Origin of the sequence: Pseudomonas sp. Bc-h (assembly GCF_002080045.1) — a bacterium.
GTDB lineage: Bacteria > Pseudomonadota > Gammaproteobacteria > Pseudomonadales > Pseudomonadaceae > Aquipseudomonas.
In genome coordinates, this window is record NZ_MUIN01000003.1 from 236324 (window position 1) to 461894 (window position 225571).

At 59.1% G+C, this 225571-nt stretch carries 212 protein-coding genes, 1 other RNA gene and 7 pseudogenes (2 of these 220 cut by a window edge); 112 read left to right on the forward strand and 108 right to left on the reverse strand.

Features of this window, described 5'->3' with window-relative positions:
* From BWR59_RS05800 to BWR59_RS05825, 6 genes are all read left to right on the forward strand, one after another.
* Positions 1-245, forward strand: the final stretch of a protein-coding gene (locus BWR59_RS05800; RefSeq protein WP_081564692.1) for an ABC transporter permease subunit. The gene continues 2041 nt to the left of window position 1, outside the view; only the last 245 of its 2286 coding nucleotides appear in the window; the start codon falls outside the window, past its left edge; it ends in the stop codon at positions 243-245.
* Between the two features lie 15 nt (positions 246-260).
* Positions 261-1931, forward strand: a complete 1671-nt coding sequence (pstA, locus tag BWR59_RS05805; protein ID WP_081564693.1) for a phosphate ABC transporter permease PstA — start codon at positions 261-263, stop codon at positions 1929-1931.
* 72 nt (positions 1932-2003) lie between these two features.
* Positions 2004-2837 (forward strand): phosphate ABC transporter ATP-binding protein PstB, encoded by an 834-nt coding sequence (pstB, locus tag BWR59_RS05810; protein WP_081564694.1) that lies wholly within the window; start codon positions 2004-2006, stop codon positions 2835-2837.
* A 54-nt stretch (positions 2838-2891) separates the two neighbouring features.
* Entirely contained in the window at positions 2892-3650 is a 759-nt protein-coding gene (gene phoU / locus BWR59_RS05815; RefSeq protein WP_081564695.1) for a phosphate signaling complex protein PhoU, read from the forward strand.
* A gap of 183 nt (positions 3651-3833) precedes the next feature.
* Complete coding sequence (locus BWR59_RS05820) at positions 3834-4724, forward strand: response regulator (protein WP_081564696.1); 891 nt, start codon at positions 3834-3836, stop codon at positions 4722-4724.
* A gap of 383 nt (positions 4725-5107) precedes the next feature.
* A complete protein-coding gene (locus BWR59_RS05825; protein ID WP_081564697.1) occupies positions 5108-6016 on the forward strand; it encodes a M23 family metallopeptidase in 909 nt (302 codons plus the stop codon).
* A gap of 229 nt (positions 6017-6245) precedes the next feature.
* Here BWR59_RS05825 and BWR59_RS05830 read toward each other — a convergent pair whose 3' ends face one another.
* The 3 genes from BWR59_RS05830 to phoB all read right to left on the reverse strand — a co-directional run bounded on the left by BWR59_RS05830 (position 6246) and on the right by phoB (position 9724).
* Positions 6246-7586: a hemolysin family protein gene (locus BWR59_RS05830; protein WP_081564698.1), complete on the reverse strand. Its 1341-nt coding sequence runs from the start codon at positions 7584-7586 to the stop codon at positions 6246-6248.
* A gap of 98 nt (positions 7587-7684) precedes the next feature.
* A complete protein-coding gene (gene phoR / locus BWR59_RS05835) occupies positions 7685-8986 on the reverse strand; it encodes a phosphate regulon sensor histidine kinase PhoR (protein WP_081564699.1) in 1302 nt (433 codons plus the stop codon).
* Positions 8987-9034: 48 nt separating this feature from the next.
* Positions 9035-9724 (reverse strand): phosphate regulon transcriptional regulator PhoB, encoded by a 690-nt coding sequence (phoB, locus tag BWR59_RS05840; protein ID WP_062379821.1) that lies wholly within the window; start codon positions 9722-9724, stop codon positions 9035-9037.
* A 171-nt stretch (positions 9725-9895) separates the two neighbouring features.
* Here phoB and BWR59_RS05845 point away from each other — a divergent pair, with 171 nt between their 5' ends.
* Positions 9896-10276 carry a hypothetical protein gene (locus BWR59_RS05845; protein WP_081564700.1) on the forward strand — a complete coding sequence of 127 codons (381 nt, stop codon included), beginning with the start codon at positions 9896-9898 and terminating at the stop codon, positions 10274-10276.
* Between the two features lie 34 nt (positions 10277-10310).
* Here the strand turns inward: BWR59_RS05845 and ubiA are convergent, their stop codons facing one another.
* Positions 10311-11201 (reverse strand): 4-hydroxybenzoate octaprenyltransferase, encoded by an 891-nt coding sequence (ubiA, locus tag BWR59_RS05850; RefSeq protein WP_081564701.1) that lies wholly within the window; start codon positions 11199-11201, stop codon positions 10311-10313.
* Entirely contained in the window at positions 11201-11776 is a 576-nt protein-coding gene (locus BWR59_RS05855) for a chorismate lyase (RefSeq protein ID WP_081564702.1), read from the reverse strand. The genes ubiA and BWR59_RS05855 overlap by 1 nt, the downstream gene beginning before the upstream one ends.
* 202 nt (positions 11777-11978) lie before the next feature.
* Here BWR59_RS05855 and BWR59_RS05860 point away from each other — a divergent pair, with 202 nt between their 5' ends.
* From BWR59_RS05860 to BWR59_RS05875, 4 genes are all read left to right on the forward strand, one after another.
* A complete protein-coding gene (locus BWR59_RS05860; protein WP_081564703.1) occupies positions 11979-12146 on the forward strand; it encodes a rubredoxin in 168 nt (55 codons plus the stop codon).
* 50 nt (positions 12147-12196) lie between these two features.
* Positions 12197-13345: an FAD-dependent oxidoreductase gene (locus BWR59_RS05865; protein ID WP_081564704.1), complete on the forward strand. Its 1149-nt coding sequence runs from the start codon at positions 12197-12199 to the stop codon at positions 13343-13345.
* A gap of 189 nt (positions 13346-13534) precedes the next feature.
* Positions 13535-13810, forward strand: a complete 276-nt coding sequence (locus tag BWR59_RS05870; RefSeq protein ID WP_037017594.1) for an HU family DNA-binding protein — start codon at positions 13535-13537, stop codon at positions 13808-13810.
* A 212-nt stretch (positions 13811-14022) separates the two neighbouring features.
* Positions 14023-14397 (forward strand): SCP2 sterol-binding domain-containing protein, encoded by a 375-nt coding sequence (locus tag BWR59_RS05875; RefSeq protein WP_081564705.1) that lies wholly within the window; start codon positions 14023-14025, stop codon positions 14395-14397.
* 213 nt (positions 14398-14610) lie between these two features.
* On the opposite strand, the gene BWR59_RS05880 is transcribed toward BWR59_RS05875, so the two are convergent.
* The 6 genes from BWR59_RS05880 to exbB all read right to left on the reverse strand — a co-directional run bounded on the left by BWR59_RS05880 (position 14611) and on the right by exbB (position 21345).
* Positions 14611-16005 carry an aminoacyl-tRNA deacylase and HDOD domain-containing protein gene (locus BWR59_RS05880; RefSeq protein ID WP_081564706.1) on the reverse strand — a complete coding sequence of 465 codons (1395 nt, stop codon included), beginning with the start codon at positions 16003-16005 and terminating at the stop codon, positions 14611-14613.
* Between the two features lie 85 nt (positions 16006-16090).
* Positions 16091-18166: an ATP-dependent DNA helicase RecG gene (recG, locus tag BWR59_RS05885; protein ID WP_081564707.1), complete on the reverse strand. Its 2076-nt coding sequence runs from the start codon at positions 18164-18166 to the stop codon at positions 16091-16093.
* Positions 18167-18174: 8 nt separating this feature from the next.
* Positions 18175-19104: a hydrogen peroxide-inducible genes activator gene (locus BWR59_RS05890; RefSeq protein WP_074754727.1), complete on the reverse strand. Its 930-nt coding sequence runs from the start codon at positions 19102-19104 to the stop codon at positions 18175-18177.
* A gap of 91 nt (positions 19105-19195) precedes the next feature.
* Positions 19196-19939 (reverse strand): energy transducer TonB, encoded by a 744-nt coding sequence (locus BWR59_RS05895; protein WP_081564708.1) that lies wholly within the window; start codon positions 19937-19939, stop codon positions 19196-19198.
* Positions 19936-20361 carry a TonB system transport protein ExbD gene (gene exbD, locus BWR59_RS05900; protein WP_081564709.1) on the reverse strand — a complete coding sequence of 142 codons (426 nt, stop codon included), beginning with the start codon at positions 20359-20361 and terminating at the stop codon, positions 19936-19938. The genes BWR59_RS05895 and exbD overlap by 4 nt, the downstream gene beginning before the upstream one ends.
* Positions 20362-20364: 3 nt before the next feature.
* Positions 20365-21345, reverse strand: a complete 981-nt coding sequence (gene exbB / locus BWR59_RS05905; protein ID WP_081564710.1) for a tonB-system energizer ExbB — start codon at positions 21343-21345, stop codon at positions 20365-20367.
* Positions 21346-21557: 212 nt separating this feature from the next.
* Between exbB and BWR59_RS05910 the strand changes: the two genes are divergently transcribed.
* Positions 21558-22415: an SDR family oxidoreductase gene (locus BWR59_RS05910; RefSeq protein ID WP_081564711.1), complete on the forward strand. Its 858-nt coding sequence runs from the start codon at positions 21558-21560 to the stop codon at positions 22413-22415.
* 117 nt (positions 22416-22532) lie between these two features.
* On the opposite strand, the gene BWR59_RS05915 is transcribed toward BWR59_RS05910, so the two are convergent.
* The 6 genes from BWR59_RS05915 to BWR59_RS05940 form a co-directional block, all read right to left on the reverse strand.
* On the reverse strand, positions 22533-23270 hold the full coding sequence (locus BWR59_RS05915) for a hypothetical protein (protein ID WP_081564888.1): 738 nt from the start codon (positions 23268-23270) through the stop codon (positions 22533-22535).
* Positions 23271-23337: 67 nt separating this feature from the next.
* On the reverse strand, positions 23338-23718 hold the full coding sequence (locus BWR59_RS05920; RefSeq protein WP_081564712.1) for a RidA family protein: 381 nt from the start codon (positions 23716-23718) through the stop codon (positions 23338-23340).
* 24 nt (positions 23719-23742) lie between these two features.
* Positions 23743-25851 (reverse strand): bifunctional GTP diphosphokinase/guanosine-3',5'-bis pyrophosphate 3'-pyrophosphohydrolase, encoded by a 2109-nt coding sequence (spoT, locus tag BWR59_RS05925; RefSeq protein WP_081564713.1) that lies wholly within the window; start codon positions 25849-25851, stop codon positions 23743-23745.
* Positions 25852-25911: 60 nt separating this feature from the next.
* Positions 25912-26175, reverse strand: a complete 264-nt coding sequence (gene rpoZ / locus BWR59_RS05930; protein WP_004887180.1) for a DNA-directed RNA polymerase subunit omega — start codon at positions 26173-26175, stop codon at positions 25912-25914.
* A gap of 140 nt (positions 26176-26315) precedes the next feature.
* Entirely contained in the window at positions 26316-26936 is a 621-nt protein-coding gene (gene gmk, locus BWR59_RS05935) for a guanylate kinase (protein WP_081564714.1), read from the reverse strand.
* Positions 26937-26949: 13 nt separating this feature from the next.
* Entirely contained in the window at positions 26950-27813 is an 864-nt protein-coding gene (locus BWR59_RS05940) for a YicC/YloC family endoribonuclease (protein WP_081564715.1), read from the reverse strand.
* Between the two features lie 304 nt (positions 27814-28117).
* Between BWR59_RS05940 and rph the strand changes: the two genes are divergently transcribed.
* Both rph and BWR59_RS05950 read left to right on the forward strand, forming a co-directional pair.
* Positions 28118-28840: a ribonuclease PH gene (rph, locus tag BWR59_RS05945; RefSeq protein WP_081564716.1), complete on the forward strand. Its 723-nt coding sequence runs from the start codon at positions 28118-28120 to the stop codon at positions 28838-28840.
* 49 nt (positions 28841-28889) lie between these two features.
* Complete coding sequence (locus BWR59_RS05950) at positions 28890-29258, forward strand: DUF4870 domain-containing protein (RefSeq protein ID WP_081564717.1); 369 nt, start codon at positions 28890-28892, stop codon at positions 29256-29258.
* A 53-nt stretch (positions 29259-29311) separates the two neighbouring features.
* Here BWR59_RS05950 and BWR59_RS05955 read toward each other — a convergent pair whose 3' ends face one another.
* Positions 29312-30091, reverse strand: a complete 780-nt coding sequence (locus BWR59_RS05955; protein WP_037016693.1) for an exodeoxyribonuclease III — start codon at positions 30089-30091, stop codon at positions 29312-29314.
* 82 nt (positions 30092-30173) lie between these two features.
* Here BWR59_RS05955 and pyrE point away from each other — a divergent pair, with 82 nt between their 5' ends.
* Complete coding sequence (gene pyrE / locus BWR59_RS05960; RefSeq protein WP_081564718.1) at positions 30174-30815, forward strand: orotate phosphoribosyltransferase; 642 nt, start codon at positions 30174-30176, stop codon at positions 30813-30815.
* A 111-nt stretch (positions 30816-30926) separates the two neighbouring features.
* Positions 30927-31457, forward strand: a complete 531-nt coding sequence (locus BWR59_RS05965; protein WP_143490780.1) for a DUF4124 domain-containing protein — start codon at positions 30927-30929, stop codon at positions 31455-31457.
* Positions 31458-31525: 68 nt separating this feature from the next.
* Here the strand turns inward: BWR59_RS05965 and argB are convergent, their stop codons facing one another.
* From argB to coaBC, 4 genes are all read right to left on the reverse strand, one after another.
* Entirely contained in the window at positions 31526-32431 is a 906-nt protein-coding gene (argB, locus tag BWR59_RS05970) for an acetylglutamate kinase (RefSeq protein ID WP_062379782.1), read from the reverse strand.
* A 24-nt stretch (positions 32432-32455) separates the two neighbouring features.
* A complete protein-coding gene (locus tag BWR59_RS32610; RefSeq protein WP_218191152.1) occupies positions 32456-33853 on the reverse strand; it encodes a phosphomannomutase/phosphoglucomutase in 1398 nt (465 codons plus the stop codon).
* Between the two features lie 1311 nt (positions 33854-35164).
* Positions 35165-35620: a dUTP diphosphatase gene (gene dut / locus BWR59_RS05980; protein WP_081564720.1), complete on the reverse strand. Its 456-nt coding sequence runs from the start codon at positions 35618-35620 to the stop codon at positions 35165-35167.
* A 6-nt stretch (positions 35621-35626) separates the two neighbouring features.
* Positions 35627-36835, reverse strand: a complete 1209-nt coding sequence (gene coaBC, locus BWR59_RS05985) for a bifunctional phosphopantothenoylcysteine decarboxylase/phosphopantothenate--cysteine ligase CoaBC (RefSeq protein ID WP_081564721.1) — start codon at positions 36833-36835, stop codon at positions 35627-35629.
* Between the two features lie 133 nt (positions 36836-36968).
* On the opposite strand from coaBC, the gene radC reads away from it, so the two are divergent.
* Positions 36969-37643, forward strand: a complete 675-nt coding sequence (gene radC / locus BWR59_RS05990; protein ID WP_081564722.1) for a DNA repair protein RadC — start codon at positions 36969-36971, stop codon at positions 37641-37643.
* A 121-nt stretch (positions 37644-37764) separates the two neighbouring features.
* Here the strand turns inward: radC and BWR59_RS05995 are convergent, their stop codons facing one another.
* Positions 37765-39354 carry an ABC transporter substrate-binding protein gene (locus BWR59_RS05995; protein WP_081564723.1) on the reverse strand — a complete coding sequence of 530 codons (1590 nt, stop codon included), beginning with the start codon at positions 39352-39354 and terminating at the stop codon, positions 37765-37767.
* A gap of 363 nt (positions 39355-39717) precedes the next feature.
* On the opposite strand from BWR59_RS05995, the gene rpmB reads away from it, so the two are divergent.
* Together rpmB and rpmG are read left to right on the forward strand one after the other, a co-directional pair.
* A complete protein-coding gene (gene rpmB / locus BWR59_RS06000; protein ID WP_037016669.1) occupies positions 39718-39954 on the forward strand; it encodes a 50S ribosomal protein L28 in 237 nt (78 codons plus the stop codon).
* Positions 39955-39965: 11 nt separating this feature from the next.
* On the forward strand, positions 39966-40121 hold the full coding sequence (gene rpmG, locus BWR59_RS06005; RefSeq protein ID WP_062379766.1) for a 50S ribosomal protein L33: 156 nt from the start codon (positions 39966-39968) through the stop codon (positions 40119-40121).
* A gap of 67 nt (positions 40122-40188) precedes the next feature.
* On the opposite strand, the gene BWR59_RS06010 is transcribed toward rpmG, so the two are convergent.
* Positions 40189-40551, reverse strand: coding sequence for a cupin domain-containing protein (locus BWR59_RS06010; RefSeq protein WP_081564724.1), 363 nt, complete (start codon positions 40549-40551; stop codon positions 40189-40191).
* A gap of 266 nt (positions 40552-40817) precedes the next feature.
* On the opposite strand from BWR59_RS06010, the gene BWR59_RS06015 reads away from it, so the two are divergent.
* Positions 40818-42311: an aldehyde dehydrogenase gene (locus tag BWR59_RS06015; RefSeq protein ID WP_081564725.1), complete on the forward strand. Its 1494-nt coding sequence runs from the start codon at positions 40818-40820 to the stop codon at positions 42309-42311.
* A gap of 178 nt (positions 42312-42489) precedes the next feature.
* Positions 42490-43635, forward strand: coding sequence for an MFS transporter (locus BWR59_RS06020; protein WP_081564726.1), 1146 nt, complete (start codon positions 42490-42492; stop codon positions 43633-43635).
* On the opposite strand, the gene BWR59_RS06025 is transcribed toward BWR59_RS06020, so the two are convergent.
* Both BWR59_RS06025 and BWR59_RS06030 read right to left on the reverse strand, forming a co-directional pair.
* A complete protein-coding gene (locus tag BWR59_RS06025) occupies positions 43632-45221 on the reverse strand; it encodes a phospholipase D family protein (RefSeq protein ID WP_081564727.1) in 1590 nt (529 codons plus the stop codon). The two genes, BWR59_RS06020 and BWR59_RS06025, sit on opposite strands and share 4 nt — an antisense overlap.
* A 45-nt stretch (positions 45222-45266) precedes the next feature.
* On the reverse strand, positions 45267-46697 hold the full coding sequence (locus tag BWR59_RS06030) for a PLP-dependent aminotransferase family protein (RefSeq protein WP_081564728.1): 1431 nt from the start codon (positions 46695-46697) through the stop codon (positions 45267-45269).
* 178 nt (positions 46698-46875) lie between these two features.
* Here BWR59_RS06030 and BWR59_RS06035 point away from each other — a divergent pair, with 178 nt between their 5' ends.
* Entirely contained in the window at positions 46876-47109 is a 234-nt protein-coding gene (locus BWR59_RS06035; protein ID WP_081564890.1) for a DUF1127 domain-containing protein, read from the forward strand.
* A gap of 136 nt (positions 47110-47245) precedes the next feature.
* On the opposite strand, the gene BWR59_RS06040 is transcribed toward BWR59_RS06035, so the two are convergent.
* Positions 47246-48556, reverse strand: coding sequence for an FAD-binding oxidoreductase (locus BWR59_RS06040; RefSeq protein WP_081564729.1), 1311 nt, complete (start codon positions 48554-48556; stop codon positions 47246-47248).
* 140 nt (positions 48557-48696) lie between these two features.
* On the opposite strand from BWR59_RS06040, the gene BWR59_RS06045 reads away from it, so the two are divergent.
* Positions 48697-49050, forward strand: coding sequence for a YkgJ family cysteine cluster protein (locus BWR59_RS06045; RefSeq protein ID WP_081564730.1), 354 nt, complete (start codon positions 48697-48699; stop codon positions 49048-49050).
* 9 nt (positions 49051-49059) lie between these two features.
* On the opposite strand, the gene dadR is transcribed toward BWR59_RS06045, so the two are convergent.
* Positions 49060-49548: a transcriptional regulator DadR gene (dadR, locus tag BWR59_RS06050; protein ID WP_081564731.1), complete on the reverse strand. Its 489-nt coding sequence runs from the start codon at positions 49546-49548 to the stop codon at positions 49060-49062.
* Positions 49549-49703: 155 nt separating this feature from the next.
* Here dadR and dadA point away from each other — a divergent pair, with 155 nt between their 5' ends.
* The 7 genes from dadA to BWR59_RS06085 all read left to right on the forward strand — a co-directional run bounded on the left by dadA (position 49704) and on the right by BWR59_RS06085 (position 56136).
* Positions 49704-51005 (forward strand): D-amino acid dehydrogenase, encoded by a 1302-nt coding sequence (dadA, locus tag BWR59_RS06055; protein ID WP_081564732.1) that lies wholly within the window; start codon positions 49704-49706, stop codon positions 51003-51005.
* Entirely contained in the window at positions 50977-51330 is a 354-nt protein-coding gene (locus BWR59_RS06060) for a RidA family protein (protein ID WP_081564733.1), read from the forward strand. The genes dadA and BWR59_RS06060 overlap by 29 nt, the downstream gene beginning before the upstream one ends.
* An 80-nt stretch (positions 51331-51410) precedes the next feature.
* A complete protein-coding gene (alr, locus tag BWR59_RS06065; protein WP_081564734.1) occupies positions 51411-52484 on the forward strand; it encodes an alanine racemase in 1074 nt (357 codons plus the stop codon).
* Between the two features lie 150 nt (positions 52485-52634).
* Positions 52635-53183 carry a cupin domain-containing protein gene (locus BWR59_RS06070; protein WP_074754671.1) on the forward strand — a complete coding sequence of 183 codons (549 nt, stop codon included), beginning with the start codon at positions 52635-52637 and terminating at the stop codon, positions 53181-53183.
* A 185-nt stretch (positions 53184-53368) separates the two neighbouring features.
* A complete protein-coding gene (locus tag BWR59_RS06075; RefSeq protein WP_081564735.1) occupies positions 53369-53791 on the forward strand; it encodes a c-type cytochrome in 423 nt (140 codons plus the stop codon).
* Positions 53788-54108 carry a DUF2845 domain-containing protein gene (locus BWR59_RS06080; RefSeq protein ID WP_081564736.1) on the forward strand — a complete coding sequence of 107 codons (321 nt, stop codon included), beginning with the start codon at positions 53788-53790 and terminating at the stop codon, positions 54106-54108. The genes BWR59_RS06075 and BWR59_RS06080 overlap by 4 nt, the downstream gene beginning before the upstream one ends.
* 78 nt (positions 54109-54186) lie before the next feature.
* On the forward strand, positions 54187-56136 hold the full coding sequence (locus BWR59_RS06085) for an acetyl-CoA hydrolase/transferase C-terminal domain-containing protein (RefSeq protein ID WP_081564737.1): 1950 nt from the start codon (positions 54187-54189) through the stop codon (positions 56134-56136).
* On the opposite strand, the gene BWR59_RS06090 is transcribed toward BWR59_RS06085, so the two are convergent.
* Both BWR59_RS06090 and BWR59_RS06095 read right to left on the reverse strand, forming a co-directional pair.
* Positions 56129-56944 carry a sulfite exporter TauE/SafE family protein gene (locus BWR59_RS06090; protein WP_081564738.1) on the reverse strand — a complete coding sequence of 272 codons (816 nt, stop codon included), beginning with the start codon at positions 56942-56944 and terminating at the stop codon, positions 56129-56131. The genes BWR59_RS06085 and BWR59_RS06090 overlap by 8 nt on opposite strands.
* Positions 56945-57002: 58 nt before the next feature.
* Entirely contained in the window at positions 57003-57887 is an 885-nt protein-coding gene (locus tag BWR59_RS06095) for an MBL fold metallo-hydrolase (protein WP_081564739.1), read from the reverse strand.
* 247 nt (positions 57888-58134) lie between these two features.
* Between BWR59_RS06095 and BWR59_RS06100 the strand changes: the two genes are divergently transcribed.
* A complete protein-coding gene (locus tag BWR59_RS06100) occupies positions 58135-59454 on the forward strand; it encodes a sigma 54-interacting transcriptional regulator (protein WP_081564740.1) in 1320 nt (439 codons plus the stop codon).
* A 200-nt stretch (positions 59455-59654) separates the two neighbouring features.
* On the opposite strand, the gene BWR59_RS06105 is transcribed toward BWR59_RS06100, so the two are convergent.
* Together BWR59_RS06105 and rep are read right to left on the reverse strand one after the other, a co-directional pair.
* Entirely contained in the window at positions 59655-60224 is a 570-nt protein-coding gene (locus BWR59_RS06105) for a xanthine phosphoribosyltransferase (RefSeq protein ID WP_081564741.1), read from the reverse strand.
* A gap of 40 nt (positions 60225-60264) precedes the next feature.
* Complete coding sequence (gene rep / locus BWR59_RS06110; RefSeq protein WP_081564742.1) at positions 60265-62274, reverse strand: DNA helicase Rep; 2010 nt, start codon at positions 62272-62274, stop codon at positions 60265-60267.
* Between the two features lie 203 nt (positions 62275-62477).
* Between rep and BWR59_RS06115 the strand changes: the two genes are divergently transcribed.
* On the forward strand, positions 62478-64148 hold the full coding sequence (locus tag BWR59_RS06115; protein WP_081564743.1) for a bifunctional diguanylate cyclase/phosphodiesterase: 1671 nt from the start codon (positions 62478-62480) through the stop codon (positions 64146-64148).
* 13 nt (positions 64149-64161) lie between these two features.
* Here the strand turns inward: BWR59_RS06115 and BWR59_RS06120 are convergent, their stop codons facing one another.
* A complete protein-coding gene (locus BWR59_RS06120) occupies positions 64162-65544 on the reverse strand; it encodes a NorM family multidrug efflux MATE transporter (RefSeq protein ID WP_081564891.1) in 1383 nt (460 codons plus the stop codon).
* Positions 65545-65709: 165 nt separating this feature from the next.
* Between BWR59_RS06120 and BWR59_RS06125 the strand changes: the two genes are divergently transcribed.
* Both BWR59_RS06125 and BWR59_RS06130 read left to right on the forward strand, forming a co-directional pair.
* Positions 65710-66630 (forward strand): LysR substrate-binding domain-containing protein, encoded by a 921-nt coding sequence (locus BWR59_RS06125; protein ID WP_081564744.1) that lies wholly within the window; start codon positions 65710-65712, stop codon positions 66628-66630.
* 254 nt (positions 66631-66884) lie between these two features.
* A complete protein-coding gene (locus BWR59_RS06130; protein WP_081564745.1) occupies positions 66885-68861 on the forward strand; it encodes a methyl-accepting chemotaxis protein in 1977 nt (658 codons plus the stop codon).
* A gap of 78 nt (positions 68862-68939) precedes the next feature.
* Here the strand turns inward: BWR59_RS06130 and BWR59_RS06135 are convergent, their stop codons facing one another.
* The 4 genes and pseudogenes from BWR59_RS06135 to BWR59_RS06150 all read right to left on the reverse strand — a co-directional run.
* On the reverse strand, positions 68940-70331 hold the full coding sequence (locus BWR59_RS06135; protein WP_081564746.1) for an aspartate aminotransferase family protein: 1392 nt from the start codon (positions 70329-70331) through the stop codon (positions 68940-68942).
* Between the two features lie 17 nt (positions 70332-70348).
* Positions 70349-71821 carry an NAD-dependent succinate-semialdehyde dehydrogenase gene (locus BWR59_RS06140; RefSeq protein WP_081564747.1) on the reverse strand — a complete coding sequence of 491 codons (1473 nt, stop codon included), beginning with the start codon at positions 71819-71821 and terminating at the stop codon, positions 70349-70351.
* Positions 71822-72018: 197 nt separating this feature from the next.
* Positions 72019-72498 (reverse strand): Lrp/AsnC family transcriptional regulator, encoded by a 480-nt coding sequence (locus BWR59_RS06145; RefSeq protein ID WP_081564748.1) that lies wholly within the window; start codon positions 72496-72498, stop codon positions 72019-72021.
* A gap of 78 nt (positions 72499-72576) precedes the next feature.
* Positions 72577-73230: pseudogene (locus BWR59_RS06150) on the reverse strand (ATP-binding protein); the annotation flags it as partial.
* A gap of 271 nt (positions 73231-73501) precedes the next feature.
* On the opposite strand from BWR59_RS06150, the gene BWR59_RS06155 reads away from it, so the two are divergent.
* Genes BWR59_RS06155 through BWR59_RS06165 form a run of 3 tightly spaced genes read left to right on the forward strand, consistent with a single transcriptional unit; the run spans position 73502 to position 76816 of the window.
* The gene (locus BWR59_RS06155; protein WP_218191150.1) at positions 73502-74062 is read left to right on the forward strand and encodes a TnsA endonuclease N-terminal domain-containing protein; all 561 of its coding nucleotides are present in this window, start codon (positions 73502-73504) and stop codon (positions 74060-74062) included.
* On the forward strand, positions 74055-75926 hold the full coding sequence (locus tag BWR59_RS06160; RefSeq protein WP_143490773.1) for a DDE-type integrase/transposase/recombinase: 1872 nt from the start codon (positions 74055-74057) through the stop codon (positions 75924-75926). Before BWR59_RS06155 ends, BWR59_RS06160 begins: the two co-directional genes overlap by 8 nt.
* Positions 75923-76816 carry a TniB family NTP-binding protein gene (locus BWR59_RS06165; RefSeq protein WP_230981969.1) on the forward strand — a complete coding sequence of 298 codons (894 nt, stop codon included), beginning with the start codon at positions 75923-75925 and terminating at the stop codon, positions 76814-76816. Before BWR59_RS06160 ends, BWR59_RS06165 begins: the two co-directional genes overlap by 4 nt.
* Before the next feature lie 1899 nt (positions 76817-78715).
* Here BWR59_RS06165 and BWR59_RS06180 read toward each other — a convergent pair.
* Positions 78716-79392: pseudogene (locus tag BWR59_RS06180) on the reverse strand (SOS response-associated peptidase family protein).
* A 264-nt stretch (positions 79393-79656) separates the two neighbouring features.
* On the opposite strand from BWR59_RS06180, the pseudogene BWR59_RS31885 reads away from it, so the two are divergent.
* From BWR59_RS31885 to BWR59_RS06195, 4 genes and pseudogenes are all read left to right on the forward strand, one after another.
* Positions 79657-79743: pseudogene (locus BWR59_RS31885) on the forward strand (transposase); the annotation flags it as partial.
* 277 nt (positions 79744-80020) lie between these two features.
* Positions 80021-80662: a DUF6088 family protein gene (locus BWR59_RS06185; protein WP_168184456.1), complete on the forward strand. Its 642-nt coding sequence runs from the start codon at positions 80021-80023 to the stop codon at positions 80660-80662.
* A gap of 66 nt (positions 80663-80728) precedes the next feature.
* Complete coding sequence (locus BWR59_RS06190; RefSeq protein ID WP_081564753.1) at positions 80729-81718, forward strand: ATP-binding protein; 990 nt, start codon at positions 80729-80731, stop codon at positions 81716-81718.
* A 155-nt stretch (positions 81719-81873) separates the two neighbouring features.
* Entirely contained in the window at positions 81874-84234 is a 2361-nt protein-coding gene (locus tag BWR59_RS06195) for a S8 family peptidase (protein WP_269140317.1), read from the forward strand.
* A gap of 242 nt (positions 84235-84476) precedes the next feature.
* Here BWR59_RS06195 and BWR59_RS06200 read toward each other — a convergent pair whose 3' ends face one another.
* The 6 genes and pseudogenes from BWR59_RS06200 to BWR59_RS06225 all read right to left on the reverse strand — a co-directional run.
* Positions 84477-85394 (reverse strand): LysR family transcriptional regulator, encoded by a 918-nt coding sequence (locus BWR59_RS06200; RefSeq protein WP_081564755.1) that lies wholly within the window; start codon positions 85392-85394, stop codon positions 84477-84479.
* Between the two features lie 21 nt (positions 85395-85415).
* Positions 85416-86168 carry an Asp/Glu racemase gene (locus tag BWR59_RS06205; protein WP_081564756.1) on the reverse strand — a complete coding sequence of 251 codons (753 nt, stop codon included), beginning with the start codon at positions 86166-86168 and terminating at the stop codon, positions 85416-85418.
* A gap of 25 nt (positions 86169-86193) precedes the next feature.
* On the reverse strand, positions 86194-87513 hold the full coding sequence (locus BWR59_RS06210) for an MFS transporter (RefSeq protein ID WP_081564757.1): 1320 nt from the start codon (positions 87511-87513) through the stop codon (positions 86194-86196).
* 665 nt (positions 87514-88178) lie between these two features.
* Positions 88179-90358: pseudogene (locus BWR59_RS06215) on the reverse strand (malate synthase G).
* A gap of 87 nt (positions 90359-90445) precedes the next feature.
* Positions 90446-90760, reverse strand: a complete 315-nt coding sequence (locus tag BWR59_RS06220) for a hypothetical protein (protein WP_081564758.1) — start codon at positions 90758-90760, stop codon at positions 90446-90448.
* Positions 90757-90906, reverse strand: a pseudogene (locus BWR59_RS06225) (transposase domain-containing protein); the annotation flags it as partial. The gene BWR59_RS06220 and the pseudogene BWR59_RS06225, both read right to left, overlap by 4 nt.
* A 211-nt stretch (positions 90907-91117) precedes the next feature.
* On the opposite strand from BWR59_RS06225, the pseudogene BWR59_RS31890 reads away from it, so the two are divergent.
* Positions 91118-91282 (forward strand): annotated as a pseudogene (locus BWR59_RS31890) (IS630 family transposase); the annotation flags it as partial.
* Positions 91283-91388: 106 nt separating this feature from the next.
* On the opposite strand, the gene BWR59_RS06235 reads toward BWR59_RS31890, so the two are convergent.
* Positions 91389-92060, reverse strand: a complete 672-nt coding sequence (locus BWR59_RS06235; RefSeq protein WP_081564894.1) for a site-specific integrase — start codon at positions 92058-92060, stop codon at positions 91389-91391.
* A gap of 141 nt (positions 92061-92201) precedes the next feature.
* On the opposite strand from BWR59_RS06235, the gene BWR59_RS32355 reads away from it, so the two are divergent.
* Complete coding sequence (locus BWR59_RS32355; protein ID WP_168184450.1) at positions 92202-93164, forward strand: hypothetical protein; 963 nt, start codon at positions 92202-92204, stop codon at positions 93162-93164.
* 123 nt (positions 93165-93287) lie between these two features.
* Here the strand turns inward: BWR59_RS32355 and BWR59_RS06250 are convergent.
* Positions 93288-94130, reverse strand: a pseudogene (locus tag BWR59_RS06250) (magnesium chelatase domain-containing protein); the annotation flags it as partial.
* A 203-nt stretch (positions 94131-94333) separates the two neighbouring features.
* On the opposite strand from BWR59_RS06250, the gene BWR59_RS06255 reads away from it, so the two are divergent.
* Together BWR59_RS06255 and BWR59_RS06260 are read left to right on the forward strand one after the other, a co-directional pair.
* On the forward strand, positions 94334-94612 hold the full coding sequence (locus tag BWR59_RS06255) for a type II toxin-antitoxin system RelE/ParE family toxin (protein ID WP_081564762.1): 279 nt from the start codon (positions 94334-94336) through the stop codon (positions 94610-94612).
* Positions 94613-94622: 10 nt separating this feature from the next.
* Positions 94623-94928 carry a HigA family addiction module antitoxin gene (locus BWR59_RS06260; RefSeq protein ID WP_081564763.1) on the forward strand — a complete coding sequence of 102 codons (306 nt, stop codon included), beginning with the start codon at positions 94623-94625 and terminating at the stop codon, positions 94926-94928.
* Between the two features lie 44 nt (positions 94929-94972).
* Here BWR59_RS06260 and BWR59_RS06265 read toward each other — a convergent pair whose 3' ends face one another.
* A complete protein-coding gene (locus tag BWR59_RS06265; protein WP_081564764.1) occupies positions 94973-95236 on the reverse strand; it encodes an accessory factor UbiK family protein in 264 nt (87 codons plus the stop codon).
* Positions 95237-95656: 420 nt separating this feature from the next.
* Here BWR59_RS06265 and glnK point away from each other — a divergent pair, with 420 nt between their 5' ends.
* From glnK to sutA, 4 genes are all read left to right on the forward strand, one after another.
* Positions 95657-95995, forward strand: a complete 339-nt coding sequence (glnK, locus tag BWR59_RS06270) for a P-II family nitrogen regulator (RefSeq protein WP_002555808.1) — start codon at positions 95657-95659, stop codon at positions 95993-95995.
* 33 nt (positions 95996-96028) lie between these two features.
* The gene (locus tag BWR59_RS06275) at positions 96029-97366 is read left to right on the forward strand and encodes an ammonium transporter (protein WP_081564765.1); all 1338 of its coding nucleotides are present in this window, start codon (positions 96029-96031) and stop codon (positions 97364-97366) included.
* 248 nt (positions 97367-97614) lie between these two features.
* A complete protein-coding gene (locus BWR59_RS06280) occupies positions 97615-98046 on the forward strand; it encodes a secondary thiamine-phosphate synthase enzyme YjbQ (RefSeq protein WP_074754633.1) in 432 nt (143 codons plus the stop codon).
* A gap of 93 nt (positions 98047-98139) precedes the next feature.
* On the forward strand, positions 98140-98469 hold the full coding sequence (sutA, locus tag BWR59_RS06285; RefSeq protein WP_081564766.1) for a transcriptional regulator SutA: 330 nt from the start codon (positions 98140-98142) through the stop codon (positions 98467-98469).
* Between the two features lie 71 nt (positions 98470-98540).
* Here sutA and BWR59_RS06290 read toward each other — a convergent pair whose 3' ends face one another.
* From BWR59_RS06290 to BWR59_RS06315, 6 genes are read right to left on the reverse strand one after another with little or no spacing between them, the layout of a single operon-like run.
* On the reverse strand, positions 98541-99236 hold the full coding sequence (locus BWR59_RS06290; RefSeq protein WP_081564767.1) for an HAD family hydrolase: 696 nt from the start codon (positions 99234-99236) through the stop codon (positions 98541-98543).
* A complete protein-coding gene (xerC, locus tag BWR59_RS06295; RefSeq protein ID WP_081564768.1) occupies positions 99233-100132 on the reverse strand; it encodes a tyrosine recombinase XerC in 900 nt (299 codons plus the stop codon). The genes BWR59_RS06290 and xerC overlap by 4 nt, the downstream gene beginning before the upstream one ends.
* Positions 100133-100134: 2 nt before the next feature.
* Positions 100135-100872 (reverse strand): DUF484 family protein, encoded by a 738-nt coding sequence (locus BWR59_RS06300; protein ID WP_081564769.1) that lies wholly within the window; start codon positions 100870-100872, stop codon positions 100135-100137.
* A 13-nt stretch (positions 100873-100885) separates the two neighbouring features.
* The gene (dapF, locus tag BWR59_RS06305; RefSeq protein WP_081564770.1) at positions 100886-101716 is read right to left on the reverse strand and encodes a diaminopimelate epimerase; all 831 of its coding nucleotides are present in this window, start codon (positions 101714-101716) and stop codon (positions 100886-100888) included.
* Between the two features lie 4 nt (positions 101717-101720).
* A complete protein-coding gene (lysA, locus tag BWR59_RS06310) occupies positions 101721-102968 on the reverse strand; it encodes a diaminopimelate decarboxylase (RefSeq protein WP_081564771.1) in 1248 nt (415 codons plus the stop codon).
* 9 nt (positions 102969-102977) lie between these two features.
* Positions 102978-103136, reverse strand: a complete 159-nt coding sequence (locus tag BWR59_RS06315) for a lipoprotein (RefSeq protein WP_081564772.1) — start codon at positions 103134-103136, stop codon at positions 102978-102980.
* Between the two features lie 239 nt (positions 103137-103375).
* On the opposite strand from BWR59_RS06315, the gene cyaY reads away from it, so the two are divergent.
* Positions 103376-103735, forward strand: a complete 360-nt coding sequence (gene cyaY, locus BWR59_RS06320; protein WP_081564773.1) for an iron donor protein CyaY — start codon at positions 103376-103378, stop codon at positions 103733-103735.
* Positions 103732-103950, forward strand: a complete 219-nt coding sequence (locus tag BWR59_RS06325) for a DUF1289 domain-containing protein (protein ID WP_081564774.1) — start codon at positions 103732-103734, stop codon at positions 103948-103950. Before cyaY ends, BWR59_RS06325 begins: the two co-directional genes overlap by 4 nt.
* Before the next feature lie 113 nt (positions 103951-104063).
* Here the strand turns inward: BWR59_RS06325 and BWR59_RS06330 are convergent, their stop codons facing one another.
* The 3 genes from BWR59_RS06330 to BWR59_RS06340 form a co-directional block, all read right to left on the reverse strand.
* Positions 104064-106913, reverse strand: coding sequence for a class I adenylate cyclase (locus BWR59_RS06330; RefSeq protein WP_081564775.1), 2850 nt, complete (start codon positions 106911-106913; stop codon positions 104064-104066).
* A gap of 213 nt (positions 106914-107126) precedes the next feature.
* Complete coding sequence (locus BWR59_RS06335) at positions 107127-107375, reverse strand: TIGR02647 family protein (protein ID WP_081564776.1); 249 nt, start codon at positions 107373-107375, stop codon at positions 107127-107129.
* Positions 107376-107663: 288 nt separating this feature from the next.
* A complete protein-coding gene (locus BWR59_RS06340; protein WP_081564777.1) occupies positions 107664-107957 on the reverse strand; it encodes a hypothetical protein in 294 nt (97 codons plus the stop codon).
* A gap of 184 nt (positions 107958-108141) precedes the next feature.
* On the opposite strand from BWR59_RS06340, the gene BWR59_RS06345 reads away from it, so the two are divergent.
* On the forward strand, positions 108142-108822 hold the full coding sequence (locus tag BWR59_RS06345) for a glutathione S-transferase (protein ID WP_081564778.1): 681 nt from the start codon (positions 108142-108144) through the stop codon (positions 108820-108822).
* 84 nt (positions 108823-108906) lie between these two features.
* Here the strand turns inward: BWR59_RS06345 and argH are convergent, their stop codons facing one another.
* A complete protein-coding gene (gene argH / locus BWR59_RS06350) occupies positions 108907-110301 on the reverse strand; it encodes an argininosuccinate lyase (protein WP_081564779.1) in 1395 nt (464 codons plus the stop codon).
* Positions 110302-110458: 157 nt separating this feature from the next.
* Between argH and BWR59_RS06355 the strand changes: the two genes are divergently transcribed.
* The 8 genes from BWR59_RS06355 (at position 110459) to BWR59_RS06390 (ending at position 117980) form a co-directional block, all read left to right on the forward strand.
* Complete coding sequence (locus BWR59_RS06355; RefSeq protein WP_081564895.1) at positions 110459-111541, forward strand: sensor histidine kinase; 1083 nt, start codon at positions 110459-110461, stop codon at positions 111539-111541.
* On the forward strand, positions 111538-112284 hold the full coding sequence (locus BWR59_RS06360) for a LytTR family DNA-binding domain-containing protein (RefSeq protein WP_081564780.1): 747 nt from the start codon (positions 111538-111540) through the stop codon (positions 112282-112284). Before BWR59_RS06355 ends, BWR59_RS06360 begins: the two co-directional genes overlap by 4 nt.
* Positions 112285-112424: 140 nt before the next feature.
* Positions 112425-113366 carry a hydroxymethylbilane synthase gene (hemC, locus tag BWR59_RS06365; protein ID WP_081564781.1) on the forward strand — a complete coding sequence of 314 codons (942 nt, stop codon included), beginning with the start codon at positions 112425-112427 and terminating at the stop codon, positions 113364-113366.
* Positions 113363-114136: a uroporphyrinogen-III synthase gene (locus BWR59_RS06370; RefSeq protein WP_081564782.1), complete on the forward strand. Its 774-nt coding sequence runs from the start codon at positions 113363-113365 to the stop codon at positions 114134-114136. The genes hemC and BWR59_RS06370 overlap by 4 nt, the downstream gene beginning before the upstream one ends.
* A 51-nt stretch (positions 114137-114187) precedes the next feature.
* Positions 114188-115318, forward strand: coding sequence for a uroporphyrinogen-III C-methyltransferase (locus BWR59_RS06375; RefSeq protein WP_081564783.1), 1131 nt, complete (start codon positions 114188-114190; stop codon positions 115316-115318).
* Entirely contained in the window at positions 115315-116562 is a 1248-nt protein-coding gene (locus BWR59_RS06380; RefSeq protein WP_081564784.1) for a heme biosynthesis HemY N-terminal domain-containing protein, read from the forward strand. Before BWR59_RS06375 ends, BWR59_RS06380 begins: the two co-directional genes overlap by 4 nt.
* Before the next feature lie 248 nt (positions 116563-116810).
* A complete protein-coding gene (locus BWR59_RS06385) occupies positions 116811-117338 on the forward strand; it encodes a disulfide bond formation protein B (RefSeq protein WP_081564785.1) in 528 nt (175 codons plus the stop codon).
* A gap of 183 nt (positions 117339-117521) precedes the next feature.
* Positions 117522-117980, forward strand: coding sequence for an Rsd/AlgQ family anti-sigma factor (locus BWR59_RS06390; RefSeq protein WP_081564786.1), 459 nt, complete (start codon positions 117522-117524; stop codon positions 117978-117980).
* 99 nt (positions 117981-118079) lie between these two features.
* Here BWR59_RS06390 and BWR59_RS06395 read toward each other — a convergent pair whose 3' ends face one another.
* Positions 118080-118757: an FKBP-type peptidyl-prolyl cis-trans isomerase gene (locus tag BWR59_RS06395; RefSeq protein ID WP_081564787.1), complete on the reverse strand. Its 678-nt coding sequence runs from the start codon at positions 118755-118757 to the stop codon at positions 118080-118082.
* 181 nt (positions 118758-118938) lie between these two features.
* Between BWR59_RS06395 and BWR59_RS06400 the strand changes: the two genes are divergently transcribed.
* The gene (locus tag BWR59_RS06400) at positions 118939-120162 is read left to right on the forward strand and encodes an AlgP family protein (RefSeq protein WP_081564788.1); all 1224 of its coding nucleotides are present in this window, start codon (positions 118939-118941) and stop codon (positions 120160-120162) included.
* On the opposite strand, the gene BWR59_RS06405 is transcribed toward BWR59_RS06400, so the two are convergent.
* On the reverse strand, positions 120159-120626 hold the full coding sequence (locus BWR59_RS06405) for a TIGR02444 family protein (protein ID WP_081564789.1): 468 nt from the start codon (positions 120624-120626) through the stop codon (positions 120159-120161). The genes BWR59_RS06400 and BWR59_RS06405 overlap by 4 nt on opposite strands.
* 46 nt (positions 120627-120672) lie before the next feature.
* Here BWR59_RS06405 and BWR59_RS06410 point away from each other — a divergent pair, with 46 nt between their 5' ends.
* Together BWR59_RS06410 and BWR59_RS06415 are read left to right on the forward strand one after the other, a co-directional pair.
* The gene (locus BWR59_RS06410; RefSeq protein WP_081564790.1) at positions 120673-122583 is read left to right on the forward strand and encodes an ATP-binding cassette domain-containing protein; all 1911 of its coding nucleotides are present in this window, start codon (positions 120673-120675) and stop codon (positions 122581-122583) included.
* A gap of 183 nt (positions 122584-122766) precedes the next feature.
* Positions 122767-123393, forward strand: a complete 627-nt coding sequence (locus BWR59_RS06415; protein WP_081564791.1) for a LysE family transporter — start codon at positions 122767-122769, stop codon at positions 123391-123393.
* Positions 123394-123504: 111 nt separating this feature from the next.
* Here the strand turns inward: BWR59_RS06415 and BWR59_RS06420 are convergent, their stop codons facing one another.
* From BWR59_RS06420 to BWR59_RS06435, 4 genes are read right to left on the reverse strand one after another with little or no spacing between them, the layout of a single operon-like run.
* Positions 123505-124254 (reverse strand): penicillin-binding protein activator LpoB, encoded by a 750-nt coding sequence (locus BWR59_RS06420; RefSeq protein ID WP_081564792.1) that lies wholly within the window; start codon positions 124252-124254, stop codon positions 123505-123507.
* 2 nt (positions 124255-124256) lie between these two features.
* On the reverse strand, positions 124257-124847 hold the full coding sequence (gene lpoB / locus BWR59_RS06425; protein ID WP_081564793.1) for a penicillin-binding protein activator LpoB: 591 nt from the start codon (positions 124845-124847) through the stop codon (positions 124257-124259).
* A gap of 35 nt (positions 124848-124882) precedes the next feature.
* Positions 124883-125254, reverse strand: coding sequence for a YcfL family protein (locus BWR59_RS06430; RefSeq protein WP_081564794.1), 372 nt, complete (start codon positions 125252-125254; stop codon positions 124883-124885).
* Positions 125255-125267: 13 nt separating this feature from the next.
* The gene (locus BWR59_RS06435; RefSeq protein WP_081564795.1) at positions 125268-126671 is read right to left on the reverse strand and encodes a hypothetical protein; all 1404 of its coding nucleotides are present in this window, start codon (positions 126669-126671) and stop codon (positions 125268-125270) included.
* Positions 126672-127022: 351 nt separating this feature from the next.
* Between BWR59_RS06435 and BWR59_RS06440 the strand changes: the two genes are divergently transcribed.
* Positions 127023-128918, forward strand: a complete 1896-nt coding sequence (locus BWR59_RS06440) for a cytochrome c/FTR1 family iron permease (protein WP_081564796.1) — start codon at positions 127023-127025, stop codon at positions 128916-128918.
* On the forward strand, positions 128918-129379 hold the full coding sequence (locus tag BWR59_RS06445; protein ID WP_081564896.1) for a YaiI/YqxD family protein: 462 nt from the start codon (positions 128918-128920) through the stop codon (positions 129377-129379). Before BWR59_RS06440 ends, BWR59_RS06445 begins: the two co-directional genes overlap by 1 nt.
* Before the next feature lie 13 nt (positions 129380-129392).
* On the opposite strand, the gene elbB is transcribed toward BWR59_RS06445, so the two are convergent.
* Positions 129393-130073 (reverse strand): isoprenoid biosynthesis glyoxalase ElbB, encoded by a 681-nt coding sequence (gene elbB, locus BWR59_RS06450; RefSeq protein ID WP_081564797.1) that lies wholly within the window; start codon positions 130071-130073, stop codon positions 129393-129395.
* A 188-nt stretch (positions 130074-130261) separates the two neighbouring features.
* Between elbB and BWR59_RS06455 the strand changes: the two genes are divergently transcribed.
* The gene (locus BWR59_RS06455; protein WP_081564798.1) at positions 130262-131500 is read left to right on the forward strand and encodes a sterol desaturase family protein; all 1239 of its coding nucleotides are present in this window, start codon (positions 130262-130264) and stop codon (positions 131498-131500) included.
* On the opposite strand, the gene BWR59_RS06460 is transcribed toward BWR59_RS06455, so the two are convergent.
* Complete coding sequence (locus tag BWR59_RS06460; RefSeq protein WP_230981970.1) at positions 131478-132095, reverse strand: DedA family protein; 618 nt, start codon at positions 132093-132095, stop codon at positions 131478-131480. The genes BWR59_RS06455 and BWR59_RS06460 overlap by 23 nt on opposite strands.
* A gap of 328 nt (positions 132096-132423) precedes the next feature.
* On the opposite strand from BWR59_RS06460, the gene ppk1 reads away from it, so the two are divergent.
* Positions 132424-134646 (forward strand): polyphosphate kinase 1, encoded by a 2223-nt coding sequence (gene ppk1 / locus BWR59_RS06465; RefSeq protein WP_081564799.1) that lies wholly within the window; start codon positions 132424-132426, stop codon positions 134644-134646.
* Here the strand turns inward: ppk1 and ppx are convergent.
* The 5 genes from ppx to BWR59_RS06490 form a co-directional block, all read right to left on the reverse strand.
* Entirely contained in the window at positions 134633-136135 is a 1503-nt protein-coding gene (ppx, locus tag BWR59_RS06470; protein WP_081564800.1) for an exopolyphosphatase, read from the reverse strand. The genes ppk1 and ppx overlap by 14 nt on opposite strands.
* 211 nt (positions 136136-136346) lie before the next feature.
* A complete protein-coding gene (locus BWR59_RS06475) occupies positions 136347-137081 on the reverse strand; it encodes an amino acid ABC transporter ATP-binding protein (protein ID WP_081564801.1) in 735 nt (244 codons plus the stop codon).
* Positions 137068-137718, reverse strand: a complete 651-nt coding sequence (locus tag BWR59_RS06480; protein ID WP_081564898.1) for an amino acid ABC transporter permease — start codon at positions 137716-137718, stop codon at positions 137068-137070. The genes BWR59_RS06475 and BWR59_RS06480 overlap by 14 nt, the downstream gene beginning before the upstream one ends.
* Complete coding sequence (locus tag BWR59_RS06485; protein ID WP_081564802.1) at positions 137715-138380, reverse strand: amino acid ABC transporter permease; 666 nt, start codon at positions 138378-138380, stop codon at positions 137715-137717. Before BWR59_RS06485 ends, BWR59_RS06480 begins: the two co-directional genes overlap by 4 nt.
* Before the next feature lie 28 nt (positions 138381-138408).
* Positions 138409-139194: a transporter substrate-binding domain-containing protein gene (locus tag BWR59_RS06490; RefSeq protein WP_081564803.1), complete on the reverse strand. Its 786-nt coding sequence runs from the start codon at positions 139192-139194 to the stop codon at positions 138409-138411.
* A 258-nt stretch (positions 139195-139452) separates the two neighbouring features.
* On the opposite strand from BWR59_RS06490, the gene BWR59_RS06495 reads away from it, so the two are divergent.
* The 7 genes from BWR59_RS06495 (at position 139453) to BWR59_RS06525 (ending at position 147622) form a co-directional block, all read left to right on the forward strand.
* Positions 139453-140157, forward strand: coding sequence for a FadR/GntR family transcriptional regulator (locus BWR59_RS06495; protein ID WP_081564804.1), 705 nt, complete (start codon positions 139453-139455; stop codon positions 140155-140157).
* A gap of 162 nt (positions 140158-140319) precedes the next feature.
* A complete protein-coding gene (gene trxA, locus BWR59_RS06500; RefSeq protein WP_081564805.1) occupies positions 140320-140649 on the forward strand; it encodes a thioredoxin TrxA in 330 nt (109 codons plus the stop codon).
* Positions 140650-140877: 228 nt separating this feature from the next.
* A complete protein-coding gene (gene rho / locus BWR59_RS06505) occupies positions 140878-142137 on the forward strand; it encodes a transcription termination factor Rho (RefSeq protein WP_027979976.1) in 1260 nt (419 codons plus the stop codon).
* 89 nt (positions 142138-142226) lie between these two features.
* On the forward strand, positions 142227-144191 hold the full coding sequence (locus BWR59_RS06510; protein WP_081564806.1) for an acyltransferase family protein: 1965 nt from the start codon (positions 142227-142229) through the stop codon (positions 144189-144191).
* A gap of 73 nt (positions 144192-144264) precedes the next feature.
* Positions 144265-145731, forward strand: a complete 1467-nt coding sequence (gene ubiD, locus BWR59_RS06515; protein WP_081564807.1) for a 4-hydroxy-3-polyprenylbenzoate decarboxylase — start codon at positions 144265-144267, stop codon at positions 145729-145731.
* Positions 145731-146699: a CDP-6-deoxy-delta-3,4-glucoseen reductase gene (locus BWR59_RS06520; protein WP_081564808.1), complete on the forward strand. Its 969-nt coding sequence runs from the start codon at positions 145731-145733 to the stop codon at positions 146697-146699. The genes ubiD and BWR59_RS06520 overlap by 1 nt, the downstream gene beginning before the upstream one ends.
* A gap of 248 nt (positions 146700-146947) precedes the next feature.
* Positions 146948-147622 carry a gamma-glutamylcyclotransferase gene (locus BWR59_RS06525; RefSeq protein ID WP_081564809.1) on the forward strand — a complete coding sequence of 225 codons (675 nt, stop codon included), beginning with the start codon at positions 146948-146950 and terminating at the stop codon, positions 147620-147622.
* Between the two features lie 190 nt (positions 147623-147812).
* Here the strand turns inward: BWR59_RS06525 and glpT are convergent, their stop codons facing one another.
* The gene (gene glpT / locus BWR59_RS06530) at positions 147813-149162 is read right to left on the reverse strand and encodes a glycerol-3-phosphate transporter (protein ID WP_081564810.1); all 1350 of its coding nucleotides are present in this window, start codon (positions 149160-149162) and stop codon (positions 147813-147815) included.
* A gap of 261 nt (positions 149163-149423) precedes the next feature.
* Between glpT and BWR59_RS06535 the strand changes: the two genes are divergently transcribed.
* Positions 149424-149825, forward strand: coding sequence for an energy transducer TonB (locus BWR59_RS06535; protein ID WP_081564811.1), 402 nt, complete (start codon positions 149424-149426; stop codon positions 149823-149825).
* Positions 149822-150457, forward strand: a complete 636-nt coding sequence (locus BWR59_RS06540; protein ID WP_143490775.1) for a TonB family protein — start codon at positions 149822-149824, stop codon at positions 150455-150457. The genes BWR59_RS06535 and BWR59_RS06540 overlap by 4 nt, the downstream gene beginning before the upstream one ends.
* Before the next feature lie 72 nt (positions 150458-150529).
* Here BWR59_RS06540 and BWR59_RS06545 read toward each other — a convergent pair whose 3' ends face one another.
* Positions 150530-151507, reverse strand: coding sequence for an NADPH:quinone oxidoreductase family protein (locus BWR59_RS06545; protein WP_081564813.1), 978 nt, complete (start codon positions 151505-151507; stop codon positions 150530-150532).
* A 135-nt stretch (positions 151508-151642) separates the two neighbouring features.
* Here BWR59_RS06545 and BWR59_RS06550 point away from each other — a divergent pair, with 135 nt between their 5' ends.
* On the forward strand, positions 151643-152053 hold the full coding sequence (locus tag BWR59_RS06550) for a flagellar basal body-associated protein FliL (protein ID WP_081564814.1): 411 nt from the start codon (positions 151643-151645) through the stop codon (positions 152051-152053).
* 122 nt (positions 152054-152175) lie between these two features.
* Here BWR59_RS06550 and BWR59_RS06555 read toward each other — a convergent pair whose 3' ends face one another.
* Complete coding sequence (locus tag BWR59_RS06555; protein WP_081564815.1) at positions 152176-152625, reverse strand: EVE domain-containing protein; 450 nt, start codon at positions 152623-152625, stop codon at positions 152176-152178.
* A 195-nt stretch (positions 152626-152820) separates the two neighbouring features.
* On the opposite strand from BWR59_RS06555, the gene BWR59_RS31895 reads away from it, so the two are divergent.
* Positions 152821-152970, forward strand: a complete 150-nt coding sequence (locus tag BWR59_RS31895) for a hypothetical protein (RefSeq protein ID WP_143490776.1) — start codon at positions 152821-152823, stop codon at positions 152968-152970.
* A 52-nt stretch (positions 152971-153022) separates the two neighbouring features.
* Here the strand turns inward: BWR59_RS31895 and BWR59_RS06560 are convergent, their stop codons facing one another.
* From BWR59_RS06560 to BWR59_RS06575, 4 genes are all read right to left on the reverse strand, one after another.
* On the reverse strand, positions 153023-153625 hold the full coding sequence (locus BWR59_RS06560) for a 5-formyltetrahydrofolate cyclo-ligase (RefSeq protein ID WP_143490783.1): 603 nt from the start codon (positions 153623-153625) through the stop codon (positions 153023-153025).
* 134 nt (positions 153626-153759) lie between these two features.
* Positions 153760-153938, reverse strand: a non-coding RNA gene (ssrS, locus tag BWR59_RS06565) — 6S RNA.
* A 31-nt stretch (positions 153939-153969) separates the two neighbouring features.
* Positions 153970-154287 carry a cell division protein ZapA gene (locus BWR59_RS06570; protein WP_081564817.1) on the reverse strand — a complete coding sequence of 106 codons (318 nt, stop codon included), beginning with the start codon at positions 154285-154287 and terminating at the stop codon, positions 153970-153972.
* On the reverse strand, positions 154284-154493 hold the full coding sequence (locus BWR59_RS06575; protein ID WP_062379587.1) for a TIGR02449 family protein: 210 nt from the start codon (positions 154491-154493) through the stop codon (positions 154284-154286). The genes BWR59_RS06570 and BWR59_RS06575 overlap by 4 nt, the downstream gene beginning before the upstream one ends.
* A gap of 149 nt (positions 154494-154642) precedes the next feature.
* Between BWR59_RS06575 and BWR59_RS06580 the strand changes: the two genes are divergently transcribed.
* The 9 genes from BWR59_RS06580 to gcvP all read left to right on the forward strand — a co-directional run bounded on the left by BWR59_RS06580 (position 154643) and on the right by gcvP (position 166805).
* Positions 154643-155194: a YecA family protein gene (locus BWR59_RS06580; protein WP_081564818.1), complete on the forward strand. Its 552-nt coding sequence runs from the start codon at positions 154643-154645 to the stop codon at positions 155192-155194.
* A 77-nt stretch (positions 155195-155271) separates the two neighbouring features.
* Positions 155272-156606, forward strand: coding sequence for a Xaa-Pro aminopeptidase (gene pepP, locus BWR59_RS06585; RefSeq protein WP_081564819.1), 1335 nt, complete (start codon positions 155272-155274; stop codon positions 156604-156606).
* Positions 156603-157790 (forward strand): 2-octaprenyl-6-methoxyphenyl hydroxylase, encoded by a 1188-nt coding sequence (gene ubiH / locus BWR59_RS06590; RefSeq protein WP_081564820.1) that lies wholly within the window; start codon positions 156603-156605, stop codon positions 157788-157790. Before pepP ends, ubiH begins: the two co-directional genes overlap by 4 nt.
* 49 nt (positions 157791-157839) lie before the next feature.
* Positions 157840-159060 carry a 2-octaprenyl-3-methyl-6-methoxy-1,4-benzoquinol hydroxylase gene (locus BWR59_RS06595; RefSeq protein WP_081564821.1) on the forward strand — a complete coding sequence of 407 codons (1221 nt, stop codon included), beginning with the start codon at positions 157840-157842 and terminating at the stop codon, positions 159058-159060.
* Positions 159061-159153: 93 nt separating this feature from the next.
* The gene (locus BWR59_RS06600; protein ID WP_081564822.1) at positions 159154-160155 is read left to right on the forward strand and encodes an extracellular solute-binding protein; all 1002 of its coding nucleotides are present in this window, start codon (positions 159154-159156) and stop codon (positions 160153-160155) included.
* A 217-nt stretch (positions 160156-160372) separates the two neighbouring features.
* Positions 160373-161989 carry an iron ABC transporter permease gene (locus BWR59_RS06605; RefSeq protein WP_081564899.1) on the forward strand — a complete coding sequence of 539 codons (1617 nt, stop codon included), beginning with the start codon at positions 160373-160375 and terminating at the stop codon, positions 161987-161989.
* A gap of 154 nt (positions 161990-162143) precedes the next feature.
* On the forward strand, positions 162144-163226 hold the full coding sequence (gene gcvT, locus BWR59_RS06610; protein WP_081564823.1) for a glycine cleavage system aminomethyltransferase GcvT: 1083 nt from the start codon (positions 162144-162146) through the stop codon (positions 163224-163226).
* Between the two features lie 65 nt (positions 163227-163291).
* Complete coding sequence (gcvH, locus tag BWR59_RS06615) at positions 163292-163675, forward strand: glycine cleavage system protein GcvH (RefSeq protein ID WP_081564824.1); 384 nt, start codon at positions 163292-163294, stop codon at positions 163673-163675.
* A gap of 256 nt (positions 163676-163931) precedes the next feature.
* Positions 163932-166805, forward strand: coding sequence for an aminomethyl-transferring glycine dehydrogenase (gene gcvP, locus BWR59_RS06620; protein WP_081564825.1), 2874 nt, complete (start codon positions 163932-163934; stop codon positions 166803-166805).
* Between the two features lie 57 nt (positions 166806-166862).
* On the opposite strand, the gene BWR59_RS06625 is transcribed toward gcvP, so the two are convergent.
* The 5 genes from BWR59_RS06625 to BWR59_RS06645 all read right to left on the reverse strand — a co-directional run bounded on the left by BWR59_RS06625 (position 166863) and on the right by BWR59_RS06645 (position 170598).
* On the reverse strand, positions 166863-167534 hold the full coding sequence (locus BWR59_RS06625) for an outer membrane beta-barrel protein (protein WP_081564826.1): 672 nt from the start codon (positions 167532-167534) through the stop codon (positions 166863-166865).
* A gap of 173 nt (positions 167535-167707) precedes the next feature.
* Positions 167708-168025 carry a DUF2388 domain-containing protein gene (locus BWR59_RS06630; RefSeq protein WP_081564827.1) on the reverse strand — a complete coding sequence of 106 codons (318 nt, stop codon included), beginning with the start codon at positions 168023-168025 and terminating at the stop codon, positions 167708-167710.
* Positions 168026-168104: 79 nt separating this feature from the next.
* Positions 168105-168551, reverse strand: a complete 447-nt coding sequence (locus BWR59_RS06635; protein ID WP_081564828.1) for an NfeD family protein — start codon at positions 168549-168551, stop codon at positions 168105-168107.
* Between the two features lie 2 nt (positions 168552-168553).
* Positions 168554-169507: an SPFH domain-containing protein gene (locus BWR59_RS06640; RefSeq protein ID WP_081564829.1), complete on the reverse strand. Its 954-nt coding sequence runs from the start codon at positions 169505-169507 to the stop codon at positions 168554-168556.
* A 197-nt stretch (positions 169508-169704) separates the two neighbouring features.
* Positions 169705-170598, reverse strand: a complete 894-nt coding sequence (locus BWR59_RS06645; protein ID WP_081564830.1) for a LysR family transcriptional regulator — start codon at positions 170596-170598, stop codon at positions 169705-169707.
* A 162-nt stretch (positions 170599-170760) separates the two neighbouring features.
* On the opposite strand from BWR59_RS06645, the gene BWR59_RS06650 reads away from it, so the two are divergent.
* Entirely contained in the window at positions 170761-171531 is a 771-nt protein-coding gene (locus BWR59_RS06650) for a glucose 1-dehydrogenase (protein ID WP_081564831.1), read from the forward strand.
* A gap of 15 nt (positions 171532-171546) precedes the next feature.
* Complete coding sequence (locus BWR59_RS06655; RefSeq protein ID WP_081564832.1) at positions 171547-172596, forward strand: L-idonate 5-dehydrogenase; 1050 nt, start codon at positions 171547-171549, stop codon at positions 172594-172596.
* Between the two features lie 140 nt (positions 172597-172736).
* Here the strand turns inward: BWR59_RS06655 and BWR59_RS06660 are convergent, their stop codons facing one another.
* Both BWR59_RS06660 and BWR59_RS06665 read right to left on the reverse strand, forming a co-directional pair.
* Positions 172737-174521 (reverse strand): GspE/PulE family protein, encoded by a 1785-nt coding sequence (locus BWR59_RS06660; RefSeq protein WP_081564833.1) that lies wholly within the window; start codon positions 174519-174521, stop codon positions 172737-172739.
* Positions 174522-174633: 112 nt separating this feature from the next.
* A complete protein-coding gene (locus tag BWR59_RS06665; RefSeq protein WP_081564834.1) occupies positions 174634-174981 on the reverse strand; it encodes a hypothetical protein in 348 nt (115 codons plus the stop codon).
* 162 nt (positions 174982-175143) lie between these two features.
* On the opposite strand from BWR59_RS06665, the gene BWR59_RS06670 reads away from it, so the two are divergent.
* A complete protein-coding gene (locus BWR59_RS06670) occupies positions 175144-175614 on the forward strand; it encodes an Lrp/AsnC family transcriptional regulator (protein ID WP_081564835.1) in 471 nt (156 codons plus the stop codon).
* Positions 175615-175747: 133 nt separating this feature from the next.
* Here the strand turns inward: BWR59_RS06670 and BWR59_RS06675 are convergent, their stop codons facing one another.
* A complete protein-coding gene (locus tag BWR59_RS06675; RefSeq protein ID WP_081564836.1) occupies positions 175748-177115 on the reverse strand; it encodes a CYTH domain-containing protein in 1368 nt (455 codons plus the stop codon).
* A 164-nt stretch (positions 177116-177279) separates the two neighbouring features.
* Here BWR59_RS06675 and argE point away from each other — a divergent pair, with 164 nt between their 5' ends.
* Both argE and argA read left to right on the forward strand, forming a co-directional pair.
* Positions 177280-178428 carry an acetylornithine deacetylase gene (argE, locus tag BWR59_RS06680; RefSeq protein ID WP_081564837.1) on the forward strand — a complete coding sequence of 383 codons (1149 nt, stop codon included), beginning with the start codon at positions 177280-177282 and terminating at the stop codon, positions 178426-178428.
* A gap of 152 nt (positions 178429-178580) precedes the next feature.
* Complete coding sequence (gene argA / locus BWR59_RS06685) at positions 178581-179879, forward strand: amino-acid N-acetyltransferase (protein ID WP_081564838.1); 1299 nt, start codon at positions 178581-178583, stop codon at positions 179877-179879.
* A 180-nt stretch (positions 179880-180059) separates the two neighbouring features.
* On the opposite strand, the gene gshA is transcribed toward argA, so the two are convergent.
* The 3 genes from gshA to BWR59_RS06700 form a co-directional block, all read right to left on the reverse strand.
* Positions 180060-181646, reverse strand: a complete 1587-nt coding sequence (gshA, locus tag BWR59_RS06690; protein WP_081564839.1) for a glutamate--cysteine ligase — start codon at positions 181644-181646, stop codon at positions 180060-180062.
* Positions 181647-181843: 197 nt separating this feature from the next.
* Entirely contained in the window at positions 181844-182227 is a 384-nt protein-coding gene (locus BWR59_RS06695; protein ID WP_074757916.1) for a PaaI family thioesterase, read from the reverse strand.
* Complete coding sequence (locus BWR59_RS06700) at positions 182227-184551, reverse strand: Tex family protein (RefSeq protein ID WP_081564840.1); 2325 nt, start codon at positions 184549-184551, stop codon at positions 182227-182229. Before BWR59_RS06700 ends, BWR59_RS06695 begins: the two co-directional genes overlap by 1 nt.
* Before the next feature lie 281 nt (positions 184552-184832).
* Between BWR59_RS06700 and ompR the strand changes: the two genes are divergently transcribed.
* Complete coding sequence (gene ompR, locus BWR59_RS06705; protein ID WP_081564841.1) at positions 184833-185573, forward strand: two-component system response regulator OmpR; 741 nt, start codon at positions 184833-184835, stop codon at positions 185571-185573.
* A gap of 167 nt (positions 185574-185740) precedes the next feature.
* Positions 185741-187054 (forward strand): ATP-binding protein, encoded by a 1314-nt coding sequence (locus BWR59_RS06710; protein ID WP_081564842.1) that lies wholly within the window; start codon positions 185741-185743, stop codon positions 187052-187054.
* 58 nt (positions 187055-187112) lie between these two features.
* On the opposite strand, the gene rimK is transcribed toward BWR59_RS06710, so the two are convergent.
* Positions 187113-187973, reverse strand: a complete 861-nt coding sequence (gene rimK, locus BWR59_RS06715; RefSeq protein ID WP_081564843.1) for a 30S ribosomal protein S6--L-glutamate ligase — start codon at positions 187971-187973, stop codon at positions 187113-187115.
* Positions 187970-188425, reverse strand: a complete 456-nt coding sequence (locus BWR59_RS06720) for an ATP-dependent zinc protease (RefSeq protein ID WP_178111215.1) — start codon at positions 188423-188425, stop codon at positions 187970-187972. Before BWR59_RS06720 ends, rimK begins: the two co-directional genes overlap by 4 nt.
* 355 nt (positions 188426-188780) lie before the next feature.
* Between BWR59_RS06720 and BWR59_RS06725 the strand changes: the two genes are divergently transcribed.
* Positions 188781-189182, forward strand: coding sequence for a S4 domain-containing protein (locus BWR59_RS06725; protein WP_081564845.1), 402 nt, complete (start codon positions 188781-188783; stop codon positions 189180-189182).
* A gap of 90 nt (positions 189183-189272) precedes the next feature.
* Here the strand turns inward: BWR59_RS06725 and BWR59_RS06730 are convergent, their stop codons facing one another.
* Positions 189273-190082 (reverse strand): phosphatase PAP2 family protein, encoded by an 810-nt coding sequence (locus tag BWR59_RS06730; RefSeq protein ID WP_081564846.1) that lies wholly within the window; start codon positions 190080-190082, stop codon positions 189273-189275.
* Positions 190083-190180: 98 nt separating this feature from the next.
* On the opposite strand from BWR59_RS06730, the gene hslO reads away from it, so the two are divergent.
* Complete coding sequence (gene hslO, locus BWR59_RS06735; protein ID WP_081564847.1) at positions 190181-191083, forward strand: Hsp33 family molecular chaperone HslO; 903 nt, start codon at positions 190181-190183, stop codon at positions 191081-191083.
* Positions 191084-191286: 203 nt separating this feature from the next.
* Complete coding sequence (locus tag BWR59_RS06740) at positions 191287-192828, forward strand: phosphoenolpyruvate carboxykinase (RefSeq protein ID WP_081564848.1); 1542 nt, start codon at positions 191287-191289, stop codon at positions 192826-192828.
* A gap of 45 nt (positions 192829-192873) precedes the next feature.
* Here the strand turns inward: BWR59_RS06740 and BWR59_RS06745 are convergent, their stop codons facing one another.
* The 3 genes from BWR59_RS06745 to BWR59_RS06755 form a co-directional block, all read right to left on the reverse strand.
* Positions 192874-193245, reverse strand: coding sequence for a DUF1493 family protein (locus tag BWR59_RS06745; protein WP_081564849.1), 372 nt, complete (start codon positions 193243-193245; stop codon positions 192874-192876).
* A 208-nt stretch (positions 193246-193453) separates the two neighbouring features.
* Positions 193454-194170: a hypothetical protein gene (locus tag BWR59_RS06750; RefSeq protein WP_081564850.1), complete on the reverse strand. Its 717-nt coding sequence runs from the start codon at positions 194168-194170 to the stop codon at positions 193454-193456.
* A 102-nt stretch (positions 194171-194272) separates the two neighbouring features.
* A complete protein-coding gene (locus BWR59_RS06755) occupies positions 194273-195085 on the reverse strand; it encodes a hypothetical protein (protein WP_081564851.1) in 813 nt (270 codons plus the stop codon).
* 242 nt (positions 195086-195327) lie between these two features.
* Between BWR59_RS06755 and BWR59_RS06760 the strand changes: the two genes are divergently transcribed.
* The gene (locus BWR59_RS06760) at positions 195328-197271 is read left to right on the forward strand and encodes a RecQ family ATP-dependent DNA helicase (RefSeq protein WP_081564852.1); all 1944 of its coding nucleotides are present in this window, start codon (positions 195328-195330) and stop codon (positions 197269-197271) included.
* Between the two features lie 14 nt (positions 197272-197285).
* Positions 197286-197717: a thioesterase family protein gene (locus BWR59_RS06765; RefSeq protein WP_081564853.1), complete on the forward strand. Its 432-nt coding sequence runs from the start codon at positions 197286-197288 to the stop codon at positions 197715-197717.
* Positions 197718-197778: 61 nt separating this feature from the next.
* Here the strand turns inward: BWR59_RS06765 and BWR59_RS06770 are convergent, their stop codons facing one another.
* The 4 genes from BWR59_RS06770 to BWR59_RS06785 all read right to left on the reverse strand — a co-directional run bounded on the left by BWR59_RS06770 (position 197779) and on the right by BWR59_RS06785 (position 202721).
* The gene (locus BWR59_RS06770) at positions 197779-198252 is read right to left on the reverse strand and encodes a glycine zipper domain-containing protein (RefSeq protein WP_081564854.1); all 474 of its coding nucleotides are present in this window, start codon (positions 198250-198252) and stop codon (positions 197779-197781) included.
* 312 nt (positions 198253-198564) lie between these two features.
* On the reverse strand, positions 198565-200895 hold the full coding sequence (locus tag BWR59_RS06775) for an FdhF/YdeP family oxidoreductase (protein WP_168184460.1): 2331 nt from the start codon (positions 200893-200895) through the stop codon (positions 198565-198567).
* A gap of 2 nt (positions 200896-200897) precedes the next feature.
* Entirely contained in the window at positions 200898-201737 is an 840-nt protein-coding gene (fdhD, locus tag BWR59_RS06780; protein WP_081564856.1) for a formate dehydrogenase accessory sulfurtransferase FdhD, read from the reverse strand.
* 96 nt (positions 201738-201833) lie between these two features.
* Positions 201834-202721 carry a LysR family transcriptional regulator gene (locus tag BWR59_RS06785; RefSeq protein ID WP_081564857.1) on the reverse strand — a complete coding sequence of 296 codons (888 nt, stop codon included), beginning with the start codon at positions 202719-202721 and terminating at the stop codon, positions 201834-201836.
* 166 nt (positions 202722-202887) lie between these two features.
* Between BWR59_RS06785 and lysM the strand changes: the two genes are divergently transcribed.
* Positions 202888-203328 carry a peptidoglycan-binding protein LysM gene (gene lysM / locus BWR59_RS06790; protein ID WP_081564858.1) on the forward strand — a complete coding sequence of 147 codons (441 nt, stop codon included), beginning with the start codon at positions 202888-202890 and terminating at the stop codon, positions 203326-203328.
* A gap of 94 nt (positions 203329-203422) precedes the next feature.
* Here lysM and yrfG read toward each other — a convergent pair whose 3' ends face one another.
* Positions 203423-204085, reverse strand: coding sequence for a GMP/IMP nucleotidase (gene yrfG, locus BWR59_RS06795; protein WP_081564859.1), 663 nt, complete (start codon positions 204083-204085; stop codon positions 203423-203425).
* A 96-nt stretch (positions 204086-204181) separates the two neighbouring features.
* Between yrfG and nudE the strand changes: the two genes are divergently transcribed.
* A complete protein-coding gene (gene nudE, locus BWR59_RS06800) occupies positions 204182-204748 on the forward strand; it encodes an ADP compounds hydrolase NudE (protein WP_081564860.1) in 567 nt (188 codons plus the stop codon).
* Entirely contained in the window at positions 204745-205587 is an 843-nt protein-coding gene (gene cysQ, locus BWR59_RS06805) for a 3'(2'),5'-bisphosphate nucleotidase CysQ (RefSeq protein ID WP_081564861.1), read from the forward strand. The genes nudE and cysQ overlap by 4 nt, the downstream gene beginning before the upstream one ends.
* A 155-nt stretch (positions 205588-205742) precedes the next feature.
* On the opposite strand, the gene BWR59_RS06810 is transcribed toward cysQ, so the two are convergent.
* Genes BWR59_RS06810 through rfbB form a run of 7 tightly spaced genes read right to left on the reverse strand, consistent with a single transcriptional unit; the run spans position 205743 to position 212795 of the window.
* Positions 205743-206207 (reverse strand): YiiD C-terminal domain-containing protein, encoded by a 465-nt coding sequence (locus BWR59_RS06810; RefSeq protein WP_081564862.1) that lies wholly within the window; start codon positions 206205-206207, stop codon positions 205743-205745.
* Entirely contained in the window at positions 206194-207573 is a 1380-nt protein-coding gene (locus BWR59_RS06815; RefSeq protein WP_081564863.1) for a sigma-54 dependent transcriptional regulator, read from the reverse strand. The genes BWR59_RS06810 and BWR59_RS06815 overlap by 14 nt, the downstream gene beginning before the upstream one ends.
* The gene (locus tag BWR59_RS06820; protein ID WP_081564864.1) at positions 207570-209378 is read right to left on the reverse strand and encodes an ATP-binding protein; all 1809 of its coding nucleotides are present in this window, start codon (positions 209376-209378) and stop codon (positions 207570-207572) included. Before BWR59_RS06820 ends, BWR59_RS06815 begins: the two co-directional genes overlap by 4 nt.
* Positions 209379-209423: 45 nt before the next feature.
* Entirely contained in the window at positions 209424-210305 is an 882-nt protein-coding gene (gene rfbD, locus BWR59_RS06825; RefSeq protein WP_081564865.1) for a dTDP-4-dehydrorhamnose reductase, read from the reverse strand.
* Entirely contained in the window at positions 210302-210847 is a 546-nt protein-coding gene (rfbC, locus tag BWR59_RS06830) for a dTDP-4-dehydrorhamnose 3,5-epimerase (RefSeq protein WP_081564866.1), read from the reverse strand. The genes rfbD and rfbC overlap by 4 nt, the downstream gene beginning before the upstream one ends.
* A complete protein-coding gene (gene rfbA, locus BWR59_RS06835; protein WP_081564867.1) occupies positions 210844-211719 on the reverse strand; it encodes a glucose-1-phosphate thymidylyltransferase RfbA in 876 nt (291 codons plus the stop codon). Before rfbA ends, rfbC begins: the two co-directional genes overlap by 4 nt.
* Positions 211716-212795, reverse strand: coding sequence for a dTDP-glucose 4,6-dehydratase (gene rfbB, locus BWR59_RS06840; RefSeq protein ID WP_081564868.1), 1080 nt, complete (start codon positions 212793-212795; stop codon positions 211716-211718). The genes rfbA and rfbB overlap by 4 nt, the downstream gene beginning before the upstream one ends.
* 280 nt (positions 212796-213075) lie before the next feature.
* On the opposite strand from rfbB, the gene BWR59_RS06845 reads away from it, so the two are divergent.
* From BWR59_RS06845 to BWR59_RS06880, 8 genes are all read left to right on the forward strand, one after another.
* Positions 213076-215994 (forward strand): aminotransferase, encoded by a 2919-nt coding sequence (locus BWR59_RS06845; protein ID WP_081564869.1) that lies wholly within the window; start codon positions 213076-213078, stop codon positions 215992-215994.
* Positions 215995-216253: 259 nt separating this feature from the next.
* Positions 216254-217132: an N-carbamoylputrescine amidase gene (gene aguB / locus BWR59_RS06850; protein WP_081564870.1), complete on the forward strand. Its 879-nt coding sequence runs from the start codon at positions 216254-216256 to the stop codon at positions 217130-217132.
* Between the two features lie 5 nt (positions 217133-217137).
* A complete protein-coding gene (gene aguA / locus BWR59_RS06855) occupies positions 217138-218244 on the forward strand; it encodes an agmatine deiminase (protein WP_081564871.1) in 1107 nt (368 codons plus the stop codon).
* Between the two features lie 177 nt (positions 218245-218421).
* Entirely contained in the window at positions 218422-218625 is a 204-nt protein-coding gene (locus BWR59_RS06860) for a hypothetical protein (protein ID WP_081564872.1), read from the forward strand.
* Between the two features lie 252 nt (positions 218626-218877).
* On the forward strand, positions 218878-220146 hold the full coding sequence (locus BWR59_RS06865; RefSeq protein ID WP_081564873.1) for an OprD family porin: 1269 nt from the start codon (positions 218878-218880) through the stop codon (positions 220144-220146).
* Positions 220147-220414: 268 nt separating this feature from the next.
* Positions 220415-221191 (forward strand): helix-turn-helix transcriptional regulator, encoded by a 777-nt coding sequence (locus tag BWR59_RS06870; RefSeq protein ID WP_081564874.1) that lies wholly within the window; start codon positions 220415-220417, stop codon positions 221189-221191.
* 173 nt (positions 221192-221364) lie between these two features.
* Entirely contained in the window at positions 221365-221538 is a 174-nt protein-coding gene (locus tag BWR59_RS06875; protein WP_081564875.1) for a DUF1427 family protein, read from the forward strand.
* Between the two features lie 31 nt (positions 221539-221569).
* The gene (locus tag BWR59_RS06880; protein WP_081564876.1) at positions 221570-222529 is read left to right on the forward strand and encodes a zinc-binding alcohol dehydrogenase family protein; all 960 of its coding nucleotides are present in this window, start codon (positions 221570-221572) and stop codon (positions 222527-222529) included.
* A gap of 155 nt (positions 222530-222684) precedes the next feature.
* Here the strand turns inward: BWR59_RS06880 and BWR59_RS06885 are convergent, their stop codons facing one another.
* Positions 222685-223434 carry a transporter substrate-binding domain-containing protein gene (locus BWR59_RS06885; RefSeq protein WP_081564877.1) on the reverse strand — a complete coding sequence of 250 codons (750 nt, stop codon included), beginning with the start codon at positions 223432-223434 and terminating at the stop codon, positions 222685-222687.
* Between the two features lie 148 nt (positions 223435-223582).
* Positions 223583-223903: a hypothetical protein gene (locus BWR59_RS06890; protein ID WP_074757986.1), complete on the reverse strand. Its 321-nt coding sequence runs from the start codon at positions 223901-223903 to the stop codon at positions 223583-223585.
* A 251-nt stretch (positions 223904-224154) separates the two neighbouring features.
* Between BWR59_RS06890 and BWR59_RS06895 the strand changes: the two genes are divergently transcribed.
* Both BWR59_RS06895 and BWR59_RS06900 read left to right on the forward strand, forming a co-directional pair.
* Positions 224155-225066 (forward strand): LysR family transcriptional regulator, encoded by a 912-nt coding sequence (locus BWR59_RS06895; RefSeq protein WP_081564878.1) that lies wholly within the window; start codon positions 224155-224157, stop codon positions 225064-225066.
* Between the two features lie 105 nt (positions 225067-225171).
* On the forward strand, positions 225172-225571 hold the 5' portion of the coding sequence (locus BWR59_RS06900; protein WP_081564879.1) for a CaiB/BaiF CoA-transferase family protein. Its footprint extends 794 nt past the window's final position; only the first 400 of its 1194 coding nucleotides appear in the window; it begins with the start codon at positions 225172-225174; the stop codon falls past the right edge of the window.

A 225571-nucleotide genomic window follows, 5' to 3' on the forward strand; every position in this document is an offset into this window, starting at 1 on the left:
TGGGCGAAACCATGATCGTGCTGATGGCCACCGGCAACACGCCGATCATGAACATGAATCTGTTCGAGGGCATGCGCACGCTGGCCGCCAACGTCGCGGTGGAGATGCCGGAGTCGGAAGTAGGCGGCAGTCATTACCGCGTATTGTTCCTCGCAGCCTTGGTGCTGCTGATATTCACGTTTGTCATGAATACCTTGGCGGAGCTGATTCGTCAGCGCCTGCGCAAGAAGTATTCGTCTCTTTAGGGCAGGTAGAAACAGATGAAAAAGACCTCCCTGAAGAGCTGGTTCAAAAGCGGCGCCCCCGGCGTCTGGATGAGCGCGGGCGCGGTGTCCATCGCCGTGATCATGACCATTGGCCTGTTGGCAGTGATTGCCGTGCGGGGCCTGGGGCATTTCTGGCCCGCCAATGTCATTTCCGCTCAATACGGCGTGCCAGGGCAGGACAAACATGTGCTGGTCGGCGAGCTGGTGCAGTCCGAGGAAGTCCCGCGTGCCCGACTCAAGGGCGCCGGGCTGCCGGTGCCGGACCAAGGCCCTGAATTCATGACTCGCGACCTGTTCAAGGTCGGCAACCGCGACATCAACCCCAGCGATTTCAGCTGGGTCGTGGGCGAGTGGCTGACCGAGCAGAACATGCCCGCCGAACTGATGACGATCGAGCGTCGCGAGTGGGGCAACTTCTACGGCTATCTGGTCAACGTCAAAGAGAATGGCAAGGTTGTCGCGGAGGGTGAAGCTGCCTGGCCGCAACTGCAGGAGCGCATCAAGCGCGTGCAGAAGATTTCGGACGAACTGAACGGGCTGGAAAAGACCGACATCGGCGCGATCAACCACGGCATCGAACGCCTGCGTCTTCAGGCACGCAAGCTTGAACTCAATGGCAAGCTCAACCCCGAGGCTCAGGCCGACATGGCAGCCGAGCGCGCCGAGTACGATGCGCGCTACAAGGAAATCGAGTCGCGCCTGGGCGCACTGCACGCCGATTTCAATCGCGACAGCCTGACCGCTCGTGATGCCAACGGCAAAGAGATCGAGATCAGTCTGGGCAAGGTCGTCCACGCTTATCAGCCCAACGCCATGGGTGTCGGCACCAAACTGGGCTTCTACTTCCAGAAACTCTGGGAGTTCCTCAGCGACGACCCCCGCGAAGCCAACACTGAAGGCGGCATCTTCCCGGCTATTTTCGGCACGGTGATGATGACCCTGATCATGGCCGTAATCGTTACGCCTTTTGGCGTGCTGGCGGCGGTCTATCTGCGTGAGTATGCCCGTCAGGGGCCGGTCACGCGGCTGATCCGTATCGCCGTGAATAACCTCGCGGGTGTGCCGGCCATTGTCTACGGCGTGTTTGGTCTGGGCTTTTTCGTCTACGTGCTGGGCGGCTCGATCGACCAGCTGTTTTTCCCTGAAGCGCTGCCAGCGCCGACGTTTGGCACCCCGGGGTTGTTGTGGGCGTCGCTGACTCTGGCGCTGTTGGCAGTGCCGGTGGTGATCGTCGCGACTGAAGAGGGGCTGGCGCGTATCCCGCTGACCCTGCGCGAAGGTTCGCTGGCCCTCGGCGCGACCAAGGCCGAGACGCTGTGGAAGATTGTTCTGCCCATGGCCAGCCCGGCGATGATGACCGGCCTGATTCTCGCGGTCGCCCGTGCTGCCGGTGAGGTTGCGCCGTTGATGCTGGTGGGCGTGGTCAAAATGGCGCCCTCGCTGCCGGTGGATGGCAACTACCCGTATCTGCACCTTGACCAGAAAATCATGCACCTGGGCTTCCACATCTACGACGTCGGCTTCCAGAGCCCCAACGTCGAAGCCGCGCGCCCGCTGGTGTACGCCACGGCGCTGTTGCTGGTGCTGGTGATCGCGCTGTTGAACCTGTCGGCGGTGACCATCCGCAACCACTTGCGCGAGAAGTACAAAGCGCTGGATAGCTGATTGATAACGGCGTCGTCCCTGAGGCCAGGTTGACGACTCGATGAAACGAATTGAGAGCGCAGGGAGTAACCCATGCAGCAAGAACCCCACACCCACGGCATCAACATGTCGAAACTGGGTCGCAAGCGTCAGGGACTGGACCTCGCCAACGAAGCGGTTGCGCTGGAGGTGCCGGGCCTGAACCTGTTTTACGGCGAGAAACAGGCGCTGTACGACATCCGGATGAACATCCCGAAGCAGCGTGTGACGTCGTTCATCGGGCCGTCTGGCTGTGGCAAGTCGACCTTGCTGCGCACCTTCAACCGCATGAACGATCTGGTGGACGGCTGCCGTGTGCAGGGCGAGATCAAGCTCTACGGCCACGACATCTACACCAAGGGTGAAGACGTCGCCGAGCTGCGTCGCCGGGTGGGCATGGTGTTCCAGAAGCCCAACCCGTTCCCCAAGACCATCTATGAGAACGTGGTCTACGGCCTGCGGATCCAGGGCATCAACAAGAAACGCACGCTCGATGAAGCCGTCGAGTGGGCATTGCGTGGCGCGGCACTGTGGGATGAGGTCAAGGACCGCCTGCATGAGTCGGCGCTCGGGCTTTCCGGTGGTCAGCAGCAGCGTCTGGTGATTGCCCGCACTATCGCCGTCGAACCCGAGGTACTGCTGCTCGATGAGCCATGCTCCGCGCTCGACCCGATTTCGACGTTGAAAGTCGAAGAGCTGATCTACGAACTGAAATCCAAATACACCATTGTGATCGTTACCCACAACATGCAGCAGGCGGCGCGCGTATCGGATTACACCGCGTTTCTGTACATGGGCAAGGTGGTCGAGTTCGGGGACACCGATACGTTGTTCACCAATCCGACCAAAAAACAGACTGAAGACTACATAACCGGTCGTTACGGCTAGCACGTGTTTCGTCAGCCCTGAACCACCGCGCAATCAATCGGACGGACACTCAGCATGATCAAAGACAGCCATACACATCACATCTCCCAGCAGTTCAACGCTGAACTGGAAGAAGTTCGCAGCCACCTGCTGGAAATGGGTGGTCTGGTCGAGAAGCAGGTCAACGATGCGGTCACCTCGCTGATCGAGGCCGATTCGGGCCTGGCTCAGCGCGTGCGCGAAGTCGACGACCGCATCAACCAGATGGAGCGCAACATCGACGAAGAATGCCTGCGCATTCTCGCTCGTCGTCAGCCTGCTGCTTCTGACCTGCGTCTGATCATCAGCATCTCCAAGTCGGTGATCGACCTGGAGCGCATCGGTGACGAATCCACCAAGATTGCCCGTCGTGCCATTCAGCTGTGCGAAGAAGGCGAGTCGCCGCGCGGTTACGTGGAAGTGCGCCACATCGGCGATCAGGTGCGCAGCATGGTGCGTGACGCGCTGGACTCGTTCGCACGCTTCGACGCCGACCTGGCGCTGTCGGTTGCGCAATACGACAAGACCATCGACCGCGAATACAAGACCGCGCTGCGCGAACTCGTCACCTACATGATGGAAGATCCGCGTTCGATCTCCCGCGTGCTGAACGTGATCTGGGTGCTGCGTTCGCTGGAGCGCATCGGCGACCACGCGCGCAACATCTCGGAGTTGGTGATCTACCTGGTGCGCGGTACCGACGTGCGCCACCTGGGTCTCAAGCGTATGCAGGAAGAAGTTAAGGGCCGTGCCGCCGAAATGCCTAATGTTCCGGACGCGCCTGACGATAAGTAAGATTGCCTGAGAAAAAACGCCTGGCGAACGCCGGGCATTTTTTTGGGTATTCACTTTGTGTTTAAGTCACCTTTTTTCAGTCACCCGCGAATAAATGTCCCGGTGTCGTCAAACAATTTGGCAGTTGGCCACCAGCCAGCGATATGCTCGCCATTTGCGGTGAACACGCCATCAGGAGCGTCGATGAGTAAAGTCAGTGTATTGGTGGTGGATGACGCGCCGTTCATCCGCGACCTGGTCAAGAAAGGCCTGCGTAACGCGTTTCCCGGAGTCACCCTTGAAGATGCGGTCAACGGCCGCAAGGCACAGGTCCTGCTGACCAAGGAAGTGTTCGATCTGGTGCTCTGCGATTGGGAAATGCCCGAAATGTCCGGGCTCGAGCTGCTGACCTGGTGCCGCCAGCAGGAAAGCCTGAAAAACATGCCGTTCATCATGGTGACCAGCCGTGGTGACAAGGAAAACGTCATTCAGGCGATTCACGCCGGCGTTTCCGATTTCATTGGCAAGCCGTTCACCAACGAGCAATTGCTGACCAAGGTCAAGAAAGCCCTGCACAAGGTCGGCAAGCTGGAGGCCCTGATGACCGGCGCCCCGGCGCGCGCGAACGCGGCTTTCGCCAACGATTCGCTGAGTGCTTTGACCGGTAATCGTCCGGAAGTCGTCAGCGCTACGCCGACTGCAGCTGCACAACCGCTGATCAAACCGATGGCCAAGCCAGCGGCACCGACCGAGCCGACCGGCCGTGGCCAAGGCCAGTTACGTCTGTCCAGCGGCAATCAGCAGTGTGTGATCAAGGCGCTGACACTCAAGGAAGCCTCGCTGGTGGTGCGCCGCAGCGAAGTCCTGCCGCAGATTCTCGACAGCGCGGTGCTCGACCTTGAGCAGGGAGAGAATGCTGAAGTCGCGCGTTTGAACGGATATCTGCACGCTATCGCCGCCTTCGAGCAGAAGCCGGACAGCGACTGGCTGCAACTGACGTTCCGCTTCGTCGATCAGGACACCCAGAAGCTCGACTACCTGTCGCGCCTGATTGCCCGTGGTACCGCGCAGAAGCACTTCGTTCCGGGTGCGTGACCAGAGCTTCGAACCTGCACGACTCTGGTTGTCAGCTCAACACCTGTAGCAGTTCGGCTTGCCGGCGGTAGCGATCTTTCGGACGTCACCGCCGACAAGCCGTGCTGCTACGGCAAGTGCGTTATCACAGCCGCCATCAGGTTGACCGGCACGCCCCGTTCGCGAGCAAGCTCCCTCCCACAGGTTTTTCAGGTGTTCTCAAAATCGCGATCACCCGACGAACCGCCGCTGCGCTCTGCATAGAAATTGCAAATCCATTCGCGCCCGGCCCTGACGCGATTTCCTTGACGCTTCGTCTATTGCCGATTGATACGGATGAGTCCTTTTCGATCGGTTTCGCTGTTAGGCTGGCCCCCATCGTCCCCTCAGCCAGGCCTATCCAGATGTTAGAGCGCTTTCTGGTGATGTGTGTGTTGCTACTGGCTGCGCAATCGGCCGCAGCCGTCACCATCTATCGATTCACCGATGCCAACGGTGTGGTTTCGTTTACCGATCAACCCGTCGCTGGCGCGCAGGTGATGAAACTGCGAGAGCGCATGGTTGAACGCATCGACAGCCAGGTTCGGCTCAACGTCAAGAAAGCCAAAGGCACCGACAGCCTCTACGTGCGCAACGATCTGTACGCGCCGGTAGAAATCGAACTGCGTCTGTCAGGCGTGAAGAACGTGGTGGGCGTCGCCGATCAGGTAATTCGCCGCACCATTCCCGCTCGCAGCAACGAACGGTTGCTCGCGCTCAGCCCGCAAGTTCCTGGCAAAGCCATGGCCTATAAGCCGAGCCTGCGCTCGATTGTCGGCGATCCGCAGCGCAGCATCTCGGCGGGCGGTTTCGCCTATCGCTATCCACTGCCGTGGGTGGGTGGGCCGTTCCGCATCAGTCAGGGCCCGAATGGCTCGTATAGCCACGTCGGCGCCAAGAGCCGCTACGCCATCGACATCGCCATGCCTGAGGGCACGCAGATCATCGCGGCCCGTGGCGGCACCGTGATCAAGACCGAGAATGGCCAGTCAGGCCGGGGCGCGAATCCATCGGGCAACTTCGTGCGCATCCTGCACGATGACGGCACCATGGGCGTCTATCTGCACCTCAAGCAGGGTTCGGTCAGCGTCAAGGAGGGCGAACGGGTGACCGTAGGCTCGCCGCTTGGGCGCTCAGGCAACACCGGCAACAGCACCGGGCCGCACCTGCACTTTGTGGTGCAGCGCAACGTAGGGCTGGCGCTGGAGTCGATCCCCTATGAATTCGCTCAGCCGGTTCAGAACTTGCCGAACTTCGCGATTGGTGGGAATTGAGGTGAGTTGGTCGCGGGCACCATGGATTCGGAGGGAATCGGCTTGCTGGCGAATGCGGTCGATCAGCAACGTCGTTGTTGAATGACACACCGCGTTCGCCACCGTCGTGACCTCCGGCAGCTCCCACAGTTCTCACATCTGTTTCAGGTTGTAGTCAATCCAGCCCTCAAGATCGCTACCGCCGGCAAGCCGGATTGCTACAGGATGTCGGCGGTTCAGTCAGGGCACGTCAATCCAGCTTCAAAACCTTAGCCAGCACGATCTTCGGGCCTTTCATCTTCTTGATGATGATCCGCAGGCCCTCGACTTCCATCACTTCTTCTTCCTCGGGCACACGCTTGAGGCTGTCGTAGATCAGGCCTGCCAGGGTTTCGGCCTCGACGTGGTCCAGATCGATGCCCAGCAGGCGCTCGACCTTGAACAACGGCGTATCCCCGCGCACCAGCAGTTTGCCCGGCTGATACGCGAGGATGCCGCGTTCAGCCTTGCGGTGTTCGTCCTGAATGTCGCCCACCAGCACTTCCAGCACGTCTTCCATGGTCAGATAGCCGATGACCTTGCCGTCGGCTTCTTCGACCACCGCGAAGTGCGCGCCGCCCTGACGGAACTGCTCCAGCAGGCGCGACAGCGGCAGGTGCTTGGATACGCGCTCCAGCGGGCGCGTCAATTCGTCGAGGTTGAACGACTCGGGAATGTGATCAAGCGCTGCCAGCTCCAGCAGCAGGTCCTTGATGTGGAGCAGGCCGACGAACTCGTTGCGTTCGGCGTCATACACCGGGTAACGGCTGAATTTGTGGCGGCGGAACAGCGCAAGGATTTCCTTGAGCGGCGCATTGCAGTCCAGCGTTACCAGGTCTTCCCGGGAGTTGGCCCAGTCCACCACTTCCAGCTCGCCCATTTCCACGGCAGACGCCAGTACGCGCATGCCCTGATCGCTCGGATCCTGGCCGCGGCTGGAGTGCAGAATCAGCTTCAGTTCTTCCCGGCTGTAATGATGCTCATGATGCGGGCCGGGTTCGCCCTGACCTGCAATGCGCAGAATCCCATTGGCGCTGGCGTTCAACAGATAGATCGCCGGGTACATGACCCAATAGAACAGGTACAGCGGAACCGCCGTCCACAGCGACAGCAGTTCGGGTTTGCGGATGGCCCAGGACTTGGGCGCCAACTCGCCAACCACGATGTGCAGATAGGAAATCACGAAGAACGCAGAGAAGAATGACACGCCCTTGATGACTTCGGGCGAGCCCACACCCATCGCTTCCAGCAACGGTGCCAGCAGATGCGCGAAGGCAGGTTCACCGACCCAGCCAAGGCCAAGGGAGGCGAGGGTGATACCCAGCTGACAGGCCGAAAGATAGGCGTCGAGTTGACTGTGGACCGTGCGCAGGATGCGACCGCGCCAGCCGTTTTTCTCGGCGATGGCCTCCACCCGAGTGGAGCGCAACTTGACCATGGCGAACTCTGCAGCAACGAAAAAACCGTTGAGCAGGACCAGAATCATTGCGAAGAGAATCATGCCGAAGTCGGCGAAAATTGAAGCCAGGCTGATACCAGGGGAAGGGTCCATGATGGAGTTTTGCGGGTTCCGTTTTGAAAAAGGATGAAATAAGCCCTCACAATTGGAGGGCATAGGCGGTGCAATTTAGCGGCTATCCGCCAGCAATGCTAGGGCTTGGTCATCTGGATCGGAGCAAAGTTGCAGATGAAAACGCTGCCTTTGCCCAACACGCTGTTTATCTCCAGCGTGCCGCGATGACGAAGCAGTACATGCTTGACGATCGCAAGCCCCAACCCTGTGCCACCGGTATTGGATGCCCGGCTGGAGTCTACCCGGTAGAACCGCTCGGTCAGGCGTGGGATGTGTTTGGTGTCGATGCCGATGCCTGAGTCTTGCACGCTCAGGTGTGCGCCGCGTCCGTCCGCCCACCAGCGAATGCGGATTTTTCCTTCGGCCGGGGTGTATTTCACTGCGTTGAAGATCAGGTTGGAGAACGCGCTGCGCAATTCCGCCTCGCTGCCTTTCAGGCTCCAGTCGCTTTCCAGATCCAGGGTGATTTCCTGATTCTTGGGGCCGGACAAGGCCTGTGCGTCGTTCTTGATGCTCTGCAACAACGCAGGCACTGCAATGGGCTGGTTATCCGACGGATAGTCGGTGGCTTCAAGCTTGGCGAGTAACAGCAGGTCGTTTAGCAGGGTCTGCATGCGCCCGCCTTGCTGATGCATCTGTTGCAGTGCGCGGACCCAGCGTGGATTCACTTCCTCGACGTTATCGAGCAACGTCTCCAGATAACCGCAGATCACCGTCAATGGCGTCCGCAGTTCATGGGACACGTTGGCGACGAAATCCTTGCGCATCTGTTCCAGCAGATGCAGGCGCGTCACGTCGCGCACCAACATCAGATGCTCGTTATTGCCGTAGCGGGTAATCAGCATCTGAATGCGCAGGCGATCGTTGCCGGGTGAAGGAATTTCCAGCGGCTCGGCGTAATTGCCCTGCTCGAAGTATTCCTTGAAGCGCGGATGGCGCACCAGGTTGGTCACCTGTTGGCCGCTGTCTTGTGGGGTTTTCAGGCCAAGCAGCGTTTCGGCGGCGCGGTTCCACCACTCCAGATTGCCTTCGCTGTCGAGCATGATCACGGCGTCCTTCAGCGCGGCCGTGGATTCCTGAACCCGATCGATGACCGCTTGCAGACGCCCGCGCACGCGCTGATCGCGGCGTTGCAGGTGATAGATGCTGTCGAATACTTCGCCCCACAGGCCATAACCATCCGGTGGCGGCTCGTCGGATTTGTGATGGCGAAGCCAGTCATGCAGGCGCAACAACTGCTTGAGGGTCCAGGCCAGGTACAGGCCGAGTCCTATCGCCAGGCACCAGCCATAATGCCCGCTGATCAGCCCGGCCAGCAGCGAGGCCGTGACCAATAGCAGCAGGTGGCGGATCAGGGTGCCATGCCAGTTTTGATTCAATTAACGCGTCCTTGTCTTCAGCGATCCGAGTCGCTACCAAAGGCTTTGTCAGCTTTTGGTGGAGAAACGGTAACCAGTACCGCGGACGGTTTGTACCAGATTTTCATAGGCATCGCCGAGGGCTTTGCGCAGGCGACGGATGTGCACGTCGACGGTGCGTTCTTCCACATAAACGTTGCCGCCCCAGACTTGATCGAGCAACTGCCCGCGGGTGTAGGCGCGTTCCTGGTGAGTCATGAAGAACTGCAGCAGGCGGTATTCGGTTGGGCCCATCTCGGCGGGTTTGCCGTCGATGGTCACGCGGTGGCTGATCGGGTCGAGCAGCAGGCCGCCGACTTCGATAGGCGACTCGCCGTCGTTAGGGCCTGCGCGACGCAGCACGGCCTTCAGGCGCGCGACCAGCTCGCGAGGAGAGAATGGTTTGGTGATGTAATCGTCGGCGCCGACTTCAAGGCCCTGAATCTTGTTGTCCTCCTCACCCTTGGCGGTGAGCATGATGATCGGGATATCCCCGGTCAGCTCATCACGCTTCAAGCGGCGCGCCAGTTCGATGCCAGAGGTGCCGGGCAGCATCCAGTCGAGCAGGATCAAGTCGGGTTTGCGGTCGACGATGACGGCGTGGGCTTGCTGAGAGTTCTCTGCCTCCATGCAGTCATAGCCGGCCATTTCCAGTGCGACGGCGATCATCTCGCGAATCGGCGCTTCGTCGTCGACGATCAGAATGCTCCTGCCAACCATGCCTCGAACCTCATGTCATTTAACTGTCTTGGGGCGCATTAGATAACGGAATTATTGCAGTCGTGTGACAGGTTAGTTCGAACGAGGCGCATTGCCCGGTCTAGAGCTAAGCTTGTGGTCTTGTTCTACAACGAACGTCCATGTAACCAATACAAAAAGGGGCTTCATCTTATGGCTAAATTTTCTGCTGCTTTTACAGGTCTTTTGGCCGCCGCTGCGCTGGCGTCGTCCGGAATGGCTTTCGCTCACCATCAGGCCGATACCAAGGATGGTGTGCTGGTCGACAAGAAAGGCATGACCCTCTACACCTACGATAAAGACACTTCGGCCGGTAAGTCTGTGTGCAACGACGACTGCGCCAAGAACTGGCCGCCAATGACCGCTGCCACCGACGACAAGGCAGAAGGCGACTGGACCATCATCAAGCGTGACGATGGTGCGTCACAGTGGGTCTACAAAGGCAAGGCGCTCTACACCTTCATCAAAGACAAGGCCCCTGGCGACAAGACCGGTGACGGTCTCAAAGACGTCTGGCACGTCGCCAAACCCTGATTTGACACCTCAACCTGCGCTGGCCTGCCAACGGTCAGCGCAGCGCGTAGTCCACCACGATCCCCACGAAGATCGCCAATCCCGCCCAATGGTTATGCAAGAAGGCCTTGAAGCAGACCTGTGGCTCTTTATTGCGCGTTGACCAGAACTCCCACGCAAAGCAACCGGCAGCCACCAGCAGGCCCATGAAGAAATAAAGCCCCAGCTCAAAGCGTGACCCCGCCAGCATCAGGCAGAACAGCGCAAGGCATTGCAGTGTCAGGATGATCACCCGGTCAGCGTCACCAAACAGCACGGCGGTGGACTTCACGCCGATCTTCAAATCATCTTCGCGGTCGGTCATCGCGTAATAAGTGTCGTAGCCAACGGTCCACAGCAGGTTGGCGATGTACAGCAACCAGGCGACGGCGGGCAGATCGCCGGTCTCGGCAGTGAACGCCATCGGCATCCCCCACGAGAAGGCCGCGCCCAGCACCACCTGCGGGTAATAGGTGTAGCGCTTCATGAACGGGTAGGTTGCCGCCAGAGCCAGGCCGCCAAAGGATAGCCAGACTGTCGTCGAATTGGTCAGCAGTACCAGCGCGAAGCTAAGACCCACCAAAACGGCGAAGAGGATCAACGCCTCTTTGGACGTGACCCTTCCACTCACTAGCGGACGCTGCTCCGTGCGTTTGACGTGGCCATCGACCTTGCGATCAGCGAAGTCATTGATCACGCAACCGGCAGCGCGCATCAGAAACACGCCGATGACGAAGATCAGCACGTTACTCAGCGATGGCGCGCCCTTGCCTGCAATCCATAGCGCCCACAGCGTCGGCCACAGCAGCAGATAAATGCCGATCGGCTTGTCGATACGGGTCAGTTGAATGAAGTCCCATGCCCGTGGATGCAGCCGATTGAGGGACTTGAGCAGCGACAGGTACATCAGTGGCGCTCCTTGCTGATATCGGCGGCCTGATCGATGGCGCGCCAGACAGTCGGTAAAAACACTTCGGCGACCAGGATGCCCAATGCGCCACGAGTGAAACATGAGCGACGGCCCCAGAGCCCCTGAGTCGCGTCCGCCTGCGGCAACCATTGCGCGGGATATTGGCAGATCTGCAAGGGGCCGCGTGCGAATGCCCGGTCGCTGAACAGCAGTTCGCCCAACGAGCGGGTGCCAAGCTCGTCCATGTGCAGCCCGTCCTGCTCCAAAGCTGCGCGTGCCGCGACGCTGCGGGCGAACACCCACTTCTCGCCGTACCCCAGCAGATACACCTCGCGTACCCAGCCTTCGCTGCCTTCAGGCAGTTGCAGCGCAAGGCACTCGTCGCTGCGCAGGCGTTGCCAGCCTTCGAACAGTGGTGTGACGCTGAAGCCATCATGGGAAAGGCGGGTCAGGCGGCGGGTTAGAGAGTCTTCGTGAAACAACCACTCAAGAACCACTGGCTCAGGCGCGTCGATCATCTGATCGCGCAACCGCCAGTCGGGAGTAGGAGATGCAGGATTTTGCTGGATCACAGTAAGCAGATATTGGCAGCAATCGAGGCGGCGAGCTTAGCATGATTGCGGATCCTGGCCGACGACCGGGCCAGAGCTTTGGTAGCGATGAAACTTGCGTCATGGCCCTGCGATCAGTAAAACGCCCTGACCCATTCGAAAAACGCGCGACAACAGCCGAGCGTCTGGGCACGTTTAGTCTGAGAACCGAGAGAAACGACCGATGAAAAAGTGGCAATGCATTGTCTGTGGCCTGATTTACAACGAAGCCGATGGTTGGCCGGATGACGGCATTGTTCCCGGCACACGCTGGGAAGACGTACCGGAAGACTGGCTGTGCCCGGACTGCGGCGTCGGCAAGATGGATTTCGAAATGATCGAAATCGCCTGATTTCGCTGTTTCCCTTTATGGGTTTTACCTGAACGACTCTGGAGAGATGAATGAACGCACCCGTGGTGATCATTGGAACCGGCCTTGCGGGCTACAATCTGGCCCGCGAATTTCGCAAGCTCGATAGCGAAACGCCGCTGTTGCTGATCACTGCCGATGACGGGCGTTCCTACTCCAAGCCCATGCTCTCCACCGGCTTTGGCAAAAATAAGGAAGCCGACGGCCTGAGCATGGCCGAGCCCGGCACGATGGCCGAGCAACTGAAGGCTGAGGTGCGCACCCACACCCGCGTCAGCGGTATCGATGCGGGTCACAAGCGGCTGTGGATCGGTGAAGAGTCAGTGTATTACCGCGACCTGATACTGGCCTGGGGCGCCGAAACCGTGCGTGTTCCGGTAGAAGGCGACGCAAGCGAATCGATCTTCCCCATCAACGATCTGGAAGACTATGCGCGCTTTCGTGCAGCGGCGACCGGCAAGCGTCGTGTGCTGATTCTGGGTGTCGGCCTGATCGGTTGCGAGTTCGCCAATGACCTTATCCTCGGCGGCTATGAGGTCGATCTGGTCGCGCCCTGCGAGCAAGTCATGCCAACGCTGCTGCATCCAGCGGCGGCGGCAGCGGTTCAGGCCGGCCTGGAAAGTCTCGGCGCACGTTTTCATCTGGGACCGGTGCTGACACGCCTCGCGCGCGAAGGCGACGGGCTCGAAGCGCACCTGTCAGACGGCGAGGTCCTGCACTGCGATCTGGTGGTCTCGGCGATCGGTCTGCGACCACGTGTCGATCTGGCCGCTGCGGCTGGTCTTGAGATTGGCCGTGGCGTGGTCGTCGACCGACACCTCAAGACCTCTCACGCCAACATTTATGCCTTGGGCGACTGTGCCGAAGTCGACGGCCTGAACCTGCTCTACGTGATGCCGCTGATGAGCTGCGCGCGAGCGCTGGCACAAACCCTTGCTGGCACGCCGACGCCGGTCAAATACGGACCGATGCCGGTAACCGTCAAAACCCCCGTCTGTCCGCTGGTGGTATCGCCTGCACCTAAAGGTCGGGAAGGGACGTGGAGCGTTGAAGGGCAGGGCGCCGACATCAAGGCGCTGTGCCACGATGCAGACGGAAATCTGCTGGGCTATGCGCTGACGGGCACTGCGGTGATGGACAAACTGGCGCTTAATAAGGCACTGCCGGCATTGCTGGCGTAAATAACGGTCGTTCTGTCGGATAAGACGCATTTTTGTTGAAACAAACGTGGCCCACGTACTGGCGCGGGCCACGGCGGCATGCCATCCTCATTCCGGTCTGCCGCTACGTAGAGCCGTTGCGGCACCTGCTCGCTGACCCGCCAGGGCAGCACGGGACATAAAAACAAAAAACCGTAAAAGAGGCTTCATATGCGTAAACCAGAACTCGCAGCCGCTATTGCTGAAAAAGCAGATCTCACCAAGGAACAAGCCAATCGCGTACTCAATGCCGTCCTGGACGAAATCACCAATGCCCTTCACAAGAAGGACAGTGTGACCCTGGTTGGCTTCGGTACTTTCCTGCAGCGCCATCGCGGTGCACGCACGGGTAAAAATCCACAGACCGGCGAGCCGGTGAAAATCAAGGCGAGCAACACCGTGGCATTCAAGCCGGGTAAATTCCTGAAAGACAGCGTTAATCCGTAATAGAGCGCTGGACGCCTTGCGGAAGGCGAACAGCACAGAAATGGGCATACCACAGAAGTTGGATGCCCATTTTTTTCGCCCGCGCTTTTGTACGTGCAGGCTGTCTGCGCCGCCATTTTGCGACCGTCGGGTTCTGCTTACTCATCATGGCTGCAAGATCGCTACACTGCCGTCGGCTGCTTATCCGCACCTGATCGCATGAGGCGTCTTACATGAAGTTTCGTTTTCTTCTCTGGATGATGGGCCTGCTGATGGCTCGCGCCAGTCGCAACAATCCCGCTTTTCAGCAACAGCTCAACGGCAAGGACCTGACATTCCAGCTGCAGACATCCGACGGCAAGGTCGCGCGGCATTTTGTGGTACGTGATCAGCGCATCAGCAGTCGTGGCGGCGCAGTGGCTTCGCCGGAGTTCGCGATCTCGTTCAAGGATGCCGCATACGGCTTCGCGACGATGCAGGCGAAGAACAAGCAACTGGCGTTCATGCAGGGAATTCAGGACAAGAACATCCAGGTCACCGGCAACACCGGGCTGGTGATGTGGTTTCAGGGCCTGACGAAGTATTTGAAGCCGCGGAAGAAGAAATGAAGTTCCGAGGATGGTATGGCTGGGGCTTTTGCGCCTCATAGTCATCCTCAACTTCGGGAATGACTCTTATCCTGTGGGAGACGCCGAAGGTCACGACGGCAGCGAAATAGTGGAATCAGTCACCGGCGAGGTGACTGATTCACCGCATCAGCCAGCGACTTTGGTCCCGCATATTTCCCGCGCCAGGTTTTCATCAGTAGCTGGAATGATCAATCAATGAAACTGCGAAGCCAGCTCGCGCAACAGCACTTCGGCTTCCAGCACTTTATGAACGACGTCCTCAGCCTTTTCCCGTGACAGTTCAAGGCGTTCGAACAGCTCGTCCGGAATGCTTTCCATCGGGCCGGACCCGATCCCTTCCTTGCGCAGCAAACGCACCGCCAAGCACACCAGGTTGGCGTACTCATGGTGTTCACCCGCGTACTGCGGGTCGTGCTGGAAGCGCAGCGCGGTGGCCAACTCTTCAGGCATGTCCCAGTTGCGCATCAGCCAGGAACCGATCTGCTCGCGGGTGATGCCCAGCAGGTGCTGTTCCACGAAACTGTGGTGCAGATGCGGGTTAACCTCGATCTGACGGCAGATCAGCGAGAAGTGCGGCGGAAACACGTGCGCCAGCAGCAGATAACCGAAGTTGTGCAGCAGGCCAGCCAGGTAGGTCAGGCCGCTTTCCGGACGCTTGGCGCGTGGCATGGCACGGGTCAGGCCTTCGATGACAGCAGCGGTGTAAATCGACTGCTGCCAGTACGGTGTAGCGTGTTGCGGATGGTCCTTTGGTAACTCCAGGGTTTTACCCAATGCCAGGCCCAAGGCCAGGTTGATCACCAGATCGAAACCCAGTACGCGAACGATAGCGTCTTCCACCGAGCGAATCTTGCCGGCCGAACCGTAGTACGGCGAAGCGGCCCAGCTCACCACTTGCGCAGCGAGCGCAGGGTCGGTTTCCACCACACCGGTGATGTCGTCGATGGTGGCGTCCGGATCGACACGCAGCTTGATGATTTTTTGCGCAGTGTCAGCCAGCGGCGGGATTTCCACAGTGGCTTCCAGACGCTGCTGAATGCGGCGCGCCGTGAAGTTCTGCACGGCCTTGGTGATTTCTTCGCGGTCGTCGTCAGGGCGCGTGAGGTTCGGCTGCACCGAAGTCACCGGTGCGCCGAACGTGGCTGCGCTGGCTTTGCTGAGCAGCGTCTTGAAGTCGTCACTGCTGATTTCAAGCAGAAGGCCAGGCTCTCCCGAGTCGATCAGTACGGTCGGCTCCTGGAGAATGCGCTCTTCGTACAGGCACGGCGAGCTGGTCAGCGCGGGGAGGGCTGGCAGGCTGTGCAGATTGTTTTTGCCAAGCATCTGATCCAGATGCTCTTGCGACACTGCCGTCAGTTTGCGCCCGGTCAGCTCGGTAATGCGGTTGAGGTCCAGCAACTGGTTTTGCGGAAACAGGATCAGCAACGCGCCAACAGAATCGTGGACCAGAATCGCCTGGACCTTCTGTGCAGTGGGGAGCGTTTCGTCGTCCATGACTTCGCGGTAGTTGATGGCGGCTTTGCCAAGCAACTGCCGGATGACAGACGGGGCGTGTTGGGTTGCGTCGATGTGGGCAACTTCTGTCATGGCCTGTATCCAGATTCCTACAATTGCTGAAGTATAACCAGCTTAGTTGTTATATAGGTGAGACAAGTTCTTGATGACGACTACTTCACACTTGCCCGTATTGCTGTCCGTGGCGCAGCCATCGCTCCAGCAGCGGGCTGACATGTTGCGGCCATCGTTCCAGCAGTGCCTGAGCGGCGTCCCTCACAGCGGGCAACAAGTCGGCGTCACGCATCAGATCGGCAACCTTGAATTGCAACAGACCCGTTTGTCGCGTGCCGAGCATTTCGCCTGGTCCGCGAAGTTCGAGGTCCTTTTCGGCGATCACGAAACCGTCGTTGGTTTCGCGCATGATTCCCAGCCGCTGTTTACCGATCTGCGATAACGGCGGATGGTACAACAGCACGCAGTGACTGGCCGCACTGCCCCGACCCACTCGACCGCGCAATTGGTGAAGCTGCGCAAGGCCCAGGCGCTCGGGGTTTTCGATGATCATCAGGCTGGCATTGGGCACGTCCACGCCGACTTCGATCACCGTGGTGGCGATCAGCAATTGAAGGTTGCCCTGCTTGAACTCGGCCATCACGGCGGCTTTTTCCACAGGCTTCATTCGCCCGTGGATCAGGCCAACCTTCAACTCGCCCAAGGCGCTGGTGAGTTCCTCGAAGGTGGTTTCAGCAGCCTGGCAGGTCAGCTCTTCAGACTCTTCGATCAGCGTGCACACCCAATACGCCTGACGACCCTCGGCGCAGGCGTTGCGTACGCGCTCGACCACTTCGATGCGGCGGCTGTCGGCCACCAGCACGGTGTTGACCGGTGTGCGGCCTGGCGGCAGTTCGTCGAGAATCGAAGTGTCGAGATCGGCGTAGGCGCTCATCGCCAGCGTCCGGGGAATCGGGGTTGCCGTCATGATCAGCTGATGTGGGCACATCAGGCCACCAACGCCTTTTTTTCGCAGCGCAAGACGCTGCTGGACGCCAAAACGGTGCTGTTCGTCGATGATCACCAGCGCGAGATTCTTGAACTGCACCTCATCCTGAAACAGCGCGTGGGTACCAACGACCATGGGCGCGCCATTGGCAATCTGCTCCAGTGACGCGGCACGGGCCTTACCCTTGAGTTTGCCCGCGAGCCAGGCGGTGTCGATGCCCAGCGGCGACAGCCAGCGGGTAAAGTTGATGAAGTGCTGTTCGGCGAGAATCTCTGTCGGCGCCATCAGCGCCACTTGATAACCCGCTTCCAGGGCCTGCAATGCGGCCAGCGCAGCGACAACGGTCTTGCCCGCGCCCACGTCACCCTGAATCAAACGCAGCATTGGCTCTTGCTGACTGAGGTCGTAGGCGATTTCCTTACCGACTCGTTGCTGCGCACCTGTCGGCGGAAAACCAAGGTTGGCCAAAAACTTTTTGGGCAGCCGTTTTGCGACTGGCAGTGCAGGGGCTCGTTGAGAGCGCAGGCTTTCACGCAGTCGTTGCTGCGACAGCTGATGGGTCAGCAGTTCTTCGAAGGCCAGCCGGTGCTGTGCCCAGTGATGACCGAGCGCGAGTTCTTCGACGTCTGCATCCGCAGGCGGATGATGTAAATAACGAATGGCGTCCGCCAGCGGCGCCAACTGATAGTCGCGTGCCAGTTCTTCGGGCAGCCAGTCGGGCAGGCTTCGGGGGCCGAGCATGCCAAGGCTTTGCTGAGACAGCTGGCGCAAACGCTGCTGAGTCAGGCCTTCGGTGGTTGGATAGATAGGCGTAAGCGTCTGCTCGACGGCGACATGTTCCTCGCCGGTGATCGCCCGATATTCAGGGTGATAGATTTCCAGCCCCGACGCACCCGGGCGCGCTTCACCGTAGCAGCGCACATGGGTACCGCGCTTGAGGCCATCCTTCTGCGCATTGCTGAAGTGATAGAAGCGCAAGCTCAGAACGCCGGTGCCATCTCCCAAGCGCACCAGCAGGCTGCGACGCTTGCCCATCACCACATCAGCGCCGCTGACGACACCTTCTATCACCGCGTCCTGTCCGGGCCGCAACGCGCCGATGGGCACGACGCGGGTGCGATCCTGATAACGCAGCGGCAGGTGGAACAGTACGTCCTGAATATTCTCCAGGCCGACCTTCGCCAGCTTTTCGGCCATGGCCTCACCGACGCCCTTGAGCGCCGTTACCGAGACGTGGGACAGCTCAGTCATACCGCCACTTAACTCGCTTGTGCCTGGGCTTTAGGGCGAGCGACGGAGCACAGACGGATCGAGTCGGCGAGAATCTCGATGGCTTTTGGCCGAGGGAAGCTGGCGCGCCAGGCGATCGCCACGGTGCGGAACGGTACCGGAGGGGACAACGGCCGAACTTCGATCACACCAGGGGCGTAGTGGTGGCTGTCGACAGCCGACATCGGCAGGATCGAAACCCCCAGGCCCGAAGCCACCATGTGCCGGATGGTTTCCAGCGAACTGGATTCGACCGTGGTGTGCTTGGCGCTGTCGCCACCTTTGACCAGCGTCGGGCAGGCTTCCAGCACCTGATCGCGGAAGCAATGACCCTCGCCCAGCAGCAACAGGCTCTTGTCGTTCAGCGCCGAGGCATCAATGGTGGTCTTCTGGGTCCACGGATGATCGGCCGGCATCAGCACGTAGAACGGCTCGTCGTACAGTGACATGGTCAGCACGTCGGCTTCGTTGAACGGCAGGGCGATGATGATCGCGTCGAGCTCCCCGTTGCGCAGCTTGTCGCGCAGCACATGGGTGAAGTTCTCTTCGATGTACAACGGCATTTGCGGGGCGACCCGGTGCAGTTGCGGAATCAGATGCGGGAACAGGTAGGGACCGACGGTGTAGATCGCGCCGACTTTCAGCGGTGCGGTCAGCTGGTTCTTGCCCGTCTGGGCCAATTCACGAATGCCTTGAGCTTGCTCGAGCACTTTCTGCGCCTGAGCCACGATGCCCTCGCCAACCGGCGTAAGACGTACCGCACTCTTGCTGCGCTCGAAAATCAGCACACCGAGTTCATCTTCCAGCTTCTTCACGCCAACCGACAGGGTCGGCTGACTGACATGGCAGCGCTCGGCCGCATGGCCGAAATGCTGCTCTTGAGCGAGGGTAACGATATAGCGCAATTCTGTGAGGGTCATAGCGTGCGTCCATGAAGTTGCGGCCCCAGCATAGCGGGTGCAATCGATAGACGCACGTTATCAGACCCTCTGTTGTCGCAAAATCAAGGTTTCAACGTTTATCCAGGGAATAAACGAAGGGTGCGACCACTTCCAGCGTGCCATTGTTGAGCAATTCGGCCGGTGGTTTAGGCAATGGCTGGGCGCGACGAATCATTTCCAGCGTGGCCCGGTCCAGCGCCGCGCTCCCCGATCCGCCCGCGATTTCGTACGACAACACGCGGCCTTCACCATCCACGACGAAGCGCAGACGGTTGATGCCTTGCATGCCACGACGACGAGCGTCTTCCGGATAGCGCTTGAACTTGCTCAGGTGACGCAACAGATCACCCTGCCAACTTGGCAGTGCGGTGCTCGGAGGCGATGGCGGAGCCTGTTCCGGTGCGGCTGATTTTTCAGGCTTTGCGTTGGACGGCGGAGTGTCTACCGGTTTTTCGTCGGCAGGCTTCTCTTCCTTCGGCGGCTCGACCTTTTTTACAGGCTTGGGCGGCTGCGGTTTAGGCTTTGGCTTCACCGGTTTGGGGATGGCGATTTCCGGCTTCGGCGCTTCGGCGATTGGCGGAATCGGCAGCTGTTCTTCCGGTGCGGGTGGCTGCGGTGGCTGAACCACTTTTGGTGGGGGCGGCGGAGCTGGCTCGGGTAGCGGGGCCAGCTCGATCATCATCGCGGCGGGTGGCAGCTCGATAGCCTGCGAGGCGGGCCAGCGCAGTGCGACGATAATCGCAACGGCATGTACCGCCAGCACCAACAACAGACTACCGCTATAGCGCGTCAGTTTTTGGCGCGTATTGATCATTTCTTACCAACCGTCTCGAGACCAACCAGACCGACTTTCAGGTAACCGGCGCCGCGCAGGACGTTCATCACTTCCATCAGGTCGCCGTAATCGACACCTTTGTCAGCCTGGAAGAAAATCGTCGTGTCTTTCTTGCCTTTGGTCTTGGCATCGAGCACCGCACCGAGCTGCTCACGGGCGACCTTGTTGTCGCCCAGGTACAGGCTCTGGTCTGCCTTGACGCTCAGAAAGATCGGTTTTTCGGGTCGGGGCGCCGGTTTCGCCGTAGAGGCGGGCAGGTCGACCTTGATGTCCACCGTTGCCAGAGGCGCCGCCACCATGAAGATGATCAGCAGCACCAACATGACGTCGATGAACGGCGTCACGTTGATTTCGTGGTTCTCGGCGAGATCGTCGCCACCCTCGTTAAGATGCAGGCCCATGGTTTACCCCATTTTTACCATGTGCGGCTGTTGACCACGGTCGGCGGCAGGCTGGTGATCCAGGTCGCGGCTGACGAGCAACAGAACTTGAGCCGAGGCATCGGACACTTGCGCCTTGTAGCCAGCGATGGAGCGGGCGAAGACGTTGTAGATCACGACAGCGGGAATTGCGGCGACCAGGCCCAGTGCCGTAGCCAGCAGGGCTTCGGCGATGCCGGGAGCAACGACAGCAAGGTTGGTGGTTTGGGTCTTGGCGATACCGATGAAGCTGTTCATGATGCCCCACACGGTGCCGAACAGGCCCACGAATGGCGCGGTGGAACCGATGGTGGCGAGAACGCCGGTGCCCATGCTCATGTTGCGACCGCAGGCGGCAACCAGGCGCTCGAGGCGGAAGCTGACACGCTCCTTGATGCCTTCACGCTCGCGGCTATTGACCGACAGGCGCATTTCTTCCAGAGCATCGTGAACCAGCAGATTGGCCAGGGTGCCTTCCTTCTTGGCACTGGCGCTGGCTTCGTCCAGAGTACGTGCGCGCTTGAGTGCAGCAATTTCGCCCTTCAGGCGACGTTTGGCACCCAGCAGCTCGAAGCCTTTGGCGATCCAGATAGTCCAGGTGATGATCGAGGCGATGGCGAGACCGATCATCACGGCTTTGACGACGATATCGGCGTTCTTGTACATGCCCCACGGCGACAGGTCGTGGGACATGCCCAGCGTATTGTCTTCGGCGATGGCATCGATCGAGTCGGTCGGCGCAGGTGCAGCGGGGTCCTGAACGGCAGGCGCAGCGGTGGTGTCAACCGGTGTGGCGGCTGGCGCCGGAGCTGCGGATTGCGCTGCAGGGGTCTGCGCAGGGGCAGTAGAGTCGGCGAGCGCGACAGGCGTCAGCATCAGGCTGAACAGGACGGCGGCAATGGCGCGTCCTGCACCTGGCAGACCTGAAGACGAGATTGACGAAGCGGGGGTTTGAATAGGTGTCATGCTGGCCCGACCTGATATGAAAAAGGTGTTTCGTTCTGAAGGCGTCGCGCTGGCGCGAGGCGAGCGGAGAAGAACAAAGGGTCGACATTATTGCAAGTAATTCTTGTTAACAAAAGTAATAGAGTCTCTTTTTTTACCAGGCGCACGGCCCGACGGTCGTTTTTCAGCCCTGTTTTGTTGGTTCAAACCTACTTTTGATGTGGAGATTGGTCATGGCTACACCGTCTGTTCTGATTGCTGGATGTGGTGACATTGGAGGGCGCCTCGCTTCGCAACTGTTGCCTCAGGGATGGACGGTGTACGGCTTGCGCAGAAGTGTGGCGAAGTTACCGCCAGGCGTGATCGGGGTCAGCGGCGATCTCTTCGACGCGCGCATGCCTGCGCAATGGCCAGAGGGCCGAATCGATTATCTGGTGTATTGCGCAACGCCGACAGTGCGCGATGAGGCGGGTTATCGCGCGGCTTATACAGAAGGATTACGGCACGTGCTCGCCTGGACAGAGCGCAGCGGCCAGAAGCCGAAACGCATTCTGTTCGTCTCAAGCAGCAGCGTTTACGGGCAACAGCAGGGCGAGTGGGTCGACGAAGCCTCGCCCGCCGATGCGTCGGGTTTTTCCGGGCAAGTGATGCGCGAGGCTGAAAAGGTGGCGCTCAGCAGCGATGTGCCTGCGACCGTCGTCAGGCTCACCGGCATCTACGGGCCAGGACGCAGTGACCTGATGAACCGCGTGCGTCAGGGTTACAGCGTCGCCGTTGAACCGCCGCTGTATGGCAACCGTATCCACGCTGATGATGCGGCGGGCCTGTTGGCGTTTTTGCTTCAAGCAGAGGCCGGTGGCGTGGCGCTGGATGATTGCTATATCGGTGTCGACGACGCCCCGGCGCCTTTGGCCGAGGTGGTTGACTGGATGCGAGAGCGGCTGGGTGTCACGCAGTGGTCCGATGAGCACAGCGTCAGGCGTGCGGGTAGCAAGCGTTGCAGCAATGCCCGAGCCAAAGCGCTGGGTTGGGCGCCGCGTTATGCGAGTTACAGAGAAGGGTATGAGGCGATGTTGGCGCAGGTCGATTGAAGCGCTGGTGCGCCCCCATGGCAATTCGGCTTGCCGGCAGTGGCGTTTTCGCAATCGCCACCGCCCGCAAGCCGGACTGCTACAGAGCGTTCATCCGACAGCCAGAGGTGTGGCCGTTCAGTTCTTTTCCAGCACCCAATGCCGCTCGCCCGGGCGCAGGTCCGGCATTTCGGTTGCCTGAGCGTTGTTCACAGCCTGGAAGATTTCCAGCTGTTTACCCTGGCGTACGAAGACCCAAGGGTTACCGCGTTCGCTTTTCTCCAGCCACATGCTGTCGTACTCGCCGCTCATGGCGGCACAATCGCCCGCCAGACACAGCGCGTAGCGATCATTTCCAGGCAGGCCGGTCACGCTGCCGTCTGGCTGGAACTCAACGACACTGCCTTGGCCGTCGCCATTGACGATGGTCCATTTGCCGCCGAGGTACGCGCTGTAAAGCGCCCGCTCGAAGCTGGTGCCCGGTTGTGCGCCTGCTGGGGCCGCTTGTTTGGGTATCTTGAAGTGCTGTTCGGGGCCAGAATCGCTGGCGCTCTGAACCAACTCATCACTATTCAGTTTCAACTCGTCCGACGCGCTGCCGTAGACGTTCACTTTCCACGAGCCGTCCGGGTCTTTTGCGACCTTGCCTTCAGTGAGTTCAAAGCCGTTGTAAGACGTGGCCTGACCGGCCGCCGTATTGATGTTCCATTCCAGCGTTGGCCCGTACGCAAGCAGCGACTGGCGCAGATTTCCGCCTTCGGCTGCGGCATCGATGGCGGCCTGGTTGATCCAGACGCCGTCAGGTGTTTTGTTCGAATGGCTGGCACAGCCGCTCAGTAGCGCGGCCAACAGCGAGAGGGCGAACGCGACGCGCATATGCATGCGGAGTCCTTCCTTTGCTCTGAGAGGATGGCGGAGCGGGGGTATGCGCTCCGCGGGCGATTTACTCGATGACCAGCACGGCGTCCATTTCGACCGTGGCGCCTTTTGGCAATGCAGCAACGCCGATAGCGGCGCGCGCCGGGTAAGGCTGGTCGAAGTAGCGGCCCATGATCTCGTTGACCTTGGCGAAGTGGCTCAGGTCGGTCAGGAAGATGTTCAGCTTGACGATGTCCTTGAACGAGCCGCCCGCTGCTTCAGCGACAGCTTTCAGGTTCTCGAAGACCTGTACGGTCTGGGCTTCGAAGCCTTCGACCAGTTCCATGGTTTTCGGGTCCAGCGGGATCTGGCCTGACATGTAGACGGTATTGCCAGCTTTGATCGCCTGAGAATACGTGCCGATGGCGGCAGGGGCTTTGTCGCTGGAGATGACGGTCTTGCTCATGAAGAACTCCTGTTGGCGGTTTGACTACGCGCGCATCCGGGTGATGCGAATCACCCCGGTCAGGGCGCGCAGTTTCTTGATCACACGGGCCAGATGCACGCGGTCGTGCACGCTGACCACCAGTTGGACCACGCTGATACGACCATCGCGTTCGTCCATGCTGATTTTCTCGATGTTGCCGTCTGCCGCGTTGACGCTGCTGGCCAGCAAGGCGATAAGCCCGCGTTGGTGTTCCAGCTCGACCCGCAGCTCGACATTGAATTCGCCAGTGACGTCCTTGGCCCAGGAAAGCTGGATGCATTTTTCCGGGTTGTGGCGGATTTCGCTGATATTGCGGCAGTTGTCCAGGTGCACGACCATGCCTTTGCCCGCAGACAGGTGGCCGACGATCGGGTCGCCCGGAATCGGCGTACAGCATTTGGCATAGCTGAGCACCAGACCTTCGGTACCACGAATCGCCAGTGGTCCTTCGGCGCTCGGCAGTTCTTCGCCTTCACTTGCCAGCAAGCGGCGGGCGACGACATAGGCCATGCGGTTGCCCAGGCCGATGTCTTCGAGGAGGTCTTCTATGACCTCGACCCGGTATTCGGCGAGGATCAGTTGCAGGCGCTCGTTCGGGATTTTCTCCACACTGCTGTCGAAGCCGTTCAATACCTTGTTGAGCAGGCGCTCGCCTAGATTGATCGACTCTGAACGTCGTTGCAGCTTGAGTGCGTGACGAATGTGGGTGCGCGCCTTGCCGGTGACGACGAAATTGAGCCACGCCGGGTTGGGGCGCGCCCCTGGCGCACTGACGATTTCCACTGTCGAACCGCTTTGCAGAGGTTCGGATAGCGGCGCCAGACGACGATTGATCCGACACGCAATGCAACTGTTGCCGACGTCGGTATGGACCGCGTACGCGAAGTCCACCGCCGTGGAGCCTTTGGGTAGCTCCATGATCCGGCCCTTGGGCGTGAATACGTAGACCTCGTCCGGGAACAGGTCGATCTTCACGCTCTCGATGAATTCCAGGGAGTTGCCAGCGCGTTGCTGCATTTCCAGCACGCCCTTGACCCACTGGCGGGCGCGCGCGTGAGTGCCCTTGGGCTGCTCGTCGCCAGAAGATTTGTACAGCCAGTGCGCCGCAATGCCGTTATTGGCCATCTCTTCCATCTCGCGGGTGCGGATCTGGATTTCGATGGGCACACCATGCATACCGAACAGCGTGGTGTGCAACGACTGATAGCCGTTGGCCTTGGGAATCGCGATGTAGTCCTTGAAGCGGCCGGGGAGAGGCTTGTACAAATTATGCACAGCGCCCAGCACCCGGTAGCAGGTATCGACCTTGTCGACGATGATCCGGAACGCATAGACGTCCATGATTTCGTTAAAGGCCCGACGCTTACCGCGCATCTTCTTGTAGATGCCGTAGAGGTGCTTCTGCCGCCCGCTGACTTCGCCCTCGATACCGTCGACAGCGAGACAATGGCTCAGGGACTCTTCGATCTTGTTGACCAGTTCCTTGCGGTTGCCGCGTGCGCGCTTGACGGCCTGACCGATGCGTGAGGAGCGCATTGGGTACATGGCCTTGAAACCCAGGTCTTCGAATTCGATACGCACGCTGTGCATGCCGAGGCGATTGGCGATGGGGGCGTAGATTTCGAGGGTTTCCTTGGCGATGCGCCGGCGTTTCTCGCCGGACAGCACTTCCAGGGTGCGCATGTTGTGCAGGCGGTCGGCGAGCTTGACCAGGATCACGCGAATGTCGCGGGCCATGGCCATGGCCATTTTCTGGAAGTTTTCGGCTTGCGCTTCGGCCTTGGTCTCGAAGTTCATCTGGGTCAGTTTGCTGACCCCGTCGACCAGTTCGGCCACGGTTTCGCCGAACTGCGCACAGAGCGCTTCCTTGGCGATGCCGGTGTCTTCGATGACGTCATGCAGCATCGCGGCCATCAGGCTCTGATGGTCCATGTGCATGTCGGCAAGGATATTGGCCACCGCCAGCGGATGCGTGACGTAGGCTTCGCCGCTACGACGGCGCTGGCCGTCGTGGGCTTGTTCGGCGTAGAAGTACGCTCGGCGAACCAGATTGACCTGGTCTTTGCCGAGGTAGGTCGACAGGCGATCGGCGAGGGCGTCTATGCTCGGCAAGAGATGACTCCTTGCCGATGGCTTTGACCCTGCGCCTTGCTACGTCGACCGGGCATAGGCTTAGACGGCCTCGTTGGACTCGTCCTCGAACGCAGCGAACAGTGGTTCATCTTCAACGATTTCAGCTTCTGCAATGACGGCGTAATCCATCAGGCCAGCTGCGATTTCGCGCAGGGCAACAACGGTAGGCTTGTCGTTTTCCCAGGCCAGCTTTGGCTCTTTGCCGCCGGTCGCCAGTTGACGCGAGCGCTTGGTGGCGAGCATGACCAGCTCAAAGCGGTTATCTACATGTTCCAGGCAGTCTTCAACGGTCACGCGGGCCATGGGTATTCCTCGTAGCAAATGCGTATGCGCGGTGCCCGGATGGGCGAGCGGACTCGGTAGTTTACAAGCGCCAGCCCACAAGCTTCAAGCGCCAACCCACCAGCGGTCGGCTTTTAACTTGAAGGCTGACAGCTTTTACGTCAAGCCAGCAGTTGTGTCAGCAGCTGGCTGAAGCGTTGCTGCTGGTGCTCCTGGCTGAGCAGGTTGGCACGGAAAATCGCTTTGAGGTCTTCCAGCGCAGTGGCGAAATCGTCGTTGATGACGATGTAATCGTACTCGACGTAGTGGCTCATTTCGCTGACCGCTTCACGCATCCGGCCTTCGATGATCTCGTCGCTGTCCTGGCCGCGGTTGGTCAGGCGTTGACGCAGCGCCTGCTGGGTCGGCGGCAGGATGAAGATCGACCGAGCATGCGGCATCAGCTTGCGCACCTGTTCGGCGCCCTGCCAGTCGATTTCCAGGATCAGGTCATGGCCTTCGTCCAGCGTCTGCTGCAGACGGCTTTGCGAGGTGCCGTAGAGGTTGCCGAAGACTTCGGCTTGTTCGAGGAAATCACCGTGTTCGATCATCCGCACGAATTCGGCGCGATCGACGAAGTGGTAGTTCACGCCGTCCACTTCACCTGGGCGCATCGCGCGGGTGGTGTGGGAAACGGAAACGCGAATTTGCGGCTGGGCATCGATCAGGGCTTTGACCAGGCTGGTCTTGCCCGCGCCCGAAGGGGCGGAAATGATGTACAGAGTGCCGGTGCTGTGGGTCATGTTGGAATTGGCCTTACTCAATGTTCTGCACTTGTTCGCGCATCTGCTCGATCAACACCTTGAGGTTGACCGCAGCCTGGGTGCTACGAGGGTCGAAGGCTTTGGAGCCCAGTGTATTGGCTTCGCGGTTGAGCTCTTGCATCAGGAAGTCCAGCCGGCGACCGGCTTGCCCGCCGGTCTTGAGTACGCGGCGTACTTCGGTGACGTGAGTGTTCAGGCGGTCGAGCTCTTCTGCGACGTCGCTTTTTTGTGCCAGCAGGACCATCTCCTGCTCCAGACGCTGGGGATCGAGTTCAGCCTTCATGTCGGCGAAGCGATCGAGCACTTTCTGGCGCTGGGTAGCGAGCATCTGCGGTACGAGGGTGCGCAGGGTAGCCACTTCGGTCTTGATCGAGGAAAGCCGTTCGTCGAGAAGTTTGGCGAGGTCTGAACCTTCACGGGCGCGGCCGGCCTTCAATTCGTCCAGTGCTTCGTTGAACAGGGCCAAAGCGTCGTTGTTCAACGCTTGCGGATCGGACGCGTCAGCCACCAGAACACCCGGCCAGGCGAGCACTTCCAGTGGGTTCAGCGCTGCGGGTTGCTTGATCAGGCTGGCGACGATCTCCGCCGCTGCGACCAGTTGGCTGGCGCGCTCGCGATCAACCTGCAGCGGTTTGCCGGCGGTTTCTTCGGTGAAGCGCAAGGTGCATTCGATCTTGCCGCGGGACAGGCCCTGACGCAGCGCTTCACGTACGGCGCCCTCAAGGTCGCGGAAGGACTCGGGCAGGCGCAGGTGCGGCTCGAGGTAGCGATGATTGACCGAGCGCAATTCCCAGCTCAGCGTGCCTTGGGTCCCGGCTCGTTCGGCGCGGGCGAAAGCCGTCATGCTGTGTACCATGGGAATTACCTCTGTAAAGTCAGGCGTTGTAGTTAGCCTGCGAGGGACGATGTTCTGCCCAGATGAAAGTCGTAAAGAACCGACAGGCTATAAAGGCGCAAGATTGTAGCTCAGTGCAGGGTGTGCGCCCAAATGCTGCAATGCCGCACTGATTGAAGGATGTCACTGCTTTGTTTGTAAGGTAGTGCCATTTTCGACACGGGCACAGGTGCCAGTGGTCATCGATGGATCATTAGATGTCCCCAGCGCGAGCTTGCGCCTCTATAATGCTCGTCAGTTTTCCGTCTCAGTACAGGTATCCCAGATGAAACGTCCAAGTGGTCGCGCTGCCGATCAGCTCCGCTCGATCCGCATCACCCGCAACTACACCAAGCACGCCGAAGGGTCTGTACTGGTCGAGTTCGGCGACACCAAGGTGATCTGCACCGTCAGCGTCGAAAACGGCGTGCCGCGCTTTCTCAAGGGTCAGGGCCAAGGCTGGCTGACCGCCGAATACGGCATGCTGCCGCGCGCGACGGGCGAGCGTAACCAGCGCGAAGCCAGCCGTGGCAAACAGGGCGGTCGTACCCTTGAGATCCAGCGTCTGATCGGTCGTTCCCTGCGCGCCGCGCTGGACATGTCCAAGCTGGGCGACGTCACGCTGTATGTCGATTGCGACGTGATTCAGGCCGATGGCGGGACTCGCACCGCCTCGATCACCGGTGCCATGGTTGCGCTCGTCGATGCGCTGAAAACCATCAAGAAGCGCGGCGGCCTGAAAGGCGGCGATCCGCTCAAGCAAATGATCGCCGCAGTTTCGGTGGGGATGTACCAGGGCGAGCCAGTGCTTGATCTCGACTACCTGGAAGACTCGGCAGCCGAGACCGATCTCAACGTGGTGATGACCAGCGCTGGCGGTTTCATTGAAGTGCAGGGCACTGCCGAAGGCGCGCCGTTCCAGCCTGAAGAGCTGAACGCGATGCTGGCGCTGGCCCAGAAAGGCATGAACGAGATCTTCGAATTGCAGAAGGCGGCACTGGCCGACTGACTGCTGATCACACGACCTGTTTCATTACCGCCAGTACAGGGAGAGCACGATGATCGATAGTCAGCCGCCACTACCAGTGCCGAGCAAGGAAGTCCGCCAGTGGGCCATGATGTGCCATTTCGCGGCGTTCTTCGGCCTGATCTTTCCCTTCGGTAACCTGCTGGGGCCGCTGATTGTCTGGCAACTGAAGAAAGAGACCGATCCGTACATCGATGCCCAGGGCAAGGAAGCCCTCAACTTTCAGATCACTGTGGCCATCGCCGCGATGATCTGCTTTCTGCTGATGATCATCGTGATCGGTTTCCCATTGTTGATGCTGGTAGGTGTCGGCGCACTGGTGCTGACGATCATTGCCGGGGTCAAGGTCAACGACGGCATTGCCTATCGTTACCCCTTTACCTGGCGGTTGATCAAGTAACGACGGAAAAACAAAAGCCGACTTCGCGTCGGCTTTTTTTGAGCAACTGGACGTCAGATCGTCAACGTCCAGTCGTAGTCCACGATCAGCGGCGCGTGTTGCGAGAACCGCGGCTGGCGTGGCAGGCGTGCGCTGCGTACGAAACGGCGCAGGCCCGGGGTCAGCAGTTGATAATCGAACCGCCAGCCCAGATTCAGCATCTCGGCCTGCTCGTTATCCGGCCACCAGCTGTACTGGTCACCTTCACGGCTGACTTCGCGCAGGGCATCTACATACCCCATGTTGCCGACAATCTCGTCCATCCAGGCACGTTCAGGTGCCAGGAAGCCAGGAGATTGCTGGCTGTCACGCCAGTTCTTGATATCCAGCTTCTGCTGCGCAACATAGAGCGAGCCACAGTAAATGTACTCGCGACGTTTGCGCCGCTGCTTGTCCAGATACTTGCCGAAATCGTCCATGAGCTTGAACTTCTGGTTCAAGTCTTCATCGCCGTTCATCCCGGACGGGAGCAGCAAAGTTGCAATACTGACTTTATCGAAATCGGCCTGCAGGTATCGCCCGTAACGGTCGGCTGTTTCAAAGCCCAGACCGTTGATAACCGCCTTTGGTTGCAGCCGCGAGTAAAGCGCCACGCCACCTTGGGCAGGAACTTCGGCATCGCAGGCGTACAGGAAGTAGCCGTCCAGTTGGAAGGCTGGGTCGTCCAGTTCAAAGGCGGAGGCGCGGGTATCCTGAAGGCAGATGACGTCGGCATTCTGGGCTTGCAGCCAACTGAGCAAACCACGCTCGACTGCAGCCTGAATACCATTAACGTTCACACTGATGATCCGCATAAATGGCCCCAAAAATCACGTGCGTGTATGATACCCGAGCTCTACCTAATTAGCTAAATCCGTGGTATTCGGGGCTTTTTTCATGCAAGCGTATCAGCGCGATTTCATTCGTTTTGCCATCGATCGCGGGGTTTTGCGCTTCGGTGAGTTCACTTTGAAGTCGGGACGCACCAGTCCTTACTTCTTCAATGCCGGTCTTTTCAACAGCGGTTCGGCACTTGCCCAGCTGGGTAAGTTCTATGCGTCTGCTGTCGTTGAAAGTGGCATTTCCTTCGATGTTCTGTTTGGGCCCGCCTACAAGGGTATTCCCCTGGCGGCCGCTACAGCCGTGGCTTTGGCGGATCATCACAACCTCGATCTGCCGTGGTGTTTCAACCGCAAGGAAGCCAAGGCCCATGGCGAAGGCGGCAGTCTGGTCGGCGCTCCGTTGACTGGCGACGTGCTGATCATCGACGACGTGATCACTGCCGGCACCGCGATTCGCGAGGTCATGCAGATCATCAAGGCTCAGAGTGCGAACGCAGCTGGCGTGTTGATCGCGTTGAATCGTCAGGAGCGCGGGAACGGTGAGCTTTCCGCGATTCAGGAGGTCGAACGTGACTTCGGTATTCCGGTGGTGAGCATCGTTTCGTTGAATCAGGTGCTGGAATTCCTGGCCGACGATCCTCAGCTCAAGCAGCATCTGCCCGCCGTCGAAGCGTATCGGGCTCAGTACGGAATCTGAGTCAAGTCGTCAGAGGATCTCGTTTTTATGCTCAAGCCGGGCACAGTAGGTCTTTGTTTGTTGCTGAGTGCGGGCTGCGTTGCAGGCGTTCACGCTGATGAGAGTTCGGGCATGGTGCTCTATCGCTATGTCGACAGTCGCGGCGTGACCGTGCTTGATCGTCAGGGCGTACCTGCGGAGTATGCGGGTAAAGGGTACGAAGTGCTGAATCAGCGTGGGCGTGTGATCCAGACCGTGCCGCCTGCACCGACTGCCGACGAGGCGCGTGAGGCTCAGGCTGCTGCGCAGGCCGCCAAGGTTCAGTCAGACGCCGACGCGCAACTGCTGCATCTGTACAGCAGCGTGACTGATGTCGACCGTGCGCGGACGCGCAAGCTGGCGGAACTGGATGCACTCATTTCCGTGGCTCAGGGCAACATTCAGGGGCTGACGACCCAGCAGGGCGCGTTGCAGAGTCAGGCGGCCGATCAGGAGCGTGCGGGGCGACAAGTGCCGCAAAGTCTGATCGACCAGATGAACGACGTGCGCGACCAGCAGCAGAATCTCAAGGTCGATATCCTGCGATATCAGACGGCCCGGCAGCAGGCCGACGCCGAGTTCGCTCAAGATCGGGCGCGACTTCAGCATTTGCTTGGGCACTGAAACGCCTAAATTGAAAAGACCCCGCCGGTTTGCGCCGACGGGGTCTTTTTTTGAAGCGCCAGGTGTGATCAGTGACGCTTGCGATTGCTGATCAGGGTGCCGACGCCGGTGTCGGTGAAGATTTCCAGCAGCACTGCGTTCGGTACACGACCGTCGATGATGTGGGAAGTGGTAACGCCGCCCTGTACAGCCTCCAGCGCGCAACGGATTTTCGGCAGCATGCCGCCGTAGATGGTGCCATCGGCGATCAGGCCGTTGACCTGTTCGGTGGTCAGGCCCGTCAGCACCTTGCCTTCCTTGTCCATCAAGCCGGCGATGTTGGTCAGCAGCATCAGCTTCTCGGCCTTCAGCGCTTCAGCGACTTTGCCTGCGACAAGGTCAGCGTTGATGTTGTAGGACTCGCCGTCGGCGCCTACGCCAATTGGTGCGATGACCGGGATGAAATCGCCTTTGACCAGCATGTTCAGCAGGTCGGTGTTGATACCCACGACTTCGCCGACATGCCCGATGTCGATGATTTCCGGTTTGGTCATCTCCGGGGTCTGACGGGTGACGTTCATCTTTTTCGCGCGGATCAGCTGCGCGTCCTTACCAGTCAGGCCGATCGCGCTGCCGCCGTGGCGGTTGATCAGGTTGACGATGTCCTTGTTGACTTGACCGCCGAGCACCATTTCCACGACGTCCATGGTCTGCGCATCGGTGACGCGCATGCCGTCGATGAAGTGGCTTTCGATCGACAGACGCTTGAGCAGATCGCCGATCTGCGGACCACCGCCGTGAACCACGACCGGGTTGATGCCCACTGCCTTCATCAGCACGATGTCGCGCGCGAAGCCGGTTTTCAGCTCTTCGCTCTCCATGGCGTTGCCGCCGTACTTGATCACCAGCGTCTTGCCGACGAAGCGTCGGATATAAGGCAACGCTTCGGAAAGGACCTTGGCGGCATTGGCTGCGGCATCACGTTCGAGGGTCATTTGGGCTCCACTCAAAAAGTTTGATCAAAAAGGAAGTTCTAGATCCGGTGCTACGTTTTTCAGCTGGGTGTGGAACACGTCCTTGATTCGTTGCAACTCGTCCTCGGTCTCGGCTTCGAAGCGCAATACCAGCACAGGCGTGGTGTTCGAGGCGCGGACCAGGCCCCAACCCTTCGGATAATCGACGCGCACGCCGTCAATGCTCGTCAGGTTGGCGTTGCCCCATTGGGCCTCCCGCTCCAGCGCTTCGATGATGCTGAATTTGCTGGTTTCGGTGACCTTGATGTTGATTTCCGGTGTCGACAGATCGTTCGGGAAGGTCTGGAAAAGCGCTTCTGCGCTGAGCTTCTCCTGGCTGAGAATCTCCAGCAGCCGAGCGGCGCTGTAGATGCCGTCGTCGAAACCGAACCAGCGCTCCTTGAAGAAAATGTGGCCGCTCATCTCGCCAGCCAGCAGCGCGCCGCTCTCTTTCATCTTCTTCTTGATCAACGAATGACCCGTTTTCCACATGACCGGGCGACCACCATATTCCTGGATCAACGGTATCAGACGACGAGTGCATTTGACGTCGAAGATGATGTCCGCGCCGGGATTGCGTTTGACCACATCACGTGCGAACAGCATCAGCAGGCGATCAGGGTATACGACGCTGCCCGCGTTGGTGACGACACCTACCCGATCACCATCGCCGTCGAACGCCAGGCCCAGATCGGCGCCGGTCTCTTTCACCTTGGCGATCAGGTCCTGAAGGTTTTCCAGCTTGCCGGGATCGGGGTGATGGTTGGGGAAATTACCGTCGACTTCGCAGAACAGCGGGATGATTTCGCAATTCAGGGCCGCCAGCAGTTGAGGGGCGATCACACCTGCTGCGCCGTTGCCGCAATCGATCACGACCTTGAGGCGGCGAGCCAGGACCACGTCGTTGGTGATCTGGCCTGAGTACAGATCGAGAATGTCGACCTTCCTGACGCTGCCTTTGCCGGCCGGCAGGTTGTTGCGCTTGATGCGTTCATGCAACGCCTGAATCTGCTCATTGGCCAGCGTATCGCCTGCGATGACAATCTTGAAGCCGTTGTAGTCCTTCGGGTTGTGGCTGCCGGTCAGCATCACCCCGGTTTTGCCTTCCAGCACGCTGGCGGCGTAGTACAGGGCCGGCGTGGGGACCAACCCGACATCGCTGACATGGCAGCCGCTGTCGTACAGGCCCTTGATCAGTTGCGCCACGAGTTCGGGGCCAGACAGCCGCCCGTCACGGCCGACGCATACGTTGGGTTCGCCTTGGGCCAGGCTTTGCGCGCCAATGGCGCGGCCCAGCCAGTAGGCGGTTTCGCCGGTCAGGGTTTCGCCCACGATGCCGCGAATGTCATAGGCGCGGAAGATAGTGTTCGCAAATTCGGGGGCGATGGAAACGGTACTGCTCATAGCGTGAGAGTGCTCCGACTTCAGGAAGTCCTGTGATTCATCGAGCAAGTCGATGTCGAGAATGTCGGTGTCTTGAAACAGCGGATCGGTCAGCTCTGAATCATCGGAATCGAATGATGAAAATGCAGCTTTGCTGCTCGTGGAACCAGGTGCGACAGCGGTCGAGGTATTGTTCGCCACTGCCGCTGGTGTCGTCGGCTGATTGCGCAACGACAGCTGCGCCAGGCTCTGGGCCAGGCCGTTCAGGGCTGGCATGCTCAGGCTGAAGGCTTTGACGGCTTTACCGCTCGAGAGTTCTTGCAGCAACTGCTCCAGCTGTCGGGCATCGGCGTTCACTCGGCGCTTCAGCGCGCTTTCGTTCAGGTACAGCCCCAGTAAGAGACTGCCGAGTGCCACGACGGCGGCCAGGAGCAGCATCAAGGAGGGTGGTGAGGATTGCAGGGCAGGGCCGGGAGTAAACGTCAGCTTCCAGTTGGGGTAGCCAGTGGGAAAGTCCACGGATCGACCGCCATCGCCTTGCCCTCGGGTAAGAAAGCTTTGCGCCGGTGCATCGCCGAATTGCTGGCTGAGCACGATCTGCCCGACGTCGGCAGGAGCTTCCGGCAAAGCGTTCGTCAGGCGTTGCAGCTTGAAGGCCAGCAGCAGCGTACCGTTGACCGGGGCATCGGGTGCCGTGCGCAATGGCGCAACGCTGTAGATGACCCAGTTGTCGCCTATTTTGCGGGCTTCTGGGGCAGGCGTTTCGCCTTTGCTCGCTTTGGCGAGCATGTCCAGCGTGGCGAAGCTGATCGGCAAGGTGCCTTGATTGTCGACGCTGTTGAAACCCGTCGCAAGCACGCGGGCGCCAATCACGCCGTCTCGATACGCCAATTGATTCTGCGCAGTTTCGATCAGTGCAGGGTTGTTGCTTTGCAGGGTCTGAGCCAGGGTCGCATCCATCGCCGCAGCTTGGGTGCCCGCGTTGATCTGGCGCAACGCCTTGCCGATGGCGCCCGCTTGAGCGGTGCCCCAGGCCTGAGCGAGTTGGTCTTTTTCCTGCGGCTGGCTGAGCAGGCCCAGCCAGACCAGAATGGCCGCGGCGATCAGGCCGATGAGCGAGGGAACAAGGCCCGGGCTTGCCAGACTCAGATTGGAGTCCTTGCCCGCTGCGTCAGTCGTTTCTGGGCGAGGCGTCGCCTTGGCTGTGCGCTTGATGCCTTTCAAACTTGACTCTCCCTGCTCGAACTTCCTGAGGCGATTTTATAGTTATTGCATCGTGACGGGCCCGGTCAGGGCTGCGTCGACAGCGTAGCCAAGGGAACTCCCGCGTAATCAGTGGCTGCCGGAGTGACCGAAGCCACCTGCGCCGCGCTGGCTTTCGTCGAATTCTTCAACGACTTCGAAGTGCGCCTGCACAACGGGTACCAGCACCAATTGAGCGATGCGCTCGCCGATGGAGATCTTGAAAGCGCTCTGGCCACGGTTCCAGCAGGACACCATCAGCTCGCCCTGATAATCGGAGTCGATCAGGCCGACCAGGTTGCCAAGAACAATACCGTGCTTATGGCCCAGGCCGGAGCGCGGCAGGATCAGAGCGGCCAGGCCTGGGTCTGCGATGTATATCGACAGGCCGGTGGGAATCAATAGGGTCTGGCCGGGCTCGAGCACCGTTTCCTCTTTGAGCATGGCGCGCAGGTCCAGGCCGGCGGAACCGGTGGTGGCGTAGGCCGGGAGCGGGAATTCGCTGCCAATGCGAGGGTCGAGGATCTTGGCTTGTAGAGCGTGCATACGTGATTAAACCTGGTTCATTCGGTCGGCGATAAAAGTCACCAGCTGGCGGGCAATCTTGGCCTTGCTGGTCTGGGGGAAGAGCGTTGCCTGCAACGCTCGGTCGATCACGCTGCACGCGTTCTCTTCGCTGTTGAAGCCAATGCCTGGATTGGCGACATCGTTGGCGATGATCAGGTCGAGGTTCTTGTCCTTGAGCTTGCGTGCGGCGTAGTCGAGCAGGTGTTCGGTTTCGGCGGCGAAACCGACACTGAACGGGCGATCCTGACGCTGGGCGATGGTCGCGAGAATGTCCGGGTTACGGACCATCTGCAGCAGCAGGCCATCGCCGTTGGTAGGGTCTTTCTTCAATTTCTGTGGCGCAACGACTTCTGGACGGTAGTCGGCGACGGCCGCGGAGGCGATGAACACGTCGCACGGCATCGCGGCTTCGCAGGCCGCGAGCATGTCGCGGGCGCTGACCACGTCAACACGCGACACCCGGTCCGGGGTCTGCAGGCTGACCGGTCCTGTAATCAGCGTGACCCGGGCGCCGGCTTCTGCAGCGGCGTCAGCCAGAGCAAAGCCCATTTTCCCGGAGCTGTGGTTGGTGATGTAGCGCACCGGGTCAATGTTTTCCTGAGTTGGCCCGGCGGTGATCAGCACGTGTCTGCCCGTCAGGCTCAGGCGCTGGAAACAGTCGGCAGCGGACTGCGCCAGGTCGTTGGGTTCGAGCATGCGGCCGTAGCCTACGTCGCCACAGGCCTGGCTGCCGCTGGCCGGGCCGAACATCCGGAAGTTGCGCTCCTCGAGCACTCGCAGGTTGGCCTGCACGGAAGGGTCGCGCCACATGGCCTGATTCATGGCGGGGGCGACTGCGACGATGGCGTCAGTGGCCAGCACTACGGTGGTCAGCAGGTCGTTGGCGATGCCTTGAGCCAGTCGCGCCATCAGGTCGGCGGTGCCCGGTGCAATCAGCACCATGTCGGCCCATTTCGCCAGTTCGATGTGGCCCATCGCAGCTTCGGCGGCGGGATCGAGCAGGTCCATGTGGACCGGGTGGCCGGACAGCGCCTGCATGGTCAGCGGGGTAATGAACTCGGCACCGCCCTTGGTCATGACGACGCGCACTTCGGCGCCGTGGTCGCGCAACCGACGGACCAGCTCAGCGCTTTTATAGGCCGCGATGCCGCCGCCGACGCCGAGAACGATGCGTTTCCGATACAGCCGCTGCATAGGCCTGCCTTTTGGTCGAGTTAACACGCGGCAATCAAACGCCTCCCCAGGCCGGACTGTCGCGCAAAAAAGATGGGCTAAGATAACACAGCGACCGCACGGGAACAGCGGTGCCCACATCCATGGAGGTGCTATGAGTATTCGCGATTGGCCTGCAGCCGAACGGCCGCGAGAGAAGCTGCTCGAGCGGGGTGCGTCGAGTCTTTCCGACGCTGAATTGCTCGCTATTTTCTTGCGCACTGGCGTATCCGGAAAAAGCGCGGTGGACCTGGCCCGACATCTTTTGAGTCAGTTCGGCAGCCTCCGCGCGCTGCTGGAGGCCAACCTCACCGCATTCAGTAACGAGCTTGGGCTTGGCCCCGCCAAATTCGCCCAATTGCAGGCGGTCATGGAAATGGCGCGACGCCACATGGGTGAGGGGCTCAAGCGTGGCTCGGTACTGAAGAGCCCGACTCAGGTACGCAGTTACCTCAAGGCCCTGCTGCGGCACGAGCCTCACGAAGTGTTCGGTTGCCTGTTTCTTGATAGCAAGAATCGAGTTCAAGCCTTCGAAGCGCTGTTCCATGGTTCGATCAACGTCGCGCATGTTCACGCCCGGCAGGTCGTCAAACGCGCACTTGCCAACAACGCGGCTGGCGTCATTCTTTGCCATAACCATCCATCCGGCGTAAGCGAGGCGAGTCAGGCCGATATCGAGCTGACCCGGCACCTGAAGGAAGCTCTGGCGATGGTCGACGTGGTGGTGCTCGACCACGTGATCATCGGTGATGGCGATCCGTTGTCGATGGTGGAGCATGGCTTGATTTAGGCAAGCGGCGCTGTTCGCCCTATCCCAGTAGCAGTCAGGCTGCCGGCAGTTGCGATGTTGAGGGCGCTGTCGCTGGCGAGCCGTGCTGCTACTAGGTGAGGCTCATCGGTAAAGGTGCTTTTTACTTGACCATCACCTTCGAAAAGTCCTGCCGTCCGAACGGGCTGACGTCGTAACCCAGAATGTTCTTGCGGGTAAGGGCAAATGCGGTTGGATGTGCCAGCGGCAGCCAAAGCGCCTGTTTCTGGATTTGCTCCTGCGCCTGATGATAGAGCTTGGCGCGCTGGCCTTGGTCGGTCACGGCCTTGCCTTGGCTGATCAGCTTGTCCAGCCCTTCGTCACAATAGCGGGCGAAGTTGGTTCCGGACTTGACCGCTGCGCAGGAAAACTGCGGCGTGAGGAAGTTATCCGGGTCACCGTTATCACCGGCCCAGCCCATGAACAGCAGGTCGTGTTCGCCGGTCTTGGCGCGACGAATCAGTTCGCCCCATTCGATCACCTTGATGTCGGCCTTGATGCCCACCGCAGCGAGATCGCTCTGCAGCAGTTGCGCGCCTGCACTCGGATTAGGGTTCAGCAGACTGCCGGAAGGGCGTGTCCAGATCGTGGTCTTGAAGCCGTCTTTCAAACCGACCTTGGCCAGCAGTTCCTTCGCCTTGGCGACGTCATGCTTGTAGCCCGGCAAATCGTTGGCGTAACCCCATGTGTTGGGCGGGTACGGGCCATTGGCGGCGCGCGCCGAGCCTTCGAATACAGCTTTGAGGTAGGTGTCTTTGTCGAATGCCAGGTTGATCGCCTGACGCACTTCAGGCTTATCGAGCGGCGGATGCTGGCTGTTGATTGCCAGGAAAGCGGTCATGAACGCGTCGGTCTTTTCGACTTTCAGGTTCGGATCCTTGCTTGCCTCAGAGACATCCAGCGGCTTGGGCGATAAGGCCACCTGGCATTCATTGGCGCGGATGCGTTGCAAGCGCACATTGGCGTCCGGGGTGATCGCATACACCAGCGTGTCGACAGCGGGTTTGCCTGCGAAGTAATCCGGGTTGGCCTCGTAACGCACCACCGAATCCTTCTGGAAACGCTTGAACACGAACGGGCCGGTGCCAATGGGCTGGCTGTTGAGCTTCTCCGGCGTGCCGGCTTTCATCAGTTGCGCGGTGTATTCAGCGGAGTAAATGGAAGCGAAGCCCATGCTCAACGTGGCAAGGAAGGTCGCGTCGGGGTGATCGAGGGTAATGCGCACGGTGCTGGCGTCCGGCGCTTCGATTTTCTTGATCAGCGACGGCCACTGCATCGACTGGGCATGAGGGAAGCCCTGCACGGCGACCTTGTTCCATGGATTGGCCGGATCGAGCATGCGCTTGAAGCTGAACAGCACGTCTTCAGCGTTCATGTCGCGGGTCGGGGTGAAGTAATCGGTGTGGTGGAACTTCACGCCGGAGCGCAATTTGAAGTCATACGTCAGCCCGTCAGGCCAGACGCTCCAGCTTTCTGCCAGACTGGCGACCAGCTTGCCGGTCTGGGCGTCATAGTCGACCAGACGATTCATCAGCACGTCGGCTGATGCGTTGGTGGTGGTCAGCGAGTTGTATTGCACAACGTCAAAGCCTTCGGGGCTGGCTTCCGTGCAAACGCTCAGGCTGGTTGCGCCCTGCGCCAACAAAGGTGCGGACAGAGACGCAAGCAACAAGGGTAAAACAGCTAGGCGCATGGCGATTTTCCTTTCAGAGATAGCCCATCTGCCGGCGCAGTCTGGTGAGGGACTAACCCTAGACTATGGATAAGCGCAGGACAATCGCTCTGGCGCGACGAGTGGTATATTTCCCGCCGCGCCCCTTGCGGCTGGCCTCGCCAGACCTAAAGCCCTGAGTTTCTTTCAGGTAATTCGTCGTTTGTGTTGTTGCACCACGGGGTTTCTGGTATAAAGCAGCGCTCTTTTCTAGGGGCCCGCTGCCTTCACCGCAGGTGTGGCCGGTAAGACCCCTGAAGAAACGCGGCGCCTGGCGCCAAATGACTGAGAGATTAAGCGGCCAACCCATGCCGGGTTGGGCATGTGGTTTTAGAGGGCTGAGGCATGTCGAGAGTCTGTCAAGTTACCGGTAAGGGTCCGGTAACCGGGAATAACATTTCCCACGCGAACAACAAAACCCGTCGTCGTTTCCTGCCAAACCTGCAGCATCACCGCTTCTGGGTTGAAGAAGAGAAACGCTTTGTACGTCTGCGCGTATCTGCCAAAGGCATGCGCATCATCGACAAGCGCGGCATCACGGTCGTTCTGGCCGAAATCCGCCGCGCTGGCGCTAAGGTTTAAGGGAGAGAATCATGCGTGAATTGATCCGTTTGGTGTCGACCGCTAACACCGGCCACTTCTACACCACCGACAAGAACAAGCGCACTACCCCGGACAAAATCGAAATTAAAAAATTCGATCCGGTTGCTCGCAAGCACGTGATCTACAAAGAAGCCAAAATCAAGTAATTGATTTTCGCCTCTTACGAAAAAGCCCGCAGTGATGCGGGCTTTTTTGTGGGCGAAAGGTTCGTGATCAGACCTTCTGCTCGAACACCACGTAAATCTTGCGGCATGGCTCAAGCACTTCCCAGGTGCCCTTGAAACCTGCCGGGATCACGAAGCGGTCTCCCGCACGCAGGGTCTTGGCCTTGCCGTCTTCGTCACGGAGCACCGACACACCCTGCACGATTTCGCAGTACTCATGCTCGGTGTAATTGACCTTCCACTGCCCGACTTCGCCTTCCCACACACCCGCATTCATCTGGCCGCACGGACTGTTGTAGTGGTTGTAGATAATTTGGCCGGGGTCACCCTTGAGGATTTTTTCCGCAGCGGGGGTGAAGCGTTCTGCGCTGGTGGAGGCTTCACTGAAGTCGACGACGCTTTCGATACTCATGTCCCTGGCTCCTGAATCGGCAATGGAAGATTGTTATTTGATGAGGGCTTTCGGCGATAGTGCCGGGCGTCTTTATCACCCTCTGTTGAATAAAATGCACGATTCCGCGTCGTTTTGCCTATTTTTGTCCAATATATTGGAAATTCACACGGCGCTGGTTTAGGGTGACGGATGCCTTTGGCCGATCCGACAGCATGTCAGGCGATGTCCTACAGCACGGTTCATGAGCGCGAGGGCGCGCACATTTCATAAGAGGAGGATGCTTCATGACCACCCTGACTCATGCTGACTGGGAAAAACGCGCCCAGGATCTGAAAATCGAAGGCCGCGCCTTCATCAATGGCGAATACACCGACGCCGCTTCCGGCGCCACCTTTGACTGCATCAGCCCGGTCGATGGTCGATTCCTCGCCCACGTCGCCAGCACTGATGCCGCAGACGCCCAGCGCGCCGTCGAAAACGCTCGTGCCACTTTCAATTCCGGTGTCTGGTCGCGTCTGGCGCCGGTCAAGCGCAAGGCGGCGATGATTCGCTTTGCTGCGCTGATCAAAGAAAACGTCGAAGAGCTGGCCCTGCTCGAAACCCTCGACATGGGCAAGCCAATCAGCGACTCCTACGGTATCGACATTCCAGGCTCCGCGCAGGCGTTGAGCTGGAGCGGCGAGGCCATCGACAAGCTGTACGACGAAGTCGCTGCTACTCCACACGATCAACTGGGCCTGGTGACTCGCGAACCAATCGGCGTTGTGGCGGCCATCGTGCCGTGGAATTTCCCGCTGCTGATGGCGTGCTGGAAACTGGGCCCTGCGCTGTCGAGCGGCAACTCGGTGATTCTCAAGCCTTCGGAAAAATCCCCACTGACCGCCATTCGCGTCGCGCAGTTGGCTGTTCAAGCGGGCATTCCGGCCGGCGTGCTCAACGTCCTGCCAGGTTATGGCCACACCGTCGGCAAGGCGCTGGCGCTGCACATGGACGTCGACACGGCGGTGTTCACCGGTTCGACCAAGATCGCCAAGCAGTTGCTGATCTACGCGGGCGAATCGAACATGAAGCGTGTCTGGCTGGAAGCCGGCGGCAAGAGCCCGAACATCGTCTTCGCCGACGCGCCGGACCTGCAGGCTGCTGCTGAATCCGCCGCCAGTGCCATTGCCTTCAACCAGGGAGAAGTCTGCACCGCAGGCTCGCGTCTGCTGGTTGAACGCTCGATCAAGGACAAATTCCTGCCAATGGTGATCGAGGCCCTGAAGGCCTGGAAGCCGGGCAATCCGCTGGATCCGGAAACCACCGTCGGCGCGCTGGTGGACACGCAACAGATGAACACCGTGCTCTCGTACATCGAAGCCGGTCACACCGACGGCGCCAAACTGGTCGCCGGTGGCAAGCGCATCATGCAAGAGACAGGCGGCACCTACGTCGAGCCGACAATCTTCGACGGCGTGACCAATGCCATGAAAATCGCGCAGGAAGAGATCTTCGGCCCGGTGCTTTCGGTGCTGACCTTCGATACCGCTGAAGAAGCAGTGCAGATTGCCAACGACACGCCTTATGGCCTGGCCGCAGCAGTGTGGACAGCCGATCTGTCCAAGGCACATCTGACGGCTCGCGCATTGCGCGCTGGCAGCGTCTGGGTCAACCAGTACGACGGCGGCGACATGACTGCGCCGTTCGGTGGCTTCAAGCAATCGGGCAACGGCCGCGACAAGTCGCTGCACGCGTTCGACAAATACACCGAACTGAAGGCGACCTGGATCAAGTTGTAAGGTCTCGCGTTGCAAAACGTGTAGCAGTCCGGCTTGCCGGCGGCAGCGTATTTTGAAGGACCGCCGTCGGCAAACCGGGCTGCTATGGGTTATCGCAGATTCAAATTCGACAGCAGCCGGGTTTCCCTCAAAGAGCCCGGCTGTTTTGTCTCATCCCTTAAGCCACAGGAGCGTGGTGATGCGCTGGGGTACTTATTTCGCGGTGCTGTCGTCCGTGCTGAGCGTCGGTCTGGCGCTGGGCGTGAGCATGCCGCTGGTGTCGTTGCGTCTGGAAGCCTGGGGTTACGGCGCCTTTGCCATTGGCGTGATGGCTGCTATGCCCGCCATTGGCGTTCTGCTGGGCGCCAGTCTTGCCAGTCGACTGGCGTCGATGCTCGGTACCGCGAACCTGATGCGCCTTTGCCTGTGGGGCGGTTCGATTTCCGTGGGTTTGCTGGCGCTCCTGCCCAATTACTGGATCTGGCTGGTACTGCGGCTGATGCTCGGCGTGATCCTGACCATGGTCTTCATCCTTGGCGAAAGCTGGATCAACCAACTCGTCACCGAAAACCTGCGCGGCAAGCTCGTCGCGCTTTACGGCAGTTGTTACGCCCTGAGCCAGTTGGGCGGCCCGTTATTGTTGGGCGTCATCGGCACCGTGCACGATTACGGCTTCTGGGTGGGCACCGCACTGCTCGCGACCTCGCCGTTCCTGCTGTTGGGCAGAACCGGCGCGCCGAGTGCCGAGTCGAGCCACGTTACGTTGAGCGATCTGGGAGGCTTCTGTCGGCAGATGCCTGCGATTGCCTGGGCGATTGCGTTATTCGCCGGGTTTGAGGCGATGATTCTGACGCTGCTGCCGGTGTATTGCCTGCAACAGGGCTTCACCCCGGAAGTGGCGCTGGCGATGGTGAGCACCGTGGTGGTGGGGGATGCGCTGCTGCAGCTGCCTATCGGGGCCTTGGCCGACAAGATCTCTCGTCGTCGACTGTTCTCCGGCTGCGCACTGGCGTTGATGCTGTCGAGCCTGGCGATCCCGTTACTGGTGGATACGCAAGCGATCTGGCCGCTGTGGGTGGTGTTCGGCGCCAGTGCGGGCGGGCTGTTTACTCTTTCGCTGATTCTGATCGGCGAGCGGTACCGAGACGATGCGCTGGTGCGCGCCAATGCTCACGTAGCGCAGCTGTGGGGCATCGGTTGTCTGCTCGGGCCTCTTGCAGCAGGGGCTGGCAGTCAATGGATCAGTGGCCAGGCGCTGCCGCTGCTGATGGCGGCGGGGGCGTTGGGGCTGGTGATCCTGTCGCAACGCCCGAGAGCATTCGGTGCACAGCCCGTCGCGGCTTAAAGCATCTTTTCAAGACCCACTGCGCTGCTGAACCAGGCGTTCAGTCGGCGCCACCAGTCGCCGGGCTCCTTGTACAGCGTGTGAATCTTGCCGTTGTCTTCCGTGACCCAGACCACGCGATCATTTTCCAGCTTTGCCTGATAGCTTATGGCGGGCGCCATACCCTGCAGCGCCAGTTCACGAAGGTATTCGGTCAATTCCGGGCTGTCGACCAACACACCGACTTCGGTGTTCCATAGCACCGAGCGCGGGTCAAAGTTGAAGGAGCCGACGAAGGTTTTCTGCCGGTCGAAAATCATCGCTTTACTGTGCAGACTGGATTCGGAGCCACCCTTGAGCGTTCTGGTGCGCAAGAAACTCGGCCCGCTGCCCCGGTTGCTTGGGTCACCTGGCTGGCGGCGCAGCTCGAACAGCTTCACGCCATGGGCCAGCAGCGCCTTGCGATAGGGCGCGTAGCCGCCATGCACGGCGGGTACGTCGGTGGCCTCCAGAGAGTTGGTCAGCAGACTGACCGACACGCCCTTGTCTGACAGCCCCGTGAGATAGGTCACTCCATCCTGACCCGGCACGAAGTAGGCCGAGATCATCATCAGTTCCTGGTGCACATTCAGCAGGTCCGGGCTCAATTGGGTGGTGAGCAACAGATGCGGGTCAGGTTCTGCGCGTGAAAGGACTTTGGTCGGCGCGTCCCACAGAGCCTGGTTATGCGCCCAGATCAGTTCGTTGAGCCAGGTTCTCATGCGTGGCTGGGTTTTGTAGGCCATCAGCCTTTCATAGAGCGCTTTTTTCTCGACGTGGGCCTGTTCCAGCGAAGCTGCCAGTCGCTTGCGGGCCTTGGCCAGATCCTTCATGTCCGGCGGCCAGTAGATGAAATCATCGACCGGTTTGCTCAGGGTGCTGTTCCAGTACTGATCGAAGCTGTGACCCAGTTGCTCGGCCACAGGCCCCACGCTGAGCATGTCGATATCGGTGAAGTTCAGGTTGGGCTCGGCGTCGAAGTACTCGTCGCCCAGATTACGGCCGCCGACGATCGCCACCGCGCTGTCGGCCAGCCACAGTTTGTTGTGCATGCGCCGATGCTGCAGCGACAGGTTGAACAGCCTGCCCAGCGCACGCGTTGCCCCGGTGCTGCGCCCCAGGTTGAGAGGGTTGAACAAGCGGATCTGGATATTGGGATGAGCGGCAAGCGTCGCTATAACTTCATCGAGGCCGTCGCTGGTGGTGTCGTCCAGCAGGATGCGCACCCGCACGCCACGGTCGGCAGCCTTCAGCAGTTCATCGATCAGCGCCCGCGTGCTCAAACCATCGTGGACGATGTAGTACTGCAGATCGAGACTGGTCTTGGCATTGCGAATCAACTCGGCCCGCGCCATGAAGGCCTCGGTGCTGTTGGGCAGCAGGCGAAAGCCCGAGCGCCCTTCATGGGGGGCGGCCTGAGCCATGATCGAGCGGCCGAAAGACGATTGGGAAGCCGGCAATGCCTGGCTGGGGCCGTCTTGCTGCGCAGGCGTACCGGCACAACCGCTGACGGCAAGGGCAAAGGCCAGAAGTAGGGACAGTGCCCATTTGTTCGTCAACACAGTCATCCAGAAGTCACACCATGGCGATATGACCGCATTTTCCGCAAAAGGTTAAATCATCGGGGTCGCTTGACCCATGAGACGCGCCGCCATTGCGCCGATCTTGCGCACCGCTTCCTCGATCTTCGGCGTCGGCTTGGCGGCGAAGTTGAGTCGCAGGCAGTTTCTGTATTTGCCGGAGGCGGAAAAAATGCTGCCAACGGCGATCTGTACGCCTTGCCCTTCAAGCGCTCTGTTCAGACGCAGGGAGTCGAAGTCTTCCGGCATCTCGATCCACAGCATGAAGCCCCCTTGCGGGCGACTGACTCGCGTGGCCTCGGGGAAGTAACGCGTCACCCAATCGGTCATCAGATCGCGGCTGCGCTGATATTGGCCGCGCATCCGGCGCATGTGCGGTTCGTAGTGCCCGGCTTGAAGAAACTCCGCGATCGCCAGTTGCGGCTGAGTCGCCGTGGAGCCAGTGCTGATGTATTTCATGTGCAGCACTCGGTCCAGATAGCGGCCCGGCGCTACCCATCCCACGCGCAAACCGGGGGCAAGGGTTTTGGAGAACGAACTGCAAAGCAAGACTCGTCCGTCTTCGTCGAAGGATTTGATCGTGCGCGGGCGAGGGTAGTGGTAGGCAAGGTCGCCATACACATCGTCTTCGATGATCGCCACGTCGAACCGCTGAGCAAGTGTCAGCAAGGCGCGTTTACGATCCTCGGGCATGATGTAACCCAGCGGGTTGTTGCAGTTGGGCGTCAGCTGTATGGCCTTGATCGGCCATTGTTCGAGGGCCAGTTCCAGCGCGTCGAGGCTGATGCCGGTGATGGGGTCGGTAGGTATTTCCAGCGCTTTCATGCCCAGGCCCTTCAACGCCTGCATGGCGCCGTGAAAGCTCGGCGAGTCGACCGCGACGATGTCTCCCGGCTGGCAGATCGAGCGAATACTGACCGCCAGCGCCTCCTGCGCGCCTGTTGTGATCACCAGATCGTCCGGGCCGACATTGGTCCCGGAATCCAGTAACAGGCGTGCGACCTGATCGCGCAGGCATTGGGTGCCGTTGATGTTGTCGTAATACAGCCCGGGCATGTCCTGGCGACGGCTGATCTTGCCCAGTGCCTGAGTCAGCGGGCGCAGCGTGGGGCTGGTGATGTCCGGCATGCCGCGGGCGAACTGCACGACATCGGGGCTCGGGACGGCGCGGGCCAATTCCAGCACCTGATCCCACTGTGAAATATCCACAGGCCGCTGCGCGGGGCGTCCTACGACTGGCAGGGCAGGAGTCTTGCGACTGGCGGGAACGAAGTAACCCGACTTGGGGCGCGGCGATGCCAGACCGTTGTCTTCCAGCAATCGATACGCCTGTTGAACGGTGCTCAGGCTCACCCCGTGTTCGACGCTCAGCGCTCGTACCGACGGCAGCCTGTCGCCCGGGCGATAGAAGCCGCTTTCGATGCGTGTGCCGAGTAATTCTGCAAGGTTGACGTAGAGGGTCATGGGCGTACTCCCGCACAGTGTCGCGTCGGTTGACCGATACAGATAGCGCGAAAATACAGCATTCAGGCGCCAATGTATGGGGTCTGTATGCAAAAAATTAGAATTCTTTGGATCTGTAATGGTTTTCCATACAGACGCATCATGGAATCACTTGAAACCTATGATGAGGTGTCTGGAAATGAGCGGGACGAGCGATGTTCGGTTGACGCTGTATGCACAGGAATTGGTCAGGGAGCAGGAAATCTCTGCTCGGGTAAATGCGCCGAAAGGGTTGAGCCTTTGGGGTCTGTTTCAACATCGGCGAATGACTCGACGGGCGCTGTTGAGCTTGACCGGCGATCAGCTGCGTGACATCGGCCTGAGTTACGAACAGGCTCGCTGCGAAGGGCTCAAGCCGTTCTGGAGAGAATGATGGGGCTCAGCGCAACTCTCTGTGGGAGACGTCGCAGGTTACGACGGCAGCGAATGCGGTGTGTCAGGCAGCCTTTACGTTGACTGACACCAGGCGTTCGCGAGCTAGCTCCCTCCCACAATGATTGAGTCGATGTTCAGACCAGTTCTTTGAGCCGATGCCAGAGCATGCCCAACGCCAATAAAGGCGAGCGCAAATGTTTGCCGCCGGGGAACGTCATGTGCGGGACTTTGGCGAACAGTTCGAAGCCTGCGCTGTACTGACCGCTGATAGCCTCAGCCAATAACTTGCCCGCCAGATGCGTGGCATTCAGGCCATGGCCGGCATACGCCTGTGCATAGAACACGTTCGGATGTTCATTCAAGCGCCCGATCTGCGGCAACCGGTTGGCGCCGATGCCAATCATCCCGCCCCACTGAAAATCGATTTTCACGTCCTTGAGCTGGGGGAACACCTTGAGCATTTTCGGCTGCATGTACGCGCCGATGTCTTGAGGATCGCGTCCCGAATAGTGGCAGGCCCCGCCGAACAGCAGGCGCTTGTCTGCCGTAAGCCGGAAGTAATCCACAGCCACTCGCTGATCGCACATGGCGCTATTGCGTGGGAGCAGTTGTCGGGCCAGGTCATCACCCAAAGGCTCGGTGGCGATGATGTAGCTGCCTGCTGGCAGCACCTTGCCGCTCAAGTTCGGGTCCAGATCATTCAAATAGGCGTTGCAGCCCAGCACCAGCGTGTCGGCACGCACCACGCCCTGCGCGGTATGGACCCTGACTTGCGCTCCGTATTCCAGGCGTGTCACGGCGGAGTGCTCGAACAGCTGGACCCCGAGGGATTTCGCGACGGCGGCTTCGCCCAATGCAAGGTTCAATGGATGCAGGTGCCCCGAACCCATGTCCAGCATGCCGCCAGCGTAGTTGCCCGAATCTATGACGCTGCGGATATTCTCGGGCTGTATCAGCTGCACTTCATGGCGATAACCCAGCCCCCGCAGTTCCTCGGCATCTTCGGCAAAGCCTGCAAACTCCTTGGGTTTGTTGGCCAGATCGCAGTAACCCCAAGTGAGATCGCAATCGATCTGGTACTTCTCCACTCGCTGCCGGACGATTTCGACGGCTTCCAGCCCCATCAGTTTTAGCTGGCGCACGCCCTCATCGCCGATCACATCGCGAAAGCGTTCGACATGATGGCCTACACCGCGAATCAACTGGCCGCCATTACGGCCGCTGGCGCCCCAACCGATCTTGCGCGCTTCCAGCAATGCGACGCTCAGGCCGCGCTCAGCCAGTTCGATGGCCGTGTTCAGCCCCGAGAACCCGCCGCCAACCACGCAGACGTCCACCTTCACATCGCCTGTGAGGGCAGGGTATTCGGGCTGCGGGTGGCTACTGGCCGCGTAATACGAGGCAGCGTGGCCGCAGGCATTGGTTTGTCGAACGCGGGCGTCCATGTCGGTTTTCTCTGGGTGCCGTTTGGAAAATTTTACGGAGGGTAGCCCGTCGGTCGGCGCCGGAGCAAGGAAGGCCGAGCGGCTGTCACCTGTCCGGAGGCTGGGGCACAATGACGGCTTTCACAGGGAAAACTCTCGCGATGAGCTGCAACAGCCAGAAAATCCGTGATTTGCGGCGGCAGATTCCGTCCTTCGAATGCGTACCCGGCTGCCATGATTGCTGCGGGCCGGTGACGACGTCGTCCGAGGAGATGGCGCGCCTGCCGCGCAACACAGCCGCCGAGCAGGAAGCGGCGCTCAACGAGCTGAACTGTGTGCATTTGGGGCCCAACGGTTGCACGGTCTATGAGGAGCGGCCACTGATCTGCCGTCTGTTCGGCACCACACCCACGTTGCCGTGCCCAAACGGCCGTCGCCCGGACGTTCTTATCCATCCAGCAGTGGAGAAACAGGTCCACGAATACATCGCCTCGACACGACAGGTACTGGTCTGAAGCCTTTGCTTACTCCGGAATCGGCAGATTCAGGCTCTCTTTCACCTCTTCCATCACGATATAGCTCTTGGACTCCCGCACATGGGGCAGTTTGAGCAGGATGTCGCCCAGCAGCTTGCGGTAAGACGCCATCTCCGAAATCCGCGCCTTTACCAGATAGTCGAAATCCCCTGACACCAGATGGCACTCCAGAACATGGGGCAGTTTCAGGACCGCTCGGCGGAATTCCTCGAAAGTGTCGCCCGATTTGTAGTCCAGGCTGATCTCCACGAACACCAGCAGACTAGCCTTCAGGTTCTGCGGGTTGAGCCGGGCGTTGTAGCCCATGATGATGCCTTCACGCTCCAGGCGGCGGACCCGTTCCGTGCAGGGCGTGGTAGACAGGCCCACGCGTTCGCCCAGCTCCGTAAATGAAATTCTGCCGTCGTTCTGGAGGATGCGCAGGATATTGCGGTCGATCTTGTCCAACTCGCGTTTTGACTGGTGCTGGGTGCGCATTTCAAAGCCCCTCTGCTAAAGCCTTGGTTGGCGGTAATTAGCGCTGAATATAGGCGCTTATATAGTGAAAAGCACTGCTCATTGCTTTTTATACTGCCCACATCCTTGCTTAAAACTTCAAAACGTCAGCGGATATCCGCGATGAGGAAATCAACATGCGCGTTCTGGTCCTTGGAAGTGGCGTAATCGGTGTCACCAGTGCTTATTACCTGGCTCGTGCGGGCTTCGAGGTAACGGTCGTGGATCGTCAGCCGGCCGCTGCCATGGAAACCAGTTTCGCCAACGCCGGGCAGGTTTCGCCGGGTTACGCCTCGCCGTGGGCCGCACCGGGCGTGCCGCTCAAGGCCATCAAGTGGTTGTTGCAGCGCCACGCGCCGCTGGCGATCAAGGCGACCGCTGACATCGATCAGTACCTGTGGATGGCGCAAATGCTGCGCAACTGCACGCAAAACCGTTATGCGGTTAACAAAGAACGCATGGTGCGGCTGTCTGAGTACAGCCGTGACTGCCTCGACGAACTGCGTGCCGAAACCGGCATCGCCTACGAAGGGCGTAGCCTGGGCACCACGCAACTGTTCCGTACCCAGGAACAACTTGATAACGCCGCCAAGGACATCGCCGTCCTGGAACAAGCCGGTGTGCCATACGAGGTTCTCGACCGCGAAGGCATTGCCCGAGTCGAACCTGCGCTGGCCAGTGTCAGCAATATCCTCAGTGGCGCGCTGCGCCTGCCCAATGACCAGACTGGCGATTGCCAGCTGTTCACCACGCGTCTGACTCAGATGTGTGTGACGCTAGGCGTCGAGTTCCGCTTCGGCCAGTCCATCGAGTCGATTGATTTTGCGGGCGACCGGATCAACGGCGTGCGGGTCAACGGCAAGCTGGAAACCGCAGATCGCTACGTGCTGGCGCTGGGCAGCTACTCGCCGCAGCTGCTCAAGCCGCTGGGCATCAAAGCGCCGGTCTACCCGCTCAAGGGCTACTCGCTGACCGTTCCGATCACCAATCCTGACATGGCCCCGACGTCGACCATTCTCGACGAGACCTACAAGGTTGCGATCACCCGTTTCGACAACCGCATCCGGGTTGGTGGCATGGCTGAGATTGCCGGTTTTGACCTGTCGCTGAACCCTCGCCGGCGTGAAACGCTGGAGATGATCGTCAACGATCTTTATCCTCAGGGCGGCGATCTGACCGAGGCCAGTTTCTGGACCGGTCTGCGTCCAACCACCCCGGATGGCACGCCGATCGTGGGTGCAACACCGTATCGCAACCTGTTCCTCAATACCGGCCACGGAACCCTTGGCTGGACCATGGCCTGCGGTTCCGGTCGTTTGCTGGCCGATCTGATCGCCCGCAAAAAGCCACAGATCAGCGCCGAAGGCCTCGATATTTCCCGCTATGGAAGCTCCAAGGAGATCGCAAAACATGTCAGTACAGCGCCAGCTCACCAATGAGCGCATGAGCCAGATCGTCGCCCACAACGGCACCGTTTACCTTGCCGGGCAAGTGGGTGACGACATGGCAGCGGGTATCGAACAGCAAACCCGCGAGACGCTCAATAACATCGAGCGCCTGCTGGACCTGGCCGGTACCGACAAGACCCGCATTCTGTCGGTGACGATTTACCTGAAGGACATCGATGCGCACTTCGCCGGGATGAACAGTGTCTGGGACAAGTGGCTGCCCAAAGGTGTCGCGCCAGCGCGTGCCACTGTTGAAGCCAAATTGTGCGAACCGGAAATTCTGGTCGAATTCTCGGTGACTGCAGCAATGCCGTAAGCCGTTTTGCTTTGCCCTGTCCCTGTGAGACTTCTCTGTCTCACAGGTTCCGAATTCCCCTACATCAGAACCTGCCCGCCATGCGTCCAGCTCGCGCCCTCATCGATCTCTCGGCCCTGCGCCACAACTATCAACTGGCCCGTGAAACCACTGGCGCCAAGGCGCTCGCCGTGATCAAGGCAGATGCCTATGGCCATGGTGCGGTGCGTGTCGCTCAGGCACTGGAAACCGAGGCCGACGGGTTTGCCGTGGCCTGTATCGAGGAAGCGCTGGAGCTGCGCCAGGCCGGTATAGGTGCGCCGATTCTGTTGCTGGAAGGCTTTTTCGAGGCAGACGAACTGGCGCTGATCGCCGAGCACGATTTGTGGTGCGTCGTGCATTCGCTGTGGCAGCTTGAGGCCATCGAGAAAACCAGCGTCGGCAAGCCTCTGAACATCTGGCTGAAGATGGATTCGGGCATGCACCGCGTCGGTATCCATCCCGCCGACTTTCAAACGGCTTATCAACGGTTGCAGTCCAGCGGCAAGGCCGCGAAAGTGGTTCTGATGAGCCACTTTGCCCGCGCCGACGAACTGGACAGCGCGCGTACCGATGAACAGGTCGCCATCTTCCAGGCGGCCCGCGAAGGGCTGACGGCTGAGGTCAGCCTGCGCAATTCCCCCGCCGTGATGGGCTGGCCGAATGTGGCAGGAGACTGGGTTCGTCCTGGCATCATGCTGTACGGCGCGACGCCTTTCGATCAGTCGCAGCCCATTGCCGACCGCCTTCAAGCGGTGATGACCCTGGAATCCAAAGTGATTTGCGTGCGTGAACTGCCAGCCGGGGAGCCGGTGGGTTACGGCGGCGCATTTGTGACCGACCGAAACATGCGCATCGGTGTGGTGGCGATGGGGTATGCCGATGGTTATCCGCGGCAGGCCCCGACCGGCACGCCGGTGATGATCGACGGACACCGCAGCCAACTGCTGGGCCGTGTGTCGATGGACATGCTTTGTGTAGACCTCACCCAGGTGCCAGGCGCAGGCGTTGGCAGTCGTGTGGAGTTGTGGGGCAAAAACATTCTCGCCAGCGACGTCGCAGCCAGCGCCGGCACCATCCCGTATCAGATTTTCTGCAATCTCAATCGTGTTCCAAGGCTCTATTCCGGGGATTGAGACGTGGTCATCGCCCGGCTGGGCTTACCCCGCGTGGTCCCTGTCCGCCAGCGGTCTCTTTGCTAATCTGGTCAAGTGTTGTAAATACTGAACGCGGTCGCCATCATGGCGACCACTTGACCGTGTTTGATTATCAGGAGGACTCCAGCATTGGACGTCGGTGAACGACTGCAATCCATTCGTAAACTCAAGGGTCTGTCCCAACGCGAACTCGCCAAACGAGCGGGCGTGACCAACAGCACCATTTCAATGATCGAGAAGAACAGCGTCAGCCCCTCGATCAGCTCTCTGCGCAAGGTGCTGGGCGGCATACCGATGTCCATGGTGGAGTTCTTTTCGGAAGAGCTTGAGCCAGAAAACCCGACACAGGTGGTCTACAAGGCCAGCGAACTGATCGATATCTCGGACGGTGCCGTCACCATGAAACTGGTGGGCAAGTCCCATCCAGACCGGGCGATCGCCTTTCTTACCGAGGTGTATCCGCCTGGCGCCGATACGGGCGAAGAAATGCTCGTTCACGAAGGTGAAGAGACAGGAATTCTGGTCGAAGGCCGTCTGGAGCTTGTCGTCGGGCTCGATACTTATGTGCTTGAGGCTGGCGACAGCTACTATTTCGAAAGCACCCGACCACATCGCTTCCGCAATCCGTTCGACGTTCCCGCGCGACTCATCAGCGCTGCAACGCCAGCGAATTTCTGAGGAGCAAGCCCCGTCCAGCCTGAGCCTTCAGGCCGGACACAGGACGAGCCCGAAGCCATAGGTCGACGCGCTAATACCCCTGCCGATTTCAGGGATGTTACGACCAACGGCCTACCCGCTATACTTTCGTCGCCTGCGGCTTACCGTGACCGCAGGGGCGTTATAGCCACCATGAGGGTGAAAGCGTGAACCTTACTAATAAGATCCTGGCTGCAGTTGCACTCCTCGCGTTTTGGGCTTTTACCGCCCAGGCCTCCACCAGCGACGACCTCGCCAAACGACTCGAGCCTGTCGGGCAAGTCTGTGTTCAGGGTAAGGAATGTCCGGGAATGGACGTTGCCGCAACAGCGGGTGGTGGCGGTGGCGCGAAATCCCCTGACGACGTGATCGGCAAACACTGCAACGCCTGTCACGGCTCTGGCCTGCTGGGCTCGCCGAAAATCGGCGACAGCGCAGACTGGGGCAAGCGTGCTAAAGAGCAGGGCGGTATTGATGGCCTGCTCGCCAAGGCGATCACCGGTATCAACGCCATGCCGCCAAAAGGCACCTGCGCCGATTGCTCGGATGAAGAGCTCAAAGGCGCGATCAAGAAGATGTCCGGCCTGTGACAGGACGGCGTTCCACGGTCAGCAAGACGGCGCTGCTGTGGTTCTTGCCGATGTTGATGGTTGGCGGTTTCGCCCAAGCGACGATGCGCTGCGGGACGGCACTGATCAGTCTGGGAGATACGGCGAGCGTCGTTCGTGAAAAGTGCGGGGCGCCCGATCGCAGTGAGGATCAGGAACCCGTCGCACGGGTCAATGGCGTTCCTCGCCTTAATGCGGTGAAAGTCAGTTTGTGGGTGTATGGACCTCGCAACGGGGCCTGGCAACATCTCAAGTTCATCGAGGACAAGCTTGTGGCGATCGACACCCGAAGAGATTGACGGGTGTTGCAGCCAGTGCAGCAATTCCCCTTCATTCCCGGTCCAAGCTCCATCGAATAAAACATCGGGAGAGGCCGGATGCCGCATTCCTGCTCGATTGAGCAAGCCGTCGATCATGTGCTGGCCGAGTTGCCGCCGCACATTCGCATGGGCATGCCGTTGGGGCTGGGTAAGCCCAATCGTTTTGCCAATGCGCTGTATGCCCGAATGAAATCTCTGCCCGAACGACAGCTGACGATCTATACCGCGCTGTGCCTGGGGCGTCCGACAGTGGGCGAGGGTTTGCAAGGGCGGTTTCTTGAGCCCTTTCTGGAGCGCGTGTTCGGCGATTACCCCGAGCTGGATTTCCTCGCGGACCTGCACAAAAGCAATCTGCCGCCCAACGTGCATGTCGAGCAGTTTTTCATGCAGCCGGGCAGCCTGCTGAACAGCGCCTCAGCGCAGCAGGATTACGTCAGCAGCAACTACAGTCACGCGGCAAGGGATATCAACGCCAATGGTTTGAATCTGGTCGCGCAACTGGTGGCTCGCGATTCGCAAAGGCCCGAGCATCTGAGCCTGAGCTGTAACCCAGACATCACCCTCGACCTCTTGCCGATGCTGGATAAACGCCGCGCAGCGGGAGAGAACATTCTGGTGCTCGGCCATGTTCACGCTGATCTGCCCTACATGCCCGGCAACGCAGAGGTGAGCGCCGATACCTTCGACCTGCTGATCGAGCATGAAGAACGCAGCACGTTGTTCTCCACGCCGAACATGCCGGTGGGGTTTCAGGATCACTTCATCGGCCTGTATGCCAGTACGCTGGTGCGCGATGGCGGTACGTTGCAAATAGGCATCGGCTCCATGGGCGATGCGCTGACCGCAGCCTTGCTGGCGCGGCAGGCCGATAACGAAACCTACCGTGCGTGTCTGGCTGAACTCGACGGGATTTCTACCTGGAAGCCGTTGATCGAAGCAGAAGGCGGCGTGATGCCGTTTGCGGCGGGGCTCTATGGTTGCAGCGAAATGCTGGTCAACGGCCTGTTGGTGTTGCTGGATGCCGGCATCATCCGGCGCAAGGTTTACACCGATGCGGGGCTGCAGCAACAGGCCAACGCCGGATTGCTGGACGAATCCGTTCATGACAACGGCGTGCTGATTCATGGCGGTTTTTTCCTCGGGCCACGCAGTTTCTACGAGCGTCTGCAGGAGTTTTCGCCCGCGCAGATGGCGCAGATCGACATGACCGCCATCAGCTACATCAACGAGCTGTATGGCGATGAAACGCTCAAGCGCCTGCAACGGCGGGATGCGCGCTTCATCAACAGCTCATTCACGGTGACCTTGCTGGGGGCGGCGGTGTCCGACCAACTGGCTGACGGGCGCGTGGTCAGCGGCGTGGGCGGGCAGTACAACTTCGTCGCTCAGGCCCATGCGCTGGAAGACGCGCGTTCGATTCTGATTCTGCGCAGCTGGCGCGAGTCGGGAGGCGAGGTCAGCTCCAATATCGTCTGGGACTACGCACACACCACCATTCCTCGGCATCTGCGGGACATCGTCATCACCGAGTACGGTATCGCCGATCTGCGTGGCAAGACTGACGCGGCGGTGATCGAGGCGCTACTCAACATTACCGATTCACGCTTTCAGCCGGCGCTCATCGACCAGGCACAGAAAGCGGGCAAGCTGCCGAAGGGTTTTCGTCTGGACCCGTTGTTTGGTCAGAACACACCGGAGCGGCTCAAAGACATCCGGGATCGGTTTCCATCGTTATTCATCGAATACCCGCTGGGCAGCGATTTCAGCGCCCCGGAGCGTGATTTGTTGCGGGCGCTGAACTGGCTGAAGAGCAAGTTCAAGCTCACGGAGCTCATCGAGCTGGGCAAGGCGACCCTGGAGGCTCCAGAGCCGAGTGCGTTTCCAGAGCATTTACAGCGCATGGGTCTGGATCAGCCGCATGGGCTGCGTGAAGAGTTGTATCAGCGGCTGTTGCTGGCGGGGTTGCAGGCTACCCAGAGTGATTCAGCAGCAGGCCCGACTAAATAAGGGTTTTGACCGCCAGCAATACTGCGGCAATTATTCCGGTCACCGCAAACAGCTGCTGCAACCTGGGACCGGCCAGAAAGCGTGCGACCTGCCGCCCGACCATCAAGCCAGCGACGGCACCGGCTGCGAACGGTACACCCACCGCCCAGTGCATCACCCCGCTGGCGCTGGCGGCAACCACGCTGCCTGTGGAGACCAGCGCGATGACGGCCAGAGATGTGGCGACGATGCTCTTCATGTCCAGATCGGTGAAGCGGGTCAGCGCCGGGATGATCACAAAACCGCCGCCTACTCCCAGTAATCCGGATAACAGCCCTGACAGCATCCCGGTGATTGCCAGCGACCGAGCGCAAGGCAGTGTCCAGCGCAGACGACCTTCCAGTGGGTTGAGTACGCAGGGCAGAAACGCTGCTCGGGCAGGAGGTTGGCCGTGATGCAGTTCATGCGCGGCCTTGCGGTAGATGCGTGCGCAGGCGTACACCAGTACCCCGGCGAACCCGAGTGCCAGCGGCGCATTGGGTAACTGATGCGCCAGCCACAAGCCCAGTGGCGCGAAGCAGATGCCGATGACTGCGATGAACAACGCAGCGCGATAGCGCACGATGCCTTGACGCAAACCCAGTAACGCCCCGACCGCCGCCGCCAACCCTACAGCGAGCAAGCCGACCGGTGCGGCTTCGACCATCGTCAGGCCCAGCCCGAACACCAATAACGGCACCGCAAGGATTCCGCCGCCGGCGCCCGTCAGCGCCAATACCGCTCCGATGATTGTGCCGAGGCCGGCTCCGATCAATTCGTGTTCATTCATTCTGTTGAATTTCTGCCATCAGTGTTATGCGCCTGGTCGTTGCGCCGTTTTTGTGTGATCACAGGGAGTTGATCGGAATCTTCAGATAGCTCACCCCGTTGTCTTCCGGCTCTGGCATATGGCCGCCGCGCATGTTGATCTGCACCGAGGGCAGGATCAGCACGGGCATGTCCAGCGTTGCATCGCGCTTCTCGCGCATCTCGACGAACGCATCTTCGTCGATGCCTTCATGGATGTGGATGTTGTTGGCCCGCTGCTCGGCGACGGTGGTCATATACATCAGCTCGCGGCCGTCGGGCAGGTAGTCGTGGCACATGAACAATCGGGTTTGCGGCGGCAGGCTTAGAATTCGCCCAATCGAGCGATACAGGGTGCGCGCATCAGCGCCGGGGAAGTCGCAGCGGGCAGTGCCGTAATCGGGCATGAACAGCGTGTCCCCGACGAAAGCCACGGTCTCGCCACCGACTTCGATCAGGTAGGTCATGCACGCGGGCGTGTGGCCGGGGGTGTGCATCGCGCGGGCCTGCAGTGTCCCGATCTGAAAATGCGCATCGTCTTCCAGCAGTCTGTCGAACTGGCTGCCATCGCGGGCGAACTCGCCTTTGGCGTTGAACAGGGTGCCGAACACTTTTTGCACGCGAGTGATATGGCTGCCGATGGCGACGCTGCCGCCCAGCTTTTCCTTCAAATACGCGGCGGCCGAGACGTGGTCGGCATGCACGTGGGTTTCCAGGATCCACTCCACGGAAACACCCAGTTCATGCACTCGGGCAATCAACTTGTCAGCGGACCCGGTAGCGGTGCGCCCGGATTTGGGATCGTAGTCCAACACGCTGTCGATCAACGCGGCCTTGAGGGTAGAACGGTCTATGACCAGATAACTGATGGTCCAGGTTTGCGGGTCGAAGAACGCCTCCACACACATTTTCTCGCCGATGATCATGGTTTTCTCCAGAAAGTGCCTGATGCCAGGCCGATTGGCAGCGCTGTCTGGAGAGTCAATATCCATGCCAGCGGTTTGCTCGAAGCGGGGCTGCGTCGAAAGGCCGGTTATAAAGGGCTTGAGCATCATCAGCGCTCTGCGACAGACAGCATCTCTGCCAGATTTGGCAGTTGATTGGCATTAGATGGCAGTCGGTGGCAGTGGCAGCTTCGTTGGAGTACCCTCGCCGAACGCGCAGGAGATCCACATGACCACCGCTCCAAACCCCTTTTCAGCCCCGCAGATGCAGGCGCTGGTTTCCTATCTCGAGCACGACACGCATCCCACCATCGTGCTCGACATTGAATACAACATAGTCGCTGCCAACACCGCCTACCAACGTCAGTTCGGGGTGGAAGGCCGTCCTCATGTGGGCGCCAAGTGTTATCGCGTCTCTCACCAGTTCGCGGTGCCCTGCGATCAGGCCGGCGAGCATTGCCCGATGCGCAAGGCGTCGGAAACCCGCGTCCCGGAACGCGTGCTGCACATTCATCACACCCCCCGTGGCCCCGAGCACGTGGACGTAGAACTGCGACCGATTCTGGATCAGCAGGGCGAGGTGATCGCTTATGTCGAGCGCCTGAACAGCGTGGCGGTGGCCTCGGTGCAACCGCAGCAAAGCGGGTTGGTCGGGCGTTCGACGGCATTCAAGGAGGCATTAACGGCATTGCAGCGCGCGGCACCTTCGCAGATCCCCGTGCTGTTACAGGGCGAGTCCGGGACCGGCAAGGAGTTGTTCGCTCGCGCATTGCACGCTGCGAGTCCCAGAGCCAGCGGGCCTTTGGTGGTGGTCGACTGCACCGGGCTAACCGAAACTCTGCTGGAGAGTGAGCTGTTCGGTTACGAGAAGGGTGCGTTCACCGGCGCCTTGCAGCGCAAGATCGGCCTCGCGGAAAGCGCCCATGGCGGCACGCTGTTTCTCGACGAGATCGGCGAAGTGCCGCTGGCGATGCAGGTCAAACTGCTGCGACTGATCGAATCAGGCAGTTTTCGCCCGGTGGGCAGCCTGCGCACCGTGCATTCGGATTTTCGCTTGGTGGTCGCGACCCACAAGCCGCTCAGGGACATGGTCGCGGCGGGCAGCTTTCGTCAGGACTTGTTCTACCGCATCAGTGCGTTCCCGATTCGTCTGCCTTCGTTGCGTGAGCGCAGTGAAGATCTGCCGTTGCTGATTGAAAGTTTGCTGCGACGACTCGCGCCGGGTGCTGCGCCAAGGGTCGATGACGAGGCGATGAAGCTGCTGAGGCTGTATCCGTTTCCCGGCAACATCCGCGAACTTCGCAACATCATGGAGCGCGCAAGGCTGTTTACCGATGACGGCGTGATTCGCGCGCAGGACTTGCCGCCGGAGGTGCGTACCCAGCAGCCTCTGCTTTCTGCGACGAGGCAAGGGAGGCGCGGCGATCTCGAGTCGCTGGCGCACGCATTGCAGGCGTTCGATGGATCACGCAGTGAGTTGGCGAAGCATCTGGGGTTGAGCGAGCGGACGTTGTATCGGCGGCTGAAGGCCTTGGGAATTAATGCTTAGGCACAAGGCAGTATTCAGATCTGTGCCAACTTCGTGGGAGCGGAGCTTGCTCGCGAGGGCTTGGGTACATCCGATAAAAAACCGTCGGAGGTACGGTCCTCTTCGCAAGCAGGCGTTCTCCCACTTTGTATCTCACCGACTCTCGGCCACGTTTGCCGAGCGTGACCGGATGGGCTCTGCAGTTCAGATTTTGGCGTAGTTCAGACGAACGTAACCACGCCGCCATTCAACGACTTGACCCGTGCCAGCGACTCAACGCGATAACCCTGAGAATCCAGCTCGGCCCGCCCGCCCTGAAATGACTTTTCGATCACGATGCCGAGGCCCGCGACCGAGGCGCCGGCCTGCTTGATGATCGAAATCAGCGCCTGAGAGGCCTTACCGTTGGCCAGGAAGTCGTCGATGATCAGCACGCGGTCGCTGCTGGTCAGGTGGCGCGTGGAAATGGCGATAGTGCTTTCGGTCTGCTTGGTGAACGAGTAAACGCTGGCCGAGAACAGGTTTTCGGTCAGGGTCAACGACTGATGCTTGCGCGCGAAGATCACCGGAACACCCAGCTTCAGGCCGGTCATTACCGCAGGCGCGATGCCCGACGCTTCGATGGTGACGATCTTGGTGATGCCCGAGTCGGCGAACAACGTGGCGAACTCGTCACCGATCTGCTGCATCAGGACCGGGTCGATCTGATGGTTGAGAAACGCGTCGACCTTCAATACCTGGTCGGAAAGTACGATGCCTTCCTCGCGAATTTTCTTGTGCAGTGCTTCCACGTCGGTGTTCCTCAGGGCGCAAAACGCGCGAAATTGATGTTTATCTTTTCAGCATGGCGCGAATGTCCGCCAATGCCGTATTGCCGCGAACGGCCTTCACTTCGGTTGGTGTGTCGTCGTTGCCTTCCCAGGCCAGATCGTCCGGTGGCAGCTCATCGAGAAAACGGCTTGGCAGGCAGTCGATGATCTCGCCGTATTGCTTGCGCTTGGCGGCAAAGGTGAACGCCAGCGTCTGCCTCGCGCGGGTAATGCCCACGTAGGCCAGTCGGCGCTCTTCCTCGATGGTGTCAGCCTCGATACTGGAGCGGTGTGGGAGAATTTCCTCCTCCATGCCCATGATGAACACATACGGAAATTCCAGACCCTTGGAGGCGTGCAAGGTCATCATCTGCACGCCTTCGGCGCCGTCTTCCTCTTCCTGCTGACGCTCGAGCATGTCACGCAGGACCAGCTTGCCGATGGCCTCTTCGATGGTCATGCCGCCTTCTTCGTCTTTCTCCAGCGTGTTCTTCAATGCCTCGATCAGGAACCACACGTTGCCCATGCGGTAGTCGGCGGCCTTGTCGCTGGAGCTGTTCTGACGAATCCAGTTCTCGTAGTCGATGTCCATGACCATGCTGCGCAAGGCCGCAATCGGATCCTGGGTCGCGCACTGCTGACGCACGCCGTCCATCCAGTGCTTGAAGCGCTTGAGACGATCGGTGAAGCGGCTGTCCAGATGCTCGCCAAGGCCTATTTCGTCGGTGGCAGCGTACATCGACACCTTGCGTTCGGTGGCGTAGTTGCCGAGTTTTTCCAGCGTAGTCGAGCCGATCTCCCGGCGCGGCACGTTGATCACGCGCAGGAAGGCGTTGTCGTCGTCCGGGTTCACCAGCAGGCGGAAATAGGCCATCAGGTCTTTCACTTCCTGACGTCCGAAGAAGCTGTTGCCACCTGAAAGACGATAGGGGATCTGGTGGTGCTGAAGCTTCAGCTCGATCAGCTTGGCCTGATAGTTACCGCGATACAGGATCGCGAAATCGCTGTAGGGCCGGTCGGTGCGCAGGTGCAGGCTGAGGATCTCGACGGCCACGCGCTCGGCTTCGGCGTCTTCGTTCTTGCAGCGGATCACACGGATTTCATCGCCGTGACCCATCTCGCTCCACAGTTGTTTCTCGAACTCGTGCGGGTTGTTCGAAATCAGCACGTTGGCGCACCGCAGGATGCGGCTGGTGGAGCGGTAGTTCTGCTCCAGCATCACCACTTTCAACGACGGGTAGTCGTCCTTGAGCAGCATCAGGTTTTCCGGCCGCGCGCCACGCCAGGCGTAGATCGACTGGTCATCGTCGCCCACCACGGTGAACTGGCAGCGAGTGCCGATCAGCATTTTCACCAACAGGTACTGGCTGGCGTTGGTGTCCTGGTATTCGTCCACCAGCAGGTAACGCACTTTGTGCTGCCACTTTTCCAGAATGTCGGCGTGTTCTTCGAACAGCTTCACCGGCAGCAGAATCAGGTCGTCGAAGTCCACCGCGTTGTACGCTTTGAGCGTGCGCTGATAGTGGGTGTAGACGATGGCTGCGGTCTGTTCCTTGGGGTTGCGCGAATTTTCCAGGGCCTGGGCGGGCAGGATCAGGTCGTTCTTCCAGGCGCCGATCATGTTCTTGATCTCGTCGACGCCGTCGTCGCCCGAGTATTCCTTCTGCATGATGTCGGTCATCAGGGCCTTGACGTCGGTTTCGTCGAAGATCGAGAAACCGGGTTTGTAGCCCAGCCGTACATGCTCCTTGCGGATGATGTTCAGCCCCAGGTTGTGGAACGTCGACACCGTCAGGCCACGCCCCTCGCCGCTGCGCAACAGGGTGCCGACCCGCTCCTTCATTTCCCGCGCCGCCTTGTTGGTGAAGGTCATGGCGACGATGTACTGCGCGCGAATGCCGCAATTCTGGATGAGGTGGGCAATCTTGCGCGTGATCACGCTGGTCTTGCCGGAGCCTGCACCGGCGAGCACCAAAAGAGGGCCGCCGACGTAGTTCACGGCTTCTTGTTGCCGGGGATTGAGTCGGGACATGGGAAATAGAAGGATCGCGTGAAAAATGGGCGGGCATTTTAACAGGGTCCACGGATTGTGCAGCGACCGTCCGACACTGTGATGCGAGACGCTATCTATATTTCGCCGTTTTGTTACATTTGCGCATCACGCGAGCGAGTCCCGCGTTTGATCACACTCATTTGAGTGGTGATCTATGTCTTTGGATTGTGTGGGGAGCTAGCTTGTCTACGCCTGTCGAACCCTTGCGTCTGCTGCTTCTGGCGGACACGCCGCAATGGTCAGCGTTGTTACGCGAGTGCCTGGCGCCCCTCGGGGATGCCGTACTTCTCGACTGTGTGTCGAGCTGGGACGCTATTGGCAGTCCAACCGACCCCACGCATTCCTTCATCCTTTTCACAACCCTTGCGCTGCAGCCTGCGGCCGGTCAATGCAGTTGGCCCACGGTGCTGTTGCTGGACGCCGAGCCCGACGCAGATCCGGTTGGCGTGGCCGACTGGCTGGTGCGCGACTCCGTGACGACCAACAGCCTGCGCCGCTGCCTGCGCCATGTGCGTGAACGCGGTGTGCTGGAAAACACCCTGCAACGTCTCGCCGAGCAGGACCCGTTGACCGGCATCGCCAACCGTCAGGGGTTTCAGACACTGCTGGCCGCGCGACTGGCCGAATTCGACGGACGCGGCCTGGCGTTGGGGCATCTGGACCTGGACAATTTCCGCCGGGCCAACGATGCGCTAGGCCATCAAGCGGGTGATCGTCTGATCCTGCAAGTTGTATCGCGTTTGAAAAGTCAGCTCGAAGCCTGCGATCAGCTGGCGCGGCTCGGCAGCGATGAATTTGCCCTGCTGATCGACACTCGCCGCGCCCCGGAGCGGGCCGAGTGGATGGCTGAGCGAATCACCGAGGCCTTGTCGGAGCCGTATTGGGTCGATGGCGAAAGCCTGCTGATCGGTTGCAGCCTCGGGATCGCCCACGCTCGAGTCAATGGCGGCGCGGACCCGCTGATGTGGCACGCGCACATTGCCATGCAACAGGCCAAGAGCACGCAGGGCTGCACCTTTCACATCTTCAACGAACGCATCAACCGTAACGCCCGCAGCCTCGCCGATCTGGAAAGCGAACTGCGCCGGGCCTTGCGCCGCGACGAGCTGGAGCTGCACTACCAACCGCGCCTGTGCCTGAACACCGGGAAAATCCTGGGCCTTGAGGCGCTGGTGCGCTGGCGTCATGCCGAGCGCGGGCTATTGCCGCCCAGCGAGTTCGTGCCGTTGGCCGAGCAGAGCGGATTGATCGTGCCGCTGGGCTACTGGGTGATTTCCCGTGCCCTGCGCGACATGCAGACCCTGCGCGAGAAGCGCCTGCCGCCGCTGCACATGGCGATCAACCTGTCGTTTCGACAGTTTCAGGACAATCAGCTGCTGGCGACCCTGAGCCGTTTGATTGCCGATCGTGGGGTGGACGCGCAGTGGCTGGAATTCGAACTCACGGAAACGGCGGTGATGCGTCGCAGCGATCTGGTCAAGCAGACCATGGACGCGCTGGGCCGGTTGGGCGTGCGTTTCTCGCTGGATGACTTCGGGACAGGTTTTTCGTCGTTCGTGCACCTGAACAGCCTGCCGATTACGCTGCTCAAGATCGACAAAAGCTTTGTCGGCGAGATGGAACAGCGCGAAGAGAATCGCAAACTGGTGCACGCCATGATCAACCTGGCGCATAACCTCAGTCTGGAAGTGGTTGCCGAAGGCGTCGAAACGCCCGAACAACTGGCGTTACTGCGCAGTTTCAATTGCGATCAGGCCCAGGGTTACCTCATCAGCCACCCGCTGGCGCTGCCGGAGTTGCTGGATTATCTGATGTTCGATCAGGGCAAAGGGCAGTTGATGCAGGGGATGTGAATCCGCTGCTGGCTCACCCCATCACCACAACACCGGTCGCCTCCTTGCGCAGCAGCTTCGCGGTCTTGCGTTCGAAGGCGTAGGTCAGCGCAATCGCCGAGCACAGCAGGCCGATTGCCAGCCCCCACCACACACCGACTGCGCCTTGATGGGCCAGAAAGCCAAAGCCCCAGGCGAGTGGGGCGCCGACGACCCAGTAGCTCGCCAGACCAATCAGGAACGTGGTCTTGGCGTCCTTGAAGCCCCGAATCGCGCCCATCGCAATGGTCTGCGTGCCGTCGAGAATTTCGAACCAGGCCGCAATTGCCAGCAGCTTCACTGCCAGCTCCACCACGCCTTGATATTTGGGGTCATTGATGTCCACGAACAGGCCGATGACCACCTGCGGCGCGACCCAGAACAGGATGCCGAACGTCAGCATCAGCAAACCGCCAAAGCCGATCCCCATGCGCCCCGCAGTGCGCGCCAGCAGCAGATTACCCGCGCCGTAATGCAGGCCGATACGCATGGTGACCGCGTAGGAGATCCCCACGGGAATCATGAAAGCCATTGAAACCGACTGCAGGGCGATCTGGTGCGCCGCCATTTGCGTGCTTCCCATCGCGCCCATGCAGAACGCCGCGAAGGTGAACAGGCCGACCTCCACCGCGTAAGTACCGCCGATCGGCAAGCCCAGGCGCCACAGCTCTTTCAGGCAACTGCGCGACAGGTTCATCAGGTCCTTGTGAATCGGATACGCAGCGTAGGCCTTGCCATAGCGAATATGCAGCCACAGGGCCAGCGCCATGCTGTTGGTCACAATCGCTGTGACCAGACCGATGCCCATCAGGCCCCAGTGCGGTAGGCCGAACAGTCCGTAGATAAAGGCGTAGTTGAGCCCGAAATTCAGCGCTACGCCCACCAGACTGATCACCATCACCGGTGTCGCGCGACCCAATGCACTGGTGAAACCGCGTAGCGCCATGAAGCTCAGCAAGCCGGGCAGCGCCAGTGGCAGGGTGATCAGGAACTGGCTGGCCATGTGCACGTTGGCCTCGTCCTGGCCGAAATTCAGCAGGATAGGTTCAAGGTTCCACAGGATGAGTGCGGCGATCAATGCCATGCCCCACGCCAGCCACAGACCGGCTTGAGTCAGGCGAGTGGCGCCTGCGTCATCGTTGGCGCCCTTGCGAATGGCGACCAGCGTACCGACTGCCGCCATCACCCCAACGCAGAAAAACGACACGAAGTTGTAGCTGGCAGCGCCCAGACCGCCCCCGGCCAGCGACTCGGGACCGAGCTTGCCCATCATCACCGTGTCGGTGAAGACCATCAGCATGTGCGCCATTTGGGATGCAATCAGCGGCCCGGCCAGGCGCAGGATGATCCACAGTTCTTTGAAGGCGTGCTGTTGCATGGGCTTGGCGCTCGGGTCTGGAGGCATTGATGAGCGCTTCATTGTGGTGATTCAACGGTTAATGCACAAAGGGATAAATACGATCATTGTCATGAGTAAAACTCATCCTGGGGTTTTTCCAGTAGAGTGCGTTGGGTCGTCTTGATGCGCAGAGGAATGTGCCCGATGTCTCGTAGTCTCCCGCCCTTGTATGCGTTGCGTGCATTTGAAGCTGCTGCGCGACACGCCTCGTTCACCCGCGCGGCTGAAGAGCTGTCGATCACTCAGAGCGCAGTGAGCCGGCACATCCGCACCCTCGAAGAACACTTTGCCTGCCGTTTGTTTCGCCGCAACGGGCGCAACCTGCAATTGACCGAGGCTGCGCGCGAGCTGCTGCCGGGCGTGCGCGAAGGGTTTTCGGCACTCGAAAGGGCCTGCAGTGCGTTGATGGCGGAGGAGGGCATCCTGCGCATGAAGGCGCCATCGACCCTGACCATGCGCTGGTTGCTGGCGCGGCTGAGCCGCTTTCGTCATCTGCAGGTGGGCAACGAGGTGCAACTGACCAGCGCCTGGATGGACATCGACAACGTGGATTTCACCCAGGAGCCGTTCGACTGCGCAGTGCTCCTCAGCCGTGGCCATTTCCCGCCGGACTGGGAGGCGACATACCTGTTTCCCGAACTGCTGATTCCGGTGGGTTCGCCGAGCCTTCTCGATGACGCACCCTGGGATGTCGAGCGTCTGGCCAGCGCCGAGCTGCTGCACCCCACCCCGGACCGACGAGACTGGCGCAGCTGGCTGGAACGGATGGGGTTGTCCGATCAGATTTCACTCAAGGGCGGGCAGGTGTTCGACACGCTGGAGCTGGGCATGATCGCGGCGGCGCGGGGTTATGGGGTTTCCATGGGTGACCTGCTGATGGTTGCAGAGGACGTGATTCAAGGACGGCTGAGCTTGCCTTGGCGCACGGCCGTGGTCAGTGGCGAGAACTACTACCTCGTCTGGCCCAAGACCCGGCCGGGCGGCGAGCGTTTGCGCAGGCTCAGCGACTTTTTGCAGAACGAAGTGCAGGCGATGGAGCTTCCAGCGGTGACGATCCTGGAGTGAGGGCCTTCGATCTTCCCTTGGCTACACCCATCATTTTTCCTGATGCAAACGGCCCTGTAGCCGTGCTGCTACATCGGTCACTGCAGCATGTCTCCCGTCCTAAGTCCGCGTGTAGGACTCAAGTATTTCCGCTGTCAGCCGAATGTGTAATTGCAGAACCATCGTTCCAATCGGTTCATCAATATCCTCTATCAGAAATAGTCCGAATGTTTTCCTGAGATCAGGATGATCCAGTCGTTCGGCAAGGAGTCTTCATGCCTCAGCCCCGCGCCAGAATTGCCTCGCAGCTTGGCATTGCCTTGGCCGTCATCCTGGCCGTCGTCATCAGCGGCAGTACCTTGTTCGCCCTGCGCTCACTGGATTCGGCAAACCTCGCCATCCGTGAAGAGCATATGGGCAGCGAAGCGCGGTTGCTGGCTGACCAGTTGAACACCTTCCACAGCACCCTGCGTGACAGCACGCAGCGGCTGGCGGGTCTGTTCGAAAAACGCTTCAACAGTGGTTTGAGCGTGCATAACGACCAGCAGATCGCGGTCGCAGGTATCCAGACCCCGGCGTTGCTGCTCAATGGCGCTGCACTGAACAACGATTTCGCCGAAGTCGATGACTTCAAGAAGATGACCGCAGGCGTGGCCACGGTCTTTGTGCGCAGTGGCGACGATTTCGTTCGGATCAGCACGTCTTTGAGCAAGCAGGACGGCTCCCGCGCCATCGGCACCTCGCTCGACCACAAACACCCGGCTTATGAGCGGTTGCTCGCGGGGCAGGAATACGTCGGCCGCGCGCTGCTGTTCGATCGCCTGTACATGACCCAATACACCCCGGTGCGCGACGGCAGCGGCAAGGTCATCGCGGTGCTGTTCGTGGGTTTCGATTACACCGACGCGCAGAAAGCGCAGTTCGACAATCTCAAGAGCTTCCGCATTGGCTCTACCGGCTCTCTGGCATTGCTCGACGAGCAGAACAAATGGCTGGTGCCGCCTGCGGGCGTGAAAGATCTGGATCAGGCGAGCAAAACCCTGACCGACTTCGTCAAGGCGCCGGGAAAGGGGCGTTTCTGGCAGGACGCAGGTAATGACTTCTACACCGTTGCCGAGCCATTCGCGGGTGGCCCGTGGTCGATTCTGGCCATCATGCCCAAGGATGAAATCAGCGCGGTAACCTGGAGCGTCGGCACGCAGTTGGCGATCGGCAGTTTGCTGGCGATGTTGATCGCAGTGGGCGCCGCGATCTGGCTGCTGCGCAGCAAATTGCAGCCGCTGTCGGATCTGGTAAATCAGGCTGAGGCGCTGGGCGCCGGTGACTTGAGCGTGCGCTTGAATGTCACTCGCCACGACGAGATCGGTCAGTTGGCGAGCAGCTTCAACAAAATGGGCCAGGCGCTGGAGACCATGGTGTCGCACATCCGCACTGCTGCGCAGGAAGTCAGCGGGCGTGCGCAGGCGCTGTCCGGTTTGTCGGGTGGCGCTTATGAAGGCATGGAGCAGCAGTCTGGCGAAATCACCAGCATGGCTGGCGCCGTCGAAGAGTTCAGCGCTACGGCACTGACCATTGCCGACAACATGGGCAATACCGAACGTCTGGCGCAGGGCAACGCCCAGCAGACGCGCATCGGCCGCGCGTCTATGGAAGAAGCTTCGGCTTCGCTGGAGCAGATCGCCGGGTCGTTGGGCAGCACTGCCGCAGTGATCGATACCCTCGGCCAGCGCTCGCAAGAAATCGGCGGCATCGTCAGTGTGATCACCTCTATCGCCGAGCAGACCAACCTGCTGGCGCTGAACGCTGCCATCGAAGCTGCGCGCGCGGGTGAGCAAGGCCGTGGTTTCGCCGTGGTCGCAGATGAGGTGCGCAATCTGGCGTCGCGGACTCGTCAGGCCACCGACGAAATTTCCGGGATGATCGCCAGCATTCAGCAGGAGACCGGCAACGCCATCAGCACCATGGAGCAAGGCAACACGCTGATGCAGGAAGGCCTCTCGCGCAACGCCAAAGTCGCCGCCGCGCTGGCGCAGATCGACGAGCAAAGCCGCTCGGCGGGTGATCAGTTCGCCTCGATCACCACCGCGACTCAAGAGCAAAGCAATACCGCGACGCTGCTCAGTGCCAACCTGCAAAGCATTGCCCTGGCCAACAGTGAACAGCGCGAAGTGGTCTCCAACCTGGCCGTGACTGCGCAGGAGCTGAACGCTTTGGCAGCAGACTTGCGCAAGGAAGTGGATCGGTTTCGCTGATTCGTCTTTGTTGCCGTAAACGAAACGGGCCGGTCACTGATGACCGGCCCGTTTTTTTAGGGAGCGAATTTTACGGGCTTAAACCTTCAGTTCATCCATCACGCTGAGCACCGCCTTGTGCGCCAGGCCGACGATCTGGTCGACCTCGCTTTCAGTGATCACCAGTGGCGGGGCGAAGCCGAGGATGTCGCCGTGGGGCATCGCGCGGGCGATCAGGTTCAGGTCGCGAGCGGCCTTGGACACCCGAGCGCCAATTTTCAGCGACGGATCGAAGCGCTTCTTGGTGGCCGGATCAGCAACGAACTCGATTGCGGCCATCAGGCCCACGCCGCGCACTTCACCCACGATGGGCAGACCGGCGAACGTCTCCTGGAGGCTCTTCTGGAAGTAGCTGCCGACACGCTGGGCGTTGCCCGGAATGTCTTCGCGCTCGACGATGTCCAGCACTGCGTTGGCTGCCGCGACGCCGATCGGGTGACCCGAATAGGTGTAACCATGAGAGAACGCGCCGACGCGGTCGGCACCTTCTTCGAGCACCTTGTACACCTTCTCCCCGACAATCGACGCCGACAGCGGCACATAAGCCGAGGTCAGGCCTTTGGCGACGGTGATCAGGTCAGGCTCGATGCCGTACTTGTCGCAGCCGAACATCGCGCCGGTACGGCCGAAGCCAGTGATGACTTCGTCAGCGATCAGCAGGATGTCGTACTTTTTCAGCACTGGCTGAATCGCTGCCCAGTAGCCAGCAGGTGGAGGGGTGATGCCACCCGTACCGAGCACCGGCTCCGCGATAAACGCACCAACGGTGTCAGGACCTTCGCGCAGAATCAGCGCTTCCAGTTCTTCGGCGCGGCGAGCCGAGAATTGCTCCTCGGTCTCACCGGCTTCGGCACCCCAGTAATAGTGCGGCACGCCGGTGCGCGGGATCCCTGCGATCGGCAGGTCCATGTGGTCGTGATAGAAGCTCATGCCGGTCATCGAGCCGGAGACCACCGAGCAACCGTGGTAGCCGCGGTCGCGAGTGATGATCTTTTTCTTCTTCGGCAGACCGCGCAGGTTGTTGTAGTACCAGACCAGCTTGGCCTGGGTTTCGTTGGCATCCGACCCGGACATGCCATAGAACACCTTGCTCATCTTGCCGGGCGCCATGCGCACCAGGCGGTCGGATAGACGCGCCAGTTCCTCTGTCGTGTGAGCGGCGTAGGAGTGGTAGTACGCCAGCTTGTGCGCCTGGCGGGAAATGGCCTCGGCCACTTCGGTGCGGCCGTAGCCAACGTTCATGCAGTACAGGCCGGCGAAGCCGTCGATGTACTCGCGGCCGGTGGCGTCGGTGATGCGGATGCCCTTGGCCGTTTCGATGATGGTCGGGTCGCCCGCCTTGCCGGTGGCGAAATCCTTGAGCTGGGTGAACGGGTGCAGGACCGATGCGCGGTCCATTGCTGAAATCTGATCCTGAGTTTGCTTATCCATGATGGGGCTCCAGTGGGTTAGAGGCTGCCGACGCAGACGTATTTGAGTTCCATGTATTCGGCCAGGCCGTGTCTGGAGCCTTCGCGGCCCAAACCTGACTGCTTCCAGCCGCCGAACGGAATTGGCGCACCGGTGAATTTCGCGGTGTTGAGCGCGACCATGCCGAACTCCAGCCGGTCCGAAACGCGGGCGGCGCGGCGCAGGTCGTTGGTGTACACGTAAGCAGCCAGGCCGTATTCGGTCTGGTTGGCACGACGAATGACCTCCTGCTCGTCATCGAACGGCAGGATGGCCGCGACCGGTCCGAAGGTTTCCTCGAAGGCGATGTCCATCTCGTCGGTGACATCGGCCAGCACAGTCGGCGTGACGAAATGGCTACCGAGCGCGCTGTCCATGCCGCCGATGGTCAGGCGCGCGCCGAGGGACAGCGCGTTGCCAATGTGGTCGCGGCTCTTGTTGGCAACCGAGACCCGGGTCATCGGGCCGATGTCGACGCCGTCTTCCAGGCCATGCCCGACTTTTAGCGCCGCAGTGGCTTGAGTGAAGGCGGCGACGAAGGGTTCATACAGACCACGTTGAACATAGATGCGATTGGCGGCGAGGCAGTCCTGTCCGGAGGTTGCGAATTTGGCGCCGATGCAACCAGCCACGGCCTCCTCCAGCGAGGCGTCGTCGAAGACGATGAAGGGCGCATGACCGCCCAATTCCAGCGAGACCTTTTTCACTGTTTCGGCCGATTGCTTGAGCAGCAGGCGACCGATTTCGGTGGAGCCGGTGAAGCTGAAAGCTCGCACTTCCGGGCGCTGCATCAGGCGCGCGGAAAGGCTCGGTGCATCGCCGGTCACGACCTGAAACACGCCAGCGGGTACGCCAGCTTCTTGCGCCAGTTTTGCCAAAGCCAGCGCCGACAATGGGGTTTCCGGGGCCGGTTTGACGATCATGCTGCAACCCGCGGCAAGAGCAGCGCCTGCCTTGCGGGTGATCATCGCGTTGGGGAAGTTCCAGGGTGTTACGGCGGCAGTCACACCGATCGGCTGCATCCGCGTGCTGAGCTGGCTGCCCGCCAGATGGCTGGGGATCGACTCGCCGTAACTGCGTTCGGCCTCGGCGGCGAACCAGTCAAGAAACGCTGCGCCGTAGGCGATTTCGCCAAGGGACTCTTTGAGGGGCTTGCCTTGCTCGGCGGTCATGATCACGGCCAGATCCTGAGCGTGCTCGCGGGTCAGGGACGCCCAGCGCCTCAGAATCGCGCCGCGCTGCGCTGGCAACTGATCGCGCCAAGCCAGAAATGCCTGACCGGCAGCATCGACCGCCGTGTCCATCCATGCCACATCACAGTGAGCAATACGGGCGATAGTCGCGCCGGTGGCCGGGTCGAGTACGGCGAGGCGAGACTCGCCTTCGATCCATTGCCCGTCGATCCACGCTCGGGTTTCGAAAAGGTCAGGACGGCGCAGTTGGTCGAGTGCCGTTTTGGCGAGGTTGTTCATGGTCTGAGTCTCATCGTCGAAAGGACGGGTTTGATGAGCTCATTCTAGGAACGAGGCAGCGTTGAAAAGCTGCGTTGCGTCGGCAGTATTTGCAGGATTACTGAGTATTTTAAGAATCGACGCAGTAAATCTGCGTAATTCTCGTATCGTGCAACGTTTTCAGGCTTTCTGGGATAGTGGCTGAAAACCGAGCGCCACTATTTGATTTCCTCTGCGCCGGGAATCGGAATACTGAAGCCCGCCTTGACCCGGTCCATCACTACCATGGTCTTGAAGCCTTTAATGTTGGGGTTGTTGTAGAAGAACTGGCGAGTGAACTGCTCGTATTCGTCCATGTTGCGCGTCGTCACCACCAGCACGAAATCGGCGTCGCCGGTGACGTAGTAACCGCTCATGATCTCCGGCGTCGAGCGGATGGACTGTTTGAATGTGTCGATGATGTCCGCGCGCTCACGTTCGAGCGACACCAAGACCAGCATCATCACCTCGCGCCCGACTGCTTTGGGCGACACCACCGCGATGTCCGCTTCAATGATGCCCTGCGCACGCAAACGCTTCAGACGGCGCTGAATGCCGGTACTGGACAGCCCGACCTGCTCGCCCAGTTCTTCACTGGAAACCCTGTTGTTGCGCTGCAATTCGCTCAGGAGCCTTGCATCTATTCTGTCCAGTTCCACGCTCAAGACTCTTCAGGTGTGTTGACCAGGCATGACGATCAGGCTGCATGTTAGCGCGAGATACGGGCACTAAGTCCATCAACTGGTGGAAGGCCGGTACTGCAGCGCTTCTGCGATATGACTTCTTGCAATAGCGTCCACCCGCTCCAGATCGGCCAATGTACGTGCCACTTTCAGCAGTCTATGTGCTGCGCGCAAAGAGAGGGTCAGCCGCTCGCAAGCGGTCTCCAGCCATGCTTCGTCTTCTGCCTTGAGCGCGCAATGTTGCCGTAGCGCTGGCAGATCGAGAAAGGCATTGGCGCAACCCTGGCGTTTTTGCTGACGCTCCCGGGCTTCGGACACCAGCAACGCTGCGCTTGCGCTGCTGTCGCCGGTTTGTGGGGGAGCGGCCAGCGAGGTGGTTTCGCGGGCGACGGTCAGGTGCAAGTCGATTCGGTCCAGCAACGGACCGGAGAGTTTGTTGCGATAACGCTGGATCTGATCGGTCGAACAGCGGCAACGGCCCGTAGGTTCGCCGTGGTAGCCGCAAGGGCAGGGGTTCATCGCCGCCACCAGCTGAAAGCGCGCCGGAAAACGCACCCGGTCACGCGCCCTGGAAATCACGATGTGGCCTGACTCCAGCGGCTCTCTCAGCACTTCCAACACGCGACGATCAAACTCGGGAAGCTCGTCGAGGAACAGCACGCCGTGATGAGCCAACGTAATTTCGCCTGGCTGCGGACGACTGCCACCGCTGTAAGGAACTTTGCTCAATGCGAAAAAATCAAAAAATCTCTGATTATTTGAGAGGTCGCTTGTCTTGTGTCGGAGCGCTCGGGTACATAGCACCTACACTCCTCTAATTAGGTGCCTCATGCGCGATGTAAGCCAGACCAACCGACCTGTTACCGAGACTCAGATGTCTTCTCCAGCCAAGCCTGTAAGAAAGACAAATCGTAGCTCCCGAGGCGTGAGGGGCCTCGTTCCGAGCATGGGCCACTACGAATCCGCCCTAGAGCGGGACATGATGGAGCTGATTCGCTTTGACAGGAGAGTAGGTAGCTTTACGGCTCAACCTCTTACTATTTCCTATTCTTCTATAGATGGAAAAGCATGCTCCTATACCCCCGACGGGCTTATCACATTCGTAGATCAAAGTATTGGTGGTGCACCGATTCTTTACGAAATAAAGTACCGGGAAGACTTTAGGGGGAACTGGCGGGTTTTGATGCCGAAGTTTCGTGCAGCCAAAAAATACTGTGCGGAAGTAGGATGGCGGTTTCATGTGTATACAGAAAATGAAGTTCGCACGCCGTACTTGGCAAATACTAAATTTCTATGGCCTTTTATTGGTCGATCAGTAGATTTGGCTATTTGCAGTATTTTACTTGACTCAGTGCTGCGCTTAGGGATGGCCACGCCAGAAATACTGCTGCGAGAAGCTTTGGCACTCAAATACGATACTGGCAGAGTAATTCCTGTGTTGTGGCATCTTATCGCAGTTGGTCGGATTGGATGTGATCTGCAGGAGAAGCTAACTTTGAGCTCTAGGGTTTGGTCGGCTGAGGAGATTCATCTTGAATAAAATTCGTCCTGGGTGCTTGGTATACTGGCGCGAAGACGCGTATGTAGTTATAGAGCTTAGTAATCTGACTGAGGCTGTCGTTAGGTCGGTTGAAAACCAGAGAGTAGCTGTGGTTCGTGCCTCTGAGCTAGCTAGCTCCCCAAAATCTGTCGGCAGACTGGAAGCTTCCCATGTTTTGATCAATGACAAAGAATGGGATCAAGCTCTTTCGAAATACGAGTTGATCCGGCCATTGTTACAAGAAACTCGTAATGATCATGAGAAGATACTCGCGGCCTCAAGGGAGTCAGGCAAAAGCCCTGCAACGATCTATCGATGGTTACAAACCTTTAGGGATTCTGGCCTAGTCTCTTCTTTGCTTAGATCTCGTAGGCACGATAAAGGAAGTGGTCGCTTGAGCGAGGATGCCGAAACCCTGATAAATAATGTCATAGATAAAGTCTATCTGGTAGAGGAACGTCCGAAAGTCTCACAACTATATCAAACGGTTAAAATTGCCTTCGAGCAACAAGGGTTAAAAGTGCCACACATTAACACCATCCATCGCCGGGTACGTGATATTGACGAAAAAGAACGTACTCGGAGACGGTTGGGGCCCCGAGCAGCAAAACATATTCACTCGCCCTTGCGGGGGAAGTTTCCTGCTACTTTAGCACCAAACTCGGTTGTGCAAATTGACCACACGCCGGTTGACGTGATTCTTGTTGATGAGCAACACCGCCTGCCGATAGGACGTCCATATCTCACAATGAGTATTGATGTTCATACACGTATGATCAGCGGTTTCTTCCTCTCTCTTGATCCCCCGAGTGCAGTATCCGCTGCTCTTTGCATTGCTCATGCGGTAATAAAAAAGGATGAGTGGCTTGCTAAGAGGGATATAGATGCTGAATGGCCAATCTATGGTTTGATGCAAAAGATCCATGTCGACAATGCAAAGGAATTCGTCGGCAGAGCTCTTAGTAGGGGATGCGAAGAATACGGTATATCGCTTGAATGGCGTCCTAAGGGCCAGCCAAACTATGGGCCGCATATCGAGCGTGCTTTTCGGACATTTATGAGTGAAGCGCATACGCTCAAAGGAACAACATTTTCGAATGTCAAGGAAAAGCTAGATTATGACTCTGAAGGGCGTGCTTGCTTAACGCTAGCAGAGCTTGAACTATGGTTAACTCTTTATATAGTTTATGTTTATCATAATAATAAGCACGTAGGGATTTGCGACTTCCCACCTATAAAATGTTATGCTCAATGTGTTTTTGGGGCGGGTGATGAATTGGGTGTGGGGTTGCCAGAGTCGATTGCAAATGAAGATAAGTTGCGACTGGATTTTATGCCGTTTGAGCATAAAAGTGTGCAGCGTCATGGAATAACCTGGGACTATATAAGTTACTACGCGCCGGTGTTGAAAAACCGAATTGGCCAGAAAGACGCAAACGGAAAAAGCAGAAAATTTTATTGTGTCAGGGATCCTCGTGATATCAGTGTAATTTATTTTTTAGATCCGGATCAAAAGGTCTATTATCCCATTCCGTATTTCGACGCTACTCTGCCTCCAATGAGCAAATGGGATCTTAAAGAAGTTAGGCGGATAATTAAGAGCGATCCTCGCGGGCATGTGAACGAGCATGCGATCCGTGAAGGGTATTGCAGGATGCGGAAGATTGAAGAAGAAGCAATAGAGAAAACCAGATTGGCGAAGAATGCGCGAGCAACGGAAAAGCGTAAACGGCGCACGGTCGAGCGTCGAGTTGGATGGAAAGGTGTCCACTCTAGCGTGTCAGAGCATCCGACAGATGCATTTGATGAGGAAGTTGATGACAATCTTGATGCTTTCGACGAAATAGAGGCCGGTTTGTCATGAGTGATTTCTCCCATTTGCTACCATCGATAATAGATAAAATCTCATGCATGAACGATCAAGAACGTATAGATCACCTCGCTATGCAAAGATGGATAGGATATACACGAGCACGCGAAGTCAGTGAAGCACTTGAGGCTTTATACAATCATCCGCGAGTGACTCGGATGCCAAACATGCTTTTGATCGGTCGGACGAATAATGGAAAAACCGACATGGTTAAGCGATTCGCCGCAAAGCACCCTGCTACTGAGAACTTGGGCGGCGAAAACATATTGGCTCCTGTAATTTTTGTCCAGACACCGCCAAAGCCGACAGAAAATGGATTTTATGCGGAAATTCTCCGTCCCTTGATGATAAAGCCTGTCGCAGGATCGAATGATGCAAAGCGTTCGCAAGTGGTAGATATACTCAGGGCGGTGCAGCTAAAAGTTCTTATAATAGATGAGATGCATAATACTTTAGCTAATTCTTCTCAAAGTCAGCATCAGTTCTTGAACCTTATAAAGTATTTAACAAATGAGCTGCAGGTGTCGATCGTCGGGGTAGGAGATGAGACCTTGCTGAATGCTGTGAGTATTGATTCACAAATTCAAAATCGATTTGAACCTCAGATACTTACACGTTGGGTCAAAGGGGCAGAATTCACTAGGCTGCTTAAATCTTTTGAGAAGATCTTACCGCTCAGAAATGCATCAAACCTCAGTGAGCCGTTGCTGTCGGCGAAAATCCTGTCCTTGAGCGAAGGTACCATTGGCGAACTGTCAAAACTCCTGAACGCAGCAGCAAGTCTTGCTATAAGCTCGGGGAGCGAAGCTATAGATCTCGAAATTCTGAACGCCTGTCCGTTCACACCACCTTCACAGCGAAGAAGAGTTGTGGGTGAGATATAAAATGGTTCCCATGCATCCTCAGCCAAGAGTGGGCGAGATTTTTTCCTCCTGGCTGGTGAGGCTGTCCTTGGCAAATGGTCTACCACTACACAGCTTTTACTCTGGATTGTTAAGGTATCGCCAGGCAATCTGGAATCGTGACATTGATCGGCATCCGCCTATCAGCTTTCTCGAGTGCCTTAATCACGCTACCAAAGTTCCAATAAGCCAGCTTAATGAGCTGACTTTAGTAAGGTATGAAGGCTTGTTTTATGACGAGCTTTCGGCAACTGGTGTTGTGCCATGGTTGCTGCCGCTAGGTATTTATCATCGCACTCACAAACTTGCGGGTATGCAATTTTGTCCGCTGTGTCTAAAGGAAGATTCGAACCCGTATTACAGGCTGAAGTGGCGAGTAGGCTTGATAGTTCTATGTGATGTACATAATTGTGTTTTAGTTGATCGTTGTCCGAAATGTAATAGTCCAGTTATTTTCCATCGGCATGGAATTGGTAGGGGTAAATATCTACATCCTAATTGTCTTAAGTATTGTTATTCTTGCAATCATAATTTGTCCACGGTAGAGCCAACTTACCCAGATTGGCCAGACCTTGGTTCGCAATCGCTACTTGAGCGCTTGATCCGTGAGTTCGAGTTTTGTCCATGGCAGGGATTTCCGGTCGGTGCTGATTGCCCTATACCTTTTTTTATAGGGTTGCGTGTGATTTTAAACTTGCTTAATGGCCGCTTCGGGGGACGGATACAGACATCAATCTGTTCAGAATTACCTGTAGGAGTTGTGCAGTCCTCCGCTCTGCATTTCGAATACCTAGACACCGCTAGACGCTTGCACTTGCTGCTATGTGCATGTTGGTTGATTCAAGGCTGGCCTGACCGCTTCGTACTATCCTGCCGCAATGCTGGGCTATCAAGAAGTCGAATCCTTGAGGTGCCTGATGCTAGTCCGTACTGGCTTGAGACCGTACTTTCCGGTCACTTGGATAGTCGGACCTACTCGCCAAGTCAGGAGGAATTTTTGCAAGCAGCGGCATATTTGGTTTCAAAAGATCGACAGTTAACCACCCAAGGCATTATGGAAGTTTTAGGAGTTCAACGAGACGCTGCAAGAAGAATGATTAAAATCTGGCTTCCACATTCGTAAACCTAGCTGTTCTGAATGGAATAGACCCAGGTCACCACGGTGGACGCCCCTTGGTGGCGAACTAGGCTCTCAAGTTGAGAGATACGCTTGTAGGTCTCGTACAGCGAAGTCATGCCACCCTGCGACATTACAGTGATATCCACGGCCTCGTCGCAGAATTCTCAAGTCAGCTTATCAACCAATTTTTCAACGATCTCTCGGTCGGCTTTCTCGCGCCAATCGGGGTCTTCCGGATCGAATTTAAAACGGACGCCAATGATGTCGGCGGGGATTCCCACAAATTTGGTGTCGTCTAAGTAAATGGGAATAACGCGCTCATCGGCGATGCGTGGTGCAAAGTGCTCGCGCTCGAACGTTGGCCAGATTTTTTCTGCATGGTGTTTGTCGAGGAGTACGACGACATAGCGCTTTCGTCCGCGAAAATCTCTTTGAATTTTTTAGTCCACGCCTTCCCTAGAAAATTCGCCTCGAAAACTTCGTCGTAGAAAACAGGAACGTCGAGGTCCACCAGCTGATCCGAGATATGCTTGGCCAGATCGCGGTTTTCTCCAGCGAACGAAAGCGCGACCTCATATTCGTAATTCTCCGCCAGATCCCGAAAACCGCAATCGCGACGCAGCGCCTCCCAGTCAAGATGGCAGCATAAGGATCCTAATTTCGATACACATGCTGGTTGGGGACCGACATCTTTCCGTCGGCGGAATAGCCTCGTGAACAGCTGGCTGACCTAACCGCCGAGCCCAAAGGTCTACGAGCTGTTAGTCACCATCACTGAAGGGCTGAATGAGCGCAGGCACCTGGTTGCGCACGTTGCCGATTGCACGATCCACCTTGAACCATTCGAAGGCCTCAGTCGGCTCTCCCTCGAGCAGTACCAATTGCTCAGCGCGTTCCTTTGGTGTCCCCGGGTCCAACCATTCCCGCGCTAGTTCCGGTGACAACGTCACTGGCCGACGGTCGTGAATATCGACCATGCCGCCGAGCTGTCGGCAGTGATGATCACAAAGCCATCATGCTCGCCCGGTTCGTGCTCGCCGATCGGATACTGGCCAATCGCGGTACAGAGGATTGGCGTCCGGTCACGGTGGCGGATCAGGTAGGGCTGCTTTTTGGGGCCGCCTTCATAAACCCACTCAAACCAGTTGTCGATTGCGATGATCGCCCTGTGCGGCCAAATCGCTTTGAAGAATGGCCCGTGGGAGACTTTCTCAACCCTGGCGTTGATCGGCGCGGCGCGGTCCTTGGCCCAATGCGGGCGCCAGCCCCAGCGCACCATGTCGGCGCGTAGAAGCTGACCCTCTTGGTGAAAGAGGGCGAGCTGTGTGGTTGGCGCGGCGTTACAGCGCTCGAAGCGCTCGAAAGGCTGGTCGCCAGCATAGTTAATAAGGGCGTTGGGAATGCTTAGTGCGAAATTGCGCCTCACTTGACCACCCATTTGCATTCAACCTGACCAGTCTTTTGCATTCGATCTGACCAGGTGCGACCAGTGCTAACTAGTGATGTCCATTTACCGTCCCGTGTGTGGGGGCTTGGGTCAGATCGCCTTACTCTTCAGCGGAGGTGGCAGGCGATGATGCTTGCCTGCTCATGAATGGAAAAAAAACATTAACAAAACCTTCCATTTGGAAAAAAAAATAGTTCTGTATTTGCAAAGGGGGAATTTATGAGTGCGAATAATAACGCTGGTTCAGGAAGTCCGCGTTACGTGGAGGCTGGTTTTTTACCGATCGACAACAACCCAGCGGAGCGCGCAATAAAGCCGTTTGTAATTGCGCCAAAATGGGTTAGAGCGCCCGAAGCCATGTTGGCGCTGACGCCGAATTGACCCAGTTGCCGAGATGTCACTGACCCAGTCGGATCCCACGAAAAACATTGCCTGTGCAGCGGGTCGTCGATTCTAAGCTGGGGCAGTCTTGCATCGGCACGTGGGTCAATTCGGCATAGGCCTCAACACCCCTTCAATACCATCGAGAGGCTGACGAGTCGACGGAGCGGAAAAACGCCTTGAGCCGATGTCAGATAAGGTATTAAATATCTGACATAACCTACAAGTGAACCTATCGATGCCTTCCCTACCTGTTGCCATTATTGAAAAAAGTCTGACCCTGCCCGAAGGCCACGTTCTGAGCCCCAAGGAGTTTCTGCATTTGGGTAGTCGGGACGCAGTGGATCAGGCATTTTCACGCTTGGCTAAATCAGGACGCCTGCTGCGTGTCGCTCGTGGTATCTACGTTGCTCCCTCACGGGGGAGAGAGGAAACGCAAGCTAGGCGGACAGAAACTGTCGCACTTTCAATTGCTGCGAAGGGAAAGGTCGCGATCACAGGTAATGGTGTTGTAGCTGCCAAATCGTTTGGGCTGATTTCGCAAGCTCCGGACGAAGTGACTTTTCTCACTACAGGCCGTAGCAAACAGCTGACCGTGGGCTTGGCCAAGGCCTCACTGCAGCATGCACCTTATTGGATGTTGGCATTAGGAAGGTCAAGGGCCGGCGATGCCGTCAGGGCAATGGCGTGGATGGGAGCAGAGTGTGCCGAAGAGACTGCATCACAGCTTCACAGCCAGCTTTCAGTCTCCCAATGGGAAGCTCTTTCCGCTGTTCGGGCTAGTCTACCCACCTGGATGGCTATTGCAGTGAGCAAGGCTGGCATCTACGGTGGATTACGCAATGGAGGCGGCGCTACTGACCAACGGCCACGCATTTAACGGCGAACTTAAGGGTATCAACAGGTCTTAGCGATTAAACTAACTGGATGAAAAAGGTAGAACACCATGGCTAGTGGCGAGCATTTAAAGGCGCTTTTGCGCTCTCACATCAAAGGAGATGACAGTCATTTTCTTGCCGTTGCTATGCAGATGGCTGCACACGAAGCCAAGCAAGGACACGGAAAGCTTGCTGAGGATTTACGCACACTGATTGACTCTGCCCAGTCCAAGCGAAAGCCACTGCCGTCTGGCCAACCAGTTCCCATTGGCCAGCCCAGAGGCGAATTGAGCAATCTGCTCTCTGTTGCTCTTCCTCAGACACGCTTCTCTGAAATGATCCTGGACGACGCCACCCACGGCCGGCTTGCCCGCATTATCAGCGAACAGCGCAATTTCGAAAAAATACGTGCGCACGGCCTCTCGCCCCGCCGCAAGTTGCTTTTGGTCGGCCCACCCGGAACGGGTAAGACCATGACCGCTTCGGCTTTGGCCGGAGAGCTCGGTATCCCGCTGTATATCGTTCGCCTTGATAGCCTGATTACCAAGTTCATGGGTGAAACTGCGGCCAAGCTTCGGCAGGTGTTCGACGCCATTAGAGACACTCGGGGAATCTACTTCTTCGACGAATTCGACGCGATTGGATCTCAGCGTAGCCTGGCCAATGACGTCGGTGAGATTCGTCGTGTACTCAACAGCTTTCTTCAGATGATTGAGCAAGATCAGTCCAACAGCTTGATCATCGCTGCCACGAACCATCCAGAAATTCTCGACTACGCCTTGTTCCGACGCTTTGATGATGTTATCGAGTATGGGCTGCCCAACCCGGAACAGATTTGCGCCGTGCTGAAAAATCGGCTCGTAAACTTTTCGAAATCAATTAAAAGCTGGGAAGAGCTCACCACAGTAGCAAGTGGCCTGAGCTACGCAGAACTGGTACGGGCAGCAGATGATGCGATTAAAGACGCGATCATTCATGATCGTGGTGCGGTAGACGCTAGGGACGTGGCAAAGCATCTTGAAGAGCGTAAAGCTTTCCACGGAAGACAACGATTATAAGCCGGTAGAGCTTTTCGATGACGGAACCAAACGCAGGGCAGCGGCGACACTTTCATCTACAACGTACAGGGCGGCCGGAGCGATACCAATCGACGGCATCCCCCACCCGAGATCCAGTTTTCCCCCCTCGCGACAAAACAAGGCATGGCGAGCGGTTGCTGGGGCAACTGGAGCACTTCAGAACGCGAATGGTACAGGCCGTTCAACTGCAACGCTCTCAAGGCCAAGACGGCGGCTTTGGCTTGCAACTTGAATTTGTAAGTGAGCCTGGCTTTGAACTGGCATTTGAAGGACTGGCCCGAGGTCAGCAACGAATTGAGTTGTTGAATCTGCGTTACGACGGGGCTACCCAAACTCACTTTGCGACTGTTTTCGTTCCAGACGGAAAACTCAGTGCGTTTGAAGGATTGGTAACGCAGTACATGCACGTAAACACCAGTAAAGGTGTTCCTCGCAATACCCCTCTTTTAAACCCCATCCTTGAAATCCGAACAGCAACTTTCAGTGCCCTATGGACTGACAGCCAAGAAGCGCTGCCCAGCAATCCTGATGAGCCGATTTGGTGGGAGTTCTGGTTGCCTGCTCGCGATAACCAAGCCGCTGTACTTCAGCGATTCCGAAACATTGCGGGAGTGCTTGAGTTCCAGGTTTCGACAGATGCGCTGACCTTTCCAGAGCGAACAGTCGTCAACGTGTACGGCACGCAAGCAGCCATCACCGCGTCAATGGCACTGCTCAATGAAGTTGCTGAAATTCGCCGAGCCAAAGAAACGGCGGAATTCTTCGATGCGCTGACCCCAACTGAACAACGCGAATGGGCAGATGATCTGCTCGGGCGTACTTCAGGTGGTGATGACAACAGCGTTCGTATCTGTCTGATCGATACAGGTGTGAACCACGGCCACCCCCTGCTGGCCAACCATATTGGAATGGCAGATCTACACACCGTTGATGCCGAGTGGGGAGTTCAAGATGATGTAGGCCATGGCACCGGCCTTGCCGGAGTCGCCCTCTATGGCGATCTGGTTGATCCACTGTCAGCACCAGGCCCAGTGAGCATTTCCCACCGCATCGAGTCCGTAAAGCTGTTACCGAGCGCGAGAGGCTACCAGCGCGAATCGTATGGTTCGTTGACAATGAACGCGGTAGCGCGGCCAGAAATTTTCCAACCCAACAAGCAACGCGTTTTCAGCATGGCGATTACAAGCCTCGATGACCGTGACAGAGGCCGACCTTCGGCCTGGTCGGCAGCCGTGGATCTTCTGACCTCCGATGCTCTGGGCGGGCGGACCCAGCCACGTCTGATGATCGTTTCCGCAGGAAATGCCAATACGGAACAATACGTTCGTTATCCCTTCAGCAATCAATCCGACGGTATTCATGATCCCGGCCAATCATGGAACGCGATATGTGTGGGTGCGTATACCCAGAAGGTCACGCTGGATCCAGTCGTTGCTGGGGAATCGGTTCTTGCTGCCAATGGCAGCCTCAGCCCTTACAGCACCACATCTTGTACCTGGACAAAAACACCGTGGCCGTTGAAACCGGATGTTGTCTTCGAGGGTGGTAACCTGGTTCGGGACGCTTACGGCATTTTTAGCCACACCTCTCTTTCACTACTGACAACGTCACACGAACCGCAGCACCGCCTGTTTACCACGACGTGGGCTACCAGTGCCGCCTCTGCACTCGCTTCTCGTATGGCCGCGCAAATCTCTTCTGCCTATCCAGAGCTCTGGCCGGAGACGGTACGTGCGCTAGTAGTGCACTCCGCCGAGTGGACAGAGCGGATGAAGGCCGAGTTTCTGGCCGGCGACTCCAAGTCAGACTATGAAGCCCTGGTTCGCACCTGTGGTTTCGGCGTTCCCGATATCGGCCGAGCACTGTGGAGCGCATCGAATTCTTTGACCTTGGTGGTGGAAGATTCTCTTCGCCCGTTCACCCGGCAGGGATCTAAACCCGCAACCGCCCGCGACATGCATCTTCACCTACTTCCCTGGCCTCAACAGGAGTTGCTGAATCTCGGAAACGAGGACGTCGAGATGCGCGTAACCCTGTCTTACTTTGTTGAGCCGAATCCAGGTGTCGCAGAACGCGGGCTCAAAGGGCGCTATCGATATGAATCCCATGGACTGCGCTTTGAGGTCAGCCGATCTGGCGAGGATGCGACAGTGTTCCGTCAGCGGATCAACAGACGCGCCCGAGAAGAAGATGACGATGAAACCCCTTACCTCAGCAGCCCCTCGGACACACGCTGGCTGATAGGTACACGTGGTCGCCATAAGGGGTCTCTGCACTCTGACATCTGGCGAGGACCGGCCTCCGACTTGGCGGGATTGGGAATGATCGGGATCTATCCTGCGCCGGGGTGGTGGAAAACCTTGGTCAAACAGCAGCGCTTCAACGATGACGTGAGGTACAGCCTGGTCGTGTCGATAAAGACACAGCAGACTGAAGTAGACCTATACAACGCTGTCGACGTGGCAATCGCCAACGCAACGGCAATCGTGACGTGAGCACGGCTTACGCCCTGTACCGTGCGTAGCAGTATGAGCTGAAGGGGCGCGAACGCCCTTTCAGCTCAACCATGCAGAGATAGCAGAAACGCTCAACGACAACAGGCCGGCGGATCACTGAGGATGATGACAAATGGAAGAAGTGTTGGCGCTGATTGAAAACTGACCCGGTCAGTTTTCAATCAGCGCCAACACACTGGGCTAAGTCGTTAGCTTGCCTTCGGGCCATTGATGCTGAATTACTACCTTCCGAGCAAGTGCTCTAGGAACAATCTCGCTGCGACGGACAACGCCTCTTGCGACCTCACGCAAACGTTGAGTTCACGGGAGGCCCACGGTTCATTTAGCCTGACCACCTTCGCGCCGTCCATTTTGTAAATCGCCGCGCTCCCCTCGGGCATGATACCAATGCCCAACCCGGCCTGAACCATCAGGTACAGAGCGTCGTAACTGGAAACTTCCATACGTATTTTCAGTGAGCGTCCTTGGTCGTTGGCCGCCTTGATCAACTGAAAGTTGAGGTGAGTCCCGCTGCGCAAGGCGATGTATTCGTGCTCCAGGGTTTCGTTGAATTTGACGGATTGGTGTTCGGCCAACGGATCTCCATCAGGCACGAGCAACACCAGTCGATCCGTGCGAAACGGGAAGACCTCAATGTCGGCACCATGGGGCAGGCGTGTGAAGATGCCGATGTCGGTACCATTTTCGGACACCGCTTTGGTGATCGCCAGACTTTGCTTTTCTTCGAGGCTGATGTTGATCAATGGGTACAGCTGCATGAACGACTTGATCAGGCCGGGCAGAAATTGGGTGATGGCGGAGATGTTGGCCAGCACATGCACCGAGCCACGACGGCCGTGAGAGTAGTCGCGCATCTGCACAACGATTTCGTTGAGGTTGTTCAGGGCACTGCGAGCCATGAATAACAACGACAGGCCGGCGTCGGTTGGCGAAATGCCCTTGTTGGTGCGGTTGAGCAGTTTCGAGTCGAGCAGCTCTTCCAGTTCGCTGAGCCGCTTGCTGACCGCCGCCGCAGCGATGTGTTCGCGCTTGGCGGCGGCCGCAATGGTGCCTTCTTCAACGACGCTGACGAAGAGTCGCAACGAGACCGGGTCGAGTTTCATGTGAAGTACCGGTTTGCTGATCTGAATGGCCAGCATAGTACTACCTCAGTCACTGACTCAGAATGCCCCGGACAACAGGTGACCGGCGTTCGGTACTTTGGCCTCGAGACCGAGGGTTTTTAGCATTTGGTACACGGTAGCAACTGACGCCGACAGCACCGGTTTGTCGAGGCGATCCTGGACCACCTGAATCGCTGGCAGCGAAGGCATCTGCACACAGCACGACAGCACCACACCGTCGGCCTGACCGATATTCAGCCGGTCGGCGTGGGCCACCAGATTCATCGGGTCCAGACGACCGACTTCAAGGTTGTCGGACACTTCCAGGCTGATGGAGTCGACCACTTCGATACCCGCGGCCTCGATGTAGTCGATGACCTGTTGGGTCAGCGGTTTCATGTACGGGGTAATGATCGAGATTTTCTTGTAGTCGAGCATGTTCAAGCTGTCGATCAACGCACCCGCGGAACTGAGTACCGGAGCGGCCGACTGATTGGAAGCCACGGTTTTACTCAAGCGCTCTTGCGAGACTTTGTGATAGCCCGGTCCCTGGCACATGATCGCCACCAGGCAGGCATAAGCCATGACATCCACCCGTGCGTCGCTGAGTTCCAGCGCGCAGCGGTCACTGTCGATGTCCATCTTTTTCAGCTCTTCGGGGCTGACGTGCATCATGCGCATGCGTGAGGAGTGAAAGGTAAAACGCTCTTCTGGAAACAGCCCGTAGCGTGATGTAAGCATTGCCGGGATTTCGGTTTCCATCGTGGTGTTGGAGCTCGGTACGATTTGGCCGATTCGAAAGTTTTTCATGGTTTTTTCCTTTGCGCAGTGCTGATCAGTTGCCGCTGGTGAGTTGAGTGCCTTTGGTTTCCTGCAGCGTGAACACCATGACAGCGGCGATGACGTAGGAAACGGAGGCGAGAGAAATGGTGGTGGTGAAACCGATGAGCGGAATCAGCACCGGTACCAGTTTGATGCCAGCGATGGCGCCAACCCGGCCGAAGTTGAAACAGAAACCCGACGCAGTAGAACGGATGCTGGTAGGGAACAACTCCGAGTACCATGCACCGAAGCCACTGAAATAGCCTGTGAAGAAGCCCAACAGCGCGGCCAGCGAACCGAGGGTGATGATGTTCTGGGTGGTGAACAGCAACTTGCCGTCGGTCAATGGCATCAGGGTCGCCGAGAAAGCAAACACCGGGACCATGATTGCCATGCCGCCAAAGAAGATCGCGAACGACAAGCGACGACCGATGCTTTCCGCCAAGTAGCCATAGGCCAGATAACCGATTGTCGCGCCAATGCCGATCCAGATGACAAACACCGGTGCCTGATCGATCCGCACGTTCAGGATGTTCTGCAGGTAAGCCGGCATGAAGGTGGTGATGATCCAGTAGCCGTACATGCCCAGTACCGAAATGCTCAAGCCCAGCAGGGTCAATTTCAGGTACTGCGGACGGAAGATTTCCATCAACTGGCCTTTGCTGGCGTTAGTGCGCATGAATTCACGGTTGGCCAGCCATACCGGCGACTCCTTGACGAACAGCCAGATGAACACCAGGGTGAAATAGGCTGGAATCGAGGCGTAGATGAACAGGTTTCGCCAGGATTCAGGGTTGCCACCGTCGAGGAACGTCCAGGCGAAAATTGCCGCCAGCAAACCGCCACCCGACCAACCGGTCTGCATCACCGCAAACGCCTTAGCACGTCCAGCCGGCGGCCAGATCTCTGACACCAGTGCGGCCGCGGCGGACCACAAACCACCCACAGCGATACCAACACAGAAGCGGAACACATTGAGCTGCCACAGGCTGTCGGCAAAAGCACAGAGCAGGGTGCCGGTGCCGTAGACGAACACCGACAGCATCATGGTTTTTTTACGACCAATCTTGTCGGAAATATTGCCGAGGAAGAAACCTCCAATTCCCGTGGCCAGCAGAAACCAGGCCACGGTGGAAACTACGTCGCTCAAACTAACAGAGAAGGTCTTGGCGACCGCCAACAGAACGAATCCGAAGACGGTGGCATCCAGCGCATCGAACAGCCAGGCGGCCCAAGAGCCCCCTAACGTCACATAGCGTTGGCTAGTGGTCAATCGACCGACTTCATCGACGACGGGCGCACCGGTCGAAGAGGTGGCAGTTACGGATTTCATAGTTAAACCTCGCGGGACTCTCATTCTTATTTTTGGAAACTCGTGCACCGAAGTAAGCGTTCGGCGAACGAATGCTCATCTGCGACCGATGTTAGGAGGGGAAAAAAGAGTCGTATATCAGCCATTCACGAGCCTGCCATCGCGGATGGCGATGGCAGGGTCAGTTTTCAATCAGCGCCAACAAACTGTTTGATGAAAGCGCTGACGGCCTGAAAAAGGCCGGTTTTGGCCCATTCCATCGGCTGTAAAAACAGCGTTGGCGTGTTCCAGGCTGCGACTGATATGGCCCGTGACATGACGGTGCGATCGCTCAGCCAACGAACTTCACTGCTCCACGACGATGAGGTCCATGAGCGTTTTTACATACTCTGGGCCGATCGCTGCCTGTCGTAAATGGAGCGGACGTACTTGCCTATTTTAAAAACTAAAGACTTCATTTCATTTTCTAATGACCACTGAAGGTAGGGGAAAACTTCACCTGATCAGTACGATGGACATTCCTCTTGTTGCATGACCCTCTGGTCTTTCTCCTTCGGCAGCATCCTTGGGAGACATCTAATGGGGCAGTGAGAATGCGAGAGAGATGCTCCCAGATGGCCGTAGTACCAGGATCGGAGATCGCACGGAGATCCATATCAATAAGAAAGCACTTACAGTGAACCTGCTTACGTCCCCTGTTGTTTGAAGCACTGGCGCCAGGCATTTAGCAACGGTTCGGTATAGCCGCTAGGCTGTTCGCAACCCTTGAAAACAAGATCACTGGCAGCTCGGAATGCCGCCGATTGCGCGTAATTCCGAGCCATTGGCTGATACAGCGAGTCGGCGCAGTTCTGCATATCAACGACCTTAGCCATACGCTCAAGAGTCTCGCGCACCTGCACTTCACTGACCACACCATGAAAAAGCCAGTTGGCAATGTGCTGGCTGGAAATGCGCAGAGTGGCGCGGTCCGCCATCAGGCCGACGTTGTGGATATCCGGCACCTTGGAACAGCCGATGCCTTGCTCGACCCAACGCACTACGTAACCGAGGATGCCCTGGCAGTTGTTGTCCAGCTCTTGCTGGATGTCCGCAGCGCTCCACGAGTATTCGGCAACAACTGGCACCGCCAGCAGGTCGTTGAGCAGACTGTCTCGCTGAGACTCGAAGTCCACTCTTTCCAGTTCGTACTGCACCGCTTGCACATCCACCTGATGGTAGTGCATCGCGTGCAACACGGCCGCAGTCGGCGAGGGGACCCAGGCAGTACTCGCTCCTGCCAGAGGGTGAGCGATCTTCTGTTCCAGCATGGACGCCATCAGATCCGGCATGGCCCACATACCCTTGCCGATCTGCGCGCGATTACGTAGGCCGCAATTCAAACCCACCAGTACATTGTTGCGCTCATAGGCCCCGATCCAGGCGCTGGATTTCATGTCGCCCTTGCGCAACATGGCCCCGCGTGCATGGCGCTGTGCATCTCGTCACCGGTTCGGTCGAGAAAACCCGTGTTGATGAAGACCACCCGCGCACTGGCAGCAGCAATGCAGGCCTTGAGGTTGACGCTGGTACGCCGCTCCTCGTCCATGATGCCCATCTTGAGCGTGTATCGCTGTAGCTTGAGCAGATCTTCGATACGATCGAACAACTGGTTGGTAAAGGCCACTTCAGCGGGGCCATGCATCTTCGGCTTGACGATATACAAACTGCCGGTGCGTGAGTTGCTCCGACGTGTCAGGTCGTACAGGGCAATCAGACTGGTCATCACGCCGTCGAGGATGCCTTCGGGAATCTCGTGGCCTTCGCTGTCGAGAATCGTCGGGGTGCTCATCAGGTGGCCGACGTTACGTATGAACAGCAACGAGCGACCGTGCAAATTGAATTTTCCGCCATCGGTGGCAATATAGTGACGATCGGGGTTGAGCTGGCGAGTGAACAGCCTGCCGCCCTTGACCAGATCTTCGCTGAGATCGCCCTTCATCACGCCTAGCCAGTTGCGGTAGATCAGCACCTTGTCGTGCGCATCGACCGCGGCCACCGAATCTTCGCAGTCGAGAATGGTCGACACCGCCGCCTCGACCAGCAGATCCTTGACGCCGGCGGCGTCAGCGGCGCCGATCTGGCTGTTCTGATCAATCTGGATTTCCAGGTGCAAACCATTATTCTTTAAAAGCACTGCCGTTGGTGCAGCTGCCTCGCCCTGATACCCGACGAATTTGTCAGCCTGGGCCAAGCCAGTCTGGTTGCCATTATTCAGGGTTACCTGAAGCTGGCCGTCGCTTACCCGGTAGTTCACTGCATCGGCATGGGAACCGCTGACCAGCGCGGCAGCCTGGTCAAGTAAGGCGCGGGCGAAAGTAATCACCCTGGCTCCACGCACCGGGTTGTAACCCAGGCCTTTCTCGGCACCACCGTCGTCGCTGATCGCGTCAGTGCCGTACAACGCGTCGTACAACGAGCCCCAGCGGGCGTTGGTGGCATTGAGCGCATAGCGTGCGTTCATCAGCGGAACAACGAGCTGCGGGCCGGCTTGATTGACGATTTCGCTGTCAACATTAGCGGTGCTGATCCGAACCTCGTCTGGCTGTGGTAGCAGGTAGCCGATGGATTCAAGGAAAGCCCGGTAAGCTGGCATGTCCGTCACAGGGCCAGGATGAGTGCGGTGCCAGGTATCCAGTTCAGCTTGCAGTCGATCACGCTCGGCAAGCAACGCGCGGTTCTGGGGCGCCAGTTCATGCACCAGGGCATCGAAGGCCGTCCAGAATTCCTCGCACCCCAAACCGCAGCCTGGGAGCACCTCCTCATCGACAAAACGCTGCAAAACGGTCGCTACTTGGTAACTGATCCATGATCCCCACCTATCCAAAAACAGGCGGCGCGGTCAACATGTGCCCCCCCCACAGGTCTCCGGGGTGAAATCACATCATTTGTCGCACAGGCCATACGAAGCGCATTACTTGATTTTTTGTGGTCTGGTATCCACCACAGCCCCAGCCTGTACGTCTTTGATCGGTGAGAGCAAGTGCGGCGAGATATTCCAGCGTTGGCCGTTATCGGTGGCCACTGTGACGGTCTTTCGGTTGAATTTCATGACAGTGCCAGACAAGCGCTCACCGCGTGGTGAGTCGAAGCTTACCCGTGCGCCCGGATGGAACTGCATCATCGATTTGTGAGCCTCCAACGACTCCAGCATCTTCAGGCGTTCGATGATGTGGTGATTCAGTGTCACTAATTCATCGACACTCAGATGATCAATATTGATACTCATGATGCCTTCCAATTCCAGGGTAGTAGCGCTTCAAAGTCCTCTACCGACACGGCGTGCGGTAGTCGCTCCAGTACGTGGCGCAGCCACGTATAGGGCTCTTGGCCGTTAGCCTTAGCTGTTTCGACCAGGCTGTAAATCTGCGCACTGTTCTCGACAGCCCGGTACGCTTGGCTATCTGGTGCAGCGAAAGCTTGTCGCGGAAGTACATCCGCCGGATTTTTCCCAACATTTCCATGCTGATCACCCTGTGTTCTCCTGCTCGGAAAGTGAGCAGAAGCAGTTGAATACCTGGGTCAGTTTTCAGTCGGCAGAACAGCCTTTACTGGGTCAGCTTTCGGTCAGCGGCAACAGACAGCCGTGTATTTACGTGAGGGCAGTTTCGGTTCGGTACGCGAGCTGGAAACGTTCCTGGCCCTGCGAAATGCGCAACCGACCCGGTATGTCTGGAATGCAAAAGGCGAAGATATCCTGAACAAGATTCAGCGCGCCCGTGAGGCAATGGCCTCACAGGCTAATGGGTAAATTATTTCGAGAACAGCACGCTAGCTCACAGTCGCCCCGTCATTCTCGAAGCAAGGGGTTGACGACTGTTATTGCCTGCAATTTATTTTGGTGAGCTCCTGAAAAATCACTTATAAATTGACCCCATGATTGTTTTAAAGCAAGGGTGCGAGTCACGGCACAATTTTTTTACGGCTTCTAGGCTTTCAATGCCTAAAACTTCACCTATGTAGCTATATTTAATTCCATGTTTGGCCATTTTACAGGCTAAGGTTCGTCTGCCAGATTGCGCGCTTGCTCCCTGTACTCCTGATAGTTCAAGCAACCTCGTAATGAGTCTACTTAGCTGATTACAGCTATAGTAAGTTTGGCCATCTCTTACCTGGACACTAATTTTTAGGGTCGCGCCCGTTCGGCCAGATACGAACAAGGGCGAATCTGGTGCTAGTCCTCGAAATGTCTTGAGTGATGTGGTGCCGTGATTGCGGATGGAGCGTTCTGCTAAATGTGCGTCAACTGCAGAATTTGTTTTTGGATTTGCCCAGAAGAGTGGTCGGCTGCGGCCGTTGTAGGAGATTTGTTCTCTAACTTTGGATTCATATAGAATATCACCGTTCGCAGCTAAATAGTCTTTAACGGTCAGCTTTGCAATTTCAGTGGTTGTTAGACCACTTGAGAAGCAGGTTAATATTAAGGCGGCGTCTCGATTTCCATTTTCTTGGCTAATTGATTTTGCTAGACTTGCGGCGTGCGTGATTTGCGTATTGGTTAGGATGGGGGACTTGGCGAGATTGTTCAAGGCAGAATTACCGGTCGACTGCAAAGGTACCTCCAATGTGACGTTATTCCTATTGATATGTCAATATCGATCGCTCGGCTCGAAAGGTCTAAAAATATTTATAGATCTTTGATTTCATAAGTAATTTTTCCGGTGTCGAATATGAAATATATCTCCCAGCTAGATCGTGGGCCGATGATTTTGGAGGTTGTTGGCGTAGGGCAATTGGTTTCATCGAGAAGTAATGACAGATTCGAAGCTGTCTTTTACTGTCGCTCAGTAAGAAGTCTGAAAGAAAAAGTTTGGTCTGGGTCAAGTATCTACGTAACGCTTCCGATGGACGCGATTCGTGCGCTCATTCCGGGGTCACTATGGCAGTACGGAAGAAGAATTTCCGCACATACTTTTGGGGGGCACTGGATAGACCTCAGTAACTATGAAGTTGCCTATGTTGACGCAGTCCATCATCTTCGACCAGAAGAGGTGCGTCAACGGCTTCTTCACGCTAAGTGCCCTAGGACAGAGTTTTTATCTCATATCAATTATGTTCAGTTTGAAGGTCCGCATGCCAAAGTCATCATCCCTTGTGCGGAATTATTCAGGCACTATCTGTGTCCTTCAAAGCCGTATGCGAATTTTGTACTGACATCTGAGTTTCAGTCTTGGTTGCCTCGCATGCTCAGTAGTAGTAGTAGTAGTAGTAGTAGTAGTAGTAGTAGTAGTAGTAGTAGTAGTAGTAGTAGTAGTAGTAGTAGTAGTAGTAGCTTTTTGATGCCGGCTGGTCGAAGCAAATTTAGCGAAAAGGAAATTTCTGCTACAGCACTTCTTTCGTTATCTGTGAGTTCTGTTGTCTCAGGAGTGCTGCCATTTAAAAATCTACAGGTTACAAGTTTAAATAACAGCTTAATTACTTCTCGGAAAAACATGCTACTTAAGTTTATGATGCCATTCGGTAGCCATGCTGAGTTGCGAGTTACGGGCCAAACGATAAAGCCAAGCCGCCAGGACAAACGTCAGCTACACTCGCTGATTGTTGAAAAGATTCATGAGTCGGCGTATGCAATCTCTCCACAAAACGCCTTACAAACGGAAGGTCTATCAGCGATAGCAACCACTCCGGCCTGAAGGCGTGGCTGGAGCAGCGGTCATGATGCAGGATTCAGCATTAAGCAATCGCATGCTTTTTCTCATTTAATCAGAGAAATTATTTTTTAATTCTATATTTCTCGTTTACTGATGTGTCTTACAACCGCCTACCAGCGCCGGCCCCGACGCCGAGTGATGGGGTTGGCGAAAAGGGCGTTGTGGCCAACTGGTCAGCGGGGCATGGCTGGCGACCGATTGAATCGCCGCTACCTCTAATGCCTCGCGTTCATCCAGCGGCGGCAGCAAACCGGGCAGACGACTGGCGAGCAGCGTCTTGCCGGTGCCGGGAGGGCCGCTGAACAGCAGGTTATGTGCCCCGGCAGCCGCGACCAGCAGGGCGCGCTTGGCCGCGGTCTGTCCCTGAACTTCACTGAGGTCGGGGTAGGGCTGAATTTTCAGGATCAGCCCGTTGGATTTGTAGGGTGCGATAGGGGTGTGGCCGTTGAGGTGAGAGACCAGTTCAAGCAGGTGACTGACCGCAATCACCTTCAACCCTGAAGCGAGGCAGGCTTCTTCGGCGTTCACGGCTGGGACGATCAGCGTATGTCCCGCTTCGCGAGCCGCCAGTGCGGCGGGCAAGACACCTTGCACCGGCCGAATCGCGCCTGACAACGCCAATTCACCAAGGCACTCCACGCCATCCAGCGCCAACTTCGGCACCTGTGCGCTGGCCGCCAGCAAACCCAAGGCGATCGCCAGGTCAAAACGCCCGCCATCCTTGGGCAGATCGGCGGGTGCGAGATTCAAGGTGATGCGCCGCGCCGGAAACTCCAGCCGGCAGTTGAGAATCGCACTGCGCACCCTATCTTTGCTCTCTTTCACCGCACCTTCAGGCAAACCGACCAGCGTAAGCGCAGGCAGGCCGTTGGCCAGATGCGTTTCGACAGTGACAGCAGGCGCCTCGACACCCACTTGCGCGCGGCTGAGAACAATGGCGAGAGACATGATCGTTCCTTGAGGGAGGCACCGCGTCCTGCGGCGTGCTCAAGGATAGTCAGAGTGGGGGAGTGGGCGCGCGTGCATGTTCTACGGCATGTGTCTGATTGATTGGCGCTCGGATATGCTTTGACGACGGCTTCGTTGCTTCCGCGTCCGACGCTGACTACAATCCGCAATTAACGAATAACGTTAAGCGTTAAGCGTTAGCAATGATTGCGAGTTTTAAATGTAAGGATACTGAATCGCTTTTCAGACAGGGCAGGACGCGTATCTGGTCGTCAATTCTCTCAGTCGTGGAACGCAAGCTGACGATGCTCGACGCTGCTACGTCGCTGGTGGATTTAAAGTCTCCACCGGGAAATCGTCTGGAAGCGCTCGGGGGCGATCGAAAAGGGCAGCACAGCATACGCATCAACGCCCAATGGCGTATTTGCTTCATCTGGGGTCCAAACGGCCCGGAGAATGTCGAAATCGTCGATTACCACTGAGGTAACCCCAATGACCAAGAACGGAATGCGCCCGGTACATCCCGGGGAAATTCTCAAAGAGGAATATCTGGAACCGCTGGAGCTTACGTCTGCGGCGTTGGCACGCGCGTTGGGCGTCTCCACCCCGACGGTAAATGACATTGTGCTCCAGCGCAGAGGGGTGAGCGCTGACATGGCGTTGCGCCTCGCTGCTTGTTTTGAGACCACCCCTGAGTTCTGGCTGAATCTGCAACTCACCTACGATCTGCGCAAAGCGGAAATCGAACGGGGTTCAGCCATAAAAGCGCAGGTTCAACGTATCGCGCACTGCGCCTGAGCAAAACAGGGCGCGCCCGGCCGTAGTCGGTGTATGCGCAAGCTTCACTCCTTCGCCTGCCCCGCCAGTTGCGCTTCCATCTCGGCCATCTTCGCTTCCAGTGCCTCCAGGCGGGCACGGGTGCGGGCGAGGACGATCATCTGGCTGTCGAATTCTTCACGGCTTACCAGATCCAGTTTGCTGAAGCCGCTTTGCAGCAGCGCCTTGAACTGGGTTTCGAATTCGTTGCGTGGCAGCGGGGTCTCGCCGTTGAACAACCGCGAGGCGTGGCCACTCAGGGCATCTAGAAAAGCTTTGGGCGCGAGCATGATCAAGTTCCGGAATCAGATGGGCGGCAGTGTAGCACGCAGCGTCTATAGTCCTTTTGAGCTGTCACGGGCTGCACGGTTTTCGCGCATCAGCCCGTGCACAGGCGCACTGTTGTTGTGCGGTCGGATTCGATGATGGCGATCTGAGTCCCTGTCACAGTGATCAATACGCCGTAATTCGTGGGATTGGTAGAGATGGCAAGGTTTCTGCTTAGTGGCATATGACCCATGCACTGATGCAGTCGCTGTGACGAATGCAGTGCGGCAGGCGGAGCGGGGAAGTGTTTCGTCAGAAGCGGTTTTCTGGCGTTGGTCTGGTCTGTTTCGGGCCATCGACGCGTTACAAAGCCAGACACTGCGCTTAGACTTGAGTCGGGTTTGTTTTCCTGGGGCAAGTCCACCAATTCGGGAGAAAGTTTCATGAAGCTAGTCACTGCCATCATCAAGCCGTTCAAGCTGGACGACGTACGCGAGTCGTTGTCCGAAATCGGCGTGCAGGGCATCACGGTAACTGAAGTCAAAGGCTTCGGACGTCAGAAAGGCCACACCGAGCTGTATCGCGGTGCGGAATACGTAGTCGACTTCCTTCCCAAGGTGAAGATCGATGTTGCGATCGACGACAAGGATCTGGACCGCGTTATCGAAGCGATAACCAAAGCGGCCAACACCGGCAAGATCGGTGACGGAAAGATCTTCGTGGTCAATCTGGAACAGGCTATTCGCATCCGTACCGGCGAAACCGATACCGACGCAATCTAAGCCGCCAAACCCAACGCCCCAGGAGAAAACAATATGACTCTGCGTCAATTCGCAGGGCTAGGAGCCCTGTTGTCCCTCGTAACCCCTGGCTTGGCCATGGCGGCAGACGAAGTGGCAGCCCCAGTACTGAACTCAGGCGACACCGCCTGGATGCTGACCTCGACAGCCCTTGTGCTGTTCATGACCGTACCCGGTCTTGCGCTGTTCTACGGCGGCATGGTCCGCTCGAAAAACGTTCTTTCGGTAATGATGCAGTGCTTCGCCATCACCGGTCTGATCAGCATCCTGTGGGTCGTCTACGGCTACAGCATGGCGTTCGACACCACCGGTATGGAAGCCAACGTCGTTAACTTCAACTCCTTCGTCGGCGGCCTGTCGAAGGCGTTCCTTGCAGGCGTCACGCCTTCAAGCATCACAGGTGCCGCAGCTCTGTTCCCTGAAGCTGTGTTCGTCACCTTCCAGATGACTTTCGCCATCATCACCCCTGCTCTGATCGTCGGCGCCTTCGCAGAACGCATGAAGTTCTCCGCGATGCTGATCTTCATGGCCATCTGGTTCACCCTGGTCTACGCGCCAATCGCGCACATGGTCTGGAGTGGTGTCGGTGGTCTGCTGTGGGACTGGGGCGTACTCGATTTCGCGGGCGGCACCGTTGTTCACATCAACGCCGGTGTGGCTGGCCTGGTAGCGTGCCTGGTATTGGGCAAGCGCAAAGGTTTCCCGACAACTCCAATGGCTCCGCACAACCTGGGTTACACCCTGGTCGGCGCAGCGATGCTGTGGGTAGGCTGGTTCGGCTTCAACGCAGGTTCCGCTGCGGCGGCCAACGGCACTGCCGGCATGGCGATGCTGGTAACTCAGATCGCAACCGCCGCCGCTGCTCTGGGCTGGATGTTCGCCGAGTGGCTGACCCACGGTAAGCCAAGCGCGCTGGGTATCGCTTCGGGCGTGGTTGCCGGTCTGGTCGCCATCACCCCTGCGGCCGGTACTGTCGGCCCGATGGGCGGCCTGATCATCGGCCTGGCGGCCGGCGTGGTCTGCTTCTTCTGCGCCACCAGCCTGAAACGCAAACTGGGCTACGACGACTCCCTTGATGCCTTCGGCGTTCACGGTATCGGCGGTATCCTCGGCGCGATCCTGACCGGTGTTTTTGCAGCACCATCGCTGGGCGGCTTCGGCACTGTGACCGACATCGCTGCACAAGTCTGGATCCAGTGCAAAGGCGTAGGCTTCACGGTTATCTACACCGGTATCGTGACCTTCATCATCCTCAAGGTGCTGGACGCGGTCATGGGCCTGCGTGTCACCGAGGAAGAAGAAGCTGTCGGTCTGGACCTTGCGCAACACAACGAGCGTGGCTACAACTTGTAATCACGGCTTAAAAAAATGCCCGGTTTACCGGGCATTTTTTTGTCTGGAGTTTGTCGATAGGCACAACGGCCAACGAGTGGCTCGACGGCGTGTTGCAACCCGCGCTGACAGCCTTTCGCAAAGCATCTCCATTGATGGTTGCGACGGGATGCATCCTCGGGTTTGCGGCTTGTGGAAAACGTCACTCATTACGCACTTTGTTTTTTTTTCCATCGCGTTAGAATGCGCGCCGAAGGGCGGAGAACTGTATGTGGCAACAGACCAGAATCACGCTGCGGGCAAGGCCTCGCGGATTCCATCTGGTGACCGACGAGATCGTTGCAGGCCTTCCCGGGCTGCGTGATTGCCGTGTCGGACTGTTGCATTTGTGGCTGCAGCATACCTCGGCCTCGTTGACCATCAACGAGAATGCCGATCCGGCAGTGCGCCGCGACTTCGAGCGTTTTTTCAACCGGCTGGTGCCTCAAGGGCGAGACGGTTATGAACACGACGACGAAGGTCCCGACGACCTGCCTGCGCACTTCAAAGCCAGTTTGCTAGGCTGCCAGCTTGTCCTTCCGGTCACAGACGGACGGTTGGCAATGGGTACCTGGCAAGGTGTTTATTTAGGAGAGCATCGCGATGCAGGCGGTGCGCGTAAAGTCCTCGCCACCCTTCAGGGTGAGGGGCACGACCGCTGATTGTCGGCGGTAGTTGAATTTTTTCTGGCTGTCTTAGAAATTAGGCGCAGCTGGGCTATAACTAATCTGCTTTCGCAAGTCATGAGGTAGAACATGAGCGACGATGACAACGACGATCTGGTAGAAGACGGTCTGGAAGACGAAGAGGACGGTGAGGAGCTCGCGGCTGCTCCCGATGACGATGGCTCGGAAATAGACGACAGTCCCGAAGCTGCGGCAACTCCAGCCAAGGGTAAAGTCAAGGCTGCAGTCTCGGTCGATGAGCTGCCTAGCGTTGAAGCCAAGAACAAAGAGCGTGATGCTCTGGCTCGCGCGATGGAAGAGTTCCTCGCCCGAGGCGGCAAAGTGCAGGAAGTGGAGGCCAACGTGGTTGCCGATCCGCCAAAGAAGCCTGACAACAAGTACGGTAGCCGCCCTATTTAAGGGCGTCAGATACCTGCTGAAAAAAAGCCCGCTGTCGCTGCGGGCTTTTTTTTGCCTGATGTCTTACCGGTTCATCCCCAACGGGCCAGTACCCCAGGCAGCTGCGTCAGGCTGTTGATCTCTGCATCCGGCAATTTATCCGCCTCCCAGGCCTTGCCGCTCGGGTTGTACCAGATCGCGCGCATGCCAGCCTGCTGAGCCCCCGCGATGTCGTCACCGGGGTGATCACCGACATGTACCGCGTTCCCGGCGTCGGCGTTGCCGCGTTTCAGGGCTTCGAGGAAAGGCGCAGGGTCGGGTTTGCCGATGCCCAGGTCTTCGGCGCACAGCGCAAAGGCGAAATAGTCTGCCAGCCCCAGACGGCGTACGTCGGCATTGCCGTTGGTGACCACGCCGAGCGTGTAATTCTTGGTAAGCAGCTCCAGCGTCGGGACCACCTCGGGGAAGATATCCAGCTGATGCCGTCCTTGCAGGAAGATCTCGAAGCTACGGTCCGCCAGATCCTGCGCTTCAGGATGGCCGTAACCTGCATCTTCCAGCGCCAGAAACAGCACTCGACGGCGCAATGCACTGATCCGGTGCTTGAAGGTCGGATCGGCCTCGATCAGGCGAGAGCGGATTTCCCACAAGTGTTCAACCGGGACCGGGCCCAGCTTGGGGGCGTGTTCTGCAAGCCAGTCACGCAGCATCGCCTCTGCGCTGACAATGGCGGGCGCGGTTTCCCAGAGGGTGTCATCCAGATCGAAGGTGATCAGCTTAATGCTCATGTGTCTGAGGAATCCTTGCGTTTGGCCCTTGGGTGGGCGCTGTCGTACACCGTCGCCAGGTGTTGGAAATCAAGGTGGGTGTAGATCTGGGTCGTCGTGATATCCGCATGGCCGAGCAATTCCTGCACAGCCCGCAGGTCCTGCGAGGACTCAAGCAAATGGCTGGCGAAGGAATGCCGCAGCATGTGCGGGTGCAGGTTCTGCCCCAGTTCTCGCTCCCCGGCTGCCTTGACTCGGAGCTGAATCGAACGGGGGCCGAGGCGCCGGCCCTGCTGACTGACAAACACCGCATCGTCCTGAGGATTGGCCAGCGCGCGCTGTTTCAGCCATTCCTCAAGGGCCTCGCGGGCTTTTCTGCCCACTGGCAGCACGCGGGTCTTGCTGCCTTTACCAAGCACTTGAATCAGCCCGTCGGCGAGGTCCAGCTGTTCACAGTTAAGGCCGGTCAGCTCAGACAGGCGTAGCCCGGATGAATAGAACAGTTCGAGAATCGCGTGATCGCGCCTTGCGAGAAATTCGTCTTCGACACCCCCTTCCAGCAACTGCAGCGTACGGTCTGCGTCAAGGGTCTTGGGCAAGCGGCGCTCGCCTTTGGGGGGCGCCAGGCCGTTGGCCGGGTCATGCTCGCAAATGCCTTCGCGGTTGAGGTAGTGATAGAAACCGCGCACGGCCGACAGCAGTCTGGCAATGCTGCGCGAGGACTGACCTTGGGAGTGCAGGCGAGCAACGAGGCCGCGCATGGACTGAATATCCAGGGCCTTCCAGCTGTCGATGTGGTGTTTTTCGCAGAAGCCCAGCACTTTGTTCAGGTCGCGGCGATAAGCCACAAGCGTATGGCTCGACACTTGGCGCTCACTGCGCAAGTGCGTGCAGTAAGCGTCCAGTTGTCGTTCCATGGTTAGCGAACCGAACGCAGGGCGTTGGTGAAACGTGGCAACAAACGGCTCAACACATCGGCGATGTAGCTGAGGAACAGCGTGCCCACCGAGCTTTTGTAATGCTGCGGATCGCGGCTGCCGATGGCGAGTACGCCGTGCAAGCCTTGATGATTGAGCGCGACGATGGCGGTAGAGCCCACTTCCTTGCTCTGATCTGCACCGAACAGGAATTCAAGTTCATGCTCGCGCAGCGCGCCGCAAACGGTCTTGCCACCGGAAATCAGGCCGCCAATGGCTTTCTGGGCGTCTGCGCTGCTCACCCAGCGGCCCACAGTCATGGGATTGTCGCTGAACAGAATCAGGCTCACGAACGGCACCTGAAACTCCTGTCGCAGGCTGTCTTCCACTGCGATCACGATATCTTCGAGGCTGTTGGCGTCCATCAGATCGAGGATCAGGCGGCGGGTTTTGTCGAACAGCCGATCATTGTCCCGGGCAACGTCCATCAGTTGCGACAGGCGATGGCGCATCTCGATATTGCGTTCCCGCAGGAGTTTGAGCTGCCGTTCGACCAGCGACACGGTGTCGCCGCGCTGATGGGGAATGCGCATTGCGCTGAGCAGGTCGTCGTGCCCGGCGAAGAAGTCCGGATGTTGTTGCAGCCAGGCTGCGACTGCCTCGGCTTCAAGGGCGGGCACTGCGCTATCGGCAGGCGATTCGCTGGGCGTGTCGGTTGAAGTCTGAGGCTGGTCGGTCATCGGATACTCTCACTCATAGACGTACTTGGCCTTCGTAGACCCGGACAGCCGGGCCGGTCATCAGCACCGGATGGCCAGGGCCGGCCCACTCAATGGACAGGCGCCCGCCTGGAAGGTCGATCAGCAGCGGCGACTCCATCCAGCCTTGGCTGATGGCCGCGACAGCGGCAGCGCAAGCTCCGGTACCGCAGGCCTGGGTTTCACCCGCGCCGCGCTCCCAGACTCGCAATTGTGCGCGCTGGCGGTCGACAACGTGCAGGAAACCGACGTTTACACGGGCAGGAAAGCGCGGATGGTTTTCGATCTTCGGCCCCAGGCTGTGAACCGGAGCGTTGTTGATATCGAAGACCCGCAGCACGGCATGGGGGTTGCCCATCGACACGGCTGCCAGTTCGATGCTTTCGCCTTCGACGTCCAGTGTGTAACTGGTGGCCTGTTGCGGCGCCTCGAAAGGAATGTCGGCCGGCACCAGGCGCGGCGCGCCCATGTCGACGCTGATCTGGCCATCGTTGCGAACGTCCAGCTCGATGATGCCGCTCTTGGTCTCGACGCGGATCTGCTTCTTGGCGGTCAGACGCTTGTCCAGCACGAAGCGGGCGAAGCAGCGCGCACCGTTGCCGCACTGTTCGACTTCGGAGCCGTCGGAATTGAAAATGCGGTAGCGGAAGTCCACATCCGGATTGCTCGGCGCTTCGACCAGCAGCAACTGATCGAAACCGATGCCAGTGTGTCGATCGCCCCATTGCTTGGCGTGCTTGGGCAGAATGTGCGCGTGCTGGCTGACGAGGTCCAGCACCATGAAATCGTTGCCCAGGCCATGCATCTTGGTAAAACGCAGCAGCATGGGATTACTCCGGGAGCAGGCTTTCGCCGGCAAACAGCTCAGTCACGGTTTCACGACGACGCACTTCGAACGCCTGATCGCCATCGACCAACACTTCGGCGGTACGGCCACGGGTGTTGTAGTTGGAGCTCATGACGAAGCCATAGGCGCCAGCGGAATGCACGGCCAGCAGGTCGCCTTCGGCCAGAGCGAGTTCGCGCTCCTTGGCCAGGAAGTCACCGGTTTCGCAGATCGGCCCGACGATGTCGTAGTTGCGCGCCGCGCCATCGCGAGGTTTTACGGCCGTCACGTCCATCCAGGCCTGATACAGGGCAGGGCGGATCAGGTCGTTCATCGCCGCGTCGACGATGGCAAAGTCCTTGTGCTCGGTGTGCTTGAGGTACTCGATGCGCGTCAGCAGTACGCCTGCGTTGGCAACGATGAAACGGCCTGGTTCGAACATCAATGCCAGGTCGCGACCATCCAGACGCTCGCGCACGGCTTTGATGTAGTCGCCCGCCAGCGGCGGCTCTTCGTCGCGATAACGCACGCCAAGACCGCCTCCGAGATCAAGGTGACGCAGTTGAATGCCGCAATCGCTCAGGCGGTCGACGAGATCGAGCAGACGATCCAGCGCGTCGACGAACGGCGACAGCGTGGTCAGTTGCGAGCCGATGTGGCAATCAACCCCGATCACTTCCAGATTTGGCAGTTGAGCGGCGCGGATATAAACGTCTTCGGCGTCAGCAATGGCGATGCCGAATTTGTTTTCCTTGAGGCCGGTGGAGATGTACGGGTGAGTGCCCGCATCGACGTCAGGGTTCACGCGCAGGGAGACCGGAGCGCGTACGCCCATTTCGGCGGCAACGACCTGCAGGCGTTCCAGCTCGTCGGTGGATTCGACGTTAAAGCAATGAACGCCGACTTCCAGCGCACGACGCATGTCATCGCGGGTTTTGCCGACGCCGGAGAACACGATCTTGTCGGCTTGACCGCCTGCTGCCAGCACACGTTCAAGCTCACCACGGGAAACGATGTCGAAACCCGCGCCCAGACGCGCCAGGACATTGAGGACGCCCAGGTTGGAGTTGGCTTTGACGGCGAAGCAGACCAGATGCGGCGTGCCGCTCAGGGCATCGGCGTAAGCGCGGTATTGCGCTTCGATGTGCGCGCGAGAGTAGACATAAGTCGGCGTGCCGAAGCGCTCGGCGATGGCAGACAATGCAACTCCCTCCGCGAACAGCTCACCGTCGCGGTAGTTGAAGGCGTCCATGGCTGATCCCTAGTAGGTCGAGTGCTTGTGCGAGTGCGATTGGTTCTGAGCGCCCGGAGCGTTGGACTGCTCATCATCAGGCAGGTACAGCGGACCTTTTTGACCGCAGGCAGAGACCAGGCACGCTACAGCGAGGAGCGCGGCCAGGGAGGAAATCAGGCGCTTCATGGCGAAATCCTTTGTATAAGCATTAATTGCGCCCGAGTATACCGACCACCCGACAGATTGCCTATGCGCTGGAGTTCCCGTCCGGCGGGGCTTTGACGCGCACTCCAGACAAGCGGGCGATGAGCCTGCGTTTTTTTGGCGCGGCGAGGGGCCAAAGGGCGGGTATGCTTTGCAATTGACGGGACGCGACCGTATCTTGCGTCGCTGCGCCATCAGTAGACACTTTCGAGGTTCCTGCAATGAGTTTGACCGAAGCCCGCTTTCACGACCTGGTTGATGAAACCCAAAACACGATCGAGGATATTTTCGACGAGAGTGGTCTGGACCTGGACCTTGAGAGTTCGGCCGGTGTGCTGACCGTGAAATTCGAAAACGGTACTCAATTCATCATCAGTCGTCAGGAGCCTCTGCGTCAGCTGTGGTTGGCGGCGCCTGCTGGTGGCTTCCACTTCGACTACGACGAAGAGGAAAAACGCTGGGTCTGCGACAAGAGCGAAGAGCTGTTGGGCGAGATGCTTCATCGTCTGGCGTTGAAGCAGGCCGGTGTTGAAGTCGAATTCGACGCCGTCGACGGTCATGAAGACGGAAACCGTCAGTGACCAACGCGACAGCTGCCAAAGCGCCGAAACCGCTGTTCAGCAACGTCAGTCCGGCGGTGCCGTCGCCCTGCATCAGCGTGTGCCGGCTCGATGAGCATAAAGTCTGTACAGGGTGTTCGCGCCACGTCGAAGACATTCGCGAGTGGCGCGCGGCGACGGATGAGCGCAGGCGAGAGATCGTGCGCCAGGCCGATCAGCGCCGGGCAGGGCACTGATTCATCCTCGCTTTGAACCCCTTTTCTATAGCAGCACGGCTTTCGGCGGCAGCGGAATCAGGATCGCTACCACCGGCAAGCCGTGCGGCTACAGGAAGTAGATCCGTTGAGCCTCACGCCTCATCCATCGCCTCATTCAACGACTTCTCAAGCTCGGCCTTGTAGCGCAGGAACAGAATCGTCTGGCCGCGCGTGTCCGCCAGTATTCCCGACAGATCGAGATCGGTGATGTAGCAGCGATAGCGTTGCGGCTCGCTGCGTTGGTCGAGAATCTGCCGCGCGACCACGCTGAACAACTGCTCGCCGAACTCCAGTTCGGAAAATTCCATCCCGTTGCAGTACAGCGTGACGCTGACTTGTCCGGGTGAAGCTTCCTCGACGATGGCCTGTACGTCGTAGAACGGCTTGTCGGTCGGCATGACGGGCGCCAGCCGTTGCTCGATACGTCGCGCGCGCCCGCCGCCGTCCGGGGTGATGCGATAAAACAGTGTTTCCAGCGACGAAGGTTCCAGCGGGTTATCGAGCGGCAGCAACGCACCGCGGCGATACATGAGTGATTGAAGAAAACGCTGCAGCGGCATCAGCAGGCTGGGTTCGTCGTGATAAGGCAGGCGCTGATGCCACAGCGCGTTGTGTTCGTCGAGCACGTACAGATCCGCATGGGGTTCGTTTATTCGGTAAAACACCTGAATGCATTCGGGCTGGCCATGGGGAATGATCAGCGACAGATCACTGTCATCCAGCGCTTGCGGGTCCAGATGAATCGGGCTGTAGCCGGGCAACTCCTCGCCTAGATAATCGTAAAGAGCTGGCAGGCTTTCCAGTGCGACGTGATTGACCTGGCCAGGCATCATTTCCAGTACGTGATAGCGCTGCTCGACCTGTATCAGATAGCGATGGTTGAGGCGGCGGGTCAGCAACAGTTGCGCGGTATTGATCAGCTCCTCGACCCGCTGGGCAATCGCCGGAGCGCGGTTGTGGCAGAAACAGCGAACCCGAATCACCGGTCTCGGCGAAGTCGCTGGCAGGTTGTTGAGCAGCTCGGTCATGCAGTCGAGCAGCGCGTGAGGGCCATCGAAGCGATTGATCAGCACCTCGTTCCAGCTGTTGAGGGTGATCTGGTCGAAAGTCAGTACCAGGTTTTCCCGGACCCCGGCATAACTCAGCGAGTCGGTGCGCTCGGTGGTCATCAGGATGTTCAGATCCTTGTGATGCTTGAGCGGATCGACGCCAACGTTCACCAGCAGCAGAATTTCGCTTGGCACACTGGGCTTGAGCAGCGCCTCTTCGTGGACCATCCCCAGCGGCACCGGGATGGTCTGCTGCAACGCCCCTTGCAGATTGAACAGCTCGAACTCGGTCAGATCGCTGGTGCCCGGATGCAGCGCCAGGCGTGTGCTGCTGTCGATCACATTGTTGCGATGACACCAGGCAAGCAGCTCCAACAGTTCGCGGCTGCGCTTGATCGGCGCAAAGGCCTCCCATTCGTGAACACCCAGGTTGCCGGTGTACAGGCCCCACTGGTATTTGCCAGGCTCGCGCTTGTTCGGCGACTGGACCAGGGTCAGCGTGTCTTCGGCCAGATCCGGCGCAATGCCAGGATTGACGAATTCGACCTTTCCCGCCTTGCGTTCGAAGGCCGCATACAGGCGCCGCCCCAGGACATTGAGGTCGCGCTTGTTGATCGAGCTGATTGCGTTCTGGGTACGGGCAAACTGCGTCAGGAAGCGATAGCTGTAATTGAGCTCGCTGACCAATGCCCTGCGTTCGCTGGACACCTGGCGCACTTTCCACTGGCTGCGACTGTCGAGCAGGGCCAGTTGGCGTTCATCCCATTTCCATTCTGTCGACAAGCGCTGAAGCAGCAGGCGTTGCCAACTCGTGGCGCGCTGACGGGGCAGGCCAGTGAGGCGCTTGTTCACTTTCAGGTACAAGCTGCGTCGCACCAGTTCCAGGCGCTCCGGTTCGCCTCGATCGCGCAGATACTCTTCGATCCTGCGGTACACCATCATGTAGGGATCAAGTTCGTCGAGGTCTGTGGAGTTGGCGAACACCTGCTGCTTGAAGCGCATGCTCAGGCATTGCACCTGCGGGTGCTCGCTGGCGTAGACCTCTGTCAGCAGCAGCTTGAGCACAGACTTGTAAGGCGACTCGATGCCCTTGAACAACTGCCACAGCCCGGCGCCGATGAACTCGCCAGGTGGGATGTGCGACATGTTGCCGAAATCGATCACTTCATCGGCGCGGATGAAGCGTTTGGAAATCAGCGTATGGGTGTACTCGGCGTAACGCGCTTCTTCATAGACCGGTACCAGCCACCACATGGGCGTACGCCCCGCCAGCCAGATCGCAGTGCGATAAAACTCATCGAGCAAAAGGTAATGCTGGGTCGTTCCGCAATCTTCGCCACTGAGCTGTGCATCACGTTCACCGAGCACGAAGCGTTCCGGGTCGATCAGGAAGAAATGCGCTTCGGCGCCCATCGTCGCAGCCCAGGTTTCCAGCGCCTGGCATTTCTTGCGCAGCTCCAGCAGTTCCTCAGACGATAGATTCGTGTCGTGGCAGATCCACACGTCCATGTCGCTCTGATCAGCCTGAGCGAGCGTGCCGAGGCTGCCCATCAGGAAAATTCCGTGGATCGGCTGCGGTGGGCTGCCACGACGAGGTCGATAGGAGAACGAGCGCGTCAGGCGCTGCGCTTCGGCCAGGGCCTGCGCATCGGGCTCGTAATTCGAGACGCCAGCGGGCGTAGCGCTGGAAACGTAGCCGGGCAGCAGCGGATGATTGACGTGGAAGAACAGCGGCAACAGGGTAAGCACCGACTGCTGGCGCGTCGACAGTCCTTCGTTGGCGCGACCAAGCCGCCCTTCGTTGAGGGTGAGAAACCTGTTGCGTAACTGGCTGAGGACCTTGCGGTCGATGCCCTCATCCAGATCAGGACGAATTTCGAAACTACGCGTCATCGCGACTCAAAGCCGACGAACGGCAATGCTGGGGTGGCAAGCATGGCGGCAGGAAAGTAGGTCAGCATCACCCAGCTGCCATTGACGCGGCGGGATGTATTTTTTCTGGCGCCAGATTTTTATCGGCGCAGCATCATACAAATAAAGGGTTCGCGAAACCTTTATTTCATGCGTCCCGGCAAAGGTTTCGCGGCTCAGTGAGTTTACGCGACTTCAGGCCGCTTCCTGAGCGGTGGACAGGATGATCAAAAGCGATTGCGCGTGTTCGGCGGCATCCAGTCCCAGACTGGTGAGGTAGCCACCATCGACCTGAGTGGTCAGGCCTTTCTCGAAGAGTCGCTTGGCAGCAGCAACCGCTGTGGGAGCAGCCACGTGGTGGACTTTTAGGCCCTCTTTGGTGTTGCTCAGGTTGAACAGTGACAGGATTTCCAGTTCGGCAACCAATTCAGGGGTAAACGACATAGATGCTCCAGACTTTTTCTAATTGATGACGCGGCGAAGGAATCGCAGACGTGACAGCCCCGTAGGTCAAGCGGCAGCGAGGCACCTGGAGTGTAGTTAGCGTCTGGAGATTTTGCAGAAAGTATCTGGCCGGTCGTCAGATGGGGGCGGGAAGCGATCGGAACTGTCGATCACCGCTGTAGCAGCACGGCTTGCCGGCGGTGACGTTCTCCAAACCGCTACCGCCGGCAAACCGTGCTGCTACAGATCACCCAGCGGCTCGGGATTGAGTCGAAAACCAGAGGGGGGTTACTCGCCTTTTTCCAGCTTCACTCCCGGCGGCATCTCTGGCAGGGCGCGCAAGGCTTGTTCATACCATTGAGTGTTGAACGGGCGGTCTTCTTCTAGAAGTCCGTCGATTTCTACGGCCAGCACATGGGCCATCATTTCGAGAATTTCATCGCGCTCGTAGCCGACGAGGGTCAACTTGTTGAAGGTGGCTTTTGCTGCGGGCGGGTTGTCGCTTTCGATCTGGTTTTCGATGGCCTGGATCAGGGTCGATTCAGCGAACTCTTCTTCGTCATTGTCGATGTTGTCGCTCATGGCGGACTCCTCAGGAAAGGCCCGCAGTTTAACTGTAATCGCAGTTGGTGTGATCCAGCGTATGTATGACGCACGTCAACACCGTTGCGCGGGCATTTTGCTAGGGTTCGGGCCGCTCTGGGTCGGGCATGACGTGCCGATGTGAGCTGCAAATAACGATCAAGAGGGCCAAGGAGGCCTGTCAATGCTCAAGCTTTACGGATTCGCCGCGAGTAACTATTTCAACATGGTCAAACTGGCTTTGCTGGAAAAGCAGATGCCGTTCGAAGTCATATCCATGCATGGCTGCCAGAACCCGCAAACCCTTGCTGTCAGCGCCAGTGGCAAGGTCCCGGTGCTGGAGACCGAAGAGGGATTCATCAGCGAAACCGACGTGATCCTGCGTTATCTCGAAGACACACATCCGCAAACGCCGCTCCTGCCCACCAACCCATTCGCCCGGGCGCAAGTGTGGACCCTGGCAAAGGAAATCGAGCTTTACATCGAGCTGCCGGCGCGCCTGTGTTACGTCGAGGTGCTGTTTGGTGGCCGAGCGACGCCAGAGGCACTGAAAGCCAAGGCCCGACGGGATCTGATCAAAGGGTTTGCGGCGCTGGAGCGACGCGGCAAATTTGCGCCCTATGTGGCGGGAGCTGAGTTTTCGCTGGCGGATATCTACTTCATGTACAGCGTGGACCTGGCGCAGCAGGTGGGGGAGCGGCTGTTTGGCCTGAATCTGCTTGATGAGGTTGCGGGGGCAAGGGGGTTGCTGGAACGGCTGAATGATCGGCACTGCGCGCAGCTTGTTGCGGCGGACCGAGAGGCGGATTTCCCGATTTTTCTGGAGCGGGTGCGGCCAGTGTCCGGGCAGACCGCGGGTAGCTGACAGCCCTGTAGCAACGCGGCTTGCCTGCGGTGGCGCTGTTGAGTTCGCTACCGCAGGCAAGCCGTGCTGTCACCAGCAAAGGTCTTAGCGGGCAGCCAGCAATTGCGTGCCGCGAACGACTGCAGCCTTGACCTGCGCCGGAGCGGTGCCGCCGATATGGTTGCGGGCGTTGACCGAACCTTCCAGGGTCAGTACGGCGAACACATCCTGCTCGATCTGATCGCTGAACTGGCGCAGCTCGTCCAGTGTCATTTCGGCCAGGTCTTTGCCAGTCTGCACGCCGTATTTCACGGCATGGCCGACGATCTCGTGGCAGTCACGGAACGGCAGGCCACGGCGCACCAGATAGTCAGCCAGGTCGGTCGCGGTGGAGAAACCGCGCAAGGCCGCTTCACGCATGATCGCGTGCTTGGGCTTGATCGCAGGAATCATGTCGGCGAAGGCGCGCAGCGAGTCACGCAGGGTGTCGGCAGCGTCGAACAGCGGCTCTTTGTCTTCCTGGTTGTCCTTGTTGTAGGCCAGTGGCTGGCCCTTCATCAAGGTCAGCAGGCCCATCAGGGCGCCGAACACCCGGCCGCTCTTGCCACGGACCAGCTCCGGGACGTCCGGGTTTTTCTTCTGCGGCATGATCGAACTGCCGGTGCAAAAGCGGTCTGGCAAATCGATGAACTGGAACTGCGCACTGGTCCACAGCACCAGCTCTTCGGAGAAGCGCGACAGGTGCATCATCGCAATGCTCGCTGCCGAGCAGAATTCGATGGCGAAGTCGCGATCCGACACGCTGTCCAGCGAGTTGCCACCCACGGCTTCGAAGCCCAGCAGTTGGCAAGTCAGCTCGCGGTCGATCGGGTAAGTGGTGCCAGCCAGCGCAGCGCTGCCCAGTGGCATGCGGTTGGTGCGCTTGCGGCAGTCGATCAGACGCTCGTAATCGCGGCTGAGCATCTCGAACCAGGCCAGCATGTGATGCCCGAAGGTCACCGGCTGTGCAGTCTGCAGGTGAGTGAAGCCCGGCATGATGGTGTCAGCTTCGCGCTCGGCCAGGCCCAGCAGGCCTTCTTGCAGGCGAGTGATCTCAGCCAGGATCAGGTCGATCTCGTCACGCAGCCACAGGCGGATGTCGGTGGCGACCTGGTCGTTGCGGCTACGGCCAGTGTGCAGTTTCTTGCCAGTGATACCGATGCGGTCGGTCAGACGCGCCTCGATGTTCATGTGCACGTCTTCCAGGTCCACACGCCAGTCGAAAGAGCCAGCCTCGATTTCGCCCTGAATGGTTTTCAGGCCATCGATGATGGTGTCGCGCTCGGCATCGGTCAGTACGCCGACCTTTGCCAACATCGTGGCGTGGGCAACCGAGCCCATGATGTCGTGGCGATAAAGGCGTTGATCGAAAGTGACGGAGGCGGTGAAGCGTGCGACGAAGGCGTCGACGGGTTCACTGAAGCGGCCGCCCCAGGACTGATTGGTCTTGTCGGTGCTCATGGATTCGCTCGCTGCTCTGCTGATTACTGTACTGATGGCTGTTCTGATGAAGAAGTGGCTGGGCCGTTCTTGTCAGGCGCGGGCGATGATAACAGCATTGCCGTTTTTTTATTCCGGACAGCTTGCCCGCAAGGGTACGAGCGCAGAGACTGGAGGCATGCAAAACGAGCGCAACAATCCGGGCCAGAGCGCTTCGCCCGGCAAAGAGTTCTTCCTTCCGGAACTGTGCCTGCCCCAGGCGCTGCTCGTTCTGGTCGTGCTGGCAGAACTGTTGGTTCTTGTTCTGGTGCTGGTCGAGCCGATGCATCCGGGTTTCGATTGGGTGAGGCTGGCGCTGATCTCGCTGTTCGTGCAGTGGATCGTGTTGCTCTCTGCCGCGCTTTTGTGCGGCCTGCGCCCCTGGCTTGCCCGACTCAACACGGGAGTTGCCGGTACCATCGGCTGTTTGCTGGTGGTGGCGGTGACTTTACTGTGTACGGCGGTTACGGACTATTGTCAGTTGGACGGCACGACGCCCGTCTACGGCCTCGTCGAACGCTATCTACGCTATTCGTTGATTGCCTTGATCATGTCGGCCCTGATGTTGCGCTACTTTTACCTGCAGAGTCAGTGGCGCAAACAGCAGCAGGCGGAACTGCGAGCCAGGATCGAGTCGTTGCAGGCACGCATTCGGCCGCACTTTCTGTTCAATACCCTTAACAGCATCGCGAGTCTGGTTGCGACCGACCCGGACAAGGCTGAACAAGCGGTACTGGATCTGTCTGATCTGTTCCGCGCCAGTCTGGGCAAGCCCGGCAGCCTGACCACGTGGCGCGAAGAGCTGGAGTTGGCCAAACGTTATCTATCGATTGAGCAATATCGACTTGGCGAGCGTCTACAGTTGGACTGGGACGTCAGTGCAATTCCCGACGACTTGCCGATTCCCCAGCTAACATTGCAGCCATTACTTGAGAACGCATTGATCTACGGTATCGCGCCCAGTGTCGAAGGCGGCGTGGTCCGGGTCGAGGCGGACTACGAACGGGGAGTATTCATATTGCGCGTCAGTAATCCCTATGAAGAAGTCGCGCCTCGGCAGACTTCAAGCGGCACTCAGCAGGCCTTGGCAAATATCGGCGCCCGCATCACGGCACTTTTTGGCCCTCTCGCGAGTCTGAGCGTGGAGCGCCGTGACGGTCGTCACTTCACCTGTCTACGCTATCCTTGTGCGAGACTCACGCAGGAAGCCAGAGCAATATGAATGTCCTGATCGTTGATGACGAACCCCTAGCCCGCGAACGCCTGGGCCGAATGGTCGGTGATCTTGAGGGTTATCGGGTCCTTGAACCCAGCGCCACCAATGGCGAAGAAGCCTTGACGCTGATCGATAGTCTGAAACCCGATGTGGTGTTACTCGACATCCGCATGCCGGGTCTTGATGGGCTGCAGGTTGCAGCCAGATTATGTGAGCGCGACACGCCACCTGCCGTGGTGTTCTGCACTGCTCATGACGAGTTTGCGCTGGAGGCTTTTCAGGTCAGCGCCGTTGGCTATCTGGTCAAGCCGGTGCGTGCGGAAAATCTGCTTGAAGCGCTGCGCAAGGCTGAACGGCCGAACCGCGTGCAACTGGCTGCCATGACCCGACCTGCCGCCGAGAGCGGCAATGGTCCCCGTACCCACATCAGTGCGCGGACACGCAAAGGCATCGAGCTGATTCCGCTGGATCACGTGATCTATTTCATTGCCGATCACAAATACGTGACCTTGCGCCACGAGGACGGCGAAGTGTTGCTCGATGAGCCGCTCAAGGCGCTGGAAGACGAGTTCGGCGATCGCTTTGTGCGTATTCACCGCAACGCGCTGGTGGCCCGCGATCGCATCGAGCGCCTGCAACGCACGCCACTGGGGCACTTCCAGCTGTTCTTGAAGGGCCTCAACGGCGATGCCCTGATCGTCAGCCGCAGGCATGTCGCCGGCGTGCGCAAGATGATGCAGCAGTTATAAAGCGAGGGGGCGGCGACACGCCGTCGCATGGCGTCCGTGCGTCGATTGAGAACATGATGCGAGCAGATTGAAGACAGTCATTCGGCCCGATTGGGCCGAGCTGTTATTATTCGCCGCATTCACTCAGTACGGATTGATCCATGTCCTCTCGCGAAATCCGCATCGCCACCCGCAAAAGCGCGCTGGCTCTCTGGCAGGCCGAATACGTCAAGGCTCGCCTGCAAGAAGCTCATCCAGGCCTGATCGTGACCTTGGTGCCGATGGTCAGCCGGGGCGACAAGCTGCTGGACTCGCCACTGTCGAAAATCGGCGGCAAAGGCCTGTTCGTCAAAGAGCTGGAAACCGCGCTGCTGGAACACGAAGCGGACATCGCCGTGCATTCGATGAAAGATGTGCCGATGGATTTCCCGCAAGGCCTGGGCCTGTTTTGCATCTGTGAGCGTGAAGACCCGCGTGATGCGTTCGTCTCCAATACCTTCCCCAGCCTTGATGAGCTGCCGCCCGGTAGCATTGTCGGCACTTCCAGCTTGCGTCGTCAGGCTCAACTACTGGCGCGTCGTCCCGATCTGAAAATCCATTTCCTGCGCGGCAACGTCAATACCCGTCTGGCCAAGCTGGATGCGGGCGAATACGACGCGATCATTCTTGCGGCTGCCGGTCTGATTCGCCTTGGTTTCGAGGATCGCATCACGTCGGCAATCAGCGTCGATGAGAGTTTGCCTGCAGGCGGGCAGGGCGCAGTCGGTATCGAGTGTCGCAGCGTGGATACCGAACTGCACGCATTGCTGACCCCGCTTCATCACTCTGACACCGCCGTACGCGTGACGGCCGAACGAGCGCTTAACAAGCACCTCAACGGCGGATGCCAAGTGCCGATCGCGTGCTACGCGGTGCTGGAAAACGACCATCTGTGGCTGCGCGGTCTGGTGGGTGATCCTGCTGGCAGCCTCCTGTTGCGCGCCGAAGCCCGGGCTCCGCACGCTGACGCGCAGGCCCTCGGCGTGCAGGTGGCCGAAGCGTTGTTGGCGCAGGGTGCCGCGACGATTCTGAAGGCTGTCTACGGCGAGGCAGGCGAGGAGTGAAGGGCTGGCGCTTGCTGCTGACGCGTCCGGCTGAAGAGTCGCAGACACTCGCGCAGGTGCTGGCCGATGAAGGCGTGTTCAGCGCCAGTCTGCCTTTGCTGGAAATCGAACCGCTGCCGGTTTGCGAAGCAAATCGCTCGATCATCTATAACCTCGCAACCTACTGCGCGGTGATCGTTGTCAGTAAACCTGCCGCCCGACTGGGGCTGGAGATGGTCGACGAAGTCTGGCCGCAGCCGCCCATGCAGACATGGTTCACCGTGGGAGCGGCGACCGCGCAGATCCTCGACGACTATGGTTTACGGGTCTTCTTTCCAGAGCAGGGCGATGACAGCGAGGCGCTGCTGAGCCTGCCGCAACTTGAAGAAGCAATTTCCGGATACGACCCCAAGGTACTGATCATGCGCGGCGAAGAGGGGCGCGAGCTTCTGGCCGAACGTTTGCGCGAACGGGGTGTTGCTGTCGATTATCTGCCGCTGTACCGTCGTCACTTGCCGCAGTACCCGGCTTTCGCCCTCGCACAGCGTGTCGAGGCGGAACGCTTGAACGGGCTGGTGGTCAGCAGTGGACAGGGTTTTCAACATCTGCGCGAATTGGCGGGCGATGCCTGGCCTGATCTTGCGCGGCTGCCTTTATTCGTACCGAGCCCCCGGGTTGCTGAACTGGCGCGTGAGGCCGGGTCTCTGACCGTAGTGGACTGCCGTGGCGCCAGCGCTTCGGCCTTGCTGGCAGCGTTACGGGAACATCCCGAACCTGCCTCTCCGGCGTAATGATCGACACGTCGGGTTACGCGATTACGCCCAAATGCAAAGGATGGATACGTGAGCGAAACAGTCTTGCCAAAAGATGACGTTGAACCGGTAGTGGCCAAACCTGAGCCGCTACCGGAACCAGCGCAAAAAGAACCTTCCAATCGTCGCGGCAGCAACGGTCTTGCGATTCTCGCGTTGTTGCTGGGCGCCGCAGGCGTGGCGGTCGGTGGCTGGAGCGTGTGGCAGTTGCGGGCCATTCAGTCAGGCGGTCAGGCGCAGTCCAGCCAGTTGCAGGACATCAGCTCGCAAACCCAGATCCTCAAGCAGAGTGAACAGCAACTGGCTGCGCGTCTGGCGCAACTGCCCCCGGCCGAGGAGCTTGAAGACCGTCGTCGTCTGGTCACTCAACTCCAAGGCGATCAGCAGCGTCTGAGCCAACGTCTGGAGACGGTGTTGGGTGCGAGCCGCAAGGATTGGCGTCTGGCTGAGGCCGAACACTTGCTGCGTCTGGCCAGCCTGCGCCTGTCCGCGCTGCAAGACATTACCAGCGCTCAGGCTTTGGTCCAGGGTGCTGACGAGATCCTCCGCGAGCAGGACGATCCGGGAGCTTTCGGCGCCCGCGAGCAGTTGGCCAAGAGCCTGGCGGCGCTGCAGAGCGTCGATCAGCCGGATCGCACAGGCCTGTTTCTGCAATTGGCCGCATTGCGTGATCAGGCGACTCAACTGAATGCACTGGCGCCTGAATACAAGGACAAGGGCGAATCGCTGTTGGGCCTCACCGATGGCAGCGAAGACAGCTACTGGGCCCAGTGGTGGGACAAGATTTCCCAGTACATTCGCATCGACTTCCACGCCGACAAGAACATCCGCCCACTGCTGGCCGGGCAAAGTCTGACCCAGGTACGTCTGGCACTGAGCCTCGCTCTTGAACAGGCCCAGTGGGCTGCGCTCAACGGCGAATCCGAGGTCTACGCCAAGGCCGTGACCGAAGCGCGCAGCGTGCTGGACGCCAACTTCAACCAGGACAACCCGCAGAGCAAAATGCTCGGCGAGCGTCTGGACGAGCTGGCGAAGAAGCCCGTCTCAGTGCTGACGCCGGACCTGACCCAGAGCCTGAGCGCAGTGCAGGCTTATCTTGAGCAGCGGCACAAGCCCGTTGGTGGCGCACTGGATCAGCCAAATGAGGGGACGAAGCCATGAAGCGCGCGTATGGCATCGTCTTCGTGGTGATCGTCGTTGCGGCATTGGTGGGGCTCGCGATTTCCCGGCACGCCGGGTACGTATTGATTGCCTACGACAGCTTCCGCTACGAGTCGAGTCTGTGGGCTGCGCTGGCGTTGTTGGTCGCCGTCGTGTTGCTAATCTGGCTGGTTCGCGGTTTGGTGAGACTGCTGACCGCCTCCGGTGGCGTGGTCAATCCGTGGTCACGACGCAATCGCAGCCGACGTGTCCAGGTCGCGATCGAACAGGGTCAGATGGACCTTGCCGAGGGTCGCTGGGCCAGTGCTCAACGTCATCTGCATCGGGCGGCTGAAGCCGAACGCCAGCCGCTTTTGTATTACCTCGGCGCTGCCCGTGCAGCCAACGAACAGGGTCGATACGAAGACAGCGACAATCTGCTGGAGCGGGCCTTGGAGCGTCAGCCTGATGCCGAACTCGCCATCGCGTTGAACCACGCGCAGTTGCAACTGGATCGCGGCGACAGCGATGGTGCGCTCGTGACCTTGCAGGCGATGCAAGAGCGTCATCCACACAACCCTCAGGTGTTGCGCCAACTGCAGCGCCTGTATCGCCAGCGCGGGCAATGGTCCGAGCTCATTCATCTGATGCCGGAACTGCGCAAGGACAAAGTACTTCCCGCGCAGGAACTGGCAGAGCTGGAAAAGCGCGCTTGGGGCGAGAACCTCTCGCTGGCCGCCTATTGCGATGTCGAAGGCGACACTGGCCCGGCCGGTTTGCCTGCCCTTGAAAAAGCCTGGCAGCAGCTGACTTCGGCACAGCGTCAGGAGCCGGCGTTGATTCTGGCGTATGCCGAACAGCTTCGTCGTCATGGCGCCGATGTGCAGGCCGAAGAGGTTCTACGCAATGCCATGAAGCGCGACTACAGTCCTCATCTGGCGCGACTCTACGGTCTGGTCCGCGGCAGCGATCCGGGTAAACAGCTGCAAGCGGCGGAAGGCTGGTTGAAAAACCATCCGGACGATCCGGGACTGCTGCTCACTTTGGGACGCTTGTGTTTGCAAAGCAGTCTGTGGGGTAAGGCGCGGGATTATCTGGAGGCCAGCCTCAGGCTACAACGCAATCCCGAAGCTTGTGCCGAGCTGGCTCGTTTGTTGGGGCAACTGGGTGAGACTGACCGCAGTAATCAGCTGTTCCAAGAGGGGCTCGGCCTGCTCGACGAGCGCCTACTCGCTCGTCCCCTGCCAGCGCTCAGCCGCGCTTAGCCTCCTTTGGCGTTACATGCAAAAGGCCCAAATACGGGCCTTTTTGTTATTGTGTCGCCAATTTATGTGGGACGTTTCTTCGACTTTGCCTAAATTAGGAATTGGTGACCGGATGGCGGGTATAAATTCCTATGTCTGAAGTCGTTAAATCCCTACATAAACAAAGAAATATCCTCCCCCGGTTGCCTTGAAAGCGAGTCTCTCTTTCCTCTACCGTAGCCGCCTTAGTCTTTTGTTACGGATTTTCCATGCATCTGGCCCGCACGCGCTCCCTGTTCTTTCTGGCGTCCATTGCCTGTGCATTGATCGTGGGAGCGGCATTCTATCTGGAGCGTGTGGCAGGGTCCGCTCCTTGTCCGCTGTGTTACGTACAGCGCTCGCTCTTCGCGATTATCGCTGTGGTCAGCCTTGTCGCTGCTCTTCACTCTCCGCAAAAGCGTGGCTGGCGTCTCTACTCGCTCGGCATGTTGCTGCTGTCTCTGGTCGGGGCGGCGATAGCGGGCCGTCACGTATGGCTACAGGCATCCCCTCCAGACAACATGGCTTCCTGTCTCGAAAATCTTCGCTACCTTCTCGATACTCAGCCTTACTGGAAAGTCCTGAACCTGATTCTGGCTGGCAGCGCAGGCTGCTCTGAAATCACCTGGTCACTTTTCGGCATCAGTCTTCCGGAGTGGAGCCTGCTGGGGTTCGCTGGCATGAGTCTGTTCGCCCTCTACTACCTTTTCATCGAGTTTCGTGGATTCGGATCAATGGATGTGGGGGCGCCGGATTAAACACTTGTATGAACTTTATCTCCTGCGTACCTTGAAGGCCTGGTCGAGCGGGCATAATCTGGGCCGCACGCATCATCGGAATAATGCTGCTGTCGACGTTTTTCAGAGCCGGTTTTCATAAGCATCAAGCCGGGTCGCAAAGCGATTTCAGGCAGCATGCCCCTGAAGGGAAGAGAGAACATCATGCTGGAAAGTTGTCAGAATGCTCAGGAACGCTGGGGTGGAGTTCACAAGCTGATCGACCGCTGGTTGCTGGAACGCAATGAGCTGATCAAGGCTTACGATGATCTTGGTGCGGAGCCGGACGCGTTGTCCGAGACACGCAAACAGTTACAGGAATTCTGCGGGACCCTGGTCGACTACGTGTCGGCGGGTCATTTCGAAATCTACGAACAGCTCACTGGCGAAGCCAAGGCGTTCAACGATCAGCGCGGGCTTGAACTTGCCGACACGATCTATCCGCGGATCGATGTGATCACTGAAAAGCTGCTCGCGTTCAACGATCTCTGCGATGAAGGTAAGTGCGTTGCCGAGAAATTCAAGGAGCTGGGCGGTTTGCTCCATGAGCGTTTTGAGCTGGAAGACTGCCTGATCGAAGTACTGCACACCGCGCACAAGGCAAAGGACGCGGTTCAGGCCTGATCGATGTGCGAGATGTAAAAAGGGTGCCCTTGAGCACCCTTTTTTGTTGTCTGCTTTCTGTAGCAGTACGGCCGGGCGGCGCGATGAAGTATCCCGAGGTTACTGCGAGACCGCGATCAGTTCGATCTCGAATACGAGTGGGGTGTAAGGATCGATCAAATCCCCCGCGCCTTCGGCCCCGTACGCTTGAGCCGACGGAATCACCAAGCGCCATTTCGCACCCACTGGCATGTCGACCAGTGCGGTGGTCCAGCCTGCTATGACGCTGTCGAGACGGAACCACTGCGGCTGCTGACTCTGGTCGAAAATCGTGCCGTCAGGCAGACGCCCGACGTACTTCACCTGAACGCGCCCATTGATGTCGGGCTTGGCGCCTGTGCCTGGTGCCAGCTCGGTCATGAGGATGCCATCGGCGAGTTGTCGCACACCCGGTTTGGCTTTTTCGGAATCCATGAAGCGACGCTCTTCCTTCAACGCGGCTTCGGTCTGCGGCTCGGACTGACCGGAGTTTTCCGCCTGCGCAAGTGCGGCGTCATGGTCGCTGAGGATCTGCTCCATGCGCTCCTGTTTTATCGCCAGAGGTTTGTTCTGATAGGCCTGCTGCAAGCCTTCGATCAATGCGGGCAACTGCAGATCCGGTGCTTCCTGGCGCAGGCGTTCACCCAGACTCGCGCCCAGGCTGTACGCCAGATCGTGGGCGTTATCGGAGGGTGCAGCATCGGTCGCGTGAGCAAGGGGTACCAAGAGGAACAACGACATAAACAGGTAGCGCGACATGAATGCTCTCCGGCCTGGGAAGTGAGCGATTATGCCAGCGACGGTGCCTTTATGTGGTGACGATGTGAAGGGATTTTGGCGAACGTGCAACAGAGCTCGATTTGTAGTGTCAAGATGCCCTAGCGGCGGTGCGGGCAGAGGTCTAGTATGAGCCGCATTCAAATCAGCCAGGAGGTAAATCATGTCGGCCAACAAGAAGCCAGTAAACACTCCGTTGCATTTGCTCCAACAACTCTCGAGCAGCTTGCTCGAACATCTTGAAGATGCCTGCTCCCAAGCGTTGGCCGATGCAGAAAAACTGCTCGCCAAACTGGAAAAACAACGCGGCAAGGCTCAGGAAAAACTGCACAAATCGCGCACCAAACTGCAAGACGCTGCCACCGCCGGTAAAGCCAAGGCACAAGCCAAGGCCAAGGACAGCGTCGGCGAGCTCGAAGCATTGCTCGACGCTCTGAAAGATCGTCAGACCGAAACCCGCACTTACATCCTCAACCTCAAGCGTGATGCTCAGGAAAGCCTGAAGCTGGCCCAGGGTGTTGGCCGTGTGAAAGAAGCCGTGGGCAAAGCGCTGAGTGATCGCGCTGCCAAAGCACCTGCCAAGGCTGCAGCGAAACCTGCTGCGAAATCTGCCGCCAAGCCTGTCGCCAAGCCTGCCGCAAAAGCACCGGCCAAAGTCGCTGCTGCCAAGCCTGCTGCAAAAGCGCCTGCCAAGGCCCCGGCCAAAACAGCTGCCGCCAAGCCGGCTGCCAAAGCTGCGGCGAAAGTTGCTGCAAAGCCAGCCGCTAAACCGGCAGCCAGAACCGCCGCCGCAAAACCTGCTGCAGCGAAGGCTCCAGTAGCCGCTAAACCTGCGGCTAAAGCCGCTGCAAAACCTGCCGCAAAAGCGTCGGCTGCAGCCAAGGCACCTGCTAAAACCGCAGCCGCAAAACCTGCTGCCAAACCAGCGACTGCCGCTGCTAAACCAGCCGCCAAGCCAGCGGCCAAGCCAGCAGCAAAAGCACCAGCCGCGAAGCCAGCAGCCAGTGCCGCCGCCAAGCCTGCTGCCGCCAAAGTGGCTGCAAAACCGGCCGCTGCCAAACCGGCTCCGAAGGCAACTGCAGCTGCCAAACCGGCCGCCAAGCCTGCAGCAAAACCAGCCGCTGCAAAAACTACAGCCAAACCAGCCGCTGCAAAAACTACAGCCAAACCTGCAGCCGCGAAGCCGGTAGCTGCCAAACCGGCCGCAAAACCAGCAGCCGCAAAACCTGCTGCCAAGCCTGCAACTCCGGTCGCCTCCACGGCTGCGAAGCCTGCGACCCCCGCTCCAGCAGCGTCGACTTCGACCACCGCACCTGCCGCTCCAGTGACGCCTGCTACTCCAGCCGCCACTCCAGCAACCGGTTCGACCTCGAACAGCGCTTCCTAAGCAAGGTCCGCCCCGACGCGCCGCAACACTTGCAGCGCGTCGGGCGCTTCGTTCGCAGCCTCTCCAGCGAGCGCTTCCAGCCAGGCGCCCCTCTGTTGCGCGCCTCGCTCACGCCAGCCCAGAGTCAGACGTTGCAGTCTCACCAGCAGCTCACGCTCGGCATCGAGTTCCAGCACTTTCAAACGTTCGCGCAATGCGCCGAGTTCCGCATCGGTTATCGCCGCGGTTTTCCACTGCGTGCGCAAATCTCGCAGCGGGCCGACAACCCGGTCGTGCCACGGGGTCGCCAATTGTCTGATTTCCTCGGCCCGTTGCGGATTGAAAGGTACGTCGGACTGGTCCAGCCATAGCCCGCACAGCAACGCGCAGACGTTGCCGCCACGGGCTTGCAGCGTCAGACAGGCTTGCTCTACGCCCGGTCGAGCGTAGAAATCCAGGGTGAAACTCCAAAGGTCGGAAGGCATAGTCATCTACCGGTTTTGGGCGAAGCTGGTAGACTCCGCCGCCATTATGATCAGACTTCAAAGCCTTACCTTACAGCGTGGTCCGCAACGTCTGCTAGAAGACGCCGAGCTGACCCTGCACGCCGGCCAGAAAGCCGGCTTGATCGGCGCTAATGGCTCCGGCAAATCCAGCCTGTTCGCGTTGCTTCGGGGTGAACTGACCCCCGACAACGGCGATTGCCTGCTGCCTGCCGATTGGCGTATTGCCCACATGCGTCAGGAGGTAGATACCCTCGAACGCCTGGCGGTGGACTACGTTCTGGATGGCGACTTGCGTCTGCGCCAGGTGCAGCGTGATCTTGCGGCAGCCGAAGCCGCTCACGATGGCGCAGCTCAGGCGCGTCTGCATTCGGAGCTCGACAGCGCCGATGGCTACACCGCCGATGCGCGGGCTCGCAAACTGCTGGCCGGTCTGGGCTTCACCAACGAACAGATGGAACGTCAGGTCGCAGATTTCTCCGGTGGCTGGCGGATGCGTCTGAACCTGGCGCAGGCATTGATGTGTCCATCGGACCTCTTGCTGCTCGACGAGCCAACCAACCACTTGGACCTCGACGCCATCCTCTGGCTCGAAGACCACCTGAAGAGCTACCAGGGCACGCTCCTGCTGATTTCCCACGACCGGGATTTCCTCGACGCCGTGGTTGATCACGTCGCCCACGTCGAACAGAAAAAGATCACGCTCTATCGCGGCGGTTATAGCGCTTTCGAGCGTGCCCGTGCCGAGCGTCTGGCCCAGCAGCAACAGGCCTACGAGAAGCAGCAGGCACAGCGCGCGCACATGGAGAAATTCATCACGCGCTTCAAGGCCCAGGCCACCAAGGCCAAGCAGGCACAGAGTCGGATCAAGGCGCTGGAACGCATGGAAGAGCTGTCGGCGGCTCACGTCGACTCGCCGTTCGACTTCACCTTTCGTGAGTCTGCCAAGATATCCAGCCCGCTGCTGGACCTCTCCGATGCGCGCTTGGGTTACGGTGACAAAGCCATTCTGCAGAAGGTCAAATTGCAGCTGACCCCGGGCGCGCGCATCGGTTTGCTCGGCCCGAACGGTGCCGGTAAATCCACGCTGATCAAAAACCTCGCGGGTGAGCTTGAGCCATTGAGCGGGCGTCTGGTGCGCGGCGAAAACACAGTGGTTGGCTACTTTGCCCAGCATCAGCTGGACTCTCTCGACGCCAAGGCCAGCCCGTTACTGCATTTGCAGCGCATCGCACCGACCGAGCGCGAACAGACCCTGCGCGACTTCCTCGGTGGTTTCGACTTCCGTGGCGCGCGACTGGACGAGCCCGTTCTGAATTTCTCCGGTGGCGAGAAAGCGCGTCTGGCGCTGGCCCTGATCGCCTGGGAAAAGCCGAACCTGCTGCTGCTCGACGAACCGACCAACCACCTCGACCTGGAAATGCGTCTGGCCCTGACCATGGCGTTGCAGGAGTTCAGCGGCGCGGTATTGGTGGTTTCCCACGATCGTCATTTGCTCAAGAGCACCACAGACAATTTCCTGTTGGTGGCCGACGGTGTTGTTCAGGAGTTTGATGGCGATCTGGATGACTACGCCCGCTGGCTGGTGGATTACCGCTTGCGTAATGCGCCGGTGAGCAACACGCCGGTCAACGCCGACAAGACCGACAAGAAAGCCCAGCGGCAGCAGGCGGCAGCTTTGCGTCAGCAACTGGCGCCGCACAAGCGCGAAGCCGAGAAGCTGGAGAAAGAGCTCGGCACCCTGCACGAAAAGCTGGCGAAAATCGAAACCGCACTCGGCGACAGCGCGATCTACGAAGCCGCCAACAAGGACAAGCTGCGTGACTTGCTGGCTGATCAGGCCAAGCTGAAAAGCCGTGAGTCCGAGCTGGAAGAGGCGTGGATGGAAGCGCTGGAACTGCTGGAGTCGATGCAGGCCGAGCTGGAAGCGCTGTCCTGATGAGGCGCCCGGCGCCACTCTGGTAATCGGCTGGCGCTTTCAATACCGGCGCGGGGGACGGGCTGATGCCTTGTGACCCGCACAGCTATCTCCCAAGTCGCCGCAACAGTTAGAAATAATTGGTCTTTGGGCCGCAGAAACACTAGGTTAGAGCGAGTTTTCCGCTCTTGCCTGAGGTGTGTAATGTCGCTCGAAACGTGGCTGGCTTTCTTCGCCGCCTGCTGGGTCATCAGCCTGTCTCCGGGCGCCGGTGCCATTGCATCGATGTCCAGTGGCCTGCAATACGGTTTCTGGCGCGGGTACTGGAACGCGCTGGGGCTGCAACTGGCGCTGATTGTGCAGATCGCGATCATCGCCGCAGGCCTGGGCGCGATCCTCGCCACCTCGGCGCTGGCATTCACGCTGATCAAGTGGTTCGGTGTCGCATACCTGGTTTACCTGGGCGTGAAGCAATGGCGCGCGCTGCCGAGTGATCTGTCCGATGACTCGACTATTCGCCCTATCGGCAAGCCGCTGGCGCTGATTGCCCGGGGCTTCCTGGTGAACATCAGCAACCCCAAGGCGCTGGTGTTCATGCTGGCGATCCTGCCGCAGTTCATCGACACCCATCTGGCTCTGGTGCCGCAGTATCTGACGATCACCGTGACTATGGTCAGCGTCGATCTGATCGTGATGGCGGGCTACACGGGGCTGGCTTCGAAAGTGCTGCGTTTGCTCAAGACGCCTAAACAGCAGCGCCGCATGAACCGCACATTTGCCGGACTGTTCGTCAGTGCGGCGGCTTTTCTGGCGACGCTGCATCGCGCTTGATTTGAGCTGAATCGCCGTAGCAGCCCAGCTTGCCAGTGGTAGCGATCGTCAAGACGCCACCGCTGGCCAATGGAGCGCCGCCCGGCCTTTCGCTAAAGGATATTGCGAAGATCACCTCAGAATCTTCGGTGCCTCATCCCGTGGCAGGTTGTTGCGCTGCACAGCCTGTTCCGGCGAGTACTCAACTTCCCCACGCAGTTGTTCACGCAGCTGACGGGCGACATCCAGGCCGATCGACTTTGACACTTCTCGCACCACACGTCCGCGGTTCGACTCGATGCGTCGGTCGTTGCCGTTCGCCAGTCTGGTGTCCTGACCTTCACCCATCGCCGTGAACGCTGAGGTAATCTCGAAGGTGCGCGTATTGATCAGGCTGAAATCCGCCACCAGCGTCAGGCCCAATACAGCCGAGTGGCTGTTGGTGTTGGTGTTGGCGATTTCGTTGACGTCGTGGCGAAAGTCGATGTCCGAGACGGTACCGAACAGCACGTAATCGGCGCCCTTGAAGTTGCCGTTCTTGATCCGCTTGATAACGTCGTAAACGTCTTCTCTGGACTTGGCCGTGTGAGGCGTGCCCTGCACTAATTGGAACATCCCGGACTTGAGAATCTCGCCCTTGATGTCGCCGCTGAATTTACGCAGCTCACCTTGCTCGATGTAGGTATTGCGCGCTTCGTACTCCTTGTAACTGGCCGAGCCACTGGCGCTGTAGGCGTTGGCCTGGAAGTTCGTCTGCGCCGATACGGTGTGGATGTACTCTTCCACCTGTTGCTCGAAGGCCATGTCGGTCACTGCGACTTTCGGTGCGGCGTGGGCGCCGACCGCGCAGAGCATGCCGAGAATTCCGATCCATGCGCGCATGCTCAGCGCTCCGTGGTCTTGCGGATTTCTTTTTCGTCCATCCACTCAGCAAGTCCGCTTTCCACGTCGATCAGTTGCAGGCTGAATTTGTAGAAGACGTCCTTGTAGTCGCTGCTGCGCTTGACGATCGAGCTGATCGAACCTTCCAGACGGTATTTGGCGGCGACCATGTTGCCGGTCTTGCTTACGGTCGACTGTTTGTAGAGGCCACTCTGGTTCTGCAGCTTGAGCTGGTCGACCTGGCTCTGCATGTCGGTGTTGTCGCTGGCGAAACGCGCGGTACCGGACTTCATCAGCTGAGTCTTGATCGACGTGGTGATTTCGCGGGTGTCGATGTATTCGCTGGTTTTGTTCTTCACGTCGTAGACCTGCACTACCGGGCGGCCCTGAAGGGTGCCCGACTGCGCCAGAGAGCGAGTCATGCTTTCGGCAATCATCTGCAGATCGGTCGAGCCGAATTCATTGGTGATGGTTTCAACGGCCTTGGTGTCGCCGTAGCTGATGTTCTTGCTACCCAGAACGGGCGAGTTGTTGGCGCAGCCGGTGGCCAGCAGGGCCAGGGCGGCAATGAGAGAGAAGCGAAAAAACGACATGTCGAGGGTCTCTTTGGCTGAGCGAATCGTGTGGGTCAAGGGGTTTTGACTTCAAGGCGAAAGTCAGTGGCCTTCGGCACCGGAGCGATGGCTGGCAAGAAGCTGCTTTGCGAGCCATACAGCGTCAGGCTTTTCCAGGTTTCGGGCTCGGCGACCGGGAAGCCGTCGTTGCCAAGCCAGGCGAAGCGGTAATACATCGTCTTGTTGTAACTGCTGGTGTTGTTCAGCGAGACGTTGACGGTCATGAAGCCGTTTTCCCGAGCGACGCGCATTGGGCCGATCTCGATGTTCTTCAGGCTGCCCATGACGACCACCTTGCTGGCGGCGCTGCCGGGGGCGGGCGGTGGCGGGGTGGCGCAGCCGGCAAGCAACGCCAGCGCCATCAGGCCGAAAATCTTGCAACGCATGAATAGACTCCGTTCAGGGTTTGTTGATGGCCACGGTCTGCGGCAGGCTCGACGGGATGACTTGAGCCGCCAGGCCGCTGGTGTAGACCTGGTTGCCGATGGCGCGCAGGGTGACCACTTGATAAGGCCGGTCGACTTTCAACTGCACATGAGTGCCACCAAGCGAAGAGGGCAATACGACCTGATGTTCGCCCGGCTTGAGGCGCACACGCGCTACCAGCGTGTTGTCCGGCAGCGTGCGCCAGGTTCGCGTGTCGGCGCCTTCGGTGACGGCCGAAGCGATACCGACCGCCAGACCGGCAAGCGGGCTGGTTTCGTTGAGTTTCTTTTGCGTCACGCCACGGGTGATGGCGCGCACGCTGGTGCGCAGGATGATGCCGGGCATGTCGTCACGCAGGGCGCGACGGGACATGGCGGTAGTGCTGTTGAGGATGGTCAGGTTCAGCGGCTGCCCGTCGAGAGCGATCTGGTTGAAGAACGGCGTGGAAGTGTCTGCCTTGATCACCGGAAACGACAACGGCGTGATTACCAGATTGTTCTGAATGGGCAGCGGTAGCGGAATGCGGATCGAGTCCCGGGCCGGAGCAAAACCGGCCTGCACCACGATCAACACTTCGCTGCCTTCGGCGCCGGTGTTCTTGCTGCCGGCGGCGTCGAGATTGAGCAGGGCCTGATCCAGTAACGGTGTGTTCGGGCGCAATTCGGCGGCCTGACGATAGCCCGGTGCGGCGAGGTCTTTCTCGCCCAGTGCTTCATACACGAAGCCGGCCAGGTAGTGGCTGAACGCACTCTGATAGCTGTTTTTCAGGCCCACCACTTCCGGCGCATCAAGGGACTCGACAGGGTAGCCCTTGAGGTCCTTGTACTGGGTGCTCACGCCTTGGCTTTTAGCCTCGTTTTCACTCTTGAGGTACTGCTTGTCGCGCAGTTCGGCGATGACGGCTTCGCGTTCATGGGTTTTTTTGATTTCGGTACGCGCACCGTCGAAATCGTTCTGAGCCAAGAGGTTCAAAGCCATCTGGGTGGTCAGCATGACTTTTTCGTAGTCGTAACCTTCGTAGCGGCGAACCTTGTCGTTGACCAGAAAGCTGCCGAACTGGGCGAGGTACTTGCCGCTGTCGAGCTTGACCGAGTCTTCCCAGCCGAGCACGGTCTGGTCGGCGAGGCGCCAGGCAGTCTGGCTGCCGGTCAAGTCACCTCTGGAACGCAGCAGTTCACCTTTCTCGAAGTAATACAGCAGGTCCTTGTCATCGCCGGTGTTGTTTTTTTCCAGCAACGACAGGGCGCCGTCGACATTGCCGCTGCTCAACTGCAGGTTGGTCTGCTGCAGTTCGGTATCGTAGTTGCGAAAGGCGGCGCAGCCGGTCAGTTGCACAGTCGCGATCAGCGCGAATGCAGTCAAGGCGCGGGAAGACATCGAGATCATTCCTTGAAATGGCCAGGTTTACAGCCGGCCATGCAAATCCGTTTTGAGGAAGCAGAACTTCCCGTGAGGTCAGCCGTTGATGATGGCTGTGTGCCAGTTAATGGCGGCGAGGATTATAAGGAGCGAGCCACTTAAAACAATGGCTTTTTGATGTCGCACGGCACATTCAGAAGGGTCTGACACACCGTTTAACAGTTTGCGCAGATCCGCCGGGTCATCGGCCGACAATCACAAATATCAAGCCGACTAGCCAATATTGGCCGAACAATGTCGGAACGCTTGAGTGCGCGACGCTGTACATGAACAATGACAACCCTTCGCATTTCTACTCGAGATTCACGCATGTTTTCCCCGTCCCGCTTCATGGCCTGCCTGAGCCTGGTGCTGCTGAGTCTGTTCAGCACCGCATCATCGGCAGATTCCGTCGACGGTGCCGCTCAGGCACTGCATCTGCTCGACTACGTGAGCGCGGATTACCCGCCCACCGTGGTTGACGGCAAGGTGATCGACGAAGCGGAGTACCGCGAGCAGGTCGAGTTTCTCGGCGCGTTGCAGGGCCTGATCGTTGCCTTGCCCGCGCATGGTGAGCGTGTCGAGCTGGAGCAGGGCGTCAAAGCCTTGCTGGCCGCAGTCGAACAGAAGCAGGACGGCGCTCTGGTTGCGCGTCAAGCTCGGCAACTGGGGGCCAAACTGGCAGTGGCTTACGAAGTGAGCCAGGCGCCGGTGATTACCCCCGACCCCATTCGTGGAGCGCCGCTGTATGCGCAGCACTGTTCGGTCTGTCACGGCGACGCGGGGGCTGGCGATGGCCCTGCGGGTATCGGGCTGACGCCACCACCGGCCAACCTGCGTGACGCGCCGCGGCTGGATCGCCTGAGCCTCTACGACATCTACAACACCCTCGGGCTGGGTATCGAGGGCACCGACATGCCTTCGTTCGCTGACCAGCTGGATGACCGTCAGCGTTGGGACGTAGCGACCTACATCGCCAGCTTCAGCGCTGATGCCGCGGCCGCTCAGGGCAAAACCTACAACCTCGCCGATCTCGCGCGCCAGACCCCGGCAGAAGTGATCGCCGCTGAAGGTCCACAGGCGGCGGCGACCTTCCGCGCCCAGCGTGCCCACCCGCCGCAGGTCCAGCGCGGCCCGGCGCAACTTCTCGATTACACCCGTCAGACGCTGGACAAGAGCCTGGCGGCGTATCAATCCGGCGAACGCGAGCAGGCATACGATCTGTCGGTAGCCGCGTATCTTGAAGGCTTCGAGCTGGTGGAAAGCTCGCTGGACAATGTTGATGCCAACGTTCGCAAGGACACCGAGAAAGCGCTCATGGCCTATCGGCAGTCGTTGCAGGACGGGAGGCCTGTCGATCAGGCCGCACAGAAGCTTTCGGCCGCGAAGATCAAGCTCAAGGAATCGGCTGATCTGCTGGGAAGCGATGGCTTGAGTACATCGCTGAGCTTCATTTCGGGATTATTGATTCTGCTGCGCGAAGGCCTTGAAGCGATTCTGGTATTGGCAGCGATTCTTGCCTTCTTGCGCAACACCGGCCAGCAATCGGCGGTCCGCAGCGTCAACGTTGGGTGGGGGCTGGCGTTGCTGGCTGGCTTGGGAACCTGGGCCTTGGCGGCGTATGTAATTGATGTCAGCGGCTCGCAACGTGAACTGCTGGAAGGCGCGACTGCTCTGTTCGCCAGCGTCATGGTGCTGTGGCTGGGCGTATGGATGCACGACCGGCGTCACGCGGCTGCCTGGCAGGATTACATCAAGAGCAGCCTGGTTGGCGGCGGTGGGCGTTTCGGCTTTGCGGTGCTGGCATTCTTCTCGGTCTATCGCGAACTGTTCGAGGTGATCCTGTTCTACGAGACCCTCTGGCTTCAGGCCGGTCCCGCCGGGCATAACGCTGTGCTGGCTGGTGGCGCTACTGCGCTGGTGCTGTTGGTGGGCCTGGCGTGGGTCATTCTGCGCGGCTCGGCGAAGCTGCCATTGGCGATGTTCTTTGGCATTAACGCAGCACTGCTGTGCGCGTTGTCCGTGGTCTTCGCGGGCCATGGCGTGAAGGCGCTGCAAGAGGCCGGTATCTTCGGTACGCGACCGGTGCCGTTCTTCGAATTCGACTGGTTGGGCATTCATGCCGATGCGTATTCGCTGAGTGCTCAGGCTGTCGCGCTGCTGGCAATCGCGGTGCTCTACGGCCGCAGTCGGCTGGCTGAGAAGCGTCGGGTGGAGGCTGCATGATGCGGGTCTGGATCGATGCCGACGCTTGCCCGAAGGCTGCCAAGGATCAAGTCGTCAAATTCGCCCTCAAACGAAAGTTCGAGGTGGTGATGGTGGCGGGGGTCAGTTTGATCAAGCCGAATTTTGCGCTGGTCAAACTGATCGTGGTGCCCAGCGGCCCCGATGCTGCCGATGATTATCTGGTCGAACACGCTGTGCCGGGTGAACTGGTGATCTGCAGTGATGTGCCGCTGGCAGACCGCCTGGTGAAGAAGGGCGTTGCCGCTCTGGACCCGCGTGGCAAAGAGTTCGATGCGCAAAACATGGGCGAGCGGCTGGCGGTGCGTAACCTGTTCACCGACCTGCGCGAACAAGGGCAGGCCGGTGGCGGGCAGGGCGCTTATGGTGATCGCGAGAAGCAGGCCTTCGCCAATTCCCTGGACCGGATTCTGACGCGTTTGGCGCGCGAATATCCGGTCTGATCAGCCTGGGGCTTCAGGCTGAAGCCTGCTCCTCGCTTTCCTGAACCAGTTCAAGCACACGATCCACCAGCTTGTTGATGCCGGACGCCGCTTCGCCGATGGACTTGGCGACCATGTACGCTGGGGTGCTCACCAGCTTGCGATCCTTGTCTTCGACGATATCGCTCACATCGCACTCTTTGTGGTTGCCGCCCATTCTGGTGATCTTTGCGGCGGTGTCAGGGTCGTTGCCGATGGTGCAAGTGACGCCCGGACCGTAGATCTTCGCTGCCAGCGCAGGTGACACACAGATCAGCCCGACGGGCTTGCCCGCCTCGGCGAAGGCCTCGGCCATGGCCAGTACTTCCACCTGAACCTTGCAACCAGATCCTTCGGCCGCAAAGTTCGACAGGTTTTTCGCGGCACCAAACCCACCGGGAATGATCAGCGCGTCGAATTCAGTGATGTCGGCTTCGCGGATGTCTTCGATGGCGCCGCGCGCGATGCGGGCTGACTCCACCAGCACGTTGCGCTTCTCGGGCATTTCTTCGCCGGTCAGGTGATTGATCACATGGTGCTGCTCGATGTTCGGCGCAAAGCACTTCACCTGTGCGCCGCGCTGATCCAGGCGCAGCAGGGTGAGCACGCTTTCATGAATTTCCGCTCCATCCTGCACTCCGCAACCGGAAAGAATGACGGCCACTTTTTTACTCATGCGTGTGCTCCCTCTCTTGGGCGATCCGGTGCGCACCGGTACGCCGTTTCTGTCGTTTTCCATGGCGTCCAGCGATTCGCTCGCCACGCCAACGATGTCGTCAAATGTCTACTAATTTGTCATTTGTCGCCATAGGGTTTTGCCATGGCCACGCCTTATCTTCGAAGTTTCGTCGCCGGGTGGCGTTGATGAATTTCATTCTGTATGCGGTGCCATTTTTCTTTGTGTTGATTGCCGTCGAATTGCTGGCAGACCGCTGGCGCAAGGTCGACAACTACCGCGTCGCGGATGCCATCAACAGCCTCAGCACTGGCGTGTTGTCCACGACCACAGGCCTGCTGACCAAAGGCGTAGGGCTGGTGAGCTATGCCTTCGCTCTGGAGCATTTCGCGCTGTGGCGGTTGTCTGCCGAGAGCGTCTGGGTCTGGGTATTTGCCTTCATCTTTTACGACTTCTGCTACTACTGGCTGCACCGCTTGGGCCATGAGCGCAACATCCTCTGGGCCGCGCATTCGGTGCATCACCAGAGCGAGGACTACAACCTCTCCACCGCCCTGCGTCAGACCAGTACCGGTTTTCTGCTCAGCTGGATCTTCTACCTGCCGCTGGCGCTGATCGGCGTGCCGCTGGTGGTATTCGTCGCCGTGGCATCGCTCAATCTTCTGTATCAGTTCTGGGTGCATACCCGGCACATTCCCAAGCTTGGCTGGTTCGAGTGGTTCTTCGTCACGCCGTCGAATCATCGCGCGCACCATGCGCAGAACCTTGTCTACATGGATCGCAATTACGGCGGGGTGTTCATTGTTTGGGACCGGCTGTTCGGGACGTTCCAGGAAGAGCTGGACAGCGAGCCGCCAATATTCGGCGTCACAACCCCCTTGAGAAGCTGGAACCCGCTCTGGGCCAACGTGCAGTTCTACGCGCAACTGGCGGCCGATGCGCGGCGAGCAGGCTCTTGGTGGGACAAGCTGCGGATCTGGTTCATGCCCACCGGCTGGCGGCCTGCGGATGTAGCGGCGCGATACCCGATCAACAAACCGGACCTGAGTCAGTTCCGTAAATTCGAGGTGCCGCTGACGCTGCCGCAGCAGGTGTACGTCGGCGTGCAATTTTCGCTGTACACCTTGCTCGGCAGTTATCTGTTATCCAATGGGGAGACGTTGCCCTGGCCGGCATTGATTGTCGGTTGGGCTTGGGTAGCGCTGGGTTTGTTCGTGTTCGGTGCGGCGCTGGAGAGCAGGCCGGCGGCGTTGAAGCTGGAAGGGATGAGGCTGGCGGCCAATCTGCCGCTGATGGCACTGGCGCCGGCGGTGGGACTCTGGCCGGTCAGTGCGCTGGGGTGGGTCGCGTTGCTGGTCTACACCCTGTTGAGCGCAATCTCTGTGTACTGCGCTCGGGGGCGTTTCACTCGTCTGGCCGGTTCTTGACGTCGACGGTGGACGGGACTGCCAGCTTCGCCTCGCGGGCGAGGCGCGCGTTCTTGATACGGCGCCGGACCCAAAGCAGGCCACCAATGACTAGCAGGGCACCAAGCACCCACAGCTCGTATTTCTTGACGTTGCCCAGCAAGCCTTCCAGCACGGCACCGAACTTGAAGGCTGCGGCGCCGAGTGCCGCCGCCCATACCGCAGCGCCAATACCGTTGAGTAGCAGATAGCGTCCCGGCGGATAACCCGAAAGGCCGATCGCCACTGGCATAACCGTGCGCAGGCCGTAGACAAAGCGGAAGCTCAACACCCAGATATCCGGATGCCGACGAATGTGTTCCAACGCGCGATCACCGAGCAATTGCCAGCGCGGTTTACGTGCCAGAAGCTTGCGGCCATGCTTGCGCCCCATGAAATACCAGAGCTGATCGCCTGCGTAGCTGCCGAAAAAGGCAACGACGACGACCAGATTGATGTCCATGTAACCGCGAAATGCAAGAAATCCAGCGAGAACCAGAATGGTCTCACCTTCAAAAAAGGTCCCGAGGAAAAGGGCGAAGTAGCCAAATTCTTGTAAAAAATGCTGGAGCATCATTTGGGTGCTGGCGAAATGAACGCGCAGCCTAACTCGCCCAAGACATTCAGGAAAGTGTGGAAATGTGTCTCAGCGTTAAAGTTTCCTACAGAAGAAAGGGATTCTTCGTCTAGAAAGCGGGTTTACGTCCCGCGTGGGATGGTGCACTTTCCTCTGTCATACAAGAGTCATAATGCTGGCTTATAACTGTCACGTTTGCCCGCAGGTGTCCGGTGTGACCGGTCTGCGCTGCTGTACGTCCTCCTGAAGTGGCGGGACCGGCAGTCGTTCTCCTCAGCCGTTCACGCGGCCCAACTGTTACAAGGGCAATTGCCTTACAGGATTATTCATGAGCACCGAAGGAATTATCGAATCCGCAGCCGAACATGAACCCCAGGCGCTGACCCAGGAAATCACCGCCTTGGTCGAACCGACCATCGAAGTGGTGCCGGCACACGAGCCACATCACCCGGTCGCTCCGGCCATCGTGATTCCCAACCTGGATGACAGCAGCCTCTACATTCATCGCGAACTGTCCCAACTGCAGTTCAACATCCGCGTGCTGGAACAGGCGCTGGATGAGTCCTATCCGCTGCTTGAGCGGCTCAAGTTCCTGCTGATCTTCTCCAGCAACCTGGACGAGTTCTTCGAAATCCGTGTCGCCGGTCTCAAAAAGCAGATTACCTTCGCCCGCGAACAGGCCGGTGCCGACGGCCTGCAACCGCATCAGGCGCTGGCGCGTATCAGTGAGCTGGTGCACGGCCATGTCGATCGCCAGTACGCCATCCTCAACGACATCCTGCTGCCGGAACTTGAAAAGCATCAGGTGCGCTTCATTCGCCGACGTAACTGGACCGCCAAGCTCAAGGCCTGGGTCCGTCGCTACTTCCGCGACGAAATCGCGCCGATCATCACGCCGATTGGTCTGGACCCGACGCACCCGTTCCCACTGCTGGTCAACAAGTCGCTTAACTTCATCGTCGAGCTGGAAGGCATCGACGCCTTCGGTCGTGATTCGGGCCTGGCGATCATTCCTGCGCCGCGGCTGCTGCCGCGTATTATCAAGGTGCCGGAAGACGTCGGTGGCCCAGGCGACAACTACGTATTCCTGTCGTCGATGATTCACGCGCACGCCGATGACCTGTTCCAGGGCATGAAGGTCAAGGGCTGCTATCAGTTCCGGCTGACCCGTAACGCCGATCTGGCGCTGGATTCCGAGGATGTGGAAGACCTGGCCCGAGCGCTGCGTGGGGAGCTGTTCTCCCGTCGTTACGGCGATGCGGTGCGTCTGGAGGTCGCAGATACCTGCCCCAAACATCTCTCCGACTATTTGCTCAAGCAGTTCAACCTGAGCGAGACCGAGCTGTACCAGGTCAACGGGCCGGTGAACCTGACGCGGCTGTTCAGCATTACCGGGCTGGACAGTCATCCGGAGCTGCAATACGCGCCGTTCACCCCGGCCATCCCGAAGCTTTTGCAGAACAGTGAAAACATCTTCAACGTGATCAGCAAGCAGGACATTCTGCTGCTGCACCCGTTCGAGTCGTTCACCCCTGTCGTCGATTTGCTGCGTCAGGCGGCGAAAGACCCGCATGTTCTGGCGGTGCGCCAGACGCTGTATCGCAGCGGTGCGAATTCGGAAATCGTCGATGCGCTGGTGGATGCAGCGCGCAATGGCAAGGAAGTGACAGCGGTCATCGAACTGCGCGCACGGTTCGATGAAGAGTCCAACCTGCAACTGGCCAGCCGTCTGCAAGCGGCGGGTGCGGTGGTGATCTACGGTGTCGTCGGCTTCAAGACTCACGCCAAAATGATGCTCATCCTGCGTCGCGAAGCGGGCGAGATCGTGCGTTACGCGCATCTGGGCACCGGTAACTACCATGCAGGCAACGCGCGTCTGTACACCGACTACAGCCTCCTGACTTCAGACGATGCCTTGTGCGAAGACGTTGGCAAGCTGTTCAGCCAGTTGATCGGCATGGGCAAGACGCTGCGCATGAAGAAGCTGTTGCATGCGCCGTTCACCCTGAAGAAAGGCATGCTCGACATGATCGCCCGCGAGACTCAATTCGCGGCCGAGGGCAAACCTGCGCACATCATCGCCAAGTTCAACTCGCTGACCGATCCGAAGATCATCCGCGCGCTGTACAAGGCCAGCCAGACGGGCGTTAAGATCGATCTCGTGGTGCGTGGCATGTGCTGTCTGCGCCCGGGCGTTGCGGGTGTGTCGCACAATATTCAGGTGCGCTCGATCATCGGCCGCTTCCTGGAGCACACGCGGGTCTTCTACTTCCTCAATGGCGGTGACGAGCAGATGTTTCTGTCCAGTGCCGACTGGATGGAACGCAACCTCGACAAGCGCGTCGAGACTTGCTTCCCGGTGGAAGGCAAGAAGCTGATTCTGCGAGTGAAGAAGGAACTGGAAGGGTATCTGACCGACAACACTCACAGCTGGCTGTTGCAGCCGGACGGGCGCTACGTTCGCAGCACGCCGACCGGCAACCAGAACGCCCGCAATGTGCAGGCGGCGCTGTTGGAAAAGCTCAGCAATCCGGTCCTCAGCGTACGCTGAGGACGATCCCGACTCGGGTCAGCCAATCGGCTTCCAGGCCGAAGTCGGCCTGAGTCAGTTGGTTGTTTTCCAGCCAGCCGTCCGGGAACAGGATGTCCAGATGATTGCCATTGGCGGTCAGCACAGGTTGCGGCATCTCTTGGGTGCCGCGAATGTGGTGGAACAGGATCGCGAAGCGCAGCAGCACGCACAGACGAATCAGCTTCACGCCTTCATCGCCGAACTCGGCGAACTTGTCCTTGGGAATATTGCGACGATGGCCGCGCACCAATAGCGCGAGCATCTGTTGGTCTTCCCGCGAGAAGCCGGCCAGATCGGAGTGCTCGATCAGGTAGGCGCCGTGCTTGTGGTAGTGATAGTGGGCGATGTCCAGACCCACTTCATGCACCTTGGCGGCCCAGCTCAACAGCTCTCGGTACAAATCCTCTTCCAGCTCCCAGGCCTTTGCGACCTGCTCCAGCGCTGACAAAGCCTTGCGCTCGACACGAGCGGCCTGTTCCAGATCGACGTGATAACGGTCCATCAGCGAGCTGAGGGTGCGCTCACGCACGTCTTCGTGGTGGTGACGGCCCAGCAGGTCGTAGAGCACGCCTTCACGCAGGGCGCCTTCGCAGTGGTCCATGCGTTGCAGATCCAGAGCGTCGAAAATCGCTTCAAGAATCGCCAGGCCCGCCGGGAATATCGCCCGGCGGTCTGGTTTGAGGCCATCGAAGTCGATCTTGTCGACGTCTCCCAGCTTCATCAGTTTGCGTTTGAGCCATGCCAGGCCTTCTGCGTTGACCTCGCCGTTGCCGTGTCCGCCAGCCTTCAGCGCCAGGCCGATGGCGCGAATGGTGCCGGATGAGCCAATCGCTTCATCCCACTTCAGGCGATGCAGAGCGTGCTCGATGCTCATGATCTCCAGCCGTGCCGCTGTGTAGGCCTGGGCGTAGCGGGCTGGCGTGATCTTGCCGTCCTTGAAATAACGCTGAGTGAAGCTCACACAGCCCATTTGCAGGCTTTCACGCAGCAGTGGCTCGAAACGCTGGCCGATGATGAACTCGGTACTGCCGCCGCCGATGTCGGCGACCAAACGTTTGCCTGGCGTGTCCGCCAACGTGTGGGATACGCCGAGATAAATCAGGCGCGCTTCTTCACGGCCGGAGATGACCTCGACCGGGTGTCCGAGGATTTCTTCGGCGCGATGGATGAATTCGTTGCGATTGCGCGCTTCGCGCAGGGCATTGGTGCCGACGATCCGCACGGCGCCGGGTGGCATACCGTTGATCAGTTGGGCAAATCTCTTGAGGCAATCGAGCCCGCGTTGCATGGATTCTTCGCTGAGCTTGCGCTCGTCGTCGATTCCGGCGGCCAGCTGCACTTTCTCGCCGAGTCGCTCAAGGATGCGGATTTCGCCTTGATTGGCTTTGGCAACAACCATGTGAAAGCTGTTGGAGCCCAGGTCGATCGCGGCAATCAGCGAGAGGTTTTTGGCTGTGGATGGCGGCATGGTCAAAGGTCTCGGTCGATAACCCCGACATCGTGCCACGATCCATCCCTGCCGCCAAACAACAGATCTTCCGCCCTCGCTCTGGCACGCCGCCGGTTTGCGCTAAACATCGCGCTGTGTGGGAGCGAGCTTGCTCGCGCATGCAAGCTTGCGCCCTCAGCAGATATTGTGGATGTACCTGCCTTCCTTCCCACGGAACCACGCCACCCGATCAGGCGTGCTCCACCGATCCAATAAAATTTGCCAGCTCAGGCGTCTTCGGGTTGGCCATCAATTCCTTGGGATCGCCCACCTCATGCACCTTGCCCTGGTGCATGAACACCAGCTTGTCGCCGACCTCCCGGGCGAAGCGCATTTCGTGAGTCACCATGATCAACGTCATGCCGTCTTTAGCCAGTTCGCGCACGACGCTCAGCACCTCGTTAACCAGCTCCGGGTCGAGCGCGGAGGTGATTTCATCGCATAACAGCACCTTCGGCGACATCGCCAGCGCACGCGCAATCGCCACGCGTTGTTGCTGTCCGCCGGAGAGGCGATCAGGGAACGCATCGAACTTCTCGCCGAGCCCCACGCGATTGAGCATTTCCTTGGCCAGCTCGCTCGCTTCGGCCTTGGATACCTTCTTCACCACCTGCGGGGCGAGCATCACGTTCTCGCCAACAGTCAGGTGCGGGAACAGGTTGAACTGCTGAAACACCATTCCGACTTTCTGCCGCAGGCTGCGCAAATCGGCACGCGCGGCGTCCAGATACTCGCCATCGACCTCGATCACCCCGTCGTTGATCGACTCCAGCCCGTTGAGCGTGCGCAGCAACGTGCTCTTGCCCGAACCGCTGCGACCGATGATCGCCACGACCTGACCTTCCTCGACGCTCAGGTCGATGCCTTTGAGCACATGATGGTCGCCGTAATATTTGTGCAGGGCGGAAATTCTAAGCAGAGGCATGAAGTCTCCTTTCCAGGTAGCGCGCGCTGAGCGACAACGGGTAGCAAAGCAGGAAGTAGCCCAGGGCGACGAAGCCGTAGACCATGAAAGGCTGGAACGTGGCGTTGGCGAGCATGCCGCCGGTCTTGGTCAGCTCGGTGAAGCCAATAATGGAGGTCACGGCCGTGCCTTTGACCACCTGCACCGAAAAGCCCACAGTCGGCGCGACGGCAATGCGCAACGCTTGCGGCAGGATCACGTAGCGCAGCTGTTCGAAAGGACTGAGCGCAAGGCTGGCCGACGCTTCCCACTGGCCGTTGGAGATCGATTCGACGCAACCGCGCCAGATCTCGGCCAGATAGGCACTGGTAAACAGCGTCAACGCCAGCGCTGCCGCGACCCATGGCGAAATATCCACGCCCAGCAGCGCCACGCCGAAGAACACCAGAAACAGCTGCATCAGCAATGGCGTGCCTTGAAACAGTTCGATATAGCAACGAGCAAGCCTGCGAAGCAGGGCTTTCTCGGAGATGCGCATCGTCATTACCAGCAGGCCGATGACGCCTCCGCCAATGAACGCCACCAGCGACAGTGCCAGCGTCCATTGCAGGCCAGTGAGCAGGTTGCGCACGATGTCCCAGAGAGTGAAATCCATCAGCGGCTCCTCGCGATATAGCGACGACCGACCCATGCCAGCAACTGACGAATCAGCAGTGCCATGCACAGGTAGATCAGCGTGGTGATGATGTAGGTCTCGAACGCACGGAAGTTGCGGGACTGAATGAAGTTCGCCGCAAAGCTCAGCTCCTCGGTGGCGATCTGTGAGCAGACCGCCGAGCCGAGCATCACGATGATGATCTGGCTGCTCAGCGCCGGCCACACCTTACCCAGCGCCGGAATCAGGACCACATGGCGGAAGGTCTCGAAGCGTGTCATGGCCAGCGCTGCCGAGGCCTCCAGTTGCCCGCGAGGAATCGCCTGAATGCCGGCGCGAATGATTTCCGTGGAGTACGCGCCGAGGTTGATCACCATCGCCAGCACCGCCGCCTGCCATTCGGAAATCTGCAGCCCCAATGACGGCAGACCGAAGAAGATGAAGAACAGCTGCACTAGAAACGGAGTGTTGCGTATCAGCTCGACGTAGACCCCGAAGATGGCCGAGAACGGCTGGATCTTCCAGGCTCTGACGATCGCGCCGACGATGCCGACGCTGACGCCGAGCAAGGTGCCGATCGCCGTCAGTTCAAGCGTGAACAGGGCGCCGCGCAGCAACAGGTCAGCGTTTTGCAGGACCGGAATGAAGTCGAACTGATAAGCCATCTAAAAGCCTCGGATCAACGAACGACAATCAAAGGTCGGCTGGCAGCGGCTGCTTGAGCCAGGTCTGCGAGTTCTTCTCCAAAGCGCCGTCTTTCTTCGCTGCTTCGAGGATTTCATTCACCTTCGCCAGCAGCTCAGGCTGCCCCTTGTTCACGCCGACATAGACTGGCGAATCCTTGAGTTTCACTTTCAACGCCGGGATGCGCTTGGGGTTCTTTTCGCTGATCGCGACCATCACTACGTTGCCGCTGGCGATCAGGTCGGTCTGGTTGGCGAGGTAGGCGGCGATGGTCGAGTTGTTGTCTTCGAAACGTTTGATGGTGGCTTCTTTCGGGGCCACGGCAGTCAGTTCGATGTCTTCGATGGCGCCACGGGTGACGCTGATGGTTTTGCCTTTCAGGTCGTCCACGCCGTTGATCGCTGCATCAGGTGGACCGAACACCGCAAGGTAGAAAGGCGCATAGGCGCGGGAGAAATCGATGACTTTCTCGCGGTCCGGGTTCTTGCCCAGGCTGGAAATCACCAGGTCCACCTTTCCAGTGGTCAGGAACGGAATGCGGTTGGTGCTGTTGACAGGAGTCAGCTCCAGTTTGACCTTCAATTGATCTGCGATCAGCTGTGCGGTATCGATGTCCAGGCCCCGTGGCTTCATGTCCGGACCCACTGAGCCGAATGGCGGAAAGTCCTGCGGCACGGCAACTTTCAAGGTGCCGCGTGCGGTCACATCATCCAGGCCGTTGGCGTGGGCAGGGGCCTGGCCGAGCATGAGGCTGGCAAACAGGGCGGCAAGCAGAGCGCTGGAACGCTTGGTCATGTGACGTCTCCGAAATCAGGGCGAGTCGTGGTTAATGGCCTAGCTCCAGTGCACAGCTCATGCCAGCCGTTCGTTCGCAACCACAAAATGCGGGCTGCAAGGCTGGTGCGGTCTAACTGGTCTGAACAGTTGGCACTGCGTTCGCCCTGCTTTGGCGCGCCTCAAAGGCCCGGCGCCCTGTGCTTGGGCGTCACTTGCCGAATCTTCGCGATGGCTATAAAAGAGGGTTTTTCCCACGGTTATTGCGTTTGAGTCGCCATGCACCCGAGCCCGATTGCAGTACCTGAAGCCGCCTTCCAGGCGATCCGCAAACTGATCGCCGAGCAGGGCTATGGCCCCGGCGACAGCCTGCCTTCGCAGCGAGATCTGGCGGTCCGGCTGGGAGTCAGCCGGGCTTCATTACGCGAAGCATTGTCGTCGTTGAGCGCGCTTGGAGTGGTCAGCGTGCAGCCGGGGAAAGGCGTATTCGTCCAAGCGATTTCTGAACCACAACAGAGCACGAGTGGTTTTTCATGGCCTTATGCGGCCCATGCGTCGCCCTCGGAGACTTTTCAGCTGCGCTATGCGCTGGAAGGCTTCGCCGCCGGACTGGCGGCAGTCACCCTGACCGCCGATGAGCGCGATGTGCTGGAAGACAACGTCGAAGCCATGCGCCTGGAATTGAAGGCAGGTGATTTCGAGTGCGCCGCAAAGCTGGATTTCGATTTCCATCGGCGCATTCTGGTCGCCAGTGGTAATCAGGCCATTCTCGGGATCATCACCGCCAGCGCCGACATTTTTCTCGAAAGCCAGAAGCTGCCTTTCATTCGCGCGGGCAGGGCGATGGAAACCTGGCAGGAACATCGCAAGATCCTCCGGGCCCTGGCGCGCAACGCTTCCGGCCCTGCGCAGAAGGCGATGCAGGAGCACATCCGAGGTGCAGCGTTGCGCACCGGCATCGTGTTCGTCGCGCCTTCGGCCTGATCTGTCAAGTTGGGCGAGAGCTGGTGCGGTCCGGAACACGTCACTTCAATAAAGCTAGTCATGCAGGTTCATAGCAAGAGACAATCGCCCGCGCCTTCCTGTCACGGCGTGACACAGTTATGATGGTCCACGTTTTTTTGCCTATGACCTCGGAGACATCTCATGAGTAGCGACCTTATCAAACACGTCAGCGACGCGAGCTTCGAAGCCGATGTCCTGAAGGCTAGCGGTCCTGTGCTGGTTGATTATTGGGCTGAGTGGTGTGGCCCATGCAAAATGATCGCTCCGGTTCTGGACGACATCGCCGGCACCTACGAAGGCAAGCTGACCATTGCCAAACTGAACATTGACGAAAACCAGGAAACCCCGGCCAAGCACGGCGTTCGTGGCATTCCGACCCTGATGTTGTTCAAGGACGGCGAAGTTGCGGCGACCAAGGTCGGCGCTCTGTCCAAGTCCCAGCTGCAAGCGTTTCTCGACGCCAACATCTGATGGCGCTAAAGCCCCGCAAATAGCGGGGCTTTTTTCTGGCGTTGCACTAGACGCTTGGAAAATCAAGTGGTACATTCGGCCCCGCAACGGCTTCTCCGTTGCCCCCTGCTAGCCGTCGCCGACGCTCTCCTTTCGATTTGTACGCGATCCTGTCGCCTTCTCTGCGGCGCGGCCTCATTAAGCCAAAAGCTTAATTTCCCCCTCCATACATGATTACGTCATTCCTATATGAACCTGACTGAACTCAAGCAAAAGCCTATTACCGATCTGCTCGAAATGGCCGAACAGATGGGCATAGAAAATATGGCCCGTTCGCGCAAGCAGGATGTGATCTTCTCCCTGCTGAAGAAGCACGCGAAAAGCGGCGAGGAAATCTCGGGTGATGGCGTGCTGGAGATCCTCCAGGATGGCTTCGGCTTCCTCCGCTCTGCAGACGCCTCTTACCTTGCCGGCCCAGACGACATCTATGTCTCGCCGAGCCAGATCCGCCGCTTCAACCTTCGCACGGGCGACACCATCGTTGGCAAGATTCGCCCGCCGAAGGAAGGCGAGCGGTATTTCGCACTGCTCAAGGTCGACACCATCAACTTCGACCGTCCAGAAAACGCGAAGAACAAGATTCTGTTCGAAAACCTGACGCCGTTGTTCCCGACGGTGCGCATGAAGATGGAAGCCGGCAACGGTTCCACCGAAGACCTCACCGGTCGTGTCATCGACCTGTGTGCCCCGATCGGCAAAGGTCAGCGTGGTCTGATCGTTGCGCCGCCGAAAGCGGGCAAGACCATCATGCTGCAGAACATCGCGTCGAACATCACTCGCAACAACCCTGAAGTCCATCTGATCGTTCTGCTGATCGACGAGCGTCCGGAAGAAGTAACCGAAATGCAGCGCACCGTGCGCGGCGAAGTGGTTGCCTCCACCTTCGACGAGCCGCCAACCCGTCACGTGCAAGTCGCCGAAATGGTGATCGAGAAGGCCAAGCGCCTGGTCGAGCACAAGAAAGACGTGGTCATCCTGCTCGACTCCATCACCCGTCTGGCTCGTGCCTACAACACTGTCATTCCTAGCTCCGGCAAGGTACTGACCGGTGGTGTCGACGCCCACGCACTGGAAAAACCAAAGCGCTTCTTCGGTGCCGCTCGTAACATCGAAGAAGGCGGGTCGCTGACTATCATCGCTACCGCGCTGGTTGAAACCGGCTCGAAGATGGACGAAGTGATCTACGAAGAATTCAAAGGCACCGGCAACATGGAGCTGCCTCTGGATCGCAAGATCGCTGAAAAGCGCGTCTTCCCGGCCATCAACATCAACCGCTCCGGCACGCGCCGCGAAGAGTTGCTGACCGCCGACGACGAGCTGCAGCGCATGTGGATCCTGCGCAAGCTGCTGCATCCCATGGATGAAGTGGCTGCCATCGAGTTCCTGGTCGACAAGCTGAAACAGACCAAGACCAACGATGAGTTCTTCCTGTCGATGAAGCGCAAATAACGCGCTGAACGGCTGTAGAAAGATGGTGTCCCTTTGGGGCACCATTTTTTTGTCTTTTTTTCGAGTAACAGACCGAGACAAGGAGCGTCATGCATACCTTTGGCAACCGTCGGGATATCGACGGCCTGCGGGCTTTGGCCGTTATTCCGGTGGTCCTCTACCACTTCGGCTTCGGTGCCTTCAGCGGCGGCTTCGTCGGCGTCGATGTGTTTTTCGTCATCTCCGGCTACCTGATCACCTCGATCATCTTTCGGGAAATCAGCGCGGGCCGCTTCAGCTTTGTCGATTTCTGGGCCCGCCGTGCCCGTCGCATCCTCCCCGCCCTGAGCGTGCTGATGCTCGCTGTGATGCTGGTGGGCTGGCTCATCATGCCCGCCAACGACTACTCACAGCTCGGTCGTGCGGTGCGTTATCAGGCGATGTTCATCTCCAACATTCTATTCATGCGCCAGGACGGCTATTTCAACCCGGCTTCCGATTTCAAACCGTTGCTGCACACCTGGTCTTTGTCTGTTGAGGAGCAGTACTACATCCTCTTCCCGCTGCTGATGGTGCTGTTGACGCGGTTCATGCGGCAATGGCGCTGGATGTTGTTCGGGTTGTTGATCGTGTCGTTCGCGCTGAACGTCTGGATCATCAAGCGTCAGCCCGATGCAGCGTTTTTCCTGCTGCCGATGCGCGCGTGGGAGTTGTTGTGTGGCGCGATGCTGGCGGTCATTCCTGTCTCGGCTCGCAAACTTTCCTCGTGGACCTATCAAGCTGTCAGTCTGGCTGGCCTTGCGGCGGTGCTGTACGCGATTTTCGGTTTCAACAAATACACGCCGTTCCCCGGCTGGGCCGCGCTGCTGCCGGTGCTGGGAGCTACGGCGATGATCTGGGCAAACGGCCAGGCGCTCACGTTGGTTGGGCGGTTGCTGAGTCTGCGAGTGATGGTCGGTGTCGGCCTGGTTTCCTACTCGTGGTACCTGTGGCACTGGCCGGTTTTTGTCTACGCCAACGCGATTTCCGTCGATGGCATGCAAGGTTGGGAGGCAGTCGGCTGGGTCGTGCTGAGTCTGGCGTTAGCGTGGCTGAGCTGGCGTCTGGTCGAATTGCCGTTCCGTGAGAAGCGCCTGTTGGCGGGGCGCAAACCTGTGCTGGTCTGCGGACTGGCGGCTCTGTTGGTCGTCGGCGTGGCGGGTCAACTGGTGCGTGAGGCCGACGGTGTGCCGGGGCGTTTGTCCGGGCAGGCAATGCAATACGCTCAGGCGCGGGAATGGCAGGAGGGACAAATGGATTGCCTGCTGCAACGGGACAGCCCGGACATGAGCAAAATATGTCGTTTCGGAGGAGGCGAGCAGGCGGCGCCCGTTCAATTAGTGTGGGGTGACAGCCATGCGGCTGCACTGAAACCTGCGATCGAGGCCGACGCCGAGCGCTACGGAGTTCCGGTATGGCTCGCCAGTTTGTCCGGATGTCTGCCCATTCTGGGCCATGAAACCCGTCAGCAGTGCCAGGATTTCAATCAGGCTACGCTGCAATCCATTCGCGAGCACAAGATCCGCGACGTCGTGCTGGCTGCGCGTTGGAGCCTGTATCTGTACGGCGAAGAAGACGGTGATATGCAGCACGTTCTCTATCGTGACGACAGTCGTCCCGTGGCCGAGCAGCAAGTGGCCAAGGACCTGACCGCGATGGTTCACAGTTTAAGGGACGCCGGCGCGCGGGTGTGGATCTTCAAGGAAGTGCCACTGCAACGGCAGGGCACGGTGGCGCGTCTGGCCAGTCTGGCGATGATTGGACGGTCCGCCGAGCGTCTCGGCAGACCCATTGCCGAGCATCTGGCCCGTCAGCAGTTTCTGAATGCGCTGTTCACTCAATTGAGTCAGCAGGATCCCCAGGTACGCGTGCTCGATCCGACGCCGATGATGTGCCCGGGCGGTATATGCCGCGCCGAGTTCGATGGCTACTCGCAATACATGGATGAAAATCATCTCTCGGATAAAGGCGGGGAACGCATGAAGCCCCTGCTTGCACCGATCTTCCTCAGTGAAAACGCCATTCAAGGCGGATGATTGAGCGCTCGACAGCTGCTGTCGGCCGTCAGAGCAGGTAGGATGTGCATCTATTTGTTAAGTGGCCGGGTTAATGAAATTCAAGGATCTACGGGATTTCGTGCAGCAGCTTGAGCAGCGCGGAGAGTTGAAACGCATCCAGGTGCCCATTTCCCCTGTGCTGGAGATGACCGAAGTCTGTGACCGTACCCTGCGCAACAAAGGGCCGGCACTGCTGTTCGAGAACCCGACCGGCTTCGATATTCCGGTACTCGGTAACCTCTTCGGTACGCCTGAGCGTGTGGCGATGGGCATGGGCGCCGAGTCCACCGAAGAGCTGCGCGAAATCGGCAAACTGCTGGCCTTCCTGAAAGAGCCCGAGCCGCCGAAGGGCCTGAAAGACGCCTGGTCGAAGCTGCCGATCTTCAAGAAAGTCATCGCCATGGCGCCGAAAGTCGTCAAGGACGCACCTTGCCAGGAAGTGATCATCGAAGGTGATGACGTCGATCTGGGCATGCTCCCGGTGCAGACCTGCTGGCCAGGCGATGTTGGTCCGCTGATCACCTGGGGGCTGACGGTCACCAAGGGTCCGAACAAGGACCGCCAGAACCTGGGTATCTATCGCCAGCAGGTGATCGGGCGCAACAAGGTCATCATGCGCTGGCTCAGCCATCGCGGGGGCGCGCTGGATTTCAAGGAATGGTGCGACAAGCATCCAGGCCAGCCATTCCCGGTTTCTGTAGCCTTGGGAGCTGACCCTGCCACCATTCTTGGTGCTGTGACACCTGTGCCGGACAGCCTGTCCGAGTACGCTTTCGCGGGTCTGCTGCGCGGCAACCGCACCGAGCTGATCAAATGCCGTGGCAATGATCTGCAAGTGCCGTCGAGCGCCGAGATCGTGCTTGAAGGCGTGATTCATCCGGGCGAAATGGCCGACGAAGGCCCATATGGCGACCACACCGGCTACTACAACGAAGTCGACAGCTTCCCGGTGTTCACCGTCGAGCGCATCACCCATCGCATCAAACCGATCTACCACAGCACCTACACCGGTCGTCCGCCAGATGAACCGGCGATTCTCGGTGTCGCACTGAACGAAGTGTTCGTGCCAATTCTGCAGAAGCAGTTTCCCGAAATTACCGACTTCTACTTGCCGCCGGAAGGTTGCTCGTACCGCATGGCGGTCGTGACCATGAAGAAGCAGTACCCCGGCCACGCCAAGCGCGTGATGTTGGGTGTCTGGTCGTTTTTGCGACAGTTCATGTACACCAAGTTCGTTATCGTCACTGACGACGACATCAATGCCCGGGACTGGAACGACGTCATCTGGGCGATCACCACGCGCATGGACCCCAAGCGCGATACGGTGATGATCGACAACACGCCGATCGACTACCTGGACTTCGCCTCGCCGGTTTCAGGGCTGGGTTCGAAAATGGGCCTCGATGCCACGCACAAATGGCCGGGCGAGACCACTCGTGAATGGGGTCGCGCCATCGTCAAGGACGAAGCCGTCACTCGCCGGATCGACGATATCTGGAATCAGCTGGGAATAGATTGATGCGCGTAACCTTGCAGCCGTCGGGCGCCGTACTTGAAACTTTACCCGGCGAGCGGATCCTCGATGCCGCCCAGCGCCTGGGCTACGAATGCCCGCAAAGCTGTCGCAACGGCAATTGCCACATCTGCTCGGCGCTGTTGGTCGAGGGCAGTGTCGTGCAGAACGGCGAGCTGCAGGGGCACGGTGAAATCTACACCTGCCTGGCGGTGCCGCAAGAAGACTGCGTTGTGCTGTGGGACAGCGTGCTGCCGCTGGGGGAGCTACCCGTGCGCACGTTTGCCTGTCAGGTCACCGAATGCGCCGATGTCGGCGGCGATGTCTGGCGCGTGATGCTCCGGGCGCCGGCAGGCAAACCGCCGCGTTATCACGCCGGCCAGTACTTGATGATCGCCCGGGACGACGGCGAGAAATCGGCCTTCTCCATGGCCTCGGCACCGGAAAGCGGTCGGGATCTGGAGTTCCACGTGCTCGCCCGCGAAACCAGTGCGCAGAACCTGATCAAACAGTTGCAGCGTGAAGGCATGGCCCGTGTCGAGCTGCCCTTTGGTGATACCCACCTCGGTGAGCTTCCCGACGGCCCGCTGGTATTGATCGCAGCAGGAACCGGTATGGGGCAGATGCACAGCCTCATCGAGCACTGCCGCGCCAAGGGTTTTCCCTATCCGGTGCATGTCTACTGGGGCGTGCGTCGCCCGGAAGACTTCTACGAGCTCAAGCATTGGGATGAGTGGAAAACCTTGCCGAATCTCTACCTGCACAAAATCGTCAGCGACCTGTGTGGCTGGGAAGGACGCTGCGGCATGTTGCACGAAGCGGTATGTGAGGACTTCGCCGATCTGAAGTCGATTCAGGTTTACGCCAGTGGCTCGCCGAACATGGTCTATTCCACTCTCGATGCTCTGGTCGTTGCGGGGATGGATTCGCGGCAAATGCGGGCCGATGTGTTCGCCTACGCGCCGCGCTCCTGACGCTACAAGCCTGGCGGGCAACCGACAAGTGGTCATGGCGCTGTAAGCCGCGTCCTGCCGGGCGGCACAGGGCACGGAGTGCTAATTGCATCGCATATCGGGCTCAGGCTGCTTTTCTCGCGTGACGGATCGCGTCATGGTTGAGTCTGATAAGCGAGTAGTCGTGTCTTGAAAGCGCCTGCTGTGCACGACCTGTTTTAAATGTATTGAGCGCTACGCTGACCTTGATCGGGTCGGAAGGAAGCCAGATGGGGAATCAAATCAATAGCTTGGTGGCGGCCGTCCATGATGGTTTGGGACTGGCTTACCCGCCGGTCATCGATCTGGGACCGAAACTGACACGTGAACAACTCCTCGCCTCCATGCACGCCACCATGTCTCGCCACGAAGGTGGACCTGTCTGGCTGTTTGCGTACGGGTCATTGATCTGGCGCCCCGAATGCACTGCCGTAGAGCGCCAGCGCGGTCGGGTGCATGGTTATCACCGTGGCCTCTATCTCTGGTCTCATGAACATCGCGGTACGCCCGAGCAGCCAGGGCTGGTGTTCGGTCTGGATCGGGGCGGCTCCTGCAGCGGGTTCGCCTATCGATTGCCTGACGACAACCTCGACGAATCACTGCTCGCCTTGTGGCAGCGGGAAATGCCGTTTCCGTCGTATCGCCCGCACTGGCTCAGTTGCCGCCTCGAAGACGGCACCAAGGTGCAGGCTCTGGGGTTTGTGCTGGAGCGGCATCTGCCCAGCTACGCCGGGAATCTGCCCGACAGCGTCCTTACCCAGGTCCTGGCCAGCGCTGCCGGCCGTTACGGCACCACACATGAATACGTCGAGCAGACGATCCACGCCCTCCGCCACCATGCGATGCCCGACGTAACGCTTGAAGAGCGGTTCAATCGGTGTCGGCCTGTATTTTTGGCGGTTTGATCCGCTGCATGGCGTTATGCGCGAACACAGCTCAATTGTGGGCGCCAGCAAGCTTGCCCCCTCAGGGGTACGTGTTAAACCTGATATCTCGGTAATCACAAGTCCTGTAGCAGCAGGGCTTGCCGGCGGTGTTGTTCTCATGATCGCTACCGCCGGCAAGCCGTGCTGCTCCAGAGCGAAAGTCACGTCGTTACGCCGTCGCCTCACGCGACTGACTCGCCACCCGCGTATGTCGCAGTGTCGGCACCAGGAACACGATCGACAGCAGGCAGGACGCCACGAGAATCACGAAGCCGCCATCCCAGCCGAAATGGTCCACGGTGTAGCCCATCAGCGCACTGGCCGCGACCGAACCGCCCAGATAACCAAACAGACCGGTAAAGCCTGCGGCAGTGCCGGCGGCCTTTTTCGGTGCCAGTTCCAGAGCCTGCAAACCGACCAGCATCACCGGGCCGTAGATCAGGAACCCGATGGAAATCAGCGCGATCATGTCGACCGTCGGGTTGCCCGGCGGGTTGAGCCAGTACACCAGCGTTGCGACGGTCACCAGCAGCATGAACACGATGCCGGTCAGACCACGGTTGCCGCGGAAGATCTTGTCCGACATCCAGCCGCACAGCAGCGTCCCCGGAATACCCGCCCACTCATAGAAGAAATACGCCCACGAGGTCTTGTCGACGTCGAAATGCTTGGCCTCCTTCAGATAGGTCGGCGCCCAGTCCAGCACGCCATAACGTATGAGATAAACGAAGACGTTCGCCAGCGCGATGTACCAGAGCATTTTATTGCGCAGGACGTATTTGACGAAAATTTCCTTGGCGCTGAATTCCTTTTCGTGGCTCGCGTCGTAACCTTCCGGGTAGTCGTTCTTGTATTCCTCAACCGGCGGCAGGCCCACGGATTGAGGGGTGTCACGCATGGTGATGAACGCAAACAGCGCCACGAACAGGGCAACGGCCGCAGGTACGTAGAACGCCGCGTGCCAGTCGTTGGTCCAACCCAGGCCCAGCAGGAACAGCGGGCCGATCAGGCCGCCGCCGACGTTGTGCGCCACGTTCCACACCGACACCACGCCACCGCGTTCTTTCTGCGACCACCAGTGCACCATCGTCCGTCCGCTTGGCGGCCAGCCCATGCCCTGCGCCCAGCCGTTGATGAACAGCAAGATAAACATGATGGTCACGCTCGACGTCGCCCAAGGCGCGAAACCGAACACGAACATCACCGCCGCCGAAACCAGCAGGCCAAACGGCAGGAAATAGCGCGGGTTGGAACGGTCGGACACCAGCCCCATCAGGAACTTGGACAGCCCGTAGGCAATGGCAATCGCGGAAATCGCCAGGCCCAACTCACCTCGGGTGTAACCCTCGTCAATCAGGTAAGGCATGGCGAGGGAGAAGTTCTTGCGCAGCAGGTAGTACCCCGCGTAGCCGAAGAAAATACCAGCGAAGATCTGCCAGCGAAGGCGGCGGTAGGTGCTGTCGACGCGCTCTTCAGGCAGCGGGGCCTGATGCGCGGCAGGACGGAAAAAGGCAAACATCGAGACACTCCAAGGGTTTTTATATTGTTATGCGAAACCGAATATTACATTTTCATTACAGAAAATAGGAAGCCTTCTCATCAGTAAAAGGCCCGGATTCAGGCGATTTGGCGTGTTGGATTACGAACATGGCGTAAATGTGTATCTCGGTGTTCGTTCTTTCAGATCCGTCCTACTTGAGAGCCGGAATCGATAACCTTATCGGCGATTCCACTGCCCCGTAGCATCGCAACCATCTGCCGCAGAGCGTGAGGCGTCGAGGTGAACGTGAAAGTATTTTGGGGTTTGGTGCCTGTAATCGGGCTTTGCGCGCTGATGATCGAGGGAGCGTCGGCAGGCGAACGAACTCATCCCCAGTTTGATCGGTACGTTTCCCCGGCGTATCCCTCCGGCTTGCGTGGGGGGAAATCGTTCTCCAGCGTCAGGGTGAACTACGACATCCATCACGACGGTTCGGTACGTAACGTCATGCTCGTCGAACAGACCGATCAGCAGTCGGCAAATGCCACGCTTTCAGCCGTCAAACGATGGCGATTCAAACCTTGGGAGGTGAGTGCAGACATGCCCGCCGAGATTGGCGAAAGCGTGCATGTCATCTTCGATGAAGAACCACGCGAGCGCCGGTTGCGGATGCGTTTTTCCTGGGAAAGGAGAGAGATTTGAAAGGACTTCTTTTATGGCTTGCCATGAGTGGTGGTACCGTCGCCCAGGCTGATGAAATGAAACTGGAATACGACATACAACCCTCTGCCAAGTACCCCTCCAGTTTGTACAGAGCCGGTATCTCTGGAGTGGTTCGTTTGGCGTTCAACGCCCATAACGATGGTTCGATCAGTGATATTCAAGTGTTGAAAAGCTCCTATCGTGAGTTCGCGGAATCAGCCAGCAGCGCGGCGTCCCGCTGGCGTCTCAAACCTTGGGCAGTCACCGACGCAACCCCGGCCATTATTGCTGTGCAAACGGATATCTACTTTGCCGCCACGGGCGATAGTCGTGAATTGATGGCACGGATGCGCAGCCGCATTCGTTCGCTCTCATGTGCACGGCTGAACAAAGAGGTCGAATATCGGCAGCAGAAGTTACCCGATGAAGACCTCGTCGAAATCCCCACCTTCCGCCACACCCGGCAACTGCTTGCCCGCAAGGCGCATAAGGAGAAATTGTCGTTTGCAGCCGATCAGGCCATCTCCGATCAGTTCGTCAATGCGATGCCGGAGATCCTGAGCCAATGTAGGGAGAATCCGGAGTTGAAGTATCTGGAGCTGCTGCCGGAGGTGATACGTGGGCGTTTGTAAGTGATACCGGCACCCCGAGACAGCCTTGTATGTGAACGCCCCTGCTTCAGGGCAGGGGAATTCGATGGTCGATCACCTAACCCCAACAACCACCTTCCCAACCACCTTCCTTTGCCCCAACGAATCAATCGCTTCCCCAGCCTGTTCCAGCGGATAAACCTTCGATACCAGCGGTTTCAACTTGCCTTCACCAAACCATGTAAACAACTGCTGAAAGTTCGCTGCGTTGTCCTGCGGTTGTCTCTGCGCAAACGAACCCCAGAATACCCCGACGACCGAGGCGCCTTTCAATAGCGCGAGGTTCACCGGCAGTTCGGGGATGCGGCCGCTGGCGAAGCCAACGACGAGGAGGCGGCCGTTCCAGGCGATGGAGCGGATGGCCTGGTCGAAGAGGTCGCCGCCGACGGGGTCGTAGATGACGTCGACGCCGTTGCCGTTGGTGAGGCGTTTGATTTCGTCCTTGAGGTTGGTTTCGCTGTAGTTGATGAGTTCGTCGGCACCGGCGTTTTTCGCGACGTCGAGTTTGTCGGCGCAGCTCGCGGCGGCGATGACGCGGGCGCCCATGGCCTTGCCGATTTCCACTGCGGCCAGGCCCACGCCCCCCGACGCGCCCAGCACCAGCAGGGTCTCGCCAGGTTGCAGGTTGGCGCGCTGTTTGAGCGCGTGCATGGAGGTGCCGTAGGTCATGCTGAAGGCAGCTGCCGTGGTGAAGTCCATCGCCTCGGGAATTGGCAGGACGTTGTAGCCCGCGACGGCGATCTGCTCGGCGAAGCTGCCCCAGCCGGTCAGAGCCATGACCCGGTCGCCTACTTTAAGATGGCTGACCTTTTCGCCCACCGCCGAGACCACGCCGGACGCTTCGCCGCCTGGAGAAAACGGGAAGGGTGGTTTGAATTGGTATTTGCCCTCGATGATCAGGGTGTCGGGGAAGTTGACCCCGGCCGCGTGCACGTCCAGCAGGATTTCATTCTTCTTGGGTTCAGGCGTCGGAATGTCTTCCAGCACCAGGTTTTCGGCGGGGCCGAAGGCTTTGCAGAGCACGGCTTTCATCGGGGGCTATTCCTTTTCCTGTGATGGCCGATAAGTGTAGGTAGAGAGGTTGTGGGGTCAATGAGCATGCCCCTGCCTGATAGGCGTGCATAAGCTTTAGTAAGCTATGGCGCGAACCGGATTGAGGAGTGGACTGTGAAAGCGTGGATTCTGATGTTGTTGGCGTTGTCGGCACCGGTTGTGGCGATGGCCGAAGAGGGTGGTGAAAAGGAAGACCCGAACAAGGTTTCCTATGTGGCGCTGACCCCGCCGTTCGTGGGCAACTACGCGCTGGATGGCAGCCCGAAGTTGCACGTCTACAAAGCGGATGTAGCGCTGCGAGTGAAGGGCGCCGATGCGCAAAAACTGGTGAAGCAGAACGAACCGCTGATCCGTAACCAGTTGGTTGCGCTGTTCACTCAGCAGACGGTCGACAGCATGGGCAACGTCGACGCCAAGGAAAAACTGCGTCAGGAGGCCCTGAAGCAGACCCAGCAAGTGCTCAGTCAGGAAACCGGCCAGCCTGTGGTTGAAGACCTGCTGTTCAATAACTTTATTGCTCAGTAAAGCCAGCTATCCAGCGACCCGGGGCGAGTGTCCTGTGGTCGTCCGGCTTGCCGTCGGCAGCGATTTCGAAGACGCCACCGCCGGCAAGCTGTGCCGCTCCAAAGGTGAGTTGCGTTAAGGCTTTAACGCAGCGCCAGTACTGCAGCCCATTGCTCGGCCGTCACCGGCATGACTGACAGTCGGCTGCCTTTGTGCACCAGCGGCAGTTGCTCCAGTGCAGCCTGCTGCTTCAGGTAGCCCAGGCCCAGTACTTTGGAAAAGGTTTCGACATGAGCGACGTCGATGGCAGTCCAGGGATTCTTGTCCTTACTGGCCTTGGCGTCGAAGTAGTGGCTCTTGTTGTCCAGCGCGGTAGGGTCAGGGTAGGCCGCTTCGGTGATTTTTCCGATACCGGCAATACCTGGCTCAGGGCAGCTTGAGTGATAGAAGAAGAACTCGTCGCCGACCGCCATGGCTCGCAGGAAGTTACGGGCCTGGTAATTGCGAACCCCGTCCCAACGGGCATTGCCGAGTTTTTGCAGGCCGCTGATCGATAGCTCGTCGGGTTCGGATTTCATCAGCCAATAGGCCATTTTCTAAGGCTCCTGAATGAGATCTGGACAGGTTGTCCTACGCTTTCATGACAAACCGACAGTCGGCTGACGCCAGTATTTGCGTGTTGGTTCACGTTACCGCAGAATGCCGGGATTTTCAGGGCTACACCGTTACGCGACCTACAGAAACAAGTCGCGAACGCTAGTTTTTGGTTTGCCAAAGGGGGGCAATCAATGCAACGCAAGCCGGATTTACTATGGATTTTGGTCATTTTGTTCGGCTTGGGCATTGTCACCACCGGATACGCGCAGGGGCTGTGGTCCGCCAAGGCCGATGCGCCGGTTGAAATCACCCAGCAACAACAGCAACAGCCTCGCCGCTGATTCAGCGCTGGCAGCCCGGCTTACCGGGCTGCTGCAAAAAATCGCTACGCCATCACGCCAAATACCAACGCTTGTCCGACACCGTTCCTTGCAGCGGTACATCCCAACTGGCGACAGCCAGCTTCTCGACTTTCTGACATTCGTGGGCCAGACCGAGCAACACCGGTTTCTGCCAGGCTTTTCGACGCGCCTGATAGGCCAGGCTGCGGTCGTAGAATCCGCCGCCCATCCCCAGCCTCCCGCCTTGATCGTCGAAGCCCACCAGCGGCATCAGGATCAGGTCCAGCGCCCAGATCTTGCGTTGTTTTCTGGCATCGATGCGCGGTTCGGGAATCCGGAAGCGGTTGGGCCGGAATCTCTCCCCCGGCCGCACGCGCTGGAACACCATTTTGGTTCGGGGCCAGGCGCTGAGCACCGGCAGATAAGTCTTTTTCCCACGACGTTGAGCTTCGCGCAGCAGCAAGCGCGGATCGATTTCACCGTCCATCGGAAGGTACAGAGAAACATGCCGGGCACGGCGGAAAAGTGGATTTTGCGCGAGTTGACGGTACAGACCCTGTGCCGCCTGTCGCTGTTCTGCGCGATTGAGCGCACGACGAGCCTTGCGTAGAAGACGACGCAATTGTGGGCGGGAAAGTGCAGAGGAATCGTTCAGGGAAGCGGCGCCACAAGAAGTCATGCAGGCGGGTCCGTGCGATTTGGAAGAGGGGCCGGGGGATCAGGTTGATTCACGATGGCCGCCCCATTTCCACCGCCAGACAGGACGTCTGGCAATGGTTTGAGAATTTGAGACTCCCCGACGAACCGCTGTCGGTGTAGCCCTTGAACCCGAAAGTTCAAGGTGGAGATTGCAGGAGGCTTTAAGGCTTTCCGTCGAGCGGACATGCACACCAACCCCAACGTGCAACCCCCGTGGTTGTGCGTATCGGCTCAGGGACATGACCGACTGGCAAGCACTCCAGGGAGCGGTGGCAAGTATACCGAATCATGTCGCAACAATCAGCCTTGTGCTTTTGGCTCATCCGTGGCAAGGACCAGGTCCACGCGGTCCAGAAGATCGCGCACCTGCTCGCGGGTCGAGCCGCTGGCCTGGGCTTCGGGCAGTTCCTGTTTGTGCAACAGGTCATGGGTAATGTTCAGCGCGGCCATCACCGCGATACGGTCGGCGCCGATGACCTTGCCGCTGCTGCGGATCTCGCGCATCTTGCCGTCCAGATAACGCGCGGCGCTGACCAGATTGGTGCGCTCTTCCTGAGGGCAGATGATCGAATACTCTTTGTCGAGAATTTGCACGGTGATGCTGTTGCCATTACTCATGAGTCTTGCTCCAGGGCCTTGAGGCGCGAAATCATGGACTCGACCTTTTGCCGGGCGATTTCGTTCTTTTCGATGAGGTGAGCGCGTTCCTCGCGCCAGGTTTTTTCCTGAGCTAATAAGAGTCCGTTTTGACTTTTTAGTTGCTCGACACGATTGATCAATAACTCCAGTCGAGCCATCAGCGCTTGCAGGTCGTTGTCTTCCATTGTTTTCCACTGATTACTTTCAGATGAGTGGTGCAGGAGCTGGGGTCGGGACTCGCCTCGAATATCGCCGGATAGCTTGGGCGCGTCTGCCGGTGCTACGATACAAGGCCTTCATTCTAGACATTGCGCCGCTTGGCGCCTAGTTGCCCATGCCTAATCAGAATTCCCCGTACAACGCATTCGCCACTTTGCTCGAAAGCAGTGGTCATCCAGTCTCCCCCGCCGAGCTGCACGGCCTGCTGCTGGGCCGCAGTTGCGCAGGCGCAGGCTTCGACGCAGATGACTGGATCGAAGACGCAAAGCTATTGCTGGAAACCGAGCCTGAAGCCAACGTGCGCCAGGCCCTGATCGGTTTGCAGGAAATGGTGAAAAACGAATTGACCGGCGACGACATGACCGTTGTGCTGCTGTTGCCCGGTGACGATGACCCTCTGGTTGCGCGGACGACCGCGATGGGCCAGTGGTGTCAGGGTTTCCTTAACGGTTTCGCCCGTGTCGGCGGTCAGTCGCTGAGCGAAGACGCTCGGGACGTGTTGCAGGATCTGGCGGCCATCGCGCAGATTCAGGATGCGCTGGACGAGTCCGAAGACGGCGAGAGCGACTACATGGAAGTCATGGAGTACCTGCGCGTCGCGCCGCTGCTGCTGTTCACCGAGTTCAACAAGAAAGCGGAACCTGAAGCGAAGCCTTCTTTGCACTGATTGCCTGTCGTCGCCGATCCGGTCGTCCTCCTTTGCGTTGGCGACCTGCGCACTCACCCGGAGGACCGTCCTTGCCCATGATCCATATCCCGAAAGCCGAATACGCCCGTCGTCGCAAAGCCTTGATGGAGCAGATGGAGCCCAACAGCATCGCCATTCTGCCGGCGGCTGCGGTGGCCATTCGAAATCGTGATGTCGAACATGTGTACCGCCAGGACAGCGACTTTCAGTACCTGAGCGGCTTCCCTGAGCCTGAAGCGGTGATCGTCCTGATTCCCGGTCGCGAATATGGCGAATATGTTTTGTTCTGTCGCGAGCGCAATCCCGAGCGCGAGCTTTGGGACGGGCTTCGCGCCGGCCAGGACGGGGCGATTCGTGATTTCGGCGCCGACGACGCCTTCCCCATTACCGACATCGACGACATTCTGCCCGGCCTGATCGAGGGTCGTGATCGGGTGTACTCGTCGATGGGCAACAATCCCGAGTTCGATCGCCATGTGATGGAGTGGATCAACGTCATCCGTTCCAAGGCCCATCTGGGCGCGCAACCGCCGAAAGAGTTCGTTGCGCTGGATCACTTGCTGCACGACATGCGTCTGTATAAGTCGGCGGCCGAAGTGAAAGTGATGCGAGAGGCCGCACAGATTTCTGCACGCGCCCACGTTCGTGCGATGCAGAGCAGCCGCGCCGGGCTTTACGAGTTCAGCCTGGAAGCCGAGCTGGACTACGAGTTCCGCAAGGGCGGGGCAAAGATGCCAGCCTATGGCTCCATCGTCGCGTCGGGCCGCAATGCCTGCATCCTCCACTATCAAGAGAACGATGCACCGCTCAAGGACGGCGATCTGGTGTTGATCGATGCCGGTTGCGAGATCGACTGTTACGCCAGCGACATCACCCGAACGTTTCCGGTCAGCGGCAAGTTTTCCGCTGAACAGAAAGCGATCTATGAGTTGGTGCTGAGGTCTCAGGAAGCAGCGTTTGCCGCCATCAAACCGGGTAACCACTGGAACCAGGCTCATGAGGCGACGGTTCAGGTAATCACTGCCGGGCTGGTGGAACTGGGCCTGCTACAGGGCGAGGTCGATGAACTGATCGCCGCCGAGGCGTACAAAGCTTTTTACATGCACCGCGCCGGCCACTGGCTCGGCATGGACGTGCACGACGTTGGTGAATACAAGGTCGGTGGTGAGTGGCGTGTGCTGGAAGTCGGCATGGCGCTGACCGTCGAACCGGGTATTTATGTGTCGCCGGACAATCAGAACGTCGCGAAGAAATGGCGCGGGATCGGTGTACGAATCGAGGACGATGTCGTGGTGACCAAAAAAGGCTGTGAAATCCTGACCGGTGGCGTGCCCAAGTCAGTTCCTGAAATCGAGGCCCTGATGGCTGCTGCGCGAACTGAAGCCGCATGAGCCGCTTCAATCTGGCCATCGTCGGTGGCGGTCTGGTGGGCGCGAGCCTGGCGTTGGCGTTGCAAGCTGGCGCCAAGGCACGGGGCTGGAAAATCGTCCTGATCGAGCCTTTCGCGCCGGGCGACACCTACCAGCCTAGTTATGATGCACGATCCTCGGCGCTGTCCTTTGGCGCGAGACAGATCTACGAACGCCTCGGCCTGTGGCAGCAGATCAGCCGTCGTGCCGAGCCTATCCTGCAGATTCAGGTGTCCGATAAAGGCCGGTTCGGCGCCGCGCGTCTGTCATCAATGCAGGAAGGCGTGCCTGCGCTGGGCTATGTGGTTGAAAACGCCTGGCTCGGCCAATGCCTGTGGCAAGGGCTGGATAAAGATGTGATCAGTTGGCGAGTGCCTGCCGAAGTGAAACAGATGCGGGCGCTGCACGACGGATACCGCCTGACCCTGAACGATGAAACCCAACTGGATTGCGACCTGGCGGTGCTCGCCGATGGCGGCCGTTCGAGTTTGCGCGAGCAACTGGGCATCGGCGTTCGAACCACTCCCTACGACCAGAGCGCATTGATCGCCAACATCACGCCGGGCGAGGCGCATTGCGGTCAAGCTTTCGAGCGCTTCACCGACGAAGGCCCGATGGCATTGCTGCCATTGCCTGACAATCGCTGCGCGCTGGTGTGGACTCGCAAGCCCGAGGAAATAAAACGCCTGATGGCGCTGGACGACCGCAGCTTTCTGACTGAGCTTCAGGGCGTGTTTGGCTATCGCCTCGGCGCGTTGAAGCAGGTCGGTGTGCGTCATACCTACCCGCTGTCGTTGATCGAGGCCGAAGAGCAGGTGAGGTCTAACCTGGTCGTATTGGGCAACGCCGCGCACAGCCTGCATCCGATTGCAGGCCAGGGTTTCAACCTGTCGTTGCGCGATGCGGCATCGTTGGCCGAAGCGCTGCTCGCCAGTGACGCAATGCCCGGCGATCTGCCAACTTTGCAGGCCTACCGCGACCGTCAGTACCTGGATCAAAAACTTACCGTGGGCTTTTCCGATCAGGTCACCCGGCTGTTCGGCAGCCAGCAGCCGGCAATCACTGCCGGCCGTAATATTGGCTTGCTCGGCCTGGACCTGCTGCCCTCGGCCAAGAGCTGGTTCGCCCGGCAGGCCATGGGGCTGGGAACGCGGGCTGATGTCTAACCCCTCTTTTCACACGTGGCCGTTGCCACAGCCGAGAACGATTTAAAGCATGGAAACGCGCGCAGATCTGCTGATTGTCGGGGCCGGAATGGTCGGTAGCGCATTGGCGCTGGCGCTGCAAAACAGCGGGCTGAACATTCTTGTGGTCGATGGCAGCCCGTTAAGCGTCAAGCCGTTTGACCAGAACGCGGTATTCGAGCCGCGGGTCAGTGCGTTGTCCGCAGCCAGCCAGCGTATTCTCGAACGTCTGAACGTCTGGGACGGCATCGTCTCGCGGCGCGTCAGCCCTTATGGCGAGATGCATGTGTGGGATGGCAGCGGCACGGGGAAGGTGCATTTCTCCGCGTCGAGCGTGCATGCCCAGGTGCTCGGCCATATCGTCGAAAACCGCGTGGTGCAGGATGCGTTGATCGAGCGTCTGCACGACTGCGATATCGGCCTTCTGGCCAACGCGCGGCTGGAGCAGATGCGCCGTTCCGGTGATGACTGGCTGCTGACTCTGGCGGATGGCCGCACCTTGCGCTCGCCGCTGGTGGTCGCTGCTGATGGCGCCAATTCCACAGTCCGGCGCATGACCGGCACCGCCACCCGCGAATGGGACTACATGCACCACGCCATCGTGACCAGCGTGCGCACGGCAGATTCCCACCGGAAGACTGCCTGGCAGCGTTTCACCGATGACGGCCCTCTGGCCTTTCTGCCCCTTGAGCGTGAGGGTGAGCATTGGTGTTCCATCGTCTGGTCTGTAACGCCTGCTGAGTCCGAGCGGCTGATGAAGCTGGAAGAGGATGCCTTCTGTCGCGAGCTTGAGAAGGCCTTCGAGGGGTGTCTCGGGCAGGTGATCTCTGCTGATCCGCGTTTGTGTGTGCCGCTGCGTCAGCGTCATGCCAAGCGCTATGTCGCTGAAGGATTGGCGCTCATTGGCGATGCCGCGCACACCATTCACCCGCTGGCCGGGCAGGGCGTGAATCTGGGCTTCCTTGATGCCGCCGTGCTGGCCGAAGTGCTGCACAGTGCGGTCGAGCGCGGCGAACGACTGGCTGATCCAAAAGTGCTCAGCCGCTACGAACGCCGTCGCATGCCGCACAACCTGGCGTTGATGGCGGCAATGGAAGGTTTCGAGCGACTGTTTCAGGCAGATCCGTTGCCGGTTCGCTGGTTGCGCAATACCGGCTTGAAAATGGTCGATCAGTCAGCGGAAGCCAAGGCGATGTTCGTGCGCCAGGCGCTGGGGCTCACGGGAGATTTGCCGGAGCTGGCGAGGCTGTAATCAAGCCTGCAACATCTGGTAACGGCTCGGGCCGGACTTCGTTGATGCGATTCACTACCATTTCGCCTCATTTCTCAAAGACGAGGCCCCCGCATGCTGGCGAGGAAGCGTATTCTGGCTGCCCTGGCATTGGCCGTGCTCGGCAGCACCGCCCAGGCCGCTGATGAAGTTGTGGTTTACTCCTCCCGTATCGACGAGCTGATCAAGCCGGTGTTCGATGCCTATACCGCCAAGACTGGCGTGAAGGTTAAGTTCATCACCGACAAGGAAGCGCCGCTGATGCAGCGCATCAAGGCCGAGGGGGAGAACGCGACCGCCGACCTGCTGCTGACTGTCGACGCCGGCAACCTTTGGCAAGCCGAGCAGATGGGCATCCTCCAACCCTTCACGTCTGCCGTTATCGACGCAAACATCCCCGCGCAATATCGTTCCTCGACCCACAGCTGGACGGGTCTGAGCCTGCGTGCGCGGACCATCGCCTATTCGACCGACCGGGTAAAACCCGAAGAGCTGACCACCTACGAAGCACTCGCCGACAAGCAGTGGGAAGGGCGTCTGTGCCTGCGCACGGCGAAGAAGGTCTACAACCAGTCGCTGACCGCCACGCTGATCGAAACCCATGGCGCCCAGGCATCCGAGAAGATTCTCAAGGGCTGGGTCAACAACCTGTCCACCGACGTGTTCTCCGATGACATCGCGGTGCTTGAGGCAATCAACGCTGGCCAATGCGACGTCGGCATCGTCAACACCTACTATTACGGTCGCCTGCACAAGCAGAATCCCGATCTGGCCGTGCGCCTGTTCTGGCCGAACCAGTCGGATCGCGGTGTACACGTGAATCTGTCCGGTATTGGTTTGACCAAGTACGCGCCGCATCCGGATGCCGCCAAGGCACTGGTCGAGTGGATGACTGGCCCTGAGGCGCAAACGATATTCTCCGGTACCAACCAGGAATTCCCCGCCAACCCGAAAGTCCCGCCGTCTGAAGAAGTGGCGAGCTGGGGTGAGTTCAAGGCTGACACCATTGCGGTCGAGATCGCCGGGAGACGTCAGGCCGAGGCAATTCGCATGATGGATCGGGTTGGCTGGAATTGAACTACACAGTTGCCACAGATTGACTGACGTAACGCAGCACTCGAATCGACCTAGCACTTTGGAAGGGGAGCTTGCTCGCGAAATGCGCTGGGTCGGACAAATGAATGCTGACTGACACTCCGCGATTCGCGGGCAAGCTCCCTCCCACGGGAATTGGCGCTCGCACCTGACGCCGAGTGAATTGGCAAGCTGCATCTTTTTCGTTGAGAACACCCCCTTGGCCCATCCCGTCCAGCGCCGCTGGTATCCCCTGGTTTTCGCGATCGCCGCACTGGTGCTTCTGCCACTGAGCGTGCTGCTGTTTTCCTGGCAGACCATCGATCACGAAATCTGGTCGCATTTGTGGGAAACCCAGATGCCGCGCCTGCTGGGCAATACCCTGACATTAGTGCTCGGCGTGGGCGTTGGCGTGACGCTGCTGGGGGTGAGTCTCGCCTGGCTCACTGCACTGTGCGAATTCCCCGGTCGACGCTGGCTGGACTGGGCGCTGATGCTGCCGTTCGCCATTCCGCCCTATGTGCTGGCGTTCGTGTTCGTCGGCCTGCTCGACTTCGCAGGGCCCGTGCAAACGCTGATGCGCGATTGGTTTGGCACTGGCATACGCTTTCCCCGCGTGCGCTCCACTGGCGGCGTTATCGTGGTTCTTGTGCTGGTCTTCTACCCCTACGTTTACCTATTGGCACGCACGGCGTTTCTCGCTCAGGGCAAAGGCCTCATGGAGGCGGCGCGGATTCTCGGCCAGTCTCCGTGGCAGGCCTTCTGGCGCGTCGCGTTGCCGATGGCGAGACCGGCCATCGGTGCTGGCGTCGCGTTGGCGCTGATGGAGACCCTCGCAGATTTCGGCGCTGTGTCGGTGTTTAACTTCGACACCTTCACTACTGCGATCTACAAGACCTGGTATGGGTTTTTCAGCCTGTCCAGTGCAGCGCAGCTCGCCAGTCTGCTGCTGTTGGCGGTGATGCTGGTTTTGTATGGGGAGCATCGCGCCCGTGGCGCCAGCCGTGCGAGCAACGAGCGGCCACGGGTCAAGGCGTTGTATCACCTGCACGGCATCAAGGCAGTCGCGGCCACTGGCTGGTGTGGGCTGGTGTTCGCTTGCGCGTTCGTGGTTCCGCTGTTGCAGTTGATCGTCTGGGTTTGGCAACGCGGACGCTTCGATCTGGACGAACGCTACACCGGCCTGATCCTGCACACCCTCTATCTGGGAGGGATCGGGGCTTTGGTCACGGTGAGCGTGGCGATGATTCTGGTGTTCGCCCGTCGTTTGGCACCGACCCGTGCCATCCGCATGGGGGTGAGCCTGGCGAACATCGGTTATGCGCTGCCGGGGTCGGTGCTGGCGGTGTCGATCATGTTGGCATTCAGTTATCTGGATCGCGAGCTGGTGGTGCCGTTATCCAGTTGGCTCGGTGGCGCAGGCAAGCCGCTGTTGCTCGGCAGCCTGGCAGCGCTGGTGCTGGCGTATCTGGTGCGGTTCATCGCGGTCGCTTACGGGCCTCTTGAAAACAGCCTGTCGCGGATTCGCCCGTCACTGCCTGAAGCGGCGCGCAGCCTGGGCGTCAGCGGGCCACGTTTGTTTTTCAAGATTTATCTGCCGCTGCTGATTCCCGGCACCCTGAGCGCCGCGTTGTTGGTGTTCGTTGATGTGCTCAAGGAAATGCCCGCCACGCTGCTGATGCGCCCGTTTGGCTGGGACACGCTGGCGGTGCGGATTTTCGAAATGACCAGTGAAGGGGAGTGGGCGCGAGCCGCTTTACCGGCGCTGACATTGGTCATGGTCGGTTTACTACCGGTAATTGGCCTAATCAGACGTTCGGCCAGACCGATCGCCTAGGTGCGGGGTCACAACCTTGCGGCTACAATGCGCCGCAATCGACATGGTCTGTCAGACAATTCCGCAAATTAGCAAAAGCTCCAGACCCCAAGTCACGGGGGATTTGCCGTTGATTTGACGACCGCGTCTTCGCCACGCCCGGAAGGAGACACCCATGGGACAGCGTACGCCCCTCTTTGACCTGCACCTCGCCCTAGGCGCGAAGCTGGTCGATTTCGGTGGTTGGGATATGCCATTGCACTACGGCTCACAGGTCGAAGAACACCATCAGGTGCGTCGCGACTGTGGAATTTTTGACGTGTCGCACATGCATGTCCTCGACGTTTCAGGTAGCCAGGCCAAGGCCTGGCTCCAACATATGCTGGCCAACGACGTCGGCAGACTGCAACACACGGGCCGCGCGCTTTATAGCGCGATGCTCGACACCCGCGGCGGTATCGTCGACGACATGATCGTCTACCTGACCGACGAGGGTTACCGACTGGTGGTGAACGCCGCCACCGGCGCCAAGGATCTGGCCTGGATGAATGCCCACCTTTCCGGCTACGACGTGCGCCTGAATCATCGTTCCGAGTTAGCCATGCTGGCCATTCAGGGGCCGCACGCCCGACAGAAAATCGCCGAACTGGTGACTCAGGCCCGCGCTGAACTTATCCACACCCTCCGGCCTTTCGAAGGCCAGCAGCAAGGCGACTGGTTCATTGCCCGCACTGGCTACACCGGCGAGGACGGTCTGGAAATCATTCTGCCTGCCGAGCAAGCCTGCAGTTTCTTCAACGATATGGTGGGGGCTGGCATCTCGCCGATCGGGCTGGGCGCGCGGGACACCCTGCGTCTTGAAGCCGGCATGAACCTGTATGGTCAGGAAATCGACGAGCAGGTTTCACCGCTGATCTCCAATATGGCATGGACAGTGGCCTGGGGCCCGGAAGGTCGCGATTTTATCGGCCGCAGCGCGCTGCAAGCCGAGCGGGCGAAAGGCGTTGCTTCCAAGCTCGTAGGACTTGTTCTCGAAGAACGAGGTGTTCTTCGCGCACATCAGGTCGTCCGAATAGCGGAAGTTGGCGAAGGAGAGATCACCAGTGGTAGTTTCTCTCCTACGCTAAGCAAGTCGATTGCCCTGGCGCGTGTGCCGATGGCCACCGCTGACCGTGCCGAGGTGGAGATCCGCGGCAAGTGGTACCCGGTCCGCGTGGTTCAGCCGACGTTCGTGCGTCATGGCAGGGCTCTGATCTAGAATTTACTTAAAGCCAACCCTGGCGGGGTTACTCCGCTGACCTGATGATGTAGAGAGGATAAAAAATGAGCAATATTCCCGCCGAACTGCGTTTTGCCGAGAGCCATGAGTGGGCCAAGCAAGAGGGTGACCTGATCGTGGTCGGTATTTCCGACCATGCGCAAGAAGCGCTGGGCGACGTGGTGTTCGTCGAGCTGCCGGAAATCGGCAAGGTTTTCGCCGCAGGCGATGCGGCTGGTGTGGTTGAGTCGGTGAAAGCCGCCTCCGACATCTATTCGCCGGTTGGCGGTAAAGTCGTTGCGGTCAACGAAGCGCTGGGTGATGCCCCAGAAGAGCTGAACAACACCCCTTACGAGTCGTGGATCTTCAAAGTCAAACCAAGCAACGCTGACGGCGACCTGGCCAAGCTGCTGGACGCTGCCGGTTACAAGACTGCCATCGGCGAGTAAGTTCAGGACCCCGTGTAGCAGCACGGCTTGCCGGCGGTGACGATGTCAAAGCCGCGACCGCTGGCGAGCCGTGCTGCTACAGGGAGACCATTCATTACGATGTTGTTCGACACCGCGCGCCAGCCCACCTTCCACACGGATCTTCGCGCCTCAGCACCCGATCCGACACACTTTCTCCACACAACCGCCAATCCCTTTCTAGACTCTAAAGCTCAGCCCATCGCGGCTTAGTCGTCCAGTAAAGAGAGAGGCCGTCATGTCCACGTCGCCATCCCTGAGCCAGTTGCACGACCCGAATGCCTTTCTGCGTCGCCACCTCGGCCCCGATGCCGCCGAACAACAGGCGATGCTGCAATCCCTCGGCGTTGCCAGCCGAACCGAACTGATCGAACAGACCGTCCCACCGGCCATTCGCCTGAATCGTGCGCTGGATCTGCCTGCCGCGTTGAGCGAAGAGGCGGCATTGGCGAAGCTTAAGGGCTATGCCGAGCGCAACCAGATCTGGACCAGCCTGATCGGCATGGGCTATCACGGCACGATCACACCCAATGTCATCCTGCGTAACGTGCTGGAAAATCCCGGCTGGTACACCGCCTACACCCCTTACCAACCCGAGATCGCCCAAGGCCGGCTCGAAGCCCTGCTCAACTTCCAGCAGATGACCATCGACCTCACGGGCCTGGCCATGGCCAACGCGTCGTTGCTCGACGAAGCCACTGCTGCCGCTGAAGCCATGGCCCTGGCCAAACGCATCGCCAAGTCCAAGAGCAACGCTTTCTTCGTTGACGAAAACTGTCATCCCCAGACGCTCTCCGTCGTTCGCACTCGTGCCGAAGGTTTCGGCTGCGAACTGATCGTCGGCCCTGTGGATAACCTCGCCAGTCATCAGGTGTTCGGCGCACTGCTGCAGTACCCCGATACCCATGGCGAGATTCGCGACCTGCGCCCGCTGATCGAACAACTGCACGCACAGCAGGCCCTGGCTTGCGTGGCTGCAGACTTGTTGAGTCTGGTATTACTCACGCCTCCGGGCGAAATGGGTGCCGATGTGGTGTTCGGTTCGTCTCAGCGTTTTGGTGTGCCAATGGGCTACGGCGGCCCCCACGCCGCATTTTTCGCCTGTCGCGAAGAATTCAAACGCGGGATTCCCGGCCGCATCATCGGCGTGTCCAGGGATGCCCGCGGCGAAGTCGCGTTGAGGATGGCCTTACAGACCCGTGAGCAACACATCCGCCGCGAAAAGGCCAATTCCAACATCTGCACGGCGCAGGTGCTGCTGGCGAATATCGCCAGTTTCTACGCGGTCTATCACGGGCCCGAAGGGCTCAAGCGCATCGCCCAGCGTGTGCTTCGCCTGACAACGCTACTGGCGACCGGGCTTGAGCGCAAAGGTATCAAACGCCTCAACCAACACTATTTCGACACCCTTACCTTGGACGTCGGCGGCGCGCAGACGGCGATCCTCGAAACCGCCCACGATGCGCAGTTCAACCTGCGTATTTTCGGCGACGGCAAGCTCGGAGTCAGTCTGGATGAAAGCTGTGATGAGCGAACTGTCGACAGACTGCTGGATATATTCTGCGGCGCCGATCACGGGTTGAAGGTCGGCGAACTTGATGCTGAAACCCTGGAATCAGGCATCCCGGACAGCGTCGAACGTAACTCGCCTTATCTCACGCATCCGGTGTTCAACGCACACCACAGCGAAACCGAAATGCTGCGTTACCTCAAGCAGCTGGAGAACAAGGACCTTGCGTTGAATCAGTCAATGATCCCGCTCGGCTCCTGCACCATGAAGCTCAACGCCACGAGCGAGATGATTCCGATCACCTGGTCCGAATTTGCCAACCTGCATCCGTTTGCACCCGTGGAACAGGCGACCGGCTACAAGGCAATGATCGACGAACTGCAAGCCTGGCTCTGCGCGATCACAGGCTTCGACGCGATCTGCATGCAGCCCAACTCCGGTGCGCAGGGTGAGTATGCGGGGCTGCTGGCGATCCACAAATATCATGAGAGCCGCCAGCAAGGGCAGCGCGACATCTGCCTCATTCCTTCTTCTGCTCACGGCACCAACCCGGCTTCAGCGCAGATGGCCGGAATGCGTGTGGTGATCGTCGAGTGCGACGACAAGGGCAACGTCGACCTGGAGAATTTGAAGGCCAAGGCTCAGGAAGCCGGCGATAAATTGTCGTGCCTGATGGCGACCTATCCCTCCACCCACGGCGTTTACGAGGAGGGCATTCGCGATATCTGTGAAGTCATCCACAATCACGGTGGCCAGGTTTACATGGACGGCGCGAACCTCAACGCGCAGGTCGGGCTGGCGCGCCCGGCCGACATTGGCGCTGACGTTTCCCACATGAACCTGCACAAGACGTTCTGCATTCCCCATGGCGGTGGTGGGCCGGGCATGGGGCCGATTGGTGTCCGCGCGCATCTTGCGCCATTCGTGGCCAATCACCCGGTGATCTCGCTTGAGGGGCCGAATGCCGAAAATACCGCAGTGAGCGCGGCGCCATGGGGCAGCGCGAGCATCCTGCCCATCAGCTGGATGTACATCGCAATGATGGGTCCACAACTGGCCGATGCCAGCGAAGTCGCGATCCTGTCGGCCAACTACCTGGCGCAACAACTGACCGGCGCGTTTCCTGTGCTTTATACCGGGCGCAATGATCGCGTGGCTCACGAATGCATCATTGATCTGCGCCCGCTCAAGGCCGAAACCGGGATCAGTGAAGAGGACGTCGCCAAGCGCCTGATGGATTACGGCTTTCATGCGCCGACCATGTCGTTCCCGGTGCCAGGTACGTTGATGATCGAGCCCACTGAAAGCGAGCCCAAAGCTGAACTGGACCGCTTTATCGAAGCGATGCTGAGCATTCGTGCCGAGATCACACAGGTGCAAAAGGGCGTCTGGCCCGCCGACGACAACCCACTGAAACGCGCGCCGCACACCCTGGCCGACATCACCGGCGTCTGGGATCGCCCATACAGCATCGCCGATGCGGTCACCCCCACCGCATATACTCGCCAGCATAAGTATTGGCCGACGGTGAATCGGGTCGACAACGTTTACGGCGACCGTAACCTCTTCTGTGCCTGCGTACCGGTCGACGACTACCGCTGAGTATTTTGGATCACGCAGAACCGGGCGCCACTCATTAGAAGTGCCGCCCGTTAATCGTCAGAAGGAAACCCGCGCTTCCAGGAACACGTTCTGTTCCTTCAACTTGCCTTTGAGCTGTTCATCCCGCGCGTTGATACGGTTGGCGAAGGTGTTGTAGCCCGTGGTGATATCGCCCATATCCACGTAGCGATAGCCCGCGCCCACAGTGATGCGCTCGTTGAGCTTCACGTCCGCGCCCACACCAACGCTGTAGGCGAAGTTGTTCTGGCTGTTGTTGGCGAAACGGCGGCCGGGTTCGCTCTGGTAGCCCTCGGAACTGATGTGCGCCACGCCAATGCCTGCCATGGCGTACAACGACAGGGTGTCGTTCAGGGCGAAGTCCTTGTAGCCATTGAGCATCAACCGTTTGGACGACACCTGCATGTTGTTGACGTTGGCATCGAACGGCGACCAGTAGGATTTGAATTCGGAATCGGTCTTGATGTTGTACTCGGTCTCCAGACGCCAGCCGCCGTCGAATGCGTAACCCAGCGCGACCGCGCCTGTGGTTTCCTTGCTGACGTCCGGGCTGACTATTCGGTGATCGACGCGGGGGCTGGTCAGCAGTGCGCTGGAGAGGTCCTGCCGCGCCTCTTGCAGCTTGACCGAGCCGTAGAAGCCTTCGGCGTACGCCGTGGAGAGGAAGAACGCTGGAATCGCGGCCAGCGAGGTAAAAGTTCGTTTGCACATCTTTTCAACTTCCCTATTTGAAGAGCGTTAAATATGGGGAAGTTGCGACCGAGCTGAATATCAGAAACGGCCTGTGTTGGCCGTGAAGACGGCTCTAGAGTTCGTGGGACAACGCCTTCAGACGCACAGAAAAATGCCGCTCATGGGAGCGGCATTTTTCCAGAACGTGAAGCTTATTGTTCGGCAACGAGATTCTTCGCCAGAATCGCGTTGGCCAGATCCATGTCCGAGGCGTTCAGGCCCGGGTTGTCCTTGCGTACCTGATCCATAGCCGCTTCCAGATACGGGCCGCGAATCTCACCATTGCTGGCGACGAAGCTGCCGGCGTCATCCTGCGCCGCGACGATCAGCTTGTGGTGCCGGAAGGTCAGGTAGGTGGAGCCGGTTGTTGCGCCAGACGAAATGACGTCGCGCAAAAAGCCATCGGCCATTGCTGAACCGATCGGCAGGGAGAGCAGAGCTAGCGTGGCTACAGCAAGTTTTAGACGCATGACGGGGTTACTCCGACTTTGGTTGTTCTGAAATGATTTGATACGTCGAGGGCCGATGTAGTTCCCTTTCAGCCCTGCGTCATACCCGCTCGACCTTCAGAATCGCCCCGTCCTGCGCGACCACACGGACCTGATTTCCTGCGGCCGTATCAGGCCCGACCACCATCCAGACACCATCGCCGACCTTGATCTTGCCGCGCCCGTCGACGATGGCGTCATGCACCGCGAAGGTCCTGCCGATCAGTTCCGAACCTCGCATGTTCAGCCCCGGCTGATCGGACTTGCGCAACACGCTGCGCTGGCGTCGCCACCAGTACAGCGCCGTCAGAACCGACAGCACGGCGAACAGCAGAAACTGCACTTCCCAGCTCATCGACGGAATGATGTACGTGAGAATGCCGACACCCGCAGCGGCCACCCCGATCCACAGTAGATAGCCTCCCGCGCCGAACACTTCAAGGATCAACAACACGGTGCCGAGGCCCAGCCAGTCCCAGAACGACAGGTCTTGCAGGTAGTCCCACATGGTCAGACTCGCTTGCCGGTATCGGGCCTGGTCTTGTCGAGCGGCCCTTTGTCGAAGGTGGCTTTGACGATCTCGCCAATACCACCGATGGCCCCGATCATCTGGCTGGCCTCCAGCGGCATCAGGATGACTTTGCTGTTGTTGGCCGACGACAGTTTGCCCAGCGCATCGATGTACTTTTGCGCGACGAAATAGTTGATGGCTTGCACGTCGCCGGCAGCGATCGCTTCGGACACCACTTGCGTCGCGCGGGCTTCCGCTTCGGCCTGACGTTCACGGGCTTCGGCCTCCAGGAACGCCGCCTGACGCTCACCTTCCGCTTCCAGAATCTGCGCCTGTTTTTTACCTTCTGCGGTCAGGATCGCCGAAGCGCGCGAGCCCTCGGCTTCCAGGATCTGTGCACGTTTGATCCGCTCGGCTTTCATCTGTCCGGACATGGCAGCCATCAGGTCGGCAGGGGGGCTGATGTCCTTGATTTCGATGCGGGTGATCTTGATGCCCCATGGCGCGGTGGCTTCATCGATGATGCGCAGCAAGCGTTCGTTGATACCGTCGCGCTGGCTGAGCATGGCGTCCAGTTCCATGGAGCCGAGCACGGTGCGGATGTTGGTCTGCAACAGGTTGCGCACTGCGTGCTGCAGATTGTTGACCTCGTACGCCGCCTGGGCGCAATTGACCACCTGATAGAAACACACGGCGTCGATCTGCACGGTGGCGTTGTCCGAGGTGATGACTTCCTGTGGCGGAATGTCGAGCACGGTTTCCATCATGTTGATCTTGTGCCCGATACGATCAACGATCGGCACGATGATGTTCAGCCCGGGTTTGAGGGTGTTGGTATAGCGGCCAAAGCGCTCGACGGTCCACTGATACCCCTGCGGCACGACCTTGAAACCCATGAACACGATGGCGATGGCCAGCGCGACGAACAGTAAAACCACACTACCGATTTGCATAACCTGTCCCTGTTGGTTGGTGCTGATGAATGAACGATCCGGCAGAGCGTACGTTTATCAGAATCCGCACTGCCAATATTTCTTGTATCAAAAGAGGTCATCCGCTCCGAAGACTCATTGTGCCTTGCCTGGAATCTGTAGCAGTCCTGCGTCAGCGGTGGCGTCCTTGAAACCGCCACTGCCGGCAAGCCCGACTGCTACAGAGGACCATTGTTAAAGAATAGCTCGCGCATCAGGTTGAAGGCCGTGGTCTTCACCGCGGTGTCCAGCGACGTCCAGGCAAGGCCGGTTGTGGTCCGGTAATCCGCCAGGTCCAGAGGCCGTGCGATCACCCCCGGCGGCAGGGCGCGCGCGGCATTGAGCGGCAGCAATCCAATGCCCAGCCCTGCAGCGACCAGCGCCAGCATCGTAGTGAACTCGCCCAGTTCGTCGGCCACGGCCAGCTTGCCACCTTGTGCAGCAATCGCCTGGAGCAGACTGTCGTAAAACCCTGCTGCATAACGCCGAGCCAATATCAGTACCGGTAAATGCGCGAGCGCCTTGGCGTCGATGATCGGGCTTTTGGCCATAGGATGACCGGCAGGCAGCGCGACGATGATCGACTCGTGCAGAACCGCCTGTGTTTGTACTCCGGCATAGGGTGCGGGCAGGCGCATCAGGCCGAAGTCCAGCTGGCCGCTTTTTAGCGCCTGAATCTGGTCGGGGCCTGGCATGTCTTTCAGCTCCAGCTGGATGCCGGGATAGCGCTGATGGGCCTGTCGGATCAGCGTCGGCAGCAACTCAGGCAGCACCGAGGAAACGAAGCCGAGGCGGATTCGGCCGGTTTCGCCGCGGCCCAATCCCCGCGCGACATCGGCCGAATGTTGCGCCTGATGCAGTGTGGCTCGCGCCTCCTCCAGAAACAGTCGGCCGACGTCCGTGAGCGTCACCGAGTGGCGATTACGATCGAGCAGTCGAACACCGAGCCAGCCTTCCAGTGCCTTTATCTGCATGCTCAATGCAGGCTGTACGATGGCGAGTCTCTGGGCCGCACGGCCGAAGTGCAGCTCCTCGGCCAAGGTGACGAAGGCCCGCAAATGCTTGAGCTCCATGGGCGCTCCGTTGCTTATCAAAAATCGTGATCAGCGCATCAGCAATGACCATTGGACGATAGCTGTGCCCTGCGTTGAAGTGCTGCTTGATCAGGATGATGAACTTTACAACGAATCATCACAACGCATGATCCAACGTCGGCCGTACAAGAGGAGAGCGACATGGCTGTTCTGGAGAGCTTCCGTCTGGACGGAAGAACCGCACTTATCACCGGGTCCAGCGCCGGGATTGGCCTGGCCATCGCGCGGGGGCTGGCGGAGGCGGGCGCAAGGGTTGTCCTCAATGGACGCACCCATGACACGCTGCAATCAGCGGCTGCGGTACTGGCTGGCGAGGGACATGACGTCCACACACAATGCTTCGACGTCACCGACAGTGTGGCTGTCAGCGCTGCGGTGCACGACATCGAACAGCGCGTCGGGCCGCTGGAAATTCTGGTCAATAACGCCGGTATTCAGCGCCGTGGCCCCTTGGCCGATTTCAGCGAAGCGCACTGGCACGAGTTGATGCGGACCAATCTGGACAGCGCATTCTTCGTCGGCCAGGCCGTGGCGCGCTGCATGATCCCTCGCGGGCGCGGGCGCATCATCAATATCTGCTCGGTGCAGAGTGAGCTGGGTCGCCCGGGCATCGCGCCTTACACTGCGAGCAAAGGCGCGCTGAAGATGCTGACCAAGGGCATGGCGATCGATTGGGGCCCGCACGGCCTCAACGTCAACGGCATCGGACCGGGTTACTTCAAGACCGAGCTCAATGCCCCGCTGGCGGCCAATCCTGAATTCAGCGACTGGCTGGTGCAGCGCACGCCGAGTCGCCGTTGGGGCGAGGTCTCTGAACTGAAGGGCGCGGCGGTTTTCCTGGCGTCTGATGCCGCCAGTTTCGTCAACGGTCATATTCTTTATGTCGACGGCGCCATCACTGCGTCGCTGTAAGCCGGAGAAGTATTCATGCAAGCCATTGTCTGTCACGCCCCGAAAGACTTGCGCGTAGAAGCCGAGGAGCCAGCTTCGCCACTTGCCTGCGGCGAGTTGCGGGTGCGCGTAGCCCGGGGCGGTATCTGCGGCTCCGATCTGCATTACTACCAGCACGGCGGCTTCGGTGCAGTGCGCCTGAAGGAGCCGATGGTGCTGGGTCATGAAATCTCGGCCGTGATCGAGGAAGTGGGCGACGCTCAGAGCAGTTTCAGCGTAGGGCAGCGCATTTCCGTATCGCCCTCGCGCCCTTGTGGTGGGTGCAAATATTGTCGTGAAGGCCTGCCCAATCATTGCCTGAACATGCGCTTCTACGGCAGCGCGATGCCATTCCCGCACATCCAGGGCGCGTTTCGCGAAACCCTGGTCATCGAGTCCAGCCAGGCGCATTTGCTGGCGCCGACCACAACCCTGGCCGAGGGCGCGTTGGCGGAGCCGTTGTCGGTGGGTTTGCACGCAATCCAGCGAGCGGGCGGGGTGTTTGGCAAGCGCGTGCTGGTCACCGGTTGCGGCCCGATTGGCAATCTGTTGATCGGTAGTCTGAAAGCTGCAGGCGCATTGCAGATCGTCGCCGCTGACTTAAGCGACAGCGCACTGGCATGCGCTCGTCGTATGGGCGCCAGCGAAACCCACAACCTCAAGAATGAGCCCGAAGCCTTGGCGCGCTATACCGCCGACAAAGGCCATTTCGATGTGATGTTCGAAGCGTCCGGTAGCGCTCAGGCGCTACGCGATGGTCTGACCTGCGTTCGTCCGCGCGGCATTGTGGTAACGGTCGGTTTGGGTGGTGATGTGTCGATTCCGTTGAATCTGGTAGTGGGCAAGGAGATCGACCTGCGCGGTACTTTTCGCTTTCATCCGGAGTTCGCGCAGGCGGTGGATCTGCTTAATCGCAAGGTGATCGATGTCACGCCTGTCATCTCCCACACCATCCCGTTCAACGAAGCGGTGCAGGCATTCGAGTTGGCTGGGGATAAACAGCAGGCGATGAAGGTAGTGCTGGATTTCGGTGTAACGGATTTGTAAGTCGACTATCGAACCCCTGTAACAGCCCGGCTTGCCGGTGGCAGCAATTTGAAGTGCGCCACCGCCGGCAAAGCCGTGCTGCTACAGACGGGTACTCGTGAACCTTTGGGCGCTGACAAGCCTGCTCCCGCCAGGTAAATTCAACGCTGCTCACTCTGCGGCGTCACTCGCAGCACTTCCTCCAGCGTCGTCAGCCCCGCCGCAACTTTCTGCGCGCCAGACAGCCGCAGACTGCGCATGCCATCCTTGAAACCCTGCCGACGTAGCGCCGTAAGGTCCAGATCTGCCGTGATCAGCGATTTGACCGCATCGGACATCAACATGATTTCGTACACCCCGGCGCGCCCCCGATAGCCCGTGTCGCGGCATTCCGCGCAGCCCACTGCCCGATGTGCCCCGCTTGGCACAGGCGCCTGCCAGGGTCGGGTCAGGGTCTGCCAGTCGACTTCATCGATCTCCATCGGCGCCTTGCAATGTGGACATAAGGTACGCACCAGCCGCTGGGCCATCACCCCGAGAATCGTCGCCTTGAGCAAGTAATGCGGCACGCCCAGTTCCAGCAGGCGGCTGATCGCACTCGGTGCATCGTTGGTATGCAGCGTCGAAAGCACCAAGTGACCGGTGAGCGCTGCCTGGATCGCCATTTCAGCGGTCTCAAGGTCGCGAATCTCGCCGATCATGATGATGTCGGGGTCTTGCCGCATCAGCGCTCGTACGCCGCTGGCAAAGGTCAGGTCGATGTTGTGCTGGACCTGCATCTGGTTGAAGGCAGGCTCGACCATCTCGATCGGATCTTCGATGGTGCAGAGGTTGACCTCCGACGTCGCCAGCTTCTTGAGCGTGGTGTACAGCGTCGTGGTCTTCCCGGAACCGGTCGGCCCCGTCACCAGAATGATGCCGTTGGGCTGATGCGTCATGCCTTCCCAGCGACGCAGGTCGTCGCCTGAAAACCCCAGCTGATCGAAGTCCTTAAGCAGCACTTCCGGGTCGAAGATCCTCATTACCATCTTCTCGCCGAATGCCGTGGGAAGCGTCGACAGACGCAGTTCCACTTCACCGCCATCCGGGGTCTTGGTCTTGACCCGGCCATCCTGCGGTTTGCGCTTTTCGGCGACGTTCATCCGGCCCAGGCTTTTCAGGCGACTGGTCACCGCCATGGTCACCTGCGGTGGGAATTGATAGACGTTGTGCAACACGCCGTCGATGCGGAAGCGCACGGTGCCAGCTTCTCGGCGAGGCTCAATGTGAATATCGCTGGCGCGCTGTTGATAAGCGTATTGAAACAGCCAGTCGACGATGTTGACGATGTGCGCGTCGTTGGCATCGGGTTCCTGATCGCTCGCACCCAGTTTGAGCAGTTGCTCGAAGTTGCCCAGATTGCTCACTTTCTGATCAGTCGCGCTGGCGCCGCTGACCGATTTTGCCAGGCGGTAAAACTCGACCGCCAGTTTCTGCACGTCCACCGGGTTTGCGACTACACGCTTGATCGGCATTTTCAGGACGTGCATCAGGTCGGCTTCCCACGCCTTCACGTAAGGTTGCGCGCTGGCGATGGTCACTGCGTCGCGATCGACGGCCACGGCCAGAATCTTGTGGCGCTGGGCGAAGGCGTAGGACATCAACGGCGTGACGGCTGCCACGTTGATCTTCAGCGGGTCGATGCGCATGTACGGCTGGCCGGCTTGTTCGGCGAGCCAGGCGGTGAGGGTTTCCAGATCGAGCTTTTTGCCGGGGCGTTTCCGGTTGTCGAACTGCTGCGCGGCGATGAATTCCAGCGGATGGGTTTGCAGATTTTGCGCCGTGCGACGCAGGGTCAATGCGTATTCGGCATTGTCCTGATCGAGGTATTCCTGCGTGACCAGATCACGCAGGATTTCATTCAGATCCAGCCAGCGGTCCTGGGATGATGAGGCGAGGACGGACATGCAGGCTCCTTCGGACGAGACGGCTTACTTCGTGAGTAAGTAAGAGTAGTCCCAAGCGTGCCAGTTGTTGCGTCCTGCAGGTAGTGAAGCGTTGCCAATATTTTCGGCGTACTCAACCGACAGCCAGTGAGACAGGCTCGGATAGGACGTGCAAAACCCCGATCGGTTCCAGATCCACTGAGCAAACATTGACCAGGCTGCGCATTTTTTCGCCAATCACCTGCGCACGATGCCAGGTCATGCCGTCGACTTCTACCTCGATCATCAGCATACCTTCCTGTTGCAACACGCTGACTTGCTGCGGGATCAGGTACTGCATGGCGAACAGGTTAAGCACCCGACAGATCAGGTCAGGCTCGGCCTCGGCGAGAATCTGAAAGCGCGACCGGCATTGGGCGTTGCTGACAGACCAGACGTCGGGGCGAAGCGGGGCGGAGCTGACTGATTCCAGATGCGACATGCTGAACTCTCCTGTTTTCGTCGGCGGTATGCGATAGGGGCGACGAGCTGTTTGAGTGGAGATAGCTTTACATGCTGCAAAAGAAAATTCTGTTCTATGATCGATTGAATTAACCTTTTCGCGACTTCTTAATGCGCCACTGTCAGGTATCAGGAATAACTTATGCAAATCGAGCTGGATGCCTATGATCGCAAGATTCTTGCGGTGCTTCAGGAGGACGCTTCTTTATCCAGCGCGCAAATTGCCGAGCAGGTAGGGCTTTCCCAATCGCCGTGCTGGCGCAGGATTCAGCGATTGAAGGATGAAGGGGTGATCCGTCGCCAGGTCACGCTGCTGGATCGCAAGAAAATCGGGCTTAACACGCAGATCTTCGCGGAAGTAAAACTCAACGCCCACGGCCGCTCCAACTTCACGGAGTTCACCGAAGCGATTCGCGGATTTCCGGAGGTTCTGGAGTGCTATGTGTTGATGGGGTCGGTGGACTTTCTGCTGCGCATCGTCACGCCGGACATCGAAGCGTATGAGCGGTTCTTCTTCGAAAAGCTGTCGCTGGTGCCGGGGATTCAGGAGGTGAATTCGACTGTGGCGCTGTCGGAAATCAAATCGACAACGAGTTTGCCAATCGTTCGCTGAGCGCATCCATTGTGCGCCGAATGGGATCTGTAAATCACATCTTTATCCCTGTAGCAGTCCGGCTTGCCGGCGGTAGCGATCTCAAGGGCGCCATCGCCGTAAAGCCAGACTGCTACAGGTAATGCAGCGCTGCTTAAATCTTCAACAACGTCTTCCACGCCCGGCTCTGCAGCACGGTGATGGTCTGTTGCACACGGGCTTCGAGGATTTCATCACTGATATCCAGATGCGCCAGTTGCTCGAGCTTGTTCATCTCGCCGTACAGACGATCCAGCTCCGGCAGTTCCAGCGTGTGACGAGCATGGTGCAGCCAGACCTGGATGCGCTCGATACGCGGCAGTTGCTCGGCCAGATCTTCTGGTTGCTGCTGGTAGCGGGCCAGGTTCAGCGCGGTGGCCTCATCGCCCAGGAAGCGCGGTACCCAGCTGCTCAGCATCGCGTTGCCCTGACGGTTGCCACGGTTATTGCGCTCGACGGTCCAGCTGCGCTCCATCAACCAGCGCGAGGTAGTCAGCGAGAACAGGCCCCAACGCGGGTCTTCCAGCTCTTCGATGAACTGCTCATGCGCTGCCGCGCGCACGTCGCCATCTTCCTGACCGGCTTGAACCAGCGTGCGCCAGTCTTCGAGCAGGGCATCCAGCGCGGCACGCAGGTCGTGAGTGGTGGCGCGTGGAGCGGCCTGACCAAGGCTGCCGGTTATTGCGCGCAACTCGGCAAGCACTCCGACCCAGTCCTGCAACAGGCTCCAGTGGCCGTTGAAACGGTATTGCTCTGCCAGCCGCTGACTGCTGCCCAACAGGTACCAGGCCAGCGCGCTGTAAGCGTCGTCCACCGAGGTTTCGGCGTGCAGTTCCGGCGCTGGCAACTTGACCGAGTAGCTGCTGGCATCGAACAGGCGATAGCCGCGCTCGGCCTTGCTGATGTCGCAGGGCATCAGCGGCAGTTTCTCCGCCAGTTCGGCGGCCAGCTCCAGCAATGCGGCCGGCTCGCCTTCGCGCAGTTCCAGCTCCAGCTCGCAGATTTCTTCTTTCTGCTTGCCGACGATGACATTGCCCAGATCCAGCGCAGCCTCGATCACCACCTTGGATTTACCACGACCCCAGGCAATCTCGGCCTTTTCACGGACGAAATCGGTGGTGAACAGTGGCTTGATGGTTTTCTTGTCCAGGTCCGCCAGGTGCTCGGGCCAGCATTCGCCGTCGAGCTTTTTGAGGTCCAGCTTGGCCTTGGGCACGTCCCAGTTGTACTCGTTGCGCTCAGACAAGCCTGCCACGCTCTGGCCTCGGGTCTTGAGCGTCTGGATGATCGCGTCGCCATCACGGCGCAGGCGCAGGGCGACCTTGGCATGAGCGAGCTCGCGCTCTGGGGTGTCGAAGTACTGGTTGAATAGCTCCAGCCGCTCCCAGCCACTTTTGTTGCGCTTTTTCAGCAACGGATGCTCGCGCAGGGCAATGAGGGTTTCGCGGCTGACGCGGAGTTTGATTTCGGTTTCTTTCTGCATGGCCGGGAATCCAGGCGCTCTATCGCTGATAAACGGGGGGCGCAGCCGGAATCGACACAGCTGCGTGGGTCGTGCAGTGTACAGGACATCACCCGTGACAGTTTATTCCAGCTGTCCAATCACCCTATGATGGGGCGTGTCGTACCTGTACCGAGGAGTCGCCCATGCCGTTACCGTCCATGAAAGACCAGTTTGCGGCTCTAATCGCCGCGCCTTCGGTGAGTTGTACGCAACCTTCGCTGGATCAATCCAACCGCGCGGTCATTGATCTGCTCGCCGGGTGGCTCGGCGACTTGGGTTTTGCCTGTGATATCCAGCAGGTCAGCCCCGGCAAGTTCAATCTTCTGGCCACCTACGGAACGGGTCCCGGCGGCTTGGTGCTGTCCGGTCATAGCGATACGGTCCCTTATGACGACGCATTGTGGAAGACCGATCCACTGAAGCTGACAGAAGTCGACGGCAGGTGGTTAGGACTTGGCAGTTGCGACATGAAAGGCTTTTTCGCACTGGCAATCGAAGCCTTGCAGCCCTTGCTGGATAAACCCTTCAAGCAGCCGTTGATCATTCTGGCGACCTGCGACGAAGAAAGCTCGATGTCCGGTGCCAAAGCTCTGGCCGCTGCTGGCGGTACCCTCGGCAGGGCGGCGGTGATTGGCGAACCCACTGGCTTGAAGCCGATTCGCCTGCACAAAGGCGTGATGATGGAGCGCATCGAGATTCTCGGGCGCAGTGGCCATTCGTCGGACCCAAGCCTTGGCCACAGCGCGCTGGAGGCCATGTACGACGCCATTGGCGCGCTCAAGAATCTGCGTCAACAGTGGCAGGAGAAGTATCGCAATCCTCAGTTCAGCGTGCCTGCACCGACAATGAACTTCGGCTGCATCCATGGCGGCGACAACCCCAACCGGATTTGCGGCCAGTGCTCGCTGGAGTTCGATCTGCGTCCGCTGCCGGGCATGGATCCGGAAATGCTGCGTTCGGCGATCCGGCAGAAGCTACAGCCGCTGGCTGAACTGCATCAGGTGAAGATCGATTACGCGCCGCTGTTCTCGGAAGTCGCACCCTTCGAACAAAACGCCGATGCGGAACTGGTTCGGGTTGCCGAGCGTCTGACAGGTCATACGGCCGAAGCAGTGGCATTTGGCACCGAAGCGCCTTATCTTCAGCGCCTTGGTTGCGAGACGATCGTGTTGGGCCCCGGCGACATCGCCTGCGCGCATCAGCCGGGCGAATATCTCGAAATGTCACGTTTGCAGCCTACAGTGCGTCTATTGCGTCAGTTGATCGAACATTACTGCCTGGCCGCCCCTTGAATGCCCCGTGAGCGCTGTCGTGTGAGACAGCCCCACTTTCTGAATCAGACTAGAAGGAGAGTACGCGTGTTGCGATGCCTGTTCCGACGATAAAGCTCATGCCGTTGTGAGTGCTTTCACCCTTCGTCCATCTTCTACAGGCTCTTTCGGATATGCCCGATTACGTCAATTGGCTCCGCCACGCGTCTCCCTACATCAATGCCCACCGGGATTGCACCTTCATCGTCATGCTCCCGGGCGACGGCATCGACCACCCCAATTTCGGCAATATCGTTCACGACCTCGTGCTGCTGCACAGTCTGGGTGTTCGTCTGGTACTGGTTCACGGTTCACGTCCGCAAATCGAAAGCCGTCTGGAAGCCCGCGGGATCACGCCGCATTTCCACCGCGAACTGCGCGTCACCGATGCCGCCACTCTTGAGTGCGTCATCGACGCCGTAGGCGCACTACGCATTGCCATCGAAGCGCGTCTGTCGATGGACATGGCGGCTTCGCCGATGCAGGGCTCGCGTCTGCGCGTGACGGGCGGCAACTTCGTCACGGCGCGCCCGATTGGCGTGCTTGAGGGCGTTGATTATCAACACACTGGCGAAGTGCGCCGGATCGACCGCAAGGGTATCAATCGTCTGCTCGACGAACGCTCTATCGTGCTGCTGTCGCCGCTGGGCTACTCGCCTACCGGTGAAATCTTCAACCTCGCCTGCGAAGACGTCGCCACCCGCGCCGCCATCGACCTGGGTGCAGAGAAGCTGCTGCTGTTCGGCGCCGAGTCTGGCTTGCTGGACGAGCAGGGGCGTCTGGTCCGTGAGCTGCGTCCGCAGCAGGTTCCGGCGCACCTTCAGCGCTTGGGTAGCAACTATCAGGCAGAGCTGCTTGATTCGGCGGCGCAGGCCTGTCGCGGCGGCGTGGCGCGCAGCCATATCGTCAGTTACGCCGAAGACGGCGCTCTGCTGTCCGAGCTGTTCACCCGCGCGGGTGGCGGCACGCTGGTCGCCCAGGAGCAGTTCGAGCTGGTGCGTGAGGCGTCGATTGGTGATGTCGGTGGTTTGATCGACCTGATCACGCCGCTGGAAGAGCAGGGCATTCTGGTGCGTCGCTCACGTGAGGTACTGGAGCGCGAGATCGAGCAGTTCAGCGTGGTGGAGCGCGAAGGGCTGATCATTGCTTGCGCAGCGTTGTACCCGATTGCCGATTCCGAGACAGGCGAACTGGCGTGTCTGGCGGTGAACCCCGAATACCGTCATGGCGGGCGCGGCGATGAGCTGCTAGAGCGTATCGAGGAGCGCGCACGGGCGCAGGGCTTGAAGACGTTGTTCGTACTCACGACGCGCACGGCCCATTGGTTCCGTGAGCGCGGCTTTGAGCCGAGCAGCGTCGACCGCCTGCCTAGCGCTCGGGCATCGCTCTACAACTATCAGCGAAATTCGAAGATTTTCGAGAAGGCGATTTGAGGGCGTTCCTGTCTGACTCGGATTCAGCGTCGACTCGACATTAACGTGGGAGGGAGCTTGCTCGCGAGGAGGTAGGTACAGGCGATAGGGTTACATCGGCCGTACGGTAATCTTCGCGAGCAGGCTCCCTCCCGCGGTTTGAATCAGCGCCCTGCCAGAGAAGGGCGCGGCGCCGTTTGATCAGTTACTGATCTTCAGAATGCTCGCCTGATAGGCACCGACAAAGGTGTCGAAATCCACCGGTTCTTCGTTCTGCTCCATTTCGGACTGCTGCGCCAGGGACTCACGGGCCTTGGTTTCAAAGCTCGCCTGATCCTCGGTGCTCAATGGCCGGCTGCGGAAGTAATCGGCATGTACTTGCGCCTGACGCAACGAGAACGCGGTGAAGCCTTCCTTGTGTTCGGTCATGGCTGCCAGCACTTGGGCCGAAGGCGTCAGCGACGAATCGGCGACTTTCGCACGCTGAACGACCAGTGACTTGGCGTGCTCGTCGATACCCTGGCTCTGGTCCAGCAGATTGATGATCGGCTCGATCTTGTCGAGCAACTCGTTAGCCCATTCTTTCAGGTCAATGGTCGCGGTGTTGCGGCTCAGTTGCAGCCCCGGACGACGACCTTCCTTGACCACGGTCAGGAAGTTGCTGCTGGCGTTGCCGCATTCGCAGTCGGCCAGTTGCGGGCTTTCCTGCAGGGCGCAGAACAGAACGAAGGCATCAATGAAGCGCGACTGCTGCAGATCGATACCGACCGGCAGGAACGGGTTGATGTCCAGGCAGCGCACTTCGACGTACTGCACGCCACGGGCTACCAAAGCCTGAATCGGACGTTCGCCGGAATAGGTGACCCGCTTGGGTCGAATGGTCGAGTAGTACTCGTTTTCGATCTGCAGAACATTGGTATTGAGCTGAATCCACTCACCGTCCTTGTGCGTGCCGATTTCGACATAGGGTGCGTAGGGCGTTGCCACCGCTTTGCGCAGGCTGTCGGTGTAGGTCAGCAGGTCGTTGTAGCACGGCGTCAGGTCAGCTTGGGCATTGCTCTGGTAACCCAGGTCGCTCATGCGCAGGCTCGTGGCGTACGGCAGGTACAGCGTGTCGGCGTCGAACTGCTCAAGCTGATGCGAGCGGCCGCGCAGGAAGCTGGCGTCCAGCGCCGGCGATGCGCCGAACAAATACATCAGCAGCCAGCTGTAGCGACGGAAGTTGCGGATCAGGCCGATGTAGCTCTCGGACTGGAAGTCGCGGTCGCTGCCTTCGAAAGCTTCGGTTTGTTTGAGTACTGGCCAGATCGCTTCCGGCAGAGAGAAGTTGTAGTGAATGCCGGCAATGCATTGCATCGTCTTGCCGTAGCGCAGCGCCAGGCCCTGACGATAGACGTACTTGAGCTTGCCGATGTTGGAGGTGCCGTAATAGGCGATCGGGATGTCTTCTTCGGCCGGCAACGGGCACGGCATCGAAGGGCTCCAGATGTACTCGCTGCCCAGCTTGCTGTAGGCGAAACGGTGGATTTTTTCCAGGCTATCCAGCGTCTCCGCCGGATTGGTCAGCGCCGGAGTGATGAACTCAAGCAATGACTCGGAGTAATCCGTGGTGATCTGATCGTTGGTCAGCGCAGAGCCCAAGGCCTCTGGATGCGGTGTCTGGGCCAGACGACCTTCGCCTGTAACGCGCAGGCATTCACGCTCGATACCGTGCAGGCACTTCTCCAGGAGGGAGAGGTGACGGGGCTCGCCAAGCAGGGCCAGGCGGCGGTTGAGAAGTTCGCTCAAGTTGGATTCCTTCACGCGTCAGTCGGCCCTATATGGGGGCGATATGGCGGTCTACAAGGGTGAAGAAAGGAACTGGCGTTTTCGCCTCGTTTTTGGTCCGAACGCCGATGCCCGTCGCTGATTGATCCCACAGGGAAATCAGAAAATTTCGACACTGATACACAGTGCCGAAATTAACCCATATCCCTATCGGACAGCTAGACGATCGCGAACGTGCCTTGCGCTTTCGCGACCAGCTTGTCGTCCTGGCGCACTTCGGCTTCGACCACCAGCGTACGCCGCCCGGCATGCAGCACCGTGCCGATGCAAGTCACTTCGCCGTCCGGAACACCGCGTACGTAGTTGATCTTGCACTCCACAGTCACGCTTTGCTTGTCGAAGCCATGGGAGCTGGAACAGGCCAGCCCCATGGCGATATCGACCAGGCTGAACAGCGCGCCGCCGTGCATCACGTTGCCGCGATTGCGCAAATGCGGTTCCAGCGCCAGCGTGACCTCGGCGACACCGTCGCCCAGCCGCACCAGTTTGCAGCCCAGTGTCTTGAAATAGGCGCTCTCGGTCAGGCCTTCCGGGATTTCCATCAGCGTTTCTTCAATTGTTTGGCGTTAGCGAACAGCGAAGCCATGGCGTTGTTGGCCGGGGCTGCCGTTGCGGGTTCTTTGCGTGGAGCGCTGCCCTGCTGCTGGCGCGGCGCCGAGCCTGGACGTGCGCCACGAGCACCGTCGATCTTTTCGCCTGGTGTATCGCTCATGCGCATCGACAGACCTACACGTTTACGCGGAATGTCGACTTCCATGACCTTGACCTTCACCACATCGCCGGCCTTGACCGCTTCACGCGGGTCCTTGATGAATTTCTCCGAAAGCGCAGAGATATGCACCAAACCGTCTTGATGAACGCCGATGTCGACGAAGGCGCCGAAGTTGGTCACGTTGGTGACCACGCCTTCCAGGATCATGCCCAGCTGCAGGTCTTTCAGGTCTTCGACACCGTCCTGGAACTCGGCGGTCTTGAACTCTGGGCGCGGATCGCGACCAGGCTTTTCCAGTTCCTGAAGAATGTCAGTGACAGTCGGCAACCCGAAGGTCTCGTCGGTGAATTTCTTCGGGTCCAGACGCTTGAGGAAGCTGGCGTCACCGATCAGCGAACGAATGTCGCGGTCAGTTTCAGCCGCGATGCGCTGCACCAGCGGATAGGCCTCAGGGTGAACGGCCGACGAATCCAGCGGGTTATCGCCATTCATCACACGCAGGAAGCCTGCGGCCTGTTCGAAAGTCTTCTCACCCAGACGCGCGACTTTCTTGAGCGCGGCGCGGGTTTTGAAAGCACCATTTTCGTCACGGTGAGTGACGATGTTCTGCGCCAGGGTGGTGTTGAGGCCGGAAATGCGAGCCAGCAACGCGACCGAAGCAGTGTTCACGTCAACGCCTACGGCGTTCACACAGTCCTCGACCACAGCATCGAGGCCGCGCGCCAGTTTGAGCTGGGACACGTCATGCTGATATTGGCCGACACCGATGGACTTCGGATCGATTTTTACCAGTTCGGCCAGTGGGTCCTGCAGGCGACGAGCGATGGACACGGCGCCACGGATCGACACGTCCAGATCCGGGAATTCCTTCGATGCCAGTTCCGACGCCGAGTACACCGATGCGCCCGCTTCGGAGACCATGACCTTGGTCATCTTCAGGCCTGGGTACTTTTTGATCAGCTCCGCGGCCAGTTTGTCGGTTTCACGGCTGGCGGTGCCGTTGCCGATGGCAATCAGGTCTACCGAATGCTTGGCGCAGAGTGCGGCCAGCACGGCGATGGTTTGATCCCACTGATTTTTCGGAACGTGCGGATAGACTGTTGCGTAGTCCAGCAACTTGCCGGTCGAATCCACTACCGCCACCTTGCAGCCGGTGCGCAGGCCAGGGTCCAGACCCAGTGTCGCACGCGGCCCGGCAGGTGCGGCCAGCAGCAGGTCGTGCAGGTTGTGGGCGAAAACGTTGATCGCTTCGGTCTCGGCGCCGTCGCGCAGTTCGCCCAGCAGATCGGTTTCCAGATGGGAATAGAGCTTGACCTTCCAGGTCCAGCGCACGACTTCCGCCAGCCATTTGTCTGCCGGACGATTCTGATTCTGCAGGCCGAAACGCTCGCTGATCATCATTTCGCACGGATGCAACGTGCCCGGCAGCTCTTCACCGACTTTCAATGCAGAGCTCAAGATGCCTTCGTTGCGGCCGCGGAAAATCGCCAGGGCGCGGTGCGACGGCATGCTCTTGAGCGGCTCGTCATGTTCGAAGTAGTCGCGGAACTTCGCGCCTTCTTCTTCCTTGCCGGCAACGACCCGCGCGCTGATCACGGCTTCGTGCTTCAAGAAGCTGCGCAGTTTCTCCAGCAGCGTGGCGTCTTCGGCGAAGCGCTCCATGAGGATGTATTTGGCGCCTTCGAGCACGGCCTTGACGTCGGCGAAGCCTTTTTCGGCGTCGACAAAACGTGCGGCTTCGGTCTCGGGTGTCAGGCTCGGGTCGTTGAACAGACCGTCCGCCAACTCGCCAAGGCCGGCTTCCAGAGCGATCTGGCCTTTGGTGCGGCGCTTCTGTTTGTACGGCAGGTACAGGTCTTCGAGGCGGGTCTTGGTGTCGGCGAGTTTGATGTCGCGTGCCAGTTCCGGGGTCAGCTTGCCTTGCTCTTCGATGCTGGCGAGGATGCTGATGCGGCGTTCATCGAGCTCGCGCAGATAGCGCAGGCGCTCTTCCAGATGACGCAATTGCGTGTCATCGAGGCTGCCAGTCACTTCTTTACGGTAGCGAGCGATGAAGGGCACCGTAGAGCCTTCATCCAGTAGCGCGACGGCCGCTTCGACCTGTTGCGGGCGGACACCGAGTTCCTCGGCGATGCGGCTGTTGATACTGTCCATAAAACCACCTGGCAAATGTGTGTGCAAAAAATCAGCTGCTGGCGAACCGCCGCAAGCGAGTGTTGCCTGACCTTGAGGGCGGCGCATTATACCCAGTGAACCCCGATTAGGGGACCGCCCTGTCAGATGCCGCAAAAGCGCCTGTGTGGTCACAACCGCGGCATTCGCAAAGCCGCGAAGCAGAGCACCAGTGGCGGCTCAGGAAAAATCTGCTAACAATGCACACGGTGCGCATCACAGCAGCTACGCCATAATGCGCGCCGAGATCAAAGGAGCTTCCAATGAGCAGCACTGCACAAACGGCTGAAGGCGAGAAAATCCTCATCGTTGACGATGACCCGGGCCTGAGCAGCCTGTTAGAACGCTTTTTCACCAGCAAGGGCTATCGCGCCCGTGCTGTGGCCAACGTGGAGCAAATGGACCGCCTGCTGGCTCGCGAAGTATTTCACCTCGTGGTGCTGGACTTGATGCTGCCCGGTGAAGACGGCCTGTCCGCCTGCCGCCGACTGCGTGCCGCGAACAATCAGGTTCCGATCATCATGCTGACCGCCAAGGGCGACGAGCTGAGTCGCATCAAGGGTCTGGAACTTGGCGCCGACGATTACCTGGCCAAACCTTTCAACCCTGACGAACTGATGGCTCGCGTCAAAGCCGTGTTGCGTCGTCAATCCGCACCGGTACCCGGCGCGCCTGCCAGCGAAGACGAAACCGTCACTTTCGGCGAGTACGAGCTGTCGCTTGCCACGCGCGAGCTGAAGAAGGGCGACGAAGTCCACATGCTGACCACCGGTGAGTTCGCCGTGCTCAAAGCGCTGGTCATGCACGCACGCGAACCGCTCACCCGCGACAAGCTGATGAACCTCGCCCGTGGCCGCGAATGGGATGCGCTGGAGCGTTCGATCGACGTACAAATCTCCCGTCTGCGCCGCCTGATCGAAGTGGACGCCGCCAAGCCGCGTTACATTCAGACAGTATGGGGCGTGGGGTATGTGTTCGTGCCGGATGGTGCCGGCAAGCAGTAACAGCAAGTCGACAGGTTGCTTGCCGGGCGCGTTGCACGCCTGCATACGCTAGCCAGTCACCTCGATGCACCTGAAAGCAGGCATCGGCGTGGCTGGTTTTGCTGTCTGTTGCTATCCGCGAAATTTCGCGAGCCTGGCTCGCTCCTGCAAAGTGTGTAGCTGCTGTTATGAAGACACCGCTCTGGTTCCCGCAAAGCTTTTTCTCTCGCACGTTGTGGCTGGTGCTCATCGTCGTCCTGTTTTCCAAGGCGCTGACCCTGGTTTATCTGCTGATGAACGAAGACGTTCTGGTTGATCGCCAGTACAGCCACGGCGTCGCTCTGACTTTGCGGGCTTACTGGGCAGCCGACGAAAGCGATCGACAGACCATCGCCGACGCGGCGGGCCTGATTCGTGTGGTGGGTGGCGGTGTACCTGAAGGCGAGCAGCACTGGCCGTACTCGGAAATCTATCAGCGCCAGATGCAGGCCGAACTCGGCGCCGATACCGAGGTGCGACTTCGCGTTCATGCGCCGCCTGCCTTGTGGGTGCGAGCGCCGAGTCTGGGCGATGGCTGGCTGAAAGTTCCTCTCTATCCACACCCTTTGCGCGGCCAGAAAATCTGGAGCGTCCTGGGCTGGTTCCTGGCGATCGGCCTGTTGTCGACTGCTTCAGCCTGGATCTTCGTCAGCCAGCTCAACCAGCCGCTCAAGCGCCTTGTATTTGCAGCCCGCCAGTTAGGTCAGGGGCGCAGTGTCCGACTCCCTGTCAGCGACACCCCCAGCGAAATGACCGAGGTCTACCGCGCTTTCAACCAGATGGCTGAAGACGTCGAGCAGGCGGGGCAGGAGCGCGAGTTGATGCTCGCAGGTGTCTCCCACGACCTGCGTACGCCTCTCACGCGATTGCGTCTGTCGCTGGAGCTTATGCCGGTCGACAACGAGTTCATGGAAGGCATGGTTCGTGACATCGAAGACATGGACGCCATCCTTGATCAGTTTCTGGCGTTCATCCGCGACGGGCGCGACGAGGAGGTCGAAGAAGTCGATTTGGTCGAACTGGTTCACGAAGTCGTCGCACCGTACAACAGCCCTGTGGAGCAGGTGCGCCTGTGCCTTGAGTCCATTCCCCCGTTCCCATTGCGCCGGGTCTCGATGAAGCGCCTGCTCAACAACCTCATCGGCAACGCCATGCATCACGCGGGCAATGGTGTCGAAGTGGCGGCGTACGTATCCGGCGACAGCGGCGCACCTTATGTGGTGCTCAGCGTGCTGGACCGAGGCATGGGTATCGATCCGTCGGAGCTGGAGGGCATCTTCAACCCCTTCATACGCGGTGATCGCGCTCGAAGCGGAAAAGGGACGGGGCTGGGTCTGGCAATCGTCAAGCGCATCGCCGCAATGCACGGCGGCAATGTCGAGTTGCGCAACCGCTCGGGGGGTGGGCTTGAAGCCAGAGTGCGTTTGCCGTTGGGATTACTACTGCCCAGGGACGCGGATTAGCTGGTCGGTCTGATCCTCGTAGCAGTCCGGCTTGCCGGCGGTGGCGATTTTACTAACGTCACCTGTACTGAATGATCATCCCTGCCACGTCCTTGCCGGTGGTGGTTTCGATGCCTTCCAGTCCGGGCGACGAATTTACCTCCATCACCAGCGGTCCGTGGTTGGAGCGCAGGATGTCTACCCCCGCGACGCTCAGGCCCATGACCTTGGCCGCACGGATTGCGGTCATGCGCTCTTCTGGGGTGATCTTGATCAGGCTTGCAGTACCGCCCCGGTGCAGGTTGGAGCGGAACTCCCCCGGCTTGGCCTGGCGCATCATCGAGGCGATGACCTTATCGCCGACGACAAAGCAACGAATATCGGCGCCGCCCGCTTCCTTGATGTACTCCTGAACCATGATGTCCTGCTTCAGGCCCATGAACGCTTCGATGACCGATTCCGCTGCCGTTGCGGTTTCGCACAGCACCACGCCGATGCCCTGAGTGCCTTCCAGCACCTTGATCACCAGCGGCGCGCCGTTGACCATCTGGATCAAATCGGGGATGTCGTCCGGAGAGTGGGCGAAGCCTGTGACCGGAAGCCCAATGCCACGCCGCGACAGCAGCTGCAGCGAGCGTAGTTTGTCGCGGGAGCGGGCTATGGCGACGGATTCGTTGAGCGGAAAGACGCCCATCATTTCGAACTGACGCAACACGGCGCAGCCGTAGAAGGTCACGGAAGCGCCGATGCGGGGAATGACCGCGTCGAAGCCTTCCAGGGGTTTTCCTCGATAGTGGATCTGCGGCTTATGACTGGCAATGTTCATATAGGCGCGCAGGGTATCGATCACCACGACCTCGTGGCCCCGCTGGATACCAGCTTCGACCAGGCGACGAGTTGAATACAGACGCGGGTTTCGCGAAAGCACAGCGATCTTCATGCAACACCTGTGGGAGAGGAATTAGAGGCCGGGAACGCCGGCTTGTCCTGAACGTATGTAATGCCCGGATTGACCACCAACTGGCCGTCGATCAGAGCCTTTGAACCCAATAGCAATCGGTACCGCATGGCCTTGCGGCAGGCAAGGGTGAATTCCACCGGCCAGACGCGATCGCCCAGCGCCAGCGTAGTTCGAATCACGTATCGCACCTGTGAATGACCGTTGGAACTCTTGATGGTTTTCATCGCCACCAGTTGGGCCTCGCAACGTCGATGACGCAGTTGCACCACCGTGCCCAGATGAGCGTTGAAGCGCACCCACTTCTCGCCATCGCGCTCGAAGGGTTCTATTTCCGTGGCGTGCAGGCTGGAAGTGCTCGCCCCGGTATCGATCTTCGCGCGCAGCCCGGCGACCCCCAAGTTGGGCAGCGCCACCCATTCGCGAAGGCCGATGACTGTGAGATGGTCGAATGTTTTCAAAGCGATTCCGTACGTTTGCGCGTTCTGCCAGACACCTGGAACAGCCTGGGTCAATGGCTTGAATGCAGGTCCGAAAAATACCGGGCCTGCATCAGAAAAATTCCGCAGTCGGCGAAAAAGTCCGCTCTTCAGGCGTGCACGATGCCTGCGGCGATGACTCTAACGCTCAACTCGGTCCAGATTGTGACAACCCCGAGAACGATAGCCTGACGAACACCAGAACGCATTCCCCTTGCTGCGTGGAGGGGATTCTAACCAAGGCTTGAAATTACTGCGTGCTCGGCGTTGCGTAGTACAGTTCTGACTATCACCCGATTGAGGAATTCAGATGACACAAAAGTCAGACGAAGACGACAAGGTTCGTTTGGATAAGTGGCTATGGGCAGCGCGCTTCTTCAAGACTCGCGCGTTGGCCAAGGCGGCGATTGAAAGTGGCAAGGTGCATTGTCGGGGCGAGCGATGCAAGCCGGGCAAGGAGCCGCGCATCGGCGACGAGTTTCAGATTCGCGCCGGGTTCGACGAGCGCACCGTGGTAGTCAACGCCCTGTCCATCGTTCGCCGTGGGGCCCCCGAAGCGCAGTTGCTCTACAGCGAAACTCCAGAAAGCCTGGCCAAGCGCGAGCAGGCTGCCGAGATGCGCAAGGCTGGAAGCCTGGGGGTAACGACCGATGGCAAACCGACCAAGAAACAGCGTCGGCAGTTGTTCCAGTTTCATTCCGGGGATGATTGAGGGCAACTGGATCAAAGTCCGGCCTGCCGGCGGAGGCGATTTCAACAACGCCATCGCCGGCAAGCTTGGTTGCTACAGGTTTTGATCGATCTACAGATGTGCACCCGGCTTCATGATACTCAAGCAACGCAGCAGCGGAAAACGCCCGAACAGATTGAAAAGCGGTGCCGTGGCACGAAGCAGCCAGCCAGTCACCACCGCAACGAACGGCGTGTAGCAACTCCAACCCAAAGCCAACAAAGCAATCATCACGCCGCCGATGTAGTCGTCCTGGCCCCAATGCGCGCCTGCGACCAGGCGCGGCATCATGAACAGGAAGGCCAGTGCCCAGATGATCACGCGCTGGCCGACACTGCGGCTGAATACGGTCATGAACATCGCCCAGATCAGCAGTACCGAGGCGTGGTCGCCCGGGAAGCTCTGGCTGGAGCGGTCCTTGAGCTGCCACTTGTCTTCCAGCGTCGGGAAGATCTCGCTGAGTTTTATGGCATCAGGGATCACCATCGAGGCGCTGTCGTGCTGCAGCGAGCTGTGGTCGATGATCTTGGAAAAGACAGTGCGGATGATCAGCAGCAAGATCAGTGTCAGCACGAATCCGATCAACGCGGCGCGTGTCTGCACGGCCTTGAAGACCCAGTCACCCTTGATCAGCAGCATCAGCAGAATCAGGCCAACGACAATATCGAAGGGGCGCATACTGGCGATTGTCCAGATCCACAGCCAGACTTTGTTCTGCTCCAGCGGCCGGTTCAGCAGGTGAAAAAACCACTCGTCGAATTGAGTGAAAGCCGCATGGCCTGTAGGCCAGATCCACACCAACAGCAGCACGAGCGCTACCAGATTACACAGCAGGAATTTTTTGGCGTTCCACTTGGGTTGGAACAGCGCGGGATAGTCCATAAAATGCCCCCATCGGCATGACAATGCACCCAGCGGTGCTAAACCGCGTTTTATAGGCGTTTGTCATCAACTTGTCATTACTTCAGATACCAATTTCTATGCATGATTTCCCGGATATCGATTACACCCAGCGTTTCATCTTCGACGAAAGCGACGTGCGCGGTGAGCTCGTGGCGCTGGAGCGCAGCTACGCCGAAGTGCTGGCCAAGCATCCGTACCCCGAGCCCGTGGCCCAGTTGCTGGGTGAAATGCTCGCCGCAGCAGCGTTGCTTGTCGGCACATTGAAATTTGACGGTTTGTTGGTCTTGCAGGCGCGCTCACCAGGCCCGGTTTCCCTGCTGATGGTCGAGTGCTCCAGCGAGCGCGAGATTCGCGGCATCGCCCGTTACGACGAAAGCCTTATAACGCCTGACGCTACGCTGAAAGAGCTGATGCCCGACGGCGATCTGACCATGACCATCGATCCGCGCCAGGGCAAGCGCTATCAAGGCATTGTAGGGCTGGACGGTGTGGACCTGTCGGAGTGTCTGTCTGAATACTTCGTGATGTCCGAGCAGTTGCCTACACGATTCTGGATCAAGGCTGACGGCAAACGCGCTCGCGGCCTGCTGCTCCAACAACTGCCACCGGCGCGCCTGACTGACCCGGAAGAGCGCGAAGCCAGCTGGCAACACGTCAACACCCTGGTCGATACCCTGACCGCCGAAGAGCTGTTGAGCCTGAACAACGAAACCGTGTTGCATCGTCTTTTCCACGAGGACGCGGTGCGCATGTTCGATATTCAGCCTCTGATATTCCGTTGCAGCTGCTCGCGTGAGCGCTCTGCCAATGCGCTGGTCAGTCTTGGTCTGGAAGATGCACAGCAATTGGTGATCGAGCACAACGGCACCGTTGAGATCGATTGCCAGTTCTGCAATCAGCGTTATCTTTTCGACGCAACCGATGTAGCGCAGCTGTTTGCAGGCGGCGGGGTCGACACCCCTTCGGATACCCGTCATTGATGTAGTTTTTATGTAGTGCCGATGCTGGGCTGAATGGTTTCCGCCCAGCGGGCCGCGTTCTTCATTATGTAGTTCTGACAGGAGGGCCCTACCTTTTTTGGGCTTTTCTGGCATAATCCGGCCCACTTTTTAGCTGTAGTAGTTTGGGTTTTTCTACTACAAAACGTTTGGAGCACTCGGCCAGCGGGCCGACGGGGAATCTCATGACGCAAGCCAATAACGCCGTTTACACCGATCTCAGTGTTGACGATCTGGTTAAAGAAGCCCTCAAACGCGAAGAAGGCGTCCTGTCCGATACTGGCGCACTCGTCGTGGAAACTGGCCATCGCACCGGTCGTTCGCCAGTTGACCGCTTCATCGTTGAAGAACCATCCACTCAGGACGCTATCGCCTGGGGCCCGATCAACCGCAAGTTCCCGGCCGACAAGTTCGATGCCCTGTGGGCTCGCGTCGAGGCGTTCAACAACGCTCAGGAACACTTCGTCTCCCACGTTCACGTAGGCGCTGCCGAAGATCACTACCTGGCCGTCAAGATGACCACCCAGACTGCCTGGCAGAACCTATTCGGTCGTTGCCTGTTCATCAATCCGGCTCAGTACAACCCGGCCGGTCGCCAGGAATGGCAGGTTCTGAACGTTGCGAATTTCGAATGCGTGCCAGAGCGTGACGGTACAAATTCAGACGGTTGCGTGATCCTCAACTTCGCACAGAAGAAAGTGCTGATCGCTGGCATGCGTTACGCCGGCGAGATGAAAAAAGCCATGTTCTCGGTGCAGAACTTCCTGCTGCCAGCTGCTGACGTGCTGCCAATGCACTGCGCCGCCAACATCGGCGAAGAAGGCGACGTCACCCTGTTCTTCGGCCTGTCCGGCACTGGCAAGACCACGCTGTCCGCAGACGAAAGCCGTTACCTGATCGGCGACGACGAACACGGTTGGGGTGAGGGCGTGGTGTTCAACATCGAAGGCGGTTGCTATGCCAAGTGCATCGACCTCTCCGAGAAGAACGAGCCTGTCATCTGGAAAGCCATCAAGCACGGCGCAGTACTGGAAAACGTTGTTCTCGACGCCAATGGCCACGCCGACTACGCCGACAGCAGCCTGACCCAGAACAGCCGCGCAGCCTACCCGCTGGAGCACGTTGAAAAACGCTCCGAGCAGAACCTCGGTGGCGAGCCGAACGCTGTGATCTTCCTGACCTGCGACCTGACCGGCGTTCTGCCGCCAGTGTCGATCCTCAGCGAAGAACAAGCGGCCTACCACTTCCTGTCGGGCTACACCGCACTGGTTGGTTCCACCGAAATGGGCTCGGGCGCCGGCATCAAGTCGACCTTCTCCACCTGCTTCGGCGCACCGTTCTTCCCACGTCCGGCTGGTGAATACGCTGAGCTGCTAATCAAGCGCATCCGCGGCTTCGGCTCCAAGGTCTACCTGGTCAACACCGGCTGGACCGGCGGTGGCTACGGCGTCGGTAAGCGTTTCAACATCCCGACCACCCGTGGCGTCATCGCGGCCATCCAGAGCGGCGCGCTCATCGGTGCAGAAACCGAGCACCTGGCCACCGTCAACCTGGACGTGCCGAAGTCGGTACCAGGCGTCGACACCGCTCTGCTCAACCCACGCAACACCTGGGCTGACAAAGCAGCGTACGACGAAGCGGCAAAAGCACTGGCCGGTCTGTTCATCGAGAACTTCAAGAAGTTCGACGTGAGCGACGCGATCAAGGCAGCGGGTCCGAAGCTGTAAGATCGGGTTCTGTTGAAAAAGAAACCGCCCTTTGGGGCGGTTTTTTTATGTTCGCGTTTCGGGTGGCAGCGCCTCGATGTCCTTTGTCACCCACCGCCGATGTTTGATGGCGTGATGAAGCATTCCTAGCGTCAGAGGAATGCTTGCGCGTCGGTCTTCCGATCGCCGCCATCTGAACAGATCATAGCCCTCGGAGTTGAAGTACCTGTAAGCGTCATAGTCGATGAAGTCGATGGGAAACTGCTCTGCCAAGTCTGCCATCAGTTCCGCAGCGTCATCGCCATCGCAATCCAGATCATGGTTGATCGAGGTGTTGGAGCCTAACTGGCTCATATCCAGCTCTCCAAGGTTTTCGGTGAGCAAAGCCAGCAATTGACGCATATCTTTGTCGTCTGGAAGTGGTGCACGCGCTTTCATGGTTAGTACAGGTAGCTTCGGGTGGCTTACAAGCCTACATCGGAGGGTGGTTCAGAGTTTGTAGTGCGTGTCTGGAATGCCTGTAAGACGCGAAGGATTTTGCGGCCGGTTCCCGGCAGATCGCTGGCAAGCCGAGCTCCCACGCCCCTCGGGCAGAATCAACATCAGCGGTGCTATCACGCGGCCAAGGAATCAACTTGAGGGATGCTCACCCCGCCTTGCCCATCACCGGAAAATCCTGGGTGATATCGAAACTGCCCTTGGCGACGACGCTCTTGGCGTTGCACAGCTTTGCATCGAAGCCAGGGTGGCGTTCGCCGTGCTGGGCGGCGTAGGCGGCGGCTTCTCTGGTGCAATCGTCGGTGGGCTGTTCGGGGGAGAGGGCGGCATTGAACTGGAAGGTGCCAACGAGGCGATAGCGGTCCAGCAGTTTGTTGTCGGACTGCAGTTTTTCGATTTTGCTGAAGTCGAGTCTGACGTTGCTGTTGGCGCCGCTCTTGTCGGTGTCGTAGTACTGATAGTACGAGCCGGTGTCATAGGAGGCGCTGTTTTCATCATGGGCGACTTCCACGCGACCGCCCTGAAACATGATGGCCTGCTTTTCCTGATCCGGGTTGTCGAAGGAGAAGCCCAGGATGGGGCCGATGCTGACCTCGTTGCGATCACCTTCGGCCTCTTGGTCCGCACTCAAGGTCAGCCAGTTTGAACCGGGCAGTTTGCCTGGTAAAAAGCCTACGCCGACTGCGTCGCCCTTGGCCTCGTAATGCAGATTCAGCGCCCCACTGACATCCACCGTCATCGACTTCGACAACCCCCGCGCGTCCGCTGCGGCGCTGCCGGGCTTTTCGGCCTCTTTGTCGCCACAACCAGCGAGTGTGGCGATCAGCGCGGTGAGCAATAGCGGTAAGTAGCGAGTGCGGGTCATGACGGTTTCCTGAAGTGATCGGCGTGAAAGCCTCTGCTTGGCGGAAGGTATGACCACCGGAATCAGGATTTGTCGATGCCAGGGGTTGAAAATTGTTCTGACCTAAGGCCGATACGTCCGCGCGGCTTCGCAATATTGCTCCTGCGCCTGCTTGTTCTTCTCGTCCTTGTCCTTGGCCAGCCGTTTGCTCCAGTCGCTGCACATGTCCTTGAAGTAGGGTTCTGCGGCGCGGCGGCATTCGCGGTATTCGACGCTGTCGGTCTTGAAGTTCATGCACACGCTGCTGTTTTCGACGTGGTTGTTGTAGATGCGGTAGCGGGCTTCGTAGCGGTTGCGGCTGTCAATTTCACGTATCAGGACACCGGCCACTTCATAACGTCGACCACTGGGTTCGGCTTTGGGCCTGGCGGCACCCGCCTTGTAATCGGCCATGTAGCGGTCGGAAACCATGCCCTGTGGGCGGGGTGCGTTGTAGTCGGTGGGTTGCGCTTCGCCGAAGCGGCAGTTGATTACGTCGCGATCAATGACGTTGCCGTTTTTCAAGCAATCATCCAGTGGCTTCGAGGCCACAGGCTGTGCTGTTTCGAGCTTTGGCGCTACATAGACCACCTGTTCCGTGGTGCGGATATCGGCAGGGGGCGCAACCGTTGCGGACTCTTCGCCTATTTCTACGGCTGGTGGCGGGGCGATAGCGATTTGGGACGCTTTGGGTGTGTGAAACATCCGCAGGGCCAGAAAGACGATCGCTATGGCCAATGCGAGACAGATAACCACGCTGCTGAGCGGCCAGCTGCTTTTGGTATGTGCGACTTTTCGTTTGGTGGGGTGGGAGCCGAGTACGACGTCGAACTGATCCGGCGCCAGACGTTGCAGGACGGTTTGCCCCTCGTCCTTGGGCTGTTGGTTGGGCTGCATTGCCTCTCCTTGGCGTAGCCCGGTTTTCGGGCGTTATCAGGGCCTGCGAAAACGAGCGACATGTAACGTGAATGTCTGTGGCGGCGAGGTTAATCGTCGCGATGTTGTTTTGCTAGTACTCGTATCGGTTCTGCATCAGCGATGTATGCTGATTGGCATTTCTGTAACGGTTTAGGTGTACTGCGCCCAAACCTGCCGCGCTAAGGTTCAACACCCTTGCGACGGTCCATGGAGTGGCAGCTATGCATCAAACCCTTGAGCAGGTTTTCGGTTATCGGCAGTTTCGTTCCGGACAAGAGGCCGCTATCAGCGCCGTGTTAGCGGGGCGCTCGGCGGCTGCGATTTTCCCGACGGGCTCCGGCAAGTCGCTGTGTTATCAGCTGCCGGCATTGTTGCTGCCGCACCTCACGTTAGTGGTCTCGCCCTTGCTGGCGTTGATTCAGGACCAACTGGCGTTCCTGCAACGCCACGGTATTGCCGCGGCGAGTATCGATTCGGCGCAGAGCCGCGACGATGTGGCCGATGTCATGAGCCGAGCGCGTTCGGGCGAGCTGAAGATTCTGATGATTTCCGTCGAGCGCCTAAAAAATGAGCGTTTTCGGCATTTCATCGCTCAGGTGCCGATTTCGTTGCTGGTGGTCGACGAGGCGCACTGTATTTCCGAGTGGGGGCATAACTTTCGCCCTGACTACCTCAAGCTTCCGGACTACCAGCGCGAGTTCAACATCCCACAGACTCTGCTGCTGACGGCTACAGCGACCCCGCAAGTCATCGCGGACATGCAAGCCAAATTCGCCATCGAGCCGAACGATGTGGTTACTACAGGCTTTTACCGTCCCAACCTCACTCTGTCGGTCGAGCCAATTCCGGGTCGAGATAAACGCCGGCGTCTTGTTCAGTGGCTGGGTGAGCGCGCGGGGCAACCAACCATTGTCTATGTCACCCTGCAGAAGACTGCCGAGTTCGTCGCAGCGCACCTGGCGCAAAGCGGCATTCCCGCTCAGGCCTATCACGCGGGTTTGCCTCATGACAAACGCGAGTCGATCCAGCGCCAGTTCATGGACGGGCGCCTGAACTGCATCGTCGCCACCATCGCCTTCGGCATGGGCATCGACAAGAGCGACATTCGCAACGTGGTGCATTTCGACCTGCCCAAATCCATCGAGAACTACAGCCAGGAAATCGGCCGGGCAGGGCGTGACGGTGCGGAGTCGCAATGTCTGGTGCTGGCCAATCGCGACAGCCTCAATGTGCTGGAGAACTTCGTGTACGGCGACACGCCTGAGCGCGAGGGGATCCGCAGGGTACTGGAGGATTTGCTCAACGCTCGCAATGACGGCCAGTGGGAGTTCCTGCTGCTGCCGCTTTCGGACATGAGCAACATTCGCCAGTTGCCGCTCAAGACGTTGCTGGTCCAGCTGGAGCTGCGCGGGATCATTGCACCGCGTTATTCCTACTTCGCCGAATACAGGTTCAAGTACCTGATCGAACCCGAGCACCTGGTGCAGCGTTTTCAAGGGGAGCGTCAGCAGTTCGTGCAAGCATTGGTGGAGACCTCAAGCCGTGCGCGGACGTGGGCCACGGTTAATTTCGACGCCATGTATCAGCAATATCAGGCCGACCGCGCGCGGGTAGTGACGGCGTTGGACTTCTTTCAGGAGAAAGGCTGGATCGAGCTTGAAAGCAAGCAGATGACCGAGGTTTACAGTCTGTTGGTGACTGATTTCGACTCCGACGCCTTGAGCGAAGAGTTGCACGATTACTTCGTTCATCACGAGACGACCGAAGTGGCGCGCATCCACGCGATGCTTGATCTTTTCGCAAGCGATCAGTGTCTGGCCCACCGTCTGTCGCAGTATTTTGGCGATGAACAGGCGCCGCAGCATTGCGGGCATTGCTCGGTGTGTGCGGGCAAGGTTGCGCACTTGCCTGAACCTGCGGAACTCACGCCGCTTGAACAACAGGATTTTGACGGGTTGTGTGGCGAGTTCATCACTAGGCATATGGACGCGCGCGGCCACGACCCCAGCGTCGAATGCCTGACCCGGTTTTTGTGCGGGATCAGCGTGCCGTTGTTTACCAGGCTAAAAGCCAGAAATACCCCCGGGTTCGCGGTGCTGGAAGACTATCCATATGCCCGGGTACGTGATTGGCTTACACAGCAGGTCCAGCGGTTTCATCGTTAGCAGAGGAATAATGAATGCCCCAACCGACCCCACAACGTTCCGACTACCGCCATTTCCAGCCCATCACCACGCGCTGGCACGACAACGACATTTACGGGCACGTAAACAACGTCACCTACTACAGCTTCTTCGACAGCGCCGTGAACAGCTATCTGATCGAGCGTGGCGGGCTGGATATTCACGATGGGGACGTAGTTGGGTTTGTGGTCAGTTCATCCTGCGATTACTTCGCGTCAATTGCGTATCCGGACCTGATCGAGATCGGGTTGCGGGTCGGCAAGCTCGGCAACAGTTCGGTGCAGTATGAACTGGCGGTGTTCAAGACGGGCGAGGAGGAGGCCTGTGCAGCGGGGAGATTCGTGCATGTGTTCGTGGATCGGGCGTCGAATCAACCGGTGCCGATTCCTGCACGGTTGCGTCAGGCGTTGGAGCAATTGGTGGTCTGAAACGACAACCGGCCGCGTAAGGGCGGCCGGTGTGTGAAGGTTATAGCGAGTGCGCTGACTGTCAGCGATGACGCCAGCCGCGATGACGGCCGTTGTCGTGATGGCGGTGGCCGCGACCGTGGTGGTAGTCACGACGATCGCCACGGTAACCTCGACGGTTGTCATCGTCATGACGGCTCTGGTCGCCCATGTAGTTGCCCAGCGCGCCACCGGCGCCACCGCCGGCTGCTGCGCCGATCAGGCTGCCTGTGCTGCCGCCGACACTGCGGCCGATGACGTTACCGCCTGCGGCGCCAAGACCACCGCCGATGGCGGCTTCAGTGCGGTTGTGGCGGTTTGCGCCAACAGCGCCACCAGCGGCGCCGCCAAGGCCTGCGCCAATCGCGGATCCGGTGCTGCCGCCAAGTTGCTGGCCAACAGCCGAACCCAGTACCCCACCCAATGCGCCGCCCACACCAGCCGTCAGGTTGTCGCCAGCAGAGGCGAAACCGGTGGCCAGGGAGAGGGACAACAACAGAATCGAGGAATACTTCATGTATGGATGCTCGTAGGGATGACGACGCGATCCTGCAAGTATGAAGAAAATGTCACAATCGAAATCCGACGAATAACACGACTTGTATACAAATTGCTAACTTATTGTTTTTAGCCGGGAACTTAAGCGGTTTTGCTGAGTCTTAGATTACTTCAGACAGGCCCGAATCACGCGATTCGGGCCTTTTTTGTGGGCGAATGAGTGGCAGGCGTGTAGGGCGTTTCGCGCGAATGGGTGTGAATATGCCCTCCCGCAGAATTTGCAGCGATCTCGTGAGCGGATCAAACCCACAAGATCATCAGGTGCCTGAAGTCAAATGATCCGCGCCGTCTCCACATGCCGTTCCAGTTTGATCGCCACGAACTTGGAGGTCGGTGTGTGGCTGCCGTCTCCCACGCTTTCCAGCGGCACCAGCGGGTTGACCTCTGGGTAGTAAGCAGCCGCTTGGCCTGCGGGAATGTCAAACGGCAACAGCGTGAAGCCTTTGACACGACGCTCGATGTGGTCGCCCCAGATCGACACGATATCGGCCTTCTGGCCCGGTACGAAGCCCAGACGAATGATGTCGGCTTCGTTGAGGAACATCACGTCACGCTGGCCCTTCACGCCGCGATAACGGTCGTCCAGGCCATAGATAGTGGTGTTGTACTGATCGTGGGAGCGCATCGATTGCATGATCAGGTCCGGCACGATACCCGTCCCGCGAATGCTTTCGTGGACCAGATCGTTCGGTAACTGGTTCGACTTGAAGTTGGCGCGCGCACTTGGCGTGTTCCACTTGCGTGAACCAGCGGAGTTACCCAGATAGAAACCGCCCGGATTCTTGATCTTCTCGTTGAAATCCTTGAACGACGGAATGGTATCGGCGATCAGGTCGCGAATGCGGCTGTAGTCTTCCACCAGCCACAGCCAGTCGACAGGTTGCTTGCCGAGCGTTGCGTTGGCGATGCCCGCCAGAATCGCAGGCTCCGAACGCATGTGGCGCGACAGCGGCTTGAGCTGACCGTTGGAGGCGTGAACCATGCTGAATGAGTCTTCCACGGTCACGGCTTGCGGGCCATCGGCCTGGATATCAATGTCGGTACGACCGAAGCACGGCAGTATCAGCGCTTCCTTGCCGTGGGTCAGATGACTGCGGTTGAGCTTGGTGCTGATCTGCACGGTCAGGTCGCAGTTGCGCAGGGCTTCGAAGGTGCGCGGGCTGTCGGGCGTCGCTTGCGCGAAGTTGCCGCCCAGACCGATGAAGACTTTCGAGCGGCCTTCGAGCATCGCGTGAATCGCTTCGACCACGTTGTGGCCGTTGTCGCGCGGCACTTTGAACTGAAAGCGTTTTTCCAGGGCATCAAGGAAGAACGCCGGTGGGCGCTCGTTGATGCCCATGGTGCGGTCGCCCTGCACATTACTGTGGCCGCGAACCGGGCACAGGCCGGCGCCTGGCCTGCCGATGTTGCCGCGCAGCAGCATCAGGTTGGCGACTTCCTGAATGGTCGGCACTGAGTGACGATGCTGGGTGATGCCCATCGCCCAGCACATGATCACATTCTTGCCTTTGACGTACATGCGCGCAGATCGCTCGATATCGCTCAGTGGCAGGCCCGATTGCTCGACAATGAAATCCCAGCTGGTGTCATCGACCGCTGCCAGGTAGTCCAGCACGCCGTGGGTGTGTTCGTTGAGAAACGCATGATCGAACACCGAAGGTTCGTTGTTGGCCTGCGCTTCGCGCTCCCATTGCAGCAGGAACTTGGCCATGCCGCGCAACAGCGCCATGTCGCCGCCCAGCGAGGGCCGGAAATACGCGGTGTTGGTCGGCTCGGACCCGTTGCTGAGCATTTCCAGAGGATGTTGCGGATGCTGGAAGCGTTCCAGGCCGCGCTCTTTCAGCGGATTGACGCAGACCACTTGAGCACCGCGTTGAACGGCTTCGCGCAGTGGTTCGAGCATGCGCGGGTGGTTGGTGCCAGGGTTCTGACCCAGTACGAAAATGGCGTCGGCGTGTTCGAAATCGTCGAAGGTCACGGTGCCCTTGCCGACGCCCACGCTCTGCGACAGCGCGACGCCACTGGCTTCGTGGCACATGTTCGAGCAGTCGGGGAAGTTGTTGGTGCCGTAGGCGCGGACGAACAGCTGATAGAGATACGCCGCTTCGTTGCTGGCCCGACCCGAGGTATAGAACTCGGCCATGTTCGGGCTTGGCAGGTTGTTCAGGTGTTTGGCGATCAGGGCGAACGCATCGTCCCAGGCGATCGGCTTGTAACGATCGGACTCGGCGTCGTAGACCATCGGCTCGGTCAGACGACCCTGGTATTCCAGCCAGTAGTCACTTTGTTCCAGCAGCGAGCTGACGCTGTAGCGGGCAAAAAAAGACGGATCGACGCGGCGCTTGGTGGCCTCCCAGTTGACCGCCTTGGCGCCGTTTTCGCAGAACTTGACCATGCCGCTTTCGGGCGAATCGCCCCAGGCGCAGCCCGGGCAGTCGAAGCCGCCGTTCTGGTTGGTCTTGAGCATCATGCGCAGGTTTTTCAGCGCGTTGTCGCTGGTCAGCCAGGCTTGGGTAACGCTGATCAGCGCGCCCCATCCACCGGCCGGGCCTTTGTAGGGCTTGTAGCGTGGAACTGGGGTCTTGTCGGCTTGTTTGTGCATGCTCACGCTTTGTTCTCCAAGGCAGGGCTGTAAACCCGCGGCGCACTGTGTTTTGGCAGATGAATGAGGTTGAGGTTGTGACGGCGTGCCCACTGCAGCGCCAGGCCCGTGGGCGAAGACAGGCTGACCAGGGTTTGAATGCCGGCCCTTAGGACTTTTTGAATCAGTTCGAGGCTGCAGCGGCTGGTGACAATAGCCAAGCCGCCTTCGGTCGGGATGCTCTGGCGAACCAGCGCACCGATCAGTTTGTCGAGCGCGTTGTGACGACCGATGTCTTCGCGGCCCATCAACAATTCGCCCTTGTCATTCATGAACATTGCTGCATGGACCGCACCGCAGTGCTGGCCCAGGGGCTGAAAATCGTCCAGACGTTCGCGCAGCCCTTCGAGCCAATGCGCCGGGGGCAGCGCAGCACCGGGCAGCACGTTCAGCTCTGGCAGCGCCTGTTCGACCGCTTCCACGCCGCACAGCCCGCAGCCGCTGGTGCCCGCCAGTTGCCGACGCTGAGTCTTGAGGTTCCAGAAAGCGCGACTGGCGATTTCCACTTCGGCTGTTTGAGCCGAGCCGCAGCCGCCAAGCTTGATGTCGTAGATTTCGTCTGGGGATTCGATGATGCCGCTGCCGATGCTGAACCCTACGATGAAGTCTTCGAGGTCGGTAGGCGTCACCAGCATCACCGCCTGGCTGATGCCGTTATAGGCAATGGCCAGCGCCACCTCTTCGGCGAGAACGTTGGGCTCGCAGGTGTCGTGCTCGAGGTTCGAGTAGCTGTAAGACTGGCTTGCGGCAGGCGCGGGCAGTTGTTTTGCGGGCGCCGTGCTCTCCGTGTGCTTGGGATGCATCGGGAATTACCGGCAGAGTATTCAGGCTTGTTAGCCTAGGCCTCCGGTCGGATAACGTCTAATTGCTAGTACTGATGTCTTGATAGATGACGTCGATCAAGATGGCGCGATCATATTCTGATAGAGGGCGAAGCAGGCCTCAGCCAGTGCCGAACGCGGCGCCGCGCGACGCATGATCAGGCCCAGACGGGCCAGGGTCTGGGCGTGTTCGATGGGTTGCAGGCGCAGGTGTTCGGTCAGAGTCTCCAGCCCTCCATCCAGCGGCATGATCGCGCAGCAGAATCCGCCATGAACCGCTTGCAGCAATTGATGCACCGCGTCGGTTTGAATCAGCGGCTGGGGTTGCAGGCCACGGCTGTGAAAGTTGTGGTCGATGGACTGACGAAAGTGCATGCCGCTGGTGAGCATGCCCAGTGGCAGTTCGATCAGGCTTTCCCAGCTCAGCGGCTCCTCGCCAAAACTGAAATGGCGCTGATCGTACATCAGGCCCATGCGGGTTTCGGCCAGTTCCATGGAGTCAAAGCGATCGGTATCCAGACGCTCCAGATAGGACACGCCCAGATCAAGACGATTGCTGGCGAGTTGATCGAGGATCTGCTCGGAACTGAGTGACGATAATTCGAAGCGCATGTTCGGGTGGACCTGGTGCAGGCGTTGCAACAGGGGCAATGCATCAAAGTTGGAGAGTGGCACTACACCCAATCGCAATGTACCGACCAGGTGCCCGCGACAGGCAGCGGCTTCGGCCTGCAAACCGTCATAAGCGGCCAACACCGTGCGCGCCCACGCCAGTACCCGCTCGCCGGGCGCGGTAAAACCTTCGAAGCGCTGACCACGGTTCACCAGCGGCAAATCCAGCTCCTCTTCGAGGCTGCGCAGGCGCATCGAGAGGGTTGGCTGGGTGATATGGCAACGTGCAGCCGCCTGCCCGAAGTGACGGGTTTCGTCGAGGGCGATCAGGAATTTCAGCTGTTTGATATCCATTGTCACTCCGCAAGGCACAGGGCTGGCTGGCCGATTCTAGCGCGGCAGGATGTCGCATGGGGTGTTGATTGCCGATGGGGTCATTGGTCGGATCGGCCAAGCAGCGCGCAGGTAGCGGCTATGGTTGAGATTCGGATATCACAAAAAAACGCAGGGAGAACGAGTTATGAGCATTTTCAGTTTTCTGAAGGAAGCCGGAGAAAAGATCCTCGATGCGCTGACCCCAGGGAACGCCAATGCTGACGAAGTCCTGAAGAAACATATTTCAGAGGTTGGTCTGGGCAACCCGAACATCACCGCAACGGTGGAGGGGGACAAAGTCACGCTGACGGGTGAGGTTGCCAGTCAGGAAGAAAAGGAAAAGATCATTCTGGCTGCAGGGAATATCGCAGGAGTAGGCAGTGTCGACGATCAGATTACTGTCAGCGGGCCGCCCGTTGCTGCGGCGAGATTTGTCACGGTCGAGAAGGGCGATACCCTGAGCGCCATTTCGAAGCGCGTATATGGCGACCCCAACAAGTATCAGAAGATATTTGAAGCGAACAAACCGATGCTCAAGGATGTGAACAAGATCTACCCAGGGCAGGTTTTGCGCATTCCCGAATAAACCCATTCCCTGTAGCAGTCCGGCTTGCTGGCGGTGGCGAATTCAAAGACGCCACCGCCAGCAAGCCGAGCGGCTACAGGTGTTGCACCGCCGCCTATAACCCCTCGATCAGCTGCCGATAATCCTCAACCGCCGCAAACTCTTGCGTGTCCTTCGGTCCCTTTTTGCTGTCCGGCTCCCGCACCGCGAGCAGGTGCTTGACGCCATACCGTCCGGCGCTGCGCAGGATCGGCAGGGTGTCGTCGATGAACAGGCTGCGCGTAGGGTCGAAACCGATATCGGCGTGCAGCGCGTCCCAGAATTGCGGGTTTTCCTTGGGGAATCCGTAGTCATGGGAGCTGATCAGCCGCTCGAAATACGGAGCCAGCTCAAAGCGCTCCATCTTCAGTGACAGTGAATCGCGGTGGGCGTTGGTGATCATGATCACCCGCTTTCCGGCCTGTCTGATGGCTGCCAGAAAGGTCTCGGCATCAGGCCGCAGGGCAATCAGGTGGGCGATCTCGACTTTCAGCTCTTTAACCGAGAGCTTCAGTTCTGCGCTCCAGAAATCTGTGCAGTACCAGTTCAGTGTGCCCGCGTTCTTTTCGAACAGCGGCATGAGCTCCATTTCCGCCATGGCGCGGCTGACACCGTGCAATTCGGCGTAGCGCTGAGGCAGATGCTCCAGCCAGAAGTGATTGTCGAAGTGCAGGTCCAGCAGTGTTCCGTCCATATCCAGCAGGACGGTGTCGATATCGCGCCAGGGCAAAGAAGGCATACAGGTCTCTCGGCTGTGAATAAGTCGCAGTGGTTCTGGCAAAGACATTCGGGAAAGCCACGGTATAGTACCCCGTCTACGCCAAGGAGCTCCGTCATGCGCCAGAAACCCACTGTCCTCGCCCGCGAAATCGTAGCGAGCAGCCGTCTGTTCCGCGTTGAAGAAGTGCAACTGCGCTTTTCCAATGGCGTCGAACGCGTTTACGAGCGCTTGGTCGGGCGCGGCAATGGTTATGGCGCTGTCATGATCGTGGCGATGCTCGACGCCGAGCATGCGGTACTGATCGAAGAGTATTGCGGCGGTACCGACGAATACGAACTGTCATTGCCCAAAGGCTTGGTCGAGCCTGGCGAAGATGTACTCGCTGCCGCCAATCGTGAGCTCAAGGAAGAAGCAGGCTTCGGCGCGCGGCAACTGGAGCATCTCACCGAGCTGTCGTTGTCGCCAGGCTACATGAGCCAGAAGATTCAGGTGGTGTTGGCCACCGACCTGTATGAAGAGCGCCTTGCGGGCGACGAGCCCGAGCCGATGCGCGTTGACAAGATCAACCTGCGAGAACTCGCCAGCCTTGTGCAGCACCCGCAATTTTCCGAAGGTCGTGCCTTGGCGGCGCTTTACCTGGCGCGTGACCTGCTGACCCAGCGTGGAACTTTTCAGCCATGAACCAAGCTTTTGCCGATCTGCCTCATCCGTTGCTGGTGCCTGTCATCGAGCTTTGTCGCAGCGCCGGAGAAGTCATCCTGCCGTTCTGGCGCTCGGGCGTGGAGGTAACGGCCAAGTCCGATGATTCGCCTGTCACTGCCGCCGACATCGCCGCCCATGAATTGCTGGTCGCAGGATTGAAAGCGCTGGATCCGAGCATTCACATCCTGTCGGAAGAAGACGCAAACATTCCGCTGAGCGAGCGCAGTCAATGGCAGCGCTGGTGGCTGGTCGATCCGCTGGATGGCACCAAGGAGTTCATTTCCGGCAGCGAGGAGTTCACTGTCAACGTGGCGCTGATCGAGAATGGTCGCGTGGTATTCGGTGTGGTGTCGATGCCGACCAATAACCGCTGTTATTTCGGGGGCGCCGGATTGGGTGCCTGGCGCAGCGACGATACCGCGCACCTCACGCCGATCAAGGTCCGTAATCAGCCGGGCGTTGGCGAGTCGTTCACTGTGGTTGCCAGCCGCCGTCATTCAAGCCCGGAACAGGAAAAGCTGCTGGCCGGATTGTCTGCGGCGGTAGGCAAGCTGCAATTGACCAATATCGGCAGCTCGCTGAAATTCTGCCTGTTGGCCGAAGGCGCTGCGGATTGCTATCCGCGTCTTGCGCCTACCTCGCAGTGGGACACAGCGGCCGCTCAAGGCGTGCTGGAGGGCGCGGGTGGCGTGGTGTTGAATCTGGCCGGGGAGACGTTCGATTATCCTGCTCGCGAATCGCTGCTCAACGCATTCTTCCTGGCGTTGCCTGGTGAGGCCAAGTGGCGCGGGGCGTTGCTGGAGTTGGCGAAGGGCTGAAATCCGACCCTGTATTTCAGACCAGCACTAAACCTGTGGGAGGGAGCTTGCTCGCGAATTTTTGTAACAGGCACTGCAATAGTGACTGGGATACTGCATTCGCCAGCAAGCTCCCTCTCACATTGTCATGTGTCGTAATGAAAGCGGGGAGGGCCTCAGCGATGCAGCACGTACTGCCCCGCGAACTCCACCGCTGACTCGTCCGAACCCTCGGCGACAATTCGGGTTGCCAGTGACAACCTTGCCCGCCCGCGACGCTGGTACATTTTCACGAATCGCTCCCAGGTTGCGTCATCCGGCGCATCGCAGATCGCTACGCCGTCAGTTTTGACCGGCAGTGGATAGCTGATCTGCCCTTCCTGAATCACGATGTGCCCGTCGTCGATGCCGGCTTCTTTGAGCCGCAGATACAGCCAGCCCCATCCTGCCAACACCGCACCGCAATACAGACTGCCGCCGAACAGCGTGCTCTTGTGGTTGATGTTTGGCTCAAGCGGCAAGTGCAGGCGCAGCGAGTGGTATTGCCAACTGATGACTTTCACGCCCATGTCACGAGTGAGCGGGATGTCCTGATGCAGAACCTCTTCCAGGAGCCGGGACGTTGGGTCACTCGTTGTCATCGGAACCACCACCGCTGAAATTCAAGCCATGTTTACGCAGTTTGTCGTGCAGGGTTTTGCGCGGCACGCCGAGGGCTTCCGCGAGGCTGCGCACGGAACCATGAGGTCGAGTGAGCTCGGCTGCGATCAGCGCGCGTTCGAAGGCCTCGACCTGCTCACTAAGCCCACCAGTTGCGGACGGCATGTCCTGTTGAGACGCTCCTTCAAGTTCGAGCTCAAGCCCGAGCGCGAAACGTTCGGCGGCATTCTGCAATTCGCGCACATTGCCCGGCCAGCTGTGACGAAGCAGCACTGCCCGATGACCCGGCTGCAGTTCGTGCCGTGGCAGGCCGTGACGCAGGCTGGCGGCGTCGGCGAAATGCTGGAACAGCACCAGCGCATCCTCGCCACGCTCACGCAGGGGTGGAATCCGCAGCGGCGCAACGTTCAGGCGGTAATACAAGTCGGCGCGGAAGCGGCCTTGATCGGCGGCCTGACGCAGGTCCTCCTTGGTCGCCGCGATGACCCGAATATCCAGCTTGATCTGCTGATTGCCCCCCAAGCGCTCAACGACCCGCTCCTGCAAAAGCCGCAGCAATTTGACCTGCACGTCCATGCTCATGCTCTCGATTTCATCGAGAAACAGCGTGCCGCCATTGGCGAATTCAAACTTGCCGATGCGACGCTTCTGCGCACCGGTAAACGCCCCGGGTTCGTGGCCGAACAGCTCGCTTTCCACCACCGACTCGGCCAGAGCCCCGGCGTTGATTGCCACAAAGGGCCCGGCCCGGCGGTTGGACAGATCATGCAACGCGCGCGCGACCACTTCCTTGCCCGCGCCGGTTTCGCCAAGAATCAACACGTCAGCTTTTGTGGCGGCAAGCGCGCCAATCTGATCGCGCAGGCGCTGGATAGGCGCTGAAAGCCCGACCAATCGGGTGCTCAGTTGTTGGCGGTCGGCCAGTTCCAGACGCAGGCTTCGGTTGTCCAGCACCAAGCGCCGCAACGCCAGCGCCCGACGCACGCTGTCGAGCAGGGCATCGCTGGCGAAGGGTTTTTCCAGAAAGTCATAGGCACCGGCGCGCATCGCCTGCACAGCCAACGGGACGTCGCCGTGGCCGGTGATGAGCAGCACGGGAAGCTCGGGGTCCTGCGCATGAAGTTGGTTCAGCAGCTCAAGGCCGTCGATGCCCGGCATGCGGATGTCACTGACAATCACCCCCGGCCAGTCCCGCTCGATGCGCGCTTGCAGGCCTTGGGCATCGCTCAGCGGCAGGATTTTCAGACCGGCCAGATCCAGCGTCTGGCTCAGGGCCTGACGCAGGTGTGGGTCGTCGTCGATCAGCACAACCTGAATCCTGCTGTCGATGGCGGTGTCCGTGGTCATGCAGATAGATCCTCTGGCGGTTGAAGACTGACTCCCGAAGCCCCGGTGCGCATGCGCAACGTCAGCAGCGCGCCGCCGTCGGGATGATTGGCGAACAGCAGTTCGCCGCCCAGCGCGCGCATCAGGGTATCGCAGATCGCAAGGCCCAGCCCGAGGCCCTGGGTCCGGGTCTTGGTGGTAAAGAACGGTTCGCGCGCATGCTCCAACGCCTCGCGGGAAAAGCCGGGGCCATTGTCGCGAATGAACAGGTTGACGCCTTCGGCATTGTGCTCGGCACTTATCCACAGTTTGCGCGGTGGGCCTTTTTCGGTCAGCGCGTCCAGCGCGTTCGCCAGCAAGTTGCCCAATACCTGGCGCAGACGGGTTTCGCCGGCCTGCACCCACAACGTCGCCGCCGGGAGGTCACGAATCAGCTCGACGTCCATGGCGCGACGACGTTTGGCAAGCAACGCCAGCGCATCGTCCAGCGCCGGTTGCAAGGCGACGCTTTCCGGCGCATGTCGATCACGGCGAGCGAACGCGCGAAGATGCGCGATGATCGAGGCCATGCGCCCGGTCAGCTCGCTGATCAGCTTGAGGTTGCCGCGCGCGTCATCGATGCGTTGATGGTCGAGCAGCACTTCGGCGTTTTCCGCATAACTGCGAATCGCCGCCAGGGGCTGATTCAGTTCATGGCTGATGCTGGCCGACATGGTGCCTAGCGCGGAAAGTTTGCCCGCTTGCACCAGCTCATCCTGAGCGCGGAACAGCTCCTGCTGGGCGTGCTCGCGTTCCAGCACTTCCTGACGCAGGCGCCGGTTCAAGCCTTCCAGATCAGCCGTGCGCTCGACGACCCGGACTTCCAGCTCGCGTCGAGCCTTGCCTTCGAAATTGATGCGATCCAGATAATGACGGCGGCGCTGCATCATGATTCCCAGCAGCAACATCAGCACCAGCAACGCAGCGCCGCCAATCGCCACCACCGTACGGACCGGACGCGAGACCAGCACCTTGGGCGCCAGGATATTCACGCTCCAGCCGGTTTCATCGATTTGCTGGGTCTGCGTCAACCAGCCGTTTTCATCCAGCTGCAAAGGGCGCGGATCGCGGGTCGGATAAGGCTGAATGGCAACAATGGCCTGTTTCTCTTCCTCGCTCAGCGGGCGGGTGGCCCGGAAGCGCCAGTTGGGATTGGAGGTCAGAATCACCACGCCGTTGTGGTCGGTGACCAGCAGCTGTTCCGGCGTCTTGCCCCAGAGGGTTTCGGTCAGGTCCAGATCGACCTTGACCACCAGCACGCCAATAACTGTATTGCCGTCGCGCACGGCAGCTGCAAAAAAATACCCACGCTTGGCCGAGGTGGTCCCCAGCCCGAAGAACCGCCCCAGCTTGCCTGCCATGGCGTTGCTGAAATAGGGGCGAAAGGCGAAGTTGCGGCCGACGAAACTGTCCTGTTTGTCCCAGTTGGACGCCGCCAGCGTGTCGCCGTTGGGAGCCATCAGGTAGATGACTTCGGCGCCGGTTTGCCGGGCGGTATTCATCAACAGTTGATTGGCCTGGGCTTGGACCTGCTGATCCTGAGGGTTGGCCAGCATGGTGCGCAGCCCCGGGAGGTCGCCAAGGATCTGCGGCAGGACTTCGTAGCGGTGCAAGGTGCCGAGCAGGTTGGCGACGTAGAGGTCGAGGGTCTGGCGGTTCTGGCTCAACAGCTCGCTGCGGTAATAGTGCTCGGCCAGCCGCTCGAGCGGCCAGAGCAACGGCGCGAGTATCAGCGCCAGCAGGGCAAGACTGCGCCAGCGTGGGCGGCGTGGGAGAGAGCTGGTCATCGTAGGCGTACGCCGGTTTGATATCGGATGTACGCCGCATTATGCCTACGGCTGCTGCGCTAAGCACTCCAGCATTGCGTCATGCCAGCCTGGCTGGCTTACGCCCCATTCACGATGCAGGCGGCTGCAGTCCAGACGTGAGTTGAGAGGGCGCTTGGCCGGGGTCGGGTAGGCGCTGGACGGGATGGGCTCAAGGGTCGCGCATGACTTGCCGGCTTTGATCAGCTCCTGACCAATCGCCTGGGCAAAACCGAACCACGACGTCTCGCCGCTGGCAGTCAGGTGATAGACGCCCCACGCCCCCGGCTTGCCGTCGTGCCAGCGCTCGATCAACTCACGGGTGCTTTGCGCGATGGTGCCTGCCCATGTTGGCGCGCCGATCTGATCACCGACAATCGTCAGCTTCTCGCGCTCTTGCAGCAGGCGTTGCATGGTCAGGAGAAAATTACGACCCGTCAGGGAATACACCCAGCTAGTGCGCAGAATCAGATACTGCCCACCGGCTTTTTCGATCGCCTGTTCGCCCGCCAGTTTGCTGCTGCCATAAACGCCGAGCGGATTCGGCGTATCAGTTTCATCCCACAGACCATCTTTGCTGCCATCGAACACATAGTCGGTGGAGTAGTGGATGAACGGGATGCCGAGTGCTGCGGCTTCTTCGGCGAATACGCCGGGGGAGCTCGCGTTGATCGCATGCGCCAGTTCCGGTTCGCTCTCGGCCTGATCCACAGCCGTATGCGCGGCTGCGTTGATGATCAGATCGGGTTTGATCACGCGCACCACGTCACGAATGGATTCTGGCTGACTCAGATCAAGCCGGTCGCGGCCCAACACGATCAGCTCTCCGAGATCTTGCAAGGATGTCTGCAATGCCTGCGAAACCTGGCCGTGTTGCCCGCTGATCAATATCCGCAACGGCGCACTCATGGGAACAGGTCCGCCTCTTTCAGGCTCTTGCCGACCTGATCCTTGGCCGACAGTGTGGGTGGTTCGCTCAGGCCCCAGTCGATGGCCAGGTCCGGGTCGTCCCAGCGAATGCAGCGCTCGGCAGACGGTGTGTAATAGTCGGTGGTCTTGTACAGGAACTCGGCATAGTCGCTGAGCACGACAAATCCATGAGCGAAGCCTGGCGGGATCCATAGCTGTCTGGCGTTTTCCGCCGACAGCTCAAGCCCGAACCATTTGCCGAAGTGTGGGGAGCTGCGACGAATGTCGACAGCGATGTCCATCACCTTGCCAGCCGTGACCCGCACCAGCTTGCCCTGTGGGTTTTCGATCTGGTAATGCAGACCGCGCAGCACCCCTTTTTGCGAGCGCGAATGGTTGTCCTGCACAAACTGCGCAGTGACCCCTGTTTCTTCGCTGAAAGCCTTGGCATTGAAGCTTTCGTAAAAGAACCCACGTTCATCGCCAAACACCTTTGGCTCGATGATGAGGACTTCAGGCAATTCGCTCTCTGAAACTTTCACTGGCTTTCCCCTGCGACTTTGAACAGGTACTGACCGTAGCCGGTCTTGCCGAAATAGTCAGCCCGTTTCAGCAAGTAAGCGCGATCTATCCAGCCGTTCTGGAACGCGATTTCCTCCAGGCAGGCGACCTTCAGACCTTGACGGTGCTCGATCGTCTGCACGTACTGCGAGGCGTCCAGCAGGCTGTCATGGGTGCCGGTATCCAGCCAGGCGAAACCGCGTCCGAAGCGCTCGACCCGCAGCGCACCGTTTTTGAGGTAGGCGTTGTTGACGTCGGTGATCTCGAGTTCGCCGCGTGGTGACGGTTTGACGTCCTTGGCGATCTGGACCACTGAATTATCGTAAAAATACAGACCGGTCACCGCGTAGCTGGATTTCGGTGTCTTGGGTTTTTCTTCGATGGACAGCGCATGGCCGTTTTCGTCGAAGTCCACCACGCCGAACCGCTCCGGATCCTTTACCCAGTAACCGAACACGGTTGCGCCGGTTTCATGGTCGGCCGCGCGTTTGAGCTGATCGCTGAAATGCTGACCGTGGAAAATGTTGTCGCCCAGAATCAGGCAGACCGAGTCATTGCCGATGAATTCTTCCCCGATCAGAAACGCCTGAGCCAGGCCATCTGGTTTTGGCTGTTCGGCATAGTGGAAATGCACGCCAAACTGGCTCCCGTCGCCCAGCAGCGCGCGATATTGCGGCAAGTCCAGTGGCGTGGAAATGACCAGAATGTCCTTGATACCCGCCAGCATCAGCACCGAAATCGGGTAGTAGATCATCGGTTTGTCATAGATCGGCAACAGTTGCTTGGAGACGCCGAGAGTGATTGGGTGCAGGCGCGTGCCTGAACCCCCTGCCAATACGATTCCTTTGGTCATGCGATCAGATCCTTCACATTGGTGCCCAAGCGTTCGCCCTGGTAGCTGCCGTCCTGCACGTTGCGGCACCACTCCAGATTGTCCAGATACCACTGCACGGTTTTGCGCAGTCCTGATTCGAATGTTTCTTCCGGCGTCCAGCCAAGGTCGTGCTCGATCTTGCTGGCGTCGATGGCGTAGCGCATGTCGTGGCCAGGACGATCGGTCACGTAAGTGATCAAGTCGGCGTAATTGGCCACGCCCTTGCGTTGCTCCGGCGCCAACTCATCAAGCAGCGCGCAGATGCCGCGCACGACGTCGATGTTCTTCTGCTCGTTGTGGCCGCCGATGTTGTAGGTCTCGCCGACCTTGCCCTCGGTGACGACCTTGAGCAATGCCCGGGCGTGGTCCTCGACGAACAGCCAGTCACGCACCTGCAGGCCATTGCCGTACACAGGCAGCGGTTTGCCCGCCAGCGCATTGAGGATTACCAGTGGAATGAGTTTCTCCGGGAAGTGGAACGGCCCGTAGTTGTTCGAGCAGTTGGTCACCACCACCGGCAGGCCATAAGTGCGGTGCCAGGCACGAACCAGGTGATCGGACGCTGCCTTGCTGGCTGAGTACGGCGAGCTTGGAGCGTATGGTGTGGTTTCGGTGAACAGGTCATCCACGCCATGCAGGTCGCCATACACTTCGTCGGTGGAAATGTGATGGAAGCGGAAGGATGCACGCTCGGCGTCTGGCAAGGTCGACCAGTACCCGCGAGTGGCCTCCAGCAGGCTGTAGGTCCCGACGATGTTGGTCTGGATGAATTCGCCCGGGCCATCGATTGACCGGTCGACGTGGGACTCGGCCGCCAGGTGCATGATCGCCTCCGGCTTGAAGCGGGTGAGCACCTCGCTGACGGCGGCCTGATCGATGATGTCCTCCTGCACGAGTTCATAGCGGGTATTGGTAACGATGCTCTGCAGCGATTCGAGGTTGCCTGCGTACGTCAGTTTGTCGAAGTTCAGTACGTCATGGTCGGTGTTGTTGATCAAATGGCGGATCAGCGCAGAACCGATAAAACCGGCGCCACCGGTGACAAGTATTCGCATGGCTAAACCTTCTTCCCTGGATGGACGTCAAGATAACGAAGCATAGCTTGTGGGCCTGCGATGACAGGCGCAAGGCGCAAACCGCTCAGAGGCCATGAAATTAATTGATTGCCTGGCATCGATAGCGTCATAAAACCGCCGTGAGTGTTTCATTCGTGTAACGACCAGGCTATCTATCGATCCTCCAAACGATTTCTTTACGTCATGCGCTTTGAGAGTTGCCAATCTTGCGGGCAACTGGCGATATTGTTCGTCCATCATTGCCTTCGGGGCCATCCAAATGCCGCTCGCCACTCTGATTCGTCGATCCAGTCTGCCTTGTCCGGAGGTCACCGATGACCAGGCTGCCGAGTTGCTGGCGACTTATTACGGGCTGGCGGGCGCGCTCAAGGAGTTAGGTAGTCATCAGGATCGCAACTTCCTGCTCGACACAGGCGACGGGCGGCGGTTCGTGTTGAAGATCTGCCATGGCGACTACTCGACCGTTGAATTGGCCGCCCAGCACGCAGCGCTGCGCCATCTGGGTGAACATTCAGATGTACGAGTGCCGGCTGTCACCCCTGCCATGGACGGTCAGGACCTGTTGTCATTAAACCTCGGCGGTCATGCAGTGCACTTGCGCCTGCTGGAGTTCATCGACGGCCAGTCGCTAGCGCATGTGGAACATATGAGCCGCCAGGTGATGACCGGGCTGGCCGAACTCTGTGCCCGAGTCGATGTGGCGCTTGCTGATTTCGAACACCCCGGTCTCGAGCGTATTTTGCAATGGGACCCACGCCACGCCAGTGCTCTGATCAAGCATCTGCTGCCGGTCATCGATAACGCCGAAGAGCGCACGTTTATCGAAGAAGCCGCGCAGCAAGCCCACGCGCGCCTGCTGCCTTTGATCGCCGAGTTACCGGTGCAGGCGATTCACATGGACATCACCGAGTACAACGTGGTCTGGGAGCGCGATGCTCACCACATGTGGCAATTGCAGGGGCTGATCGACTTCGGCGATCTGGTACGCACCTGGCGCATTGCCGATCTGTCGGTCACCTGCGCCGCGTTGCTGCACCACGCCGAGGGCGACCCGCTGTACATCCTGCCGGCGATTCGTGCCTATCACGGGATCAACCCCTTGCTGCCGCAAGAGTTGCAGGCACTCTGGCCACTGATCGTCGCGCGCTCGGCGGTGTTGGTCCTCAGTAGCGAACAGCAGGCCAGCATCGAGCCCGATAACACCTACATTCAGGCCAATCTCGACAGCGAATGGAACATCTTCGACGTGGCGACCTCCGTCCCGATAGCGCTGATGGAGGCTGCAATACTTGGCTGCGTTGGCATGCTGAACGAGGACGACAGCGCGACTGAATTTTCGCCTCTGCTGCCGAGCCTGGGTGGGCAGCATTTCACGATGGTTGATCTAAGTGTGCTCAGCGAGCATTTCGAGGCGGGCAACTGGGAACAAAGCGGCATCGATGAGCAACTGCTCCAAGAGGCTGCCTACGTTCACGGTCTGGCTGCGAGCCGATACGGCGAATATCGCTTGTCGAGAACCTTGCCTGACAGCGCCCGTGAGCCCGAAACCTTCGCGCTGCATGTCGAACTACTGATCCCTCACGGCACTGCGGTTCATGCGCCGTTCCACGGCACCCTGCGTCATACCGCCGACGGCGCCTTGATGCTGGTTGGCGCCGAATCGAACCTGCGGGTGTGGGGTGTGCGTTCGGATTTTGATTCCGGTGTGGAGTTTGGTGCAGGCGACGTGATCGGGCAGGGCGGTGGCTCGCTGATCGTCCAGCTGTGTTCGCAGCCGGATGTCAGCCCACCATTGTTCACCACGCCTTCCCGGGCCGCTGCGTGGCGCGCATTGTGCCCCTCACCCAGAACGTTGCTGGGGTTCGATTGCGATGCCCCGGTCCTTACCGATTCAGCCGAATTGCTGGCCCGGCGTGACGCCAGCTTCGCCCGTTCGCAGAAGCACTATTACCAGGCGCCGCCGCAGATCGAACGCGGTTGGCGCAACCATCTGATCGACATGCAGGGCCGTTCGTATCTGGACATGCTCAACAATGTCGCGGTACTGGGGCATGGGCATCCGCGCATGGCACGAGTGGCGGCAAAACAATGGTCATTGCTCAATACCAACTCGCGCTTTCATTACGCCGCCATTGCTGAGTTCTCCGAGCGGCTGCTCAAGCTTGCGCCGCAAGGCATGGATCGGGTGTTTCTGGTGAACAGCGGCACCGAAGCCAACGATCTGGCGATCCGTCTGGCGTGGGCCTACAGCGGCGGACGCGAGGTCTTGAGCGTGCTGGAGGCCTACCACGGCTGGTCAGTGGCCACCGACGCCATCTCGACCTCTATTGCCGATAACCCGCAAGCGCTGAGCACGCGTCCGGAGTGGGTGCACCCGGTTGTCGCACCGAATACGTATCGAGGCGAGGCCCGTGGCGCCGACAGCACGCCTTTTTATCTGAAAAGTGTCGATGCTCATCTGGCGCGGCTCGCCGAAGAAGGTCGGCAACTGGCAGGGTTTATCTGCGAGCCGGTGTATGGCAACGCGGGCGGAATCTCCCTGCCACCGGGTTATCTGCAACAGGTCTATCAAAAGGTCCGCGCCCACGGCGGGGTGTGCATCGCTGATGAGGTTCAGGTGGGTTACGGACGTCTGGGGCACTACTTCTGGGGTTTTGAAGAGCAGGGCGTGATCCCGGACATCATCACCATGGCCAAGGGTATGGGTAATGGTCATCCGCTTGGTGCGGTGATCACTCGTCGCGAGATTGCGGAAGCGCTGGAAGCCGAGGGTTATTTCTTCTCCTCGTCAGGCGGCAGTCCGGTGAGCTGCCGCATCGGCATGGCAGTGCTGGATGTGATGGAAGAAGAACGCTTGTGGGAAAACGCCCAAATGGTCGGCGGCTACTTCAAGGAGCGGCTGCTGGCGCTGATCGATAAACATCCGCTGGTGGGTGCCGCCCATGGTTCGGGCTTCTACCTGGGGCTGGAACTGGTGCGCAATCGCGAAACCCTGGAGCCGGCCACCGAGGAAACCACCTACCTCTGCGACCGTCTGCGTGAACTGGGCATCTTCATGCAGCCAACCGGGGATTACCTGAACATCCTCAAGATCAAGCCGCCGATGGTCACGACCCGTCGCAGCGTCGACTTCTTTGTCGATAACGTCTCCAAGGTGTTGGGCGAGCTGGAGGGCTAGGGCTTTAGTGCCTGGCGCACCCTCCCTATAGCAGTCCGGCTTGCCGGCGGTGGCACTCTTGGGATCGCTCCCGCCGACAAGCCGGACTGGTAAAACGAAAAAATATGCAGATTAATATCGGTACTAAAACGATTCAAAACGACATGGTTCTGATTTTGCGCTTCTAAAGTCGATTTTTATCGGCTATAAAGACGCCCAGATTGTCAGCGCTCCCCTGTCAGGGTGAAACGCCTTTCGCATCTGCCGTCGGAGGATTTCCATGAGTCGCATCGTTACCGTCGCCGCTACCCAAATGGCCTGCTCGTGGGATCTGGAGGCCAATATCGAGACCGCTGAAAGGCTGGTTCGAGAAGCCGCTGCCAAGGGCGCGCAGATCATCCTGATTCAGGAGCTGTTCGAAGCGCCTTACTTCTGCCAGAAGCCGAACCCTGACTATCTGCAGTTGGCCACGCCAACCGAAAGCAACGTTGCGATTTCTCACTTCCAGAAAATCGCCAAAGAACTGCAAGTGGTACTGCCGATCAGCTTTTACGAATTGGCCGGCCGCGCGCGCTTCAACAGCATCGCAATCATCGACGCCGATGGCAGCAATCTGGGTGTGTATCGCAAGAGCCATATTCCAGACGGCCCTGGCTACCACGAGAAGTACTATTTCAACCCCGGCGACACGGGCTTCAAGGTCTGGAACACGCGCTACGCGAAAATCGGCGTCGGCATCTGCTGGGATCAATGGTTTCCGGAGTGCGCACGCAGCATGGCGTTGCAGGGCGCGGAGATTCTGCTCTACCCGACAGCCATCGGCAGCGAGCCCCACGACAAGACCATCAGCTCGCGCGATCACTGGCAACGCGTGCAACAGGGCCACGCGGGCGCTAACCTGATGCCCTTGATCGCCAGCAACCGCATCGGCAACGAAGAGCAGGACGGCTACGACATCACGTTCTACGGCTCGTCGTTTATCGCCAACCAGTTTGGCGAAAAGGTCGAAGAACTCAATCAAACCGAAGAGGGCGTGCTAGTACACAGCTTCGACCTCGATGAACTTGAACACATCCGCAGCGCCTGGGGCTCCTTCCGTGACCGTCGTCCCAACCTGTATGGCGCATTGAAAACCCTCGACGGTTCACTGGAGCCTTGATTGCAATGACCACACTCAACAGCACGCCACGCGCCGATGGCTTCTACATGCCCGCCGAATGGGCCGCGCAGACCCAGACCTGGATGGTGTGGCCCGAGCGTCCGGACAACTGGCGCCTGGGCGGCAAACCGGTACAGACCGCGCACGTCGCGGTGGCCAAGGCCATCGCCCGTTTCGAGCCAGTAACCGTCGCTGTTTCCGCTGCGCAATACGACAACGCGCGCGCCCGCCTCGATGTGCCGAACATTCGTGTCGTCGAAATCAGCAACGACGACGCCTGGGTGCGCGACACCGGCCCGACGTTCGTGATCAATGACAGCGGGGAAGTGCGCGGTGTGGATTGGGGTTTCAATGCCTGGGGTGGCTTCGATGGCGGCCTGTATTCGCCATGGAATCTGGACGCTGCCCTGGCGAGCAAAGTCCTGGAAATCGAACGTTGCCCGCGCTATGTCACCGAAGGTTTCGTGCTGGAAGGCGGCTCGATCCATGTCGACGGCGAAGGCACGTTGATCACCACTGAAGAATGCCTGCTCAACCGCAACCGCAATCCGCATCTGTCTCGCGAAGAGATCGAAGCAGTGCTGCGCGATCACCTGTCGGTCGAGAAAATCATCTGGCTGCCGGATGGCCTGTACAACGACGAAACCGACGGCCATGTGGATAACTTCTGCTGCTACGTGCGTCCCGGCGAAGTCCTGCTGGCCTGGACCGATGACCCGAAAGACCCTAATTACTCGCGTTGCCAGGCCGCGATGGGCGTTCTGGAGAATGCTCGAGACGCCAAAGGTCGCCCGTTCGTCGTACACAAGATGCCGATTCCGGGACCGCTGTTCGCTACCGATGAAGAGTGCGCAGGGGTCGATCAGGTGCACGGTAGCCAGGAACGCAACCCTTCGGTGCGTCTGGCCGGTTCTTATGTGAACTTTCTGATCGTCAATGGCGGCATCATCGCGCCGAGTTTCGATGATCCACTGGATGAAACCGCACGGGAAATCCTGCAGAAGCTCTTCCCGGAGCATGAGGTGGTGATGGTGCCAGGCCGCGAATTGCTGCTCGGCGGCGGTAATATCCATTGCCTGACCCAGCAACAACCGGCACCGCACCGCCGCTGAGTTGGTTCGCTTCTTGCTGTCTTGAGAGCCCATCGGACGATGGGCTTTTTTGTGGGTAGCGTTTTCACGCTTACCCCGCGAGTGAGTGTGCAGGTTTTCCTAAACGGTTATTCGTTTAGTTCGTCTGTAACAAACAGTGAGTAGATTTCGCCGTTCAAGAAGCAAGAGGTTATCCCTATGAACGCAGTTTATGAGTCACGCGTGACTCGAGGTTTGTCTGCGAGCAGTGAAGCACGGCAGATGATGGCGGACTGGTTACGGATAACCCAGGCACCCAAACAGCAGGCACCCGACTACCGGGCGATGTTGATTCAGCGTTACCCGTCCGGCCTGATCAACGACGCCGAACTGGAGGCGTTGCTGGGCATACTCCACAACTGAGACGCACACCTTCGCCGTGTGGGGGAGGCGTGCACACTCATCGATTTGGTTTTCATCAAATTGACACACCGGTAGGCCGCGGATAGCATTCGCGCCTCCACCGCCTGTGGCCTAGCGCCATGTACGTGCATCAGTAGTCCACTGCGATGATTTCGTGCGGGCTTCCGGGACTGTTTTCAGTTCTGGGAGACGCAATTACCTGTCTGGGTATTTGCCACAGCGCGCGATTAATCTGCTCACAAGGACAACAAGATGAAACAGCGTATCGGTCTGCTCGCCCTGGGCATCATCGCCGCCACTCATGCCATGGCGGACGGCCAGGCAGACTCCAAGGGCTTCGTCGATGACAGCAGCCTGAAGGTCAATCTGCGCAACGCCTACATCAGTCGCGACTACAAGAACGGCCCGCAAGACCGCGCTGAATGGGGCCAGGCGTTCATGGCCAACTATTCGTCCGGTTTCACTCAAGGCACGGTCGGCGTCGGTGTCGACGCGTTCGGCCTGTACGCTGTTCGTCTGGACGGCGGTAAAGGCAAAAGCGGCGCAGGCGGTATCGACTTCTTCAAACAGGGCGACAGCGGTAACGCCGCTGACGATCTGCAGCGTTTTGGCGGCGCGGTCAAATTCCGCATCTCCAACACTGTGCTGAAATACGGCGACATGATGCCGGAGCTGCCAGTGCTGAGTCACGACAACTCGCGTCTGCTGCCAGAGAGCTACACCGGCACCATGATCACTTCCGAAGAGATCAAGGACCTCAAGCTGGTGGCTGGCCGCTTCACCGCCCAGACCCGCAAGAGCGCCGAAGGCCGTGATAGCGGCGACCTCAAAAGCATCAACGTCTATGGCGCAGCCTACAAGTTCACCGACGCTCTGAGCGGCGCGTTCTACGCTTCCGACGACGAAGACACGCTCAAGAAGCAGTACCTGAACCTGAACTACGTCTGGGCGTTGCCGAAAGATCAGTCGCTGACCTTCGACTTCAACGGCTACAAGACCAAGCTGGACAAAGAAGTCGCTGTCGACGACGCACGCGACAACAAGATCTGGAGCCTGGCCGCCACCTGGGCCGTTGGTATCCACTCCTTCACCATCGCGCATCAGCGCAGCACCGGCGAAACCGGCTACAACTACGGCGGCTACCGGAACAACGGCGGTTTCAGCGATGGCGGCAACACCATCTACCTGGCCAACTCCTACTGGTCCGACTTCAACGGCAAGGACGAGCGCTCCTGGCAGTTGGGTTATGGCGTCAACCTGGCCACTGTCGTCACCCCGGGCCTGAGCTACAAAGTGGCTTACGTGCGCGGCGACAACATCGACGACGGCTCCGACCGTGGCCGTGGCGAAGAGCGTGAGCTGTTCAGCCAGTTGACCTACGTCGTCCAGAGCGGCCCGGCCAAGGACCTGTCCCTGCGCCTGCGCAACTCCTGGCTGCGGGTATCCAACGATGTGGATAACTACAACGTCGGCGGTAACGAAACCCGTATCTTCATCGACTACCCGATCAACGTTTTCTGATGTTGAACGGTTGTTGAACTGAAGCGGTAACAGAACGCCCCGGTCGAGAGATCGGGGCGTTTTTGCATATCAAAGAATTGTGCTCTGGGGGCTTCTGATTCCAGATCCGCATTCATCTTTGTGGGAGACGCCGGAGGTCACGACGGCAGCGACATCGGTGGGTCGGTAGCAACTGAGCCGCCTGAAATCCCGCGTTCGCTGCCGTCGTGACCTCCGGCGTCTCCTACAGTGATGTACCATCCCACTACCTTTTCGCCGATCACACTCCATGGCCATCGCCGCTCCCCCTGACCTCTCCGATACCGCCGTTGCGGTGCAGCCGTTGTCGCGGACGTACCCGCGTGGTTTGTACATCGAGCCGCACGAGCATGACTGGGGGCAGGTTTTGTATGCGATGTCCGGCGTAATGTGGGTCGAGACGCCGAACGAGGCGTTGGTAGTGCCGCCGCAGCGCGCGGTCTGGTTGCCGCCGGGCGTGCCTCATGGCATTCGCGTGGTGTCGGATCTGGAGATGCGCAATATCTACCTGCGTCCTGCGCTCGCCCGGACGCTGGAAAGCACGGTTCAAGTCTTTGAAGTCGCGCGGCTGCTGCGCGAGTTGATCATCAATCTGGTCGCCGAGCAGGACAAGGATTCCGATTACTACAGCGCGCTGGTCAGTCTGGCGTTGCTGGAGCTGAAAAAAGCCAAGCGTTCGCTGCTGAAAGTGCCGATGCCTGATGACAGTGATCGTCGTCTGATGAACGTCTGCCAGGCTGTGATGATCGAGCCCTCCATCGACGTGCCGTTCGAGCAGCACGCGGAGAACGCCGGGGCCAGCGTGCGTACGCTTTCGCGTCTGTTTCAGGCAGTGCTGGGGATGGGCTTCGCCGAATGGCGTCGCCAAGTGCAGCTGGCGACGGCCGTGGCGGAGATCATCCAGGGCGTACCGGTCAGCGTCATCGCCCGCTCCATGGGCTATTCGCCCAGCAGCTTCAGTGACATGTTCCGCCGAGAACTGGGCATGGCCCCCTCGCAATATCCCCTTGGTGAACAATCCGGCTGAGACCATCGCTACTCTGTAGCAGTCCGGCAATGCTCGGGACTGGCCTTCTGATGATGTCCGAAATTCAGAAGTACTTGGCCGGTAGCTTTCCCGGCCGCTTCTTACACTCTGGTCATCGCTAAACGCCGCCGTGTTGCAATCGCGCCGCACGACGCAAGGCACCGGAGTTCATCATGAGCTACATCATTTCACTCGCAATCGGCATCGCCGTCGGCTTGCTGTACGGCGCCCTCGACTTTCGCTCGCCGGCGCCTCCACTGGTGGCGCTGGTCGGTCTGCTCGGCATGCAGGCGGGCGAAAAGCTCTGGCCGATGGGCCGCCAGCTGGTCGCCAACCTGATCTCCTGAATTCGCTTCTCTCTTCTGGATTTTGAATACCATGAAAGCACTGCAATTTTCCCGAACCGGCGACCTCGCTGCACTGGAAGTCGTTGATCTGCCGAAGGCCGTGCCCGCAGCAGGCGAGGTGCTGGTACAGATCAAGGCCGCCGGCCTGAACCCCAGCGATGTGAAGAACGTGCTCGGACGATTCCCCTACACCACCTTGCCGCGAGTGCCGGGGCGCGACTTTGCAGGCGTCGTGGTCGAAGGCCCGCAAGAATTGATTGGCCAGGAAGTCTGGGGCACCGGCAACAAGATCGGTTTTTCGCGCAATGGCTCTCATGCCGGTTACATCACGCTGTCGGCGAAGGGCGTTGCGATCAAACCAAAATCGCTGAGTTTTGCACAGGCCGCCAGCCTTGGTGTGCCTTACACCACCGCGTGGGATGCACTGGAGCGCAGCCTCGTTGATGCGAACACGCGACTGCTGGTCCTTGGCGCCAATGGCGCGGTGGGTAATGCGGCGATCAATCTGGCGAAGGTGCGTGGCGCTCAAGTGCTGGCTGCGGTGCGTCGCCCGGAACAGTTGGCGGCACTGCAAGAGCGCGGCTTTGACGCGATCCTGCTGGACAAACCCGAGCACCTCGGCGCCCAGGTCAACGCCGTGTTCGAGGGTGGCGCCGACGTCATTTTCGACACCACAGGCTTCTGGCTCCCCGCGGCCGTTCAGGGACTTGCGCCGTTCGGTCGCATCGCCATCATCGCGGCGCCGGTCGACGGGCATGTGCAGTTGCCGGCATTGGCGCTGTATCGCAAAGGCGGCTCGGTGGTGGGGATCAACTCGCTGCTGTACGGCGTTGAAGAGTGCGCGCGGATGCTGGAGCAGTTCGGCAAGCTGTTCGACGAAGGGAAATTGCCGTTGCCGACCGGGCTGATCGAGTGCGCGCTGGAAGACGGTCTGGCGCGTTACGCCGAGGTCAATCAGGGCAGCGTCGATAAGGTTATTTTCTTGCCATAAGGTGTTGTCCCGCATCGCTGATGCGGGCGTGGCCACCTGTAGCAGCGCGGCTTACCGGCGGTAGCGACATTGAAACCGCCACTGCCGGCAAAGGCGGACTGCTAAAGACGACTCAGGTAGACCACGCCTACGCGCTTAAGCCGTGCTGCGATTGATCACGACCCCGGCAACCCCTTCAAATACCCTGCTTCGATCTTGTCGGCGGTCCCATTGGCCTGAAGGGTTTCGACAGCCGTTTTCAGCTTTTCCACCATCTGCGGATCGCAGTCTTTTGAGCACGCCAGATAGACGTTCGCCGTCATCAACACACGGCTCATGACCAACGGCCGGTCGCTGAGCTGTTTCCAGATATAGCGGCTTTCAGGCACACCATTGAACCAGGCATCGACGCGCCCCCTGAGCAGCATCAGTGCGGGGTTGTCGCCGATTTTCAGCGGGTAGATCTGTGAGGCCGCGAAACCTTCCTCGCGCAGGCGCGTTTCCTGTGCGGTGCCGATGCCGACTGCGATCAGCTTGAATGCTTTTTTCGCCTCCTCGAAGCTTTCGACCCGTTGGTCCAGGCTGAAAAACGTCCGGTCCATGGTCAGCAGCGGTGCGATCCAGGTGAAGCTGTTTTCCCGATTCTGGGTGCGAGACAGCGGTGCGATCAGCAGGTCCTTGCCACTGGAGACATCACGTTGCGCGCGCGGCCATGGGGGCGATAGGAAATTGGCGGTGTACCCGGCCATTTCCATCGCTTTGAGCGTGACATCGCCTGCGATGCCATGCTGATCGCCCTGGTTGGCCATGGTCAGTGGTGGGGCTTCGGGAAAATAGAAGTCGATGACAGGCGTGGCAGACGCCAGCGACGACCACGCGAGAAACGCGCACGTCGCGTAACGGATACAGCGGGAAATCCATTTCATGGCAGCAGCGCTCAAGGTAAATACAGGGCCTGTTGGGGCAGGCCTCTTGCCTGGCTCATGAATCAGTCTGGCAGCCGTTCACGATTTTGCCGGGGAAGGTACAGCATCCTGCAGACATCCCAGAAACCTGAATCGCAAAATGCAGGAATCAGGTCTTGTTGTGCTCATTGGTATAGCGCCCGCTCAGCTCCCAGCCACATTCGAGCAGCATGTCGATCCAGTCTTCATAGGAGTCGTCGACATCGAGCAGATTCATGAACTGATCCTCGATGTGGCAGCGAAAGGTCTGCTCTTCCACGTTCCACTCGACGTCGCGGATGCGCCAGGCGCGCTGGTCGGGCAGCTGGATGTTCAAGCCATGAAAAGGGACGAACGGTAGCTCGACTTCATACAGAAGCTTCGACCATTCGGAGGAAATTTCTGGGGTCTGATGGGTCCAGACGTATTTGATCAATCGGACGTTATGCACGGTGGGGCCTTCTATCGTGTTTCGGTTGCGGGTCTCTGTCACCTGAATGAGGAGGCGATGGCCCGGCGGACATGGCTATACGTTACTCGAAGGCGGCGTCATCGGGGAGGGGGACAGCTGTTTCTCTGTGCCGCTGCGGGCCGATGAGCCGGTAATGCGGGCCATCGACCCCTTGGACAGGCATAGGGACAAACGTTCAATCGCGGGTTTGCGTGTATTCTTGCCCTCGCTCAGTCGCTGAGAACCTTGCCATGCTGCATAAAAACCTCATTCGTCGCCTTGATCTGATCACCCTGAAACTGTTCGTCGCGGTGTATGAAGAAGGGACCCTGACCCGCGCGGCAGCACGAGAAGCCATTGCCACGTCAGCAGCCAGCAAGCGGCTGATGGAGCTTGAGGAAGTGCTGGGTATCGGCCTGTTCGTGCGTAATGCCAAGGGCATGGTCCTGACGGCAGCGGGCGAAACCTTGCTGCATCACGCACGGCGCATGTTGTTCGATCTGGAAAAAATGGGCCTGGAGCTCGACGAGCACCTGCAAGGCATGCGCGGCTACGTGCGTATGCTGGCGAATCTCTCGGCCATCATCCAGTTCCTGCCGGAAGACCTGCACGAATTCACCACCAGTCATGAGCGCGTCAAAGTCGACCTGGAAGAACGCCCCAGCAACGGCGTGGTTCAGGGACTGATCGATGGCGTCGCTGACATTGGCATCTGCTCCGAAGATACTGACGTTCAAGGGCTATTCAGTGTGCCGTATCGCCACGATGAACTGGTCGTGGTGATGCGCCCCGATCATCCCCTCGCGGACCTCAAACAAGTCGCTTTCGAAGAGACTCTGGGCAGCGACCATATCGGTTTGCACGCTGCCAGTTCCATCAATATGCGCACGCACACCGCTGCGCGATCCCACGGCAAGCCGCTGCGAGTGCGCATTCATGTGCCGGGATTCGACGCGATGTGCCGGATGGTGCAGGCCAACATGGGCATCGGCGTTCTACCGCGCAAGGCATTCGAGTTGCTCGGCTTGCCGCTGGGGCTCACGGCTGTTTCCTTGAGCGATGCCTGGGCGCAGCGGACCCTGATTCTTGTGGTCCGGGACCAGGAAGCACTGTCGCCGGTCAGCCAGCTGTTGTTCGAGCACCTTCAACGACACAGCGTCTAGCGTTCGCGTTTCGCGAACGACCCTTGCCAACATACGGTTGGATTTGCCAAACCCTGGTCCTCTAGTCTTGGACACAAATTCCAAGAAACACTTGAGGTATCCGCTATGACAGGCCCCCTGAACGGTGTGCGCGTGATTGAAATCGGCACACTGATCGCAGCGCCCTTTGCCGCACGCCTGATGGGCGAGTTCGGCGCCGAGGTGATCAAGATCGAATCGATGGGGCAGGGAGATCCTCTTCGTAAATGGCGAAAGCTGCACGAAGGCACCTCGCTGTGGTGGTATCTGCAGTCGCGCAACAAGAAGTCCCTCTCGCTCAACCTCAAATCCCCCGAAGGCATCGAGATCATCAAACGTCTGGCCGAAAGCGCCGACGTGCTGATCGAAAACCTGCGCCCCGGCGCGCTGGAAAAACTCGGTCTTGGCTGGGACGTTCTGCATGCCCTGAACCCCAAGCTGACGCTGGTGCGTATTTCCGGCTACGGCCAGTCCGGGCCTTATCGCG

What these genes read in the sequence shown, in the direction of transcription:
- BWR59_RS06340 (WP_081564777.1), bottom strand. Translation starts at nt 107,957, where the DNA reads ATGAGCGACAACATCGACAATGACGAAGAAGAGTTCGCTGAATCGACC.
- coaBC (WP_081564721.1), bottom strand. Translation starts at nt 36,835, where the DNA reads ATGCAGCGGCTGTATCGGAAACGCATCGTTCTCGGCGTCGGCGGCGGC.
- ppk1 (WP_081564799.1), top strand. Translation starts at nt 132,424, where the DNA reads ATGAGCACCGAAGGAATTATCGAATCCGCAGCCGAACATGAACCCCAG.
- yrfG (WP_081564859.1), bottom strand. Translation starts at nt 204,085, where the DNA reads ATGCCTTCTTTGCCCTGGCGCGATATCGACACCGTCCTGCTGGATATG.
- BWR59_RS06595 (WP_081564821.1), top strand. Translation starts at nt 157,840, where the DNA reads ATGGAAACGCGCGCAGATCTGCTGATTGTCGGGGCCGGAATGGTCGGT.
- phoB (WP_062379821.1), bottom strand. Translation starts at nt 9,724, where the DNA reads ATGGTTGGCAGGAGCATTCTGATCGTCGACGACGAAGCGCCGATTCGC.
- BWR59_RS06445 (WP_081564896.1), top strand. Translation starts at nt 128,918, where the DNA reads ATGCGGGTCTGGATCGATGCCGACGCTTGCCCGAAGGCTGCCAAGGAT.
- BWR59_RS06330 (WP_081564775.1), bottom strand. Translation starts at nt 106,913, where the DNA reads ATGACGCGTAGTTTCGAAATTCGTCCTGATCTGGATGAGGGCATCGAC.
- BWR59_RS06495 (WP_081564804.1), top strand. Translation starts at nt 139,453, where the DNA reads ATGCACCCGAGCCCGATTGCAGTACCTGAAGCCGCCTTCCAGGCGATC.
- BWR59_RS32610 (WP_218191152.1), bottom strand. Translation starts at nt 33,853, where the DNA reads ATGAGCAGTACCGTTTCCATCGCCCCCGAATTTGCGAACACTATCTTC.
- BWR59_RS05825 (WP_081564697.1), top strand. Translation starts at nt 5,108, where the DNA reads ATGTTAGAGCGCTTTCTGGTGATGTGTGTGTTGCTACTGGCTGCGCAA.
- BWR59_RS06360 (WP_081564780.1), top strand. Translation starts at nt 111,538, where the DNA reads ATGAATGTCCTGATCGTTGATGACGAACCCCTAGCCCGCGAACGCCTG.
- BWR59_RS06045 (WP_081564730.1), top strand. Translation starts at nt 48,697, where the DNA reads ATGAGCTGCAACAGCCAGAAAATCCGTGATTTGCGGCGGCAGATTCCG.
- BWR59_RS31895 (WP_143490776.1), top strand. Translation starts at nt 152,821, where the DNA reads ATGCAACGCAAGCCGGATTTACTATGGATTTTGGTCATTTTGTTCGGC.
- BWR59_RS06190 (WP_081564753.1), top strand. Translation starts at nt 80,729, where the DNA reads ATGGCTAGTGGCGAGCATTTAAAGGCGCTTTTGCGCTCTCACATCAAA.
- argH (WP_081564779.1), bottom strand. Translation starts at nt 110,301, where the DNA reads ATGAGCACCGACAAGACCAATCAGTCCTGGGGCGGCCGCTTCAGTGAA.
- recG (WP_081564707.1), bottom strand. Translation starts at nt 18,166, where the DNA reads ATGACTGAGCTGTCCCACGTCTCGGTAACGGCGCTCAAGGGCGTCGGT.
- BWR59_RS06030 (WP_081564728.1), bottom strand. Translation starts at nt 46,697, where the DNA reads ATGACCCTCTACGTCAACCTTGCAGAATTACTCGGCACACGCATCGAA.
- BWR59_RS06675 (WP_081564836.1), bottom strand. Translation starts at nt 177,115, where the DNA reads ATGCAGAAAGAAACCGAAATCAAACTCCGCGTCAGCCGCGAAACCCTC.
- rho (WP_027979976.1), top strand. Translation starts at nt 140,878, where the DNA reads ATGAACCTGACTGAACTCAAGCAAAAGCCTATTACCGATCTGCTCGAA.
- BWR59_RS06385 (WP_081564785.1), top strand. Translation starts at nt 116,811, where the DNA reads ATGCATCTGGCCCGCACGCGCTCCCTGTTCTTTCTGGCGTCCATTGCC.
- dadA (WP_081564732.1), top strand. Translation starts at nt 49,704, where the DNA reads ATGCGCGTTCTGGTCCTTGGAAGTGGCGTAATCGGTGTCACCAGTGCT.
- BWR59_RS06265 (WP_081564764.1), bottom strand. Translation starts at nt 95,236, where the DNA reads ATGCTCGCGCCCAAAGCTTTTCTAGATGCCCTGAGTGGCCACGCCTCG.
- BWR59_RS06600 (WP_081564822.1), top strand. Translation starts at nt 159,154, where the DNA reads ATGCTGGCGAGGAAGCGTATTCTGGCTGCCCTGGCATTGGCCGTGCTC.
- BWR59_RS06095 (WP_081564739.1), bottom strand. Translation starts at nt 57,887, where the DNA reads ATGATCATCGGCGAGAAAATGTGTGTGGAGGCGTTCTTCGACCCGCAA.
- BWR59_RS06010 (WP_081564724.1), bottom strand. Translation starts at nt 40,551, where the DNA reads ATGAGTATCGAAAGCGTCGTCGACTTCAGTGAAGCCTCCACCAGCGCA.
- gmk (WP_081564714.1), bottom strand. Translation starts at nt 26,936, where the DNA reads ATGACCCACAGCACCGGCACTCTGTACATCATTTCCGCCCCTTCGGGC.
- BWR59_RS06555 (WP_081564815.1), bottom strand. Translation starts at nt 152,625, where the DNA reads ATGGCCTATTGGCTGATGAAATCCGAACCCGACGAGCTATCGATCAGC.
- BWR59_RS06020 (WP_081564726.1), top strand. Translation starts at nt 42,490, where the DNA reads ATGCGCTGGGGTACTTATTTCGCGGTGCTGTCGTCCGTGCTGAGCGTC.
- rfbB (WP_081564868.1), bottom strand. Translation starts at nt 212,795, where the DNA reads ATGCGAATACTTGTCACCGGTGGCGCCGGTTTTATCGGTTCTGCGCTG.
- BWR59_RS06875 (WP_081564875.1), top strand. Translation starts at nt 221,365, where the DNA reads ATGAGCTACATCATTTCACTCGCAATCGGCATCGCCGTCGGCTTGCTG.
- nudE (WP_081564860.1), top strand. Translation starts at nt 204,182, where the DNA reads ATGCGCCAGAAACCCACTGTCCTCGCCCGCGAAATCGTAGCGAGCAGC.
- BWR59_RS05915 (WP_081564888.1), bottom strand. Translation starts at nt 23,270, where the DNA reads ATGCGCGTCGCGTTCGCCCTCTCGCTGTTGGCCGCGCTACTGAGCGGC.
- BWR59_RS06785 (WP_081564857.1), bottom strand. Translation starts at nt 202,721, where the DNA reads ATGGATATCAAACAGCTGAAATTCCTGATCGCCCTCGACGAAACCCGT.
- rpoZ (WP_004887180.1), bottom strand. Translation starts at nt 26,175, where the DNA reads ATGGCCCGCGTGACCGTTGAAGACTGCCTGGAACATGTAGATAACCGC.
- gcvH (WP_081564824.1), top strand. Translation starts at nt 163,292, where the DNA reads ATGAGCAATATTCCCGCCGAACTGCGTTTTGCCGAGAGCCATGAGTGG.
- BWR59_RS06435 (WP_081564795.1), bottom strand. Translation starts at nt 126,671, where the DNA reads ATGTCTTCCCGCGCCTTGACTGCATTCGCGCTGATCGCGACTGTGCAA.
- argA (WP_081564838.1), top strand. Translation starts at nt 178,581, where the DNA reads ATGCCCGATTACGTCAATTGGCTCCGCCACGCGTCTCCCTACATCAAT.
- BWR59_RS06140 (WP_081564747.1), bottom strand. Translation starts at nt 71,821, where the DNA reads ATGAACAACCTCGCCAAAACGGCACTCGACCAACTGCGCCGTCCTGAC.
- dut (WP_081564720.1), bottom strand. Translation starts at nt 35,620, where the DNA reads ATGCACGCTCTACAAGCCAAGATCCTCGACCCTCGCATTGGCAGCGAA.
- xerC (WP_081564768.1), bottom strand. Translation starts at nt 100,132, where the DNA reads ATGGAACGACAACTGGACGCTTACTGCACGCACTTGCGCAGTGAGCGC.
- lysA (WP_081564771.1), bottom strand. Translation starts at nt 102,968, where the DNA reads ATGGACGCCTTCAACTACCGCGACGGTGAGCTGTTCGCGGAGGGAGTT.
- BWR59_RS06885 (WP_081564877.1), bottom strand. Translation starts at nt 223,434, where the DNA reads ATGAAATGGATTTCCCGCTGTATCCGTTACGCGACGTGCGCGTTTCTC.
- BWR59_RS06440 (WP_081564796.1), top strand. Translation starts at nt 127,023, where the DNA reads ATGTTTTCCCCGTCCCGCTTCATGGCCTGCCTGAGCCTGGTGCTGCTG.
- BWR59_RS06860 (WP_081564872.1), top strand. Translation starts at nt 218,422, where the DNA reads ATGAACGCAGTTTATGAGTCACGCGTGACTCGAGGTTTGTCTGCGAGC.
- exbD (WP_081564709.1), bottom strand. Translation starts at nt 20,361, where the DNA reads ATGGGCCTGCATCTTAACGAGGGTGGCGACGATCTCGCCGAGAACCAC.
- ompR (WP_081564841.1), top strand. Translation starts at nt 184,833, where the DNA reads ATGAGCAGCACTGCACAAACGGCTGAAGGCGAGAAAATCCTCATCGTT.
- BWR59_RS05845 (WP_081564700.1), top strand. Translation starts at nt 9,896, where the DNA reads ATGGCTAAATTTTCTGCTGCTTTTACAGGTCTTTTGGCCGCCGCTGCG.
- BWR59_RS06090 (WP_081564738.1), bottom strand. Translation starts at nt 56,944, where the DNA reads ATGAATGAACACGAATTGATCGGAGCCGGCCTCGGCACAATCATCGGA.
- BWR59_RS05995 (WP_081564723.1), bottom strand. Translation starts at nt 39,354, where the DNA reads ATGCGCCTAGCTGTTTTACCCTTGTTGCTTGCGTCTCTGTCCGCACCT.
- cysQ (WP_081564861.1), top strand. Translation starts at nt 204,745, where the DNA reads ATGAACCAAGCTTTTGCCGATCTGCCTCATCCGTTGCTGGTGCCTGTC.
- BWR59_RS06485 (WP_081564802.1), bottom strand. Translation starts at nt 138,380, where the DNA reads ATGGCTTATCAGTTCGACTTCATTCCGGTCCTGCAAAACGCTGACCTG.
- aguA (WP_081564871.1), top strand. Translation starts at nt 217,138, where the DNA reads ATGACCACACTCAACAGCACGCCACGCGCCGATGGCTTCTACATGCCC.
- BWR59_RS05880 (WP_081564706.1), bottom strand. Translation starts at nt 16,005, where the DNA reads ATGACAGAAGTTGCCCACATCGACGCAACCCAACACGCCCCGTCTGTC.
- cyaY (WP_081564773.1), top strand. Translation starts at nt 103,376, where the DNA reads ATGAGTTTGACCGAAGCCCGCTTTCACGACCTGGTTGATGAAACCCAA.
- BWR59_RS06650 (WP_081564831.1), top strand. Translation starts at nt 170,761, where the DNA reads ATGGCTGTTCTGGAGAGCTTCCGTCTGGACGGAAGAACCGCACTTATC.
- ubiA (WP_081564701.1), bottom strand. Translation starts at nt 11,201, where the DNA reads ATGTACCTGTCGCTGCTCAAGTCCCTCAATCGGCTGCATCCACGGGCA.
- hemC (WP_081564781.1), top strand. Translation starts at nt 112,425, where the DNA reads ATGTCCTCTCGCGAAATCCGCATCGCCACCCGCAAAAGCGCGCTGGCT.
- BWR59_RS06405 (WP_081564789.1), bottom strand. Translation starts at nt 120,626, where the DNA reads ATGCCTTCCGACCTTTGGAGTTTCACCCTGGATTTCTACGCTCGACCG.
- BWR59_RS06770 (WP_081564854.1), bottom strand. Translation starts at nt 198,252, where the DNA reads ATGAAGTATTCCTCGATTCTGTTGTTGTCCCTCTCCCTGGCCACCGGT.
- rep (WP_081564742.1), bottom strand. Translation starts at nt 62,274, where the DNA reads ATGTCCCGACTCAATCCCCGGCAACAAGAAGCCGTGAACTACGTCGGC.
- BWR59_RS06205 (WP_081564756.1), bottom strand. Translation starts at nt 86,168, where the DNA reads ATGAAAAACTTTCGAATCGGCCAAATCGTACCGAGCTCCAACACCACG.
- BWR59_RS05910 (WP_081564711.1), top strand. Translation starts at nt 21,558, where the DNA reads ATGGCTACACCGTCTGTTCTGATTGCTGGATGTGGTGACATTGGAGGG.
- BWR59_RS06335 (WP_081564776.1), bottom strand. Translation starts at nt 107,375, where the DNA reads ATGTCGTTTACCCCTGAATTGGTTGCCGAACTGGAAATCCTGTCACTG.
- BWR59_RS05860 (WP_081564703.1), top strand. Translation starts at nt 11,979, where the DNA reads ATGAAAAAGTGGCAATGCATTGTCTGTGGCCTGATTTACAACGAAGCC.
- BWR59_RS06655 (WP_081564832.1), top strand. Translation starts at nt 171,547, where the DNA reads ATGCAAGCCATTGTCTGTCACGCCCCGAAAGACTTGCGCGTAGAAGCC.
- pepP (WP_081564819.1), top strand. Translation starts at nt 155,272, where the DNA reads ATGATCCATATCCCGAAAGCCGAATACGCCCGTCGTCGCAAAGCCTTG.
- BWR59_RS06415 (WP_081564791.1), top strand. Translation starts at nt 122,767, where the DNA reads ATGTCGCTCGAAACGTGGCTGGCTTTCTTCGCCGCCTGCTGGGTCATC.
- gcvT (WP_081564823.1), top strand. Translation starts at nt 162,144, where the DNA reads ATGGGACAGCGTACGCCCCTCTTTGACCTGCACCTCGCCCTAGGCGCG.
- BWR59_RS06670 (WP_081564835.1), top strand. Translation starts at nt 175,144, where the DNA reads ATGCAAATCGAGCTGGATGCCTATGATCGCAAGATTCTTGCGGTGCTT.
- BWR59_RS06060 (WP_081564733.1), top strand. Translation starts at nt 50,977, where the DNA reads ATGTCAGTACAGCGCCAGCTCACCAATGAGCGCATGAGCCAGATCGTC.
- phoU (WP_081564695.1), top strand. Translation starts at nt 2,892, where the DNA reads ATGATCAAAGACAGCCATACACATCACATCTCCCAGCAGTTCAACGCT.
- rfbA (WP_081564867.1), bottom strand. Translation starts at nt 211,719, where the DNA reads ATGACCAAAGGAATCGTATTGGCAGGGGGTTCAGGCACGCGCCTGCAC.
- BWR59_RS06290 (WP_081564767.1), bottom strand. Translation starts at nt 99,236, where the DNA reads ATGAGCATTAAGCTGATCACCTTCGATCTGGATGACACCCTCTGGGAA.
- BWR59_RS06100 (WP_081564740.1), top strand. Translation starts at nt 58,135, where the DNA reads ATGACCACCGCTCCAAACCCCTTTTCAGCCCCGCAGATGCAGGCGCTG.
- BWR59_RS06275 (WP_081564765.1), top strand. Translation starts at nt 96,029, where the DNA reads ATGACTCTGCGTCAATTCGCAGGGCTAGGAGCCCTGTTGTCCCTCGTA.
- BWR59_RS06355 (WP_081564895.1), top strand. Translation starts at nt 110,459, where the DNA reads ATGCAAAACGAGCGCAACAATCCGGGCCAGAGCGCTTCGCCCGGCAAA.
- radC (WP_081564722.1), top strand. Translation starts at nt 36,969, where the DNA reads ATGAGTATTCGCGATTGGCCTGCAGCCGAACGGCCGCGAGAGAAGCTG.
- BWR59_RS06745 (WP_081564849.1), bottom strand. Translation starts at nt 193,245, where the DNA reads ATGAAAGCGCGTGCACCACTTCCAGACGACAAAGATATGCGTCAATTG.
- BWR59_RS06300 (WP_081564769.1), bottom strand. Translation starts at nt 100,872, where the DNA reads ATGACCGACCAGCCTCAGACTTCAACCGACACGCCCAGCGAATCGCCT.
- BWR59_RS06345 (WP_081564778.1), top strand. Translation starts at nt 108,142, where the DNA reads ATGCTCAAGCTTTACGGATTCGCCGCGAGTAACTATTTCAACATGGTC.
- BWR59_RS32355 (WP_168184450.1), top strand. Translation starts at nt 92,202, where the DNA reads ATGAAATATATCTCCCAGCTAGATCGTGGGCCGATGATTTTGGAGGTT.
- BWR59_RS06015 (WP_081564725.1), top strand. Translation starts at nt 40,818, where the DNA reads ATGACCACCCTGACTCATGCTGACTGGGAAAAACGCGCCCAGGATCTG.
- BWR59_RS06710 (WP_081564842.1), top strand. Translation starts at nt 185,741, where the DNA reads ATGAAGACACCGCTCTGGTTCCCGCAAAGCTTTTTCTCTCGCACGTTG.
- BWR59_RS06815 (WP_081564863.1), bottom strand. Translation starts at nt 207,573, where the DNA reads ATGACCACGGACACCGCCATCGACAGCAGGATTCAGGTTGTGCTGATC.
- BWR59_RS06125 (WP_081564744.1), top strand. Translation starts at nt 65,710, where the DNA reads ATGTCTCGTAGTCTCCCGCCCTTGTATGCGTTGCGTGCATTTGAAGCT.
- ubiD (WP_081564807.1), top strand. Translation starts at nt 144,265, where the DNA reads ATGAAATTCAAGGATCTACGGGATTTCGTGCAGCAGCTTGAGCAGCGC.
- rfbD (WP_081564865.1), bottom strand. Translation starts at nt 210,305, where the DNA reads ATGAGTGCGCCGTTGCGGATATTGATCAGCGGGCAACACGGCCAGGTT.
- BWR59_RS06725 (WP_081564845.1), top strand. Translation starts at nt 188,781, where the DNA reads ATGACACAAAAGTCAGACGAAGACGACAAGGTTCGTTTGGATAAGTGG.
- BWR59_RS06455 (WP_081564798.1), top strand. Translation starts at nt 130,262, where the DNA reads ATGAATTTCATTCTGTATGCGGTGCCATTTTTCTTTGTGTTGATTGCC.
- BWR59_RS05820 (WP_081564696.1), top strand. Translation starts at nt 3,834, where the DNA reads ATGAGTAAAGTCAGTGTATTGGTGGTGGATGACGCGCCGTTCATCCGC.
- glpT (WP_081564810.1), bottom strand. Translation starts at nt 149,162, where the DNA reads ATGTTTGCCTTTTTCCGTCCTGCCGCGCATCAGGCCCCGCTGCCTGAA.
- BWR59_RS06740 (WP_081564848.1), top strand. Translation starts at nt 191,287, where the DNA reads ATGACGCAAGCCAATAACGCCGTTTACACCGATCTCAGTGTTGACGAT.
- BWR59_RS06755 (WP_081564851.1), bottom strand. Translation starts at nt 195,085, where the DNA reads ATGCAGCCCAACCAACAGCCCAAGGACGAGGGGCAAACCGTCCTGCAA.
- ppx (WP_081564800.1), bottom strand. Translation starts at nt 136,135, where the DNA reads ATGCCGCCATCCACAGCCAAAAACCTCTCGCTGATTGCCGCGATCGAC.
- trxA (WP_081564805.1), top strand. Translation starts at nt 140,320, where the DNA reads ATGAGTAGCGACCTTATCAAACACGTCAGCGACGCGAGCTTCGAAGCC.
- BWR59_RS06120 (WP_081564891.1), bottom strand. Translation starts at nt 65,544, where the DNA reads ATGCAACAGCACGCCTTCAAAGAACTGTGGATCATCCTGCGCCTGGCC.
- BWR59_RS06390 (WP_081564786.1), top strand. Translation starts at nt 117,522, where the DNA reads ATGCTGGAAAGTTGTCAGAATGCTCAGGAACGCTGGGGTGGAGTTCAC.
- lpoB (WP_081564793.1), bottom strand. Translation starts at nt 124,847, where the DNA reads ATGTCGTTTTTTCGCTTCTCTCTCATTGCCGCCCTGGCCCTGCTGGCC.
- BWR59_RS06430 (WP_081564794.1), bottom strand. Translation starts at nt 125,254, where the DNA reads ATGCGTTGCAAGATTTTCGGCCTGATGGCGCTGGCGTTGCTTGCCGGC.
- aguB (WP_081564870.1), top strand. Translation starts at nt 216,254, where the DNA reads ATGAGTCGCATCGTTACCGTCGCCGCTACCCAAATGGCCTGCTCGTGG.
- BWR59_RS06845 (WP_081564869.1), top strand. Translation starts at nt 213,076, where the DNA reads ATGCCGCTCGCCACTCTGATTCGTCGATCCAGTCTGCCTTGTCCGGAG.
- argE (WP_081564837.1), top strand. Translation starts at nt 177,280, where the DNA reads ATGCCGTTACCGTCCATGAAAGACCAGTTTGCGGCTCTAATCGCCGCG.
- BWR59_RS06185 (WP_168184456.1), top strand. Translation starts at nt 80,021, where the DNA reads ATGCCTTCCCTACCTGTTGCCATTATTGAAAAAAGTCTGACCCTGCCC.
- BWR59_RS06580 (WP_081564818.1), top strand. Translation starts at nt 154,643, where the DNA reads ATGCCTAATCAGAATTCCCCGTACAACGCATTCGCCACTTTGCTCGAA.
- rpmG (WP_062379766.1), top strand. Translation starts at nt 39,966, where the DNA reads ATGCGTGAATTGATCCGTTTGGTGTCGACCGCTAACACCGGCCACTTC.
- BWR59_RS06040 (WP_081564729.1), bottom strand. Translation starts at nt 48,556, where the DNA reads ATGGACGCCCGCGTTCGACAAACCAATGCCTGCGGCCACGCTGCCTCG.
- BWR59_RS06155 (WP_218191150.1), top strand. Translation starts at nt 73,502, where the DNA reads ATGATGGAGCTGATTCGCTTTGACAGGAGAGTAGGTAGCTTTACGGCT.
- BWR59_RS05870 (WP_037017594.1), top strand. Translation starts at nt 13,535, where the DNA reads ATGCGTAAACCAGAACTCGCAGCCGCTATTGCTGAAAAAGCAGATCTC.
- BWR59_RS06280 (WP_074754633.1), top strand. Translation starts at nt 97,615, where the DNA reads ATGTGGCAACAGACCAGAATCACGCTGCGGGCAAGGCCTCGCGGATTC.
- elbB (WP_081564797.1), bottom strand. Translation starts at nt 130,073, where the DNA reads ATGAGTAAAAAAGTGGCCGTCATTCTTTCCGGTTGCGGAGTGCAGGAT.
- alr (WP_081564734.1), top strand. Translation starts at nt 51,411, where the DNA reads ATGCGTCCAGCTCGCGCCCTCATCGATCTCTCGGCCCTGCGCCACAAC.
- BWR59_RS06775 (WP_168184460.1), bottom strand. Translation starts at nt 200,895, where the DNA reads ATGCACAAACAAGCCGACAAGACCCCAGTTCCACGCTACAAGCCCTAC.
- BWR59_RS05950 (WP_081564717.1), top strand. Translation starts at nt 28,890, where the DNA reads ATGATCGATAGTCAGCCGCCACTACCAGTGCCGAGCAAGGAAGTCCGC.
- BWR59_RS06220 (WP_081564758.1), bottom strand. Translation starts at nt 90,760, where the DNA reads ATGAGTATCAATATTGATCATCTGAGTGTCGATGAATTAGTGACACTG.
- gcvP (WP_081564825.1), top strand. Translation starts at nt 163,932, where the DNA reads ATGTCCACGTCGCCATCCCTGAGCCAGTTGCACGACCCGAATGCCTTT.
- BWR59_RS06760 (WP_081564852.1), top strand. Translation starts at nt 195,328, where the DNA reads ATGCATCAAACCCTTGAGCAGGTTTTCGGTTATCGGCAGTTTCGTTCC.
- dadR (WP_081564731.1), bottom strand. Translation starts at nt 49,548, where the DNA reads ATGCGCACCCAGCACCAGTCAAAACGCGAGTTGGACAAGATCGACCGC.
- pstA (WP_081564693.1), top strand. Translation starts at nt 261, where the DNA reads ATGAAAAAGACCTCCCTGAAGAGCTGGTTCAAAAGCGGCGCCCCCGGC.
- BWR59_RS06695 (WP_074757916.1), bottom strand. Translation starts at nt 182,227, where the DNA reads ATGGAAATCCCGGAAGGCCTGACCGAGAGCGCCTATTTCAAGACACTG.
- argB (WP_062379782.1), bottom strand. Translation starts at nt 32,431, where the DNA reads ATGACCCTCGAACGTGATGCCGCAGCCAATGCCGCCAAGGTCCTTTCC.
- BWR59_RS06810 (WP_081564862.1), bottom strand. Translation starts at nt 206,207, where the DNA reads ATGACAACGAGTGACCCAACGTCCCGGCTCCTGGAAGAGGTTCTGCAT.
- rph (WP_081564716.1), top strand. Translation starts at nt 28,118, where the DNA reads ATGAAACGTCCAAGTGGTCGCGCTGCCGATCAGCTCCGCTCGATCCGC.
- BWR59_RS05830 (WP_081564698.1), bottom strand. Translation starts at nt 7,586, where the DNA reads ATGGACCCTTCCCCTGGTATCAGCCTGGCTTCAATTTTCGCCGACTTC.
- BWR59_RS06210 (WP_081564757.1), bottom strand. Translation starts at nt 87,513, where the DNA reads ATGAAATCCGTAACTGCCACCTCTTCGACCGGTGCGCCCGTCGTCGAT.
- BWR59_RS06315 (WP_081564772.1), bottom strand. Translation starts at nt 103,136, where the DNA reads ATGAAGCGCCTGATTTCCTCCCTGGCCGCGCTCCTCGCTGTAGCGTGC.
- BWR59_RS05875 (WP_081564705.1), top strand. Translation starts at nt 14,023, where the DNA reads ATGAAGTTTCGTTTTCTTCTCTGGATGATGGGCCTGCTGATGGCTCGC.
- BWR59_RS06880 (WP_081564876.1), top strand. Translation starts at nt 221,570, where the DNA reads ATGAAAGCACTGCAATTTTCCCGAACCGGCGACCTCGCTGCACTGGAA.
- BWR59_RS06085 (WP_081564737.1), top strand. Translation starts at nt 54,187, where the DNA reads ATGCCGCATTCCTGCTCGATTGAGCAAGCCGTCGATCATGTGCTGGCC.
- rimK (WP_081564843.1), bottom strand. Translation starts at nt 187,973, where the DNA reads ATGAAGATCGCTGTGCTTTCGCGAAACCCGCGTCTGTATTCAACTCGT.
- BWR59_RS06490 (WP_081564803.1), bottom strand. Translation starts at nt 139,194, where the DNA reads ATGACCAAGCGTTCCAGCGCTCTGCTTGCCGCCCTGTTTGCCAGCCTC.
- BWR59_RS06035 (WP_081564890.1), top strand. Translation starts at nt 46,876, where the DNA reads ATGAGCGGGACGAGCGATGTTCGGTTGACGCTGTATGCACAGGAATTG.
- BWR59_RS06255 (WP_081564762.1), top strand. Translation starts at nt 94,334, where the DNA reads ATGATTGCGAGTTTTAAATGTAAGGATACTGAATCGCTTTTCAGACAG.
- hslO (WP_081564847.1), top strand. Translation starts at nt 190,181, where the DNA reads ATGCATGATTTCCCGGATATCGATTACACCCAGCGTTTCATCTTCGAC.
- BWR59_RS06525 (WP_081564809.1), top strand. Translation starts at nt 146,948, where the DNA reads ATGGGGAATCAAATCAATAGCTTGGTGGCGGCCGTCCATGATGGTTTG.
- BWR59_RS06645 (WP_081564830.1), bottom strand. Translation starts at nt 170,598, where the DNA reads ATGGAGCTCAAGCATTTGCGGGCCTTCGTCACCTTGGCCGAGGAGCTG.
- dapF (WP_081564770.1), bottom strand. Translation starts at nt 101,716, where the DNA reads ATGCTGCTGCGTTTTACCAAGATGCATGGCCTGGGCAACGATTTCATG.
- BWR59_RS06130 (WP_081564745.1), top strand. Translation starts at nt 66,885, where the DNA reads ATGCCTCAGCCCCGCGCCAGAATTGCCTCGCAGCTTGGCATTGCCTTG.
- BWR59_RS06260 (WP_081564763.1), top strand. Translation starts at nt 94,623, where the DNA reads ATGACCAAGAACGGAATGCGCCCGGTACATCCCGGGGAAATTCTCAAA.
- BWR59_RS05920 (WP_081564712.1), bottom strand. Translation starts at nt 23,718, where the DNA reads ATGAGCAAGACCGTCATCTCCAGCGACAAAGCCCCTGCCGCCATCGGC.
- BWR59_RS06660 (WP_081564833.1), bottom strand. Translation starts at nt 174,521, where the DNA reads ATGTCCGTCCTCGCCTCATCATCCCAGGACCGCTGGCTGGATCTGAAT.
- BWR59_RS06635 (WP_081564828.1), bottom strand. Translation starts at nt 168,551, where the DNA reads ATGTGGGACTACCTGCAAGACCTGTCGTTCTGGGACTGGCTGGGCCTC.
- rpmB (WP_037016669.1), top strand. Translation starts at nt 39,718, where the DNA reads ATGTCGAGAGTCTGTCAAGTTACCGGTAAGGGTCCGGTAACCGGGAAT.
- BWR59_RS06765 (WP_081564853.1), top strand. Translation starts at nt 197,286, where the DNA reads ATGCCCCAACCGACCCCACAACGTTCCGACTACCGCCATTTCCAGCCC.
- exbB (WP_081564710.1), bottom strand. Translation starts at nt 21,345, where the DNA reads ATGACACCTATTCAAACCCCCGCTTCGTCAATCTCGTCTTCAGGTCTG.
- BWR59_RS06025 (WP_081564727.1), bottom strand. Translation starts at nt 45,221, where the DNA reads ATGACTGTGTTGACGAACAAATGGGCACTGTCCCTACTTCTGGCCTTT.
- BWR59_RS06640 (WP_081564829.1), bottom strand. Translation starts at nt 169,507, where the DNA reads ATGCAAATCGGTAGTGTGGTTTTACTGTTCGTCGCGCTGGCCATCGCC.
- BWR59_RS05940 (WP_081564715.1), bottom strand. Translation starts at nt 27,813, where the DNA reads ATGGTACACAGCATGACGGCTTTCGCCCGCGCCGAACGAGCCGGGACC.
- BWR59_RS06575 (WP_062379587.1), bottom strand. Translation starts at nt 154,493, where the DNA reads ATGGAAGACAACGACCTGCAAGCGCTGATGGCTCGACTGGAGTTATTG.
- BWR59_RS06700 (WP_081564840.1), bottom strand. Translation starts at nt 184,551, where the DNA reads ATGGACAGTATCAACAGCCGCATCGCCGAGGAACTCGGTGTCCGCCCG.
- BWR59_RS06520 (WP_081564808.1), top strand. Translation starts at nt 145,731, where the DNA reads ATGCGCGTAACCTTGCAGCCGTCGGGCGCCGTACTTGAAACTTTACCC.
- BWR59_RS05890 (WP_074754727.1), bottom strand. Translation starts at nt 19,104, where the DNA reads ATGACCCTCACAGAATTGCGCTATATCGTTACCCTCGCTCAAGAGCAG.
- BWR59_RS06475 (WP_081564801.1), bottom strand. Translation starts at nt 137,081, where the DNA reads ATGCCTCTGCTTAGAATTTCCGCCCTGCACAAATATTACGGCGACCAT.
- BWR59_RS06865 (WP_081564873.1), top strand. Translation starts at nt 218,878, where the DNA reads ATGAAACAGCGTATCGGTCTGCTCGCCCTGGGCATCATCGCCGCCACT.
- lysM (WP_081564858.1), top strand. Translation starts at nt 202,888, where the DNA reads ATGAGCATTTTCAGTTTTCTGAAGGAAGCCGGAGAAAAGATCCTCGAT.
- BWR59_RS05895 (WP_081564708.1), bottom strand. Translation starts at nt 19,939, where the DNA reads ATGATCAATACGCGCCAAAAACTGACGCGCTATAGCGGTAGTCTGTTG.
- sutA (WP_081564766.1), top strand. Translation starts at nt 98,140, where the DNA reads ATGAGCGACGATGACAACGACGATCTGGTAGAAGACGGTCTGGAAGAC.
- BWR59_RS06870 (WP_081564874.1), top strand. Translation starts at nt 220,415, where the DNA reads ATGGCCATCGCCGCTCCCCCTGACCTCTCCGATACCGCCGTTGCGGTG.
- BWR59_RS06380 (WP_081564784.1), top strand. Translation starts at nt 115,315, where the DNA reads ATGAAGCGCGCGTATGGCATCGTCTTCGTGGTGATCGTCGTTGCGGCA.
- BWR59_RS06395 (WP_081564787.1), bottom strand. Translation starts at nt 118,757, where the DNA reads ATGTCGCGCTACCTGTTTATGTCGTTGTTCCTCTTGGTACCCCTTGCT.
- BWR59_RS05955 (WP_037016693.1), bottom strand. Translation starts at nt 30,091, where the DNA reads ATGCGGATCATCAGTGTGAACGTTAATGGTATTCAGGCTGCAGTCGAG.
- BWR59_RS06570 (WP_081564817.1), bottom strand. Translation starts at nt 154,287, where the DNA reads ATGAGTAATGGCAACAGCATCACCGTGCAAATTCTCGACAAAGAGTAT.
- BWR59_RS06630 (WP_081564827.1), bottom strand. Translation starts at nt 168,025, where the DNA reads ATGCGTCTAAAACTTGCTGTAGCCACGCTAGCTCTGCTCTCCCTGCCG.
- pstB (WP_081564694.1), top strand. Translation starts at nt 2,004, where the DNA reads ATGCAGCAAGAACCCCACACCCACGGCATCAACATGTCGAAACTGGGT.
- BWR59_RS06545 (WP_081564813.1), bottom strand. Translation starts at nt 151,507, where the DNA reads ATGAAAGCCGTGCTCTGCAAAGCCTTCGGCCCCGCCGAAAACCTGGTG.
- pyrE (WP_081564718.1), top strand. Translation starts at nt 30,174, where the DNA reads ATGCAAGCGTATCAGCGCGATTTCATTCGTTTTGCCATCGATCGCGGG.
- BWR59_RS06895 (WP_081564878.1), top strand. Translation starts at nt 224,155, where the DNA reads ATGCTGCATAAAAACCTCATTCGTCGCCTTGATCTGATCACCCTGAAA.
- glnK (WP_002555808.1), top strand. Translation starts at nt 95,657, where the DNA reads ATGAAGCTAGTCACTGCCATCATCAAGCCGTTCAAGCTGGACGACGTA.
- BWR59_RS06820 (WP_081564864.1), bottom strand. Translation starts at nt 209,378, where the DNA reads ATGACCAGCTCTCTCCCACGCCGCCCACGCTGGCGCAGTCTTGCCCTG.
- BWR59_RS06510 (WP_081564806.1), top strand. Translation starts at nt 142,227, where the DNA reads ATGCATACCTTTGGCAACCGTCGGGATATCGACGGCCTGCGGGCTTTG.
- BWR59_RS05865 (WP_081564704.1), top strand. Translation starts at nt 12,197, where the DNA reads ATGAACGCACCCGTGGTGATCATTGGAACCGGCCTTGCGGGCTACAAT.
- BWR59_RS06135 (WP_081564746.1), bottom strand. Translation starts at nt 70,331, where the DNA reads ATGGATAAGCAAACTCAGGATCAGATTTCAGCAATGGACCGCGCATCG.
- BWR59_RS06665 (WP_081564834.1), bottom strand. Translation starts at nt 174,981, where the DNA reads ATGTCGCATCTGGAATCAGTCAGCTCCGCCCCGCTTCGCCCCGACGTC.
- BWR59_RS06200 (WP_081564755.1), bottom strand. Translation starts at nt 85,394, where the DNA reads ATGCTGGCCATTCAGATCAGCAAACCGGTACTTCACATGAAACTCGAC.
- BWR59_RS06410 (WP_081564790.1), top strand. Translation starts at nt 120,673, where the DNA reads ATGATCAGACTTCAAAGCCTTACCTTACAGCGTGGTCCGCAACGTCTG.
- BWR59_RS06750 (WP_081564850.1), bottom strand. Translation starts at nt 194,170, where the DNA reads ATGACCCGCACTCGCTACTTACCGCTATTGCTCACCGCGCTGATCGCC.
- BWR59_RS06420 (WP_081564792.1), bottom strand. Translation starts at nt 124,254, where the DNA reads ATGCGCGCATGGATCGGAATTCTCGGCATGCTCTGCGCGGTCGGCGCC.
- ubiH (WP_081564820.1), top strand. Translation starts at nt 156,603, where the DNA reads ATGAGCCGCTTCAATCTGGCCATCGTCGGTGGCGGTCTGGTGGGCGCG.
- BWR59_RS06730 (WP_081564846.1), bottom strand. Translation starts at nt 190,082, where the DNA reads ATGGACTATCCCGCGCTGTTCCAACCCAAGTGGAACGCCAAAAAATTC.
- BWR59_RS05965 (WP_143490780.1), top strand. Translation starts at nt 30,927, where the DNA reads ATGGTGCTCTATCGCTATGTCGACAGTCGCGGCGTGACCGTGCTTGAT.
- BWR59_RS06460 (WP_230981970.1), bottom strand. Translation starts at nt 132,095, where the DNA reads ATGATGCTCCAGCATTTTTTACAAGAATTTGGCTACTTCGCCCTTTTC.
- BWR59_RS06625 (WP_081564826.1), bottom strand. Translation starts at nt 167,534, where the DNA reads ATGTGCAAACGAACTTTTACCTCGCTGGCCGCGATTCCAGCGTTCTTC.
- BWR59_RS06400 (WP_081564788.1), top strand. Translation starts at nt 118,939, where the DNA reads ATGTCGGCCAACAAGAAGCCAGTAAACACTCCGTTGCATTTGCTCCAA.
- BWR59_RS06165 (WP_230981969.1), top strand. Translation starts at nt 75,923, where the DNA reads ATGAGTGATTTCTCCCATTTGCTACCATCGATAATAGATAAAATCTCA.
- fdhD (WP_081564856.1), bottom strand. Translation starts at nt 201,737, where the DNA reads ATGCATCCCAAGCACACGGAGAGCACGGCGCCCGCAAAACAACTGCCC.